General features: G+C 70.8%; 193 protein-coding genes, 3 tRNA genes, 20 pseudogenes, 2 riboswitches and 1 other annotated feature (1 of these 219 running past the window's edge). Of the genes and pseudogenes, 97 read left to right on the top strand and 119 right to left on the bottom strand.

The features are described 5' to 3' along the window. Positions 1 to 288 precede the first annotated feature (288 nt). Positions 289 to 420 carry a hypothetical protein gene (locus JSY14_RS08660; protein ID WP_259558356.1) on the bottom strand — a complete coding sequence of 44 codons (132 nt, stop codon included), beginning with the start codon at positions 418 to 420 and terminating at the stop codon, positions 289 to 291. Positions 421 to 438: 18 nt separating this feature from the next. Between JSY14_RS08660 and JSY14_RS08655 the strand changes: the two genes are divergently transcribed. Next, positions 439 to 984 (top strand): endonuclease domain-containing protein, encoded by a 546-nt coding sequence (locus tag JSY14_RS08655; protein ID WP_259558355.1) that lies wholly within the window; start codon positions 439 to 441, stop codon positions 982 to 984. 319 nt (positions 985 to 1,303) lie between these two features. Here JSY14_RS08655 and ppc read toward each other — a convergent pair. Further along, positions 1,304 to 4,095: pseudogene (gene ppc / locus JSY14_RS08650) on the bottom strand (phosphoenolpyruvate carboxylase). Positions 4,096 to 4,423: 328 nt separating this feature from the next. Here ppc and JSY14_RS08645 point away from each other — a divergent pair. Then, positions 4,424 to 5,362 carry a formate/nitrite family transporter gene (locus JSY14_RS08645; RefSeq protein WP_259558354.1) on the top strand — a complete coding sequence of 313 codons (939 nt, stop codon included), beginning with the start codon at positions 4,424 to 4,426 and terminating at the stop codon, positions 5,360 to 5,362. Positions 5,363 to 5,520: 158 nt separating this feature from the next. Here the strand turns inward: JSY14_RS08645 and JSY14_RS08640 are convergent, their stop codons facing one another. The 4 genes and pseudogenes from JSY14_RS08640 to JSY14_RS08625 form a co-directional block, all read right to left on the bottom strand. Then, positions 5,521 to 6,039, bottom strand: a complete 519-nt coding sequence (locus tag JSY14_RS08640; RefSeq protein WP_259558347.1) for a threonine/serine exporter family protein — start codon at positions 6,037 to 6,039, stop codon at positions 5,521 to 5,523. Next, positions 6,003 to 6,707: pseudogene (locus tag JSY14_RS08635) on the bottom strand (threonine/serine exporter family protein). The gene JSY14_RS08640 and the pseudogene JSY14_RS08635 overlap by 37 nt, the downstream one beginning before the upstream one ends. Positions 6,708 to 6,840: 133 nt before the next feature. Beyond that, positions 6,841 to 6,930 (bottom strand) — tRNA-Ser (locus JSY14_RS08630). A gap of 167 nt (positions 6,931 to 7,097) precedes the next feature. Then, a complete protein-coding gene (locus JSY14_RS08625; RefSeq protein WP_259558345.1) occupies positions 7,098 to 7,607 on the bottom strand; it encodes a peroxiredoxin in 510 nt (169 codons plus the stop codon). 119 nt (positions 7,608 to 7,726) lie between these two features. Between JSY14_RS08625 and JSY14_RS08620 the strand changes: the two genes are divergently transcribed. Then, positions 7,727 to 10,246 carry a glycoside hydrolase family 31 protein gene (locus JSY14_RS08620; RefSeq protein WP_259558343.1) on the top strand — a complete coding sequence of 840 codons (2,520 nt, stop codon included), beginning with the start codon at positions 7,727 to 7,729 and terminating at the stop codon, positions 10,244 to 10,246. A gap of 21 nt (positions 10,247 to 10,267) precedes the next feature. Here the strand turns inward: JSY14_RS08620 and JSY14_RS08615 are convergent, their stop codons facing one another. From JSY14_RS08615 to JSY14_RS08595, 5 genes are all read right to left on the bottom strand, one after another. Next, positions 10,268 to 10,885: a biotin transporter BioY gene (locus JSY14_RS08615; protein ID WP_259558341.1), complete on the bottom strand. Its 618-nt coding sequence runs from the start codon at positions 10,883 to 10,885 to the stop codon at positions 10,268 to 10,270. Positions 10,886 to 11,008: 123 nt separating this feature from the next. After that, complete coding sequence (locus JSY14_RS08610; RefSeq protein WP_259558338.1) at positions 11,009 to 11,917, bottom strand: GIY-YIG nuclease family protein; 909 nt, start codon at positions 11,915 to 11,917, stop codon at positions 11,009 to 11,011. Positions 11,918 to 11,982: 65 nt separating this feature from the next. Next, positions 11,983 to 13,524, bottom strand: a complete 1,542-nt coding sequence (locus JSY14_RS08605) for an IS1634 family transposase (protein ID WP_259558335.1) — start codon at positions 13,522 to 13,524, stop codon at positions 11,983 to 11,985. Between the two features lie 428 nt (positions 13,525 to 13,952). Continuing rightward, the gene (locus tag JSY14_RS08600; protein WP_259558333.1) at positions 13,953 to 18,803 is read right to left on the bottom strand and encodes a DEAD/DEAH box helicase; all 4,851 of its coding nucleotides are present in this window, start codon (positions 18,801 to 18,803) and stop codon (positions 13,953 to 13,955) included. Positions 18,804 to 18,968: 165 nt separating this feature from the next. Then, positions 18,969 to 19,056 (bottom strand) — tRNA-Ser (locus JSY14_RS08595). 180 nt (positions 19,057 to 19,236) lie between these two features. On the opposite strand from JSY14_RS08595, the gene JSY14_RS08590 reads away from it, so the two are divergent. Beyond that, positions 19,237 to 20,175, top strand: a complete 939-nt coding sequence (locus JSY14_RS08590; RefSeq protein ID WP_259558332.1) for an NAD(P)H-quinone oxidoreductase — start codon at positions 19,237 to 19,239, stop codon at positions 20,173 to 20,175. A 27-nt stretch (positions 20,176 to 20,202) separates the two neighbouring features. Here the strand turns inward: JSY14_RS08590 and JSY14_RS08585 are convergent, their stop codons facing one another. Continuing rightward, positions 20,203 to 21,084, bottom strand: a complete 882-nt coding sequence (locus tag JSY14_RS08585) for an HAD family hydrolase (RefSeq protein WP_259558331.1) — start codon at positions 21,082 to 21,084, stop codon at positions 20,203 to 20,205. Positions 21,085 to 21,306: 222 nt separating this feature from the next. Continuing rightward, complete coding sequence (serS, locus tag JSY14_RS08580) at positions 21,307 to 22,569, bottom strand: serine--tRNA ligase (protein WP_259558330.1); 1,263 nt, start codon at positions 22,567 to 22,569, stop codon at positions 21,307 to 21,309. A gap of 143 nt (positions 22,570 to 22,712) precedes the next feature. On the opposite strand from serS, the gene JSY14_RS08575 reads away from it, so the two are divergent. Then, complete coding sequence (locus tag JSY14_RS08575) at positions 22,713 to 23,861, top strand: diacylglycerol/lipid kinase family protein (protein WP_259558328.1); 1,149 nt, start codon at positions 22,713 to 22,715, stop codon at positions 23,859 to 23,861. 34 nt (positions 23,862 to 23,895) lie between these two features. On the opposite strand, the gene pheA is transcribed toward JSY14_RS08575, so the two are convergent. From pheA to JSY14_RS08560, 3 genes are read right to left on the bottom strand one after another with little or no spacing between them, the layout of a single operon-like run. Then, positions 23,896 to 24,918, bottom strand: coding sequence for a prephenate dehydratase (gene pheA, locus JSY14_RS08570; protein ID WP_259558327.1), 1,023 nt, complete (start codon positions 24,916 to 24,918; stop codon positions 23,896 to 23,898). Positions 24,919 to 24,946: 28 nt separating this feature from the next. Further along, complete coding sequence (locus JSY14_RS08565) at positions 24,947 to 25,468, bottom strand: GntR family transcriptional regulator (RefSeq protein ID WP_259558326.1); 522 nt, start codon at positions 25,466 to 25,468, stop codon at positions 24,947 to 24,949. Then, positions 25,465 to 26,151, bottom strand: a complete 687-nt coding sequence (locus tag JSY14_RS08560) for a hypothetical protein (protein WP_259558325.1) — start codon at positions 26,149 to 26,151, stop codon at positions 25,465 to 25,467. Before JSY14_RS08560 ends, JSY14_RS08565 begins: the two co-directional genes overlap by 4 nt. 120 nt (positions 26,152 to 26,271) lie before the next feature. Between JSY14_RS08560 and JSY14_RS08555 the strand changes: the two genes are divergently transcribed. Beyond that, entirely contained in the window at positions 26,272 to 28,344 is a 2,073-nt protein-coding gene (locus tag JSY14_RS08555; RefSeq protein ID WP_259558324.1) for a hypothetical protein, read from the top strand. Positions 28,345 to 28,540: 196 nt separating this feature from the next. Here the strand turns inward: JSY14_RS08555 and JSY14_RS08550 are convergent, their stop codons facing one another. Genes JSY14_RS08550 through JSY14_RS08535 form a run of 4 tightly spaced genes read right to left on the bottom strand, consistent with a single transcriptional unit; the run spans position 28,541 to position 33,313 of the window. Next, complete coding sequence (locus JSY14_RS08550) at positions 28,541 to 29,452, bottom strand: glycosyltransferase (RefSeq protein WP_259558323.1); 912 nt, start codon at positions 29,450 to 29,452, stop codon at positions 28,541 to 28,543. Beyond that, positions 29,449 to 30,276 (bottom strand): DUF5926 family protein, encoded by an 828-nt coding sequence (locus JSY14_RS08545; RefSeq protein ID WP_259558322.1) that lies wholly within the window; start codon positions 30,274 to 30,276, stop codon positions 29,449 to 29,451. The genes JSY14_RS08550 and JSY14_RS08545 overlap by 4 nt, the downstream gene beginning before the upstream one ends. Before the next feature lie 10 nt (positions 30,277 to 30,286). Beyond that, entirely contained in the window at positions 30,287 to 32,509 is a 2,223-nt protein-coding gene (locus tag JSY14_RS08540; protein WP_259558320.1) for a chorismate-binding protein, read from the bottom strand. A gap of 3 nt (positions 32,510 to 32,512) precedes the next feature. Next, a complete protein-coding gene (locus tag JSY14_RS08535) occupies positions 32,513 to 33,313 on the bottom strand; it encodes an aminotransferase class IV (RefSeq protein WP_259558319.1) in 801 nt (266 codons plus the stop codon). A 131-nt stretch (positions 33,314 to 33,444) separates the two neighbouring features. Here JSY14_RS08535 and JSY14_RS08530 point away from each other — a divergent pair, with 131 nt between their 5' ends. Continuing rightward, positions 33,445 to 36,435 (top strand): FAD-binding and (Fe-S)-binding domain-containing protein, encoded by a 2,991-nt coding sequence (locus JSY14_RS08530; protein ID WP_259558318.1) that lies wholly within the window; start codon positions 33,445 to 33,447, stop codon positions 36,433 to 36,435. Between the two features lie 110 nt (positions 36,436 to 36,545). On the opposite strand, the gene JSY14_RS08525 is transcribed toward JSY14_RS08530, so the two are convergent. After that, on the bottom strand, positions 36,546 to 37,814 hold the full coding sequence (locus JSY14_RS08525) for a uracil-xanthine permease family protein (protein ID WP_259558317.1): 1,269 nt from the start codon (positions 37,812 to 37,814) through the stop codon (positions 36,546 to 36,548). A 65-nt stretch (positions 37,815 to 37,879) separates the two neighbouring features. Beyond that, entirely contained in the window at positions 37,880 to 39,709 is a 1,830-nt protein-coding gene (locus JSY14_RS08520) for a DUF7937 domain-containing protein (protein ID WP_259558316.1), read from the bottom strand. Positions 39,710 to 39,871: 162 nt separating this feature from the next. Here JSY14_RS08520 and argS point away from each other — a divergent pair, with 162 nt between their 5' ends. Next, positions 39,872 to 41,650 (top strand): arginine--tRNA ligase, encoded by a 1,779-nt coding sequence (gene argS / locus JSY14_RS08515; RefSeq protein ID WP_259558315.1) that lies wholly within the window; start codon positions 39,872 to 39,874, stop codon positions 41,648 to 41,650. A gap of 126 nt (positions 41,651 to 41,776) precedes the next feature. After that, complete coding sequence (locus JSY14_RS08510) at positions 41,777 to 42,496, top strand: lysoplasmalogenase family protein (protein WP_259558314.1); 720 nt, start codon at positions 41,777 to 41,779, stop codon at positions 42,494 to 42,496. A 9-nt stretch (positions 42,497 to 42,505) separates the two neighbouring features. Here JSY14_RS08510 and JSY14_RS08505 read toward each other — a convergent pair whose 3' ends face one another. Then, complete coding sequence (locus tag JSY14_RS08505; protein WP_259558313.1) at positions 42,506 to 43,417, bottom strand: alpha/beta hydrolase; 912 nt, start codon at positions 43,415 to 43,417, stop codon at positions 42,506 to 42,508. Between the two features lie 82 nt (positions 43,418 to 43,499). Between JSY14_RS08505 and mtnN the strand changes: the two genes are divergently transcribed. Further along, on the top strand, positions 43,500 to 44,378 hold the full coding sequence (gene mtnN / locus JSY14_RS08500) for a 5'-methylthioadenosine/S-adenosylhomocysteine nucleosidase (protein WP_285892258.1): 879 nt from the start codon (positions 43,500 to 43,502) through the stop codon (positions 44,376 to 44,378). 134 nt (positions 44,379 to 44,512) lie between these two features. After that, positions 44,513 to 45,562, top strand: coding sequence for a BCCT family transporter (locus tag JSY14_RS08495; protein WP_349773604.1), 1,050 nt, complete (start codon positions 44,513 to 44,515; stop codon positions 45,560 to 45,562). A gap of 21 nt (positions 45,563 to 45,583) precedes the next feature. After that, positions 45,584 to 45,686 (bottom strand) — a sequence feature (AL1L pseudoknot). Here JSY14_RS08495 and JSY14_RS12575 read toward each other — a convergent pair. From JSY14_RS12575 to JSY14_RS08470, 5 genes and pseudogenes are all read right to left on the bottom strand, one after another. Next, a pseudogene (locus JSY14_RS12575) lies at positions 45,585 to 45,742 on the bottom strand (IS3-like element IS3501 family transposase); the annotation flags it as partial. Its footprint overlaps the feature before it by 102 nt. Positions 45,743 to 46,003: 261 nt before the next feature. Further along, positions 46,004 to 47,416, bottom strand: coding sequence for an IS1380 family transposase (locus tag JSY14_RS08485; protein ID WP_432803606.1), 1,413 nt, complete (start codon positions 47,414 to 47,416; stop codon positions 46,004 to 46,006). A gap of 121 nt (positions 47,417 to 47,537) precedes the next feature. Next, positions 47,538 to 49,072, bottom strand: a pseudogene (locus JSY14_RS08480) (IS1634 family transposase). An 89-nt stretch (positions 49,073 to 49,161) separates the two neighbouring features. Then, positions 49,162 to 49,332, bottom strand: a complete 171-nt coding sequence (locus JSY14_RS08475) for a hypothetical protein (protein ID WP_259558312.1) — start codon at positions 49,330 to 49,332, stop codon at positions 49,162 to 49,164. Positions 49,333 to 49,657: 325 nt separating this feature from the next. Beyond that, positions 49,658 to 50,248 carry a TetR/AcrR family transcriptional regulator gene (locus JSY14_RS08470; RefSeq protein ID WP_240968869.1) on the bottom strand — a complete coding sequence of 197 codons (591 nt, stop codon included), beginning with the start codon at positions 50,246 to 50,248 and terminating at the stop codon, positions 49,658 to 49,660. Positions 50,249 to 50,345: 97 nt separating this feature from the next. Here JSY14_RS08470 and JSY14_RS08465 point away from each other — a divergent pair, with 97 nt between their 5' ends. Next, positions 50,346 to 50,999 (top strand): HXXEE domain-containing protein, encoded by a 654-nt coding sequence (locus JSY14_RS08465; protein ID WP_087114236.1) that lies wholly within the window; start codon positions 50,346 to 50,348, stop codon positions 50,997 to 50,999. A gap of 397 nt (positions 51,000 to 51,396) precedes the next feature. On the opposite strand, the gene rpsN is transcribed toward JSY14_RS08465, so the two are convergent. From rpsN to rpmB, 3 genes are all read right to left on the bottom strand, one after another. Further along, entirely contained in the window at positions 51,397 to 51,702 is a 306-nt protein-coding gene (gene rpsN / locus JSY14_RS08460; protein ID WP_259558310.1) for a 30S ribosomal protein S14, read from the bottom strand. 1 nt (position 51,703) lies between these two features. Beyond that, the gene (gene rpmG / locus JSY14_RS08455; RefSeq protein ID WP_259558309.1) at positions 51,704 to 51,874 is read right to left on the bottom strand and encodes a 50S ribosomal protein L33; all 171 of its coding nucleotides are present in this window, start codon (positions 51,872 to 51,874) and stop codon (positions 51,704 to 51,706) included. A 123-nt stretch (positions 51,875 to 51,997) separates the two neighbouring features. Then, the gene (gene rpmB / locus JSY14_RS08450) at positions 51,998 to 52,234 is read right to left on the bottom strand and encodes a 50S ribosomal protein L28 (RefSeq protein ID WP_259558308.1); all 237 of its coding nucleotides are present in this window, start codon (positions 52,232 to 52,234) and stop codon (positions 51,998 to 52,000) included. Positions 52,235 to 52,284: 50 nt separating this feature from the next. Between rpmB and JSY14_RS08445 the strand changes: the two genes are divergently transcribed. Then, on the top strand, positions 52,285 to 53,451 hold the full coding sequence (locus tag JSY14_RS08445) for a CobW family GTP-binding protein (protein WP_259558307.1): 1,167 nt from the start codon (positions 52,285 to 52,287) through the stop codon (positions 53,449 to 53,451). 19 nt (positions 53,452 to 53,470) lie between these two features. Here JSY14_RS08445 and JSY14_RS08440 read toward each other — a convergent pair whose 3' ends face one another. Together JSY14_RS08440 and JSY14_RS08435 are read right to left on the bottom strand one after the other, a co-directional pair. Further along, on the bottom strand, positions 53,471 to 54,415 hold the full coding sequence (locus tag JSY14_RS08440) for a phosphoglycerate dehydrogenase (RefSeq protein WP_259558306.1): 945 nt from the start codon (positions 54,413 to 54,415) through the stop codon (positions 53,471 to 53,473). A gap of 53 nt (positions 54,416 to 54,468) precedes the next feature. Then, complete coding sequence (locus tag JSY14_RS08435; RefSeq protein WP_259558305.1) at positions 54,469 to 55,719, bottom strand: endonuclease/exonuclease/phosphatase family protein; 1,251 nt, start codon at positions 55,717 to 55,719, stop codon at positions 54,469 to 54,471. Positions 55,720 to 55,898: 179 nt separating this feature from the next. Between JSY14_RS08435 and JSY14_RS08430 the strand changes: the two genes are divergently transcribed. Next, positions 55,899 to 56,747 (top strand): NAD(P)-dependent oxidoreductase, encoded by an 849-nt coding sequence (locus tag JSY14_RS08430; RefSeq protein WP_259558304.1) that lies wholly within the window; start codon positions 55,899 to 55,901, stop codon positions 56,745 to 56,747. A gap of 69 nt (positions 56,748 to 56,816) precedes the next feature. Continuing rightward, positions 56,817 to 57,746, top strand: a complete 930-nt coding sequence (locus JSY14_RS08425; RefSeq protein WP_259558303.1) for an NADP-dependent oxidoreductase — start codon at positions 56,817 to 56,819, stop codon at positions 57,744 to 57,746. A 25-nt stretch (positions 57,747 to 57,771) separates the two neighbouring features. On the opposite strand, the gene JSY14_RS08420 is transcribed toward JSY14_RS08425, so the two are convergent. Both JSY14_RS08420 and JSY14_RS08415 read right to left on the bottom strand, forming a co-directional pair. Next, complete coding sequence (locus tag JSY14_RS08420; RefSeq protein WP_259558302.1) at positions 57,772 to 59,508, bottom strand: FAD-binding dehydrogenase; 1,737 nt, start codon at positions 59,506 to 59,508, stop codon at positions 57,772 to 57,774. A 36-nt stretch (positions 59,509 to 59,544) separates the two neighbouring features. Further along, a complete protein-coding gene (locus JSY14_RS08415; protein ID WP_259558301.1) occupies positions 59,545 to 61,449 on the bottom strand; it encodes an ABC transporter ATP-binding protein in 1,905 nt (634 codons plus the stop codon). 185 nt (positions 61,450 to 61,634) lie between these two features. Between JSY14_RS08415 and JSY14_RS08410 the strand changes: the two genes are divergently transcribed. Next, positions 61,635 to 62,696 (top strand): peptidoglycan-binding domain-containing protein, encoded by a 1,062-nt coding sequence (locus JSY14_RS08410; protein ID WP_259558300.1) that lies wholly within the window; start codon positions 61,635 to 61,637, stop codon positions 62,694 to 62,696. A 90-nt stretch (positions 62,697 to 62,786) separates the two neighbouring features. Here the strand turns inward: JSY14_RS08410 and JSY14_RS08405 are convergent, their stop codons facing one another. After that, positions 62,787 to 62,996, bottom strand: a complete 210-nt coding sequence (locus tag JSY14_RS08405) for a heavy-metal-associated domain-containing protein (protein WP_259558299.1) — start codon at positions 62,994 to 62,996, stop codon at positions 62,787 to 62,789. A gap of 112 nt (positions 62,997 to 63,108) precedes the next feature. Here JSY14_RS08405 and JSY14_RS08400 point away from each other — a divergent pair, with 112 nt between their 5' ends. After that, a complete protein-coding gene (locus JSY14_RS08400) occupies positions 63,109 to 64,596 on the top strand; it encodes an amidohydrolase (RefSeq protein WP_259558298.1) in 1,488 nt (495 codons plus the stop codon). Positions 64,597 to 64,651: 55 nt separating this feature from the next. On the opposite strand, the gene JSY14_RS08395 is transcribed toward JSY14_RS08400, so the two are convergent. Next, entirely contained in the window at positions 64,652 to 64,822 is a 171-nt protein-coding gene (locus JSY14_RS08395) for a DUF8730 family Cys-rich protein (protein WP_259558297.1), read from the bottom strand. A gap of 176 nt (positions 64,823 to 64,998) precedes the next feature. On the opposite strand from JSY14_RS08395, the gene JSY14_RS08390 reads away from it, so the two are divergent. Next, positions 64,999 to 66,702: an FAD-dependent oxidoreductase gene (locus JSY14_RS08390; protein WP_259559635.1), complete on the top strand. Its 1,704-nt coding sequence runs from the start codon at positions 64,999 to 65,001 to the stop codon at positions 66,700 to 66,702. An 82-nt stretch (positions 66,703 to 66,784) separates the two neighbouring features. Here JSY14_RS08390 and JSY14_RS08385 read toward each other — a convergent pair. The 7 genes and pseudogenes from JSY14_RS08385 to JSY14_RS08360 all read right to left on the bottom strand — a co-directional run. Continuing rightward, positions 66,785 to 67,312, bottom strand: a pseudogene (locus JSY14_RS08385) (transposase); the annotation flags it as partial. Next, positions 67,313 to 68,198, bottom strand: a protein-coding gene (locus tag JSY14_RS08380) for an IS5 family transposase (RefSeq protein ID WP_259558296.1) whose coding sequence is annotated in 2 segments (ribosomal slippage) — positions 67,313 to 67,849 and positions 67,851 to 68,198 — 885 coding nt in all. Because the reading frame shifts where the segments join, the coding sequence is not laid out codon by codon here. Between the two features lie 61 nt (positions 68,199 to 68,259). After that, positions 68,260 to 68,592, bottom strand: a pseudogene (locus tag JSY14_RS12630) (AAA family ATPase); the annotation flags it as partial. Between the two features lie 376 nt (positions 68,593 to 68,968). Then, positions 68,969 to 70,258, bottom strand: a complete 1,290-nt coding sequence (locus JSY14_RS08375; protein ID WP_259558294.1) for an MFS transporter — start codon at positions 70,256 to 70,258, stop codon at positions 68,969 to 68,971. A 69-nt stretch (positions 70,259 to 70,327) separates the two neighbouring features. Further along, positions 70,328 to 71,299 carry a hypothetical protein gene (locus tag JSY14_RS08370; protein WP_259558293.1) on the bottom strand — a complete coding sequence of 324 codons (972 nt, stop codon included), beginning with the start codon at positions 71,297 to 71,299 and terminating at the stop codon, positions 70,328 to 70,330. A 492-nt stretch (positions 71,300 to 71,791) separates the two neighbouring features. Continuing rightward, complete coding sequence (locus tag JSY14_RS08365; protein ID WP_259558292.1) at positions 71,792 to 72,292, bottom strand: hypothetical protein; 501 nt, start codon at positions 72,290 to 72,292, stop codon at positions 71,792 to 71,794. 219 nt (positions 72,293 to 72,511) lie between these two features. Then, a complete protein-coding gene (locus tag JSY14_RS08360; protein ID WP_259558291.1) occupies positions 72,512 to 72,655 on the bottom strand; it encodes a hypothetical protein in 144 nt (47 codons plus the stop codon). 43 nt (positions 72,656 to 72,698) lie between these two features. Between JSY14_RS08360 and JSY14_RS08355 the strand changes: the two are divergent. From JSY14_RS08355 to JSY14_RS08345, 3 pseudogenes are all read left to right on the top strand, one after another. Beyond that, positions 72,699 to 73,109: pseudogene (locus JSY14_RS08355) on the top strand (AAA family ATPase); the annotation flags it as partial. 205 nt (positions 73,110 to 73,314) lie between these two features. Continuing rightward, positions 73,315 to 73,683, top strand: a pseudogene (locus JSY14_RS08350) (helix-turn-helix domain-containing protein); the annotation flags it as partial. A 135-nt stretch (positions 73,684 to 73,818) separates the two neighbouring features. After that, positions 73,819 to 74,469: pseudogene (locus JSY14_RS08345) on the top strand (IS256 family transposase); the annotation flags it as partial. Positions 74,470 to 74,530: 61 nt separating this feature from the next. Here JSY14_RS08345 and JSY14_RS08340 read toward each other — a convergent pair. After that, positions 74,531 to 75,082 carry a DUF421 domain-containing protein gene (locus tag JSY14_RS08340; protein WP_259558290.1) on the bottom strand — a complete coding sequence of 184 codons (552 nt, stop codon included), beginning with the start codon at positions 75,080 to 75,082 and terminating at the stop codon, positions 74,531 to 74,533. A gap of 84 nt (positions 75,083 to 75,166) precedes the next feature. Between JSY14_RS08340 and JSY14_RS08335 the strand changes: the two genes are divergently transcribed. The 3 genes from JSY14_RS08335 to JSY14_RS08325 are packed head-to-tail and all read left to right on the top strand — an operon-like array spanning position 75,167 to position 77,411. After that, positions 75,167 to 75,484 (top strand): DUF2254 domain-containing protein, encoded by a 318-nt coding sequence (locus JSY14_RS08335; RefSeq protein WP_259558289.1) that lies wholly within the window; start codon positions 75,167 to 75,169, stop codon positions 75,482 to 75,484. Further along, on the top strand, positions 75,484 to 76,485 hold the full coding sequence (locus JSY14_RS08330) for a DUF2254 domain-containing protein (RefSeq protein ID WP_259558288.1): 1,002 nt from the start codon (positions 75,484 to 75,486) through the stop codon (positions 76,483 to 76,485). Before JSY14_RS08335 ends, JSY14_RS08330 begins: the two co-directional genes overlap by 1 nt. Beyond that, positions 76,485 to 77,411 carry a mechanosensitive ion channel family protein gene (locus JSY14_RS08325; RefSeq protein ID WP_259558287.1) on the top strand — a complete coding sequence of 309 codons (927 nt, stop codon included), beginning with the start codon at positions 76,485 to 76,487 and terminating at the stop codon, positions 77,409 to 77,411. The genes JSY14_RS08330 and JSY14_RS08325 overlap by 1 nt, the downstream gene beginning before the upstream one ends. Here JSY14_RS08325 and JSY14_RS08320 read toward each other — a convergent pair. Then, positions 77,358 to 81,047, bottom strand: a complete 3,690-nt coding sequence (locus JSY14_RS08320; RefSeq protein WP_259558286.1) for a TM0106 family RecB-like putative nuclease — start codon at positions 81,045 to 81,047, stop codon at positions 77,358 to 77,360. The two genes, JSY14_RS08325 and JSY14_RS08320, sit on opposite strands and share 54 nt — an antisense overlap. A 91-nt stretch (positions 81,048 to 81,138) precedes the next feature. Here JSY14_RS08320 and JSY14_RS08315 point away from each other — a divergent pair, with 91 nt between their 5' ends. Beyond that, complete coding sequence (locus JSY14_RS08315; RefSeq protein ID WP_259558285.1) at positions 81,139 to 81,336, top strand: CopG family transcriptional regulator; 198 nt, start codon at positions 81,139 to 81,141, stop codon at positions 81,334 to 81,336. 105 nt (positions 81,337 to 81,441) lie between these two features. Here the strand turns inward: JSY14_RS08315 and JSY14_RS08310 are convergent, their stop codons facing one another. Continuing rightward, on the bottom strand, positions 81,442 to 82,245 hold the full coding sequence (locus tag JSY14_RS08310; protein ID WP_259558284.1) for an HAD family hydrolase: 804 nt from the start codon (positions 82,243 to 82,245) through the stop codon (positions 81,442 to 81,444). 123 nt (positions 82,246 to 82,368) lie between these two features. Between JSY14_RS08310 and JSY14_RS08305 the strand changes: the two are divergent. The 8 genes and pseudogenes from JSY14_RS08305 to JSY14_RS08270 form a co-directional block, all read left to right on the top strand. Further along, positions 82,369 to 82,866 (top strand): annotated as a pseudogene (locus JSY14_RS08305) (helix-turn-helix domain-containing protein); the annotation flags it as partial. Further along, positions 82,844 to 84,069, top strand: a protein-coding gene (locus JSY14_RS08300; RefSeq protein ID WP_259558283.1) for an IS3 family transposase whose coding sequence is annotated in 2 segments (ribosomal slippage) — positions 82,844 to 83,156 and positions 83,156 to 84,069 — 1,227 coding nt in all. Because the reading frame shifts where the segments join, the coding sequence is not laid out codon by codon here. The pseudogene JSY14_RS08305 and the gene JSY14_RS08300, both read left to right, overlap by 23 nt. Before the next feature lie 163 nt (positions 84,070 to 84,232). Then, on the top strand, positions 84,233 to 85,177 hold the full coding sequence (locus JSY14_RS08295; RefSeq protein ID WP_259558282.1) for a MerR family transcriptional regulator: 945 nt from the start codon (positions 84,233 to 84,235) through the stop codon (positions 85,175 to 85,177). 138 nt (positions 85,178 to 85,315) lie between these two features. Beyond that, a complete protein-coding gene (locus tag JSY14_RS08290; protein ID WP_259558281.1) occupies positions 85,316 to 86,860 on the top strand; it encodes an alanine/glycine:cation symporter family protein in 1,545 nt (514 codons plus the stop codon). Between the two features lie 244 nt (positions 86,861 to 87,104). After that, the gene (locus JSY14_RS08285; RefSeq protein WP_259558280.1) at positions 87,105 to 87,632 is read left to right on the top strand and encodes a hypothetical protein; all 528 of its coding nucleotides are present in this window, start codon (positions 87,105 to 87,107) and stop codon (positions 87,630 to 87,632) included. 32 nt (positions 87,633 to 87,664) lie between these two features. Beyond that, complete coding sequence (locus JSY14_RS08280; protein WP_259558279.1) at positions 87,665 to 88,834, top strand: cystathionine gamma-lyase; 1,170 nt, start codon at positions 87,665 to 87,667, stop codon at positions 88,832 to 88,834. Between the two features lie 81 nt (positions 88,835 to 88,915). Continuing rightward, positions 88,916 to 90,547, top strand: a complete 1,632-nt coding sequence (locus JSY14_RS08275) for an amidohydrolase (RefSeq protein ID WP_259558278.1) — start codon at positions 88,916 to 88,918, stop codon at positions 90,545 to 90,547. A 124-nt stretch (positions 90,548 to 90,671) separates the two neighbouring features. Then, complete coding sequence (locus JSY14_RS08270; RefSeq protein WP_259558277.1) at positions 90,672 to 91,592, top strand: SDR family oxidoreductase; 921 nt, start codon at positions 90,672 to 90,674, stop codon at positions 91,590 to 91,592. A gap of 30 nt (positions 91,593 to 91,622) precedes the next feature. Here JSY14_RS08270 and JSY14_RS08265 read toward each other — a convergent pair whose 3' ends face one another. From JSY14_RS08265 to JSY14_RS08240, 6 genes are all read right to left on the bottom strand, one after another. Then, positions 91,623 to 92,324 (bottom strand): ZIP family metal transporter, encoded by a 702-nt coding sequence (locus tag JSY14_RS08265; RefSeq protein WP_259559634.1) that lies wholly within the window; start codon positions 92,322 to 92,324, stop codon positions 91,623 to 91,625. Positions 92,325 to 92,416: 92 nt separating this feature from the next. After that, positions 92,417 to 93,284 (bottom strand): IS5 family transposase gene (locus JSY14_RS08260; protein WP_259558276.1). Its coding sequence is split into 2 segments (ribosomal slippage): positions 92,417 to 92,926 and positions 92,928 to 93,284, totalling 867 coding nucleotides; the frame shifts between segments, so codons are not numbered across the junction. A 130-nt stretch (positions 93,285 to 93,414) separates the two neighbouring features. Beyond that, complete coding sequence (locus tag JSY14_RS08255) at positions 93,415 to 94,938, bottom strand: hypothetical protein (protein WP_259558275.1); 1,524 nt, start codon at positions 94,936 to 94,938, stop codon at positions 93,415 to 93,417. Positions 94,939 to 95,159: 221 nt separating this feature from the next. Further along, a complete protein-coding gene (locus tag JSY14_RS08250) occupies positions 95,160 to 95,705 on the bottom strand; it encodes a DUF4411 family protein (protein WP_259558274.1) in 546 nt (181 codons plus the stop codon). Next, the gene (locus JSY14_RS08245) at positions 95,705 to 96,865 is read right to left on the bottom strand and encodes an ImmA/IrrE family metallo-endopeptidase (protein ID WP_259558273.1); all 1,161 of its coding nucleotides are present in this window, start codon (positions 96,863 to 96,865) and stop codon (positions 95,705 to 95,707) included. The genes JSY14_RS08250 and JSY14_RS08245 overlap by 1 nt, the downstream gene beginning before the upstream one ends. 184 nt (positions 96,866 to 97,049) lie before the next feature. Then, a complete protein-coding gene (locus JSY14_RS08240) occupies positions 97,050 to 97,442 on the bottom strand; it encodes a hypothetical protein (protein ID WP_259558272.1) in 393 nt (130 codons plus the stop codon). A gap of 180 nt (positions 97,443 to 97,622) precedes the next feature. Between JSY14_RS08240 and JSY14_RS08235 the strand changes: the two genes are divergently transcribed. Next, a complete protein-coding gene (locus tag JSY14_RS08235; RefSeq protein ID WP_259558153.1) occupies positions 97,623 to 99,164 on the top strand; it encodes an IS1634 family transposase in 1,542 nt (513 codons plus the stop codon). A 185-nt stretch (positions 99,165 to 99,349) separates the two neighbouring features. On the opposite strand, the gene JSY14_RS08230 is transcribed toward JSY14_RS08235, so the two are convergent. From JSY14_RS08230 to JSY14_RS08220, 3 genes are all read right to left on the bottom strand, one after another. Continuing rightward, positions 99,350 to 100,762, bottom strand: a complete 1,413-nt coding sequence (locus tag JSY14_RS08230; protein ID WP_432803606.1) for an IS1380 family transposase — start codon at positions 100,760 to 100,762, stop codon at positions 99,350 to 99,352. A gap of 136 nt (positions 100,763 to 100,898) precedes the next feature. Beyond that, positions 100,899 to 101,900 carry a PD-(D/E)XK nuclease family protein gene (locus JSY14_RS08225; protein ID WP_259558271.1) on the bottom strand — a complete coding sequence of 334 codons (1,002 nt, stop codon included), beginning with the start codon at positions 101,898 to 101,900 and terminating at the stop codon, positions 100,899 to 100,901. Positions 101,901 to 102,312: 412 nt separating this feature from the next. Next, a complete protein-coding gene (locus tag JSY14_RS08220; protein ID WP_259558270.1) occupies positions 102,313 to 102,663 on the bottom strand; it encodes a DUF488 domain-containing protein in 351 nt (116 codons plus the stop codon). A gap of 276 nt (positions 102,664 to 102,939) precedes the next feature. Between JSY14_RS08220 and JSY14_RS08215 the strand changes: the two genes are divergently transcribed. The 3 genes from JSY14_RS08215 to JSY14_RS08205 all read left to right on the top strand — a co-directional run bounded on the left by JSY14_RS08215 (position 102,940) and on the right by JSY14_RS08205 (position 105,273). After that, complete coding sequence (locus JSY14_RS08215; protein WP_259558268.1) at positions 102,940 to 103,380, top strand: helix-turn-helix domain-containing protein; 441 nt, start codon at positions 102,940 to 102,942, stop codon at positions 103,378 to 103,380. 79 nt (positions 103,381 to 103,459) lie between these two features. Further along, entirely contained in the window at positions 103,460 to 104,047 is a 588-nt protein-coding gene (locus tag JSY14_RS08210) for a PIN domain-containing protein (RefSeq protein WP_259558267.1), read from the top strand. A gap of 75 nt (positions 104,048 to 104,122) precedes the next feature. Then, positions 104,123 to 105,273 (top strand): IS3 family transposase gene (locus JSY14_RS08205; RefSeq protein WP_259558266.1). Its coding sequence is split into 2 segments (ribosomal slippage): positions 104,123 to 104,393 and positions 104,393 to 105,273, totalling 1,152 coding nucleotides; the frame shifts between segments, so codons are not numbered across the junction. A 10-nt stretch (positions 105,274 to 105,283) separates the two neighbouring features. Here JSY14_RS08205 and JSY14_RS08200 read toward each other — a convergent pair. Beyond that, the gene (locus JSY14_RS08200; protein WP_259558265.1) at positions 105,284 to 106,111 is read right to left on the bottom strand and encodes an IS3 family transposase; all 828 of its coding nucleotides are present in this window, start codon (positions 106,109 to 106,111) and stop codon (positions 105,284 to 105,286) included. A 17-nt stretch (positions 106,112 to 106,128) separates the two neighbouring features. Beyond that, positions 106,129 to 106,446 carry a transposase gene (locus tag JSY14_RS08195; protein ID WP_259558264.1) on the bottom strand — a complete coding sequence of 106 codons (318 nt, stop codon included), beginning with the start codon at positions 106,444 to 106,446 and terminating at the stop codon, positions 106,129 to 106,131. A 312-nt stretch (positions 106,447 to 106,758) separates the two neighbouring features. Between JSY14_RS08195 and JSY14_RS08190 the strand changes: the two genes are divergently transcribed. Both JSY14_RS08190 and JSY14_RS08185 read left to right on the top strand, forming a co-directional pair. Then, positions 106,759 to 107,673 (top strand): LysR family transcriptional regulator, encoded by a 915-nt coding sequence (locus JSY14_RS08190; RefSeq protein WP_259558263.1) that lies wholly within the window; start codon positions 106,759 to 106,761, stop codon positions 107,671 to 107,673. A 48-nt stretch (positions 107,674 to 107,721) separates the two neighbouring features. Beyond that, positions 107,722 to 108,189, top strand: coding sequence for a glutaredoxin (locus JSY14_RS08185; protein ID WP_259558262.1), 468 nt, complete (start codon positions 107,722 to 107,724; stop codon positions 108,187 to 108,189). 112 nt (positions 108,190 to 108,301) lie between these two features. Here the strand turns inward: JSY14_RS08185 and JSY14_RS08180 are convergent, their stop codons facing one another. After that, positions 108,302 to 108,580: a YciI family protein gene (locus tag JSY14_RS08180; protein ID WP_259558261.1), complete on the bottom strand. Its 279-nt coding sequence runs from the start codon at positions 108,578 to 108,580 to the stop codon at positions 108,302 to 108,304. A gap of 170 nt (positions 108,581 to 108,750) precedes the next feature. On the opposite strand from JSY14_RS08180, the gene JSY14_RS08175 reads away from it, so the two are divergent. The 5 genes from JSY14_RS08175 to JSY14_RS08155 all read left to right on the top strand — a co-directional run bounded on the left by JSY14_RS08175 (position 108,751) and on the right by JSY14_RS08155 (position 116,416). Next, on the top strand, positions 108,751 to 110,115 hold the full coding sequence (locus JSY14_RS08175) for an ABC transporter substrate-binding protein (RefSeq protein WP_259558260.1): 1,365 nt from the start codon (positions 108,751 to 108,753) through the stop codon (positions 110,113 to 110,115). A gap of 23 nt (positions 110,116 to 110,138) precedes the next feature. Continuing rightward, on the top strand, positions 110,139 to 111,212 hold the full coding sequence (locus JSY14_RS08170) for a carbohydrate ABC transporter permease (protein WP_349773602.1): 1,074 nt from the start codon (positions 110,139 to 110,141) through the stop codon (positions 111,210 to 111,212). Next, a complete protein-coding gene (locus tag JSY14_RS08165) occupies positions 111,209 to 112,015 on the top strand; it encodes a carbohydrate ABC transporter permease (protein WP_259558259.1) in 807 nt (268 codons plus the stop codon). The genes JSY14_RS08170 and JSY14_RS08165 overlap by 4 nt, the downstream gene beginning before the upstream one ends. A gap of 35 nt (positions 112,016 to 112,050) precedes the next feature. Beyond that, positions 112,051 to 113,289: a carbohydrate kinase family protein gene (locus JSY14_RS08160; RefSeq protein ID WP_259558258.1), complete on the top strand. Its 1,239-nt coding sequence runs from the start codon at positions 112,051 to 112,053 to the stop codon at positions 113,287 to 113,289. 406 nt (positions 113,290 to 113,695) lie between these two features. Beyond that, positions 113,696 to 116,416: a sugar-binding protein gene (locus tag JSY14_RS08155; protein WP_259558257.1), complete on the top strand. Its 2,721-nt coding sequence runs from the start codon at positions 113,696 to 113,698 to the stop codon at positions 116,414 to 116,416. Between the two features lie 63 nt (positions 116,417 to 116,479). Here the strand turns inward: JSY14_RS08155 and JSY14_RS08150 are convergent, their stop codons facing one another. After that, positions 116,480 to 116,716: a hypothetical protein gene (locus tag JSY14_RS08150; RefSeq protein WP_259558256.1), complete on the bottom strand. Its 237-nt coding sequence runs from the start codon at positions 116,714 to 116,716 to the stop codon at positions 116,480 to 116,482. A 201-nt stretch (positions 116,717 to 116,917) separates the two neighbouring features. Between JSY14_RS08150 and JSY14_RS08145 the strand changes: the two genes are divergently transcribed. Then, positions 116,918 to 117,748 (top strand): hypothetical protein, encoded by an 831-nt coding sequence (locus JSY14_RS08145; RefSeq protein WP_259558255.1) that lies wholly within the window; start codon positions 116,918 to 116,920, stop codon positions 117,746 to 117,748. A 25-nt stretch (positions 117,749 to 117,773) separates the two neighbouring features. On the opposite strand, the pseudogene JSY14_RS08140 reads toward JSY14_RS08145, so the two are convergent. Then, positions 117,774 to 118,577, bottom strand: a pseudogene (locus tag JSY14_RS08140) (SCO6880 family protein); the annotation flags it as partial. Positions 118,578 to 118,754: 177 nt separating this feature from the next. On the opposite strand from JSY14_RS08140, the gene JSY14_RS08135 reads away from it, so the two are divergent. The 14 genes and pseudogenes from JSY14_RS08135 (at position 118,755) to JSY14_RS08070 (ending at position 134,295) form a co-directional block, all read left to right on the top strand. Then, positions 118,755 to 119,057 (top strand): hypothetical protein, encoded by a 303-nt coding sequence (locus JSY14_RS08135; RefSeq protein WP_259558254.1) that lies wholly within the window; start codon positions 118,755 to 118,757, stop codon positions 119,055 to 119,057. Between the two features lie 198 nt (positions 119,058 to 119,255). After that, complete coding sequence (locus tag JSY14_RS08130; protein WP_259558253.1) at positions 119,256 to 119,543, top strand: hypothetical protein; 288 nt, start codon at positions 119,256 to 119,258, stop codon at positions 119,541 to 119,543. Positions 119,544 to 119,640: 97 nt separating this feature from the next. Further along, positions 119,641 to 121,020: an IS1380 family transposase gene (locus JSY14_RS08125; protein ID WP_259557962.1), complete on the top strand. Its 1,380-nt coding sequence runs from the start codon at positions 119,641 to 119,643 to the stop codon at positions 121,018 to 121,020. A gap of 166 nt (positions 121,021 to 121,186) precedes the next feature. After that, the gene (locus tag JSY14_RS08120; protein WP_259558252.1) at positions 121,187 to 122,167 is read left to right on the top strand and encodes an ABC transporter substrate-binding protein; all 981 of its coding nucleotides are present in this window, start codon (positions 121,187 to 121,189) and stop codon (positions 122,165 to 122,167) included. Between the two features lie 130 nt (positions 122,168 to 122,297). Continuing rightward, positions 122,298 to 123,173 carry a carbohydrate ABC transporter permease gene (locus tag JSY14_RS08115; protein WP_259559633.1) on the top strand — a complete coding sequence of 292 codons (876 nt, stop codon included), beginning with the start codon at positions 122,298 to 122,300 and terminating at the stop codon, positions 123,171 to 123,173. Beyond that, on the top strand, positions 123,170 to 124,087 hold the full coding sequence (locus JSY14_RS08110; protein WP_259558251.1) for a carbohydrate ABC transporter permease: 918 nt from the start codon (positions 123,170 to 123,172) through the stop codon (positions 124,085 to 124,087). Before JSY14_RS08115 ends, JSY14_RS08110 begins: the two co-directional genes overlap by 4 nt. Positions 124,088 to 124,511: 424 nt before the next feature. Continuing rightward, positions 124,512 to 126,250: pseudogene (locus JSY14_RS08105) on the top strand (glycoside hydrolase family 13 protein). 4 nt (positions 126,251 to 126,254) lie between these two features. Continuing rightward, on the top strand, positions 126,255 to 127,625 hold the full coding sequence (gene brnQ, locus JSY14_RS08100; protein ID WP_259558250.1) for a branched-chain amino acid transport system II carrier protein: 1,371 nt from the start codon (positions 126,255 to 126,257) through the stop codon (positions 127,623 to 127,625). Positions 127,626 to 127,685: 60 nt separating this feature from the next. Next, entirely contained in the window at positions 127,686 to 128,693 is a 1,008-nt protein-coding gene (gene dhaK, locus JSY14_RS08095) for a dihydroxyacetone kinase subunit DhaK (RefSeq protein ID WP_259558249.1), read from the top strand. A gap of 2 nt (positions 128,694 to 128,695) precedes the next feature. Next, positions 128,696 to 129,379 carry a dihydroxyacetone kinase subunit DhaL gene (gene dhaL, locus JSY14_RS08090; protein ID WP_259558247.1) on the top strand — a complete coding sequence of 228 codons (684 nt, stop codon included), beginning with the start codon at positions 128,696 to 128,698 and terminating at the stop codon, positions 129,377 to 129,379. Next, on the top strand, positions 129,376 to 129,792 hold the full coding sequence (dhaM, locus tag JSY14_RS08085; protein ID WP_259558246.1) for a dihydroxyacetone kinase phosphoryl donor subunit DhaM: 417 nt from the start codon (positions 129,376 to 129,378) through the stop codon (positions 129,790 to 129,792). Before dhaL ends, dhaM begins: the two co-directional genes overlap by 4 nt. Before the next feature lie 156 nt (positions 129,793 to 129,948). After that, positions 129,949 to 130,290 (top strand): hypothetical protein, encoded by a 342-nt coding sequence (locus JSY14_RS08080; RefSeq protein ID WP_259558245.1) that lies wholly within the window; start codon positions 129,949 to 129,951, stop codon positions 130,288 to 130,290. Between the two features lie 289 nt (positions 130,291 to 130,579). Continuing rightward, the gene (locus JSY14_RS08075) at positions 130,580 to 132,400 is read left to right on the top strand and encodes an ABC transporter ATP-binding protein (RefSeq protein WP_432803656.1); all 1,821 of its coding nucleotides are present in this window, start codon (positions 130,580 to 130,582) and stop codon (positions 132,398 to 132,400) included. After that, positions 132,397 to 134,295 carry an ABC transporter ATP-binding protein gene (locus JSY14_RS08070; protein WP_259558243.1) on the top strand — a complete coding sequence of 633 codons (1,899 nt, stop codon included), beginning with the start codon at positions 132,397 to 132,399 and terminating at the stop codon, positions 134,293 to 134,295. The genes JSY14_RS08075 and JSY14_RS08070 overlap by 4 nt, the downstream gene beginning before the upstream one ends. 287 nt (positions 134,296 to 134,582) lie before the next feature. Here JSY14_RS08070 and JSY14_RS08065 read toward each other — a convergent pair whose 3' ends face one another. Further along, positions 134,583 to 136,355 carry a S9 family peptidase gene (locus tag JSY14_RS08065; RefSeq protein ID WP_259558242.1) on the bottom strand — a complete coding sequence of 591 codons (1,773 nt, stop codon included), beginning with the start codon at positions 136,353 to 136,355 and terminating at the stop codon, positions 134,583 to 134,585. Positions 136,356 to 136,400: 45 nt separating this feature from the next. Here JSY14_RS08065 and JSY14_RS08060 point away from each other — a divergent pair, with 45 nt between their 5' ends. Then, positions 136,401 to 137,192: a hypothetical protein gene (locus tag JSY14_RS08060; protein ID WP_432803627.1), complete on the top strand. Its 792-nt coding sequence runs from the start codon at positions 136,401 to 136,403 to the stop codon at positions 137,190 to 137,192. Positions 137,193 to 137,200: 8 nt separating this feature from the next. On the opposite strand, the gene JSY14_RS08055 is transcribed toward JSY14_RS08060, so the two are convergent. After that, positions 137,201 to 138,448 (bottom strand): AlbA family DNA-binding domain-containing protein, encoded by a 1,248-nt coding sequence (locus JSY14_RS08055; RefSeq protein ID WP_259558241.1) that lies wholly within the window; start codon positions 138,446 to 138,448, stop codon positions 137,201 to 137,203. A gap of 65 nt (positions 138,449 to 138,513) precedes the next feature. Between JSY14_RS08055 and JSY14_RS08050 the strand changes: the two genes are divergently transcribed. Further along, complete coding sequence (locus JSY14_RS08050) at positions 138,514 to 139,140, top strand: IS5 family transposase (RefSeq protein WP_349773601.1); 627 nt, start codon at positions 138,514 to 138,516, stop codon at positions 139,138 to 139,140. A 9-nt stretch (positions 139,141 to 139,149) separates the two neighbouring features. Here JSY14_RS08050 and JSY14_RS08045 read toward each other — a convergent pair whose 3' ends face one another. The 12 genes and pseudogenes from JSY14_RS08045 to JSY14_RS07990 form a co-directional block, all read right to left on the bottom strand. Then, on the bottom strand, positions 139,150 to 139,563 hold the full coding sequence (locus JSY14_RS08045) for a cation:proton antiporter (RefSeq protein ID WP_259558239.1): 414 nt from the start codon (positions 139,561 to 139,563) through the stop codon (positions 139,150 to 139,152). A gap of 8 nt (positions 139,564 to 139,571) precedes the next feature. Further along, complete coding sequence (locus JSY14_RS08040; RefSeq protein ID WP_259558238.1) at positions 139,572 to 139,832, bottom strand: monovalent cation/H+ antiporter complex subunit F; 261 nt, start codon at positions 139,830 to 139,832, stop codon at positions 139,572 to 139,574. Beyond that, complete coding sequence (locus tag JSY14_RS08035; RefSeq protein ID WP_259558237.1) at positions 139,829 to 140,347, bottom strand: Na+/H+ antiporter subunit E; 519 nt, start codon at positions 140,345 to 140,347, stop codon at positions 139,829 to 139,831. The genes JSY14_RS08040 and JSY14_RS08035 overlap by 4 nt, the downstream gene beginning before the upstream one ends. Then, entirely contained in the window at positions 140,344 to 141,912 is a 1,569-nt protein-coding gene (locus tag JSY14_RS08030; RefSeq protein ID WP_259558235.1) for a proton-conducting transporter transmembrane domain-containing protein, read from the bottom strand. Before JSY14_RS08030 ends, JSY14_RS08035 begins: the two co-directional genes overlap by 4 nt. Before the next feature lie 176 nt (positions 141,913 to 142,088). Beyond that, positions 142,089 to 142,430 (bottom strand): annotated as a pseudogene (locus JSY14_RS08025) (sodium:proton antiporter); the annotation flags it as partial. Then, positions 142,430 to 145,537, bottom strand: coding sequence for a DUF4040 family protein (locus JSY14_RS08020; protein ID WP_259558233.1), 3,108 nt, complete (start codon positions 145,535 to 145,537; stop codon positions 142,430 to 142,432). The pseudogene JSY14_RS08025 and the gene JSY14_RS08020, both read right to left, overlap by 1 nt. 305 nt (positions 145,538 to 145,842) lie before the next feature. Continuing rightward, positions 145,843 to 146,391: an S-layer homology domain-containing protein gene (locus JSY14_RS08015; protein WP_259559632.1), complete on the bottom strand. Its 549-nt coding sequence runs from the start codon at positions 146,389 to 146,391 to the stop codon at positions 145,843 to 145,845. 12 nt (positions 146,392 to 146,403) lie between these two features. Continuing rightward, a pseudogene (locus tag JSY14_RS08010) lies at positions 146,404 to 148,431 on the bottom strand (PhoX family protein); the annotation flags it as partial. 200 nt (positions 148,432 to 148,631) lie between these two features. Beyond that, on the bottom strand, positions 148,632 to 149,045 hold the full coding sequence (locus tag JSY14_RS08005; protein WP_259558232.1) for a universal stress protein: 414 nt from the start codon (positions 149,043 to 149,045) through the stop codon (positions 148,632 to 148,634). A gap of 5 nt (positions 149,046 to 149,050) precedes the next feature. Then, entirely contained in the window at positions 149,051 to 150,502 is a 1,452-nt protein-coding gene (locus JSY14_RS08000; RefSeq protein ID WP_259558231.1) for an APC family permease, read from the bottom strand. 131 nt (positions 150,503 to 150,633) lie between these two features. Then, complete coding sequence (locus JSY14_RS07995; protein WP_259558230.1) at positions 150,634 to 152,250, bottom strand: LssY C-terminal domain-containing protein; 1,617 nt, start codon at positions 152,248 to 152,250, stop codon at positions 150,634 to 150,636. A 47-nt stretch (positions 152,251 to 152,297) separates the two neighbouring features. Then, on the bottom strand, positions 152,298 to 153,140 hold the full coding sequence (locus tag JSY14_RS07990; protein WP_259558229.1) for a hypothetical protein: 843 nt from the start codon (positions 153,138 to 153,140) through the stop codon (positions 152,298 to 152,300). A gap of 211 nt (positions 153,141 to 153,351) precedes the next feature. Here JSY14_RS07990 and JSY14_RS07985 point away from each other — a divergent pair, with 211 nt between their 5' ends. After that, the gene (locus tag JSY14_RS07985; protein ID WP_259558228.1) at positions 153,352 to 154,185 is read left to right on the top strand and encodes an aldo/keto reductase; all 834 of its coding nucleotides are present in this window, start codon (positions 153,352 to 153,354) and stop codon (positions 154,183 to 154,185) included. Positions 154,186 to 154,291: 106 nt separating this feature from the next. Then, positions 154,292 to 155,119: an aldo/keto reductase gene (locus tag JSY14_RS07980; RefSeq protein ID WP_259558227.1), complete on the top strand. Its 828-nt coding sequence runs from the start codon at positions 154,292 to 154,294 to the stop codon at positions 155,117 to 155,119. 28 nt (positions 155,120 to 155,147) lie between these two features. Here the strand turns inward: JSY14_RS07980 and JSY14_RS07975 are convergent, their stop codons facing one another. The 5 genes from JSY14_RS07975 to JSY14_RS07955 all read right to left on the bottom strand — a co-directional run bounded on the left by JSY14_RS07975 (position 155,148) and on the right by JSY14_RS07955 (position 160,089). Continuing rightward, positions 155,148 to 155,903, bottom strand: a complete 756-nt coding sequence (locus JSY14_RS07975; RefSeq protein WP_259558226.1) for an iron ABC transporter ATP-binding protein — start codon at positions 155,901 to 155,903, stop codon at positions 155,148 to 155,150. Further along, positions 155,900 to 157,018 (bottom strand): iron chelate uptake ABC transporter family permease subunit, encoded by a 1,119-nt coding sequence (locus tag JSY14_RS07970; RefSeq protein ID WP_259558225.1) that lies wholly within the window; start codon positions 157,016 to 157,018, stop codon positions 155,900 to 155,902. Before JSY14_RS07970 ends, JSY14_RS07975 begins: the two co-directional genes overlap by 4 nt. Then, positions 157,011 to 157,994 carry an ABC transporter permease gene (locus JSY14_RS07965; RefSeq protein WP_259558224.1) on the bottom strand — a complete coding sequence of 328 codons (984 nt, stop codon included), beginning with the start codon at positions 157,992 to 157,994 and terminating at the stop codon, positions 157,011 to 157,013. Before JSY14_RS07965 ends, JSY14_RS07970 begins: the two co-directional genes overlap by 8 nt. Beyond that, entirely contained in the window at positions 157,994 to 159,019 is a 1,026-nt protein-coding gene (locus JSY14_RS07960; protein WP_259558223.1) for a siderophore ABC transporter substrate-binding protein, read from the bottom strand. The genes JSY14_RS07965 and JSY14_RS07960 overlap by 1 nt, the downstream gene beginning before the upstream one ends. 251 nt (positions 159,020 to 159,270) lie before the next feature. Then, positions 159,271 to 160,089 (bottom strand): IclR family transcriptional regulator, encoded by an 819-nt coding sequence (locus JSY14_RS07955; protein ID WP_259558222.1) that lies wholly within the window; start codon positions 160,087 to 160,089, stop codon positions 159,271 to 159,273. Positions 160,090 to 160,159: 70 nt separating this feature from the next. Between JSY14_RS07955 and hutG the strand changes: the two genes are divergently transcribed. The 4 genes and pseudogenes from hutG to JSY14_RS12565 all read left to right on the top strand — a co-directional run bounded on the left by hutG (position 160,160) and on the right by JSY14_RS12565 (position 163,888). Then, on the top strand, positions 160,160 to 161,260 hold the full coding sequence (hutG, locus tag JSY14_RS07950) for a formimidoylglutamase (protein ID WP_259558221.1): 1,101 nt from the start codon (positions 160,160 to 160,162) through the stop codon (positions 161,258 to 161,260). Beyond that, the gene (locus JSY14_RS07945) at positions 161,260 to 161,619 is read left to right on the top strand and encodes a DUF2200 domain-containing protein (RefSeq protein WP_259558220.1); all 360 of its coding nucleotides are present in this window, start codon (positions 161,260 to 161,262) and stop codon (positions 161,617 to 161,619) included. The genes hutG and JSY14_RS07945 overlap by 1 nt, the downstream gene beginning before the upstream one ends. A gap of 11 nt (positions 161,620 to 161,630) precedes the next feature. Further along, positions 161,631 to 163,600: pseudogene (locus JSY14_RS12570) on the top strand (glycoside hydrolase family 95 protein); the annotation flags it as partial. After that, the gene (locus JSY14_RS12565; RefSeq protein WP_432803655.1) at positions 163,577 to 163,888 is read left to right on the top strand and encodes a glycoside hydrolase family 95-like protein; all 312 of its coding nucleotides are present in this window, start codon (positions 163,577 to 163,579) and stop codon (positions 163,886 to 163,888) included. The pseudogene JSY14_RS12570 and the gene JSY14_RS12565, both read left to right, overlap by 24 nt. Positions 163,889 to 163,894: 6 nt before the next feature. Here the strand turns inward: JSY14_RS12565 and JSY14_RS07930 are convergent, their stop codons facing one another. The 4 genes from JSY14_RS07930 to JSY14_RS07915 form a co-directional block, all read right to left on the bottom strand. Further along, the gene (locus tag JSY14_RS07930) at positions 163,895 to 164,557 is read right to left on the bottom strand and encodes a TetR/AcrR family transcriptional regulator (RefSeq protein ID WP_259558217.1); all 663 of its coding nucleotides are present in this window, start codon (positions 164,555 to 164,557) and stop codon (positions 163,895 to 163,897) included. Between the two features lie 139 nt (positions 164,558 to 164,696). After that, a complete protein-coding gene (locus tag JSY14_RS07925; RefSeq protein WP_259558216.1) occupies positions 164,697 to 165,317 on the bottom strand; it encodes a DsrE/DsrF/DrsH-like family protein in 621 nt (206 codons plus the stop codon). 61 nt (positions 165,318 to 165,378) lie between these two features. Continuing rightward, a complete protein-coding gene (locus JSY14_RS07920; protein WP_259558215.1) occupies positions 165,379 to 165,696 on the bottom strand; it encodes a TusE/DsrC/DsvC family sulfur relay protein in 318 nt (105 codons plus the stop codon). 67 nt (positions 165,697 to 165,763) lie between these two features. After that, positions 165,764 to 166,714 carry an NAD(P)/FAD-dependent oxidoreductase gene (locus JSY14_RS07915; RefSeq protein WP_259558214.1) on the bottom strand — a complete coding sequence of 317 codons (951 nt, stop codon included), beginning with the start codon at positions 166,712 to 166,714 and terminating at the stop codon, positions 165,764 to 165,766. Positions 166,715 to 166,886: 172 nt separating this feature from the next. Between JSY14_RS07915 and JSY14_RS07910 the strand changes: the two genes are divergently transcribed. The 3 genes from JSY14_RS07910 to JSY14_RS07900 all read left to right on the top strand — a co-directional run bounded on the left by JSY14_RS07910 (position 166,887) and on the right by JSY14_RS07900 (position 170,358). Continuing rightward, the gene (locus JSY14_RS07910; RefSeq protein WP_259558213.1) at positions 166,887 to 167,966 is read left to right on the top strand and encodes an NYN domain-containing protein; all 1,080 of its coding nucleotides are present in this window, start codon (positions 166,887 to 166,889) and stop codon (positions 167,964 to 167,966) included. Positions 167,967 to 168,316: 350 nt separating this feature from the next. Continuing rightward, positions 168,317 to 169,792, top strand: coding sequence for a purine-cytosine permease family protein (locus JSY14_RS07905; RefSeq protein ID WP_259559630.1), 1,476 nt, complete (start codon positions 168,317 to 168,319; stop codon positions 169,790 to 169,792). Then, complete coding sequence (locus tag JSY14_RS07900) at positions 169,789 to 170,358, top strand: cysteine hydrolase family protein (protein WP_259558212.1); 570 nt, start codon at positions 169,789 to 169,791, stop codon at positions 170,356 to 170,358. The genes JSY14_RS07905 and JSY14_RS07900 overlap by 4 nt, the downstream gene beginning before the upstream one ends. Here the strand turns inward: JSY14_RS07900 and JSY14_RS07895 are convergent. The 3 genes from JSY14_RS07895 to JSY14_RS07885 all read right to left on the bottom strand — a co-directional run bounded on the left by JSY14_RS07895 (position 170,345) and on the right by JSY14_RS07885 (position 173,347). Next, a complete protein-coding gene (locus tag JSY14_RS07895) occupies positions 170,345 to 170,902 on the bottom strand; it encodes an O-acetyl-ADP-ribose deacetylase (RefSeq protein ID WP_259558211.1) in 558 nt (185 codons plus the stop codon). The genes JSY14_RS07900 and JSY14_RS07895 overlap by 14 nt on opposite strands. A gap of 7 nt (positions 170,903 to 170,909) precedes the next feature. Next, complete coding sequence (gene gdhA / locus JSY14_RS07890; protein WP_259558210.1) at positions 170,910 to 172,277, bottom strand: NADP-specific glutamate dehydrogenase; 1,368 nt, start codon at positions 172,275 to 172,277, stop codon at positions 170,910 to 170,912. 194 nt (positions 172,278 to 172,471) lie between these two features. Further along, a complete protein-coding gene (locus JSY14_RS07885) occupies positions 172,472 to 173,347 on the bottom strand; it encodes a sulfite exporter TauE/SafE family protein (protein WP_259558209.1) in 876 nt (291 codons plus the stop codon). Between the two features lie 136 nt (positions 173,348 to 173,483). On the opposite strand from JSY14_RS07885, the gene JSY14_RS07880 reads away from it, so the two are divergent. The 3 genes from JSY14_RS07880 to JSY14_RS07870 all read left to right on the top strand — a co-directional run bounded on the left by JSY14_RS07880 (position 173,484) and on the right by JSY14_RS07870 (position 175,732). Further along, complete coding sequence (locus JSY14_RS07880; protein WP_259558208.1) at positions 173,484 to 173,765, top strand: NAD(P)-binding domain-containing protein; 282 nt, start codon at positions 173,484 to 173,486, stop codon at positions 173,763 to 173,765. A 231-nt stretch (positions 173,766 to 173,996) separates the two neighbouring features. Then, positions 173,997 to 175,154 (top strand): phosphotransferase family protein, encoded by a 1,158-nt coding sequence (locus JSY14_RS07875; protein WP_259558206.1) that lies wholly within the window; start codon positions 173,997 to 173,999, stop codon positions 175,152 to 175,154. Positions 175,155 to 175,249: 95 nt separating this feature from the next. Beyond that, complete coding sequence (locus tag JSY14_RS07870; protein ID WP_259558205.1) at positions 175,250 to 175,732, top strand: hypothetical protein; 483 nt, start codon at positions 175,250 to 175,252, stop codon at positions 175,730 to 175,732. 33 nt (positions 175,733 to 175,765) lie between these two features. Here JSY14_RS07870 and JSY14_RS07865 read toward each other — a convergent pair whose 3' ends face one another. Next, complete coding sequence (locus JSY14_RS07865; RefSeq protein ID WP_259558204.1) at positions 175,766 to 176,527, bottom strand: glycerophosphodiester phosphodiesterase; 762 nt, start codon at positions 176,525 to 176,527, stop codon at positions 175,766 to 175,768. A 136-nt stretch (positions 176,528 to 176,663) separates the two neighbouring features. Between JSY14_RS07865 and JSY14_RS07860 the strand changes: the two genes are divergently transcribed. From JSY14_RS07860 to JSY14_RS07840, 5 genes are all read left to right on the top strand, one after another. After that, positions 176,664 to 177,092, top strand: coding sequence for a VOC family protein (locus JSY14_RS07860; RefSeq protein ID WP_259558203.1), 429 nt, complete (start codon positions 176,664 to 176,666; stop codon positions 177,090 to 177,092). Between the two features lie 105 nt (positions 177,093 to 177,197). Beyond that, positions 177,198 to 178,274, top strand: a complete 1,077-nt coding sequence (locus JSY14_RS07855; protein ID WP_259558202.1) for an LLM class flavin-dependent oxidoreductase — start codon at positions 177,198 to 177,200, stop codon at positions 178,272 to 178,274. 110 nt (positions 178,275 to 178,384) lie between these two features. Then, on the top strand, positions 178,385 to 179,323 hold the full coding sequence (locus JSY14_RS07850) for a hypothetical protein (protein WP_259558201.1): 939 nt from the start codon (positions 178,385 to 178,387) through the stop codon (positions 179,321 to 179,323). Next, positions 179,314 to 180,114 (top strand): hypothetical protein, encoded by an 801-nt coding sequence (locus JSY14_RS07845; RefSeq protein ID WP_259558199.1) that lies wholly within the window; start codon positions 179,314 to 179,316, stop codon positions 180,112 to 180,114. Before JSY14_RS07850 ends, JSY14_RS07845 begins: the two co-directional genes overlap by 10 nt. A gap of 207 nt (positions 180,115 to 180,321) precedes the next feature. After that, a complete protein-coding gene (locus JSY14_RS07840) occupies positions 180,322 to 181,215 on the top strand; it encodes an SDR family oxidoreductase (protein WP_259558197.1) in 894 nt (297 codons plus the stop codon). Between the two features lie 97 nt (positions 181,216 to 181,312). Here the strand turns inward: JSY14_RS07840 and ribH are convergent, their stop codons facing one another. The 8 genes from ribH to JSY14_RS07800 all read right to left on the bottom strand — a co-directional run bounded on the left by ribH (position 181,313) and on the right by JSY14_RS07800 (position 187,064). After that, entirely contained in the window at positions 181,313 to 181,792 is a 480-nt protein-coding gene (gene ribH, locus JSY14_RS07835; protein ID WP_259558195.1) for a 6,7-dimethyl-8-ribityllumazine synthase, read from the bottom strand. A 73-nt stretch (positions 181,793 to 181,865) separates the two neighbouring features. Then, positions 181,866 to 182,450 carry a GTP cyclohydrolase II gene (gene ribA / locus JSY14_RS07830; RefSeq protein ID WP_259558194.1) on the bottom strand — a complete coding sequence of 195 codons (585 nt, stop codon included), beginning with the start codon at positions 182,448 to 182,450 and terminating at the stop codon, positions 181,866 to 181,868. After that, a complete protein-coding gene (gene ribB / locus JSY14_RS07825; protein WP_259558193.1) occupies positions 182,443 to 183,105 on the bottom strand; it encodes a 3,4-dihydroxy-2-butanone-4-phosphate synthase in 663 nt (220 codons plus the stop codon). Before ribB ends, ribA begins: the two co-directional genes overlap by 8 nt. Continuing rightward, entirely contained in the window at positions 183,102 to 183,767 is a 666-nt protein-coding gene (locus JSY14_RS07820; RefSeq protein ID WP_259558192.1) for a riboflavin synthase, read from the bottom strand. Before JSY14_RS07820 ends, ribB begins: the two co-directional genes overlap by 4 nt. Positions 183,768 to 183,776: 9 nt before the next feature. Then, complete coding sequence (gene ribD / locus JSY14_RS07815; protein WP_259558191.1) at positions 183,777 to 184,847, bottom strand: bifunctional diaminohydroxyphosphoribosylaminopyrimidine deaminase/5-amino-6-(5-phosphoribosylamino)uracil reductase RibD; 1,071 nt, start codon at positions 184,845 to 184,847, stop codon at positions 183,777 to 183,779. A gap of 119 nt (positions 184,848 to 184,966) precedes the next feature. After that, a riboswitch (FMN riboswitch) is annotated at positions 184,967 to 185,100 on the bottom strand. Between the two features lie 94 nt (positions 185,101 to 185,194). Further along, the gene (locus JSY14_RS07810; RefSeq protein WP_259558190.1) at positions 185,195 to 185,737 is read right to left on the bottom strand and encodes a methylated-DNA--[protein]-cysteine S-methyltransferase; all 543 of its coding nucleotides are present in this window, start codon (positions 185,735 to 185,737) and stop codon (positions 185,195 to 185,197) included. Next, positions 185,734 to 186,843 carry an FAD-dependent oxidoreductase gene (locus tag JSY14_RS07805; RefSeq protein WP_259558189.1) on the bottom strand — a complete coding sequence of 370 codons (1,110 nt, stop codon included), beginning with the start codon at positions 186,841 to 186,843 and terminating at the stop codon, positions 185,734 to 185,736. Before JSY14_RS07805 ends, JSY14_RS07810 begins: the two co-directional genes overlap by 4 nt. Then, positions 186,777 to 187,064, bottom strand: coding sequence for an FAD-dependent oxidoreductase (locus JSY14_RS07800; RefSeq protein ID WP_259558188.1), 288 nt, complete (start codon positions 187,062 to 187,064; stop codon positions 186,777 to 186,779). Before JSY14_RS07800 ends, JSY14_RS07805 begins: the two co-directional genes overlap by 67 nt. A gap of 228 nt (positions 187,065 to 187,292) precedes the next feature. Between JSY14_RS07800 and JSY14_RS07795 the strand changes: the two genes are divergently transcribed. Then, a complete protein-coding gene (locus tag JSY14_RS07795; RefSeq protein WP_259558187.1) occupies positions 187,293 to 188,777 on the top strand; it encodes a gluconokinase in 1,485 nt (494 codons plus the stop codon). A gap of 26 nt (positions 188,778 to 188,803) precedes the next feature. Here JSY14_RS07795 and JSY14_RS07790 read toward each other — a convergent pair whose 3' ends face one another. The 3 genes and pseudogenes from JSY14_RS07790 to JSY14_RS07780 all read right to left on the bottom strand — a co-directional run. After that, positions 188,804 to 189,859 (bottom strand): mannitol dehydrogenase family protein, encoded by a 1,056-nt coding sequence (locus tag JSY14_RS07790; RefSeq protein ID WP_259558186.1) that lies wholly within the window; start codon positions 189,857 to 189,859, stop codon positions 188,804 to 188,806. Positions 189,860 to 189,908: 49 nt separating this feature from the next. Next, positions 189,909 to 190,388 (bottom strand): annotated as a pseudogene (locus JSY14_RS07785) (glucuronate isomerase); the annotation flags it as partial. 47 nt (positions 190,389 to 190,435) lie between these two features. Then, a pseudogene (locus tag JSY14_RS07780) lies at positions 190,436 to 190,741 on the bottom strand (lactate racemase domain-containing protein); the annotation flags it as partial. A gap of 144 nt (positions 190,742 to 190,885) precedes the next feature. Between JSY14_RS07780 and JSY14_RS07775 the strand changes: the two are divergent. The 3 genes and pseudogenes from JSY14_RS07775 to larC all read left to right on the top strand — a co-directional run bounded on the left by JSY14_RS07775 (position 190,886) and on the right by larC (position 192,795). Then, entirely contained in the window at positions 190,886 to 191,110 is a 225-nt protein-coding gene (locus tag JSY14_RS07775; RefSeq protein WP_259558185.1) for a FitA-like ribbon-helix-helix domain-containing protein, read from the top strand. Beyond that, on the top strand, positions 191,107 to 191,490 hold the full coding sequence (locus tag JSY14_RS07770; RefSeq protein ID WP_259558184.1) for a type II toxin-antitoxin system VapC family toxin: 384 nt from the start codon (positions 191,107 to 191,109) through the stop codon (positions 191,488 to 191,490). The genes JSY14_RS07775 and JSY14_RS07770 overlap by 4 nt, the downstream gene beginning before the upstream one ends. Positions 191,491 to 191,530: 40 nt before the next feature. Beyond that, a pseudogene (gene larC, locus JSY14_RS07760) lies at positions 191,531 to 192,795 on the top strand (nickel pincer cofactor biosynthesis protein LarC). 34 nt (positions 192,796 to 192,829) lie between these two features. On the opposite strand, the gene JSY14_RS07755 reads toward larC, so the two are convergent. The 4 genes from JSY14_RS07755 to JSY14_RS07740 form a co-directional block, all read right to left on the bottom strand. Then, positions 192,830 to 194,146 (bottom strand): Dyp-type peroxidase, encoded by a 1,317-nt coding sequence (locus tag JSY14_RS07755; RefSeq protein WP_259558182.1) that lies wholly within the window; start codon positions 194,144 to 194,146, stop codon positions 192,830 to 192,832. Continuing rightward, positions 194,146 to 194,802: a copper chaperone PCu(A)C gene (locus tag JSY14_RS07750; protein WP_259558181.1), complete on the bottom strand. Its 657-nt coding sequence runs from the start codon at positions 194,800 to 194,802 to the stop codon at positions 194,146 to 194,148. Before JSY14_RS07750 ends, JSY14_RS07755 begins: the two co-directional genes overlap by 1 nt. Before the next feature lie 134 nt (positions 194,803 to 194,936). Then, positions 194,937 to 195,569, bottom strand: a complete 633-nt coding sequence (locus JSY14_RS07745) for a hypothetical protein (protein WP_259558180.1) — start codon at positions 195,567 to 195,569, stop codon at positions 194,937 to 194,939. A gap of 311 nt (positions 195,570 to 195,880) precedes the next feature. Continuing rightward, positions 195,881 to 196,573, bottom strand: a complete 693-nt coding sequence (locus JSY14_RS07740) for a hypothetical protein (protein ID WP_259558178.1) — start codon at positions 196,571 to 196,573, stop codon at positions 195,881 to 195,883. Positions 196,574 to 196,815: 242 nt separating this feature from the next. Next, positions 196,816 to 196,879, top strand: a riboswitch (guanidine-III (ykkC-III) riboswitch). A 10-nt stretch (positions 196,880 to 196,889) separates the two neighbouring features. Between JSY14_RS07740 and JSY14_RS07735 the strand changes: the two genes are divergently transcribed. From JSY14_RS07735 to JSY14_RS07720, 4 genes are all read left to right on the top strand, one after another. Continuing rightward, positions 196,890 to 197,204, top strand: coding sequence for a DMT family transporter (locus JSY14_RS07735; protein WP_259558177.1), 315 nt, complete (start codon positions 196,890 to 196,892; stop codon positions 197,202 to 197,204). 429 nt (positions 197,205 to 197,633) lie between these two features. Then, positions 197,634 to 198,467: a peptidoglycan-binding domain-containing protein gene (locus tag JSY14_RS07730; RefSeq protein WP_259558175.1), complete on the top strand. Its 834-nt coding sequence runs from the start codon at positions 197,634 to 197,636 to the stop codon at positions 198,465 to 198,467. 51 nt (positions 198,468 to 198,518) lie between these two features. After that, positions 198,519 to 198,626: a hypothetical protein gene (locus JSY14_RS12560; RefSeq protein WP_432803626.1), complete on the top strand. Its 108-nt coding sequence runs from the start codon at positions 198,519 to 198,521 to the stop codon at positions 198,624 to 198,626. A 252-nt stretch (positions 198,627 to 198,878) separates the two neighbouring features. Further along, complete coding sequence (locus JSY14_RS07720) at positions 198,879 to 199,238, top strand: cupin domain-containing protein (RefSeq protein ID WP_259558173.1); 360 nt, start codon at positions 198,879 to 198,881, stop codon at positions 199,236 to 199,238. Between the two features lie 22 nt (positions 199,239 to 199,260). On the opposite strand, the gene JSY14_RS07715 is transcribed toward JSY14_RS07720, so the two are convergent. The 5 genes and pseudogenes from JSY14_RS07715 to JSY14_RS07695 all read right to left on the bottom strand — a co-directional run. Further along, positions 199,261 to 199,467: a hypothetical protein gene (locus JSY14_RS07715; RefSeq protein ID WP_259558172.1), complete on the bottom strand. Its 207-nt coding sequence runs from the start codon at positions 199,465 to 199,467 to the stop codon at positions 199,261 to 199,263. 524 nt (positions 199,468 to 199,991) lie between these two features. Then, positions 199,992 to 202,379: a phosphoenolpyruvate synthase gene (gene ppsA / locus JSY14_RS07710; RefSeq protein ID WP_259558171.1), complete on the bottom strand. Its 2,388-nt coding sequence runs from the start codon at positions 202,377 to 202,379 to the stop codon at positions 199,992 to 199,994. A gap of 76 nt (positions 202,380 to 202,455) precedes the next feature. Beyond that, positions 202,456 to 203,370 (bottom strand): pyruvate, water dikinase regulatory protein, encoded by a 915-nt coding sequence (locus JSY14_RS07705; RefSeq protein ID WP_259558170.1) that lies wholly within the window; start codon positions 203,368 to 203,370, stop codon positions 202,456 to 202,458. Between the two features lie 316 nt (positions 203,371 to 203,686). Beyond that, positions 203,687 to 204,448: an alpha/beta hydrolase gene (locus JSY14_RS07700; protein WP_259558169.1), complete on the bottom strand. Its 762-nt coding sequence runs from the start codon at positions 204,446 to 204,448 to the stop codon at positions 203,687 to 203,689. Between the two features lie 152 nt (positions 204,449 to 204,600). Then, a pseudogene (locus tag JSY14_RS07695) lies at positions 204,601 to 206,175 on the bottom strand (protein adenylyltransferase SelO family protein); the annotation flags it as partial. Between the two features lie 140 nt (positions 206,176 to 206,315). Here JSY14_RS07695 and JSY14_RS07690 point away from each other — a divergent pair. Beyond that, positions 206,316 to 206,444 (top strand): hypothetical protein, encoded by a 129-nt coding sequence (locus tag JSY14_RS07690; RefSeq protein ID WP_259558168.1) that lies wholly within the window; start codon positions 206,316 to 206,318, stop codon positions 206,442 to 206,444. 27 nt (positions 206,445 to 206,471) lie between these two features. On the opposite strand, the gene JSY14_RS07685 is transcribed toward JSY14_RS07690, so the two are convergent. From JSY14_RS07685 to JSY14_RS07670, 4 genes are all read right to left on the bottom strand, one after another. Then, positions 206,472 to 207,778 (bottom strand): IS3 family transposase gene (locus JSY14_RS07685; RefSeq protein ID WP_259558154.1). Its coding sequence is split into 2 segments (ribosomal slippage): positions 206,472 to 207,487 and positions 207,487 to 207,778, totalling 1,308 coding nucleotides; the frame shifts between segments, so codons are not numbered across the junction. A gap of 208 nt (positions 207,779 to 207,986) precedes the next feature. After that, positions 207,987 to 208,421 carry an integrase core domain-containing protein gene (locus JSY14_RS07680; RefSeq protein WP_259558167.1) on the bottom strand — a complete coding sequence of 145 codons (435 nt, stop codon included), beginning with the start codon at positions 208,419 to 208,421 and terminating at the stop codon, positions 207,987 to 207,989. Beyond that, entirely contained in the window at positions 208,345 to 208,884 is a 540-nt protein-coding gene (locus tag JSY14_RS07675; RefSeq protein ID WP_259559629.1) for an IS3 family transposase, read from the bottom strand. Before JSY14_RS07675 ends, JSY14_RS07680 begins: the two co-directional genes overlap by 77 nt. Before the next feature lie 50 nt (positions 208,885 to 208,934). Then, positions 208,935 to 209,252 carry a transposase gene (locus tag JSY14_RS07670; protein WP_259558166.1) on the bottom strand — a complete coding sequence of 106 codons (318 nt, stop codon included), beginning with the start codon at positions 209,250 to 209,252 and terminating at the stop codon, positions 208,935 to 208,937. A gap of 120 nt (positions 209,253 to 209,372) precedes the next feature. On the opposite strand from JSY14_RS07670, the gene JSY14_RS07665 reads away from it, so the two are divergent. Then, on the top strand, positions 209,373 to 210,122 hold the full coding sequence (locus tag JSY14_RS07665) for a hypothetical protein (protein WP_259558165.1): 750 nt from the start codon (positions 209,373 to 209,375) through the stop codon (positions 210,120 to 210,122). After that, the gene (locus JSY14_RS07660) at positions 210,032 to 210,226 is read left to right on the top strand and encodes a helix-turn-helix domain-containing protein (RefSeq protein WP_259558164.1); all 195 of its coding nucleotides are present in this window, start codon (positions 210,032 to 210,034) and stop codon (positions 210,224 to 210,226) included. Before JSY14_RS07665 ends, JSY14_RS07660 begins: the two co-directional genes overlap by 91 nt. A 77-nt stretch (positions 210,227 to 210,303) precedes the next feature. Here JSY14_RS07660 and JSY14_RS07655 read toward each other — a convergent pair whose 3' ends face one another. Then, on the bottom strand, positions 210,304 to 210,867 hold the full coding sequence (locus tag JSY14_RS07655; RefSeq protein WP_259558163.1) for a hypothetical protein: 564 nt from the start codon (positions 210,865 to 210,867) through the stop codon (positions 210,304 to 210,306). A gap of 136 nt (positions 210,868 to 211,003) precedes the next feature. Here JSY14_RS07655 and JSY14_RS07650 point away from each other — a divergent pair, with 136 nt between their 5' ends. Further along, a complete protein-coding gene (locus JSY14_RS07650) occupies positions 211,004 to 211,675 on the top strand; it encodes a transposase family protein (RefSeq protein ID WP_349773599.1) in 672 nt (223 codons plus the stop codon). A 9-nt stretch (positions 211,676 to 211,684) separates the two neighbouring features. Here JSY14_RS07650 and JSY14_RS07645 read toward each other — a convergent pair. After that, a protein-coding gene (locus JSY14_RS07645) for an IS5 family transposase (RefSeq protein ID WP_259558161.1) occupies positions 211,685 to 212,570 on the bottom strand; the annotation gives its coding sequence in 2 pieces (ribosomal slippage) (positions 211,685 to 212,221 and positions 212,223 to 212,570; 885 coding nt in all). A 392-nt stretch (positions 212,571 to 212,962) separates the two neighbouring features. Further along, a complete protein-coding gene (locus JSY14_RS07640) occupies positions 212,963 to 214,504 on the bottom strand; it encodes an IS1634 family transposase (protein ID WP_259558153.1) in 1,542 nt (513 codons plus the stop codon). Between the two features lie 432 nt (positions 214,505 to 214,936). Here JSY14_RS07640 and JSY14_RS07635 point away from each other — a divergent pair, with 432 nt between their 5' ends. Both JSY14_RS07635 and JSY14_RS07630 read left to right on the top strand, forming a co-directional pair. Then, a complete protein-coding gene (locus JSY14_RS07635; protein ID WP_432803625.1) occupies positions 214,937 to 216,349 on the top strand; it encodes an IS1380 family transposase in 1,413 nt (470 codons plus the stop codon). A 296-nt stretch (positions 216,350 to 216,645) separates the two neighbouring features. Then, positions 216,646 to 217,821 (top strand): annotated as a pseudogene (locus JSY14_RS07630) (IS1380 family transposase); the annotation flags it as partial. A gap of 172 nt (positions 217,822 to 217,993) precedes the next feature. Here the strand turns inward: JSY14_RS07630 and JSY14_RS07625 are convergent. Further along, positions 217,994 to 219,406, bottom strand: coding sequence for an IS1380 family transposase (locus JSY14_RS07625; RefSeq protein WP_432803624.1), 1,413 nt, complete (start codon positions 219,404 to 219,406; stop codon positions 217,994 to 217,996). A gap of 173 nt (positions 219,407 to 219,579) precedes the next feature. On the opposite strand from JSY14_RS07625, the gene JSY14_RS07620 reads away from it, so the two are divergent. Beyond that, positions 219,580 to 220,812, top strand: a complete 1,233-nt coding sequence (locus JSY14_RS07620) for a glycosyltransferase (RefSeq protein WP_259558160.1) — start codon at positions 219,580 to 219,582, stop codon at positions 220,810 to 220,812. 185 nt (positions 220,813 to 220,997) lie between these two features. On the opposite strand, the gene JSY14_RS07615 is transcribed toward JSY14_RS07620, so the two are convergent. Both JSY14_RS07615 and JSY14_RS07610 read right to left on the bottom strand, forming a co-directional pair. After that, positions 220,998 to 221,081: transfer RNA gene (locus JSY14_RS07615), tRNA-Leu, on the bottom strand. 208 nt (positions 221,082 to 221,289) lie between these two features. Continuing rightward, positions 221,290 to 222,648, bottom strand: coding sequence for an amino acid permease (locus tag JSY14_RS07610; protein WP_432803654.1), 1,359 nt, complete (start codon positions 222,646 to 222,648; stop codon positions 221,290 to 221,292). 339 nt (positions 222,649 to 222,987) lie between these two features. On the opposite strand from JSY14_RS07610, the gene JSY14_RS07605 reads away from it, so the two are divergent. The 4 genes from JSY14_RS07605 (at position 222,988) to JSY14_RS07590 (ending at position 226,532) form a co-directional block, all read left to right on the top strand. After that, positions 222,988 to 223,476, top strand: a complete 489-nt coding sequence (locus JSY14_RS07605; protein WP_259558158.1) for a MarR family winged helix-turn-helix transcriptional regulator — start codon at positions 222,988 to 222,990, stop codon at positions 223,474 to 223,476. A 70-nt stretch (positions 223,477 to 223,546) separates the two neighbouring features. Beyond that, complete coding sequence (locus JSY14_RS07600; protein WP_259558157.1) at positions 223,547 to 224,878, top strand: MFS transporter; 1,332 nt, start codon at positions 223,547 to 223,549, stop codon at positions 224,876 to 224,878. Between the two features lie 128 nt (positions 224,879 to 225,006). Continuing rightward, positions 225,007 to 225,171 (top strand): hypothetical protein, encoded by a 165-nt coding sequence (locus JSY14_RS07595; protein ID WP_259558156.1) that lies wholly within the window; start codon positions 225,007 to 225,009, stop codon positions 225,169 to 225,171. A 293-nt stretch (positions 225,172 to 225,464) separates the two neighbouring features. Beyond that, positions 225,465 to 226,532, top strand: coding sequence for an IS110 family RNA-guided transposase (locus JSY14_RS07590; RefSeq protein ID WP_259558155.1), 1,068 nt, complete (start codon positions 225,465 to 225,467; stop codon positions 226,530 to 226,532). 28 nt (positions 226,533 to 226,560) lie between these two features. Here the strand turns inward: JSY14_RS07590 and JSY14_RS07585 are convergent. Then, the gene (locus tag JSY14_RS07585) for an IS3 family transposase (RefSeq protein ID WP_259558154.1) occupies positions 226,561 to 227,103 on the bottom strand (it continues 764 nt past the right edge of the window). Within the gene, positions 226,561 to 227,103 belong to an annotated coding region that runs on past the window's edge; the region does not span the whole gene.

Raw genomic sequence — 227,103 nt, 5'->3', positions numbered from 1 at the left:
CGGACCTGGCTTCCTCCACATGCCGGGGTGATCCCCACCGGCCGCCCATGCGCGACGCGGTACACCGCAACGACTTACGGTCGCAACATGCCTCGCCTCTGGACCCCGTCGCCCCGCATCCTGTATTCGCGCCGAGGGTTGCTGGAGGCAGGGGTGCACCCGCGCCGTCTGAGCGGCCCCCACATCGCCATCCCCTTTCCGGGCTACCTCACGAGTGCGGCAGACCCCGCGCCGTTGCCGGTTCTGGCCCGGCGGCTCACCTCCCACGTCATTCCCGGCGCCGTCCTCTCACACGTCACCGCGGCCGAACTTGCTGCCCTTCCGCTTCCACGCCGCCTGACGCACGACCACACCGGCCTGTTGCACGTGACGATCGCGCCAGGAACACACCGCACTGCTGGTCAGAAGGTTGTCGTCCATCGACGCCACCTGGGAAAGGTGGAAAGTCTCGAGGGTGTTCCTCTCCCCACGCCCCTGGCCCTGTTGGGGCAACTCGCACCGACCCTCACCGACGACGAACTGGTAGCGGTCACCGATGCCCTGGTGGGCCCGGAGCGGCTGCTGTGGCACGTCACCCTGGAGGGCCTCCGCGCGGAGGCCGCCGCGGCGTCTCTGCTACCGGGCGGCCGCAGGCTGCGGCGAGCACTGGCTCGCGCCCGGGAGCTGGTCGAATCCCCGCAGGAGACGAAGCTGAGGTTGCTGCTGGTCGCGGCCGGATTCCCCGAGCCTGACATCAACCCGACGATCCGCTGCCCCTGGAGCGGTGAGACCTTCCGCCTGAACCTGGTGTACCGCGAGCAGAAGGTGGTGCTCGAGTACGACGGGGACTGGCACCGCACGGACCGCCAGCAGTGGCAGCGCGACCGGCGCAAGGACATGGTGCTGCAGCAGATGGGATGGACGGTGATCCGGGTGACCTCACGGGACCTCACTGACCCGCGGGCACTGTTCGCCCACCTGAGCAGGGTCCTGGCGGGAGCTTGAGGCAATCGCGCGCGTCCCGACCCAACAATCGCGCGCGTATTGACGTGTCTGTTTCCAGAAAGAGGAAGTAGACACGTCAAGACGCGCATCGGCCGGGGCGGGGCGTATCGGCCGGGGCAGAACGCATCGGCCGGGGCAGGGCGCATGGGCCGGGGCAGGGCGCATCGGCCGGGGCAGGGCGCATCGGCCGGGGCAGGGCGCATCGGCCGGGGCAGGGCGCATCGGCCGGGGCTCACCGCACGACCAGGGACCGGGGCGCGCCGAGCCCGGGGCCGCATGGGACGGGCCCGCCACGGTGTGGCACCCCCGCCGGCCCAGGTCACCCCGTGTTCTTCAGGCCCGCGGCGACTCCGTTGATGGTGGTGAGCAGGGCGCGCTGGAGCTGCTCGGGGATCTCCTCCCCTGCCTCCTGGGCCGCCCGCACCCGCTGCAGCATCGCCACCTGCATGTACGAGATGGGGTCGAGGTAGCGGTCGCGCACGGCGAGGGTGCGGCGCAGCACGGGCTGCCCGTCGAGCAGGTTCAGCACACCCGTGAGGCGCTCGACCTCCGCCACGGTCAGCTCGTACTCGGCGCGGATGCTCTCGAACAGCGGCCACAACCGCTCCGGCACCAGCGAGTGCACGTAGTGCGCGGCCACGTCCATGTCGGTCTTCGCCAGGGTCATCTCGATGTTGCTGATGACGGTGCGGAAGAAGTGCCAGTTGCGCAGCATCTCCTGCAGGTCGGCCTCCCGTCCGGCTTCCCGGGCCGCCTTCAAGCCGCTGCCGGCGCCGAACCACCCGGGCACGATCTGCCGCGACTGGGTCCAGCCGAACACCCACGGGATCGCCCGCAGCCCGTCGAGTCCCTTCTCAGAGGTGGTGCGCTTCGACGGGCGGGACCCGATGTTGAGGTCACCCAGCTGCTCCACCGGGGTGGAGGTCACGAAATACTCGGGCAGGTCCGGGTCCTCGACCAGCTGCCGGTATCGGCGGTAGGACGCCTCCGACACCCCCGCCATCACCTCGCGGTAGCGGGCGAGCTGCTCGGGGTGGTGCGGGGCTCACGGTGCAGCGCCGACCCCTGCATCACCGCCGCCAGCGACAGGTCGAGGTTCTCCCTCGCCAGCACCGGCAGCATGTACTTGTCGGAGATGACCTCACCCTGCTCGGTGAACTTGATGGCGCCCTCGAGCACGCCGTACGGCTGGGCCAGGATCGCGTCGTACGTCGGGCCGCCGCCGCGGCCGACCGACCCGCCGCGACCGTGGAACAGCCGCAGGCGCACCCCGTGGCGGGCGGCGGCGTCACGCAGCCGGTGCTGGGCCTGGTGGATCTCCCACTGGCTGGTCAGCACCCCGGCCTCCTTGTTGGAGTCGGAATAGCCCAGCATGACCTCCTGCACGTCGCCGCGCAGCCGCACGATCTCCCGATACGTCGGGTCCGACAGCAGCGCGTCGAGGATGTCGTCGGCGGCGCGCAGCTCCTCCGGGGTCTCCAGCAGCGGCGCGAAGCCGATGTCGGCGCGGCGGCCGTCGGCGCCGGCCAGGTCCACCAGCCCGGCCTCCTTCGCCAGCAGCGCCACGGCGAGGACGTCGTCGGCGCCGCGGGTCATGGAGATGATGTAGGTCTCTATGACCTCCTGCCCGTAGGTGCGCTGCGCCTCGCGGATCTCCCGGAACACGTTCCAGGTGGTCAGGGCACCGTCGTCGAGGCCGGCCTCCTCCGCCGCACCGGCACCGACCAGGGGGCGGCGGCTGGCGAGCTCCGCCGACAGCACCCGAGTGCGACCCGCCGCGTCGAGTTCCGCATAGGGGCGCTCGAGCTCTCCGACCCGGTCGAACAGCTGCGCCAGCAGCTCGTGGTGTTTCTCGGCATGCTCGCGGATGTCGAGGGTCGCCAGGTGCAGGCCGATGCCGGCCAGCTGAGCCTGGGCGATCGCCAGCTCACCGTCGGCCATGCGGCGGCCACCGTGGCGCGCGAGCGCCCGACGCACGAGCTCCAGGTCGGCCTGGAGTTCGGCGCCGTGCAGGTAGTCGTGCCCGGGCACATGCGCCGTGCCCTCGTGGATGCGCCGCCGCGTGGCCTCGAGCTTCGCGCGGATCGCACCGAGCTTCAGCCGGTACGGCTCCTGGTCGTACAGGCGGCGCTGCTCCTCGTCGACCTGGTCACGGAAGGAGAAGTCCGCCTCGAGGCTCTCCCGCAGCTCGGGGTCGTCGCCGGTGAGGGCGCTGGAGATCGACAGCTGGCCGATGAGCCGATTCACCGTCTCCACGGCGATGTCGAGGGCGGCGTCGGCCTGCAGTCGCAGCACCTCACGGGTGACCTCGGCAGTGACGAAGGGGTTGCCGTCGCGGTCGCCGCCGATCCACGAGCCGAACCGCAGCGGCACCGCGCCGTCACGCAGGTCGGCGCCATGGGCGCGCAGCTCCTCGCGCAGGTCGTCGAGGAAACCCGGCATGGTGTGGGTCTGGATCTCCCGCAGGTAGTACAGGGCGTTGCGGGCCTCGTCCTGCGGGGTGGGGCGGCGACGGCGGAGCTCGTCGGTCTGCCACAGGGTCTCCACCACTTCGGCGAGGTCACGGTCCTGGCGGCGCCGCTCCGGGGTGCCCTCCTCCGTCTCGACCTCCAGGAGGTCCGATAACCGCCGCAGCTTCTGCAGCACGGCACGGCGGGAGGCCTCGGTGGGGTGGGCGGTGAACACCAGGCGCACGTCCAGGGAGTCGACGGTGGCCTGCAGTTCCTCCGGGCCGAGCTGCTCGGCGATGTCGCGCACGGTGCGGGGGATCCACGACTGGGTGGTCTCCTGCTCGCGCAGCGCCCGGACGCGGTACACCTGCTCGGCGGCGTTGGCCAACAGGAAGTATTCGGTGAAGGCGCGGGTCAGGGCTGTGGCCTGGTCGATGGGGAGCTCCGCGAGGCGCTCGCGGATACGGCGGGCCTCCTCCGGGTCGCCCCCGGTCTTCGCAGCCTTGGCCGCACGGCGCACATCCTCCACGAGGCTGAGGAGCTCGGGGCCGTGCTGGTCGGCGAGGGTGCGGCCGAGGAGGGTGGAGAGTCGACGTACGGTCGCGCGCAGGGGCGCGTCGATGTGCGGGTCGTCGCCGACGGCGGGGAACTCACTGGTCAGCGTCGGGACGCTGAGGGGGGTGGTGTCGGGCACGCTGCCTCCCGAAGCGGGCGGGACGCGGCCCGTCACATGTCGGCGCGGCACGACGCACCTCGTCGCACCACACAGGAGCTGGGCCGCGTCGGCGATGAACGGTCCCCGACAGGGTAGCGAACCGACCGACAGGCGGGACGGACCGTTCCGTCACGCGGGACCGGAGGGGGCTCCGCTCCCCCCTTACGTCCCTGGTCGCACCGGGTGTGCCAGAGTACACTCGAGCACGCGCCGGGCGCGTCCCGGTGCCGATGGCCGCACCCCGCGGCCCCCATCCCGTTCCCCAGGAGACTCCATGGCTGACAAGCCCGGCGCCGCCGCAGCGCCTGCTCCCGCGCCGGCACCGGCGCCCGCGATGCCCACCCCGCCGATGATGGCCAACGCCATCGCCGACGGCATGTACGCGAAGGCCACCATGCCGTGGTGGAAGATCTTCGTGCTCGCGCTGACCGGCGGTGCGTTCATCGCCCTCGGCTTCATCTTCTCCGTCACCTCGCAGCAGGACGCCGCGAACATGCCGCTGGGCCTCGCGAAGGTGATCGGTGGCCTGGTCTTCTCCTCGGGCCTGATGCTCGTGGTGATGAGCGGCTCCGACCTGTTCACCGGAACCACCCTGACCGTGATGCCCGCGCTGCAGGGTCGTCTGCGTGGCGGTCGTCTGCTGGGCCACTGGGGCGTGAGCTACCTGGGCAACCTCATCGGCTCCGTGCTGATGGCGGCACTGATGTTCTTCGCGAGCATGCACACCGCCAATGGCGGGGCCTGGGGCCTGGTGGTCCTCAACTCCGTGAACACCAAGGTGGGGTACGCCTTCCATGAGGCCCTGCTGCTGGGCCTGCTGGCGAACTTCGCGGTGTGCCTCGCGGTGTGGATGGCCTTCAGCGGCAAGTCCACCACCGACAAGGTCCTCGCCATCGCGCCGCCAATCGCGCTGTTCGTCGCCACCGGCTTCGAGCACTCCGTGGCGAACATGTTCCTGCTGCCGATGGGCTGGATGATCGAGCACGGCGCCGGCCAGGAGTTCTGGTCCTCCACGGCCGTGACCGCTGCGGAGAGGGCCGCCAGCGACTACAGCGCCATCACCCTGCCGGCGATCATCTTCAAGAACCTGCTGCCGGTGACCATCGGCAACATCATCGGCGGTGCCCTGTTCGTCGGCGTGTACTTCTGGCTCGCCTACCTCAAGAAGACCGACGCTCCGGCGGCCGGTCCGGCGGGCGCCCGTCGCCCCTGAGGACGAGCGGACCCACCGGAGGTCACCCCGGGTTCCGACCGACCGGGTCGGCCCGTCCTGATCCTCCGTCACCCTGCCCCGACCCTGCGACGCCCCGCCGTCCCGCGGACCACACCGGTCCCGGGGCGGCGGGGCGTCGCCGTCGGGGAGGGTGCGGGTCAGGCGGAATCCTGCTTCGTCGCGTCGAACTCCTCCATGATGAAGGGCCGGCGGAACACGGGGGCGCTGAGCAGCTCCGCCGTAAACGCGCGCGGGTCGAGGTCCTCGACCTCGGAATCGGTGTGCTGGCGCCGCACCCGCTCCACCTGCACTCCGCGCCACACGACCTGACTGGCCAGGTACTCACCGAGCACGGACCCCGCGCCCAGCGCCATGGCGATCAGCACGGCCTTCACGAAGTGTTGGGGCGCGGTGTCATCCGTCACCAGCGCGACGAAGCCCTGATAGATCGCCATGCCCGGCACCAGCGGGATGAGAGCGACACCGAGCACCCCGGCCGGGGAGAGCTTGATGTACCGGGCGAAGAGCACCGCGACAGCGCCCAGGACGGTCGCGGCGATCAGCACCGCACCGATGGCCGACAGCCCCGCACCCGCCAGCAGCAGATTCCCCCCGGCGGCGCCGGTGCCCAGCGCCGCGATCAGGGGGACCCGGGACCACGGGGCCTGCGAGGCCACGGAGAACCCGGCGGCGACCAGGAGGACGCCACCAGGGTCAGCACAAGACTCTCGGTGGGCTGCGGGGTGTCCTCGACGCTGAGTCCGACCCCGAAGCGTCCTGCCAGCGCGAGGCCCCCGACCACTCCCGCGACCAGGCCGCCGGTGACCAGCCCCGCCTCGATGATGCGAGCGGAGGCCGTGAGGTACCAGCCGGTGAGCAGATCCTGGGCGGCACCCAGCGCGGCGAGCACGGCGGTCAGCAGCGATCCGCCGAGCAGCAGCGCGAAGCCACCGCCCATCACGCCCCACCCCAGCAGGCGCACGATCCCGGGGGTGCCGACGTCGGCGCGTTCGATGGCCGTGAGGCGGGTCAGCCCCTCCTTGGGGGTCAGCTCCCCGGGGATCACCTGCTTGGTGACGACCTCCACCTCCTGGATGGCCTACAGGTTGAAGCCGGAGGCGCCGACGCTCTGGCTCATCGTCACGGAGCGGTCCTCGTCGGTCGAGATCTCGGCGAGGGTGAGCTGGTCCATCGTGACGCTGGCGGTGGCGTTGCCGTGACCGTGGGTGCGGGCGACAGCCAGCATCGCGTGGGTGACGTTCGCGGCGGGTGAGCCGTTTCGGGCCATGATGCTGCCGGCCCGCAGCGCGAAGGTGAACACCTCATGGATCGGGTAGGTGGGCATGGGCCCACGGTGGACCAGAAGTGCCGGTCGTGTCGAACTTTGGTGCTACCGCGCGGCCCCCGCGGGCCGGCCCGACGGGTCTGCGACATGCGCACGGGCCCCGACCGGTGCGGTCGGGGCCCGTGCGGCGGGGCGGAGACGAGAGGATTTGAACCTCCGAGGCGCCTTATCAGCACCTACTCCCTTAGCAGGGGAGCGCATTCGGCCGCTCTGCCACGTCTCCTCGTCACTCTCGGGGTACGACGACACGCCGAGGCAACCCCGCCAGAGTACCGGAGCCGCGCCGGTCGGGCCAGCCGCGCCGGGGCCTGCGGCCAGAGTGAGGCGCACGACTCAATCGCGCCGCCGCGACGCCCCAACCGCCACGCCTCAGCCGCGGCGTCGCGCCGGTCACTGCAGGCCGAGCTTCTCCTGCAGCAGCGCGATGTGCGTCGGGGTGCCGACCCGGTACTTCACGAAGGTCACGATCCCCTCGGCGTCGATCGCGACGGTGCTGCGGATGACACCCTCGGTGATCTTCCCGTACATGTTCTTCGCACCCCAGGCGCCGTAGGCGGCGAGGGTCTGGTGGGTGGGGTCGGCGGCGAGCGTGTACGGCAGGTTCTGCTCGGCGACGAACCGGTCCAGGGCGGGGACCTCGTCAGGGCTGATGCCCACGACGCGGTACCCGGCGCGGTCGAACAGGCCGATGTTGTCCCGCAGGTCGCAGGCCTGCTTCGTGCACAGCGAGGTGTTCGCCGCCGGGTAGAACCACAGCACCGCGGGGGTGCCGCGCAGGTCGGCGAGGCTCAGGCGCCCACCACCGGAGGTGGCGAGATCGAAGTCGGGGGCCGGGTCGCCGACGGCCAGTTTCACGGCAGGGGCGGGGGTGTCGGACGGGGACTGCGTCGGATCGGACATGGCCACATTGTCTCCGGTGGGCAGAGGTCGGTGGGCAGAGGTCGGCGGGCGAGGGCACGGTGCGGGACGGGCGGTGAGATCCCGCGCGGCAGGGATCGCGCGCCTGAGAGGATCGGCCCATGACGGCTGATCCCCGCATCTCCCCCGATGGCATCCTGCGCGGCGACCACTACCGCATCACCCCGATCACCCCGGCGCTGGTGCGCCTGGAGTGGTCACCGAGCGGCCGCTTCGAGGACCGTCCCTCGACCCTCGCGCTGCACCGGCCGGTGCTGCGGGACGGGGTGGAGGTCGGCCGCGAGGGGGACCGGCTGATCGTGCGCACCGCGGCGTACACCCTGGAGTACGACGAGGGGCCGTTCCGGCCCGACGGTCTGTCTCTGCAGGTGCGCGGCGGCGTCACGAACTATCACTCGGTGTGGCGGTACGGGCAGGACCTGTCCCTGCCCGCGCATGCGCAGGGTCGGCGGCGGGGTGAGCCCACCCGGGTGCTGAACGGGAACCTCGGTGGGGCCGCCCGCACGCTGGATGAGGCCGACGGGGAGATCCCCCTGGAGCCGGGCGTCGTCTCCACCACCGGGTATGCGGTGCTGGATGACTCCGCGTCGATGGTGTTCGACGCCAACGGGTCCCTGCTGCCGCGCGACGCGGAGGACGGCCAGGTGGATCTGTACGTCTTCGCGCACGGCCACGACCACGTGCAGGCGCTGACGGACTTCCATCTGCTGTCGGGGCCGCAGCCGCTGCTGCCGCGGTTCGCCCTGGGGAACTGGTGGTCGCGCTACCACCGCTATGACGAGGCCGGTTACCTGGCGCTGATGGATCGGTTCCGCGCCGAGGGCGTGCCGTTCTCGGTGGCGGTGATCGACATGGACTGGCACCTGACGGAGGTCGATCCGCGGTACGGCTCGGGCTGGACCGGGTACACCTGGAACCGGGACCTGTTCCCCGACCCGGAGCGGTTCCAGCGTGCCCTGCATGAGCGGGGCCTGGCGGTGACGCTGAACGTGCATCCCGCCGACGGGGTGCGGGCCTTCGAGGACGCCTATCCGGCGATGTGTGAGGCCCTGGGTCGGCCCGTCGACGGGGAGCCCATCGCCTTCGATGCCGCCGATCCGGAGTTCCTGCGCGCGTACTTCGAGGTGCTGCACCGCGGCCTGGAGGAGCAGGGCACGGACTTCTGGTGGGTGGACTGGCAGTCGGGCCCGTACTCGCGGCGCCGCGGCCTGGACCCGCTGTGGGTGCTGAACCACGGCCACTTCACCGACAACGCCCGCGACGGGCGGCGCGGCCTGACGTTCTCCCGCTACGCCGGCCCCGGCAGCCACCGCTACCCCGTGGGTTTCTCCGGCGACGCGATCATCAGCTGGGAGTCGCTGGCGTTCCAGCCGCGCTTCACCGCCGCCGGAGCGAACATCGGCTACGGCTGGTGGAGCCACGACATCGGCGGCCACATGGAGGGCTACCGTGACGACGAGCTCGCCGCCCGCTGGGTGCAGTTCGGTTGCTTCTCCCCCATCCTGCGGCTGCACTCCAGCAACTCGCCGTTCGCCGGGAAGGAGCCGTGGAACTTCGAACCGGCGGCCGAGCGCACCATGGTCGAGCACCTGCGGCTGCGGCACCGGATGCTGCCGTATCTGCACGCCATGAACCGGCGGGCCCACCTCGAGGGCCGTTCCCTGGTGGAGCCGACGTACATCACGACCCCCGTGGATCAGGCCTACCGCTACCGCGACCAGTACTCCTTCGGCTCGCAGCTGCTGGTGGCGCCGATCGTGCGGCCCGCTGCGGCCGACACCCGGCTCGGCGCGGCCGACGCCTACCTGCCCGAGGGCGACTGGGTGGATGTGATGACCGGTCTCGCGTACCGCGGCGGCCGGGTGCTGCGCCTGCACCGCGACCTGTCCTCGATCCCGGTGCTGCTGCGGGCCGGCGGGTTCCTCCCGCTGGCGGCGGAGGGCACGGACCTGTGGTCGGCGGAGCGGATGCCGGACCTGGAGATCCTGGTGGCCGTGGGCGCCGACGGCGAGTTCTCCCTGTGGGAGGAGCCCGTCGACGGCGCGTGGGTGGAGACCCGGTTGCGTCTGGAGGCCGAGGCGGGGCGCCTGGTGATCGACCGCGACGGCGCCGTGGACACAGGTGCCGCGGGAAGCACGGCGGGCGCTGGGGAGGGGACCGGCCAGGGGGCCGGGGCCGCGGATCGGCGCGGCCGGAGGGCGTTCACCGTGACCCTGTTGGGGGCGGATCCGTCGGCCCTTCAGGATCTGCAGTGCGGGGGTGCGCGGGTGGCGCTGCGCGAGGCCGATACGGCGGGGCCGCCCGGTGGGCTGGGCCGGGTGCACCTGGACCTGCAGCCCGACGACGAGCAGACCCCGGTGGTGCTGACCTCAGCGGCCCTGCGCCGCCTGGCGCCCACGGATCCGGCGCCGCGGGTGCGGCGCCTGCTGGAGCGGGCGCAGATCGGTTACACGCTGAAGGAGCGCCTCATGGCGGCGGTGGAGCAGCGCGGGGTCGCGGCCCTCGGGGAGATCGCGGCGATCGGCTCCGCGCCGATGGGCCATGCCCCGGTGACGCACGCCTACGAGCAGCCGTCGGCGGAGCTCATTGCGGCGGTGGCGGAGATTCTCACGGCGCGCTGACGCGGGCCGGTCGCGGGGTTCTCAGCGGCGGGCGTCCAGTGCGCGCACGCCCTTCCACGCCAGCGGGATGAGGGCGGCGGCCAGCAGCGCCTTGACGATGCCCCCGGGGATGAACGGCCACAGCCCGGCGGCCAGGGCGGCCTGCAGACCCATCGGCTCCCCCATCACCAGGTTCACGATCGCTGCCATGTACGGCACACCGGTGAGGAAGGGGATGGCGCTCGCGGCGAGGAACCCGGCGGCTGCGCGCAGCGGCTGACGGTCCCATGCACGCTCCGCCATCCATCCGGCCACCGCGGCGGCCGGCACGAAACCGAGGATGAAGCCGAAGCTCGGGGACAGCACGGTGGCGGGGCCCCCGGCGAAGCCCGCGAACACGGGGGCACCGAGCAGGCCGACCACCGCGTAGGCGGCGAGCGACAGGGCGCCGCGGCGGGCACCGAGGGCGGCGCCGACGAGCAGCACCCCGAGGGTCTGCCCGGTGATCGGCACCAGCGGCAGCGGGATCTCCACCTGCGCCAGCAGCGCCATGACCAGCACCCCGGCCCCCACCAACAGCGCATCGGTGACGCGGGTGCGCGGCAGGACGGCGTCGGCCAGGACGGGTCGGCGGGCAGGAACGACGGCGGTGGCGGTCATCCGGGGGCTCCTTCGACGGAGAGGCGCGGGGTGGATCCCGCGGGGCGGGACGGGACGGGACGACCCATGGTACGGGCGCGCGGCGGTGGCGGGGTGCGAGGGCGTGGCGTACACCGTCCGTGCTTAGCGGCGGGACTCCTCCCACCCTCCATATGTGGTGGCACTGTCGGTTCGCCACGCGATGCGGCCGTTGATCGATGGCCGTCCGACGACGATGCTTCCGGCGGCCGACGGGGAGGGGAAGACGATGTCGCGCAGTGCCACCCAGCGGCCCTCTGCGTCACGGCCCAGGGCGCCGCTCTCGACCAGCTGGGCGCGCTGCTCCACGCGGGATCGGTACTGGCTCGCCGTCGAGGCGGCCAGGGAGTCACCGGCGACGATCTCGGGCGCGACCACGGACCCCGCCAGCAGCGTGAACTCTCCGTCGATGACCTGGGCGGTGGCGTCGGCGCCGCGTTTCTGCAATCGGAGGTGGAACACCGGGGAGCGTTCCACGCCATCGTCGTCCGCGGCGTCCTGGGGATCCACCGCAGACGGTTCAGACGTGACGGCACTCGGAGCCTGCACCGCGGCGGGCTCGGCGGGCACGGGGGCGATCCGGACCGGGCGGGATCGACCGCGGAACATGTCCACCCCGAGCACGGGGAAGAGGATGCGCACGTACTCGATGAAGTCCTCCATGTCCAAGGCGTCGGCCTCGGGCAGCGCGGCGCCACCGGTCGGGTTCTGGAGGTTCTCCAGCCGCACGCGACCGATCTGCATCGCGAGGGCGGTCAGTCGTGCCTCCAGGTAGCGCACATGCGCGGTGGTGAGGTTCTGATCCTTCGAGGTGACGATCAGAACCTCATCCCAGAAGGGTTTGCGCGCGTGGTGCTGGGCGAGCCGACCGGCGACGTCATCGCTCTGCCCGATGTACGCGAGTTTCCGGGAGGGGTTGTCCGGGTCCTCTCCCAGCAGGATGTAGATGCCGGTGCGCTGCGCCTCGGGGCGCTGCCGGATCTGCCCGAGCTTCTCCCGCTTGCCGCGCAGCACGTGACCGGTCCAGTTGCCGATCTCCGCCGTGATTCCTGAGTTGGACCTCTTTAGTGACCCATGCGTCAAGTCATCTTGAGGGCCTTGAGGATGGTGCGGGCATCGTCGGTGAGCTCGGCCTTGGCCGTGATGTCCTGGCCGGCCAGGGTGATGGTCACGTCCTGCAACGGCCGTAGGGTCCGGATGATCTTGCGGATGCTGAACCCCGTCTGGGCCTGCAGGAGACGGGCCATTGCCAGGGCGGTGAACACGATCGTGAGGTGAGCTTCGATCGCGTCCCGCTGCCGATGAAACATGGGCCTGGCCTGTAGGTCCGTCTTGCTCATCCGGAAGGACTGCTCGACCTGCCACAGGTCGTGATAGCTGGAGAGCACCTCCGCCGCGGACATCACCGTCGCGGGGATGTTGGTGACGTAGCCCTTCAGCCCCACGAGGCTCCGTGCCCGCTTGAGGGAGGCTTCGTCGAGGCTGCGACCGGCCGCTGTGGTCTTCACGAACCGCGTCGACTTCACGGTCACGTCCCCGTCGATCACAGCGCGGGCTCGGTTCTCCTGCGCGGTCAGCGTGTGCCCATCCCGGGTCGCGCGTTTCTTCGAGAACGCCCAGACCGCCCGCCAATGCCCGGGATGCTCCGTCGGGTCCCAGACCGGCTCCCAGCGGTGCTGCTTCGTGTCGGTTTTCGTGTTCCCGTGACGTGGGGTGATGGTGTCGATCAGCTGCCCGTCGGTGAACGCGTCACCGTTCCAGTGGAAGTGATGTGCAAGGTCACCAGGGGCTTTGACCTGCCGCGACCCGACGATGAACCGCAGTCCCGCTTCGTTAAGGGCGGTCAGGTTCGTGGTGGAGAGCATCCCGGCGTCAGCGACGACGACCATGTCCGCCAGGCCGTGGCGGGCCTGGAACTGCTGGATGATCGGCACGATCGTCGTGGTCTCGGCCTTGTTGCCCTCGAAGCAGCCGATCTCGAGCGGGAACCCGCCCCGATCCACCAGCAGCCCGACCACGATCTGCGGATCCACTCGGCGCTCCTTCGAGTAGCCGACCTTCCGCAGTTCGTCCTCGTGCTCGGCCTCGAAGTAGAGCGTGGTGACGTCATAGAGCACCAGAGAGATATCGCCGCTGGTCGAGGCATGTTCAAAGCAGTTCTTCGCTATCTGGTCGCGGTACTTGCACTGCTGGATCCGGGTCAGGCAGCGCTTCATCGTTGAACGATGCACCGGATCGATCCCCACCTCGCTCAGCACGCGAGCGGAGTCGAGCATCGAGGTCGGGAAGATCAAACGCGCGGCGACGAGCTGGAAGAACGCCTCGTCCTCGAGCGCATCGAAACCAAGCCCTCTCCAGGTCGCCTGGAGCACGTCCAGCAGCAAGCGCGACCGCATGGACCGCACCACAGCTGCCTGGGGATCCTGCTCCAAGCCGAGGTCGAGAGTCTCCTGACCAGCATTGAGCTTGTCCCGGCCGGCCCTCATCAAAACAGCGAGCTCAGCCTCGGTATGCGCGGACCCGAGGTGCTCAAGGATCTTGTTCCGCCGACCCTCCTTAACGACCACCTGCACGGCAGTCGCGCCAGACGCCGTGGTCACCTTCCTCAAAAACGGGCTCACAACCCCCGACCCTACCCCCAATTAGTGACCCATCCAGCCACCCTGGAAACCCCACGACCAGCAGAAACGCTACTGAAATCTCTCAAACCAGGCCCGAGAGGTCCAACTCAGGTCGGTATGCGCGGACCCGAGGTGCTCAAGGATCTTGTTCCGCCGACCCTCCTTAACGACCACCTGCACGGCAGTCGCGCCAGACGCCGTGGTCACCTTCCTCAAAAACGGGCTCACAACCCCCGACCCTACCCCCAATTAGTGACCCATCCAGCCACCCTGGAAACCCCACGACCAGCAGAAACGCTACTGAAATCTCTCAAACCAGGCCCGAGAGGTCCAACTCAGGAGCACGTGACCGGTCCAGTTGCCGATCTCCGCCGTGATTAGCCCGCCGGCGGTGCCGTCGACGAGGAACAGGCGGACGTTCTTCCCACTCACGCGGCGCTGCCCTCCCCCGGCATCGTGATGCTCGGCAGCCCGTCGCAGATGTCGACGGTCCGCACGGAGACGGTCACGACCTTCTGCAGCAGGGCGAGGATGTACCGGGGGTTGCCGTGCTCGATGCCCCACTGGTTCGGGTCGTTGACGATGCCGGAGGCTTTGTCGGTGCTCACCTGGTACTGCCGCATGACCCATTCGATGGCGCTGCGGGACCCCAACTGGTAGCGGTAGGCCTTCTCGGGGATCCCGGTGAGCGTGATGCGGGGATTGACGATGATCGCCTCGGGGGCGTCGGCGGCCTTCGTCCCACTGGGGAAGCGCATCTTCTCCACGCGGTAGTAGACCTCCTCACCACCCATCGGCGGCTGCTCCCCCTCCGCCACGACCAGCGGGTACGGGTCGACGTCCTCGTAGTCGGCGTGCAGATGGAACAGTTCGCGGCCCGCCTCGGTGAAGGCCCGGAACGTTCCCGCGGGAACGTTCGGCACCCGCGGCAGCGTCTGCTTCAACTCCCCGGCGTACCGCTGCCGGTACTCCGGCGAGTGCAGCAGGCCGTAGAGGAAGAAGAACACATCGTCCTTGCTGACCTGGCTGCCGTACCGGTCCTGCATCAGGGCGTGGAACTCGTCGGTGATGTTGTCGACGCGCCGATAGCCGTCCACGACGACGCTGTCCTCACCGGCGGGGGCGTCGAGGTCGAGCGTCCCGTCGCTCGGGTCGGCCGGCTCCCAGCGGTAGCGGGGGAAGAACTGGCCGGTGTCTAGCAGATGCAGATCAGGGATATGCCGCGTGGCCAGCACAGAGAACTCGTGATGAGACGAGACCCCGGTCATGTAGAACCCGAAGTTGTCGTGCTTCGCAGTCGGGAATAGTTGTTGGAGCCGGTAGACCATGTCGTTGTAGGCCCGGTCGAAGTAGACGTTGGCGCGGGAGAACGGTCGGTAGAGGCCTTCCCGATACGCTGTCTTGCGGTGTTCGATCTTTCGTCCCCGCACCACGTTTGTCTTGTCCGTCCGGTTCCAAGAGAGTTTTGCGGGGTCGAGGTTGGGGGAGAAGCCGGGGAGTGCGGCGCGGTCGACTTCGCGGTTGTAGAAGTCGATTGACCGAGTGACGTTCTCGCGAAGGGCGGGCAGGGAATAGTTGTACACCCATGCATCGCGATTGGTCTTCAGGCCGCTGGAGTAGAGGCGGAATGCCGCAGGCTGCGAGTCCGTTCCCTTGTTGTCGCCGAGCACCGGGTACGTCAGGTAGTCCTCGTCGCGCTGGTTGATCCAGTCCCCGTGACGGTTCGGTTCGATCGGCCGCCAGGGGATCGAGTCCAGCGTCGCCTCGGAGACGATCTGCAGTTTCTCCGGGGCGGACAGGTAGTCGCCGATGTCCCGGTAGTGGATCGTCGCCGGGCCGTCGTGGCCGGTGGTCTTCACGAGGAGGAAGATGGCGACGGTGTTGCGGGAGCCGGCACCGAAGACCTTGCCACCCTCCCTACGCGACTGCTCGCCAGCGGTGCGCTGGTTCCCCCGCAGGTTGAACACGTAGATGCTGGAGAACTCCTCGGCGAGCGTCTTGCGCACGCCTGCAGCGGTGTTCCCTTCGATCCAGCCGCCGTTGGTGACGAAACCGATCACTCCCTGGTCGCCGATCCGGTCCGTGGCCCAGCGGATCGCGCGCAGGTAGGAGTCGTACAGGCTGTTCTTGTTGACCGCATCGGTCCGGGCCGCGAACGTGTCGCGGATGCGCCCATCCAGCGTCGGATACTTGATGTTCGCGTTGTCGTCGTTGCCGGAAGTCTGCCCCACCGAGTATGGCGGGTTGCCGACGATCACCCGGATATCGAGTCTCTTCTGCGCCTCCGCACGGGTGTTGTTCGCCGGGAACACGGTCTCGTCGGTGAGGTCACCGTCCTCGGTCTGCTGGAACGTGTCCGTCAGGACGATCCCCTCGAAGGGTTCGTAGCCCACCTGCCACAGCGGCAGATCCTCAGTGGTGGCGGTGAGGTCGTGGAAGGTCGTCTCGATGTTCACCGCGGCGATGTAGTACGCCAGCAGCAGGATCTCGTTCGCATGCAGCTCGCTGGCGTACTTCCGAGCGAGGTCCTGCGGGGAGATCAACCCCGACTGCAGCAGCCGCACGATGAACGTGCCCGTCCCGGTGAACGGGTCCAGCACGTGCACGCCCTCGTCGGAGATCGAGTGGCCGAACTCCCTCCGCAGCACGTCATCGACGCTGCGCAGGATGAAGTCGACGATCTCGATCGGCGTGTAGACCACGCCCATGGCGTCGGCCGTGCGGGAGAACGCTGCCTTGAAGAACCCCTCGTACAGCTCGGTGATGATCTTCTGCTTGCCGGCGGCGTTGTCGATGCCCGCTGCCCGCAGCCGCACCGAGTCGTAGAACTTCTCCAGCGACTGCGCCTCCGCATCCACGTGCATAGACGTCAGCGATTCGACCATCCGCTCCATCACTCGGGAGACGGGGTTGTGGTCGGTGAAGGCGTAGTCGGTGAACAGGGCATCGAACACGGGTCGGGTGATCATGTGCTGGGCGAGCATCTCGATCGCCCCATCCCGGGTGATCGAGGCGTTCAGGTTCCGCCGCAGGGCATCGAGGAACACGTCGAACTGGGCCGCTGCGGGTGTGCCGTCCTCATCGACCAGCGCGGTGATGCGGGCGATGTGCGCGCTCGCGATGTCGGCGATGTCCTTCGCCCACTGCTCCCAGTACTGGCGGGTGCCGACCTTCTTCACCATCCGGGCGTAGATCGCGTCGCGCAGCTGATCCATCCGCGACAGCTCCAGGCTCAGCCGGCCCTGCACCGCCCGCGCGGGATCCGCGGAGCCGCTGCCCTCGCCCTGGTCCCCGCCCTCGCCGGCCGGGAAGCCGATGCCCACGACGTCCACCCGATCCGAGCGGCCCGTGTTCAGCTCGATCTGGTTGACCATCGCATCGAAGCGCTCATCATGGGCGCGCAGAGCCTGCAGAACCTCCCACACCACCTGGAAGTTCTTGTTGTCATCCAGGGCCTTCTCCGGCTCCACACCGGCGGGCACCACCACCGGCAGGATGATGTAGCCGTACCGCTTGCCCTTGGCCAGGCGCATCACGCGGCCCACCGACTGGACGACGTCCACCACCGAACGCCGCGGATTCAGGAACATCACCGCGTCCAGGCTCGGCACGTCCACGCCCTCCGAGAGGCAGCGGGCGTTGGACAGGACCCGGCAGGTGTTGTCCGGGGCGTCCTCCTTCAGCCAGTCCAGCAGCTCCCCGCGTTCCATAGCGTTCATCGAGCCGTCCACGTGCCGTGCCTCGACGGCGAGCAGGTCCTCGGTCGCCTCCTCGTCGGCGTCGACGAACGCAGAGACGACCTCGGTGAACTGCTGCGCGACCCGTTTGGAGGACTTGATGTCACGGGCGAACGCGACAGCACGGCGCATCGGCTGCGGATCCGCCCCGAAGGAATGCTCCGTATCGCCGCGTTTGGCGAGCCCGTTCCAACAGCCCACCAGGCGGGTGGCGTCATCCAGGGTCAGTTCACCGTTCTGGGCGAACGCCTCCTGCATGGCCTCGTTCACCGTCTCCTGGTTCACCGTGAGGATCAGGACCTTGTAGTCGGTGAGCATGCCCATCGCCACCGCGTCACCGAACCCGAGCCGGTACAGCTCGGGGCCGAACGTGGCCTCGTCGTCCATCGACGCGATGACCACGTCCCGGCTCTCGGCCTTCTTCTTCGAGGCGTCGTCGTAGATCCGCGGAGTCGCCGTCATGTACAGGCGCTTCGTGGCCCGCAGATACTCCGCATCGTGGACGCGGACGAACGCCGATTCCTCCTCCCCGGCGAGGGTCGCCCCCGTGGTGCGGTGCGCCTCGTCGCACACCACCAGATCGAAGGGCTCCAGCCCAGCCTGCTGCTGGGCCTGCGCCACGACGTCGATCGACTGGTACGTCGCGAACACCACCCGCAGCCCCTCCCCGGAGGATCGGGCCGCGCGCATCCGCTCCGCCAGCCGCGCCGGATCCGTGGTCGCGGGCAGCGCCAGATCCACCACGGAGATCTCCGAGGAATCCTCCCCCGTGCGCCGAGCCTTCGACGCCTTCGCATCGGAGCACACCGCCATCGCCGTGATCGGGGCGGCGGCATTGTTCGACCACTCCCGCAGCGCCTGCGACAGCAGCGCGATGGACGGCACCAGGAACAGGACACTGCCGACCGGCCCCGCCACCTCTTCGGCCAGCCGCAGGGAGGTGAAGGTCTTGCCGGTGCCGCAGGCCATGATCAGCTTCCCGCGGTCGGCCGTCTCGAAGCCCTGCTTCACGGCGTCGATGGCGGTGCGCTGGTACGGACGCAGGTCGGACGCCCCGTGCAGCTCCATGACGGTGGGGGTGTCCGGGTCCCAGAAACCCCAGTCCACACGGGACTGCTCGAAGTCCTCCAGGCCCAGACGGCGCACCGGCACCCGCTGGTCCCGCAGTGCCTCCTCGGCGTTCGCCCCCCAGTGGTTCGTGGTCGAGACGAAGATCCGCTCCGTGAACTCCTCGCGGCCGGAGGACGACAGGAACGAGTCGACATCAGCCTTCGACACGTAGTGCTTGGGGTCGTAGAACTTGCACTGGATCGCGGCGAGGCCGCCGTCGCGGCGCTTACCCACCAGATCGACACCCAGATCGCGGCTGGGACGGTCCGGCCAGTCGTTCCACATCCACACGTGCTCGAACTGGCTGCCCCACGTGGGATCCACCTGCAGGAACGCCTGCACGAAGCGTTCGAACCGCTCCCCCTTGTCCACCGAGGAGGTGGCCGAGTTGTACATGCGATCGAGCAACTTCATCACCGAAACGGAGGCCATGGGCGGCATTATCGCCGACGGCGCCGCAGCGGTCGGAGCCCGCGCGGGACGGGTGTGGCGGGATCCGTGCCCGGTCACTCCGCCGACGTCCCCCCGTGCCGGAGGCCGTTTCGACCTCGCCGGCGCGAGCCGTCGGCACCCGCGGGGCGCCCTGCATGGTCTGGGCGGAGGGAGCGGGATTCGAACCCGCGGTACAGGGTCACTGCACAGTGGTTTTCAAGACCACCACATTCGGCCGCTCTGTCATCCCTCCAGTGCCCGCACTCCGTCGCCGGGGCGAGGGCGTCCCTCAGCGTACCGGGCGCGGGCGGGTGCGGAGGTGTGGCGGCACCCGCAGAGCACCGTCGGCCCCGACGGCGAGGGTCCGACGCACCTCGCCGGGATCGTCGTGGTGGACGTCGCCTCCCCCGCCGGTGCTGACTAGCGTGGTCTCATGCGAGCCCTCACCATCACCGCCGACCATCGCCTGGATCTCGCCGAGGTGCCCGAGCCGACCCCCGCGCCCGGCGAGGTGCTGGTGGACGTGGTCGCGGCCGGGGTGAACCGGGCCGACCTGCTGCAGGTGCGCGGGAAGTACCCGCCGCCGCCGGGCGCGTCCGAGCTGCCTGGGTTGGAGGTCTCGGGGCATCGCCGCGACACCGGGGAGCCCGTCGTCGCGCTGCTGGCCGGCGGAGGGTACGCCGAGGTCGTCGCGGTGCCCGAAGGGCAGCTGCTCCCCGTCCCGCGCGGTCTGGACCTGGTGGAGGCCGCCGCCGTGGTGGAGGTCGCCGCGACGGTGGTGTCGAACCTGGTGCTGGAGGCGGGTCTGCGCGAGGGCGAGACGCTGCTGGTGCAGGGCGCCAACGGCGGCATCGGCAGCTGCGCGGTGCAGGTGGGCCGGCTGCTCGGGGCGCGGGTCGTGGCCGTCGTCGGCTCCGCGGACGCCGCCGCGCAGGTCCGGGAGCTCGGCGCAGCGGAGACGATCGACCGTCACCGTGAGGACCTGCGGGAGCGGATGGAGCAGCTCGGCGGGGCCGACGTGATCCTCGACGTCGTCGGCGGGCCCCTGCTGGCCGATCACGTGCGGATGCTGCGTGATGGCGGCCGCCTGGTGGTGATCGGCACCCTGGCCGGCGCCCACGGCGATCTGCCGCTCGGGGAGCTCATGAGGCGTCGGGCGCGGGTGATCGGCACGACGCTGCGATCACGCCCCACCGAGGACAAGCAGCGGATCCTCACCGCCACCCGGGAGGTGCTGTGGGAGGCGCTGGCCGACGGCCGGGTGCGGATCCCCGTGCAGCAGGTGCTGCCGCTGGAACGCGCCGCCGAGGCCCACGAGGTGCTCCGCACCGGAGGCCACCTGGGGAAGGTCGTGCTGGACCTGCGTCGCTGAGACGCGGAGGCGACGCCGCGCGGGGCGTCAGGCGAGCAGAGCCTCGATCACGCGGACCGCCCCATCGGCCTCCACCGGCGCGGTGACCGCATCGGCCACCTCCTTCACCCCATCGGGCGCTTGCCCCATCGCCACGCCGAGAGCCGCCCACTGCAGCATCTCCGTGTCATTGAAGCCGTCGCCGATGGCGACCGTGCGCGTCGCGTCCACCCCGAGGCGCTGCCGCACGACCTCCAGGGCGCTCGCCTTCGACACCCCCGGGGCGGCCATGTCCAGCCAGGCCGTCCACCCGATCGCGTACTCCACGCCGTGCACCCCGGCGCTGGCCACCACCCGGCTGAACTCCCCCGGGGACAGGTCCGGCACATGCACCACCACGCGCACCGCCGTCAGCGCCAGCAGATCCTCGAACGGGGCCTCCTGGGCGGTGGTGCCGAAGCTCGCGTCCTGGAACCCGTCGGTCGAGTAGAAGCCGCCGTCGGCGGTCTCCACCGCAAACCGGGCGCCAGGCTCCACCCGCTGCAGCGCCCGCAGCGCCTCGTGCGGATCGAAGGGTCGGGTGTCGACGATCCGGTGCCCGCCCGGGGCCGACGGGTCCAGTTCCACCGTGACCGCGCCGTTGGAGCACACCGCGAAGCCGCGGCGGATCCCGGCGAGCTCCACCACCGGCAGGGTCGCGCCGATGGAGCGCCCGGTGGCGATCACCACGCGATGCTCCGCCGCGGCGCGCTGCAGGGCATCGTGCATGGCGGGGCTCATCACGCCGTCGTGGTCCACCAGGGTGCCGTCCACATCGAGCCCGAACAGCCACTCTCCCGCTCCGGCACGCCCGGTGAGTGCACGCACGGCGGCGTCGAGCTCCTGCGGCAGGCGGGCGGGGTCGGGGATCGAGACGGTGTGGGCACTCATGCCGTCCATCGTCCCTGATGCGCCCGACAGGCAGGTGAACGCCCGGTGGCCGGGGGTGGGGCCGCAGTGCCGGACGGAGGTGCGGCACCCTGCGGCACCCTGCGGCACCCTGCGGCACCGAGAGGGCCGACAGAGTGCGCGTTCTGACGTGTCTGCTTCCACTTTCTGGAAGCAGACACGTCAGAACGCGCACGGGGCAGGGAATGCGGCGGAGCCCCGGGATCAGCGGATCGGTTCGAGGACCTCGCGGCCGCCCATGTACGGGCGCAGACCCTCCGGCACCACCACGGAGCCGTCGGCCTGCTGGTGGTTCTCCAGGATCGCCACGATCCAGCGGGTGGTGGCGAGGGTGCCGTTCAGCGTCGCCACCGGCCGCAGGCCGTCCTCGGTGCGCTCGCGGATGTTCAGGCGCCGCGCCTGGAACTGGGTGGTGTTCGAGGTGGAGGTGAGCTCGCGGTAGGCGTTCTGGCTGGGCACCCACGCCTCGCAGTCGAACTTCCGCGCCGCGGAGGTGCCGAGGTCCCCGGCGGCGGTGTCGATGATCCGGTAGGGGACGTCGATCTTCGCGAGCATCTCCCGCTCCCACGCCAGCAGCCGCTGATGCTCCTCGTAGGCGTCCTCGATCCGGCAGTAGCTGAACATCTCCACCTTGTGGAACTGGTGCACGCGGATGATGCCGCGGGTGTCCTTGCCGTAGCTGCCGGCCTCCCGCCGGTAGCAGGCCGACCAGCCGGCGTAACGCTTGGGGCCGTCGGACAGATCCAGCACCTCCCCCGCGTGGTAGCCGGCGAGCGCGACCTCGCTGGTGCCCACCAGGTACAGGTCGTCGTCCTTGTCGAGGTGGTACACCTCGTCGGCGTGCTCGCCGAGGAATCCGGTGCCCTCCATCGCCTCGGGCAGCACCAGGGTCGGGGTGATCATCGGGGTGAAGCCGTACCCGGCGGCCTGGTCCATCGCCGCGTTCAGCAGCGCGAGCTCCAGCTGCGCGCCGACGCCGGTGAGGAAGTAGAAGCGAGCGCCGGAGACCTTCGCGCCGCGGGCCATGTCGATCGCGCCGAGTCCCTCCCCGAGATCCAGGTGGTCCTTCACGGGGAAGTCGAACTGGCGGGGCGTACCGACGTGCTCCAGCACCACGTAGTCGTCCTCGAGGCCCTCCGGGGCGCCCTCGGCGATGTTGGGGATGGCGCGCAGCGCGGCGTCGCGCTCCTGCTCGGCCTCGGCGGCCTCCGCCTCGAGTCGCTTGACCTCCGCGGACAGCTCCTTCGCCTGCGCCAGCAGCGCCTGCTTCTCCTCACCCTTGGCCTGGGCCACCTGCTTGCCGAAGGTCTTCTGCTCGGCGCGGCGGGATTCGAACTGCGCCGTCGCCTCACGCCAGCGGGAGTCGGCGGAGAGCACCGCGTCGACGGTCGCGGGGTCGCGGCGGCGGGCCTTCTGGGCGTCGCGGACGGCGTCGGGGTTCTCACGCAGGAATCGCAGGTCGATCATGCGGTAAGACTAGGCGAGATCCCGGCCCGCGCGGGATGGGCAGCACGTCCCGGTGGGGTTGGCACCCCCGCGCGGTTCCTCCACAACCGACCGGTTTCCCCCGGGCATGTCACCGGGGCGGGCACACCCCGTACTCTGAGCGCGTGTCGACCTCCTTCTGGCTGGCCCTCGTGCTGGTGCTGGCTCTCCTCCTCATCCTGCTGGTGCTCACCGGTGTCGTGCTCGCGCGCGTGAACGCGACCCGTCGGCAGGTCGCCGAGCTGCGAACCCTCGCCGATCAGCACACCGAACAGCTCGACCATGCCGTGCACCTGGTGGAGGACGACACCGATCCGGACGACGAATCCGGCCACGGCCTGAGCAAGGTCGCGATCATCTTCAACCCCTCCAAGCACGATGAGCCCAACGCGGTGGCGGAGCGGATGCGCGCGACCGTCGAGTCCATCGAGGGCGCGCAGGTCACGATCATCGAGACCACGGAGGACGACCCGGGCCTCGGCCAGGCCACGAAGGCCATGGACGACGGTGCCGAGCTGGTGATCGCCGCCGGTGGTGACGGCACCGTCCGCTGCGTCGCCGCGGCGCTGGCCGGCAGCGACGTGCGCATGGGCATCGTGCCGACGGGCACCGGCAACCTCCTGGCCCGCAACCTCGACATCCCCCTGGAGGACCCGGAGGCGGCGGTGCTCGCCGCACTGTCCGGCCAGGACCGCCGGGTCGACGTCGGCTGGTTGAAGTTCGGCATCGGCCGCGAGGCCGCCGAGGCCGCCGACGAGGAGATCTTCCTGGTCATGTCGGGCTACGGGGCCGACGCCCAGATGATCGGCAATACCGACCCGACGCTGAAGAAGCGCATGGGCTGGCTGGCGTACGTCGTGGGCGGGGCGAAGTCGATCGTGGGTCGTTCCCACAACGTGGTGGTGACCCTGCCCGGTGGCTCCCGCTACGTGGTGAAGGCCCGCACCGTGCTGATCGGGAACGTCGGCAAGCTGCCCGGCGGCCTGGTGCTGATGCCCGGCGCGACCATCGACAACGGCAAGCTCGAGGTGCTCGTCGCCGGATGGCGTGGCGCCGCCGGGTTCGGCCAGATCGTCACCCAGATCGTCAACCCGCGCCTGGTGTCGAAGCCGAAGCTCTCGACCATGGAGCGCTACCTCACCACCAGCGTGCGGGTCGCCACCGCGAAGCCGCAGCCGGTGCAGCTCGACGGCGACACCGAGGACGAGGCGACGCACCTCATCGCCCGCGTCGACGCCGGGGCGCTGCGCCTGCGGGTGCCGACCCGCGGCTGACCCGGGGCGCCCGGGAGGCGGCCGGGTCGCGGGCTCAGCCCTGCACGATCTGTCGGCGCAGGCCCTCGACCCACTGCCGGGCCCGCTCATAGGCCGGATCCTCGGTGTGGGCGTCGATCACGGAGCGCCGACCGTCGGCCCGCGGGTAGGAGCCGAGGAAGTGCACCGCCGGGCACACCCGGTGCAGAGACTCCAGGGCCGCCGCCACCCGTCGATCCTCCAGGTGCCCCTCGAGGTCGAGGGAGAAGGAGTAGCGGCCGAGCGCATCACCGATGGGCCGCGACTCGATCCGCGACAGGTTCACGCCCTGGGCGCTGAACTGCTCCAGCATCTCCAGCAGCGCTCCCGAGCGGTTGTGCGCCAGATGCACCACCACGGTGGTCTTGTCGGCCCCGGTGCGCCGCGGGATGCGGCCGTCGCGCGCGACCAGCACGAAGCGGGTCTGCGCGCCGATGGTGTCCTCGATGCGCTCCGCCAGCACGGTGAGGCCGAAATGCTGCGCCGCCAGGGGTGAGCAGACCGCGGCCCGGCCCCGCGCCTGTGCCGGGTCGGCTTCGGCGAGATCCCGGGCCGCCGCGGCCGTGGACGACGCCGGTTCCAGGTGGGCGTGCGGCAGATGCGCCCGCACCCACGACTGCACCTGCGCCTGTGCGTGGGTGTGGGAGGCGACGACGGTGACATCGTCGAGGTCGACGGCCTCCCGGGCGGCGAGCACGAAGGTGATCGGCACGATCTGCTCGGCGACGATGTGGATGCGCTGCGTGGCGGCGAGGACGTCGAGAGTGCCGGAGACACCACCCTCCACCGAGTTCTCGATCGGCGCCATCAGGGCGTCGAGATCACCGGCCACCAGATCGGCGGTGGCGGCGGCGACGGACCCGTAGGGCCGCAGCTCCCGCTCCGCAGCGCTCTTCCGGCCCGCCGCCGACGCCCTCGTCGTCGCCACCCCACGGCCGGTGTCGGCGGCACCGGTGAGGGCGGCGTCCTCCGCCGCGAGGGCCTGGAGAAGAGCCTGGTGGGTGAAGGTCGTCTCAGGGCCCAGGAATCCGTAACGCATGAGGGGAAGGGTAGTGCGACCGGCCGGATCAGCGGCCGTCGGTCTGCCGCAGCGCGTCCTCCAGCGCGGCCCGGATCGCGTCGACCTCGTACCCGACCGACCGCCATCGCGCGACCGCCGCGTGGACCTCAGCGGCGAGCGCAGGGGGCGAGGCGGGGGCGTCGGCGGCGGGCATCGGGACGTCGCGCGCTGCAGGGGTGGTGCGGGAGTCCCCGCCGACCGAACCGGGGGCAAGGGCCGCCGTCCGCGCGGCCCCGGTAGCCTCCGTGAGGCCGTGGCCCTCAGCTGCCTGACGCGGAGCCCCCTCGGCCACCCGGGTGCCCGCCCCGCGGGCCGTGACCAGCACCCCCGTGGCCTCGAGCTCCTTGTAGGCGCGGGCGATGGTGCCGGAGGCGAGGCCCAGGTCGCGCGCGAGCGCCCGGATCGTCGGCAGCCGCGACCCGACGGGCAGGGCGCCGATGCGGACCGCCTCCAGGATCTGCCGCCGCACCTGCTCGTAGGGCGGAGTGGGGTCGTGCAGATCGACCACCAGCTGGCCGGCGCCCGTCACGCGCGCACCTCCGCCGGGGCGGTGCCGGACGGGGCGGCCGACGTGTCCGCGCGGCGGGCGAGGATCGCGGGGGCGAGCACCATCGCGAGGCCCGCCCCCAGCAGCACCAGCTCCAGCAGGACGAGGGCCGCGGCGAGCACTCCGAGCACCGCCAGTGCCGCGGGAGTGTCGGGCTGGAGAGAGAACGCCACGCTGCGGGCTGCGATGGCGGCCGTCTGGAACAGTGCCATGCCGCTCAGCGACAGCCCGCACACGCCGACCCCGAGAAGGGAGACGGCGCTGCGGCGTCGCGCGAGGAGGTCGGCGTCGTCGCCGCTGGGGCGGCGGTGCACGACCGTGCGGATCGCGAGCCCGATGACGAGCGCGAGCACCACCAGCGCGGCGAGCGCAGGAAGGGTGTAGTACGCCCCGGGGAACGCGCTGGCACCGGCTCCGCGGGTGGGGAGATCGACGGTGAGGCTGCGCCCGTCCACGGGGTCAGCGGTGAGGGTGGTGACCAGGCCGCCGACCACCGGCAGGGCGAGCGCCAGGACGGCCACGACGGCGGCGCGCAGCGGGACCGTCGCGGCGATGGCCAGCAGCAGGATGACAGCGAGAACAGGGGCGATGAGGACCAGCAGTCCCATCGGTGCCATGACGACCTCCGAGGTCTCGAGGGTGCCGGTCCCGATGGTCCGGTCCACCCTGCCACCGACTTGTATCGGTGGGTTGACACAAGAGCGGGGGCCACAGAGGTTTGTGTCAAGTGGCTGGCACAAGCGAGGTCACAGTTCGCGGCGGGCCTGCCCCTCTACGATCGATGGATGACCCCCAGCCCTGTGCGCCCCGCGTTCCCGCGTGCGCTCGTTGGACTGCTCGCCGCCGCGGTGCTCGCTGTGCTCGCGGGTCTGTTACCGGGCGTGCTCCCCGGGTCGGCCCTCTCCCCCGCCGCGCATGCCGCCGGCCCGAACGATCCGGTGCGCCTGGTGCTCGTCACCTCCGGGTTGAGCTGGGAGGACGTCTCCCCCGACGGCACTCCCGCCCTGGCGGAGCTCACGCAGAACGCCGGTGCCGGGGCCATGAACACCACCTCCACCACGCTGCGCGCCACCCAGCGGCAGGGCACGGAGACCCTCCACACCGGGTATCGGGGGCTCGCCGCCGAGGCGCCCCGCACGGCGGGCGTGCCGACCCCCGCCACCGATCTGCTGGCGGACATACCCGGCGGGGTCGCCGAGATCGACGCCAGCACCCGCGTGGACCCGGCCGCCCTGCGCCGCGCCGTCGACGCATCGGGGCTCGTCATCGTGGACCTGGGCTCGGCGGACGCGGCAGGCGGTCGACCTGACACAGCCGACCACGCCGCGGCCCTGCGCTCCCTCGATGCCCGCCTCACCCAGGTGGTCGAGGCGACCGGCGCCGGGACCGCGTCGGGCCCACGCACCCTGCTCGCCTCCGTCGCTCCCTTTGACGCCCCCGACGCCGAGGCCGCCCGCCGGATCGAACGCGGCGGCGCGCCGATGCCGGAACGCACCGGACTGCAGCTGCTCCTCGACACCGGGTATCCAGGGCGGTCCCTGACCAGCGGCGCCACCCATCAGAGCGGCCTGGTCGTGCTCACCGACCTGGCCCCGACGATCCTTGCCAGCCACGACCTGCCCGTCCCCGCCGCGCTGCCGGGGCAGCCGATCACCGGTGAGGACACCCGCATCGCCCCGACCCGCCTGGCCCTGGATCGCACGCAGGCGGCCGACCGCGTCACCGGCACGGAAGTCATCGCCCTCGCCGTCTGGATGGTGCCGACGGGCCTGCCCGCCCTCGCTCTGCTCGTGCCGGCCGTCGCCCGGCGACACCGGGTCGCCGCGGTGCTGCGGCGCCTGGCGGTGATCGCCCCCCTCGCCCTGCCCGCAGGGCTGTGCGCCGGGATCGTGCCGTGGTGGCGGTCGGCGCATCCCACCGGGGCGCTGATCGGCACCGTCGTCGCCGGGTCGGCCCTGCTCGCGGCCGTGGTGCTGCTGGGGCCGTGGCGGCGCCATCGCAGCGACCTCGTGGGCGCCGCGGCGGTGCTCACCGCCGGCGGGATCCTCGCCGAATCCGCCACGGGGTCGCGTCTGCAGGTCGGCTCGCCGCTCGGGGCGCAGCCGATCACCGGTGGCCGGTTCTACGGGCTGTCGAACCACCTGTTCGGGATGGTGCTGGCCGCTGCCCTCATCGCTCTGCTGTGTCTGGTGGTGCAGGGGGCCTCCCGCCGGGTGCGGGTCCTCGCCACGCTGCTCACCGGCGCGGTGGTGGCGGGGGTGGCGGTCGCGCCATCGATGGGCGCTGACTTCGGCTCCATGCTGGTGACCGTCCCGACCTTCGGGCTCCTCGCGCTGATGCTGTCAGGGCTGCGGGTGCGGGCGTGGCATGTGCTGGGGCTCGGGTTCGGCGGGGCCGCGCTGGTGCTCGCCGTGTCCTTCCTGGATTGGCTGCGACCGCCGGAAGCTCGCACCCACCTGGGCCGATTCATCGACGACCTGCTCGGCGGGCGACTGCTCACCGTGGTGGTCCGCAAGCTCGCCCAGAACCTCGGGATGACCGTGGGTTATCCGGGGCTGCTGGTGGTGTTGGTGCTCGCGCTGGTGGCGTCGGTCGCGATCCTCGCACCGGCGCGGTTCCGTCTGCAGCGACTGGCTGCCCTGGACGCGGCCCACCCCGGGGCGTGGGCGGTGCGCTTATGCCTGGTGCTCGGCACCTGGGCGGGGTACCTGGTCAATGACACCGGGCCGGTGCTGGTGGCGGCGGTGCTGGGCGTGGCGCTGTGCCTGCTGCCGCCGCTGCTGCCCGACCCGGCGGCCGACCCAACGGCGGGGCCGGGCGCTCCTGCGGTGCTGGGCGCGAAGGCGGGGCACGCCTGAGGTCCCGGAACCCGACGCGGCGGTAGGACCCGGCTGAGGCCCCGGCACACTGTGACGCGTTCGCTTCCACTAAGTGGAAGCAGGCACGTCACAACGCGCACGCCGAGGCCCCGAGGCGCCGGGGCGCCGGAGCGGGCCCGCGCGACGGCGCTCAGGCGTCCCGGCTGCGGGCCGGTCCCGCACGTCGGGCCGCAGGTCAGATCTCGGGCTCGCCCTCGGGCTCCGGCGGGCGCAGGTGACGACGCCGAGCGAGAGCACGCACCACGTCACGCAGCTGGCCGGCCCGGTGCAGGCGCCCGGAAAGGTCGTTCCCGGTCGCCCGATGCTGGAGCGCGCAGGGGATCTCCTTGACCCAGAAGCCCGCGGTCAGCGCGTCGATCGTCAGCGAGGTCTCAACCCCCCAGCCCGCGGCGAGCGGCTGGCAGGCGTCCCAACATTCACGGGTGAGGCAACGGATCCCCGACAGCGGCTGCTGCGCCCGCCAGCCGGTGGCGCGCTCGATGCCCCGGCGGGCGGTGCCGACCACCAGGCCCATGCCACCGGCGCCCGGCTGCGGCGGCAGCAGGGCGATCGCCATGTCCACACCCTCCCCCAGCACGGCCGGGATCAGCGGCGCGGCCTCGGCGGCGCTCCCCCCGAGGTCGGCGTCGAGGAAGAGGAGAGCACGGGGGATGCGCTCGGCGGACGCCGGACCGACGGCGGGGGTCGGCCCGCCCTCCGGCTGAGCGGCCGGCTCTGCGGCGGTCGGCTCCGCGGCGGCGGGCTGCGCGGACGTGGGCTCCGCGGCGGCGGGCTGCGCGGAGGTCGGCTCCGCGGGCGGCGGGGCCTCGTGCCGCTCCAGGTGGGCGACGGCCCGGGCCCCGGTCTCCATCGCCGCGGCCTTCCCGCGGTTGCGCGGATGCCGCACCACCCGGGCCCCGGCGCCCTTGGCCAGGGCCGAGGTGGCGTCGGACGAACCGTCGTCGACCACCACCACCAGGTCCACCTGCGGCAGCTCCCGGGCGGCGCGGACGGTGGCCTCGATCCGCTCGGCCTCGTCCTTGGCGGGGATGACCACCGCAACCGCCCGGGGGCGATGCGCGGTGAGCACCTCCGCCGGCGGGGTCATCGCAGCGTGACCTGACGTGCCACGATGCCGCCGCGGGCGCGGCGCTCGGCCGGGGTGAGCGGCTCGGTGGACGCCAGGGCCTCCTCGAAGCGGGCGCGGAACTCCTCGGCCACCGCCGCGACACCACCGGCGCCGAAGCCCTTGGGCAGGTCCCACACCGGCACGGTCAGACCCTCCGCGCGGAAGGAGCCGACGTACTTGGTGCCCTCCCCGAGGCCGGACTCGCGGCGGGCGTGGAGGCGGGCGACGGCGTCGATCACGCGGTCCTCTTCGGCGTCCAGCACCCAGCGCAGGTGCTCCTTCGGTCCCGCATCCACCCAGTACGCGTGGGGCAGGCCCGGCACCGGGCGGGTCGGCATGATCGAGTCGTTGGCCTGCGCCAGGGAGCGCTCCACCTCGGGGGTGCGCTCGGCGGCCTCGTCGATCCAGAAGTCGAAGGTGTCGTGCACCTCGATCTGCGGATCGTCGGTGACGTCCAGCAGGTCCTGCAGCCGCGGGGACGCATCCGTCAGGCGCACCGAGGTGACGGGAGTGCCGTCCTCGGAGTCGAGGGCCTGATGCAGCGCCTGGCCGAAGGCGCGGGAGAGGTCACCACCGGGCACGGAGGCCTGCAGGCCCAGGATCACGGAGCCGTCGGTGCGGCGGATCGCCGGCCACGCCATCGGCAGGATCGTCGCGATCGTGACCGGCACCGACCCGTGCTCCGCGCTGGTGCGGGTCGGGAGGGTGGCGGCGGGGATCAGCTGGCGCATGGCCACGAGGTCCCGCTCAGCGGGCAGGCCCTCGAAGGGGCGGCGGACGAGGGCGCTGCGAGAGGTCGACATGCCCGGGATTCTACCGATCGACCAGCGACTCCAGCACGGCGCCGAGCTTCAGCAGCAGCTCCTGCCTCTCCTCCTCCGCGTCGGAGTCCAGCACGATCGCGCCACCGGCGCCGATGTGCATCCGATCCTCGTGCACGACGGCGGTGCGGATGACAATCGACAGGTCCGCCGCGCCCGACAGCGCCACATACCCGAGGGTGCCGGAGTAGAGGCCGCGCGCATGACCCTCCATCTCGTCGATCAACGCCAGGGTGCGTTCCTTCGGCGCTCCGGTCATGGACCCGCCGGGGAAGCAGGCGCGCAGCGCGTCGGTCACGTCGCGGTCCGGGCGCAGACGCCCGACCACCGTGGTGACCAGCTGGTGCACCGTCGCGTAGCTCTCGACAGCCATGAGGCTCGGCACGTGCACGCTGCCGGTCTCGCACACCCGCGCCAGGTCGTTGCGCAGCAGGTCCACGATCATCAGGTTCTCGGCGCGGGTCTTCGCCCCGGCGCGGAGGGTCTCGGCGATCTCGGCGTCACGGGCGGGGTCCGCATGGCGCGGGGCGGTGCCCTTGATCGGTTTGGTGAGGAGCGTGCCGTCGCGGTGCAGGCGCAGGAACTGCTCCGGGGAGGAACTGAGCACACTGGTGGGGCCGGCGGTGAGCAGCGCGGCATGCGGGGCAGGGTTGCCGCGGCGCAGACGCCGATAGGCGGCGGTGAGGTCCGCCGGGGCGGGGCCGGTCCAGGCGTCGGTGAGGCACAGCTCGTAGGTCTCGCCGTCGTGCAGCAGCTGCTGGATGCGGTCGAACGCCCGGTGGTAGGCCGCGCGGCCCAGGCGCAGGCCCGCCGCGGGGTCCCACGGAACAACGGCACCCGCCCCGTCCCCCTCCCGCGGCGGGACGGGCCCGGCCGGCGCCTCCGGCACCTCACAGGCCACCGCAGCGGCCTCGTCGATCCACGCCTGCCCGTCCGCGACATCCTCCGCGTCGGCGGGGTCGACCAGCGCCAGTACCCAGCAGCACCGCTCGCGGTGATCCAGGACGACCATCCGCGTCGCGGCGATCATCAGGGCGTCGGGGGCGGCGGAGCGGTGGGTGATCGGCAGGCCCAGCTCGGCCCCCGCCTCATAGCCGAGGGCCACCACGTACCCGCCGTCGAGGTCGAAGGGCAGCTCGGGGTCGGCGGGTCGGGCGCGCTGCCGGAGACGCTGCTGCAACACCGCCGCCAGGCCGGCGTTCTCGTGGCCGCGCACGGTGCCGTCGGCCGCATGGACCTCCACCCCGGCGCCGACCCGCCCGAGCAGCACCTCCCCGAGCGCACCGGCCGGATGGCCGAGGAAGGAGAACCGCCCCTGGCCGTCACCGGTGCGGGCGCTGTCCAGCCAGAACGACGCCCAACGGCCGGCGAGCAGACGGTCGTGCAGGGCCTCCGGATCGGGAAGCATCGGCAGGGCGCGGTGGAGGAGGTGCGGGGCTGCGGGGGTACGGTCGGCGGCGCGGCCGTTGGCGGCGCGGCCGTTGGCGGCGCGGCCGTCCGCGGCGGGGCCGTCGTCGGCGGCGGGGCGGTCGGCGGGTCCCACGGGCGGCAGGTCCCAGGGCCGCAGCGCCACCGGGCGCACCGTGTCGTCGTCACCGGGTCGCGGCTCGCGCCAGTCCCCTGCGGGGGCGGAGTCCAGGCCCGTCAGGCGGGCGAAACTGCGCACCATCTGCGCACCGTGCTCCGTGGCCACCGATTCAGGGTGGAACTGCACCGCCCACCACGGCCGGTCGATGCGGTGGAAGGCCTGCAGCACGCCGTCCTCCGACCACGCGTCGGCCACCAGGCACGACGGCATCGGTTCGGCCACTGACAGCGAGTGGTACCGCACCACCTCCAGGCCCTGCGGCAGGCCGGCGAACAACCCGTCACCGCTGTGCCGCAGCGGTGAGAGATGCCCGTGTCGCGGCTGCGGGGCGTGCACCACCTGGGCGCCGCTCAGCAGCGCCAGACCCTGGTGGCCCAGGCACACGCCGAGCACCGGAGTCGCCGCATCGTCGGCCAGCAGACCCGGCCAGGCGCCGACATCCGCGGGCCGCGCAGGGTGCCCCGGTCCCGGGGAGATCACCACCGCGTCACTGAGCGCCACCAGCTCGGCGGTGAGGGCGGGATCGTCGGCGCTGACCACCAGCGGCAGCGTGCCGAGACTGGTCGCCAGCAGCTGCGCCAGGTTGTCGGTGTACGAGTCGTGGTTGTCGATCAGCAGGATCCGCATCGGTCAGCTCCCCTCCGGGCTCACGGCGGGCACCTGTCCGTCGAGCACCGCGCGCCAGTGGGTCACCCGATCATGGGCCGATGCGTGGGTGACCAGCAGGTTCTCCTCCCCCATCACCTGGGTGACGAGGTCCGCCCCGCGCAGGGCGCCGACGCACCACAGCTCGCAGCCGGCCAGATCCTGCCAGCGGGCACGCTCGGTGCGCACCGCGATCCCCGCGGAACGCGCCGCCTGCACCAGCCTCCGGGCGGTCACCGACGGCAGCACCGGAAGCGTCGGATCCGGCAGGCACAGGGCGCCGTCGCGCCACCACACCAGGGCGCTGTGGTCGGTCTCCAGCAGGTGTCCATCGGCGTCCCGCAGCAGGGCGTCGGTCATGCCGGCGGTCTCCGCGTGGGCGCGCAGGTCGGTGAGGGCGGGCAGGTCGGGCCCCTTGTGGCGGGGGCGACGGCGCGGGTCGGGGTCGGAGGTGATCCACAGGCCGGCGCGGTCGGGGCGCGGCGGGGCAGGCCGCACCTGGACGTCGAGGGCCGCCGGGGCCACCCGGTCGGCGGTCGGGGCAGCCTGGTCGGCGGTCGGCGCAGCCTGGTCGGCCCGACCCGCGGGCCGGGCCTCCCAGCGCGGGAACCAGCGACCCTGGGGCGGAGTGACGGCCTCGGCGCGTCGACGCAGGGCACGCACCTCATCCGCCCCGATCCCGAGCAGCTCCCCCACCGAGGCCGCGAAACGCTGTTCATGCAGGTCCAGACCCTGCGCGCGGCCGTCGACCACCAGGTACGAGTCGATCACCAGCGGCTCGACCACGGTCCTCCCTCCGCCCACCGCGCAGGGACGTCGGACGGCGAGCCCGCACAGCGTATCGCCCGGCCCCCACGGACCACCCGTGACCCCGACGAGGAGGTTCGAGCGTCGGACCGCGTCGGTAGTGTGACCGCATGAGCGCCCCCGCACCGTCCCTGCTCGACCGCGACATCGTCGCGCGCCAGGCCCTCGCGCCCGATGCTTCCCCCTACCTGCTCATCCCGGAGGCGGTGGCGCGGCCCCGCGACGAGGCCGCTGTGGTGCGATTGATGCGGGAGGCGACCGCGCAGCGTCGGCCCCTCACCTTCCGCTCCGGCGGCACCAGCCTCGCCGGGCAGGCGCAGTCGGCCTCCACCCTCGCCGACGTGCGCCGGGGCTTCCGGCAGGTCGAGGTGCTCGATGGTGGTCGGCGGGTGCGCACCGGCCCCGGAGCGACGCTGCGGGAGGTCAACGCCCACCTGGCACAGCACGGTCGCCGCCTCGGGCCCGACCCGGCCTCGGAGGCCGCCTGCACCATCGGCGGGGTCATCGCGAACAACTCCTCCGGCATGGCCGCCGGCACCACCCAGACCGCGTACCGGACCCTGGCCTCCCTGCGGTTCGTGCTGCCCAGCGGCACCATCGTCGACACGGGGGATCCTCGGGCCGACGCCGCCCTGCGGGAGGCCGAACCGGCGCTGCATGAGGGCCTGGCGCGCCTGGTGCGCGAGGTGCGCGCCGATGCCGACAGCGTGCAGGTGATCCGGAAGCGCTTCGCGTTGAAGAACACCATGGGGTACGCGCTGAACGCGCTGCTGGACTTCGACACCCCGGCCGAGGTGCTGGCGCATCTGGTGGTCGGATCGGAGGGGACCCTCGCCTTCGTCAGCTCCGCGGTGTTCGACACGGTGGTGGTGGAACCGGAGGCCGCGGCATCGCTGCTGGTGTTCGACTCGCTCAGCACCGCGACCGGTGCCCTCGGGGAGGTGCTGGCGACCGATCCGGCCACGATCGAGCTTCTCGACGCCCGCTCCCTGCAGGTGGCTCAGGCCCTGCCGACCGCCCCGCAGGAGCTGCACGGTCTGCGGACCGACGGCCGGGCGGCGCTGCTGGTGGAGCATCGCGCCGGGGACCGGGAGTCCCTGGAGGCGCTGATCGCCCGCGCCCGAACCCTCGAGGCGCAGCTCGGCGGGGTGCGGGTGGATCCGACGACCGACCCGCGGCGCCGGGCGGCGCTGTGGAGCGCCCGCAAGGGCCTGTACGCGGCGGTGGCAGGCGCTCGACGGCCCGGGACGACGGCGCTGCTGGAAGACGTGGTCGTGCCGGTGGAGCGGTTGGAGGCGGCCTGTCGGGGTCTGCAGCAGCTGTTCGACACCCACGGCTACGACGACTCGGTGATCTTCGGGCACGCGAAGGACGGCAACATCCACTTCCTGCTCACCGAGCAGCTGCACGCCGGCGGGGACCGGTTGGAGGCATTCACCGAGCAGATGGTGGAGCTGGTGCTGGGCCACGGCGGAAACCTCAAGGCCGAGCACGGCACCGGGCGGGCGATGGCGCCGTTCGTGGAGCGTCAGTACGGGCCGCGTCTGACCGCCGTGATGCGACGGCTCAAGGAGCTGGTGGACCCGGCGGGGATCCTCAACCCGGGGGTGGTGCTCACGCAGGATCCGGCCCTGCACACTCGCGACCTGAAGCCGACGGTGAGCGTCGAGGAGGAGGTCGACCGCTGCGTGGAGTGCGGGTACTGCGAGCCCGTCTGCCCCAGCCGCGACCTCACCCTCACGCCGCGGCAGCGGATCGGGCTGCGGCGTGCGCTGCAGCGCGCAGAGGCCGATGGGGACGCGGCCACCGCGGAGGCGATCCGCGCCGCCTACCCGTATCAGGGGGTCCAGACCTGCGCGGTCGACAGCCTGTGCGCGGTGGCGTGCCCTCTCGGCATCGACACCGGTGACCTGGTGCGGCGCCTGCGGGCCGAGGCGGCGGGGCCGGTGGTGCAGCGGGGGTGGGCCCTCGCGGCAGAACACTGGGGCGCCGTGACCGGCGGGGCGTCGGTGGCGCTCACCGCGGCGGGGGCGGTGCGGCAGGTGCCGGTGCTGGGTGCGGTTCCGGGGCTGGTCACGCGGGCGGCGCGGGCGGTCGCCGGGGAGGAGGCGGTGCCCGACTACCGGCCGGAGCTGCCGCGACACGGGGGTGCCCGGCGCGGGGAGGCTGGGCGCGGGGACGCCCGGCGCGGGGCTGGGCGACGCGCGGCGGCTCCGCACGGGGCTGGGCGACGCGCGGCGGCTCCGCACGGGGCTGGGCGGGACGCCGAGACAGCGGTCGTGGCGGTGCACCTGCGCGCCTGCGTGCACACCATGTTCGGACCGGCCGATGCCTGCAGCCCGGGCCAGGGTGCGCACGACGGCTGTGCCTGCACCGGATCCGGACACGATGGCCGTTCCGACGCCTCCTCACTGGGGCTCGGGGGGTCGAGGGCGCGGGGAGCCGCGGCGGCCCTCGAGGTCCTCGCGGCGCGGGCCGGTGTCGGCCTGACCGAGCCGCCCGGTGCCGCCGACCTCTGCTGCGGCACCCCGTTCTCGTCGAAGGGCATGACGGTCGCGAAGAACCGGATGCGCTCCCGGTTGCGCGAGGCCCTGGTTGAGGCCAGTCGCGGTGGCGAGCTGCCCGTGGTGGTGGATGCCGCCAGCTGCACCGAGGGGGTGCGCGACACCCTGGACGGCACAGGACTGCGGGTGATCGACGCGGCGACCTTCGCGCGGGAGGTGCTGCTGGAGCGCCTGCCGGTGACCACTCCCGTCGGTTCGGTGACCGTGCACCCGACCTGCTCCACCACCCACCTCGGGTCCACCGAGGACGTCCTGGCTCTCGCCCGTGCATGCGTCGCCGACCCCGAGCGCGATGTGGTGGTGCCGGTGGCGTGGGGGTGCTGCGGCTACGCGGGGGATCGCGGGATGCTGCACCCGGAGCTGACCGCATCCGCCACCGCCTCCGAGGCCGCCGAGGTCGCCCGGCGCGAGACCGAGTGGTACGTGAGCGCGAACCGCACCTGCGAGCTGGGCATGACCGCCGCGACCGGCCGGCCCTACCGCCACATCCTCGAGCTGCTGGAGGTCGCGACCCGGCCCCACTCCTACGCAGAGTGACGGGTGTGCTCCCGGCAAGCGGACGCAGGCACGTCAGACCGCGCACCGGCCCGGGCACCAGCCACCGCGCCGCCCCAGACACCGCCCCCGGGCCCGGCCCCGGGCCCGCCTCAGTGCCCCTTGACGTCGGTCCCGGTGTGGCGGCCCAGCCAAGCCATCAGGTGGTACACGATCAGCGCCGCGAGGGTGCCGAAGGCGATGCCGTTGAGCTCCACGCCGCCGCTCTTCCAGGTGACGTTCGCGATCGCCACGGCGAAGGCCACGCCCGCCGTGAGCTGGTTCTTCGGCCGGGAGAAGTCGACACTGCCGTCGATCCACATACGCATGCCCACCACGGCGATCAGTCCGTACAGCACGAAGGTGACGCCACCCAGCACCCCCGGCGGGATGGTGAAGATCAGCGCGCCCACCTTCGGTGAGAGCGACAGCAGGATCGCGATCACGCCCGCCACCCAGTACGCGGCGGTGGAGTACACACGGGTGGCGCTCATGACGCCGATGTTCTCGCCGTACGTTGTGGTGGCGGAGCCGCCGAAGGTGGCCGACAGTGCGGTGGCCAGGCCGTCCGCAGCGAGGGTGCGGCCCACCATCCCGTCGAGGTTCCGGCCGGTCATCACGCCGACGCTGGTCACGTGGCCGACGTTCTCCGCCAGCAGCACCAGGATCACCGGCAGGAACATGAGGATCAGACCGGGGTGGAACGACGGGGCGTGGAATTCGGGCAGCCCCAGCCAGGCGGCCTCCCGCACGGGCGTGAAGTCGACCTCGCCGCGCAGCACCGCCACGAGGTAGCCGATCAGCACGCCCAACAGCACCGACACCCGCCCCAGCAGTCCGCGGAACAGCGCCGTCGCCAGCACGATCGCGGCGAGGGTGATCACCGCGGTGAGGGGGGACTTCGAGAAGTTGTTCTGGTAGGTGACGGGGATGAGGTTCAACCCGATCAGCGCGACGATCGTGCCCATCACCGCGGGCGGCATCAGCAGGCCGATCCAGCGGGTGCCGACCTTCGCCACCACCAGGCCCAGCAGTGCCAGCAGCAGGCCGGTCACGAGGACGCCGCCGAGCGCGGCGCCCATCGACTGCGACTGGGTGGCCGCGACCACCGGGGCGATGAATGCGAACGAGGACCCCAGGTAGCTGGGCACCCGGTTCCCGGTGATCACCAGGAACAGCAGGGTGCCGATGCCGGAGAACAGCAGGGTGGTGGAGGGCGGGAATCCTGTCAGCAGTGGCACCAGGAAGGTGGCGCCGAACATGGCGATGACGTGTTGGGCGCCGATGCCGATGGTCACGGGCCAGCTGAGGCGTTCATCGGGGGCGACGATCGCGTCGGGCGCGACGGTGCGGCCGTCGCCGTGCAGCGTCCAGCGGAACACGGGCACTCCTGGGTGGGGTCGGGATGGAAAGGTGCGGGGGTCGGGGTGGAGAGGTGCGGGTGGGGTCAGCGGCCCGACCCGGCGGGGAACACCTTGCGGCGGGCACGCTCGGCGGAGACGTCGGGCACGCGCGACGCGAGGGTGCGGTCACCGCCGTTGCGAGCGCGGAACTCCTCGAACATGCGGCCGAGGTCCGGGGCGCCGTATTCGTCGCGCACAGGCGCCGGCACGGTGAGCATCAGACCCGCAGCCAGGCCGACGGCGAGCGCGACCCCGCCGGTCATGAGCCCCGCTCCGGCGCCAGTGGCCAGGGAGTTCACGATGATGTCGAGGAACCCGACGACGATCATCACCACCGCGGCGACCACCGCGGCGGCGCGGGCGGTGGCCGCGGGACGCTCCAGCAGGGAACGCCGCGCGAACAGGGAGACGACCACGAACACCAGCGCCACGGCGGCATCGACGATCAGCAGTGCCACCGGAGCCACCGCCGCGCCCCCGAGGGCGGCGATCGCGGCGAGCACGGCCCACACCACCGCCGCGGCATGCAGCACGGCGCTGATCTCGAAGGCGCGCAGGGTGTGCACGACCCAGTCGACCCGTCGGAACGTCAGGCGCACGGCCCGCACGGCGGTGCGGGAGACCATGACGGCGAGGGCCGCGAACAACCACGGCAGGTACACGAAACCGGTGGCGACCGACTGCGCGGAGGCGAAGTTCAGGCGCAGGGAGTTGTCAGCCAGGGCGCCGAGCAGCAGGCCCGCCACCATCGCCGCGGAGAACACGTAGCGGGAGCGGTCGCGCCCCACACCGGCGCGGATCACCAGCATCACCACCAGCATCGACACCGCCGCGGAGGCCGCTGCCAGCAGCGAGTACGCCCACCCGGTGGTGGCCACCCGACCGATGACCATCACCCAGCTGAGCAGGTAGAACACCCCGGCGACGGCGAGCAGGGAACGGAGGGTGCGACGCACCAGCAGCGGCGCCGCGGGCGGGGCGATGGCACCCTCGTGGCGTCGAGGCTCCATGCCGACCAGGCTGCCCGCCACCAGCAGGGCGGTCCCGACGCCGACGCCCACCGGCGGCCCGTCGGGCAGGGACGCGAAGAGCACCGGCAGGCCGGTGACGAGGTCCGCGACGATCACAGCGAGGGCCGCGAGGAGGCTCAGCGACATCGAGGCCATGCGCACGACCCGCAGGGTCCGCAGCGGCGGGTTCGCCGGGATCCACCGGCCCAGGTGGACGGCGACGAGGCCCGTGAGCGACAGGCCGACAGCGATCCGGGTGACGGTCTCCAGCACGGCGACCAGCGGCGTGGCGTCCTCGGAGTAGGCGCGTCCGGTCAGCTGCGTGGTCATACCGCCGATGAGACATACCAGCGCCAGGCCGTCCCGGAGAGCATCCCAGCCGTTCAGTGCGGCGAACCGGGAGGGCAGGGGGACGACGGGGGCGCGGTCCCGCTCCTCGGCGTTGGGGGTGGTGCCGGATCGGGCGAAGCTGCGCTCGGGCAGGACCGGTGATTCGTCACCGTGGGGTCCGAAATCCGGGGCGGGCCCGACGGGAGGGACGGGCCGGGCGGCCAGGCGGCCACCGGATGCTCCGGCGGCGGCGTGGGTGGCGTGGGAGGTGTCGGAGTCATGGCGTTCCCGGGCGACGGTCTCCGCGGTGCGCCTGATGATCCCGTCCGCCACGGGCGAGCCGCTCGGACGCGCGGACTGCGGGTCGTCACCGGCGGAGGCGCCCTCAGCTGCACCGTCGGCGCCGCGACCCTCGGCGTACGCGTCGACCTCGTCGAGTCCGGGCAGCCGATCCGTGGGGAGGGTGCGCGGATCCGCCGCAGCGAAGATCCATTCGATCCCCCCGCCCGACGACGTGCGCTCGTCCTTCGCCATCGACCCCGTCCATCCTGCTGACTCTCCGGTGTGCCGGCGTGGCCATCCGTCGGCGGACCCACCGGTCCGGGGCGAGTCTAGGGCGCGAAGCGGCGCACGCGAGCGGGGCGCGCCGGTCAGAGCGATCCGCGCTCCGTCCGCCCACCCCACTAGGCTCACACCATGACCGCTCCCGAGACGGCGCTCGCCGCGCGCTTCCAGTCCGCCTTCGCTTCGGCCTTCGGTGAGGAGTACCGCACCGCCGATCCGATCATCCGCCCGTCGCAGTTCGCGGACTTCCAGTGCAACGCGGCGATGGGTCTGGCCAAGCGCCTGGGGCAGAAGCCGCGGGATGTCGCTCAGCGCATCGTCGAGGCGGTGGAGCTGGACGACATCGCCGAGGCGCCCGAGATCGCCGGCCCCGGCTTCCTCAACATCCGGCTGCGCACCGACTGGATCGCCGCCCGCACCGCGGAGGTCGCCGCCGATCACCGCCTCGGGATCCCCGCCCTCGAGCCGCAGCGGGTGGTCATCGACTACTCGGCGCCGAACGTCGCCAAGGAGATGCACGTCGGTCATCTGCGCACCACCGTCGTCGGTGACGCCCTCGCCCGCACGCTGGAGAAGCTGGGTCACACGGTGATCCGGCAGAACCACATCGGTGACTGGGGCACCCCTTTCGGCATGCTCATCGAGCACCTGCTGGAGGTCGGCGAGGGCAGCGATGAGGCGAAGCTGCTGGAGACCGATCCCAACGCCTTCTACCAGGCGGCTCGCGCGAAGTTCGACGCCGCGGAGACGCAGGGGGCGTCCGCCGACGGCAGCGACTTCGCCACCCGCGCCCGCAAGCGCGTCGCGACGCTGCAGTCGGGCGATCCGGAGACGCTCGCCATCTGGGAGCGCCTGGTGGGGATGTCGAAGGAGTACTTCCACCGCATCTACGAGCTGCTGGACGTCACCCTGACCGACGCCGACCTGGCCGGGGAGTCCACCTACAACGACGCCCTGCCGCGCACCGTCGCCGACCTGGAGAGCGCGGGGATCGCCCGCGAGTCCGATGGCGCGCTGTGCGTGTTCCCCGTCGGCTTCACGGGCCGCGACGGCGAGCCGCTGCCGCTGATCATCCGCAAGTCCGACGGCGGCTACGGGTACGCCACCACCGATCTCGCGGCGATCCGCCACCGGGTCGATGACCTGCACGCCGACCGCATCGCCTATGTGGTCGGGACCGCGCAGGAGCTGCACTTCCAGATGATCTTCACGACCGCCCGCGAGGCCGGCTGGCTGCCGGAGGACGTCGAGGCCACGCACGTGAAGATCGGGTCGGTGCTCGGGGAGGACGGCAAGATCCTGCGCACCCGCTCCGGGTCCTCCCTGCGCCTGATGGCGCTGCTGGAAGAGGCCGTCGCCAAGGCGCAGGGCGTGATCGACGAGCTGCGGCCCGACCTGCCGGAGGCCGAGCGCGCCGAGATCGCCCGCATGATCGGCATCGGTGGCGTGAAGTACGCCGACCTGTCCACCGCGCACGACTCCGATTACGTCTTCGACCTCGATCGGATGCTCGCCCTGCAGGGCAACACCGCCCCGTACCTGCAGTACGCGGTGGCGCGGATTCGGTCGATCCGCCGCCGGGCCGCTGAGCTGGGGGTCTCCCTGACCGGTGCCGACGGGGCGGTCGTCGCGCCGCGGGTGGTGGACGACGCCGAGCGCGCCCTGGCGCTGCAGCTGCTGAAGCACGCGCCGACGCTGCAGGCCGTCGCCGAGCAGTGGGAGCCGCACCGCTTGGCGGCGTACCTGTTCGCCACGGCGCAGGCGTTCACCGCCTTCTATGAGGCCTGCCCGATCCTCAAGGAGGCGGACGAGGAGATCCGCGCGGGGCGGCTGGCGCTGGCGGAGCTCACCGAGCGGGTGCTGGTCGACGGTCTCGACGCCCTCGGGGTGCAGGCTCCCGAGCGCATGTGACCGGAATCGTCCAGCCGGCCTCGGCGTCCGTCGCCACGGACGCCGAGACCGGATCGTGACCGTACGTCGGGGGAAATCCGACTCACGGTGGACGTGCGATCCTCCGAAGGGCCATAGGTTCGCGGTATGCGGGCGAACGGGCTGGTGATCGGGGCGTGGGCGGGGTATGCCGCCGTCGCTCTGGTGCATCTCGTCGCACTCGGCGCCGGGCACACCTCCCTGGCCGTCTCCACGCAGCCGCTGCTGATGCCCCTGCTGCTGCTGGTGCTGGTGGCCCACCGCCCCCGATGGAACCGCACCCTGGTGCTGGCGGCGATGGCCATCGGTGCGGCGGGCCTGGGGGATGTGGTCCCGCAGGCGCTCGCGGAAGACGCCCGGCGCACCGCGGCCGCGGCCCTCTTCCTCGGGACGCTGATGCTGTACGCCGGGGCGCTGCTGCCCCTGTGGTGGCGGCAGCGGAGCCTGTCGCGGACCCTGCTGGCGATCCCTGTCACCGCGGTGGTGCTGGGACTGGCGGTCTCCTGCCTTCCCGGGGCGGCCGGGCGATGGCTGCCGATGCTGCTGCTCTACGGGCTGATGCTCGGGGTGGTGGCCTTCCTGGGCGCCGGGGTGAACGGGTGGACCTGGGTGGGAAGTTCCCTGTTCCTGTTGTCCAGCACGTTGATCGCCATGAAGTGGTTCCTGCCCGGGGCGTGGTTCCCCCATGCCGACGTGGTGATCATGGCCTGCTACATCACCGCGCAAGCGCTGCTCCTGCGGGGGTTGCTGACAGCCGCCGATGACCAGCCCCCGCGCCCGCGGAGGCTCCCGCAGGGCGGATCGACGCTGGTCGTCGTCGAGGGATGATCCGACGCCTCAGCGCCGGCCGATCACGGAACCGATGAACTGGGCCTGTTCCCGCAGCAATCGGGCGGTGTCCTCCCCGCGCCGCATCCAGGGCAGGCCGCCGAGGCGGCCATTGACCTCCCGGTACCGCACCTGGACGCCGTTCTCCTCGAGGTGCAGCCGCAGCACACGGTCCTCGGTGAGGAACAGGTCGCGGGTCCCGACTGACAGGTGCACCGGCGGCAGACCGCTCAGGTCGGCGTTCGCCGGGGACAGTTCCGGGTCATCCAGCGGGGTCCGGCCCGCGTAGGCGGCAGCCGCTGCCCGCAGCAGACGGCGCTCGTGCACGGGATCGCGGCGCCCGGTCTCCGTGATGCCGGGGTTCGCGAGCTCCAGATCCATCCACGCGGCCATGATCAGCAGTCCGGCGGGGCGGGGAAGGGCGGGCGCGTGCGAGCCCCCGCTCCAGTGGCGGTGCGCGAGGACCATCGCGAGCCCACCGCCGGCATCCGTGCCGCTGAGCACCCAGCAGCCCTCCCCCAGCACCCCGCGGGCCACGAGCTCGCGCAACGCCGCCTCGGTGTCCTCCAACGCCACGGGATGCTGATGGTCGGGGCCGACGCGGTAGTCGATCATCAGGCCGGCGCAGCGGCGGGCCTCGGCCTGCGCCGAGAGCCACTCCCAGTCCCCACCGAAGGGGCCCGACACATAGGCGCCGCCGTGCAGGTGCACGATCACGCCCTCCGCGGCCAGGTGGCGATCCAGCCACACGCACCGGGTGCGATCGATCATCTCGACGTCCACCGCGTGCTTCTTCTGCACCCGGCCCGGCGGCAGCGCCCGGCGGGCCTCCGCCAGGCCCTGCGTGTAGACGGGTCCGGGCACGGGGGCGTTGCGCACGGCCCGGGCCCCGGTGGTCACGATGTCGGCGATCCGGCCCATCGAGCGGACTCCTTCCCGGCGGGGTTCGGCGATCCCCGCCAGCGTACCCGCGGGGGGTGCGTGCGCCCCGTACGCTGGCGCGGTGACCGACTCGATCCCCGCCCCCGGCACCCCGACTCCAGCTTCCCCCGACACCCCGCCGACCGACACCTCCGCTGCCCCGACGCCCGACACGTCCGGCTCTGCGGCCCCGACACCCGGCGGCCCCGTCCTGGTGCTCGTCGCGATGGCACAGGAGGCGGCGCCGCTGCACCGGCGACTGGAGGGGGCGCGGGCGATTCCCGTCCCGCTCGCGGGGGCCTCCGCCCGTGCCGGGCGCCTCGCCGGGCAGGAGGTCGTCGTGCTGACCAGCGGTATCGGCGTCGCCGCCGCGACCGCCGCCACCACCTGGGGGATCCTCACCCAGCATCCTCGTCTGGTGATCGACACCGGCTCCTGCGGGGGCCTCGCCGCCGACATCGAGGTGGGTACCGTCGTGGTCGGTAGCGCCTTCACCTGGTCCCTGGCCGATGCGACCGCCTTCGGGTACGCGCCCGGACAGGTTCCCGGTGGGCCGGTCCGCCACGAGGCCGAGCCGACCCTCGTCGACCGCGCGACAGCAGCAGCCGACCACCTCCTGCGCCACGGGGCCGGCACGGGCAGCGGTGGCGCGGAGGGCTCGGACACCGTCGGCGGGCTCGACGCTGGGGCGGTGCGCGCCGGTCTCATGCTCAGCGGCGACGCCTTCGTCACGGCACCGCTCGCCGGACCCCTGCGGGAGCGCTTCCCCGAGGCCCTCACCGCCGATATGGAGACCACCGCGATCGCCCGCACCTGCGAGGCGATGGGGGTGCCGTTCCTCGCCGTGCGCACCGTCTCGGACCTGTGCGGACCGGCGGCCGGCCAGCAGTTCCACCTGGAGCTCGAGGTGGTCGCGGAACGTTCCGCGGCGGTCGTGGAGGAGCTGCTGCGGGGGTTGTGAGCCTCTGGCTCCGGGCCGTGGGGTAACTGCGGCGTCCCTCGTTGCCCTGGTCACGTCATTCACGGTGCACCCAGCGCGACATGTTAGAAGCCTCGTAGGGGGGTGGACAAATCGTCCCCGACCCGGAAGTCATCGTGAGCTCCGTTCCACCGTCTCCCGCACCGTCCGCGTCCTCTGCATCCCCCGCGCCCGCCACACCGCGTCCGTCAGGCGATCATTCCGCCGCCCGGTCCGGCGCCCCCGCCCTCACCCCGAGCCCCTACGGGCTCGCGCGCGGCGTCTTCGGTGTCTCCGCCGCCGTGATCCTGCTGGCCGTCGCCTTCGCGCTGCTGCTGCCCGCGCAGTTCGGCGCGGTGGTCGGTGCGATCAACACCACCATCGTCGACTCCATCGGCTGGTACTACGTGCTGGCCGTCGCCTCCTTCGTGCTGTTCGCCCTCACCGTCGCCTTCACGCGGCTGGGGGACATCCGCCCGGGAGCGGACGACGACACCCCCGAGTACGGGCTGTTCAGCTGGTTCGCCATGCTGTTCGCCGCCGGCATGGGCATCGGCCTGGTGTTCTGGGGCGCCGCGGAGCCGCTGAGCTTCTTCACCGGTGAGGGCAGCATCCCGCCGAACATCGCCGGCATGGCCGATGAGGAGCGGGCCCGCCGAGCCATGGGCCAGACCTTCCTGCACTGGGGGCTGCACGCCTGGGCGATCTACGTCGTCGTCGGCCTCGCCATGGCCTACGCGATCCACCGCCGCGGCCGCCCGGTGTCGATCCGCTGGGCCCTGGAACCGCTGCTGGGTCGCCGCACCGACGGCTGGCTCGGCGATCTCGTCGACATCCTCGCGATCGTCGGCACCGTCGCCGGTGTCGCCACCTCCCTCGGCTTCGGCGTCAACCAGATCTTCGCCGGCCTCGCCCACCTGGGGCTCTTCCCGGAGACCGCCGAGTGGCTCAAGGTCGTCATGGTGCTCGTCATCACGGCGCTCGCGACGCTGTCGGCCGTCAGCGGGCTCGACAAGGGCATCAAGATGCTGTCGAACCTGAACATGGGGCTCGCGGCGCTGCTGCTGATCGCCGTGCTGATCCTGGGGCCCACGCTGTTCTTGCTGCGCGACTTCGTCTCCGGCATCGGCTACTACCTGCAGAACTTCATCTCGCTGTCGTTCCAGACCGGTATCCGCGGGAGGTGATGAACCCACATTCTGTCGCACCGAGGATGCGGCAGATGGCCTCGACCCCGAACTGTTCGCGATGCATGTCGATGGACGCGATCATTTCGTCGTGGGGCGGTCGAGTTCCGCTGCGAAAAACGCCGAGGCGGCTTTCAGGATCTCGTTCGCGCGTCTCGCCTCGGCGAGTTCTCGCCGGAGCCGGCGGTTCTCCTCCTCGAGCGGCTCTCCCGGGCCGGTCGGCTCGGTGGGGCCGTAGCGGTTGCACCAGACCTGACTTGGACCTCTTTAGCCTCGATGTTTCATGGGGCTGGTGAGCGGGGACGGTCGGCGTCGTTGCCGGTGTTGAGCTGCTGATTGTGGCATTCGGGTATGACAGATCGTCGCAGTGTCCGTTGCGGGCGGTCGGGTTCCACTCCCGAGAGGTTGATGCTGGTCGGTGGGGCGGGTGGTCTCGCCGGGTTAGGTCTGTGCGACGGTGGTGCGGAGCCGGTTGACGCCGGTCAGGACCCTCACGGCTTCGGGTGCATGTTCGGCGAGGTGGAGGACCTTGTGCCGGGCGCGGCGCACGAGGGTCGCGGGGATCTCGAACAGCCGTGCGCGGAGCCGTTTGGGCTCCCACTTCCGTGCATCATGGCCGGTCAGCGCGATGGTCTGCATCCAGGCGACGAGCTCGCTGGCGAGCTGGACGATCTGGCACCAGACCTGGTTCTGCGCGAAGCCCTGCAACGGGAACTTCTCAAGGCCCATGTCCTTGGCGTTACGGATCCGGTCCTCGCAGCGTGCACGGCGACGGTGCCGCAGCTCCAAGACCGGGAGCTGGCCGCGCGGGGAGTTGGTCGCGAACGCGGTGATGCGCATCCCCTCGTGATCGGTGATCCGCAGCTGCGCCCCAGGATGAGGACGTTCCTTCCGCACGATCACCCGCATCCCGGCAGGCCACCCGGACAGGTCCAGCAGTCCGGTCAGCTCCGCCACCCACGCCCCCTCGCGGATCCCGTCGGTATCGGTGTCATAGGCGGGAGTCCACGCCTGCGCCTCATCGATACGTTCCAGCAGGTCAGGGGTGTTCGCGGGGAGGGTGAACCCGACTGAGTAGGCCAGACGCTGCCGCTGGAGCCAGGCCAGGAAGTCCTTGGTGCCGCCGGCTCCGTCGGTGCGGATCAGGATCTTCTTCGACCCCCGCCCGCCCCGGGCCAGCAGGCCCGCAGGCAGCTGCGCGAGGGCCTGCCGGGTGACGGTGATGTGATCAGCGGCGGTGTTCGAGCCGGCGTTGCCGGGGCGCAGGTGGATCGCCAGTGGTTCCCCGGTCCCTTCGCTGCCGTGGTCCAGGAACGCGCACAGAGGGTGGTATCCGAAGCCGCGTTTGAACGTCGGTGCGGCCTGCTCCTTCTCACTGTGGACGTTGATCAGGGTGGCATCGAGGTCGACGACCAGCGGGTTCTTCGCACTGACCCCCGCAGCCGGGGAATGCGCTCCGGCGAGGGTCCAGGCTCTTTCCCGCGCGGCCCGGCGGGCCTGGGAGATCGCCTCGATCACGGTGGGCGCGTCCTGGGCGAGGGTGGTGAGCGTGCGGGAGATCGTGGGGGTCGAGGCGACGTCTCCGAACAGGTCCGGTTCGCATCGCAGCAGATCAGTATCCGAAGCGTGCTCGCCGCCGATTGCGAGAGTGAGTGCGAGGTCCAGCAGGACCTTCGCCGCGTGGTGCTCGGCCAGCGGTTTCGTCCAAGGAGCCAGTGCTTCCCGCAGCGAAGAGGCGAGGCCGGTGGCGTGGATCGTGTCGGTCAGCAGCACCGCGCCGGCGTGTGAGACCGCGGGGACCTCAGCGATGTCCACGCGCGGGCGGGGGTAGAAGAACAAGGTAGGGTGGGACACCTGAAAGGTGCTCCTTCCAGCGGATGGGTACGGGTCTCAACACCTCGTATCATCCCAGGCCAGGAGCACCTTTCGCCATTCATTCCGCCGGTCGAGACCACACCCCCGTGAAATCTCGAGGTTAGTGTGTCACTCGCTGAAGGACGTGTCGGGCGTCGTCGGTGAGTTCGGGGCTCGCGGTGATCTTTTGCCCGGCGATGGTGATAGTGACGTCCTGGAGGGGACGGAGTGTCCGGATGATCCGGCGGATGCTGAACCCGGTCGCTGCTTGGAGGTGTCTGGCGATCGCCAGGGCCGTGAACACGATGGTGAGGTGGGCTTCGATCGCGTCACGGGTGCGGTGGAACATGGGCCTGGCCTGCAGGTCTGTCTTGCTCATCCGGAATGACTGCTCGACATGCCAGAGGGCGTGATAGCTGGAGACCACCTCCGCCGCCGGCATCGTGGCGGCAGGAATGTTCGTGACGTAGCCCTTCAGCCCGACCAGACTTCGTGCCCGCTCGAGCGAGGCCGTATCGAGGGATCGGCCGCTCGCGGTGGTCTTCACGAATCTGGTCGACTTCACCGACGCGTCCCCGTCGATCACGGCTCGGGCCCGGTTCTCCTGCGCGGTGAGGGTGTGATTGTCCCGGGTGGCACGCTTGGTGCGGTAGCTCCAGATGGCACGCCAGTGCCCGGGATGCTCCTCTGCGTCCCAGACCGGCTCCTTGCGGCGCTTCGTCGTGGAGGGTTTCGTGTTCCCGTGGCGGGGCGTGATGGTGTCGATCAGCTGCCCGTCCGTGAACGCGTCCCCGTTCCAATGGAAGTGATTGGCCAGGTCACCCGGGGCTTTCGTCTGTCGTGAGCCGACGATGAACTTCAGGTCCGCTTCGTCGAGCTCGCGCAGGTTGGCCGCCGAGAGCATCCCGGCGTCCGCGACCACGACCATGTCAGCGAGGTCGTTCCGGGCCTGGAACTGGCGGATGATCGGGACGATCGTGCGGGTCTCAGCATGGTTCCCCTCGAAGCAGCCGATCTCCAGCGGGAACCCGCCCCGGTCCACGAGCAGGCCGACCACGATCAGCGGATCCACGCGGCGTTCCTTCGAGTAGCCGACCTTCCTCAGCGCATCCTCGTTCTCCGCCTCGAAATAGAGCGTCGTAACGTCGTAGAGCACCAGCGAGATGTCGCCGCTGGTCGCGGCATGCTCGAAGCACCTCGTCGCGATCTGGCCGCGGTAGTCGTTCGTGGCGATCCGGGCCAGGCAGCGCTTCATCGTCGAGCGATGCACCGGGTCGATCCCGACCTCCGCCAGCACTCTGGCGGAGTCGCTCATCGAGGTCGGCTCGATCAGGCGTGCGGCGACGAGCTGGAAGAATGCCTCATCACCGATCGCCGTGAACCCCAGCGCCGCCCACGCGGACTGCAGCGTCTCCAGCAGCAGCCGGGACTGCTTCGACGTGATCGTCGCGGGGCTCGTCGACGTTGCTGTCCCCAGGTCGAGGACGCCCTGACCAGCGTTGATCTTCTCCCGACCCGCCTCCATCAGGCCGGCGAGCTCGGCTTCGGTATGAGCCGACCCGAGATGCTCCAGGACCACATCCCGACGGTTCCGCCGCTCAGCAATCTGCACAGCCGTCGCCCCCGACGCCGTCCTACCTTCCGCAGGAACACCACCCGCTTAGTGTGTCACTCCAGGCAGGCGCGAAGCGCTCACCAGCACCGATACACCCAAAACCCGCGTCGATACCCCAGAGAGGTCCAAGTCAGGTGGGGCCGTAGCGGTTGCACCAGATCCGCAGCGTCTCCTCGCCGACACCGAGCTGCGGGGCGACCGCACGGATCGATGCTGCACGGGGACCACCCTCGCGTACCTGACGGTCGTAGACCATACGCACGGCACGGTCACGCAGCTCTGGACTGAACTTCTTGGGCATGCTCCGATTCTCCTTGCTGAGACTCGGAACGGAACCCAGGCGCTTCATAGTGGGAACCGTGGGATCAACTGGCCGGGGTGTAGCGCTGGGGTATACCTAGTGCGACAGGAGTGTCGCAAAATCGGGAAGTAAGACCATATTGGGAACTGCAAGCGACGGCTTGGTCGGTGTCCTGCTGGGGTGCCCCAGTTTGGTACCTCCCTCGCGACGGCGCTCGTGACACCTTCCTGCACATCAGTTCCACCGTGACTTCGTTGGCGCCGGCTCTGTTTCGCCTCCAGCAGCCACAGGGCGGGTGGCCTGGCCATGACGTTGGTAGCGGCGGTCAGGAACTGCGTCCATCGAGGATGGAGCCGATAAGTGGTACGAGGGACCGCAACGGCTCGTCCACGGGCACCTGCGGGGCCAGGCCGAGGGAGTGGCGGGTCACGAACACTCCCACCACCAGGGAGACCACGGCCAGAGCGCGGGTGGTGGCGTCGCGGCCTCCGATAGTCTCCGCGAGCCTCCGGACGACCTCCACCTCAAGATAGCTGCGGCAGGCTGCCCCGACCCGGGGGTCGGTCAGGGCCGTGGAGAGCAGCAACTCCACGGGCCGACGCCGGGACTCATCCGCCCAGGCCACGGTAACCACGCGGACTAGTGCGGCGGGTACTTGGTCGCGGGGCACGGACAGGGCCCGGTCTAGCAGCTCCGCCGGGGCCACGTCCAGGGCTAGGGCCCGGGCGATCAGCTCGTGCTTGGCTCCTCCGTGATAGGCCACGGTCGAGACGTCAACGCCTACCGTGCGGGCGATGCCCCGGAGAGTTGTCTTCTCGTAGCCGTGCTCATGAAACGAGGCGGCGGCGGCCCGCAGCACTCGCTCGCGCGTGGTGCTCGGGCCCGGCGGGCGGCCTGGGCTGCGCGGTGAATCCAACACATTCAAACCTTACAAGGAACCGCTTCCCCGCCGGCCGGTCCACGGGAATCCCACAGGATCGACTCGGGCGTCGCCAGCGCCCCATCATGGCGGCATGAATCTCCTCCCGCCCGCCGAGCGCACCCTCAGCCGACGCGATCTGGTGGCGGCCGCCCTCCTGTCTGCAGTAATGTGCAGCGTCTTCTGGGTGTTCAGCAGTGGCGCCTCTCTGTGGGTGACCTTCGTGCCGGGCGCCCTGATCACCCTGGGCCTCGTCGTGGTCCTGTACTGGACGAGAGCGCCACTGCCTGCGCCGGGCAGGGCACTGCCCGTGTACGCCGTTGCCCTGGGGTGGCAGTTCCTCCACTTCGCCGAGGAGTTCCAGACCGGTTTTTGGCGGGACTTTCCCGCGCTCTATGGCGGGGCGCCCTACGCACCCGAGGTGTTCGTGTGGTTCAACATGGCCTCCTACGCGCTCTTCGGTGTCGCGACGTATGGCGTCGTGGTCCACGGCCGCCGCGCGCTCCTATTGCCCTCCCTGTTCTTCGTTATCTACGGCACCCTGGGTAACGCGATCACCCACCTGGTGTGGACCGTGATGACCGGCGGCTACTTCCCGGGGCTGGTCACGGCCTGCGGATACCTGGTGATCGGCCCGATTCTACTGAGGCGCATGTGGTCGGGTTCCACCTGGCGGCAGGTTGCCGCCGTCGTTCTCGTTCTCGTGGTTGTGCTGGTCCCGTTGCTGGTGATGCTGGCGGGCCCCTGAGCAGGGCGGCCGCACCCATCGGGCGGCGGGCGGTCCTTCCCAGCACTCAACACGGCGACTGAAGGGCCGCGGTGCGGCGGTCACTAGATGGCGGCGGTTTGGTGCCGCGCCTGGGTCCACACGCACCTGTGGTTCTCGCCCCGCTCTTGTCAACGAGAGCGGGGTGGTTGCGCCGTCGGGCCGAAGCCGCCGGGATGGCGGTCGGTTCTCCCCAGAGCTCGGTGAAGCGCGCCGCCTTCGGGCCTGTCAATCCGCGGAGCGGTCACGGAAGATCGCCGGTTCGTAGGTGGGATGGATTCCCTGGCGCATGGAGTGCCTCCTGGGGTTGGGGATGAGTGGTCGAGGGGGTCCGCGGCTGCGCGGCGAGGCGGGCGGGTGGTCTGTGCAGACGCGTCGTTCACCAGCTGGAGGTGCGCACCCCCGGCAGTTCGCCGTGATGCGCCATCTCGCGGAACCGCACCCGCGAGATCCCGAAGCGGGACAGATGCCCGCGGGGGCGACCGTCGATCGCGTCGCGGCGGCGCAACCGCGTGGGGCTCGCATCACGGGGCATCCGTTGCAGGGCCCGCAGGGCGATCAGACGTTCCGCCTCGGGGGTGGCGGGGTCCTTGACGGTGCGCTGGAGAGCGGCCCGCTGCTGTGCATACCGCGCGACCACCGCGCGACGCTGCTCATTGCGGGCGATCTTCGAGGCCTTCGCCATCTCAGCGCTCCTCCCGGAAGTCGACGTGGCGGCGCAGCACCGGGTCGTACTTGCGCACCACCAGTCGGTCCGGGGTGCTGCGGCGGTTCTTCGTGGTCACGTAGGTGTAGCCCGTGCCCGCGGTGGAGCGCAGCCGGATCACGGGGCGCAGGGCGGAGTTCTTCGAGGCCATGAGGGTCCTTTCTGCTGGGGTGGGGGAACGTGGACGGTGGGGCGTGTCATGTCCGCCTGTCTCGCCGGTCACAGCGGGGCGGGCGAGCGGGGTGGGCGAGAGACGCGGCAGAACGCCACGCCCTCAGAACCGCTCCCCGCGGGCGAGCATCTCGGCGACCACCGCATCGATGCCCTCGCGGTCGATGCGCCGCATGGCCCGCACGCTGAGGGTGAGCCGCACATACCGCCTGGGTGAGGGCACCCAGAAACGCCTGGTCTGCAGGTTCGGGGACCAGGTGCGCGGGGTGCGGCGATGCGCATGGGACACGCGCCGACCGACTCGCGGTGACGCTCCGGTGACTTGACAACGACGGGACATGACGAGGACGTTAGTTACCGAGAATCATTCTCGTCAAGCGAAGGAGCCCCATGCCGCTCGATCCCCACGCCGGCCGTGACCGCACCCCTGGCCCCGACCGCGACCACGCCCCCGCGACCCCTCTCCCCCTCGCGGTGGTCTGTGCCATCGACCAGGTGCTGCGGGACAGCGTCGCGGCCGACCTGTTGCTCGACACCCGGCGCCTGGCCGCTCTGCGCTACGACGTCGACCGCGCCACGGGGTCCCTGCGCCGCCTGGTCCTCGACTCCGGGGAGAGCATCCTCGACGCCGGCCGCGTGCGGGAGGACCGCCTGGTGGAGCTCGACCACGAGTGTGTCGCCTGCGCGATGCGGGAGGATGCCGTGCCGGTGCTGGAGGCGCTCGCCGCCACCGGCCGGTACGACGCCCTCGCCCTGGTGCTGCCGATCAGCGCTGACCCGCTCACCGTCTCACGCACCCTCGGGGCCGCTACCGACGCCGTGCGGATCAGCACGATCGCGGCGGTCGTCGACTCCGGAACCGTCGTCGAGGACGTTCTGGGGGACGCCACCCTCGCCGAACGGGACCTGCGCTGGGCCCTGGAGGACGAGCGCAGCGTCGGTGAGGCGCTGTGCGCGCAGGTCGAGGTGGCCGACCTGGTGATCGACGCCCGCCCCCAGCCCGACCCGGCCGGGGCCGAGCTCCTCGCGCATCTGCTGCACGCCGACCAGGAGCTCGTCACCGAGCTGCACTCCCTGGCACCGGCGGAGCTGCTGCGGCCGCGGCACGACGCGTCCGCAACGATGCGCCGCGCCGATGCCTGCGCCGCCGGGGACCACACCCCCCGGCCCGGCCTCTCCCCCCACGGCACCTGGACCGTGGTGCTGCGCTCGGAGCGACCGTTCCATCCGGGTCGGTTCTTGCAGCACCTGGAGGCGCTCGGGGCAGGCCGGCTGCGCAGCCGCGGCCGCTTCTGGGTGCCGACGCGCCCGGGGTCGGTGTGCGAGTGGAACGGGGCCGGTGGTCAGGTGTCGGTGGGGGCGGTGGCCGAATCCGCGGAGCTGCCGACCACCTGCCTGGTCATGACCGGCATCGGGGAGGCGGACCGGGAGCGGGTGCGGCGGGCGTTCGCACGCTGCCTGCTCACCGACGTCGAGTGGCGGGCGGGGTTGGCGCCCTGGCTGGGCCGGGCCGATGAGCTCGATCCGTGGCTGGGGCGGCGCGATGTGGCCGCCTGACCTGCCACGGGTCGGATCCTCAGTCCCGCGCGACCTCGTGCACCAGGTCACCGTCCCCGTCGAGGGCCCGCAGGTTGTGGGCGATCCGCTCGTCGGCCCCGACGGGGCGGCCCCCGGCGGCATGCGGGGTGAGGATCAACCGCGGCGCCTCCCACAGGGGGTCCTCGGCCGGCAACGGCTCCGGGTCGGTGACATCCAGTGCGGCGCCGCCGATCCGCCCCTCCCGCAGTGCGGCCAGCAGGGCCTCCTGGTCGACGGTGGTTCCGCGCCCGACGTTCACCACCAGGGCGTGATCGGGCAGGGCGTCGAGCACGGCCGCGTCGATCGCACCGGCGGTGTGGTCGTCGGCGGGGAGGATGTCGATCAGCACGTCGGTCTCGCCCAGCGCCGCGGCCACGTCGTCCTGCGCGAGGACCTCGAAGCCGTCGCGCTCCCCGGCGCTGCGGGCGACCCCGCGCACCTGTGCGCCGAGCTGCTGCAGCAGGGGGGCGAGAGTGCGACCGATCTCCCCGAACCCCCAGATCAGCACGCGGGCGTCGAGCAGGGTGGTCAGCTCCCCCTCGGGGTGCAGGGGCTGCAGGCCCCCCAGCTCACGCGACCACTCGTGCCGCTGCTGCGCGGCAAGGCTCTGCGGCAGGCGACGCACCAGCGCCAGGGTCAGGGCGAGGGCATGCTCCGCGACGGTCGAGGAATGCAGTCCCGAACCGGAGGTGATCCGCACGTCCGGTCGGAACCCCGCGGCGAGGATCCCCTCGACCCCGGCGGCGAGGGACTGGATGAACCGCAGCCGGGGCAGGTCCTCCGCGGCGGAGGCCAGGTGCGCCCGGGAGGCGCCCCACACGACGAGGGCCTCGGCGTCGTGGTGCTCTGCGGGGATGGGGGCGCGGGCGTCGAGGACCACCGCTTCCCAGCCGTCGGGCAGGCACGGGTCGAGCGGCATGGTGTCGGGCAGCAGGATCTTCATGGCCGCAGGCTAGCGGGGCGGCCCGACAGCTGCCTCGGCGCGCAGATCCCTGCTCAGGAGCCCGCGATCTCCAGATCCACCCGCACCAGGCGGTGGTCGGAGGTCGGGAACGGGAAGGTGCCGGTCAGCTCACTGCCGGGCTGCCCCGTGGCCGGCCAGAACACGCCACTGCCGGTGACCTGCAGGTTCCGCGACGGCAGCACGTAGTCGACGCGCAGGTTGCCCGGGCCGGGGACATCCTGGAAGTCGGCGGTGTCGTAGCGGGGGTCGCCCTCGTGTTCGGCATTCTCCCCGCCCTGCAGGCGGGCGGCCTCCACGGCGCCCGCGGAGGTCGGCATCGGATCCTGGATCCGCGGATGCTGCAGCAGCTGCTGGATCGCACCGGGCCAGGAGTCCCCGTCGACGGGATCGGAGTTGTAATCCCCGAGGATCACGAACCGCTCCGAGGGGTGGAGCCCGCCGCGGCGGCCCGCGTCGTCGACGATCCACTGGCCATCCCGGCCGGGCGAGACATAGTCGGCCCACAGGCGGATCTCGTCGTGGTTGCGGCGCCCGTTGCGGTCCTCCGGGCCGTCGAACGCCGGCGGGGTCGGATGCGCGGCCAGCACATGCAGCACCACGCTGCCCACGCGCACGGGCACATCCCAGTGCGACTTCGAGGACAGGCGCAGCACCGATGCGGCCTCCTCGGGGTAGTAGTCGGTGGGCATGAGGTTCCCGGGCATGCTCGACCACAGCAGCTTCTGGAAGGTGCGGACCTGGTCGGTGAGGATCGGGTAGCGGGAGAAGATCGCCATGCCGTACTGGCCGGGGAACAGGCCGAAGCCGTGGGCGTCGTCGGGCCCGGTGGTGGTGCCGTCACCGGTGAGGTCCAGACCGGTGGGCACGCCCGTGTTCACCGGGGCGGTGAAGGCGTACGGGTAGTGCACCGGGGTGCGGCCGTTCTGCGAGACCTCGAGGTAGTTGTGCCGGAACAGGTCGATCTCGCGACCCGTCGGGGTGGCGTCGAACTCGTTGACCAGCAGGACGTCCGGGTTGTTGATCTGGATAACCTCGGCGACGGCCCGGATCTGCGCATCCTCGCCGGTGGCGAGGTCCCGGGCGAGCTGCCCCAGCGTCCCGCGGTTGAGCGACGCGTTGTAGGTGGCGACCCGCAGCGGCTGTCGGCCGGGCCGACGGCCGGGCGCGGCGGGCTTCGCAGCGGGCCGGGCGGCGGAGGCGCTCTGCGCGGCGCCCGTCCCGACGGCGGAACCGGCGACGAGGGCGGTGGTCAGGGCACGACGTCGGCTGATGCGCGAGCTCATACCTCCATCCTGCCCTGCCTCATGCCTCCATCCTGCCCTGCCCCGGCGACACGGCAAAGAGATGCGGACGAACACGGAGTGGACTCGTGGGGCGCACCCAGGGGACGTTCAGCGCGGGCGGGCCGCCCGACCTCGGGCCCGCCCAGCCACCGCCAAGCCACCCCGCGCACACTGCCCTCATGAAGATCGCATTCCTGGGAACCGGGCGCATGGGCACCGAGCTCGCGCGCCACCTGCTCACCGACCACGACCTCACCGTCTGGAACCGCACCGCCGAGCGCACCCGGCCCCTCGTCGACGAGGGCGCCACCCGGGCCGAGACGCCGCGGGAGGCCGTGGCCGACGCCGACGTCATCATCACCTCCCTGTTCGGCCCCGACACCGTGCGTGAGGTCGTCCTCGAACCCTCGCTGGTGCCCGACGGGGTGCCGTGGGTGGACGCCACCACCGTCTCCCCCGCCGACGCCGACGAGTTCGCCCGCGCCGTCCCCACCTACGTCGCGGCCCCGGTGGTCGGCACCCTCGGCCCCGCCCGCAACGGCACGCTCGGCGTGTACGTCGGCACCCCCGACGACGAGCTGCGCCAGACGGTCATGCAGCTGGTCGCTCCGTGGGCCGATCCCGATCGCCTGCGCGGTGTGACCAGCGGCTCCGAGGCCGCCACCGGCAAGCTCCTGGCGAACCTGGCGCTCGCGGTAAGCGCGCAGGGTCTGCGGGAGGCCCTCGCCCTCGGCACCGCCCTCGGGGTGGAGCCCGACGAGATCCTCACGATGCTGAAGAGCACCGGGCTGGACTTCATCGCCGGTATGAAGGGCCCGTTCGTGCGGGGTGAACGCGACACCGCCGAGGGTGATTTCACCGTCGATGCGCTGGCCAAGGACGCCCGGCTGATGCTCGCCGCGGTGCCCGACGAGGACCGACTGCCGGCGGTGCGTGCGGCGCTCATCAGCTTCGAGGAGCAGCAGGAGCAGGACCGCGGCGATCACGACTTCTCCGTGGCGATCGTGCGGGGTCCGCGCGGCGCCTGAGGACGCACGGCCCGCCCCCCGGGGCGGGACCCGCGAATATCCCGGGCCCGTCGCGCGTTGACGTCCGGCATGAAGGCTGTGACGTATGCGGAGTACGGAATCCCTGAGGATGTCCTGACGATCACCGAGGTTCCCGTGCCGAAGGTCGGCGCCGGGGAGGTGCGGATCGCTGTGAAGGCCGCCGCCGTGAACCCGGTGGACTGGAAGATCATGGCGGGCTACCTCGACGGCATGACGAACGTGCAGTGGCCGGTGATCCCGGGCTGGGATGTGGCCGGGGTGATCGAGGCCGTCGGCACCGACGTCCCCGACTACCAGGTGGGCGACGAGGTCATGGCATATGGCCGGAAGGACTGGCTGTCACAGGGCTCCTTCGCCGAGAAGATGACCCTGCCGGTGCGCACCCTGGCGCGCAAGCCGGCCTCGCTCTCGTGGGAGCAGGCCGCGGCGCTGCCGCTGGCGGGCCTCACCGCGTTCCAGACGCTGCGCCGACTGGGCGTCGGCGAGGGCGACACGGTGCTGATCCACGGTGCCTCCGGTGGGGTCGGCTCCTACGGTGTGCAGATCGCCCGGGCCCTGGGCGCCCGCGTGATCGGTGCCGCGTCGGAGGCGAGGCAGGACCGTGTCCGGGAGTTCGGCGGGGAGCCCGTCGTCTACGGCGACGGTCTGGTCGAGCAGGTGAGGGCGCTGGCGCCGGAGGGTGTGACGGTCGTGGCCGACTACGCCGGCGGGGCCGTGGAGCAGACGGTGCAGGTGCTCGCCGAGGGCGGCCGCCATGGGTCCATCGCCGATCCGTCGGTGGTGGGGCACGGCGGGGAGTCGATGTGGGTGCATCCCGACCACGACGACCTCGCCGAGCTCGGCGCGATGGTGGAGCGCGGGCAGATCCGCGTGGACCTCGCCCACACGCTGCCGCTGGAGCGCGCCGCCGAGGCCTACCGGATGTCGTTCGAGGGCAGGGCCGGCGGCAAGATCGCCATCACCGTCGCGGGGGCCTGAGGCGCGGGTTCACGGAAACGCGGGCTCACGGAGACGCGGGCTCGTCGACCTGCCGGTCCTGGTCGCGCAGGTCGGCGAGCACTCCGCGGCCGGCCTGGCGGCCGGAGAAGAGGCAGCCGCCGAGGAAGGTCCCCTCGAGCGCGCTGTAACCGTGCATGCCGCCGCCGCCGAAGCCGGAGGTCTCCCCCGCCGCGTACAGCCCCGGCACCGCCCCGGTGCCCGCCATGCCCTGCACCCGGCCGGACAGGTCGGTCTCCAGGCCGCCGAGGGTCTTGCGCAGCAGCACATGCAGCCGCACCGCGATCAGCGGTCCGGCTGCAGGGTCCAGGAGACGGTGCGGTGCGGCGGTGCGGATGAGCCGGTCCCCGAGGAAGTTCCGGGCGCCGCGGATCGCGGTGATCTGCTGGTCCTTGCCGAAGGGGTTGTCGACCTCGGCGTCGCGGGCGCGGATCAGCCTCTCGACCGCGTCGGCGTCGAGCAGGTCCTCCCCCGCGAGGACGTTCATCCGCGCCACCAGCTGCGGCACGTCATCGGCCTGCACGAAGTCCTCGCCATGATCCAGGAACGCCTGGACGGGGGCGGGTGCACCGGGACGCACCCGCTGCGCGACGAGCCGCCAGTCCCGACCGGTGAGGTCGGGGTTCTGCTCGCTGCCGGAGAGGGTGAACTCCTTCTCGATGATGCGGCGGTTCAGCACGAACCACGACCAGTCACGGTCGGTGCGGGTGCGCAGGTGCCGCAGCGTGGCGAGGGTGTCGAAACCGGGCAGGGCGGGTGCCGGGAGGCGCCGGCCGTGGGCGTCGAGCCACAGGGAGCTGGGACCGGGCAGGATGCGGATCCCGTGGCCGGCCCAGATCGGATCCCAGTTGCGCAGCCCCTCGGTGTAGTGCCACATGCGGTCGCGGTTGATCCAGCGCCCGCCGGCGCGTTCGGCCGCGAGCAGCCCTGAGCCGTCGACGGAGGCCGGCACCCCGATGACCGGGTCGGTGGGCATGGTGCCCAGGCGCTCCGGCCACACCGACCGCACCAGCTCCGGATTGCCGCCGATGCCGCCGGTGGCGACGACCACGGCGGGGGCGCGCAGGGTGAAGTCGCCGAGGCGTTCCCGGGTGGAACCGGTGCCGCGCGGGGCCGACGAGGGCGCGAGCACCCCACCGCGGACACCGACGACGCGGCCGTCCTCGACGATCAGGTCGTCGACCGCGTGGCGGGTGAGCAGGTGCACCCGCCCGGCGTCGATCTGCTGCCGCACGATCCGCTCGAAGGGCTCGACGATCCCCGGGCCGGTGCCCCAGGTGACGTGGAAGCGCGGCACCGAGTTGCCGTGGCCGGTGGCGGTGCCGTCGCCACGTTCGGCCCAGCCGATGACCGGGAAGATGCGGTGCCCGCGCTCACGCAGCCAGGCTCGTTTCTCCCCTGCGGCGAACTCGAGGTACGCCTCGGCCCACACCCGCGGCCAGTGGTCCTCCGGGCGGTCGAACTGCGCGGACCCGAACCAGTCCTGCCGGGCGAGCTCCAGGCTGTCGTGCACACCGAGGCGCCGCTGCTCCGGGGAGTCGATGAGGAACAGACCGCCGAAGCTCCAGTGGGCCTGGCCGCCGAGGTCCTGCTCGCCCTCCCGTTCCACCAGCAGCACCGTGCGCCCGGCGGCGGCGATCTCCGCGGTGGCGACGAGCCCGGCGAGCCCGGCGCCGACGACGATCGCATCGGCCTCGATGGGCGCGGCGGCAGGGGATGCGGTGGGTCGGGGTGCGGTGCTCATACGGCCTCCTTGCCGTCGGGACGTGCCGCGGGGGCGTCAGCCATGGATGTCGAACTTCGCCAGCTGCTTGGCGCTGCCGGCGCTCTGCAGGGCCAGGAGTTCAGCGTAGATGCCGCCGGAGCGAGACAGCTCCGCGGGGGTGCCGATCTCGTCGACCCGTCCGTCGCGCAGGGTGACGATCCGGTCCACCCCGGCGATGGTCGACAGGCGGTGGGCGATGATCAGCGAGGTGCGGCCCGCCATCAGTTCCTCGAGACCGGCCTGGACCTGCCGTTCCGCCTTGGTGTCCAGGGCGCTGGTGGCCTCGTCGAGCACCAGGATGGGGGCGTCCTTGAGGATGGCACGGGCCACGGCGATGCGCTGCCGCTGACCACCCGAGAGCTTCAGGCCGCGCTCACCGATGATGGTGTCGTAGCCGTCGGTGAAGCGTTCGATGAACCGGTCGGCGTTGGCGCGGCGGGCGGCCGCGCGGACCTCCTCGTCGGTGGCGCCGGGACGGCCGTAGGCGATGTTCTCGCGGATGGTCCCGGAGAACAGGGACGCATCCTGGAACACCACACCGATGCTGCGGCGCAGGGTCTCCACCGGGATGTCGGCGAGATCGCGGCCGCCGACGCGCACGCAGCCCTCACGCGGCACATACAGGCCGAGCAGCAGGTTCACGATCGTGGACTTGCCGCCGCCGGATTCGCCGACCAGGGCCACGCGCTCCCCCGGCTTCACATCGAGGGTGACGTCGTGCAGCACGTCCTCTCCGGTCTCGTAGGCGAAGTGGACGCGGTCGAAGGTGATGGCGGGCGTGTTCTGCGGGATGTCCAGCACCGCAGGGGCGGGGGCCGACGACGCCGGGGTCGATGCACCGGGCCGCGCGGACGGCGCGGGGTCCGCCACGGTGGAGTCCGTCACGGTGGAGTCCGCCGCGACGGAACCGCCGGAGGCCAGCGACAGCTGCGGCGCGCGGTCGTCGGCGGGGGTGCCCATGACGGAGAAGTAGTCGCGCGATCCGGCGATGGCACGCTGCGCGGTGTCGATGATGTAGCTCATGGACTGCACCGGCTGGCGGACCATGGCGATCAGCTGCAGCAGCAGCACCATCTCCCCCAGCGTGAAGGCCCCCTGCGCGGTGCGGGCGAAGATGATCGCGTACAGGCCGAAGAACACCAGGTTCAGGACGGTGCGGCGCAGCACGTCCATCTTGTGCCAGTGGGTGGACTGGGTGCGGGTGAGCCGGTCGGTGAGGCCGAAGCGGTGGGCGAAGGAACGCAGCTCCCCGCGTTCATGGGCGAAGGACTTCACCACCCGGATCTGCCCGATGACCTCCGCGAAACGGCCGGAGGCGATATCGACGTGCTCGTTCTTCTCCCCCTCCAGACGCTGCCAGACGGTGGAGGTGAGGGAGGTCAGCCACACGTACAGCGGGAACACGATGATCAGCAGCACCGCCAGCGGCCACCAGTACCAGGCGCTGATCGCGATCACCGCCACCGTGGTGATGAGGGTGGTGGCGAACATGTTCGAGAACATCTTCGCGAAGTTCGTGACCTCGGTGATCGAGCGGTTCAACCGGGCGACGATGGTGCCCGTCAGTTCGGTGTCGAACCAGCGCTGCGGAAGCACCAGCAGCTTCTCGAAGTAGCGCACCGAGAGCATGGCCCGCATGCGGTTGCTCATGACGTCGCCGAACCAGCCGCCGACGTTCGAGAACAGGGAGCTGGCGACCTCCACCACCAGCAGTCCGACGGCCAGCAGGATCACGGTGCGCACGGCGTCATCGGCGGGAACCCGTCCCGCGAGGCTCCCGGCGATGGTGTCCGTGGCCCGGCCCAGCAGGAACGGCGCCGCCAGCTCCGCCACGGCGGTGAGGATCGAGCAGGCGACGATCGCCAGGTAGAACGGGGTCAGGGCGCGGGTGAAGCGCACGATGCGCACAAGGGGGGCCACGGTCGGCCAGCTTACGGCTCACCTGCGAGAACTCGGTCCGGCCCGGTCTGCTCCCGACCAGCTGGTGAGGCCTGCACCACACACGTCCCCTAGCATGGACCAGGCTGTTCTGACGAGATGTTCGGCCGCGTGTCGTCACCTGTCCTTCCCCCGGGTGGCTGTTTCCCCGACCCGGAGGTACCCCCATGTTCGATCGCCGCACCCTGCTGCGCCACGGTGCCAGTGGTGGCCTGCTCGGCGCCGCCGCGCTCGCCGCCCCCGCCCTGATCGCCCCCGCCGCCCTGGCGGCCCCCGCCCCGCTGTCCGTGCGGGTGCGCACCACCTCTCCGCGGGTGGTGATCCAGGCGATGCAGCATCTGCTCACCGCCCACGGGTTCACCACCACCGCCGACGGTGCCTACGGCCCGCGCACCACCGACAGCGTCCGCGCCTTCCAGCGGTCCCGCGGCCTGGTCGTCGACGGCATCGCCGGCCCCAACACCATGAGCGCGCTGCTGCGCAGCAGCACCTCCGTGGTGCGGGCGAGCGGGTCGAACGCCCATGCGGTGCGGGCTGCGCAGCGTCTGCTCGGTCGGGCCGGGTACGCGACCGTCGTCGACGGCACCCTGTCGTCCTCCGAGAACAGCGCCATCGCGAGCTTCCAGACCGCCTACCAGCTCACCCTCACCCGGATCGTCGACCACCTGACCTGGACGTACCTGTTCGTGCTGCCCGCGAAGCCGCCGAGCAGCACCAGCCCGTGGACCAGCACCTTCCTCACGGCTGACGAGAAGCTGGCCTACCTGCCGCGCGACTCCTCCGGGAACCTGGCACTGGATCGGATGTCCACCACGACCCGCGAGAACGGCCGTTTCCTCATCGCCGTCGGCAAGGGCCGCGGGATCCCCGCCAAGGGCATCCAGGTGGCGTTGGCGACCGCGATGGTCGAGAGCGGCCTGTTGAACCTCTACCCCACCTACGATCGCGACTCCGGTGGCCTGTTCCAGCAGCGCCCCTCGACCGGCTGGGGCACGTACACGCAGGTGCGGCACAAGCACCTGGCCACCCTCGCGTTCTTCGGTGTCGCCATGCACACCCCGAACCCGGGGCTGATGGACTACTGGCCCACCTACTCCGGCAGCTCCATCGGCACGCTCGCCCAGAAGGTGCAGCGCTCGGCCTACCCGAGTCGGTACGACGCCATGGCCGACGACGCCCTCGCGTTCTACAACCGCTACGCCGCGGGTGTCGCCCCCTACCGGGGCTGACCGACACCATCCAGACCTCACAGCGACGACCCCGGCATCACAGGGTGCCGGGGTCGTCGGGGTCTCGGGGCCCGTGGCGGGGCCGGACGGTCAGGCGCGGGCGGCCTCGTACCCGGCCTCCTCGACGGCCGCGAGCACAGCGGCGTCGTCGAGCGCGGACTCGGAGGTCACACGCAGGGTGCCGTCGGCGGCGCTGACCTGAATATCGGTGACGCCGGGGATCTGCTGGACCTCGGTGCGCACGGCGTTCTCGCAGTGGCCGCAGGTCATGCCGGTGACGGTGTAGTCGGTGGTGGTCATCACGATTCCTCTCTACGGGTCGGCCCCGGTGGGGCTCATCGGGCGCGACCGATGATACCTGCGATACCCGATGGGGGTATGGGAGGGTCGGCTGGACGTTACGGTGCCGGTCATGCTGCTGCGCCAGGTTCGCCGCCTCGGGGATCCACGCCCGGTCGATCTTCTGCTGCGTGACGGTCGCATCGCGCAGATCGGCCCTGACCTCAGCATCCTGCGGGACCGGTCGGCGGGGAGAGACACGGACGAGGTGATCGACGGCGGTGGGGCGGTCGTGATCCCCGGGCTGTGGGACCAGCACGTCCATGTGGGCCAGGCGGCGGAGGCTCACGGTCGGTTCGACACCACCGGGGTGCACAGCGTCGCGCAGCTGCTGACGATGGTGCGCGATGCCGTGGCTGACGCCCCGGTCGGTCCGGTGGTCGGTTTCGGGCATCGGCTCCTGGAGCTGGACGCCCCGTTGCGGGTCGCGGACCTGGACCGCGTGAGCGCCGAGAGCGTCCCCGCGGGAACGCCTGCACCGGCGGTCGTCCTGATCAGTGGAGACGCCCACCACGCCTGGGTGAACACGGCGGGCCTCGCCGCCCTGGGGCTGCCCCCGCGCTCGGGGGTGGTCGCCGAGGAGGAGTGGTTCCTGGCCGCACCGCGATTGGCGGAGCTACCGGGGCAGGCGGCCCGACGGGAGGCCGGTGTGGCGGCGTTGCAGGAACGGGCGCTCGCCCGAGGCGTCGTGGGTCTCGTGGACCTGGAGTGGAGCCGCACCTGGGAGGACTGGACGCGGCGCACGCCGCGACTGCGGGTGCGCTGTGGCGTCTACCCGGGGGATCTGGCGCAGGCTCCGGGGCCGAGCGGCCGGGTGCTGGACGCCGACGGCCTGGTGACGATGGGGCCGCTGAAGGTGATCACCGACGGCGCCCTGGGGTCACGCACCGCGTTCTGTCACGACCCCTATCCCGGGGCTGCAGGGCCGGAGGGGCGCGGGGTGCTCAGCGTCGGCACCGAGGAACTGTCCGATCTGCTGCACGCGGCCCGTTCCCGGGGCCTGCACGCGGCGATCCACGCCATCGGAGATGCGGCCGTGACCTCCGCCCTGGAGGCCCTGTCGCGCGTGCCGATGACAGCCCGGATCGAGCATGCGCAGTGGGTGCGGGATTCGGATCTGCACCGCTTCGCGATCTCCGGAGCGGTCGCGTCGGTGCAGCCGGCCCATCTGTTGGATGATCGCGATCCCAGCGAGGAGATGTTGGCGGGTCACGGCGGGGAGCTGTTCCGGCTGCGCGACCTCCTACGGGTGGGAGTGCCGCTCCTCTTCGGTTCGGATGCCCCGGTGGCACCCCTGGACCCGTGGGAGGCGATGGCGGCGGCGGTGCATCGCAGCGCGGATCATCGGCCGGCGTGGCACGACGACCAGGCCCTCCAGCCGGCCGAGGCCCTCGCAGCGTCGACCGACGGCGTCGCATCCGTGGAGGTCGGCGGACCGGCCGACCTGGTGCTGCTGGAGGACGACCTCTTCGGGGAGGTGACGCGACGGGCCGCGGCCCGTCTGCGTCACGTGCGGCCGCTGGCGACGATCGTCGCCGGTCGCCTGGCCTTCTCCCGCTGAGGCGAGTGCCCGGACGGGCAGGTCTCGCTCAGGCGGCCGACCGCCGTGGGGTGTGTCAGCGACCGAAGAGGTTCGCGAAAAAGCCCTTGGAGGCGGGCTGGGCGTCATCGGCGTGGCCATTGCACCACTGACCGGCGGGCACCTGGGCCTTCACCTGGTCGATGTGCTGGCCGCATCCGGCCCAGGTGGTCTTACCGCAGGTCTTGCAGGTGACGGGACGGCACATGGGGGTTCTCCTTCGGTGCTCAGGGCACGGGTCGTCCGCTCCGGCGGAGCAGGGATCGAAAACGTCGGTCGGTCTCCCCGGCGGGGCGATCCGTCGGGCCGACGCACCCACCATATACCCCCGGGGGCATCTGGGCAAGTACCCCCGGGGGTATTTACGATCGAGGCATGAGCACGATGACTCCCTCCCCCACCACCTCCACCGAGACTGCCTCCGATCCCCGCCACATCGTGATCGTCGGCGGCGTCGCCGGGGGCATGTCCACCGCAGCCCGGTTGCGCCGCCTGGACGAGGCCGCCCGCATCACCGTCATCGAACGCAGCGGCCACGTCTCCTTCGCGAACTGCGGTCTCCCGTACTACGTCGGCGGGGTGATCCAGCAGCGCGAGGCCCTGCTGCTGCACATCCCCGAATCCCTGGCCGCCCGGTTCGGCCTCGAGGTGCGCGTGCACACCGAGGTCACCGCCATCGACCGCGACCACCGCACGCTGACCCTGCGACGCGTGGCACCGGAGGGCACCGCAACCGGCGCCGCCACCGAGACCGGGGCCACCGAGGAGCTCCACTACGACGAGCTGGTCCTCTCCCCCGGTGCCCGGCCGCGGATCCTCCCCATCCCGGGGATCAAGCGGGCCCTGCCGCTGCGGGACATCGAGGACACCGACCGGCTGGCGGCCGCGGTCGCGCAGGCCCGCACGGCGGTGGTGATGGGCGCCGGGTTCATCGGCGTGGAGGTGGCGGAGAACCTCGCCCACCGCGGGCTCGACGTCACCGTGGTGGAGTTCGCCCCGCAGGTGCTCGCCCCGCTGGACGCCGAGATGGCCCAGATCGTCGCCGACCGGATGCGCGACCACGGAGTCGCGCTGCACCTGGGTCACGCCGTCACGGAGCTGACCGCCACCGAGGCGGCGCTCGACGACGGCACCCGTCTGCCCGCCGATCTGGTGGTCGCCGCGGTCGGGGTGCAGCCTGACACGGCCCTGGCACGGGAGGCGGGGTTGGAGATCGGGCCGAGGGGCGGCATCGTGGTCGACGACCGCCTGCGCACCAGCGACCCGCACATCTGGGCGGTGGGTGACGCGGTCGAGAAGATCGACGCACTGACCGGGGAGCCCGCCCTGGTGCCGCTGGCGAACACCGCGAACCGTCAGGGTCGGCTCTTGGCCGATGTGCTCACGGGCCGCGAGCGCACCGATCGACCGGTGCTCGGCACCTCCATCCTCGGCGTGTTCGGCCTGCAGGTGGCGGCGACCGGGTGGAACGAGCGCCGACTGCGGGCCGCCGGCCGCCCCTACCGGGCGATCCACACCCACCCGGCCTCCCACGCCGGGTACCACCCGGGGGCTGCGACGATGGCACTGAAGCTGCTGGTGGACCCGCAGACCGATGCGATCCTCGGCGCCCAGGGCGTCGGGGAGGACGGTGTGGACAAGCGCATCGACGTGATCGCCACGGCGATGGCCGGTGGCCTCACCGCCAGTGACCTCGCCGATCTGGAACTGGCGTATGCGCCGGCCTTCGGCTCCGCGAAGGACCCGGTGAACATGCTCGGGTATGTCGCCGACAACCTGCGCACCGGGCAGGAGCGCACCCTGCAGTGGCATGAGCTGCCGCAGGCCCTGTCCGACGGGGAGGTCCTGCTGGATGTGCGCAGCGCCGGGGAGCATGCGGCCTGGGCGATCCCCGGGGCGGTGAACATCCCGGTGGATGAGCTGCGTGAGCGTCTGGACGAGGTGCCCGAGGGCCCGGTGGTGGTGCACTGCGCGGTGGGCGTGCGCGGGCATATCGCCGCGCAGGTGCTCCAGGCCGCGGGCCGCGAGGTGCGCAACCTCGACGGCGGCTACCGCACCTGGTCGGTGGCGCGGGAGCTCACGGTCTGACGCGTCGACCGGCGGATGCGGGCGGGGGCCTCACCCCGGCAGCGTCCCGCTTGGTGGTGGGCTTTGTGGTGATCCTCGGTGTCTACTCGCCGGTGTCGATCGCGGCGATGTCGCCATTATCGCCGGTCTGATGGAGCTTGGCCATGGATCCTTCGGAGAGGTAGCGGCGTTCGGCGGCGACCCACTCGTCGTGCATGTCGAGCAGGATGGCGCCGACGAGCCGGATCACCGAGGCGCTGTTGGGGAAGATGCCGACCACGCGGGCGCGGCGCTTGATCTCCTTGTTGACGCGTTCGAGTGGGTTAGTCGACCAGATCTTGCGCCAGTGTTCGCGGGGGAAGGCGGTGAAGGCGAGCACCTCGACCTTGGCGTCGTCCATGAGCGGGCCGAGCTTGGGGAACCGGGCGGCGAACTCGTCTCGGGTCTTGTCCCAGGCGGCGTGCACGTCGGCGGGGGTGGGTTGGGCGAAGATCATCCGGAACGCGGCGGCCACGTAGTCGGCCTGGCCCTTGGGGACGTGGGCGAGCAGGTTGCGGGCGAAGTGGACCCGGCACCGCTGGTGTGCCACGCCCTGGAAGCACCGGTTCAGCGCTTTGACTAGGGCGTGTTGTCAAACTTTGCTGGTCAGCCAGTGGAGGGTCGCGGCGAGCGAGATGGCCGCGGCGTAGCTGCGGGCGGTCTTGCAGGTGCGCATCGCGATGCCGCGCCATTGCTTGAGCTTGGCGAAGCACCGCTCGATCACGTTGCGTCCACGGTAGACCTCGGGGTCGAAAGCGGGCGGGCGTCCGCCGGCTGAGCCGCGTCGGCGCCGGTGCGCGGCCTGGTCTTGCCGGTCGGGGATGGTGGCCTTGATGCCGCGCTCGGCGAGCCAGACCCGGTTCGCGCGGGAGGGATACCCCTTGTCCGCGAGGACCCTATCCGGGCGGGTGCGGGGCCGGCCAGGGCCTGGCCTGGGGACCCGGATCTGGTCCAGGACCTCGGGGAGCAGGCTCGTGTCGGCGGCCTGGCCGCCGGTGAGGACGAAGGCGAGCAGGCGGCCCTTCCCGTCCGAGACGGCGTGGATCTTGCAGGTCAGGCCGCCTCGGGAGCGGCCGATCGCGTGGTCGCCCGGCTCAGGCCCGAGATTCTTGTAGTTCGATGGGCCCCCCTGTGTGGCGGGGAAGGGTCGCGGCGTGCTGGTGGGCGCGCACGATCGTCGAGTCGATCGAGCACACCCAGTCCAGCTCGCCCTGCGCGTCGGCGGCCTGCTGGGCGCGCTCGAGCGCGCACGCACACACGCCGGTCTTGGCCCACCGGTCGAAGTGGCGGTAGATCGTGTTCCAGTTCCCGAACCGTTCCGGCACGTCCCGCCACGGCGACCCGGTCCGGAACTTCCACGCGACCGCTTCCGCGACCAGCCGCCGATCCATCGGCGGCCGACCCGTCGCCTTCGGCGCGGGGAAGCACGGCCCGATCAGCGCCCACACCTCGTCCGTGATCACATCTCGATCGCTCATACCGAAAGGGTGCCCCGCCGATGGCGGGACACCCTTTCACAACACACCCTAGTAGCGGTGTGCCGTCGGCCCCGTGCACGGCGAGGCGCCCGACGTAGATCGGCGGGGAACCGTCGGATGGGCTCATCCGTCCGACCACGGCGTCAAGTCGGAAGCGCTGCAGGACGCGAAGGCGTCGTCGGAAGTGGTCGACGTGCGCTTCCCGCTCCACGCGGCCCTGCGCGTCACCCGTCTGCTGCGTGAGAGCGGCCGCGAGGTTCCGCTCGGCCTCAGCGATATCGGCGGCAATGGCGTCAGCAAGGGTGTGAAAGTGGGCGTCATCGGCGCTGGTGCGTTCGGGAGCGGCCTTGGCGGCCGCTCGTGCGGGCAGGTCGAAGGTACTGGTCGGTGTCATATCTCCCCCGGGGGTGGCACGTCCTCGCGGGCCAGCCGGGCCGCGCGAGGAATCGATCCTCGCGCAACGTGGGGGCCTAGCCGCAAGCCCCCCACCAGGCGATATACTGGCATCAGCGCAGGAAGGGGAGCCCCGAGCGTGCCGCCCCACCCACTGTTCCCCCGGACGCGACACCCAACGGCATAGACGTGCCACGTTGAACACCACCCTGGGGAAACTGACGCGGCCGGCCGCGACCTTTACATCGCACCGGAAACGGTCAATCCCACATAGATGCGCAAGAAGGGTGGAGCGGCTGCGCCGCGGACGACGGGCGAATTCCCGACCCGCAGAGGGCACCGAGAATATCTCCCCACGTCTGCATTTGCAAAGAGGGTCACTCCCTACCAACCTGCGCCTGTGTTGCGTCGCCACTCTCGGGCATGGCACTGCTTGACAAGCGACGTAAAGCACCTGAACGCCAAAGCAGAATGCCGATTACAAGCTCGAGCATGCCCGCGAACACGATCACCAAGGTTGTCGCCTCCAGAGCACTGAGTGACGCTTCGGAAAAACTGTCCGCCATGAAGCCGCCGATCAGTACCGCGATCGGGTAAAGCCCTTGGCCGAGAATTCGTCGCGAACCAAACACGGCGCCCTGTATCGGAACAGGCGTGCGCTCTTGCCAGATCGCTGTCAGTGGGGCATTAGACAGCTGAACGCACAAATTCCTCATAATAAATGCCGGAACAAGCCAGAGCAAAGTGGTCATGACCGGCAATAGGACCCTTCCTGCAAGCGCGCCCACGACGATCCCGGCAATAATCAGAGAATGACGCTTAAGCCGCGACGCGAGAGCGACTACCAGGGTGGCTCCTAACAGGAGCCCCAACGCTCCTCCGATATTGACCGCAGTCAATCTCGATGACTCCACCAGATTGGATGCGCCACCGCCTGCGCCAACAAGTACGAAACCCGTCACCACCGGGGTCGAGATCCCGTTCGCGAAATTTATGCCAGCGAACGCGCCTTGCGTGCGCATCAGGTCCCCATCCGTGAGAATGAAGCGCACTCCCTCCCGAAGGCCCTTCACCGGGTTCGGAGAGCGTCGATCACTGCTTGGTCCGGCCAACGGCCACGGGATAGCCGCAACAATAGTAGCTGCACATAACGCTAACAAGCTTTCTAGAGCAAAGACAGCGGCAGGCTGCGCGAAAGAGTATACGATTGCGCCTACAATAGGTCCGGCGAATACCGGGGCGTTTTCCACCACGGAGACTATGCCGTTGATTCGAGTTAGATCCGCTTCCCTGCGGAGTACCCTCACGGACGCTTGCAGAGAGAGGCCTTGGGCAGTTGTTGCGACCGCTCCAACGAAAACTAGAAGCAACATTATCGGGAGGGGTGCCCCCTGGAACACCGATATTGCCATAAGCCCACTGGAGACAGCAATCATTACGTTCGAGATGAGAATACCTGCCTTGCGGCTGAATCCATCGAGCACTGACCCGATTGCCGGGGCGAGATAGATGGAGCATCCCATACTTAGCGCAGTTACCGCTCCCAGTGCGGCCACAGAGGAAGACGTATCAAAAACGGTAAGAGTTAACGCAAGTGCGCTGCCACTCGATGCCAGCAAAAGCACCATTTGAACCGACCATAACGTGGCGAAAACTCGGTTTCTCATGCGATCAATGAGGGGGACGACGATGCTCGCTGTGCGAAAGAAAAGGTAGAGCCTGAACGTCTCTGCATCTTACGCAGAAGCCTTGTGCGTAAGCGAGTTAACGGTTGGGTTTACGCTTGATTCCACAAGCTGGCCGTACATTGCGCACCGGTCGGTCAGTTCTCCCACGCGAAATGCTCCAAGCGGCGAGAAGCAGTCGATGTTGTCCTCCAGCGCCACAGAAAGCTCGCGGGCTGATCGAAGGCCTGCAAGGGCTGCCTCGCTAAATGCGCGCCGTTCGACGTCGGAGAGATCAGGCCGGCGTAAGACCCTGTACCTCCAGGCAAGCAGATTTGTGTAGACGGTCGCTGCGTGCAGGACGCGATCTATCTGCCACCTTTGAGGGGTTCCGTCAAAATTCCGCCGCCAAGAAATATCCACTTCGGGGCTGTCGTCGGACCGATACCGCTCTGCGAGTAGTTGTTGGGTCAGTAGCTGATGGTTGACATATTGATGCACAGATTCGTGGAAAATGTTCTCGGCAAGCAGGAGTGCCGACGATTCTGCAATTACGGTTAGCGGAGGTATGTGGCGCCCGGCTATACCTGAGAGGAAGGACATCTGCGGGAAATCCGGGACAGTGCACGACGTGATCGGACGGTCGCAATTCGGTGCTGGCCGCACGTAAGCGAGAGCCGGCGAATAGGCATGCACAATGGGGAACACGGAGTCATCTTCCGCAAGGAGTGTAAGAGCCTGTTCGAGTAGAGCACGAAAGGCGGGGGTCGGTTTCTGCACAGTGTGGCCCTCTAGCGCGACCGCGCGATCGAGGGTGCCACCTTCGCTGCGTGACCATACTAGGAAAAATTCGCTGCCTGCAATCGTAAGCAGGTCGAATTGAGCATCTTCAAGTATCGGTTCTACTGGCGAGTCCGTCAAGAAAGCGTGGAGCTTCAAAGGAGAGAACGGCATGAAGGCTTCGTTGAAGCCTATTGATGGTGCGACCTCAGCCCGGGTTACCACGCCCGGCAGGCTAGTCCTGTGAAGCAAAGCGTTATTCATGCCACCCTACATTCTATGTGGTTTAATGTACTATTGCCAGAAGCGGGGCGACACACCTATGTCGGTTGCTCTATAATCACCCATTGCCTCTAGCTTCTGGAAAGTAGTTCCGGCGTCTGGCACTAGCTCTTCAAGCCTATCCACCATGAATTGAATTTGTGCTAAGGGGTCCCCCGAGAACTGGGGTACTAGTTCGTCAAGCCTTCGCCGAATAGCTACGAGTTTGTTCCTAGCGCTCCGCCTTCCCGCAGACTGCAGCTGGCTCGTCGGTATAACGCGTGACAATCTCTCGATGCGCTCATCTGGGCTGAGAGAGGGGTCGGGAAGAAGCTCGATCAGACGAATGCTCACTGCGGTGAGCTGTCGGACCACATCGTCGTGCGGCTCATGGGCAGTGTTTTGATAATCCGAATCATCGAAGACTCGACGCTTGGGCAATGGGGGGCCGGGCGCCCCGAACCGCAAAGTATATTCATGATCATGCATAGCGGCCTAAAGTGGTGGCTCGGGTAGGGAGGTCTCGTCAATATTGCGCGGGAACGTTGTATTGAAAGCCAGTGCAAGGAGGATGACGCGCTCGCCGGCTACAAGTGGCGTCCGGCCGTGTGGCGTAAAAGCGCCGTCGAAGATTAGGAAGTCTCCAGGCATAAGTACGTACTTCTCATAGCCGTGGTGGCCAATGAATACTGTGCCACTACCGTCCGAACCGTCGGGCACGCCCTCGTGCTTGACGCATAGCAACATGTTCACTTCGCCGAAACTGAAATCGTCGAGGTGGAAATCGAGCTTCTCGCCTGCGTTCAAATATGCAATGTACGTACCGCCGTGAGGTTCAGTCACCTTCAGACCGGTGTGCGCCTCAATGACGCTGGGGATTGCGAAAGAATCCAAGAAGTCGTAGCCGGCTTGGCCGACGACGGCGTTCCACTTGCCGTTGTGGAGGTATCCTTTGCTCTCGAGAGTTTCTTCCGCCTCGGTGCTGAGCTCGCGCAAGGACTCGGGTGTGAATACATCCGCAGACTGCACGAACGTAGACGGCACACGTTCGAGCGCACGGAGCTCACGCACGGGCGTTTTTATGTCAGGGAATACTGCATCCCATTGAGTTGCCCCCGACCAAACGTGGGTGCGCTGGCGGAACCAATAGCTCCAACGCTGGCTCCATGTAAGGTCGGGGGCATTCGTAGCGCTCATATCGTGTATCTCTAGCGCTCAGTCCTCAGAGATGACCTTCGGCTCAGGCACCATGTGGTCGAGGCGCCGGGTGAGCCGTGAGACGTCCGGCTTTTCGGTGGCTGTCACTTCGTTGGTCTGGTCCTGCGACTCGTTCTGCGGGGTATCAGTGTTGTTCGGCATCGGCATCTCCTTGTGGTGGTTGGGATTGGTACTGTAGCGGATGGCCAAGCCGTTTTTCGCCGCCACTCGGGCACAGCCCCTGGGGCTCTCCTCGCGTCGCCGCTACCGGTGGGCCGGAGGCCGGATCCGCGACTACTGGGACGAGACCTTGGGGGATCCGCTGAGTGGCCGGGCCGATGGGTGGACCAGTCCCGACGAAGAGTCTGCCTTGCTCGCCACTCTGGGCCGGGCGCGCACGCCTCGCATGACCAACGTGCTGAGCACGATCGCCGCGGACCAGGATGCGATCATCCGGGCGAGCTCACGTCGGCCACTCGTGGTCGATGGCGGGCCCGGCACTGGCAAGACCGTCGTCGCCCTCCACCGGGTCGCCTACCTGCTGTACAGCGTTCCCCGCCTGCGGGACCAGCGCGGCGGGGTGCTGTTCGTCGGGCCCCACCAGCCCTATCTGGCCCTTCCCAGTTGAGCGTGGTTGAGGCGTCGGTCACCGACGGCGTGGCGAGGGCTGGATAGAGCACGAGGCCTTCAAGGATCAGGAGCGACCAAACAACCTGATCTGATGAAGGCCTCGCGTGACTCACTGTACGTGTGCGCCTGCGTTCGCTGCCGCCTCTGACGGCTGGTGTCCGCGGGCAGATGAACTGTTCGGTGTCGAGGGCATGCACCTCCTCGGTGTGACGACCCTGGATGAGGGCACCGTGCGGGTCGATGTCGAAACCGATGTGGACCTGACCGGCTGCCCTGACTGCGGAGTGGTCGCGGTGGGCCATGGCCGCCGGGTCCAGGTCCTCCACGACGCGCCGTGCTTCGGCCGGCCGGTGCGGGTGTGGTGGCGCAAGCGGATCTGGCGCTGCCCGGAGCCGTCGTGCCCGCGGTCGACGTGGACCGAGGAGCATCCCTACGCACCGGCTCGGGCCAAGCTCACCACGCGGGCCACCGCTTGGGCGGTCGACGCGCTGCGCCACGACGACACCACCGTGTCCGCGATCGCCCGACACCTTGGGGTCGCGTGGGACACCTGCTGGTCGGCGATCAAGACCGCCGCGCAGACCCGGATCGCGGACCCGGCCCGGCTGGGGAGCATCAAGACCATCGGCGTCGACGAGCACATCTGGCGTCCCTCGAGGATCTCGAGCATCGACAAGGCGGTCACGGTGATGGTCGACCTGACCCGCGACGACTTCTGGACCGAGTTCCTCCGCAGCCTGCGCGAACGCGGTCTGACGATCTCCACGCCCGCTTCCCCCGAGGGCGTGCTTATGGTGACCAGCGACGCGCACTCCGGGTTGAAGCACGCGATCAAAGCCGTGCTGCCCGGCGCGTCATGGCAGCGCTGCCGGGTCCATTTCGCCCGCAACATCACCCAGGCCCTGGGCTCTGCGCGTTCCAAGCCCGTCAACGCCCTGGTCTCCACGATCTTCGCCCAGACCAGCCCGGAGACCGTCAGGGAGACGTATCAGCAGGTCACTGCCTCGCTCGAGAACTCCTTCCCCCAGGTCGCGGCGATGCTGAAGGACGCCGAAGCAGACCTGACCGCGTTCGCTGCGTTCCCGATCGAGCACTGGCGCAAGATCTGGTCGAACAACCCCATCGAGCGGGTGAACCGCGAGATCAAGCGCCGCGCAGACGTGGTCCAGATCTTCCCTAGCCGAGACTCCGCCACCCGCCTCGTCGGCGCTGTTCTCCAAGACCAGCACGAGGAATGGCAGTACGGCGAGCGTCGTTACATCAGTGACATCTCCCTACGCCGCCTCGCCGACATACTCACCACCGACACCCCCGAGAACAACAGCCGGCTCCTCATGACCGCCTGACCCAAAAGCCACCACTCAAAGGGACTTGACCCCTCACCCCGCCATCGGGGACCGCCCGGCCTCACCCGGTCGGGCGGTCCTCTCGTGCGACGCCCGACTCGGCGTCGAGACGCTGCACGTCGGCGAGAGCGGCCCCGTCACCGCGCTGGGACGTCGGCACCACCGAGAGGGTGCCGTCGGTCTCGAGGCACACCGCGGCCACCTGGTCGAAGCCGCCGATGCCCTGCGACCGCACCGCCTGCCGCACTTCGTCCTCAGTCAGTCGGGCGCGCCGAAGTGCCTCCGGGAGCAGACGGCCCTCGTGGAGGATCATGAGCGGTTCGGCGCGGATCAGCGACGACCGCGTCCCGCGGCGGGAGGTCACCCAGGACACGGCGACCTGCAGCACCAGCAGCAGAGCGAACGCCAGCAGCCCCGCCGCGAGCGTGGTGCTGGACGAGGTGATGGTCGAGGCAAGGATCGAGCCGAGCGCCACGGTGACGATGAGGTCGAACGCGTTGAGTTTGGCCAGGGACCGTTTACCACTCAGCCTCAACGCCAGCACGACTCCCGCGTAGGCGAGCGGGGTGAGCAGGAGGATGCGTCCGAGGGTCGCGAGGTCGGGGACGAACATGGGGTTCAGTGTGGCCCACCTTGGCGAGGCGCTGAACACAGGATCGGTGACACCTCGGCCCGCCGGTTCTGGTTGACTGCGGATATGAGTTCCGAGGTCCTGACCCCCCTGCCCGGTCCTCCCGAGCAGCCGGGACGGTTCCCGGTGGTGGCGGAACCCCACCGCATCCACCGGGCCTCTCTGCTGCGGCGGATGCTGCGACCGTTCTGGGTGGTGCCGGCTCTCATCACCCTGGCAGCCCTCCTCCTGGGCCTCACCCTGCCGCTCGCGGACGGCCTCTTCGACCACCGGATCGGTATTGCCTTCCGAGGCGGGCCGGAGGGTGCACGCAGCGTCCTCGGCACCGTGGCCAGCGCGATGCCTCCGTCACGGGACTGGTCTTCTCGATCACCATGGTGGTGATGCAGCTGGCCAGCACTCAGTTCAGCCCCCGGATCCTGCAGGACTTCCTCTCCACCCGGATCACGCAGTGGACCCTCGGCCTGTTCGTGGCGTCCTTCGTCTACGCCCTCACCGTGCTGCGGGAGGTGCGTGACGACGCCGACGGAGCCGAGGCCTTCGTGCCGCAGCTCTCGGTGACCTTCGCGTACGTCCTCGTCCTCGCCGCCTTCGCGCTGTTCCTCGCGTTCATCCGCACGATCATGACGTTGATCCAGGTCTCGGCCGTCATCAGCCGCGTGGGCCATGGCACCCTGCGCTCTGTGGAGCGGGAGTTCCTCGACCCCGACGAGGACCTCGCCACGGGCGAGTGGGCTCCGGTGGGCCGGTGGCGCGAGGTTAGCCTCGACGACCGCCACGGTCACATCTCCGAGATCGACGAGGGACGGATCTGCGCCGTGGCGAGCGACCATGACCTCCGGGTCGCGATGCAGGTGTGCCCGGGGGACTTCGTGGCGCCGGGGACCGTGATCGCCCAGGTGTGGTCGGACGAGGACGCTTCCGAGGAGACGTGGGAGGACCAGAACCGGTCCCTCTGCGCGGGGGTGGCGCTGAGCCCGGAGCGCAGCCTGATGCAGGACCCGGCCTTCGGGGTGCGGCAGCTCGTCGACATCGCCGAGCGGGCTCTCTCCCCCGGGATCAACGACCCCACCACTGCGGTGCAGGTGCTCACCGAGTTGCGCATCATCCTGGGTGAGGCCGTCCGACGCCAGAACCCGCCGCGGGTGGTCCTGGACGACGCCGGGCGATCTCGCGTCCTGCGGAAGGTGGTGACGGTCGAGGATCTCCTGCGCCTCGCGACGGAGGAGATCGCCCACTACGGCGCCGATTCGGTGCAGATCCCGCAGGCCCTCGCTCTGATGCTCACCGAGCTGGAGGAGGTGGCCCTCCCCCAGCACCGTGACGCGCTGGCCCGTGTCCGAGCGGCCTGCCGCCGGACCACGACGACCACCCAGGAGGCGTGATGGACCTTCCCCCGATCACCACGCGGGCCGTCCTGATCGGCCTCGCCATTCTCGCCGTGGGATGGCTGATCGGGCGGGTGCTGGCCCGCGCGACCCGGTGGGTGTTGGTGCGCCGTGGACGCAGCGCCAGCGCCGGTCAGGTCTTCGGCGGTCTCGTGGGGGCCGGTCTCACCGTCGTCGCGCTGGCGGCGGCGGTGACGGTGGTGTTCCCGAGCGTCCGCCCCGTGGACGTGTTCGGGGGCATCGGCGTCGTCTCCATCGCCGCCGGTATCGCGTTCCAGACGGTGCTGGGCAACATGTTCGCCGGGATGATCATTCTGGCGCGGGACCGGTTCCGTGTCGGTGATCAGATCAGCGTCGGGGACCACGCCGGAACCGTGGTGGAGATGGGGCTCTCCTCGACGGCGCTCCGCACCTTCGACGGTCGCCTGGTGCTGCTGCCGAACCAGACGCTGCATTCGGAGGCCGTCATGGTCCAGACGGGGTTCAGCGCCGTACGCTCCACCGTGCGCGTGGACGTGGAAGCCGCGAACGATCTGGCCCGCACGCGGGAGATCGCGGTGGGGGCCATGGCCGCGCTGCCGCAGGTCCTGCAGGATCCTCCGCCCCAGGCCCTGCTCACCGAGGTCGGGGTGACGACGGTCGGGATGGACCTGCGCTTCTGGTCCGGTGCCCGTCAGATGGAGACGAAGGAGGCCATCGACGCGGTGATCGCGGCGGTGCTGACCGCGTTCGAGCGCGAGGGGGTCGCGACGGGTGATGACGTCCGGGTCGTCGACGCAGGACCACGGCTGAGGCAGGAGCTGGCGGACCTGCGGGAGGTCGCCTCGTCCTTCACCACGCCGACTCCACCTTCAGATGGACGCGCCCGGTCAGGGGCGGATCAGCCGCAGGAACGCACCGACCATCGGCAGATCCGCCGCTGAGGTGGGCAGTACGTCCGCCAGGGCCGGGGAGTGCACCAGGTAGGCGGCCCACTGGCCCCGGGAGATCGACACGTTCAACCGGTTGCGGCTGAGCAGGAAGTCGAGGCCCCTCGGCACCTCGGTGGCGCTGGAGGCCGCCATGGTGAGGATCGCGACGGCGGCCTCCCGTCCCTGGAACCTGTCGACGGTGCCGACGGTGGTGCCGGTGAGTCCGGCCTCATCGAGGGCACGCCGGACGGTGGCGACCTGGGCGTTGTACGGCGCGACGACGATGATGTCGTCCGCCCGCAGCGGCCGCGGCGACTCCCCGGGGCCGGGAGTCCAGCCCCGGCCGAGGAGGTCGCGGGCGATCCGCACCACCTCCTCTGCCTCTTCCGGGGAGGCGACGGCGTTGCCGTCGTGGGTCACTGGCACCGGGTGCAGGCCCGGGGCGATGCCCTCGAGGTGACGCGCGTCGGTGACATCGGCGCGGGCGCCGAGCTGCCCGCCGTAGGACAGGCGCGAGACCTCGGTGGTCAGCGCGGAGTGCATCCGCCAGGTGGTGTCGAGGAAGAACCCGCGGTCGGGCCGCAGCACCGGGTCGTCTTCCAGAAGCCACGCCAGGGCGGCATCCCCGACGGGCTGCGGATGCGTGCCCTGGGTGACCTGCGGCAGCTGCTGGGGGTCCCCGAGCAGCAGCAGACGGTGGGCACGCACGGAGCCGGCAAGGGTGTTGGCCAGCGAGAACTGCCCGGCCTCGTCGATGACGAGCAGGTCCAGTTCGGGGGAGTTCTCCTTCGCGAACGTCCAGGCGGTGCCGCCGAGCACCCAGCCCCCGGCTTGGTCGAAGAAGCGGCGGGATGCCGCCGTGGGGGTCAGATCGGTCCAGGGGATGCCGGTCGCGTCCGACCCGCTTTTGGACGTCTTCCCCACTCGCTCTGCGGGCACACCGATGCCCACGAGCTTCGTCAGGAAGTTCTCGATGACCGCATGGGACTGGGCGGTGACCCCGATCCGCCACCCCTGCTCGACCAGGGCTTTCACGGCGTGACTGCCGACGTGGGTCTTCCCGGTGCCGGGCGGGCCCTGCACGGCGACATAGGAGTCGGGGATCGCCCGGAGCGCCTCGACCACCGCCTCCCAGGGCTCCCTGTGGGATGCAGGGGCGGCGCCCGGGATGGCCTGTCCGGTGGCACCGCCCGGGACCTGTCGGGTCGCACGGACCTCCCCCGCGATCTGCGCCAGCGGGCGGCCGAGGCTGTGAGGGGTGCGGCGCGCGAGCACCTCACTGCCCGCGATGGTCAGCAGGCCGGTGACGTCATGCTCGGTGACGTCCATCGGCAGATGCCCGAACTCGAGGGTGCCTTCGGCGATCTGCCGCAGCCGCTGCTGGAGGGATCCGGAGGGCACGATCTGGTGGGCGAACGCCGCCATCGGCAGCTCGGAATGCTCGCCGGCGTCCTTGCCCAGCCGCTCTCGGATCACCACCAGGGAGGTGCCGTCGGGAAGGTCCTCGACGTCCTCGACCCTGCCGCGGCTGTCGATCCAGCGGAGGGCGTTCGGCTGCAGCTTGTCGCGATGCTCGGCGGGGATGTCCTCATAGACGGTGCGGACCTCGGCCCCGGGGGTGATGCTGCTGCCGGGTTCGAGGGTGCCGCGCATCCGCAGCACCCTCTGGCGGGTACGGGCCCGGGGTGGGGTGTGCCAGTCCTCGAGGATCTCGACCCGGTCCGCCACCAGGTTCGCCCGTGGATCCTGCCATTCGTCGACCGGGGAGATGGCGCGGTCGAAGAACGCCCACCACTGGGGTTTGGCCTCCCGCTGGTGGAATCCGAGCGCGGCGGCGAGCAGGGCGAGCCCCCGCTGTTCGTCGTCGAGCTCGTCGTCAGGCAGCGGGATCTCCTCCCCCGTCACCGGGTCGGGCCGGGCCGGGAGCATCTGCAGCAGGAGGCGCTCCAGATCCCCGTCCTCATCGGCGAACGGCGGTTCCTCGTCCACCGACCACACAGGGGCGTCGGTGTCCTCCACGTCGGCTTCGTCGTCCTCGTCGACGGGGTCCTTCGCCTTGGCGGCCTCCCGCAGCAGCCAGTCCCGCAGTCGCGCGGTCGAGACGCAGTCGTACCGGTTGTAGTCCTCGATACCGGCGCGCAGTCGCGCCGCCCCGACCTCATCCCCGGCCTCACGGGCGAGGGTGTAGGCGTGGTACTCGGTGACGGAGTCCGCCGCCGTGGTGACGCCGTCCTCGCTGCGATGGTCCGACCCCATATACAGCGGTTCCAGCTTCTTGATCGAGTAGCTGACCACGCCCGCCCGCAGTGACCCCCGCACCACCGAGTACAGGTCGATGAACAGTCCGGCACGCAGCCAGGAGTCGAGTTCCCGCTCCCCCACCCCGTGCCGCACCGTGAGGCGTTTCAGGGCGGTGACCTCGTAGGGCGCGTAGTGGTAGATCCGCATGTCCGGGTGGGTCAGGCGCCGCATCTCCACCGTCTCCACGAACCGCTCCAGCGCGGCGCGCTCCTCGGCCCGGCTGTCGGCCCACAGCCCGGTGAAGAGGAAGTCGTCGAAGCGGGTGGCGGCGGTGTCCCCGTCGGGTGTCTCCACCCAGCCCCACAGGTACTCCAGGCCCTCCATCGCCCCGGACTCGGCCGTCCACAGCGGGTCGCCCTCGAAGTCGAAGAACATGTCCCCCGGACTGGGGGCGGGCAGGTCCCGGATCATCGTGGTGTCGGTGAGGACGAACGGCGGGGTGCCGTCGGGCCGGGTGGGTTGCAGCTGCAGGGATGCCTGCTCGCGCAGTCCACGCCAGGTGCGCTCGGGCATGTCGGCCGGGGCGGCGGTGGAGGCGGCGAGGTCCTCGATGGTGGTGATGCCGGCGGCCCGCAGACGGGTGCGCTGCAGGCGAGTGGCGCCGGCGGTGAGCAGCACGTCGCGATGTGCGGCGATGGCCTCGGTGCAGGCCTCGCACTGACCGCACACGCCCAGGCGGTCATCACCCCAGCGGGCCGGTTCCCCGGAGGCGACGTGCTCACGCAGCCGCCGCGTCAGACGCTCGCGCTGGTGGCGGTAGACGGGGATGATCTCGTCGAGATCGGCGACCACCTCGGTGTCATCCCCCAGCCACAGCACCCCGTCGCGGGTGTGGGGGATGCCGAGCCGGTCGAGTTGGTCGGCGTAGGCGGCGATCTGCAGCAGGGCGGTGACCCGGGCGTGCCGGGCAAGTTTCGTATCCACCACCCGGTACGCACCGTGCGGATGGTCGGCGTCGACGATCCGCACCAGGAAATCCGCCAGGCCCCCGAACTCCCCGTCATGGAGCATCGCCTGGAACACCACCGCGATGCCGGACCTCAGCGCGGCAGCGGCCTGCTCGGCACGGTGCGCGATCCCGTCCGGGGTGTAGTGCTCGGGTCGCGGCAGCTGCACCACCTGATCCGCCCCGTACTGGGCGATCAGGCGCTGCAGGGCGCGCTGCTCATGCGTGTCACCGAGCGCGGAGACCCGCTCCAGGAAGGCATCCTCCTGCTCCAGACGCGGAGCGCGCCCCAGCTTCGGATCCACACTCAGACGCAGCCACCCGTACTCGCAGGTGGCGGCTGCCGTGAGATCCGACGGGCTCAGCATGAACCGGGTGCGGTCGGGCGCGAAGGTCACCATGGCGCCACTGTAGGGCGGGGGCCCGACAGCCGAGGCGGTCGTCCCCGGTCGGGAAGGCGTGGTATCACTCCGGTATCATCTGGGGATGGCGATGACACTTCGACTGACCGAGAAGGACGAGCAGGCCCTGTCGGACCTCGCGACCAGCCGGGGCACAAGTCGACAGGCGGCCGTCATCCAGGCGATCCATGAGGCCCGCGACCGCGACCTCCACCGGCAGCGCGTTCGGAGCGCAGCCCGAGACGCGACGACCCGCTACGCCGACCTTCTGGACCGCCTGGGCTCGTGACGGAGCACCTCACTCTCGACGATCTCGTCGACCTCGCCGAAACCCTGCACACCTGGTGTCGACCCGCACCTGACACGGCGCCGTAACCGGTCGTCCCGGCCCCGCTCATCCCAGCAGCGGCTCGATCGCCTGCGCCACCCCGTGCTCGTCATTCGTCCCGGTGACCCGGTCGGCGACGGCGAGGACGCTCGGATCCGCGTTCGCGACCGCCCATCCGACACCGGCCCAGCGCAGCATGGGGATGTCGTTGGGCATATCCCCGAAGGCCCAGACCTTGCGCGCGTCGATGCCCCGGTCCGACGCCCACTGCGCGAGAGCCCACGCCTTCGTCACCTGCGGTGGCCCGATCTCCGCCAGGGCGTCGCCGCAGGAGACCGACAGCCGGGCGCGCTGCCCGATGACCTCTTCCACTGCGGCGCGGAAACGCTCGGCCTCCATGCCGGGCGCCTGGGCGAGGAGCTTCCCCACCGGGCTCGACACATGGTTGAGGGGTCCGATGCTCTCCGGGTCCTGGTCGACGACGCCGGGGACGCCCCCATCGGGGAAGGCATCCTCCCGGTGGAATCCGTCAGCGCACTCCGCCCCGAAGGTGATGCCGGGGATGCGGGCGCGCAGGTCGGCGATCAGCGTGGACACGGCCCGCGGGTCCAGTCCGTGCGTCTGGAGCATCCGCCGCTGCGCCACGTCGTAGACGAACGCGCCGTTGGCGCACAGCACGATGCCATGGTCACCGACGATCGGCGCCAGCGCCTCCACCCAGCGCGGCGGCCGGGCGGTGACGATCACGGTCTGGATACCCGCGTCCTCCAGGGCCGACCAGCTGCGGGCGGTGCGCTCGCTGACGGCGCCGCGCGCATCCAACAGCGTGCCATCGAGGTCGGAGGCGACGAGGCGGGGACGCGGGGCCATGCGCCGATGGTAGGCCGCGCGCTAGGTGTTCTTCCCCGACACGTTGTGAACGGCTGAGGTAGGCGAAGACCTCCGGGAACGATGTGGGTAACCACACTCACAGTTCGTTCCACGGAGGTCTTCGTGATTCACGCTAACGCGCCTTTGACCCCGGAGGGGCGTCGCCGACTCGCTTCCCTGATCGTCGATGACGGCTGGACCGTCAGGCGGGCCGCGGAACGGTTCCAGGTCTCGCCGGCGACCGCGTCGCGGTGGGCCCGGCGATACCGGGCAGGACAGCCGCTGACCGACCGGCCGTCACGCCCACATCGCTCGCCGTCACGCTTGTCGGCGCGGCGGGAACATCGGATCGTGTCGTTGCGGTTCACCCGGCGGTGGGGACCGCACCGCATCGGCTACCACCTCGGGATCCCGCGCTCCACGGTCGGGCGGGTCCTCGCCCGGTACCGGATGCCGCTGCTGCACCACGTTGACCAGGCCACCGGGCTTCCGGTCCGCAAGACCGCGCCGGTCCGCTACGAGAAGCAGAGGGCCCTGACCCCGGAGGGTGGACGCGCCGAACCCAGCACTGGCTGGAGGAAGCGAGAAGATCTACACCATGCCCAGGAAGAACTACACCGATGAGTTCCGGCGTGAGGCGGTCGAGCTGTACGAGCACACCCCGGGCGCCACGTTGAGGGGGGTCGCTGCCGATCTCGGCGTCTCCCGCGGCACGCTGGCGACCTGGCGGCGCGAGCAGGGGTACACCGGCCCCAGGACCGAAGCCTCCGACCCGCACAGCGACGCGCCCGAGGGTGAGTCCCCACAGGCCCGGATCGCCCGCCTGGAGGCCCAGGTACGTCGCCTGGAGGACGACAAGCGGATGCTGGCGACCGAGCGCGACATCCTGCGCAAGGCAGCCAAGTATTTCGCCGGGGAGACGAACTGGTGAGCCGCTTCCAGTTCGTCGCCGACCACCGAGACACCTACGAGGTGAAGCGGCTGTGCCGGGTGCTGGAGATCAACCGGTCCTCGTTCTACGCCTGGGTCGAGGCTGCCCCTGCCCGGGAGCAGCGGGCCGTCGACGACCAGGTGCTCGCCGACCGGATCCGGGCGGTGCAGAAGGACGACCCGGCCTACGGGGCACCACGGGTGACTGCCGAGCTCAACGACGGCGTCGACCCCGATGAGCGGGTGAACCACAAACGGGTGGCCCGGGTCATGCGCGAGCATCACCTGCCCGGGCTGCGGCTGCGTCGCCGGGTGCGGACCACGATCCCGGCCCCTGCCGACCAGGACGTCCCGGACCTGATCAAGCGGGACTTCACCGCCGAGGCAACGAACCGCAAGTACGTCGGCGACATCACCTACCTGCCGATCGCCACCGGCGGGTTCCTCTACCTGGCCACCGTCATCGACTGCTGCTCCCGGGCACTGGTCGGGTGGGCCATCGCCGACCACATGCGCACCAGCCTGGTCACCGACGCCCTCGACATGGCCGCCGCAGCCCGCGGGTCCCTGGCCGGGGCGATCTTTCACAGCGACCACGGAGCCCAGTACGTCTCCAAGGACTTCGCCGCTGCTGCCGCCAGACACGGACTCAGGCTCTCCCGGGGCGCGGTCGGCTCGAGCGCTGACAACGCCCTGGCCGAGAGCCTGAACGCGAGCTGCAAACGCGAGCTCCTCGCCGGCGCGCACGCCTTCCCCGGCGCCGTCACCTGCCGGCGCCGCATCTTCTGGTGGGCCAACCGGTACAACACCCGCCGACGCCACTCAGCCTGCGGTTACCAAGCCCCATTCACCTACGAAGCCTCCCTGGCCGCTACCCTGGCCATCCCTGCGTAACCACCACCCCCGTGTCCACCACCAGGGGTCAAGGCCCGTATCGGGCCGCATCTGCGTTGGGGATCGTGTGGAGGTGATCAGCCATCCCGCCGCGCTGAACGTACTGCCCTGCCTGATAGCGAAACGTACTTCGGCGAGACGCCGTGCCCAGCGACCGGCCCGAGTGGGCGATTTCAGCGACGGGTACGGACTATCTGCTCGATCGCGTCCGCTGCAGAGTCGGTATCGAAGGGGCGAGTTCGCCCTCGCCACCGGACTGAGCGCGAAGGCGCTGCGCTTCTACGACGAGCGCGGCCTCCTCGCCCCCGCCGACGTCGACGCCCACTCCGGCTACCGCCGCTACGCACCCGGCCAGATCCGGACGGCCGCGCAGATCCGCGTCCTGCGGGCGGCCGGCCTCACGGTCGACGACGTCCGGTCCGTCCTCGCGGACCCCGCCTCCCTGCCGGCGCGGCTCGAGGCGCACGCGGCCGAGCTGCGGCGCCGCCGCGACCTCGAGGACCGCGCGCTCGCGCTCGCGGCCGCCGGTGTCTACGCGGCCCCGGATCCCGACGACGACGGCCGCCCCGCCCGTCCCGGCCCCGTGGCGGAGCGCACGGTCGGGCCGACACCGTGGGCCGGCGTCGTGCAGCGGGTGGCCCTGGACGAGGCCGGTGAGGAGTCGACCACCGAGCGCGCGAACGCCGCCTTCGCGACGCTGTTCCAGGCACTCGCGGAGGCGGGGTCGGCACCCGCCGGGCCGCCGTGGACGGCGCTGCGCCCGGTGCCGGGCGCCGCCGACGTCGTGGAGACCGTCCTGGCCGTCCCGCTGAGCGGCCCGGCTCCCACGGGCCTCAGGGTCGACGGACACGAGGTGGTGACCGGGACGCTGCCGCGCCGCGTGGAGCGGTACGTGGACGTGCGGGCCGACGCGGGCGACGTCGACCTCCTCGACGACGCCCCCGGCGGCGCGCTGCCCCATCCGGATCTGCTTGGGCTCATGGACGCGTTCGACGCGGAGGACGCCGGCGCCGCGCCGGAGATCCGCCAGATCCTCGCGGACCCGGAGGCCGGGCACGTCGAGCTGGCGGTGACGGTGCAGGAGGAGGCGGAAGCGGGGCAGGGGTGAGCCGGTGCGGGGGCGGCACGGCGTGTCTGGCCGGCCGACCCTGCCGGTCCCGCGCCGACCCCCGGGGGCTCAGAGGTGCCCGGGGTGGCCCGAATGTGATGGAGTGCACGGATCCTGTCCGCGACCTGGGAAGAATCCATGGAGCAGTTCGTCACCGCCGCCAACTCGATCATGTGGAGCCTGCCCATGGTCGTCGGGCTCCTCGCCCTGGGCCTGTACTTCACGATCCGCATGGCGGCTCCCCAGGTGCGGCTGCTCACGGACATGGTGGGCCAGCTGGCCAGGGGAGGATCGTCGTCGGCGGGGATCAGCTCGTTCCAGTCGTTCGCCATGGCCCTGGGCGGGCGCATCGGCGTCGGCAACATCGCGGGCGTCGCGGCCGCGATCTACCTGGGCGGCCCGGGCGCACTGTTCTGGATGTGGGTGACGGCGATCCTCGGCGCCCCCGTGGCCCTCGTGGAGAGCTCGCTCGCACAGCTCTACAAGCACAAGGTCCGCGGCGAGTACCGCGGCGGGCCCGCGTACTACATCCTCGAGGGGCTCGGCCGGAACTGGCGGTGGCTGGCGGTCGCCTACGCCGCGGCCACCGTGTTCGCCACGGTCTTCACCGGCCCGCAGATCCAGGCCAACGCCGTCACCGCCGCCACGACCGAGGCATGGGGTTGGGATCCGCTGTGGGTGGGTCTCGGGATGGCCGTGCTGTTCTGCGTGATCGTGTTCGGCGGCATGCACCGCCTCGGCCGCACGGTGGGCCTCGTGGTCCCGTTCATGGCCGGCGCGTACATCCTGGTGGGGCTGCTCGTCGTCGGGCTGATGTGGCAGCAGGTCCCCGCGATGTTCGGCCTGATCTTCTCCAGCGCGCTGGCCCTGGACTCGGTCTACGGCGGCATCCTCGGCGCCGCCGTCGCGTGGGGCGTGCGCCGTGCCGTGTACTCCACCGAGATCGGCACCGGTTCGGGCGCCCAAGCCTCGGCGGCCGCCCACGTCTCCCACCCCGTGAAGCAGGGCCTGGCCCAGGCGTTCTCCGCCTACGTGGACACCCTGTTCGTCTGCACCATGACCGGCCTGATGATCCTCGCCACGAACAGCTTCAACGTGCTGGGCCCGGACGGGGAGAGTCTGCTCGCGGAGCACGTGCCCGGCGTCGAGGAGGGCCCGGCGTGGGTCCAGATCGCCATCGACGAGGCACTGCCCGCCTTCGGCCCGTCCTTCGTGGCGATCGCCGTCTTCCTCTTCTCCTTCACCACCCTGCTCTCCTTCGCGTTCTACGCGGAGACGAACGTCGCCTACCTCATCCCGAACAAGACGGCGCAGCGCGCGGTCATCGCGATCGCCCGGCTGCTGCTGGCCGGCTCCATGGTGTTCGGGTCCGTGCAGAGCTCGGCCCTCGTGTGGGCGTTCGCCGACTTCGGCGTCGGCCTCTACACGTGGGTGAACATCGTGGCGCTCATCCTGCTGAGCCCCGTGGCCATCCGGCTGCTCAAGGACTACGACCGCCAGCGCCGTGCCGGCCAGGACCCCGTGCTGGACCCGGCGGCGATCGGCGTCCGGAACGCCCGCCTGTGGGAGCAGATCCACGCGGCGTACCAGCAGACCGGCGACCTCGACCGCGCCATGGAGCACGTCGCCGACACCGCCCCGGACACCCGCGCGATCACCGTGGTCCCGCGCCGGGAGGGCTGAGGCCCGACGACGCAGCCCGGGGCGCCGGACGCCGCGACGACGTCGGGCCACGGGCCAGGGCTGTCCGCGCGGCCCGCCATGCCGTCCACGCCGACATCCCGCGCGAGGGGATCGACGGGCAGGCCGGCCTGCGCGGCCCCGGGGACAACCTGCCCGGCTGGGACGCCGAGCGGTGGGCCGCGCACGTGCGGCGGCTCGAGGGGATCGCCCGGGGCGCGGGCCCGGTGTGCTAGCGTCCGCGGTGATGACTCCCCGCTCGCTCGCCGGCCTGGCCCTCACGGTCGCCGCCCTGACGTCCGCCTTCATGCTGATGGCGCCGACGGCGCCGGGGCTGTTCGTCGGTGTGCTCACGGTGGGGACCTTCGGGTTCGGCCCGTTCTACGGGGAGCCCTCGCGGCAACTCGTGGACCGGCCGTGGCGGCGCGACCGGCGCACCCGCGCGCTCGCTCGCCGGGTCCGCGTGGACTGGCTCTCCCGGCAGCTCGGCGCCGCCGGCTGGAACGCGGCCATCCGCCGCCGCATCACCGGCCGCGACGACCTGCGGCGCATCCGCACGGTCGCCGTGGGAGCGCTCGTCAGCCATGCCGCCTCGGCGGGCCTGCACGTGGCCGCCGGGGCCGCGCTCGCCGTCGTCGGCCACCCGGTCTGGGGCGTGATCGCCCTCGCGTTGGGCGCCCTCGTCCACGCGTGGCCGGCGCTGCTGCAGGTCTCCGTCCTCGGTCGCATCGACGAATTGCAGGCCCAGATCCGGGGCCGCCAGCTCCTCTGGTGAATCCACGCCCGGCGCCCCGGCAGAATGGCCTGATGGCATCCCAGCAGCCCCCCGCTTTCGGCCCCGTCCTCCACCACCGCGCCCACGGCATGGCCCCCGGCGACGCCATCTCCCCGCCGCTGGTGCACGCCTCCGCGTTCCACCTGCCCGGGTCCGGTCCCGACGGCGCCCCCGTCGCCCCCGGTGCGGACGTCGCCTTCCAGTACGCCCGCTGGGGCACGCCCACCTGGGCCGCGCTCGAGGCCGCCCTCGGCGTGCTCGAGGACGCGGACGTCGCCGTCGTCCCCTCCGGCATGGCGGCCATCGCCGCCGCCCTGCTGCCCGTGCTCCGCCCCGGTGACCGCGCCCTGCTGCCCTCGGACGGCTACGGCGCCACCCGCGCCCTCGCCGCCGAGCACCTCGTGCCCACCGGCGTCCACGTGGACTTCGTGTCCACGCCGGGCCTCGCGGACGCCGACCTCTCCGCCTACGACCTCGTGTTCGTCGAGACCCCCTCCAACCCCGGGCTGCGCGTCGCGGACCTGGCCGACGTCGCCGCCCGCGCCCACGCGAACGGGCGGCGGGACGGGAAGGGGGCGCTCGTCGTCGTGGACAACACCTCCCTGACCCCGCTGGGACAGCGGCCGCTGGACCTGGGGGCGGACGTCGTCGTCGCCTCGGACACGAAGGCCGTCAACGGGCACACCGACGCCCTCGGCGGGCACGTCGCGTCCCGCGACCCCGAGCTGATGGCGCGGGTGCGCGGCTGGCGCACCCTGGCCGGCGGGATCCTCGGCACCCACGAGGCCTGGCTGATCCATCGCGGTCTGGAGACCCTCGAGGTCCGCTTCGCCCGCATGTGCGCGTCGGCGCTCGCGGTCGCCGAGCTCGCGGCCGGGCACCCGGCCGTGCGCGCGGTGGCCTACCCGGGGCTGCCGGACCACCCGGACGCGGAGATCGTCGCGCGCCAGATGACGGCGGCGGGCGGCGTCGTCGGGCTGGAGTTCGCGGACGCGGCCGCGGCGGAGCGGTTCATCGGGGCGGCCGCGTACGTGGTGGCGCAGACGAGCTTCGGCGGCACCCACACCGCGGCGGAGCGCCGCGCCCGCTGGGGCGACGACGTCCCGGCCGGCTTCGTGCGCCTGTCCGTGGGCGTCGAGCCGACGGCGGAGCTGCTCGCCGACCTGGCCCGGGCCATGGACGCCGCGGCCGAACCCGCCTGAGCCCGGCCCTGCCCGGTTGAGCCGGGCCCGGCTACGCTCGCGAACCAGTCCCCGCCGCCCCACCCCAGGAGACCCGCCCCCATGCAGCTCGACCTGATCGTGGAGAACGCCCGCCTCATCACCGGCGACCCCGCCCGCCCGTCGGCCTCGCGGCTGGGGGTGTGGCGGGGCGTCGTCGTCGGGGTGGACGAGGAGCTGGACGGCCTCGCAGCACGCGAACGCCTCGACGTGCGGGGGCGCACCGTCCTCGCCGGGTTCAACGACGCCCACGCGCACAGCGTCTGGTTCGGCCAGTCCCGGCTGGACGTGGACCTCGAGGGTGCGCGTACCGCGGAGGAGGTCCGCCGCCGGGTCCGCGCCCGCGCCGCCGAGCTCGACCCCGGCGCCTGGGTGACGTGCACCGGCTTCGACCCCGGCCACCTCACCGGCCCCCAGCCCGACCGGGACAGCCTCGACGCCGCCGCCTCCGGGCGCCCCGTGCTCATCCGCCACAACACGGGCCACGCCGTCACGGTGTCCGGGGCGGTGCTGGTCCTGGCCGGCGTGGGGGAGCAGGTGCTGCAGCAGCCCGAGGGCGGGCGGATCCTCACAGACGCCGCCGGCCGGCCCACCGGTCTGTTGGAGGAGACCGCCATGAGCCTGGTGACCCGGCTGCTGCAGCCGGAGTCCCACGAGCACATCGGCGCGTGCCTGGCACGGGCCTCGCAGGAGTACGCGGCCGAGGGCATCACCTCGGTGACCGATGCGGGGGTGGCCGGCGGGTGGATCGGGCACAGCCCGCTCGAGTTCGGCGCGTATCAGCGCGCCCGGGACGCGGGGCTGCTGCGCACCCGCTTCCAGACGATGGTCACCCTGGACGCGCTGCACTCGGTGGACGGCCATCCCGACGACGGCACGCACCTCACCCTCGACGCCGGCGTGCGCACGGGGGTGGGCGATGAGTGGCTGCAGATCGGGCCGGCGAAGGTGTTCACAGACGGGTCGATGCTCGGACAGACCGCCGCGATGACCGAGGACTACTGCGGCCACGGCCACGGCCGCGGCTACCTGCAGCAGGACGCGGGGGAGATGCGCCGGGCGTGCCTCGGTGCGGCGGCCGCCGGCTGGGCGCTGGCCCTGCACGCGATCGGCGACGCCGCCCTCGACTTCGCCCTCGACGTGATCGCCGAGGCGCGGGGCCGGTTCGGGCGCCCCGTGATGCCGCACCGCGTGGAGCACGGTGGGGTGGTCCGCGACGACCAGGTGGCCCGCATGGCCGAGCTGGAAGTCGTGATGGCCACCCAGCCGAACTTCATCAGCGCGTTCGGCGGGTCGGTGCGGGAGCGGATCGGGCCGGAGCGGGCCGCGCTCTCGTACCCGGCCGGCCGGCTGCTGCGCGCGGGCCTGGTGCTGCCCGGCAGCTCGGACCGTCCCGTGGCCGGCGGCCGCCCGCTGGAGGTCATCCAGGACTTCGTGCTGCGCCGCACCGAGACCGGCGAGCAGTACGGCCCGGACGCGGAGCGGCTCACGGTGGCCGAGGCCTTGCACGCCTATACGGTCGGCTCCGCGGAGGCGACCGGCTGGGGCGGCCGCAAGGGACGGCTCGTCGCAGGCCAGCTCGCGGACTTCACGGTGCTCAGCGAGGACCCGCGCGCGGTGCCGAGCGACCAGATCGCGGCGATCGACGTCGTCGCCACCGCCGTGGGCGGGGAGTTCGTGCACGGCGGGCTGTGACGCCCGGCCCCGGCACCCCCCGGGGACCCCGGCGGTCAGCCGTGGCTCTGCCGGGGGGCTGCTCCCTACGCTCGGAGGACGGCGCGCAGACCGCGCGTCGCCCCGAGACCATGAGGAGCACCCCGTGGCGCACGACGACGCGAACACCACCACCACCGACCAGCTCACCCTGCAGGACCCCACGAAGCGCTACCCCGTGATCAGCCCGCCGGAGGAGACGCTGCCCGGCACCGGCCTGGACGCGGAGATGACGCCGAAGGCCGACCTGGGTGAGAAGTCCTACCGCGGCACCGGCCGTCTCGAGGGCCGCAAGGCACTCATCACCGGCGGCGACTCCGGCATCGGCGCGGCCACCGCGATCGCGTTCGCGCGCGAGGGCGCCGACGTCGTGATCACCTACCTGCCCGAGGAGGAGAAGGACGCCCAGCACGTCCTCGAGGTCCTGCAGGCGGAGGGGCGCACCGCCGTCGGGATCCCCGGCGACCTCCGCGACAAGGCGTTCTGCGCCGATCTCGTCGCCCAGGCGGTCGAGAAGCTCGGCGGGCTGGACGTGCTGGTGAACAACGGCGGCAAGCAGGTGGCGCAGGACTCGATCGAGGACATCGACAACGAGCAGCTCGAGGCCACCTTCGACATCAACATCCTGGCCCAGTTCCGCCTGGTCAAGGCCGCCCTGCCGCACCTGAAGCCGGGCTCCACGATCATCAACACCACCTCCGTTGTCGCCTACATGGCCCCGGAGCAGCTGGTGGACTACTCCGCCACGAAGGCCGCCATCAACACCTTCACGAAGGCCCTGGGCCAGCAGCTGGCCCCGAAGGGCATCCGCGTGAACGCCGTGGCGCCCGGCCCGATCTGGACCCCGCTGCAGCCCTCCGGCGGCCAGAAGCCGGAGGCCCTGCCGGAGTTCGGCCAGTCCACCCCGCTGGGCCGCGCCGGGCAGCCCACCGAGCTCGCCCCGGCGTACGTGTTCCTGGCCTCGCCGGAGTCCTCCTATGTGGTGGGTGCGACCATCCCGGTCACCGGCGGCATGCCGACGCCGTGACCGGAGCCGGGCGTTCCTGTCCCTGGGCGGTCACACCACCAGGGACAGGAACGCGCCGAGCGCGAAGCCGACCACGGTGAGCAGCCCGGCCTTCTCCCCGCCCTTCTCTCGGGCCTCGGGGATCATCGTGTCGATCAGCATGACCAGCAGGGCGCCGGCCGCGAAGCCCTGGATGCCGCCAGTCAGGGCGGGGGAGGCGACGTCGGCGATCAGCCCGCCGCCCCACGTCGCCAGGGCGCAGAGCACCGCCACGAGCGACCACTGGATCAGCAGGTGGCGACGCGTCTTGCCGCCGTCGAGGGAGTCGGCCGTGGCGGCGATGGACTCGGGCAGGTTGGACATGAAGATCGCCACGAGCAGCGCGAGAGACACGCCCTCGCCCGCGGCCAGCCCGATGCCCAGCACGATCTGCTCCGGGATGCCGTCCAGCAGCGCGCCCACGGTCAGCGCGGCGCCCGAGGACGAGCCGCCGGACCTCGCGGCGGAGCGCTCCACCGCACGGTCGCCGAGGAAGTAGGCGGCCGCGCCGAGCGTCAGCCCGATGCCGACGGCGGTGGGCCCGGCCGCCTGCACGCCCGCCTCCGCGAGCTCGAAGGACACGGACGCGATCAGGGCGCCGGCGCCGAAGGCGAGCACGAGACCGATCGTGCCCATGTGCCAGCGGCGCAGGGTCGCCAGGACGGCGCCCACGAGCAGGGAGGACGCGGCGACTGCGCCCCACATCAGGGTCATCACGGCAGCCAGGCTACGCGCTGACCGGGGACGACGCCGGACCGGACTCGCGGCAACGTGCCTGCCTAGGGCATGTCTGACAATCGTTTTGACTATGCGAGCACAGCATTCAGGACCACAGCGGCCCTGTAGATGATCGCGTACTTGTCATACCGGGTCGCCAGACCCCGCCACTGCTTCAGGTGAGCGTACTGACGCTCGATGACGTTGCGGCCCTTGTAGGCGTCCGCGTCGAGGCTGACGGGGCGCCCGCCTCGGGCACCGCGCCGTCTGCGGTGGCCCTGCTGGTCGGCCGGTTCGGGGATGACCGCTTTGATCCCGCGGGCGCGTAGGTGGGTGCGGATCGCCCGGGAGGAGTACGCCTTATCGCCCAGCACGGCCTCGGGGCGGGTCCGGGGCCGCCCTACTGGCCGGGTCACGCGCAGCTGCTCCAGAAGAGGAAGCAGCATCGGGGAGTCCCCTGCCTGGCCGGGGGTGATCAGGCTGACCAGCGGCAGCCCGGTCCCATCGACGAGCTGATGGATCTTCGTGCTCAGCCCGCCACGGGAGCGCCCGATGCCGTGATCGGCCGGCTCCTCACGCGGATTCTTGTAGTTCGATCCATCCCCCTGTGTGGCGGGTGATGTTCGTCGCGTGCTGGTGGGCGCGGGCGATCGTGGAGTCCACCGAGACCGACCAATCGATCAGGCCTTCGGCGTCAGCGGCGGCGGTCAGCGTGGCCAGCACCGTGTCCCAGGTGCCTTTCTCGGCCAAGCGCCGATGCCAGGTCCACACGGTCTGCCAGGGCCCGTAGACCTCGGGCAGATCCCTCCAAGCGATTCCGCACCGGTACCGGTAGATGATCGCCTCCACCATGGTGCGGGCGTCGGCGAACGGCCTGCCGGCGCGGCCGGTCCGGGTCGGGAGCATCGGGGCGATCAACTCCCATTGGGCGTCGGAGAGCATCTGGAACCGGGACATGTCCCCAGGGTCTCAGCTGACTCGTGCATCTATTCTCAGACACGCCCTAGGCGACAACGGAAGCATGTCGATTGTCCACATCCTCGCATCGCACCCCCATCAGTGGAGCCACGCGACGGGCTATCTCCCGTCAGACCCCGCCCAGACGCGTGGCGTCGACGGCGGTAATCACCGCCGCGAACACCGCGAGGTTGCCGCGGAACGTCGACCCCTCCGGATCCGGGACCTCCTCCTGCTCAGCACCCGCCGCCGGGTCCTGTCGCAGCAGCCCGCATCGCGACAGGTGCATCAGGTCGGCCTGGACCCTCCACATCTGCCACATCTGACCGCTGCCTGCCGGAAAGCCCGCCGTGCGTGCGGAATGCTCTCCACGGTCGTGGCTGGCCAGGTCGGCCAGGATGCTGTTCGCGTCGGGGAGGGTCAGCCCGTCGGGGCTGGCGGCGAACAGAAGGGCCGCGAAGGTGTCCGGTCCGCCGCGGAAACCACCCTCGTCCGGATCGTTCTGCACAAGGGTGATCAACAGCACCAGCATCACCGCGCGCGCGAAGGTCGTGAACGCCTCCGGGTCCTCCGACGCCGGGACGTACGGCGCATGGTCGTGCTGCTCGGGGTAGGCCCGGGTGCTGGTCAGCGTGACCCACCCACCCGCGATCAGGGCGCTCCACGGGCCTGCGATCTCGTCGACCTGCCACATGGAGGTGACCGCGAAGGGGCCGGTGTCGATCTCCCACTCCTCGACGAGGGTGCGTACGTCGGCCAGGCGCAGCGCTCCCGTCGAAGTCACCTGACGCCCCTTGCCCAGGAACTCCAGCAGGCGCGCCGCCCGCTGCACCAGCCTCACGTCACCGTGCGCTGCCGTGAGCTCCTCCATGTCGTCCTCGGCCCTCTCCAGCGCGAGCAGGGGCTCCTCCAGAGTGGAGTTGTCGGGCAGGAACCAGGGCAACCCGGGCTCCTTGTCGGGGACGTCGGCAGGATCGGGGCCGCCGCCGAAAACACTGCCCGAGCCCGTCCAGTGCGAAGCCTCGAAGGGCATCGACGGGTTCGCCAGGCGCCCGGTGTCGGAGATCTCGTGGCGCTCGGTGTTGGTCAGCGCGGTGTTGTACCACTGCATGTAGGCGTCGAACAGCTCGGGCGTGCTCAGGTCGACCCCCAGCGTGCTCGCGTGGACGAGGATGTTGCCGGTGAAGGAGCGGGCAGTGGGGTCATCGGCGGCTTCCAGGGCCGAGAACTCGAGCCCCTCCAGCACGCTGCGGGCCCGATCCACGTCGATGCCGTCGGGATGCCAGCGCTGGTGCTCGTCGAGGAACGCGAAGAACTGGCCCAGGGCAGGCACCTGCGCCATGACCATCTCGCGCGGCTGGATCACCTTGCGTGGAACCACCTCGGTCAGCAGGACCTCTATCAGTTCTTCGGTCCAGTAGGTCGGGTCCGCACTGTCGAGCTGCTCGGCCTTCAGCCTCAGCAGCAGCTCCACATGTGCGGCCTCCTCGTCGGCCTGATCCGTGGAGACCGCCTCACGGCGCCAGAGAACGAACTGGGCCAGCAGCGCATGCAGATCTCGCTCCATCCGCCTGTCGGATCGCTCGAACGCGTGGGACGGGCCGCGCTGCGGGCAAGAGCGCTGGGTGCCGCGGCGGTGCTTCTTCTTCGGCATCTGACCATCGTGCCGCATGCGGACATCAGCGAAAAGGCTATGCGCCCCATGGGCTGGTCAGGGACCGCTCCGGCTGGCTGCGGCGTGATCGCGTTCGGTCTGGCCGGCGTTCAGTGCCCCGCGTGGCCCACGCCGTGCCGGTGGCGTCGTGGTCTCGCCGGCGTCTTGGGGCTGACCCGGTCTTGAGGCGGCAGGCTCATTGCTCGCCACCGGAGCACAGGTCAGTCGAGCCCTGGAATGGTCGGCGCCAGGGGCGCAGGCGCGGGCGTGCTTCCATCCGCCCCATGCAAGTGGAGCTTCGCTCCTGTAGTCCGCATCACCGTGAAGACATCGACATACTCGACTCCCATCGCGGCACAGGCGTCCGGGATCTTCACCCGCTTGCGTGCGTTCGGACTGGGCAGTTCGTTGGTGACGACGGTGTCGCCATGCCCGGCGGCATGGGCGATGAGGAGGAAATCAGCTTGGTCACTCGAGAACGCGTTCAACGCATCCTGCCGATAGTCCTGCCTCGCTGCCCACGTGCTGAGCGGAGCGAAGTTCTGGACGGTTCGCTGATCGACCGGTAGGAAGAAGCCCGGGTGATCCCGCGCCCAGTCCGCGAGCTCGTCATCACCGCTAAGGAGCTCATCGCGAACGGCATCAATACTGATCAGCTCTCCTGCCTGGTGGCCCTGTTCGAGCCAGGTCCAGAACCCTGGCGCGATGTCGAACGCGTAGTACCTGTTCTTCGCTTCGATCAGGATGCTCGCGTCAACGAGGTACATCAGCTGACCCCGACCCGCTCAGCGAGTTGCTCGAAGGTGCTGTGCTTCTTCACGCCGAGCAGCTTGAACGCGTCCCGGTAACTCGTCCTGCCCTCGCGTGCGCTGGCGATCACGGCTCGAGCGAACTGTCTGCTGAGCCGTCGCGGCTGGACGTTGTAGAAGCTTCCGCCGTCTGTCTTCTGCTCCTTCGCTTCGGCAAGAAGTGCGAGAACACGCGCCTTCTCCTCCTCATATCGCTCGTAGTACAGCTCCTTCGTGATGAGGCTGAGGTCGGCAAGTCGACGCAGCACGACGAGAGTGCTCACGGTGAATCGCTGAGCGAGGGCATCCAGTCCTTCTGCGGATTGGTCACCGATGTACTCGGCACGGACGGTCTCGCCCGGCATCAGCACCTCTGCGGCGACGGCGTTGCACCATTGCTCGTCCGGAGGCGCACTCGTCGCACCGGGCACGGCATCGGAGAGTGCGCTTCCTCCTAGCCACACATGGGCGAACTCGTGAACGAGCGTGAAGATCTGCGCGGCCTTGCTATCCGCGCCGTTGACGAAGACCAGGGGAGCCAGGTCGTCAGCCAAGGTGAAGCCGCGGAACTCTTCAGGCTGCAGCACGCGGCGGGTGTTCGATCCGACCACGCCGCTGACCATCACGAGGGTTCCACTGTCCTCGATGCGGTCGGACAGGAGGCTGAAGGCGCTGCCCCAGTTCGGAGCGAGTGGTCCTGCATCAGGACTGATGCCGAGGACGTCCCACATCCTCTGCGCGATGATCGCGGGCTCATCCATCGTCGTCGCGGATCCGACATACGGCACCGGGTCCAGGCTGTTCTCGAGTAGGTAGTCCCGGAACCAGTCCTGGCGCAACTGGCACAGGTAGATCGTGTCGAGGAGGTCAGCGGATGGCCTACTGATCGCCGCGTCGCGCAGCGTGCGCATGTCGGGCACCGGGAGTGGTTCCTCCGGTGGGGCTGGAAGGAAAAGCTGCCCGAACGGCGCATGCGTGGCTTGTGCGAACTTCTCGAGCTGCTTCACGGTGGGCCTGCGGGTTCCGGCCCTCCACTCGGCGAGGTGCGGGAACCTTCGCTCCGCCGTCTCCTCGTCCCAGCCTGCACGCCCCACGGCCCAGTCCAGCAAGGTGGGAGCGACATCCACGTGGACACTCACGGCACGCCCTCCTCATCCGGTTCCGTCGCAGTTGTCGCGACCCACATGCTAGACGCGGGGCACGAAAGGTGACCCTGAGCCGAGGCAGAGCCCACGGCGCCCGCAGAATGGTCCGTCAAGCCGTCGTTGGCCGCGTCCGGGGCTCAGAGCGTTGCAGGCATTTCTGCCTCGAGCGCGGCCCCAGTCAGCGCCCCTGCAGCGCTTCGCGTGTCGCACTCCAGACGCGAAGCACATAGTCGCGACCCGGCTCGCCCGGTCTTACCTCGATCTCTCGTTCGACGCCGTCTTCGCGGATCCACACCGTGCATCGTTCCCACGGCGCACCGTCCGGCGGGCCTATGAACAGATGGATGGAGCGTGCGTCCTTGTCGTTCCCCGCGGCGAGGACGGCTCCGATCCGTTCGTTGCCGGCGCCCTCGTTGAAGCCAGTGGTACCGCGTCCAGGTGCCCCACCGCGGTACGGATTCTTGAGTGCCTGCGCCTGGAAGATCGATCCCAGGAGGAAGAGCGCCTCCTGCGCACCCGGGCTCAGAAGCTCTCCGGCCCGTCTCCCGCTCAGGCGATCAGGGAACTCCATCGTCCCGCTCCTGACCCCCCGGTCGAGTTCCTTCAGAGCTGCGGCTCTCTCCTGCGCGGGAGCACTGACCTGAGTTGGACCTCTCGGGCCTGGTTTGAGAGATTTCAGTAGCGTTTCTGCTGGTCGTGGGGTTTCCAGGGTGGCTGGATGGGTCACTAATTGGGGGTAGGGTCGGGGGTTGTGAGCCCGTTTTTGAGGAAGGTGACCACGGCGTCTGGCGCGACTGCCGTGCAGGTGGTCGTTAAGGAGGGTCGGCGGAACAAGATCCTTGAGCACCTCGGGTCCGCGCATACCGAGGCTGAGCTCGCTGTTTTGATGAGGGCCGGCCGGGACAAGCTCAATGCTGGTCAGGAGACTCTCGACCTCGGCTTGGAGCAGGATCCCCAGGCAGCTGTGGTGCGGTCCATGCGGTCGCGCTTGCTGCTGGACGTGCTCCAGGCGACCTGGAGAGGGCTTGGTTTCGATGCGCTCGAGGACGAGGCGTTCTTCCAGCTCGTCGCCGCGCGTTTGATCTTCCCGACCTCGATGCTCGACTCCGCTCGCGTGCTGAGCGAGGTGGGGATCGATCCGGTGCATCGTTCAACGATGAAGCGCTGCCTGACCCGGATCCAGCAGTGCAAGTACCGCGACCAGATAGCGAAGAACTGCTTTGAACATGCCTCGACCAGCGGCGATATCTCTCTGGTGCTCTATGACGTCACCACGCTCTACTTCGAGGCCGAGCACGAGGACGAACTGCGGAAGGTCGGCTACTCGAAGGAGCGCCGAGTGGATCCGCAGATCGTGGTCGGGCTGCTGGTGGATCGGGGCGGGTTCCCGCTCGAGATCGGCTGCTTCGAGGGCAACAAGGCCGAGACCACGACGATCGTGCCGATCATCCAGCAGTTCCAGGCCCGCCACGGCCTAGCGGACATGGTCGTCGTCGCTGACGCCGGGATGCTCTCCACCGCGAACCTGACCGCCCTTAACGAAGCGGGACTGCGGTTCATCGTCGGGTCGCGGCAGGTCAAAGCCCCTGGTGACCTTGCACATCACTTCCACTGGAACGGTGACGCGTTCACCGACGGGCAGCTGATCGACACCATCACCCCACGTCACGGCAACACGAAAACCGACACGAAGCAGCACCGCTGGGAGCCGGTCTGGGACCCGACGGAGCATCCCGGGCACTGGCGGGCGGTCTGGGCGTTCTCGAAGAAACGCGCCATCCGGGATGGGCACACGCTGACCGCGCAGGAGAACCGAGCCCGCGCTGTGATCGACGGGGACGTGACCGTGAAGTCGACGCGGTTCGTGAAGACCACAGCGGCCGGTCGCAGCCTCGACGAAGCCTCCCTCAAGCGGGCACGGAGCCTCGTGGGGCTGAAGGGCTACGTCACCAACATCCCCGCGACGGTGATGTCCGCGGCGGAGGTGCTCTCCAGCTATCACGACCTGTGGCAGGTCGAGCAGTCCTTCCGGATGAGCAAGACGGACCTACAGGCCAGGCCCATGTTTCATCGGCAGCGGGACGCGATCGAAGCTCACCTCACGATCGTGTTCACCGCCCTGGCAATGGCCCGTCTCCTGCAGGCCCAGACGGGGTTCAGCATCCGCAAGATCATCCGGACCCTACGGCCGTTGCAGGACGTGACCATCACCCTGGCCGGCCAGGACATCACGGCCAAGGCCGAGCTCACCGACGATGCCCGCACCATCCTCAAGGCCCTCAAGATGACTTGACGCATGGGTCACTAACCTCGATGTTTCATGGGGCTGGTGAGCGGGGACGGTCGGCGTCGTTGCCGGTGTTGAGCTGCTGATTGTGGCATTCGGGTATGACAGATCGTCGCAGTGTCCGTTGCGGGCGGTCGGGTTCCACTCCCGAGAGGTTGATGCTGGTCGGTGGGGCGGGTGGTCTCGCCGGGTTAGGTCTGTGCGACGGTGGTGCGGAGCCGGTTGACGCCGGTCAGGACCCTCACGGCTTCGGGTGCATGTTCGGCGAGGTGGAGGACCTTGTGCCGGGCGCGGCGCACGAGGGTCGCGGGGATCTCGAACAGCCGTGCGCGGAGCCGTTTGGGCTCCCACTTCCGTGCATCATGGCCGGTCAGCGCGATGGTCTGCATCCAGGCGACGAGCTCGCTGGCGAGCTGGACGATCTGGCACCAGACCTGGTTCTGCGCGAAGCCCTGCAACGGGAACTTCTCAAGGCCCATGTCCTTGGCGTTACGGATCCGGTCCTCGCAGCGTGCACGGCGACGGTGCCGCAGCTCCAAGACCGGGAGCTGGCCGCGCGGGGAGTTGGTCGCGAACGCGGTGATGCGCATCCCCTCGTGATCGGTGATCCGCAGCTGCGCCCCAGGATGAGGACGTTCCTTCCGCACGATCACCCGCATCCCGGCAGGCCACCCGGACAGGTCCAGCAGTCCGGTCAGCTCCGCCACCCACGCCCCCTCGCGGATCCCGTCGGTATCGGTGTCATAGGCGGGAGTCCACGCCTGCGCCTCATCGATACGTTCCAGCAGGTCAGGGGTGTTCGCGGGGAGGGTGAACCCGACTGAGTAGGCCAGACGCTGCCGCTGGAGCCAGGCCAGGAAGTCCTTGGTGCCGCCGGCTCCGTCGGTGCGGATCAGGATCTTCTTCGACCCCCGCCCGCCCCGGGCCAGCAGGCCCGCAGGCAGCTGCGCGAGGGCCTGCCGGGTGACGGTGATGTGATCAGCGGCGGTGTTCGAGCCGGCGTTGCCGGGGCGCAGGTGGATCGCCAGTGGTTCCCCGGTCCCTTCGCTGCCGTGGTCCAGGAACGCGCACAGAGGGTGGTATCCGAAGCCGCGTTTGAACGTCGGTGCGGCCTGCTCCTTCTCACTGTGGACGTTGATCAGGGTGGCATCGAGGTCGACGACCAGCGGGTTCTTCGCACTGACCCCCGCAGCCGGGGAATGCGCTCCGGCGAGGGTCCAGGCTCTTTCCCGCGCGGCCCGGCGGGCCTGGGAGATCGCCTCGATCACGGTGGGCGCGTCCTGGGCGAGGGTGGTGAGCGTGCGGGAGATCGTGGGGGTCGAGGCGACGTCTCCGAACAGGTCCGGTTCGCATCGCAGCAGATCAGTATCCGAAGCGTGCTCGCCGCCGATTGCGAGAGTGAGTGCGAGGTCCAGCAGGACCTTCGCCGCGTGGTGCTCGGCCAGCGGTTTCGTCCAAGGAGCCAGTGCTTCCCGCAGCGAAGAGGCGAGGCCGGTGGCGTGGATCGTGTCGGTCAGCAGCACCGCGCCGGCGTGTGAGACCGCGGGGACCTCAGCGATGTCCACGCGCGGGCGGGGGTAGAAGAACAAGGTAGGGTGGGACACCTGAAAGGTGCTCCTTCCAGCGGATGGGTACGGGTCTCAACACCTCGTATCATCCCAGGCCAGGAGCACCTTTCGCCATTCATTCCGCCGGTCGAGACCACACCCCCGTGAAATCTCGAGGCTAAAGAGGTCCAACTCAGGTCCCGCTCCTGACCCCCCGGTCGAGTTCCTTCAGAGCTGCGGCTCTCTCCTGCGCGGGAGCACTGAGCCTCCCGTCCCGGAACACGCCGATCTTGGCCGAGGTCAGGTAGCTCCCAGGTTCGCTCGGCCCTCTCACACCTACCAGGAGCGGCTCAGCACTCCCTACGAGGTCGAACTCGAGTCCCACGCTGTCGCTCTTCGTGTCGCTCATCCCCATCTGCAGCCAGGGCACTGCATTGCCGCCGTGCAGCGAAAAGCGAAGCTGACCGGACTTACCGCCCTTGAGCATTGCCGCAACACCCTGAGCACTGAGGAAGGCATCCCGGATCTCACCGGATACCGCAGGGTCCAGGAGAACGCTCGCGTCTGGAAGCAGCTCGAGATCACCCGTTCCGACCGACTCGGTGTACTCCTTCAGCGCTCGCCACAGGACTGCTTCGGGCCGATCTGGGGCGACCTCGATCATCTCCTGCACCAGCTCTGACCAGGTGCGGAACTCAATCGCGACAGACGGGAACTCCTTTCGGAGCGTCTCGGCTTCTGCCTTACCTGCGGACAGTGGGTTTCGCATCGGATGCAGAACGAGGAGCGTCGTCTCCCGCCCCATGTTCGACAGATACTTGCAGTAGTTGTGGAGCTGGCCCACCCCGAGGGGAGCATCGATCTTGTCCTCGATGAGCAGGACCGACGTCCATTCGGTCTCGTCATATCTGTCATCCACGACGTGGTCGAACCTGCGACCGGAGGCTGGGTCCTTCCACTCCGAGTACAGCTCGGGGTAGTGCTCTATACGGATCTCCAGCATGCGGAGGAGGCGATCGAGCTCGCCTTCGATTCGAAGGATGTGGTCAAGTAAGTACTGAGCCACAGCCTCGTGACGCGCGTGATTCCTGTGGAGCGAATCATCACCGCTCCCCAGCTTGCTGGTCACCATCGATTTCTCGACTGCGGCGGTGAACAACCTTGCGATGCGTACGGCTTCGTCATGCTGAGTCATGGGGGCTCCCTTGCTACCGCTGGATGGCTCACGGACGTTCGTGCCTCTTCGCCGGAGGTGACCGTGATAGCGCCACAGTATACCGGGGGGTACGACAAACCAGGCGGCTCCATCCGATTCCTGGTCAAGTTGACGTCGGTCATCGGCACCGCGACGAGCCACGGTGAGCAGCTGGCTTCGATTCCGCCCCCGCTCCCTCCCTTGACGGGCGAAAATGTCGCCCTCGCGCTCAACAACCGTAGACCCGACCTCGTTACAACAGGCTCCAGAGAGCTCCTCGCCACCAGTGCATGCAAGGACGAATTCCCGTGTCCTGTTCAGCCAGAAGAATCTGCGCGAACTGCAACCGGTGTGGCTTCTTCCCGATCCTGCCGGGCGGCGTAGTTGGACCCGGGTACTATGCGTGCGCCGGTCAGTCGGAGAGCAGGCCCTTCAGGACTGCCGCATGGCTGTGGTCCACGTCCTTGGTGGCGGTCAGAAGGGTGAGCCGCTTGCCCGTGACGCTCCCGCGGAGCGCATCCAGCGCGGCCCCGCCCTCTTCGCTGTCCAGCTCTTCGCGATACCGCTCGGCGAACTCCTCGAACTTCTCAGGATCGTGCCCGTACCACTTCCGAAGCTCGTCCGACGGGGCGACGTCCTTGTTCCAGTCATCCAGTTGGGCATCCTCCTTGCTGATGCCGCGCGGCCAGATACGATCGACCAGCACCCGCGTCCCATCGTTCTGAGCCGCGTCGTCCTGGATGCGCTTCACGATGATGTTCATCGCCCCTTTATACCGCTGCACCGTCGCTCTCAGCCCGGGGGCACCGGCCGGCCGTGCCGACGATCGGAGCCGACGACCCAGCCGCCAATAGGAGCCGACGGCCCAGCCGGCGGGATCACCCCAGCGGCATCGTCGGGCAACTCTCGCAAGGCCCCGTGTGCCCGACGTCGCCAGCACGACGACCCATAAGGTCTTGCACTTACAAGTGCAAGCGGCGTACTGTGGTGGTCCAAGCACGACCTGGCGCCGGGACTCGGCGCCACGAAGGGACCGATCATGGCAGCGACCGCACTGGCCATTGACCGAATCACGATCAACGACCACATCATCCACGAAGCTCGAGAGGCACCTCTCTCCAGGACGTCCACTCTCGTGCTGCGCTCTGCAGACGGCCAGGACACCCCCCTCCCCGAGGAGCTGCAGCAGGTTCTGCTTCGCGCTCTCGCATCGATCGCAGAGAGCGGAGAGGTGACCATCGGAAGGATGCCCCCGGAACTCACCAGCACCGTGGCCGCAGATCTGCTCGGGGTCTCCCGCCCCACCCTCATGAAATGGGCCCACGACGGAACGATCGACTCGTTCAAGGTTGGAAGCCACACCCGCTTCCGACGAGATGACGTGCTCCACCTGCGCACGGTGCGTGCGCAGCAGCGTGCCGCTGCACACAACGCTCTGCGGGCCTTCGACGAGGAGCACGAGAGCCTCTTCGACGACTGATCGCAGACCTCGGATGGGTGGTGTCCAAAGGACACAAGGACACCACCCTTCCGGTGGTCCCCATGCATATACTTCTGGCATGGTGCAGAGAGTGTTCGTGGATGCCAACATCTTCGTCAGCCGGACGATCATGGACTGGCTGTTCCACCTCCGCCGCGCCAACGAAGGCATGTTCCAGCTTCACTCAACGAACGATGTTTTCGCCGAAGCACTCGCCGCCACGAGGGACCGAAACCCGCGAGCACCCGGGAGCCTCCTAGAAGATCGGATGAACAAGATCCGCGAATGCGTGGACGAGGTGGTGCCAACCTTCCCCGGCAACCTTTCCTTCACGGGGTCTGATGAAGGTGACTATCACGTTCACGCGGCAGCCATTGCTTCTCGGGCAGACATTATTCTCACGCAGAACAAGCCCCGAGACATCACACAGAATCCGGATGACGAGCCCTACGAGGTCTATTCCGCCGACGACTTCTTCATACTCGTCGTCCAGTCCAACCCTCGTTGCCTGGTTTCCTGCACGAAGAATCAACTTGCGTACTGGGCCCCCGAGGCGAAGGGCAGCTCGACGATCAGCTCATCAAGGCTGACTGCCCAGCATTCGCTGAAGAGGTCCGCCGAGCGCTCCAGAAGCTGGCAATGGCACCGTGACGGCCCCGTGGGCTGACCCCGTTTCGTAGGTCCAGTCGTTATGGGAGTCGTCCTGTTGCCCGCGGTCGCGGGCAGGGAGACTGGTCAGATCATGACGAACAGCAGGAAGCGTCACACCCCGGAGCAGGTCGTCCGTAAGCTCGGGCAGGCCGACAGGATGCTCACCGATGGTCAGGACGTCGCGGCGGTGTGCCGGGAGCTGGGGGTGTCCGAGCAGACGTACTACCGGTGGCGGAACCAGTACGGCGGCCTCAAGGCCGACGACGCAAAGCGCCTGAAGGAGTTGGAGAAGCAGAACGCGACCCTGAAGCGTCTGCTCGCTGAAGCGGAGCTGGAGAAGGCCGCGCTCAAGGAGCTGGCTGAGGGAAACTTCTCAGCCCGGACAGGCGCCGCGCCGCCGTCGATCACCTCAAGCGCAAGGTGCGGGTGAGCGAACGGATGGCGTGCCGTCTGGTCGGGCTGAGCCGCTGCGCGTACCGGCGACCGCTCAAGGGCGACACGGTCACGGACCCGGATCGGGCGCTCGGGGAGTGGCTGCGTGCCTGGGCGAAGGACCATCCCCGCTACGGGTATCGGCGGGCGTATCACGACGCCCGCGCCGAGGGGTGGGTGGTGAACCACAAGAAGATCCAACGCCTGTGGCGTGACGAAGGGCTCCGGGTCCCGCAGCGGCGTCGACGCAAGCGCGTCGGGTCCTCGACCGTCGACGCGCCGACGGCGGACGCGCCGAACGTGGTGTGGGCGGTGGACTTCCAGTTCGACGCCGACGAGCACGGACGATTGATCAAGATCTGCTCGATCGTCGACGAACACACCCGGGAGTGCATCGGTGGCCTCGTGGAGCGGTCGATTACCGCCGAGCGACTCACCGGCCACCTCGAGGACCTCGTCGCCGCCCGGGGCGCCCCGGCGGTGCTCAGGTCGGACAACGGGCCGGAGTTCATCAGCGAGGCGATGGCCGACTGGGCTGGCACCCGCACCGGCCTGTCCTACATCCCTCCGGGCTCGCCGTGGCGCAACGGGTACGTCGAGTCGTTCAACAGCCGGATCCGCGACGAGTGCCTCAACATCAACAGCTTCTACTCGCTGCTGCACGCACAGGTCATCATCGGCGACTGGAAGGACGAGTACAACCACCGCCGCCGGCACTCCTCGCTCGGCTACCTAACCCCAGCCGAGTACGCTCGGCAGTGCACCCATCAAATGGAAACCGACGACTCACAAAACGTCCGGACCGAATGAAGGGGGCGGCTCAGGGCCGGAGCTCGTTGTACTCGATCCGGTAGTCCTCGGCCCGCTCGGCGAGCACGATCGCGTCGTCGATCTCGTCCAGGTAGAGCCGTTCGTACTTCAGCGTCCCGAAGCCGCGTTCACGGGACCCGTTCTGCCCCGGGGTCTTCACTCGGGTGCGCACGTGGTGTAGCTCGGGGTGGGCGGCGATGAAGGACTCGAAGCGGAAGGACCGGAACGGCCCGCCGTTGTCCGTCACGATGGTCACCACGGGCAACAGCTCACCGGTCTCGGGATCGACCGGGCAGGCCTCGACCAGCGGGTGACCGACCATGGCCTCGTAGTCGGCCAGTGCCAACTCGATCGCGTCGATCGCGTCGTGCTGGTACCCGGTGGGCGAAACGTGGAAGGGGTACTCGTACTTGGACCAGTAGTCCCGGCACCCGGCCAGCCGCCAGGTCCCTCCGGTGGTGGTCTCGAACTCGCTGAAGTCCAGCTGCCAGACTTGGTTCGGGCCTGAGGGCTCGGTGGCGAACGCGGCCTTGCGCCGCTCGGCCAGCTTCCGTCGCTCCCGTTGGTACTGCGCGGGCAGAATCAGCCCCTCGTCGCGCAGGATCCGCAGCACGGCCTCGGAAACCACATGCCCGTCGTGGCGGACCATCGCCCAGATCTTCCGATGCCCCCACGCCGGATGGGCCAGCGCGTGCTTGACCACCAGTTCCCTGGCGGCCTGCCGTGCCGGTTGCGGCCACGGTCCCTTCACCGCCGTCCCGGTGCGGGCCTTGGCCTGCCAGCGGCGCCAGGTCCGCTCGGGCATGTCGAAGAGCTGGCAGAACCTCGCGGTCGACATGCCCGCTTCCACGCGGATCACCTCGAGGTCCTCGAAGGGCCCAGCCGACCCTCCAAGGACTTCTTCCACACCCTGGCCTCCAGGTGTGCCTCGCCCAAGGCCTGGGTCAGCTCGGCGACCTCGGCCTCCAGCTGTTCCTCTCGGGAGGATGGTCCGGACCTGCCGGCCACCAGGGCGGTCTTGCCGGCTTCCAGGAACTCGGCCTTCCACCGTCCGATGGACTGCTCACTGACTTTCTCCTTGCGTGCCGCTTCGGCGATGGACATCTCGCCGGCCAGCACGCTCAGCACTATCCGGGTCTTCTTCTCCGCCGGAATCGAGGGTGGTCTACCCATGTCTGACTCTCCTTCAGGACCTACATAACGGCCCTGCCACTAAGTCTGACGCGCGACACCCGGTGCCAACCGACACCATCGACGCCGCCTCGGTCGATCCCGGACACCCGCTGTCCGCCATTCCTGAGTCTCGCGGAGGGCCACCCGAACGCCGCCCAGGACGCGGCGGTGTCGGCGAGAGCGCTGGCCGGCTCGTGAGTGCGGGGGCATCCCCCGAGGGGGTCGCGACAATGCATCTCAGGTGCTGGAGGCACGTCAGGTACGGGAGCACAGCAGCATAAGCAGGACTTTGTACCGCGTTACGATGGGCGCATGGATCCGCGTCGTCTGCTCATCTTCCGCACGGTGGTACGCAACGGGTCGATCGGTGCTGGGGCCCGTGAACTCGGCTGGACGCAGCCCGCCGTGAGTCAGCACCTCTCCGCGCTCGAGAAGGAGGTCGGCACCTCCCTGCTGTTGCGCAGCTCCTCGGGTGTGACGCCCACCGAGGCCGGTGCCCGCCTCTTCCAGCACGCCGAGGCCATCGCCGCGCAGCTCGCCGCCGCCGAGGAGGAGCTCGCCGACATCACCGCACTGCGCCGCGGCCGCGTGCGGTTCGCGACCTTCCCGTCGGCCGCTGCCGTGCTGCTGCCGCCGGCACTGGCCCGCATGGCCCGCACCGCACCGCAGGTCGAGGTGACCTTCGACGAACTCGAACCGCCGGACGTCATCCCCGCCCTGCTCGACAACGAGCTCGATCTCGCGCTCGTGTTCCGCTACGCCGGCACCGACGTGGACGCCGAGGGCGCCCTCGAATGGACACCCCTGACGGAAGACCGGGTGCTCGCCGTGCTGCCACTGGACCACCCCCGCGCCGAAGATCCCGACCTGACGCTCGCCGACCTCGCCGACGAGTCCTGGGTCGCGGGCTGTGAACGGTGCCGCGCGAACCTCCTCAGCAGCGCCCAGGCGGCAGGATTCACTCCCCGGATCAAGCACTCCACCGACGACGCCACCGTGGTGCAGCGGCTGGTCGAACACGGAAGTGGCGCCGCCCTGCTGCCGGAGATCGCCCTCGAGGCCTCCCCGTCCGAGAACGTGACGGTCCGCGCCCTCCCCGGATTGCACGACCGCACCATCGGGCTGGTCAACCGCCGCGGTGCCCTGTCGATCCCCGCCGTCGCGGCCCTGCGCGACGCTCTCGCCGCCGAGGCCGACCAGCGCTCCGTCACCGCCGCCCTGATCTGAGGCGCGACTGATCTGAGGCGCGCGGAGCCGTCGCGCTACGCTCGGAGGATGTCGCCGACCGTGCCCCCGAGCGCCTGGGTCCGCCCACTGTTCCTGCTGCTGGGTGGGCTCGCCGTCGCCGTCGTGCTGTGGCTGATCGGTCAGCGGATCGCCGCCATCGGCCTGGTGTTGCTCGCGCTCCTCCTGGCGTACTGGACCGCCCCGCTGCGCCGCGGCCCCCACACCCCGCTCGCGGAGGCACTGCCCCGCGTCGCCGACGATCACGCCGTGATCCTGTGGGCCCCCGGGGACACCTTCAGTGCGCGCCTGCAGACCGCCGTGCGCGGGAACCGCCCCGACGTGACCTGGGTGAACGTGCTGCAGGATCCGGAGGCCGCCGAGTTCCTCGCCGCGCACGGTGGCCGCTCCGCGCTGCCGCTGGTGATCGTCGGGGAGGAGGTGCTGCGCCACGCGACCACCGGCGCGTACCTCGACGCCCGCGCTGCCGGCATGCACCGCGCCCGCCCCCACGACTGACGCAGCCACAACCCACGCCGCAACGACTCACGCCGCCACAACTCACGCGGCCTCAACTGATACCGCCACGACTCCCGCCGCGGCACCGGATGGTGCGTGTCGCTGTCCGCCGTCAGCCGACCGATCCGAGCACCACCGTCCAGGGCCGCGCCGTCCGTTCGACGATCAGCCCCTCGCGCCGGAACGGGTCGTCGTCCAGCAGCTGCAGCGCCTCCTCGGCCCCGTCGGCCCGCACCAGGATCAGCGCCCCGGCGGGATCCCCCAGCGGCCCGGAGGCGACCAGCACCCCGCGCTCCAGCAGGCCGCCGAGGAACGCGCGATGCTCCGGGCGATGCTGGGCCAGTCGGTCGGCGGCATCGGCATACAGGTACTGGACAGCGACAAGATCCATGACGGCATTGTCCCGCACGACGCCCGGTCGGCTCGTCTGTCGGCCCCCGGTGGCAAGATTGACCCCACCATCCGCCGCACCGGCCGGATCCTGCAGCGCCGTGGCGCGCTGCGACCGGTCGGGCGCTCCCGGCCCGCACCCTGCGCGGCCCGTCGACCCAGGAGGCATAGATGCAGCGACGCACGATCCTCACCGGCTCCGCCGCCCTCGGCGGGCTCGCCCTGCTGGCGGCCTGCGCCCCGGGAAGTGGCCCCGGTGACGCCGCCACCGCCCCCGCCCCGAAGGCCGAGGACATCTCCACCGACGTCGCGGGCCTGGGTGACGTCACCCTCACCGTGTGGGACCAGGAGGTCCGCGGCGCCCAGAACGACGCCATCACCGAACTCATCAAGGGCTTTCAGGAGAAGTACCCGAACGTCACCGTCAAGCGCACCTCGCAGTCCTTCGACGACCTGAAGAAGCAGACCGCGCTGGCACTGTCCGGCAACGACGTGCCGGATGTCCTGCAGGTCAACAACGCGCGCGCCGACATGGGCGAGTTCGTCAAGGCCGGGCAGCTCACCGACCTCACCGGGTACGCCGACGCCTACGGCTGGGCCGAGCGGTTCAGCGACTCCGTGCTCTCCAAGGCCCGCTACTCCACCGACGGCACCACCTTCGGTGAGGGCTCGCTGTGGGGCCTGCCACAGACCGGTGAGATCTGCGGCATCTTCTACTCCGCGACGAAGCTGCAGGAGATCGGCGCGACGGCCCCCACGAGCTGGGACGAGCTGCAGACCCTCCTCAAGACCGCCGCCGACAAGGGCCAGCAGCCGATCGTCCTGGGCAACCAGGAGAAGTGGCCGGCGCTGCACGTGTTCGGTCCGCTGCAGGCCAGTGTGGTCCCGTCGGAGCAGATCGTGGCGCTCGGCATGGGCAACGAGGGCGGCGACTGGACCAGCGACCAGAACGTGCAGGCGCTGACCACCCTCGGCGACTGGGCGAAGAACGGCTACCTGGGTCCCTCCCCCAACGGTCTGTCCTACGACGCCGCCTGGCCGGAGTTCACGAAGGGCACCGGAGTGCTGCTGATCGGCGGGTCCTGGCTGGCCGCCGACATGGAGAAGGCCATGGGCGAGGACCTGCACTTCATGGCCCCGCCGAAGGGTGCCGACGGCACCGTCGCCACCACCGGCGGCACCGGCGTGCCGTTCGCCATCCCCGCCAAGGCGAAGAACCCGGTGGCCGCAGCCGCGTACCTCGACTACATCACCAGCACCGAGGCGATGGCGCTGATCGCCGAGAAGGGCGGCATGCCGGTGCTCGACACCGCGAAGCTCGCCCCCGCCTCCGGGGTCAACAAGGAGATCTACGAGGCCTTCGACGCGGTCTCCACGCAGGGCACCCTGCTGCCGTACCTCGACTACGCCACCCCGACGTTCTCCGACACCGCGGGCAACACCCTGCAGGAGCTGATCGGCGGGCAGAAGACGGCGGAGGAGGCCGCCCAGGCGCTGCAGGACGACTACGGCAAGTTCACGGGCGCCGCCTCGTGACGTCCGCCAGCAGCAGGCGATCCGTGGCCGGCGGGTCCCGGGACGGTGCGGCCGCTCCGCGCCGGGGGCGCACCGCCCCGTCGGCCCTGGTGCGCTCCCCGTGGGTGCCGTACCTGTTGCTGCTGCCCGCCTTCCTGCTGTACGCCGGCTTCGCCCTGTTCCCGCTGGCCCGGGCCGTCCAATACTCCCTGTACGACTGGACGGGCCTGGGCCCGGCGACCTTCGTCGGCCTCGACAACTACGTGGACCTCGCCGGGGACGACACCTTCCGCGCCGCCATCGGCCACGCCCTGGTGCTGATCATCTTCTATGCCCTGCTGCCGCTGGTGATCGGCCTGATCCTCGCGGCGATCCTGCGCCGCGGGCAGGTGCGCGGCATGGCGTTCTTCCGCACGATCATCTTCCTGCCACAGGTCATCGCCCTGGTGGTGATCGCGGTGGCGTGGAAGCAGATCTACTCCCCGAACGGTCCGCTGAACCAGCTGCTCGGGGCCGTCGGCCTGGACTCCCTGGCCCGCGGCTGGCTCGGTGAACCCGGCAGCGCCCTCCCCGCGGTCGGCCTGATCGGCACCTGGCTGGAGATGGGCCTGGTGATGCTCCTGCTGCTGGCGGGCATGAGCCGCATCCCCGACGACCTCTACGAGGCGGCCCGCCTGGACGGTGCCGGGCCGGTGCGCGAGTTCTTCGCGATCACCCTCCCGGCGGTGCGGGGGGAGATCGCGGCCGCCCTGGTGTTGACGATCATCGCCGCGCTGAAGACCTTCGACCTGGTGTACCTCACGACCTCCGGCGGCCCCGGCACCGCCACCGTGGTGCCGAGCTACGAGGTGTACCGGCGAGCCTTCGAACTCAAGGACGTCGGGTCCGCCAGCGCCGTCGCCATCGTGCTCACCGCGATCGTGTTCGCCATCAACCTCGGCGTGCTGCGCATCGGTGAGAGCCGCGAGGACCGCCGCGGACGCGATCGGGTGGAGGAAGCGGACGCGGAGGCGCGAGCGACCCCGCGCCGGGATGTCGCCGCCCCGCCGGCCCAGGGGCAGGCGGTGCCGGCCGCCGGGCAGGCCGCGCCGGCTGCCGGGCAGGAGGTGACCCGATGAGGATCTCCGCCGCCGAGCGCACCATGAACTATGTGCTGCTGGCCCTGTTCGCCCTGTTCGCGGCCGGGCCGCTGCTGACCATCCTGGTCACCTCCCTGTCGGCCCGTGTCGGCCAGACCGGCGCCTTCCACCCCGAGAACTTCCTCGAGGCCTGGCGTATCGGTGGCTTCGGTCAGAGCTTCTGGCACTCCGCCGTCGTCGCGGTGATCGTGGTCAGTGTGGCGCTGGTGGCGTCGGTGCTGGCCGGGTTCGCCTTCGGCACCATGCGGTTCCGCGGCGCCGGGATCCTGTTCCCGCTGTTCCTGCTGGGGCTGATGATCCCCGCCGAGGCGATCGTCATCCCGCTGTTCTTCGACCTGCGCACCGTCGGCCTCACCGACACGTACGCGGCGATCGCCCTGCCGCAGATCGCCCAGTCGATCGCCTTCGGCACCTTCTGGATGCGCGCCCAGTTCCGCGCCATGCCGATGAGCCTGCTCGAGGCCGCGGCCCTCGACGGCGCCGGGGCCCTCGGCGGCCTGGCCCGGGTGGCGGTGCCGTCGGCGATGCCGTCGATCATCACCCTGGCGGTCCTGCTGCTGCTGTGGACGTGGAACGAGTTCCTGATCGCCCTGGTGATGGCGCCGTCCGGACAGCTGCGCACCGCCCCGCTGGGCCTGGCGAACTTCCAGGGCCAGTACACCTCCGAGAACGCGCTGCTGGCCGCCGGCGCGATCATCGTGGCGCTGCCGATGCTGCTGGTGTTCCTGGTGCTGCAGCGGCACGTGATCCGCGGGATGCTGGACGGCGCGATCAAGGACTGACCCCGACCCCCGTCACGGACCCCGGGAGGACCGCGATGACCCCGAGCCCCGAGCACACCCCGCCGGCTGGCGCCGCGGGTGGCACGCCCACCCCCGTCCACCCGCCCGCGCCCGGCGGTATCGACCCGAGCCCGCGCACCGCGCCCGTCGCCCCGCCCGCGTCCGTCGCCCCGCCCGCGCCCGTCGAGACCTGGGACCCCCTGGCCGACACCCGCGCCCCCGACGACCCGCCGCTGGACGTGCTGCTGTCCGGCACCGTCTTCTTCGACCTCATCTTCACCGGCATGGACCACCTCCCCCAGCCCGGTGAGGAACTATGGAGCCGCGGCATGGGCTCCTCCCCCGGCGGGATCGCCAATCTCGCCACCGCCGCCGCACGCCTGGGCCTGCGCACCGGCCTGGTCGCGGGCTTCGGCGACGACGCCTACGGCGACTGGATGTGGCAGATGCTCCGCGACGACGAGCACATCGACCTCAGCGCCTCCCGCCGTTTCACCAACTTCCACTCCGCGATCACGGTGTCCGTCGCCACCCAGGACGACCGCGCCATGGTGACCCATGGCCATGACCTTCCCGAATCCCTCACCGAGCTGGTGCGCACCGCCCCCGCCGCGCGCACCGCCATCGTCGACCTCGCCGGCGAGACCACCTGGTGGGCCGACCTCGCCCGCCGCGGCACCCTGATCTTCGCCGACATCGGCTACGACGAGACCGGCCACTGGGACCCCGCCGACCTCGCCCCGCTCGTGCACTGCCATGCGTTCACCCCCAACGCCCTCGAGGCCGTGCGGTACACGCGCACCGACACCCCCGACCAGGCCGTGCGGGCCCTCGCCGAGCGGGTGCCGCTCGCGGTGGTGACCGACGGTGCCGAGGGCGCCTATGCCGTGGACTCCTCCACCGGGGAGGAGGCCTACTGCCCCGCCGTGCCGGTGACCGCCCTGGACCCGACCGGCGCCGGCGACGTGTTCGCGGCCTCGATCGTCATGGGCACGCTGGCGCAGTGGCCGCTGGTGGAGCGGCTGAAATTCGCCTCCCTGTGCGCGGGGCTCGCGGTGCAGCAGTTTGGCGGTGCACTGGCGGCGCCCGGCTGGGGCGACATCTCCGACTGGTGGCGCGCGATCAGCGGCCGCGTGGACGGCGGGGACCTGCGCGCGGCCTATACCCGCGACCGGTACCGATTCCTCGCGGACGTGCTGCCCGGCCGGCCCGTGCAGGGACGACGCCGCGCCCAGGGCACCTTCGCCATGCGCTCCGACGCCGGGGAGCACTGAGGGGCGGGGGCGCTGACGCCCGCTGTGCCGTGCGCGTTTTGCCGTCCCTGCTTCCACTTGGCGGAATCAAACGCGTCAAAACGCGAACGGTCGGGCACGAAGGGCCCGCGTCCCCCACCCCCGTGCAGGGCCCGCGCCCTCCCGCGCCCTGCCCTCCACACTCCACCCCGCCATCCCCCGCGCCCGCCGCCCCCGGGGTACCCTGGAGTTCTGTGACAGCGGCCGCACGCCGCGGATCGGCCGGGCGGTGTGGCCCGGTGAGCCCGCACCGCATCGCCCGCTCCACACCCCGACCACGACCCCGCACCCGGGCACCCCGCCCGCACTCCGACCACGACCCGACACCGGGGCACCCCGCCCCTGACCTGCGACAACACCACGCACCCCCGACCCCGAGGAGCCCCGCATGACCGCCACTGATCTCCGTCCGAGCCGCCGCCACCTGCTGCAGGGCGGCGCCGCCCTCGGCCTGGGCGCCGGGATCAGTGCGCTCCCCGCCGTCGGCCTCACCCCGGCGGAGCGGGCTCTGGCGGTCGACCCCGTGGACCTCGACATCCTGTTCATCGGCGCCCACCCCGACGATGAGGCCTGGACCCTCGCCGCCTTCGGCCAGTGGAACGAGTACCAGGGTCAGCGCGCCGGGGTGATCACGGTGACCCGCGGTGAGGGCGGCGGCAACGCCGTCGGCCTGGAGGAGGGCCCGGCGCTGGGGCTGATCCGCGAGGAGGAGGAGCGCGAGGCCGTCGGCTGGGCCGGTGTGGAGCACGTGTTCAACCTCGACGCGGTGGACTTCTTCTACACGCTGTCGGCGCCGCTGACCCGCCAGGTGTGGGGTGAGCGGGAGGTGCTGGGCCGGATCGTGCGGATCATCCGCGCCACCCGACCCGACGTGATCGTCACGATGAACCCGTCGGCCGTGGAGGGCAACCACGGCAACCACCAGCAGGCCGCGATGTACGCGGTGGAGGCGTACCTGACGGCCGGTCGCCGCGACGTGTTCCCCGAGCATGTCGACGAGGGCCTCGAGCCGTGGACTGTGAAGCGTCTCCTGCGCTCCGGGTCCAACGGCAAGGCCCCGACCGGCCCCGACGCCGTCGCCACCGGATATACCCCGCAGGTCGCCAGCGACGTGGTGTTCGGTGCGTGGAACGGCACCTACAGCGAACGCCACGGGAAGCGCTGGAGCGCGGTGCGGGACCTGTCGGTCCACGCCTATGAGACGCAGGGCTGGGCGACGTTCCCGCCGACCACCGGGGATCCCGCGAAGATCCCCGCGGCCTGGTTCACCCTCATCGATTCGCGCACCCCACTGGTCGATCCCCGTGGCGGTGACGAGGCGGCGCTGCGCGGCGCCACCCTGCCGATCGACGGCGGCCTGCCCCTGGGCACCACCCTGGCCATCACCTCCGACCGGTTCACGGCGGTGCCCGGTGGCACCGTCCAGGTGGAGGTGCAGGTCGGCGGTGCCGGTCGGGCTCTGCCGCGCACTCGTGTGGCCCTCGAGGCCCCGGAAGGGTGGACGGTCAGCCGCGCGGTCGACCTCGGCACCGTTCCGGCGCGGCAGATCCGGACCGCCCGCTTCGAGGTGCAGGTGCCCCGCGGTATCGCGCCGGGTGTGCATCTGCGTCTGCGCACCCAGGTGACCAGCAGCGCCGGCAGCGGCTGGAACGTGCTGCCGCTGCGCACCGCGGGTCTGGTGGAGGCGGGACTGGAGGACCGGCCCGAGATCGCGGCGTTCCTGGAGTGGACCGAGCGTCTGGGCATGCAGCGTCTGGACGCGCTGGTGCCGACGCGGCGCGTCCTCGGGCTCGGCCGCAGCGAGAGCGTCGACGTCCTCGTCCGGAACCTCACCGACCAACCCCAGAACGCCGTGGTGACGCTGCAGCTGCCCGAGGGGATCACCGCCGAGCCCGCCCAGTTCCCGGTGCAGGGGCTGCGCGCCGGAGAGGAGCGCCGGGTGCCGGTGCGTCTGACCAGTGTCGACGAGTCGATGCCGACGGCGAACCGGGCACCGAACGGTGGGGTCTACCCGGTGACGGTCACCGCCACCGCCAGCGGTGTCGCCGCGCCCACACCGCAGGGGCTGCACCTCGTGCCACGCCTGGTAGCGTCCCCGACGCAGGGGGCGACGATCGACGCCGAGCGCGCGGCCGACGAGTACCCCGGCCAGGCGCTGGACATCTCCACCCTGTGGGAGGGGGAGCCGGTCACGGCCGCTGATGCCTCCGGGCAGGTGCACGTCACCTATGACGACGAGACGCTGTACGTGTTCGTGCATGTGGTCGATGACGTGCTCGGCACTGTGCTGCCGGTGGAGGACAACAAGCAGCGGTTCCGCACCGACAGCGTCGAGATCATGATCGACCCGCGCGGGACCAGCCAGAACACCGCCTCGACGTTCATCCTCGGGGTGCTGCCCGCGACGGCCGCTGACGGCGGGGGCCTCGGCCCGGCCGTCGGCGGGCGCGACCACGACCAGCATCAGGGGCCGCTCGAGGAGACCGCTCCCGGGGTGCGGATGCACGCGCACGTGAACGACGGCGGCGGCTACGACCTGGAGGTCGCGATCCCCTTCGCGGACCTGCCCGACACCGTCGACCCGACACACATCGGGTTCAACGTCGTCGTCTATGACTCCGACACCCAGAACAAGGTGAGCCAGTCACGCATCGGCTGGTCGACCTTCCCCGGTGTGCAGGCCGACCCGTACCGCTGGGGTGTGCTGGAGCTGCCGGAGCGGGAGCAGGCGCCGTCGGAGCCGGAGGAGCCGATCATCCCGGACACGGCGGCCCGGTCGGTCGAGTCGCCGCAGTCGATCCTGCAGTCCGCACGCGACGGTGTGGGCCTGGGCGGCTTCCCGGCCCTGCCCGACGGTTCTCTGCAGCTGGACCAGGTGCGACGCCGCGGTGATGCCGTCACGGCGCGGGTGCGCACACGCGTCGGCGGGGTGCTGCGGGTGTACCTGTGGGACGGCGAGCAGATCGTCGGCCGTCTTGAGGACCAGCGGGTCCGCGCAGGTCGACGCACCGTGCGTGTCCCGCTGACGACCGCGCCGACCGGGCGCCTGCAGCTGGCGGTGTCGCTGGAGGCGGAGGGCGGGAACGCCGCAGCGTCGGCGGCGCTCTGACCGGCGGGAGGGTGAGTCCGGCCGGTCCCGCGGCACGCTGGCGTCGGGACAGACCGCGTCGGCTCACCCGGCGGCGATACCCACCTGCACGGTGCGGGTCGGGCCGGGGCGGATCGCCACGGCATAGCGCACGGGACCCCGCTCCCCCGTCGCGACCAGGTCGCCCCGCTTCTGCACCCCGGCCCCGATCAGCTCCACCACACCGGGGAGGTCATCGGAGGCCGCGGGTTGCTGAATGCCCACCGGGAACGACGCCAGCGCCCACCTCTGCACCGTGTCCTCATCCCCGGTGTAGGTCACGCGGCAGTGCCACTGGTCATCGGCCGCGGACGGCAGCGGGGTCAGGGTTAGCGGTGGTACGCCTACGAGGTGTGCGTCATCGACCGTGGGCCCATGGCAGTCGGGAGGGTGCGCGATACTTGGGTTGAGCATTCGTGGCTGCCACGGGTGCCCGAGACTTCGACACAAGTTCGAGGTCAGTGCGCTAGAGGGGACGCTGGGATGTACAACCTGCTGATCGGCCTGACGCGAGGCGAGGTCGGAGCTGGTCGCTTGCTTGAGCACACGGCCGATGATGTCCGGGAGTACCTCGCTCCGGAGGTAGGCCAGGTCAGGATCGAGCGTCTCTTGAACCTACCGACGCTGCTCATGCCGGAGACTGGTTTCGATGATGAGCCGCAAATCGCTCGCGTCGGCCATGTCACAAATGTGAACAAGTCCAGGTATGGCTACACGTTTTCCTTTGTCCCTAACCCCGCGATTGCACCGATTCCCTCGCCCAGAATCGAGGCGGCAGCGGGCGTTTTGGACATCACTGATTGGGAGTTCCATCGGACGCACTGGGCTGTCAAGGATGTTGACTTGTACCGCGTCCTCGACCAAGAGCTCTCTGCCAGGGTTAAGCCCAAGGTGTTCCAGTTCCCAACCTCACAACCTTTCGAACCTGACCTCGTGGCGGTGATGATGCCATTCAGCCCGGCCTTTTCGGCGGTGTATGAGTCCCTGAAGGAAGGCATCGAAGCGGCAGGGATGCGTTGTCTGCGTGCCGACAACATCTGGGAACGAGACCGCATCCTCGACGACGTGCTCAGCCTCATCTGGCGCGCCCGCGTCGTCATCGCCGATCTCAGCGAAAAGAATCCCAACGTCTTCTACGAAACCGGTATCGCGCACACGCTTGGACGCGACACCATCCTGGTTGCCCAGTCCATGAGTGACATTCCCTTCGACCTTCAAGGGATTCGGGCACTCAAGTACCTGAACAACGATGAAGGACGCGCCGCGCTGTCCAGAGGGATCACCAGCCGTCTGAACACGATCACCACTTCCTGACCCGACTCGACAGGCGACAGCTCTCTCAGACCTGCCGACACAGGGGTAGGGCTGCAGCGGTGAAGGCTTTGGCTTGTTGCCCGGCGAAGAGTCGGGTTTCGCAGTTGGCTTGGATGGCGGCCTGTTCGAGGGCGGCGACGTGGGCGTCGAGGTCTTCGATCGTGGTGGCGGTGATGGTGATGAGGCCGGTGTAGCGCAGGATGCCGTGGCCGGCGGTGAGGTCGGCTTCTTGCTGGAGGACATCGTGGTACTCAGCCGTCTGGGAAGCGTCTTCGATTTGCCCGATTTTGGCGCGTTGGGCTTGGTCGGAGATGTGCTCGACTTTCTTCTTGCGGATGTCGCGGGCGGCTTGGTCGGAGCGCATAGGGGTGCAGATCAGGGAGAACGACCGTTGGATTCCGCTGGAGAGCAGGATGGGTGAGAGGAAGCCTGGGTAGACCATGGAGCGGGGCCATTCGCTGATCCACAGCACGGCGTGGTGGGCGGAGTCGGTGCGGATCCGACTCCAGGTTTCGTTGACCGCGACCGGGCCGGCGGTGGCGAGGTCGTGGCCGATCTGGCCGTGGCGTTCCAGGGTGGCGGCGATGGCGGGGTCGTAGGCCGAGCGCAGGATCACTGCGATCTGTCCGGGGGCGAGCCAGTCGGATGGAGTGAGGTCGGCTGAGCGGAGCGCGGCGGTGAGGGTGTTCATCTCTTGGCGCAGGACGGCGGCGGCGCCGCGGATCCCGCCGCCGACGGTGCGGATCTGCCGCGTCGCGTTTCTCATGTCGAGGGAAAGGGAGAGGGTGGTGGCGTGGCGTTCGCCGGCGGGGCCGGCGCGGTCGATGAGTGGGCCCGACTGGGCCCGGTCTCCAGTGCGCCCTTGAATCCACAGCGACGCCACCCGGTCCGCAGCGATGCCGCCGAGAGGTGACGCGGCTTCAGATGTCAGTCGCTCCCGCGACACTTCTCCGCGAGGGTTCACCGCCCGCACGCCCACGATCCGCCACCTGATAGGAGGCACCCCATGTTCCCCACCTCAGAGATGCTCGACGGCATCGGCCGCGAGCTCGAGAAGATGAAGATCCGGGACGCCCTCGTGGCCGCGCACCCCGAATGGGAGGACTGGATCGACGATTCCCGCCCCGGCCCGCTCCTGGTGGTCAGTGACCCCCGCGGGATCAACGTGGCCATCGGCAAGGCGCAGGCGCCCGGCAGCCACATCGTCCGCTGGATGGTGGTCGCCTACGACGGGGAGTTCCACCGTGAGCCCGTGGGGATGGACGCGTTCGTCGCCGCCGTGGAGGAGGCCCTGGCGCTGCAGCCGTGAGGTGGGGCGGGGGTGGGGCGGGGCGGCGGACCTGGTGCCGCCGTGACACCACAGCTACACGGTCCGCCAGGGACTCTCGTCCTTGACGACCCCCGGGGGCACCCATAGGTTCACTCACACCGGGGCGCCCGGCGACGGCCGACCACCGTGGGCCATCCGCCGTGCCGCGCCCTTCGCATTTCGACCCCGGGAGGCCGCATGACCACGCATCCGACGCTGAGCCGACGGGCCCTGATGGGGGGTGGCCTGGCCTCCCTCGCCCTCGCGTCCTGCGGCACCTCTGCCCGCGGTGGCGCCGAGCACGTGCTGTTCTACGAGTCGAAACCCGAGGCGATCCCCTATTTCTCCCGTCTCGCCGCAGCCTTCACACGCTCCCAGTCGGACTACTGGGTGCAGCACGACATCGCGACGAATCTGTCGGCCAGCTTCGTGCGCAGCTCGCCGCCGGACCTCGGCTGTCTGAACCTGGATCCGCCGGCCGGGTGAGTGCGGGAGGTGAGTCGTAACAGCCGGATGCTCCTGTGACCAGCGAGAATGGGACTGGCGAAGGTTCCAAACCCGTTGAGCAACAGGAGCACCGGTAGTGCGAGTCTCCCACAATTTCTCTGCCGAGTTCGATGACGACAACCTGATCGCGGCCGCGGGGTTGGTGCCGGTGATGTTGCTGGCCGAGTCCGCCGGCCTGTCGGATCTCGTCGAGGAGTTCGTCACGGTGGCTGGTAGTGCCGGGGCGAACGCGGCGGTGAAGGTGCCGGCGCTGGTCGCGGGGATGGTCGCCGGGGCGGACAGCATCAGCGACATGGACCTGCTGCGCCACGGCGGGATGGGCCGGGCGTTCACCGCCCGCCGGGCGCCGACGACGTTGGGCACCCACCTTCGCGGTTACACGTTCGGGCACGTGCGCCAGCTGGATGCGATCAACTCCCGGCTGCTGATCGCGCTGACCGCGCGGGTGCCGGGACTGGTGCGCGGCGCTGAGGGGATGGCCTACCTGGATATCGACGACACCATCCGGCAGACCCACGGGTACGCCAAGCAGGGCGCGGGGTATGGCTACAACAAGGTCAAAGGGCTCAACGCGCTGGTGGCCACGGTGTCCACGCCACTGGCGGCGCCAGTGATCGCCGCCATCCGGCTGCGCAAGGGGTCGGTGAAGTCACCGCGCGGGGCTCACCGGATGATCGCCGAGGCCATGGCCACCGCCCGCAAGGCCGGGGCCGGCGGGCAGATCACCGGGCGGGCCGACTCCGCGTTCTACCAGCACGACGTCATCGCCGCATTGCGCCGGACCGGGGCCTACTTCTCCATCACCGCCAGGATGGACGCGGGCGTGGTCGCCGCCATCTCCCAGATCCCGGAGGAGGCCTGGGTGGGGATCAAGTACCCGGAGTCGATCTGGGACGAAGCCGAGCAGCGGTGGATCTCCGATGCGGAAGTCGCCGAGATCCCCTACACCGCCTTCACCTCCCGGAAGAAGGCCGACCACGTCACCGCCCGGCTGATCGTGCGCCGGGTCAAGCGGCTCAACCCCGCCACCGCCACCGGCGAGCAGGACGGGCTGTTCACCGCCTACCGCTACCACGCGGTCTTCACCGACTCACCGCTGTCGATGCTCGAGGCAGAGGCCGCCCACCGCGACCACGCCATCATCGAACAGGTCATCGCGGACCTGAAGAACGGGCCGCTGGCGCACTGCCCCTCCGGGGTCTTCACCGCCAACAGCGCCTGGGCCGTGCTCGCGGCGATCGCGTTCAACCTCACCCGGGCCGCCGGCGTGCTCGCCTCGAAGTTCCACGCCCGAGCCAGGACCGCCACGATCCGCGCTCACCTCATCGCCGTGCCGGCCAGGATCGCCAACCGCGCCCGTTCCTGGCTGCTCCACCTTCCACGCAACTGGCCCTGGCAACCCGACTGGGAAACGCTATTCGACGCCGCCAGCAGTCCACGACCAAGAGCGGCTTGACCGCCAGCCCCTGTCCCGACGAGAAGGAACCCGAAGTGGAAAAGCCGGGCAGACCGGCAGACCTTTCACACCCTTCTCCGAAACGCCTACTCAGCCCGCGCCCGAAACGCCTTCACGACGCCACGAAAACCGGCTCGGCGGATCCAGGCTGAACTACAACCTGGAGATGGGGCGCTTCATGGAGCGCGGCGCCCTGTCGGACCTCGCCGACCTGCCGGAGGCAGGCCGCATCCGTCCCGATGTCGCGGAGCTCGCCGACTGGTACCCCACCTATGAGGGCCGCACCTCGGTGCTCCCGTACTCCGTCACCGCCGCGTCAGTGATCTACAACCAGCAGATTTTCGAGGACAACGGCCTGGAGGTACCCACCACCTGGTCGCAGTTCCTGGAGATCTGCGAACGGCTGCAATCCGCGGACATCACGCCGATCTACTCCACGTTCCTCGATCCATGGACGATCACCCAGGGCCTGTTCGACTACACCATCGGCGGCTTGGTCGATGTGCGGGAGTTCTACACGCGGATGCGGGAGCTCGGCGAGGAGGTGGGGCCCGACTCGGAGGTGTCGTTCCAACGCACTTTCGCCGAGCCGATGCAGCGCATGGTCCAACTGCTGCCGTTCACGAACCGTGACGCCCCGAACCGTGGCTACGGCGACGGCAACACGGCGATGGCGCAGGGGGCTGGGGCGATGTACTTCCAGGGTCCGTGGGCGTTCGGGGAGATCGAGAAGGCCGGAACCGACGTGCGGCTGGGCACCTTCCCCCTGCCCATGACGGAGAACCCGGACGACACCAAGGTGCGGGTGAACATCGACCTGTCGCTCTGGGTGCCGGAAGCTGCGAAGAACCGTGACGGCGGCCGCGCGTTCCTGAAGTACCTCATGCGGCCCGAGGTGCAGAACCCGTACAACGAGGAATTCCTGGCCTTCGGCACTACGCAGGATGCCCCGCCCGTGACCGACGAGCGGATCGTCGGCATGCGCGAGTACTACGACGCGGGCCGCTTCTACATGGGGGCCTCGCAGTTCATCCCCCGGTCCATTCCCACCGAGAACTACGTCCAGGCGATCGCGAACGGGTCTGACCCGCAGCGGATCCTCGCCCAGATGGACGCCGACTGGGCGCGCCTCGCGTACCGGTCCTGACGGGAGGTCCCCAGTGAGCATCGCCATCCCCCACGAAGCCGGCCGCGATGCCGGTGATTCCGGCCGCGGGCCCGGACAGGCCGGCCGCGCCGATGACCCCGGCCGTCCCGACGCCACCGGCCGATCGCAGCTGCGCACGCCTCGTCGTCGCGTCGACCCGCTGCACTATCTGTTCCTCGCCCCCGCGGTGCTGCTGCTGACCGTGGCGATCACGATCCCGGCCCTGCTGGGCTTCGGGTACAGCCTCACCAACTCCATCGGCTTCGGAGACTGGGAGTTCATCGGGCTGCGCAACTACGTCGCCCTGTTCGGCGACGAGAACGTGCGCCGCTCCTACGGCTTCACCCTATTGGTGGCTCTGGTGACGACGCTGGTGGTGAACCTCGTCGCATTCGCGCTGGCCCTCGGGCTGACCTCGCGGATCCGCTTCGTGGCGGCACTGCGGACCATCTACGTGATCCCGATGGTGATCTCCGGAATCGTCATCGCCTTCGTGTTCCAGTACCTATTCGCCCAGACCCTCCCTGCTCTCGGCACCTCCCTCGGTTCGTCGTGGCTGTCGACGTCGATCCTGGCCAGTGAGCGATGGGCATGGGTGGCAGTGGTGCTTGTGACGGCGTGGCAGTCGATCCCCTCCACCATGCTGATCTACATCGCCGGACTGGTCACCATCCCCGACGAGGTGTACGAGGCGAGTTCCCTGGACGGCGCCACCGGGTGGCAGACTCTGCGGCGCATCACGTTGCCGCTGGTCTCGGGATTCGTCGTGATCAACATGATCCTGTGCTTCAAGAACTATCTCAACGCCTACGACATCATCGTCGGCCTGACCGACGGCGGGCCGGGTATCGCCACCCGCTCCGTCGCCATGGCGATCTTCGAAGGCTTCGAGGGCGGTGATTACGCGTACCAGATGGCCAACGCGATGATCTTCTTCCTGCTGTCGATCGCCATCGCCGCCCTGCAGTTGCTGGCCACGCGCGGAAGGACCCAGTACGGATCATGAGCACCGTCGCCACCACCGATCCCGGCCTGCGTCACGTCGACCGCGACCCGCGTGCCACCCGCGCCGACAGCCCCTCGCGACGCGGACGCGTAGGACGAGAACGCGCGAACTGGCCGCTGACGATCCTGCTGGCCCTCGGGTCACTCACCGTGCTGGTCCCGCTGTTCGTCACGGTGAACATGTCCCTGAAGACCACGTCGCAGGCCGTCGACGGCAACGCCTTCAGCCTTCCCGCCCCACCGACCCTGCAGAGTTTCGCGGAGGCCTGGACCCTCACCGACTTTCCCCGGGCGTTCCTGGTGTCCCTGGGCATCACCGCAGTGGCCGTGGCCGGTGAGATCCTCATTTCCTCTGCTGCGGCGTATGCGATCGTGCGCAACTGGGACCGTCCGCTGTTCCGGGGTGCGTTCTTCTATCTGCTGGCGGCCCTGTTCATCCCGTTCCCCGTGGTGGCGCTGCCGCAGATCCGGATCACCGGGGTGCTGGGGCTCGACAACCCGGTGGGTGTGACGCTGCTGCACATCGCCTTCGCCATGGCCTTCAACACGATGCTCTTCACGGCGTTCCTGCGCTCGCTGCCGCTGGAGCTGGAAGAGTCCATGCGCGTGGATGGTGCCAACACTTGGACCGTCTTCTGGCGGCTCATCCTGCCGCTGCTGGGGCCGATGTGCGCAACGGTCGGTATCTTCGCGTTCATCCAGACCTGGAACGACTTCATGATGCCGTCGTTGATCATCTCCGACCCGTCACTGCAGACCATCCCGGTGCTGCAGTCGATGTTCCAGACCCAGTTCTCCAACAACTACAACGTGGCCTTCGCCAGCTACCTGATGGCGATGGCCCCGGCGATCCTGGCGTACCTGGTGGCGCAGCGGTGGGTGCTGTCCGGGCTCACGCAAGGTGCGATCAAGTGAGCGCGTGAGGCGGTGGGGCGGGGCCGAGCGCGCTCCCACACGCCGCCTCGGACCGGCCCGCCGCACCCCGCCCCTCGCCGCCGCCCACCCCACGCCGGACCCCGCCCCTTGCCGCACCCCGCGTCCCACGCGCGCAAACCGCGCATCACCGGCTCGGCGACCGCGCAACGATGCCCCCACCCCGCCCCCACTTGCCCCGCCCCACCGGCCACGGAAGGATCGGACACCTATGACGACTCCCGCCGACCGCCCCACCGCTGACCACCCCGGCGCCCCCGCGCACGGCGCCCCCGCGCACGGAGACGCCGCGCACGGAGACTCCACGAACACCGCCGCCCCTGCCGGCGCCGGCACGGACGCGACCGCGCCCACCCCCGACGCCACCCCCGGCCTCACCCCGGACCCCACGTGGTGGCGCCAGGCCGTGGTGTACCAGGTGTATCCGCGCTCCTTCGCCGACGGGAACGGGGACGGCATCGGCGACGTCGCCGGTGTCCTCGACCGCGTCCCGTATCTGCAGCGGCTCGGGGTCGACGCCGTGTGGCTCTCGCCGTTCTACCCCTCGGCCCTCGCCGACGGCGGGTATGACGTGGCGGACTACCGCGATGTGGACCCGCGCATCGGCACCCTGGAGGAATTCGATGCGATGCTCGCGGCGCTGCACGCGGCCGGCATCCGCGTGATCGTCGACATCGTCCCGAACCACACCTCCGACCAGCATGAATGGTTCCAGGAGGCACTCGCGTCGGAGAAGGGGTCGGCGGCGCGCCGGCGGTACATCTTCCGCGACGGGCGGGGGCAGAACGGCGAGGAGCCGCCGTCGGACTGGACCAGTTATTTCGGCGGGTCGGCGTGGGAGCCGGTCGGCGACGGCCAGTGGTACCTGCACCTGTTCGCGAAGGAGCAACCGGACCTGGACTGGTCGAACCGCGAGGTGCGCGATGACTTCCTGACCACCCTGCGGTTCTGGGCCGACCGCGGCGTCGACGGTTTCCGCGTGGACGTGCCGCACCTGGTCGCCAAGGACATCCCGCAGGACACCGCACAGCTGCGCGCCACGGCGGAGCTGGAGGCGATCCCGCGGGTCTCCGGTGAGCACCCGTATGAGCAGCGTCCCGAGGTGCATGAGATCTACGCCGAGTGGCGCCAACTCATGGATTCCTACGACCCGCCGCGGATCGCCGTCGCCGAGGCGTGGGTGGACACCGCGGCACAGCGGGCGCGGTTCGCGAGCCCGACGTCGCTGGGGCAGGCCTTCAACTTCGACCTGCTGGTGGCGGATTTCGACGCCGCGCAGTTCCACCGGATCATCCGCGAGAACCTGGCCGAGGCGCAGGCCGCCGGCTCCAGCTCCACCTGGGTGTTCTCCAACCACGACGTGGTGCGGCACGCGACACGGTTCGGTCTGCCGCCGCTCGACGGCAGCGGGGAGAAGCAGGGCGTGCGCTGGATCCTCGAGGGCGGGCCCGACAGCGGAGTGGATCGCGAGCTGGGTCTGCGCCGGGCACGGGCGGCGACACTGCTGATGCTGGCGCTGCCCGGGTCGGCGTACCTGTACCAGGGGAGGAACTGGGCCTGCAGGAGGTCGCGGACATCCCCGACGAGGCGCGTCAGGATCCGACGTTCTTCCGCTCCCCGGGGGTCGACAAGGGCCGCGACGGCTGCCGGGTGCCGATCCCGTGGACACGCGCGGCCGACGCCAACTTCGGGTTCTCGCGGCCGGTCGAGAAGCCCGCCGACCTGGCCACCCCCGCGGAGGCCGAGCACCCGGCCCCGGCGCATCTGCCGCAGCCGGAATGGTTCGGCCCGCTGTCCGTCGAGGCCGAGGACGGGGTCGAGGGCTCCACCCTGGAGCTGTACCGGGCGGCGCTGCATCTGCGTCGCGACCTGCAGGCCGACGAGGAGCTCACCTGGGACGAGACCCTGACGACGGGGGACGTGCTGCCGTTCCGCCGACCGGGCGGCTGGCTGAGCATCACGAACTTCGGCGACGCGGCCGTCGACCTGCCCGACGGCAAGGTGCTGCTGGCCAGCGGCCCACTCGAGGGTGCGTCCAGCGGTCCCCTCGAGGGTGCGTCCAGCGGGCCGGGCGGGGATGTGTCGCATCCGGGGGCCGACCCAGGCCGTCTGCCCGGCGCCACGACCGTGTGGATGCGAGTCTGAGCGGGTGAGTCCTCACCTGTCTGCGCGCCTGGTCGCCGCCACCGGCCTGGCACTGTTCGCCATGTTCTTCGGCGCCGGGAACCTGATCATCCCGACGATGATCGGGGTGGAGGCCGGGCCCGCGGCCTCCCGCGCGATGCTCGGCTTCGCCCTCACCGGGGTGCTGCTGCCCGCGCTGTCCACAATTGCCGCGACGACGGTGCGCCCCGAGGAGCGGCGCCTCGCCGACCGCATCGGCCCACGGTTGGGGCTGCTGGTGACAGCGGCGATCTTCCTGGGCTGCGGCATGATCTACGGGATCCCGCGCGTGGGGGCGGTCAGTTACGAGATGTCGCTGGCGCCGGCGCTCGGCGGTGGGGGCGACGGTGTGCTGGCCGCCGATGCGGGCGGCGCCGGGGGTATCGCGGCGCGGGTGGCGTATTCGGCGGTGTTCTTCGGTCTGGCGTATGTGCTGACGCGTCGGCCGTCGCGGATCCTCACCGTGCTGGGCGGCTGGCTGACGCCGCTGCTGCTGGCGTTGCTCGCGGCACTGGTGGTGTCGGTGCTGCAGGTGGCACCGGTGCATCCCCAGCCATCCGCCACGTACGCGCGGTCGCCTGAGCTGGCGGGCTTCGTGCAGGGCTATTTCACGATGGATGCCCTGGCGGCGTTGCTGTTCGCGGGCGTGGTGATCGGGTCGTTCACCGCGGCGGGGCTGGATCGTCAGGCGGTGCGACGCGGCACGGTCATCTCGGCGGTGATCGCGGCGGCGCTGCTGGTCGCGGTGTACGCGGGGCTGGTGCGCGTGGGCATGGTGGGGGCCGGATCGAACGGTGCGGAGGTGCTGGCCGGTGTGGCGCAGGAGCGCTTCGGCACGGCCGGTCAGCTGCTGTTCGGCGCGATCGTGGTGCTGGCGTGTCTGACGACGACGATCGGCCTCTCGTCGGCGAGCGCGCAGTTCTTCCATGAGCTGTGGCCGCGCCTGAGCGAGCACGCGTGGCTGACGCTGACACTGGGGGTGTCGTTCCTGCTGTCGAACCTGGGCCTCGAGGCGATCCTCGCGGTGGTGGCCCCGATCAATCAGCTGCTGTACCCGATCGTGATCTGCCTGATCCTGGTGGCGTTGCTGGAGGTGCTGCTGCGCGGGGTGCGCGCAGGGCACGGGGCCGGGCGGCTGCACTGGGCCTACCGTCTGCCCGCGTGGGTGGCGGGCCTGCTGTCGGTGCCGGAGGCACTGTGGTCCACCCAGGCGGCGGTGTTCGCACCGCTGCGGCAGCTGCTCGATGCGTTCCCGCTCGGCGAGCTGCAACTGGCGTGGGTGGTTCCGGCGCTGGTCGCGCTCGCGGTCGGCCTGCTGGTGGACCTGACGGGACGGCGGCCGACGGCCGCTGCGTGAGATCGGGGGTCGGGACCCCCGCCCCTGGGATCTCCCGGGCCTCCCGGGTAGCGTGCCCGCATGAAGAAGATCATCAACTCGCCCGACACCGTCGTCGCGGACGCCCTGCGGGGCATCGAACGCGCTCACCGCGACCTTCTGACCGTCGACCACGACAACCGCGTGATCCTGCGCGCCACCCCGAAGGACCAGGGCAAGGTCGCCATCGTCTCCGGCGGCGGCTCCGGCCATGAGCCCCTCCACGGCGGGTTCGTCGGCCACGGCATGCTCGACGCCGCCGTGGCCGGTGAGGTCTTCACCTCCCCTGTGCCCGATCAGATCCAGGCCGCGACGCAGGCCGTCGATCGCGGCGCCGGGGTGCTGCACATCGTCAAGAACTACACCGGTGATGTCATGAACTTCGAGATGGCGGCCGAGCTCGCCGCCGCCGAGTCCGGCATCGAGGTGCAGGCCGTCGTCACCGACGACGACGTCGCCGTCGAGGACTCCCTGTACACCGCGGGGCGCCGCGGCGTGGGCGGCACCGTGCTGGTGGAGAAGATCGCCGGCGCCGCCGCGGAGGAGGGCCTGGGCCTGGCCGAGGTCGCGGAGATCGCCACCCGGGTCAACGCCAACGTCCGCTCCATGGGCGTGGCCCTCACCTCCGTCGTCGTCCCGGCCAACGGCAAACCGTCCTTCGAGCTCGGGGACGACGAGATCGAGATCGGTATCGGCATCCACGGCGAGCCCGGCCGGCGCCGCGAGAGGATCGCCCCCGCCTCCGAGATCGCCCGGGCGATGGTCGAACCGATCCTGGCCGAGCTGCCCTCCGGCGACGGTGACGCCCCGGTGCTGCTGTTCGTCAACGGCATGGGCGGCACCCCGCTGCTGGAGCAGTACATCCTGCTCGACGAGGCGGAGAAGCTGCTCGACGCCGCCGGGATCCGGGTCGCCCGCCACCTGGTCGGCGACTACATCACCAGCCTCGAGATGGCCGGGGCCTCGCTGTCCATCCTCCGGCTCGACGACGACATGCTGCGCCTGTGGGATGCCCCCGTGCACACCACGGCGCTGCGGTGGGGGCGATGAGCATGAACGCGAACCCCCTCTCGACCCTCGACGCCGCCGCCCTGGAGCGATGGCTGCGCCGGAGCGCCCAGCTCATCACCGAGCACGCCGCCGAGCTGACGGCGCTGGACGGTGAGATCGGCGACGCCGACCACGGCCAGAACATGAAACGCGGCCTGCAGGCCGTCGTGGAGCTGCTCGATGCCGACGGGCCCGCCGCGGGCGGATCCCTCAGCACCCCCGAGGCCCTGCTGAAGAAGGTCGGCATGACGCTGGTCTCGACCGTCGGTGGTGCCTCCGGCCCCCTGTACGGCACGTTCTTCCTGCGGGCCGCCGGAGCGCTGAAGGACGCCGACACGGCGGACGCCGCCCCCCTCGCCGCCGCGTTGCGCGCCGGGATGGAGGGCATCGCCCAGCGTGGCAAGTCCTCCCCGGGGGAGAAGACGATGCTCGACGCCTGGGCCCCGGCTCTGGAGGCCATGGAGCAGGCCGAGAACTCCCTCGCGGCAGCCGTGCGCGCCGGGGCCGACGCCGCCGCGGCGGGCCGTGACGCCACCGCCGACATGGTCGCCACCAAGGGCCGCGCCTCCTACCTGGGAGAACGCTCCCGCGGACACATCGACCCCGGCGCCGCCTCCACCGCCCTGCTGTGGCAGGCCCTCGCCGAGACCGTCGAGGCGGGCGCGACGGGCGGTGATGCCGCATGACCGGCATCGTCGTGGTGTCCCACTCCCATGCCCTCGCCACCGCCGCGGTTGACCTCGCCCGCGAGATGGTCCGCGACCACGCCCCGCGCATCGAGATCGCCGCGGGTCTGTCCGAGACGACGCTCGGCACCGACGCCACCGCCATCCAGGAGGCGATCGAGCAGGCGATGGACGACCAGGGCGTGGTGGTCCTCATGGATCTGGGCTCCGCGATCATGAGCACCGAGATGGCGATCGAGATGCTCGACCCGGACCTTGCCGAGCGGGTGCATCCGACGTGGGCCCCGCTGGTGGAGGGCCTGGTCGGCGCGGTGGTCCTCGCGTCCACCGGAGCCGATCCGGCCGCCGTGATCGCCGAGGCCGAGACCGGCGTGGACGCCAAGCGCACGCACCTGGCGACCGTCCGGGGCTGACCCGCGGGGCGCGCCACTGCGGCATCGCTGGCCCGCAATGCGGACACCCGTTGTCCGCCACTCGCCAGGTCGGCCACCCCGACCCCGTCCAGGGTGAAGGGGACGGGCCGTCGCGGCTCCCCCGCGGCTCCCAGACCGCGGGCCTACCCTGCGCCCATGAGCACCGACCGCAGCCCATTCACCTGGAAGATCGCCGCTGACGTCGCCACGGCCCCGGTGGTCGCGACGGGCCTGGTCGGCGGGTACGTCACAGCGCGCGAGACCGGCGTCCGACCGCTCGGCGGCGTGGTGCTGGCCGCCGCCGGCGCCTGGGCGGCGCGCAGCTGGCTGGCACGCCGCGGACCCGCCACGACCGCAGCCCTCACGGCCGGGTACCTGGCCGCGTTCGGGCTGTCGCACCCGCTGGCGAAGAAGATCGGCGCCTGGCCCTCGGTCTCCGTCGTCACCGCCGCGGCGGCCGGTGCCGCGCACCTGGTCGCCGACCGACCACGCGTCTGACAGGACCGACCATCTCCGCGGTGGACCGGGTCAACGCTCCCCACGGTCGACCGGGCCGACGCCCTCGCGTCTGACCCGCCGCGGGTCCCTTCGCCGTCCTCCCCCGGCGGACCCCCTCCCACGCCCGCGGCCGCCTGGATAGGCTGGATGACCGTCGTCCCGCCCACCCGTTCCGCATCGCCCAGCACGCGCCCTCCCCCGACACCGCCACCCGGTGCCACCCCGCCCGGTCGCGCCCGTGCCGCCGCCCGATGCCCTGCACGAAGGCACAGCTCCCGTGTTCGCGACCATGTCCCGTCTGTGGCAGACCGTCCGACCGATCCGCGTCCGCCTGTTCCTCGGCCTGCTCACCGCCCTGACCGCGTCGATCGTGGCGCTGCTGATCCCGCAGGTCCTCGAGGTCGTCGTCAACCGCCTCGACGTCGGTGCCGCCGCCACCGTGGTGTGGACGGGGGCCGCGATCGTCCTCGGTCTCGGCCTGGTCGAGGCCAGCCTGATCTGGCTGCGCCGCGTGTTCGCCGTCGCGCCCTCCACCCTCGTCGAGAAGGGCATCCGCGTCGCCTTCTACCACAAGGTGCAGCGCATGCCCGTCGCCTTCCACGACGCCTGGGGCTCCGGCCAGCTGCTCTCGCGCATGATGGGCGACATCAACCTCATCCGCCGCTGGATCGCCTTCGGCATGATCATGGCGGTCACCAGCGGCGTCACCATCGTCGTCGGCATGCTGCTGCTGATCCGCTCCAGCGCCCTGCTGGCCGGGGTGTTCTTCCTGGCCGCGATCCCGGTGGCGATCATCGCCTTCCGGTTCAACCGCACCTATTCGATCCTCTCGCGCCGCTCGCAGGACCAGAACGGTGACCTCGCCACCTCCGTGGAACAGTCCGTGCAGGGCATCCGGGTGCTGAAGGCCTTCGGTCGCGGCCCGCAGGCCCTCGACGCATTCACCCGCCAGGCCGAGACGCTGCGCCGCACCGAGGTGTCGAAGGCCTCCGCCATGGCCCGCTTCGACATGGCCATGTTCATGCTGCCGGAGCTCGCCCTCGGCATCGCCCTGTTCCTCGGCCTGCATCTCGTCGCCGACGGCCGCCTGACCGTCGGCCAGCTCGCCGGGTACTTCGCCACCGCGACCATGGTGATCGGGCCGGTGCGGATGCTCGGCATGCTGTTCGGCCAGGCGGTGAACACCACCACCGCGCTCGACCGGCACTACGAGGTGATGGACACCGCCGACACCATCGTCGATCCCGCCGACCCGGCGCCGGTCGACGCACACGGTGCCCGCGGGCTGGTGCGGTTCGAGCACGTCCGCTTCCGCTACCCCGACGCCCCCGAGCGCATCGACGATCTCCTGGCGGGCGTCGACCTCGAGATCCGGCCCGGCGAGACGATGGCCCTGGTCGGCGTCACAGGGTCGGGGAAGTCGACGATGCTGCAGCTGGTGCCGCGGCTGTACGACGTCACCGGGGGCCGCCTCACCATCGACGGCGTCGACGTGCGGGACATGACCCTCACCGACCTGCGCACCCTCACCGCCGTCGCCTTCGAGGACGCCACCCTGTTCTCCGACTCGGTGCGGGAGAACGTGCTGCTGGGCGCCGACCCGTCGCTCACCCCGGAGCAGGCGGAGACCCTGCTGCGGCAGGCCCTGGAGACCGCCGACGCCACTTTCGTCGACACCCTGCCCGATGGTGTCGACACCCGCATCGGTGAGGAGGGTCTGTCGCTGTCCGGCGGGCAGCGGCAGCGCCTCGCCCTGGCCCGGGCGATCGCCGCCCGGCCCGCGGTGCTGCTGCTCGATGACCCGCTGTCGGCGCTCGACACGAAGACGGAGGAGCGCGTGACCGAACGGCTGCGGGCGGTGCTGGAGGGAACCACCACCCTGATCGTCGCGCACCGCACCAGCACCGTCGCCCTGGCCGACCGGGTGGCGCTGCTGGACGACGGCCGGATCGTCGCCGTCGGTACCCACCAGGAGCTGCTGGCGAGTTCCGCGCGCTACCGCTTCGTGATCGCCGCGCAGGAGCAGGAGGCCCGGGAGGCCCGCACCATCGAGACCCTCACCGGGGAGATGGATCTGCGCGGGGTCGCCGGTGAGGAGGCCCGCCGATGAGCACGCCCCGTACCAACGCCCCGACCAGCTCCCCGACAGCACCCGGCACGACAACACCCGGCACGGCGGCGCCCGGTACTCAGCCCGCGCCCCGGAACGGGCGCCCGGCCGACGACGAGGGCCGCACCCTCAGCGTCGAGGAGAACCGCGCCTCCCGTCGCCGCTCCCTGCGGCTGCTCGGCGAGCTGATCGCCCCGGTGAAGGGCCAGTTCGTGCTCATGGGCCTGATGGTGGTCGTGGCGCAGCTGGCAGTGGTGGCGGGCCCGGCGATCATCGCCTGGGGCATCGACGAGGCCCTTCCCGCCCTGATCGCCGGTGACGGCCGACCCGCGCTGCTCGCCGCCGCCCTGCACATCACCGCGGCGGTCGTCGGCGGGTTGCTGACCTTCGGCTACGTGCGCCAGTCAGTGGTGGTCGGTCAGCGGATGCTGCTGACGCTTCGCCGCCGCGTGTTCCAGGCGATGCAGCAGCAGGACCTGGAGTTCCATGAGCGGTACACCTCGGGCCGGATCGTCTCGCGTCAGACCAGTGACATGGAGACGCTGCGGGAGCTGCTCGACTCGGGTGTGAACGTGATGGTCGGCGCCTCCCTGTCGATGGTGTTCACGATCGTGCTGATCGTCGGCATGGACGTCCCGACCGGCCTGGTGATGCTGGGGATGCTGGTGCCGTGCGTGCTGCTGACGATCTGGTTCCAGCGCCGGTCACGGGAGGCGTACCGCGCGAACCGCACGCATTCGGCGCGACTGATCGTGCATTTCGTGGAGGCGCTCGGCGGGATCCGGGCGGTCAAGGCGTTCCGGCGGGAGCGTGACAACGACGCGGAGTTCGACCGTCTGGCGGGGCAGTACCGCGACTCGTCGATGGCGGCGATCCGTGTGTTCGGCGTGTACCAGCCGGCGCTGCGCGTGCTGGCGAACGCGACGATCGCCCTGGTGCTGCTGGTCGGCGGGTTCCGCGTGGTGGCCGGGGACCTGCAGGTCGGGGTGCTGGTGGCGCTGGTGCTGTATGCGCGACGGTTCTTCCAGCCGGTCGATGAGATCGCGAACTTCTACAACACGTTCCAGTCGGCCGTGGCGGCGCTGGAGAAGATCGCGACGCTGCTGGCGGAGCAGCCGCGGGTGGTGGAGCCGGAGCGGCCGACGCCGCTGCCGCGGGCGCGCGGGGAGATCGCGTTCCATGACGCGTCGTTCCGCTACCGGCCCGACACCCCGATCGTGCTTCAGCCCCTGGATCTGCACATCCCCGCCGGTCAGACGGTCGCACTGGTGGGCCGCACGGGAGCGGGGAAGTCGACGATCGCGAAGCTCGTGGCGCGGTTCTACGACGTCAGCGACGGCCGTGTCACCCTCGACGGGGTGGATCTGCGGGAGCTGTCGACGCAGGACCTCACGCGCGCGGTGGTGATGGTGACGCAGGAGGCGTACCTGTTCAGCGGCACGGTGGCCGACAACATCGCGCTGGGTCGCCCCGGGGCCAGCCGCGAGGAGATCGAGGCCGCCGCGGATGCGATCGGCGCCGGCGAGTTCATCCGGGCCCTGCCCGACGGCTTCGACACCGATGTGCACCGCCGTGGCGTCCGCGTCAGCGCAGGTCAGCGGCAGTTGATCTCCTTCGCGCGGGCATTCCTGGCCGATCCGCGGGTGCTGATCCTCGATGAGGCCACCAGCTCCCTCGACATCCCCTCGGAGCGGGCCGTGCAGGAGGGCCTGACGAGTCTGCTGGGGCAGCGGACGGCGCTGATCATCGCGCACCGCCTGTCGACCGTGATGATCGCCGACCGGGTGCTGGTGGTCGACGATGGCCGGGTGGTCGAGGACGGTTCCCCGCAGGAGCTGGTCGCCGCCGGAGGCCGTTTCGCCGCGCTGTATCAGGCGTGGCAGGACTCCCTGTGACGCCAGGGACGGCGCACGGGGCGCCCTGACGCAGCGAACGAGGGGCGGGGTGCTCCCGGGTGTGGGCGACCCCGACTCCGCCCCAGAAACCCGGACACCCGGTGTCCGCCACTCGTGAGGCCCCTGACCGGGCTCCTGATCGCCCAGTCGACCCGGCGCGCCTGGCGGCAGAAGCGGCTGGCGGCAGACGCGGCTGGCGTCGACAGCGATCGGCACCCCGCCGTCGACGCCCGATCGCCAGAACGCCGACGTCAGCACCGCGGTCAGCACCCCGATCAGCACCCCGGTCAGCGCCCCGTCGTCAGCTCCAGCCGCGGCACCCCGGGCACCTCGAAGCCGAGCACCTGCCCGTAGAACGACAGGCTCGCCTCGGTGGCGGCGTGGATCGTCTCAGCGCGACGGAACCCGTGCTGTTCGCCGGCATACAGCACGTACGCATGCGGGATGCCCTTCGCGGCGAGCGCGTCACGGAACACCTCGGACTGCGCGGGCGGAACCACCCGATCCTCATCGCCCTGCAGCAGCAGCACCGGGGCCGACAGCCCCTCCACCTGATGCAGCGGCGCCCGCTCCTCGTACAGCGCGGCCGCTTCGGGCCACGGCCCCACCAGGCCCTCCAGGTACCGGGACTCGAAGTCGTGGGTGTCGCGCCGCAGCCCCTCGAGATCCGCCACCCCGTAACGGGAGATGCCGGCGGCGAAGGTGTCGGTGCGGGTGAGACACGCGAGCGTCGTCCACCCACCGGCCGAGCCACCCTCGATCGCGAGCCGCCGACCGTCGGCGATGCCCTCGGCCACCAGGTGCTCCATCACCGCGACGGTGTCGGCCACATCCACCACACCCCACTGCCCCGTGAGCCGCTCCCGGTAGGCGCGGCCGTACCCGGTGGAGCCGCCGTAGTTCACGTCCACCACCCCGATCCCGCGCGACGTGTACAGCGCGGCGGCGAGATTCAGCGCCAGAGGCGCCTGCGACGTCGGCCCGCCGTGCACGAACGCGACGAAGGGCGGCAGCTCCCCGGCGGGCCCTTCCACGCCCTGCAGCCGCGGGCGGTGCAGCACGGCGTGGATGACCCGCCCGTCGGCGGTGGTGACCTGCAGCTCCTCGACGACCGGCAGGGCCGCGGGATCGGGCGTGTCCGTGCGGGACGATCGCACCACACGCTCATCGCGCCAGTGGGCCCCCTGCGCGTCCGTCACGAGGCGGCCGCGCAACAGCGCCGGGAACCGGGTCGGGGAGGCCCCGAGGATGGCGAGCGCGCGCCCTCCACTCCCCGCCGCGCCGCCGGGCCCGACCGGGCCGACGGACCCGACCGGGCCGCCGTGACTCCCGCTCCCGCGGGGCCCCACGGCGACCGCCGACAGGCTGGTGAGCGGCTGGTCCAGGTCGGCGATCCGGGCGGTGCGCAGGTCCAGCACACCGAGCCGCTGCTGCGCCCGACCGTGCTGCACCAGCACCCGGTCCGTGTCCAGCACGTGCATCCAGGTGGTGCCGATGGACCACAGCGGCCCGGCGAACTCCTCGTCCTGCTGCAGCACGGGCCGCAGACCCATGCCGTCCATCCACAGCCAGGGGTTCCACCAGCCGCTCTCGTCCGACACCAGGATCAGCCGGTCCTCATCCACCCATTCCGGCTGCAGCACCGACACCGACTCGCCCCCGGCGATCACCTGGCCCGCGACCGCGACAGGCCCGTCCCCGTCGGGGTCCTCCATCGGGGCGACGTGCAGCTCGGTCCCATCCCACGGCATCCGCGGATGCTCCCAGGTGATCCACGCGAGCAGGCGGCCGTCCGGGCTCAGGCGCGCGGCGGCCGTGAACCGGGCCGACGGGGTGATCTGTCGCAACCGAGCGGGATCCTGCGCTGCGGACCCGTCGAGGGGGATCGCCACCAGGTATCGCTCGATGTGCGGGTCGACGACCGGGGCAGGCCCGACCCCGGCCCCGGCAGCGGGGGTGGGGTCGGCGGGCGCGGGGCGCGTGTGGTCCTCGCACACCGCCCACAGCTCCCGCCGACCGTCCGGCAACTCCACCACCTGCGGTTCCACGATGGCCCTCACCCTGGCGACAACACGGACGCCACCGCCAGGAGTGTGTTGTTCGGGGTGCTGCAGCACGTCGGCGCCGAGCTCTCTGCGCATGAGACGATCACCGCCGAGCAGGACGCCTGGGCCTCGATCGCGCAGCTCGCCGCCGAGTACGAGACCCTGGCCGCCGCCGCACAGCACGATCGCTGGGCCGCACTCATCCGCTCCTGTGGGCTCAGCGACGAGGACGCAGACGACGCGATCGCCTCACCCGCATTCGGAGCGCTGACCGCAGAGCTACGGCGGGCCGAGGCGAACCAGCACGACGTCGCGAGCCTGCTGCCGCGCCTCGTGCGAGCGCGCGGGTTCGGGGACGCCGACGACATTGCCGCGGTCCTGCACTACCGTGTCGCCAAGGTGACCGCGCGGCCATCAGGGTCGGGCCGCGCGCGGAAGGGACCACGCTTGATCGCCGGCCTCATCCCCGAAGCCGCCGGCACCGTGCCGTCCGAGATGCGGCAGGCGCTGACCGAGCGACGCGACCTCATCGAGACCCGGGCCGATGCCCTCCTCGACACCGCGCTCACGGAGAAGCACGAGTGGATCGCGAAGCTCGGCGTCCAGCCGAAGCAGGCGCGAGCGGCCCAGGCATGGCGGTACGCTGCTCGCACCATCGCCGCCTACCGCGACCGCTACGGCATCACTGGGCCTGCACCCCTCGGAGCGCCTGCCGAGGCCGAGTCGCAGAAGCTCGACGCCGCCCGCGCCCGAGCCGCGCTCGACCGGGCGCAGAACCTCGCCCGGGCCGAGCAGTCAGAGCAGGAACACGCCCGGCGCACCGGGCCGCAGCGCGTCAGGCCGTCGCTGTAGCGGTTCGGCTACTCGGTCCGATCCGGTGGTTGGATCATCCGTACGTTCGAAACGCCGCCCTGGTTCACGCAGTCCTGAGCGAGGTCGTGAACACGCCAGTGGAAGTCAAGGTCGGCAGCCGTAGCGTTCACGGTGCTCTCGACAGGTATGTAGCGGTGCAACGGTGTGGAGACATCACCGTAAGAGTGACCGAAGTTGTCCACGGTCCGGATCGTTAGGGGCTCTGAACCGGTCCACTCGATCCCGACGCGCACGTCGTACTCGTCGTTGCCCGTCGCGTCGGCGGTCACCCGGATGAGAGCCATCAGGTCTGCGACGCCGCACTCCACCGCGTCCGACTGGACCTGCGATCCCTCGAAGTACCCGTCGCTACTCATGCGGTGGCCGCCGATTGCGGCTGCGAGCGTGACCGATCCGTCGTGGTGGAGACTCGCCCATGCTTCCTTCCACAGTGATCGGTCGCCTGTTGCGGTGTTGACGGCGACCCAGCGGCGCAACCCCGGTCGTGGGTTATGCCGGTCGACGTTCTCCAGCGGGTGCACACCGCCACGCCCGGCATAGCGCCGGCCCAGACCTTCGGCCTTGGTCAGTACTTCGCGCGCGCCGTCGCGCGTCAAGCGGTTGTGGAGCCGTGGGACGCGCGGGTGGGCGACAGTGATCAGCCAGGCGCGGTCGCTCGTGCTACGCCCGCCCGCGGTCTCGGCATACAGGTTGTCGAGCGCTTCGCTGGCGTGGCGGCGTTCATCGAAGCGTGCTCGGTACATCGCCTCGATCTGGCGTTCCTTCATCCATACGGTGTCGGAGTCGTTGCGCACCGGAGCGCCGAAGTAGTCGTTGCGGTAGATCAGGTGTGGCCCGTCCACACTGGCCGGGACTTCCACGACGACAGCTCGGGCACCCTCGGTTCCGAGACGGTGCACGTTGAGGTCGAAGACGGGCGGGGAGATAGCGGTGATCGCTGCGGAGCGCAGGGATCGCTCGTACGCTTCATCGAACTCTCCGACGTCGACTCGCTCTGTCGCGGCCTTCTGCGACTCGCGTACTCCGAATACGATGACGCCGCCGCCGCTGTTCGCCATCGCTGCGACGTCCTTGGGGAAGTCTGTTTGCGGTAGTCCCTTCGCCGGCGGCAGCTCTGACTTCCAGTCCAGGTCGGTCGTCTCCATGACTCCGCTGCTCACCGCGGCGTCCAGCAGTTCGTCCGTCAGCGGTCCAGGAGCGACCCCGAGGGCGCGATGCAGAGCGGTGAAAGTCATGACCCCCAGCGTAGGGATCACCTGCGACAACTGGCAGTGACGCCGACCGAAGGACCTGCTCACCCATGTGCAGAAGCGGGCGTCGCTTCAGGGTGAGATCGACTGGGTCGTGTCGGTGGATTCCTCGATCGCGCGTGTCCATCAGCATGGCGCGACCCTGTCCCGGGTCACAGGGGGATCCATCGAACGACAAGAAGTCCGGGCCAGAGCCTCCTGACCACGCGATCGGCCGGTCACGGGGTGGTTTGACGACGAAGATCCATCTCGTCTGCGACGGGAAGGCCCGGGCGCTGGCGTTCGTCCTCACTGGCGGGCAGGTCGCAGACACGAGCATGTTCACCGACGTACTCGACGAGATCCACGTCCCCGGCCGAGGGCCCGCGCGCACGAGGCCGGACCGGGTGCTCGCGGACAAGGGCTACCCGTCGAAGAAGAACCGGGCCTGGCTGCGCGAGCGCGGCGTCAAGGCCACGATCCCCGAACGGGGCGACCAGATCGCTCACCGTCGCAAGCGTCCGGGCCGTCCGATCGACTTCGGCGATGAGCAGCGGGAGCGTTACAAGGGCCGCAACGTCGTCGAGCGGTGCTTCAACGTCGTGAAGCAGTGGCGAGGACTCGCTTCCCGCTACGACAAGACCGCCCGGTCATACGCGGCAGGGCTCTTCCTCTCCGCCGCCTTGCAATGGATTTAGCAACACGGCCTAGGCCTGCTCCTGCCCCGATGGCGCGTCGGCCCAGTCCCCCGCCGGTGCCTCCGCGGGCGGTTCCTCGGCGAGGTCCTGCGGGCTGGTGCGCGGGTCCACCGGGGTGCCCGACATGTACGCCGACCGGGCCAGCACGTTGGAGGCCACCGACGCCACCGCGATCAGCGCGACGATGCTCAGCAGCGTGTTCAACAGCCGCACCGGGTCGAAACCGTCGACCCGCACGAACTCCACGAACACCCCGGCCACCAGCATCGGCAGGCCGAGGCCTGTGGCCGGGGAGAACACGTTGATGCGGGAGAGCGCATCGCCCACCCGGAACATCGCCACGGCGGAGACCAGCACCCACACGGCTCCGCCGATCATGAGCACGGCGGCGAGGACCGCAAGGATCGGATCAAGCACGTTCATCGCTCCCCTTACCTCTGGCCCCGGGTCAGCATGCGCGCCAGCGCGACGGTGGCGAGGACACCCAGCATCGACGCGAGCAGCACGGCGTCAGCACTGGAGACGGAGTTCCGCTGCAGGCCGACGATCGCCAGGATCCCGATGGCGGAGAAGAACGTCAGGTCGCCGACGACGGCGCGGCTGGCGTCATCCCGCAGGGTGGCGACCCGCACCAGGCCCAGCAGGATCGACAGCCCCAGGATGCCGATCACGATCCAGTGCACCACGATCATCGCTGGCCCTCCCGGGGGGTGTCGGTGCGGGTCTCGGACGGGGTCTGCGTGCGGGGGTCAGCGAGTGTCTCGCGGCGGGTGCTGCCGGCCGTGGTGCGGCCCCGCCCGGGGCGACGTCGGGGGCGTCGGGGCTCGGCGGCCGCCTGGCGGATCCGCGGGGCGACGTCCGCGCCACCGCGGCCGCGGGTGGCGCGCAGCAGACGGTCCTCCATGACGCGCAGGTCCGCGATCGCCTCCTCCCGCGACCCGGCCTGCAGCACGTGCACGAACAAGGTGGGCGGGCTGGTGGCGGTGCCGTGGGCGGTGCCGACCACGAGCGTGCCGGGGGTGATGGTGATCGACGAGGCGAAGGCGATGATCTCGAAATCCGTGCGGCAGCGCAGCGGAAGTTCCAGGATCGCCGGATGCGTGTCACCCCGCCCGCCGATCGCGACCTTGGCGATGCCGACGGAACCGCTGACGATCTCACCGAACAGCCAGGTCAGGAAGCTGAGGGTGTATCCGGGGTGGATCATCGGCCCAGCACCGCCTTCCGGTAGCTCTCGACATCGGCGAGGTCGGCGGTGGCGGCGTCGATCCACGGCAGGATCTGTCCGATCAGCAGGAACATCGCCAGGGAGGTCAGCAGCAGGAGCAGGCCGGGCAGCAGCATCGGGGCGGGGATCGCCCACGCCCGCTGCTCATCGGTCGCCCGATCCGCCTCCGTCTGCCCGGTGGTCGCCCCGAGGGCGATGCTGCCGTCCTCCGCGGGCGTCTCGTCGAGCATGCCCGGTGGTTCCTCACCCCAGGCCACCTGCGACCACAGCCGCTGCAGACCCAGCAGGGACACGACGGAGGCCAGGACGATCGCCGCCAGCACCAGGCCCGCCAGCACGGGTTGTTCCCCCGTGGCGTCGGCCGCAGCGATCATCAACCCCACCTTGCCCCACAGGCCGGAGGTCGGCGGCAGACCCGCCAGGGAGAACAGGCCCAGGGCCAGCATGCCCATCGTCCACGGCTCGCGGCGTGCGAGCCCACCCAGGCGCGCCAGCGAGCCGGTGCCCCAGCCGTACTCGATGGCCCCGGCCACGAGGATCAGAGCGCCCATGGTGACGATGTGGTGGACCATGTACAGCAGACCGGCGGCCACCGCGGCCTCGGTGGCGAGCACCGCGCCCAGCAGGATGTGCCCGACCCCGGCGACCATCTGGTGGGCGAGGATCGTGCGCAGATCCCGCGCCACGGCGGTGGCGAACGCCCCCACCAGCATGGTGGCGATCACCAGCACCACGAACAGTTCCTTCAGCGGCATGCCGGTGCCCTCCCCGGTCACCGCCATCACCCGGTACACCGCGTACAGCGCCACCTTCGTGTGCAGCGCGGAGAACAGGGCCATCACCCCGGCGGACGTCGCCGGGTAGGCCCGTGGCAGCCAGGAGTGCACCGGGAACAGGCCGCCCTTGACCAGCAGCGCCAGCAGCACCAGGGTCAGCGCGCCCGCGGTGCGGGGGTCCTCGGCGGCGGCGCCCGCCAGCACCGCCAGGTTCACCGACCCGGCGGTGGCGTAGACCATGCCGACGCCGAACACCAGCACGGCGGAGGTCATGAGGTTCACCAGCACGAACACACGGCCCAGACCCAGGCGCCGCCAGGTGCCCGTGAGGGCCAGCAGCGCGTAGGAGGGCATGAGCATGACCTCCACCCACACGAACAGGTTGAACAGGTCGCCGGTGAGCAGGGCACCGTTCACACCGGTGGTGAGCATCAGCACCAGCGGGGCGGTGAAGCGCCGTCGATCCTCCCCGGTGAGGGCCAGGAACGCGCAGGCGGCGAAGGTCGCCAGCGCCGTGACCAGCAGCATCACCCCGGTGAGGGTGTCCGCGACGAAGGGGATGCCGACGAAGCCCTCGTATCCGCCGACCACGTTCGACAGCGCCCCGGTGGTGACGGTGGTGCGCAGCAGCAGCACGGAACCGAGGATCTGCACCAGCGGCAGCGCGAGCATCAGGGTGCGGTGGAGGGGACGGGCACGGACCGCGACCAGCAGGCCGGCGCTCAGCAGCGGCACCGCGACCCACAGCGTCAGGAGCTGAGCGGGCATCAGGCGTCCTCTCCTCGCGGGCGGGTGGCGGTGGTGTCCGGGTCGGGATCCGGCCCCAGGGCACCGGGGTCGACGACGGGGATGGCGCCGGTGCGCGGGTCCTCGGTGCGGCCGTCCCGGCGCGGCACCGCGCGACGCGCCCGGTCCGGGTCGTCGTCATGCAGGGCGGCGGCGTCATCCCGCGGATCACCGGTGGCGGGGTGGACGAACATGTCGTCGCTGCGGCCGATCACCGCCAGGGCCAGCATGAAGATCGTCGCGGCCAGGGAGATCACGATCGCGGTGAGCACGAACGCCTGCGGCAGCGGGTCGGCCATGTGGGCAGCCGCGCGCCCCGTCTCGTCGTACGGTTCGACGATCGCCTCACCGCGCCACGCCGGCACGCCGATGATCAGCAGGCCGAGGTTCACGCCGTGGCTGATGAGGGTGAGGCCGAAGACCGCGCGCACCATGGAGCGCTGCAGCAGCAGGTACATGCCGCCGCCCACCAGCACGGCGACCGTCAGGGACAGGATCATCATCGGCGGTCCTCCCCTCGCTCCTTCGGCGGGGTGCCGGAGGCCAGATGGGCGGTACCCAGGCCCACCCGCCGCGGGCGCAGCAGACGGAACGGCTCCACGTGCAGCGGCTCCCCGGGACGCTCCCCGTGGGTGCCGGGCAGGGGCCCCGGCAGCTCGCCCTCGATGGTCTCGTCGGCGCGCTCGCGGGCGCCCTCCCCGCCGGTCTCATCACCGGTGGTGGCGGAGGTGCCCAGCAGGTTCACGGCGATCATGAACAGGCCCAGCACCGCCATGTAGACACCGACGTCGAAGATCATCGAGGTGGTGAGGTGCTGCCCGGCCAGGTAGCCGTGGATCGGCTCCAGGAAGCTGCCCTCGACGAAGCCGAGCAGGCCGGTGCCGACGCCGACGAGCACACCCACGCCGATCAGCACCACCGGCAGCCGCGGCGGGCCGACCTGGCGGTCGTCGGCGCTGGAGAGGAACGCCAGCGCCACCAGGGCGGAGCCGACGAGGGCCGCGACGAAGCCACCGCCGGAGTCGTTGTGGCCGCGCAGGAACAGGCCCAGGGAGATCAGCAGCAGGATCGGGGTGAGCACCTGCAGCAGCAGTTTCGCAGCGGCGGTGTTCGACCAGGCGCTGGTGATCGCGGTGTGCGCCGTCGACCCGCGCGGCCGCAGCGCCGGGGCGGGGATGTCCTCGCGGGTGTCCGGCGGGTCCATGTCGCGGTGCCGGATGGTGGTGATCACCGCGACGATCGCGACGCCCGCGAACCCGAGCACCGACAGCTCGCCGAGGGTGTCGAAGGCACGGAACTCCACCAGGATCACGTTGACGACGTTGGTGGAGCCGGAGATGTCGTAGGTGTTGTCGATGAAGTACTCGGCGATGCCGGAGCGGCCGCGCCGCGCGGCGAACAGGAACGTCGCCGCGCCGAAAGCGAGGCCGGTGGCCGCGGCGATCAGACCGGTGGCGACCTGGCGACGCACGGGGATCGGCGGGAACGCATCCGGCAGCTTCTGCAGCACCAGCATCACCACGATGATCGACAGCGACTCCACCAACAGCTGGGTGAGCACCACATCCGCGCCACCGAGGGCGATGATCTGCACCGTCACGAGGATGCCGACGGCGCTCATGGCGACCACTGCCGCCAGGCGGCTCGCGCTGCGCACCATGATCACCACGGCGGGCAGGGTGGCGAGCAGCACCAGCAGGTCGATGCCCTGGTTCACCCCGTCGACGACGGGCGGCAGGTCGCCGCGCAGCAGCACCGCGGCGGCGCCGACCACCGTCACCATCGCCAGGGCGATGGTGGCGAGGTGCCGGGAGGGGCTGTCGTAATCGAAGGGGTCATCCACCAGGTGGCCGAGGCGGGCGACCATCCGTTCGATCCCGCCGATCACGTCGGCCCCGGAGACGGGGAACGGCCGGGCCTCCCAGGCGGGGAACAGGCGCCGCCGCCCCAGGGCGATGGCGGTGCCCAGCGCGATCACCGCGGCGGTGAGACCGAGCTCCGGGGTGAGGCCGTGCCACAGCGCCAGATGCACGTGGCTCTCCCCCGCCGGCAGGGCCATGGCGGCCTCGACGGCGCGAGCCACCGGCGCATCCAGCAGGCCGACGACCAGGGCCAGCGGCACGCTCACCAGGATCGGCAGCGCGGCCGCCCCCAGGAACAGCGCACCGGGCCGGTGCGCATGGTGGGCGTCGAGCAGGGCGCCGGTGCTGTCGTGGTGGGGGGTCTCGGGATCCGCCGTGGCCGGCGCCGCGACCGGCTCGTCCAGGGCCGGGTCGCGACCGTCGACGAACACGCCCAGCACGATCTTCGCGCAGTAGGCGAAGGTCAGCACGGAGGCGGCGGCGATGCCCAGGGCCACCACCCAACCCCACACGCCCTCACCGCCCAGCGACAGGGCACCGGTGAGCAGCGACTCCTTGGAGACGAAGCCGAGCATCGGGGGGATCCCGGCCATCGACGCGGCACCCAGCACCGTCACGGCGAAGCTCACCGGCATCACGCGGCCGAGGGCCGGCATGCGCCGCAGCTCGCGGGTGCCGACGGCGTGGTCGATCACCCCCACCATCATGAACAGGCCGGACTTGAACAGCGCGTGGGCGATGGTGTGCAGCACCGCGGCGGTGAGCGCGAGCTCCGTGCCCACGCCGATGAGGGTGACGATCAGGCCCAGCTGCGAGACCGTCGAATACGCCATGAGCTTCTTCAAGTCGGGCTGCTGCAGCGCGAGCACACCGCCGACCATCGCCGTGACCAGACCCGCCGCGATCAGCACCACCGACCAGGCGGGCACCAGCGCGCCGAGCGGGCTAAACCGCAGCAGCAGGAAGATGCCGGCCTTCACCACCGCGGCGGCATGCAAGTAGGCCGAGACCGGGGTGATGGCGGCCATCGCGTCGGGCAGCCACACGTGGAACGGGAACTGCGCGGACTTCGTCATCGCCGCGAGCGCCACCAGCAGCGCCACCGTCGTGGCCAGACGCGGGTCGCTGCTCCACACCGGGTGGGCGAGGGCCTCGCTGAGGGAGGTGGTGCCGGTGCGCACGATGATCAGCGCGAGCGCCGACAGCAGCGACACCCCGCCGACGAAGGTGATGAACAGGGTGCGCATCGAAGCGCCGTGCCCGGCCCCACCGGAGCGGGCCACCAGCAGGAACGAGGCGATGGACGTCAGCTCCCAGGCGATGAACAGGACCACCAGGTCGTCGGCGAGCACCAGCGCCACCATCGACAGGGTGAAACCCGCCATGAGCAGCGGGAAGCTGAGGTCGCGCCCCGGCGGCAGGTACCGGGCGGCATAGGCCAGCACCACGGCGCCGATCAGCAGGGCGATCAGGGTGAACACGACGCCGAGCCCGTCGGCTCGCAGCGCCAGGTTCACGTCCCAGGCGGGTGCCCACGGCATCGACCAGGTGGGGGCACGGGCCCCGCCCCCGCCGGCGTGCTCGGCGGGCAGCACCGCCTGCACAGCGGGCAGGAACGCGACGGCCGCCGCCAGGTCGAGGGCGGCGAGGACCAGGTTGGCATTGCGGCCCAGCAGACGCACCAGCAGCGGGGTGAGCAGGACTGCGAGGGCCAGGATGCCGAGGGTGAGGGGCAGGGCGATCATGCGCGGGGCTCGACTCTGCGAGTGGAGGGGGCCGACGTGGGGGCCATCGGCGGTCCGGGCATTCGGGCTCCTTCGCTCGGGGCGTCACGCGCGTGGTCTCGGCAGCCGAGGCTGCGTTGCCGACCAGACTTCCCGGCGCACCGCGGGCGACGATACCAGGGCCCACCCCCAGCGCCCAGAGAGTCCGCGGGGCGAGAAGGGGGTGGGGGTGACGACGGGGCGGGCCCCGCCGAGCACGTGGCTCGGAGGGACCCGCCCCGTCGGGCGTCAGCGGCGCCTCGGTCCCGTGGCGCCGTGAGGGACGATCAGCCCGCCGCCTTGAAGGCGATCTGCTGCTCCTCCTTGATGCGGAACAGGAAGGCCGCCATGGCGTCGCGCTTCACCGTGGTCCACGGACGGTAGGTGCCGTCCGGCCAGCCCTTGGTGATGCCCTCGGCCTTCAGCCAGGCGATCTCCTTCGCGAAGGGGATCGTCACCGGCACGTCACGGAACGGCGGGGTGGTGGGCTTGGGGAACGACGGGGACCCGGCGTAGCGGTAGATGAACGCGGCGATGGCGTCGCGGTTGATCGGCTGGGTGGGGCGGAAGGTTCCGTCTGGCCAGCCGCGGGCGATGCCCATCTGGTACGCCCAGATGATCGCCTCGTAGTGCTCCACACCCGGACGCACGTCGCGGAACGGCTCCGAGCGCGGGCGATCCACCTCGGGGGACCCGGCGAGACGGTGCAGGAAGGCGCACATGGCGTCACGGTTCACCGGGGCCAGCGGACGGTAGGTCCCATCCGGGAAGCCCTTGACGATGCCCCGGTGCCAGGCCCACAGCACCGCGTCGTAGTGCTCGTACCCGGGCCGCATGTCCGTGAACGGCGGGCGGGAGGGCAGCACGTGCACCACGGTCGGCTTCGGGCCGGTGCCGGCGTAATCCGGGAAGTAGGAGTTCGGCGCCTCGAAGGTGCCCTCCTCGCCCGGATGCTGCACGGAGACGAAGACCGACAGGTCACGGTCGCGGACGATCGGACCGCAGGTCTCGGCGTCACGCGGCACGGAGAGGAACTGCTCGACGCGGCCGCGGGCCTCGCCCTCCAGGGTGACGCGGAACAGGCCGTCGTTGTAGCCGATGCCGCCGGGCTGGCCGTCGGTGGAGATCCACAGGTTGCCCACGGAGTCGAAGGCCAGGTTGTCCGGGCAGGAGATCGGCGAGACCTTGTCGACGGGGAAGCCGCCGAAGTAGGTCTGGTCACCCTGCTTGGGGTCACCGCACACCAGCAGCAGGTTCCACGCGAAGGTGGTGGAGGTCTGGTCACCACGCTCGTCGATCTCGACCACGTGACCGTCACGGTTCTCGATCCGCGGGTTCACCTCGTCGACGCCGGCCCTGCCGGCGGTGCCGCGCTGGGAGTTGTTGGTGCAGGCCACGTAGACCTTGCGGGAGTGCAGCGAGGGCTCGACGTCCTCGCAGCGGTCCATCTTGGTGGGGCCGACGGCGTCGGCCGCCAGGCGGGTGTGGACGAGCACCTGCTCCACGGTGAAGCCGGGCACGCGGGACTGCCCGTCGACCACCAGCGGCAGCCACTCACCGGAGCCGTCGAAGGCACCGTCGGAGGGCAGCGTGCCGGTGCCGTCGATCTCGGCGGCCGGGGAGTCACCGGTGAACTTCGCGACGTACAGGTCGCCGTTCTCCAGCAGGGTCATGTTGTGCGCGCGGTCGCCCTCGCGGTACGTGTCGCGGGAGACGAACTTGTACAGGTAGTCGAAACGCTCGTCGTCGCCGGAGTACGCGACGGCCTTGCCGTTCTCGGCGATGATGACGTTCGCGCCCTCATGCTTGAAACGGCCCAGCGAGGTGTGCTTGCGCGGGGTCGAGGTGGGATCCCACGGATCGACCTCCACGATGTATCCGAAGCGGTTCGGCTCGTTCTCGTAGCCGGCGGTGCGGGCATCGAAGCGAGCGTCGATCCGCTCCCAGCCGTAGACCGAGGGGGCGTCCTTCAGCCCGTAGCGCTTGTCGGCGGCGGAGGTGCCGGCGGTGCGGAAGTACCCGTTGAAGTTCTCCTCACCCGACAGCAGGGTGCCCCACGGGGTGAGACCACCGGCGCAGTTGCCGACGGTCCCCAGCACGGTGCGGCCGGAGGGATCGTCCTTCGTCTTCAGCAGGTCCGAACCCGCGGCCGGGCCGGTCAGGCGGAACTCGTCCTCCACCAGGATGCGGCGGTTCAGCGTCGCACCCTTCACGTAGCGGTACGGGCGGGTGACGTCCTCGCGCTCCAGCTCCACCACCGAGAACCCGTGCGCGGCCTGGGTGATCTCGGCGACGGTCGTGGCGTCGGTCCCGGTCGGGAGCATGATGTTCGCGTTCGTGTACTCATGGTTCACGAACATCACGGCGCGCTTGCCGCGCGAGCCCGGGATCTCCTGGATCTCGGTGTAGTCGTTGTTGTACCCGAACTGGCGCTTCTGCGCCTCGGCGCTCTGCTGGTTCCAGTTGAACTCCGGCGAGTCGGCGAACAGCGGGTCGCCCCACCGGATGACCGGGTGCCAGTCGAAGTTCTGCGGGACGGTGAACTCGTCGACCGCGGCGTCCACCGGCGCGATCGGGGTGAAGTCGAGGCGGGTGCCGTTCGGGGTGACCGTCGGGGCGACGGGCGCACCGGCGGCGGAGGCGGCGGGAGTGCCCGCCCCCTGGGTGCCGGCCAGACCGATGGCGATGGCGCCGAGGCCGCCGCCGATCAGGGCGCGGCGGGACAGGGCGGCCGTGGCGATGTCACGGAAGTAGCCGTTGCCGGAGGTGTTGCACACCTCGCCGGCGCAGGCGTTGGCGCACTTGAGAGCACAGGTCACCGGAGAGCGCTTGCCCTTGGTGTGACCGGCCATGAGGAGAGGGAGCTGGAGGGCCATGGGGTTCCCTTCGTCATCCGGAGGACGGAGTCGTGCGGGGGTCTGTGGAGGACACAGGCCACGGGTGCCGCAGGATCGGTCGCGCGACGCGGCCGTGCGGTGCATCCTCCCCACCGCACCGAACGTGCGCCCCACACCCAGGTGAACATGCGATGACGCCCCGGGGACGGATCCCCGGGGCGTCATCGCATGTGGTCGCCTCAGATGCGCGCCCGCGGCACGAAGTCCTTCGGCTTGACCAGCACGACCGGGCAGGGCACCTCCATCACCACCCGCTGGGAGGTGGAGCCCAGCAAGATCTTCCCGATCGGGGTGCGCTTGCGGATACCCAGCACCAGCAGGTCCATGTGCTCGTCCTGGGCGACGGCGATGATGTCATCGGCCGGATCGTCGCGCCGGGGGACGATCCGCAGATCGTGCGGCACACCCGTCTCCGCGAGACGCTCCGAGAGCGGACGGGTGTCGGTGACCCCATGGGCCTTCGACACCCCGGAGGTGGTGCTCTCGGAGGCGAGCACCACGAGTTCGGCGCCCTTGGAGCGGGCCTCGGCCACGGCGTACTCGAAGGCCGCCTCGCTGGTGGCGCTGGGGACATAGGCGAGCAGGATCTTCACAGCGGTCACTCCTTGCCGATCTCGTCGACGTGGTGGAAACGGGTGCGGCGGGCGTAGACGGCGCCGTTGTAGATCCAGGTGATCACGTACAGCACCAGGCCGACCAGCAGCAGGGAGCCGCCGATCGCGTAGTTGATGGGTTTCTGGGCGATCGGCGTGACCAGCAGGAAGGAGGTCAGCGCCCCGATCCACGGCAGCAGCGACGGAGTCCGGAAGTGCTCCCGCTCCACCGGGTCCTTCCTGCGCAGGACCAGCACCGCGATGTTCACCAGGCAGAACACACCCAGCAGCAGCATCGCGGTGGTGCCGCCGAGGGCGCCGATGGTCTCCTGCCCCAGCACGAAGCGGACCGTGAGGATCAGCGCCACCCCGAGCAGGGTCGAGAACACGATGGCCGACCACGGCGTGCGACGGCCCGGCAGCACGTACCGCATGAAGCCCGGCAGCACACCCTGGCGGGACATGCCGAACAGCAGACGCGAGGCCATCATCATGTTGATCAGCACGGTATTGGCGACCGCAAAGATCGAGATGATCGGGAAGATCGTGTCGATGGGGAGGTTCGGGGCGCCCTTCTCCACGACGGTCAGGAGCGGCGTGGTGGCCTCGGTGAGCTCACCGATCGGCACGATCGCCACGGCGGTGATCGACACGATCACGTAGACCAAGCCGGTGATCGACAGGCCGGCCACCAGCATCCGCGGGAAGTTCCGTACCGGGTCGACGGTCTCCTCCGCCATGTTCACGGAGTCCTCGAACCCGACCATGGAGAAGAACGCCAGCGCGGTGGCGCCGACGACGGCCATGAGCAGGGACTTGTCCCCCTGGGTCTCGAAGAGCACCACGCGGGAGAAGTCGGCCTTGCCCTCGGCGATCGCGAGGAAGCCGACCAGGATCACCAGGGCCAGACCGCTCAGCTCGATCAGCGTGAGCACCACGTTGAGCTTCACGGACTCGCTGACGCCGATCATGTTGATGCACGCCACGAGGCAGACGAAGAGCACCGCGATGACGGTGGCGGTGAGCTTCGCCTGGTCCTCCCCCATCGACTCGTCGAGGCCGAAGGCCTTGAGCACGTTCTCCGCGAGGAACACGGAGCTGGTGGCGGCAGAGGTGATGCCGGAGGACAGCACGGCGAAGGTGACCATGAAGGTCACGAAGTGCACACCGAAGGCCTTGTGGATGTACAGGGCGGCACCCGCGGCCTGCGGGTACTTGGTCACCATCTCCAGATAGGAGAAGGCGGTGATCAGGGCGACGGTGAAGGCGATGAGGATCGGCAGCCATCCGGCGCCGCCCACCTCGCCGGCGACCTTGCCGGTGAGGGAGTAGACGCCGGTGCCGAGGATGTCACCGACGATGAACAGCAGCAGGAGCTTCGGCGTGATCGCCTTCTTGAGCTCCGGTTGCTCCGGCGCCGACGCCTCAGCGGGCGCGCTCGGGACCGCATGGGACATGTGTGCTCCTGGGGGAGGGGGACGGGAAGGGCGGGCGGCGACGAGCGGGCTCGGGACGCCACGTCCGGGGCCACCGCACCGGGCGGCACGGTCGAGGCAGGCTACACCAGACGATGACCCCCGTCACCGGGTCAATGCGCGGCCGTCGGCTGGTCCCGCAGCAGGTCCACCCGGATCGAGCCGCCGCGGGATCCCTCGGTGCCGGCGGCGGGCACGGCGCTGCGTCGCACGTCCTCACGGTCGGTCTGCACCCAGCGGCGCGCGGCCTCGCTGCTGAGCGCCATCACCCCGAGCACGGACGCTCCCACCGCCGCCAGGGAGGCGGTGTCGAGCTGCTCGAGCGGACGCAGCGTCGCCAACAGCAGTCGCACGGCGGCGTCGGCGGAGAACAGGGCCATGAGCAGCAGACGCGCCCAGCGCTGGCGGCGGAGCACCCCGAACAGCAGCAGCACACCGGCGGCCCAGATCGCCGTGGCGATCCACGGGGTGCCCCGCTCATCGACGAAGATGCTCAGCTCCTCGAGCACCCCGGAGGCGTCCACATGCAGACCCAGGGCGAGCCACACCCACGCCAGGAACAGTGTCTGGATCGCGAGAACCGCACCGGTGAGGATCACCGTGGGCGGAGGCAGGTGGTGATCACCGGCCCCGGCGAGGGCATCGTGGAAGTCATCCAGGGCGTCGTGCCACTGGGCCGCGAGCTCCGCCCGACCGACGCGCCCCTCGGCTGCCGCCGCGCCGCCACGGGCCACCGCCAGCGCCGCCCGGGTCGCCTCCTGCGCGCGGGCCCGCAGCACGGAGCTGCCGGTGCCGCGGTGTCGGGGGAGCATGGCGGCGGTGGCACCGTCGGACCGCTCGGCCACCCCGGTGACGTCGATGACGGGCAGGTCGCCGTCGGTGCGCAGGCGGTCGCCCTGGCCGTTGCGGTGGTGGTACGAGGTCGAGTAGTCCCGGACCACGTGGACGGGTACCTCCGGGCTGCCGTAGCGGACGGTGTCGACGATGTAATCGCGTTCGACGTCGATGTTCTCGTCGATGCGGTGGGTGACCTGGAAGGTGAAGAAGGAGAAGCCGACGGCGCGGTCGAAGGTGCCGGCCGCGAGCCAGTCGGTGCGGTAGCCGCCGGGCAGCACGAAGTCGGCGGGCATCCGCCAGAACCGCACGTGATGGCGTTTGCTGGTGGTGCCGCCGACCTCCTGCTGGTACGTGAAGTCGTGGCGCCGCCCCAGCAGGTACAGGTCGGACACGGGCGCGGCCGGATAGGAGCGGCGCAGCAGCGTCGCCGCGACCATGCCCCAGGCGGAGCGCAGGGTCTTCTCCTCGGCGAGCACCCATCCGGCGCGGCGCATGGCCACGTGCACGTCGGCCTCCGAGCCGTCGAGCCCCACATTGACGGGGTCGGAGAACACGCCGTCGGAGGTGCGGGTGCGGCCGATGAAGTAGTCGGGCAGGTAGATCCAGGTGAGCACCTGGTGCAGACGCGGCAGGGTCACGTACGTGAGCAGCAGCCAGAAGCCGACCAGATAGAGGATCCGCACGGGGCTGGGGACGAACCCGGCCCGCAGGTACAGCCCCGCGAGCCACATCGACATGAGCACACCGGCGACCACGAAGAGGGCATCGAACAGGGTGTACAGCTCGGGCCGTTCGATATGGGCCTCGCCACCGCGCTCATGGTCGTACACCGGGGGTGACGACGGCACGGGCCGGTCGATCGGGACCGGGGGCCGGGCCGAGGGGGCGGACATGCGCCCAGCGTAGCGGGGCGTGATCCTCGACCGAGCCCCGGGGTGCGTCAGAAAGTGCGCACCTCACTGCGGGAGAGCGTGAAGCCCGTGGCGGAGCGGGTGTCCCAGCAGGTCATGCCGTCCTCGGCGCTGGTGCAGGCGATGGCGCCGGTCACGGCGGTCTCCCCGTACTCGAGGGTGGTGGCATCGGTGGCGTCGACCGGCTCGTCGCAGGCGGGTGCGGCCTCGTCGTCCCGCAGTCGCAGCGTCAGCTCCGGGCCGTCCTCGCAGTTCTCCGGCTCCCCTCCCCCGCGGCGGTCCTCGATGCTGCACCGCACCGACTCCTGCTCCAGGGCGCAGATGATGTTCCCGGAGGGGGAGACGATCAGGTCGAGTTCCTGCGCCCCCTCGGGGGCCGGGGAGGCCAGCCCCTCGGCACCGGCTCCCGCCGGCTGGCCGGTGGAGGAGGCGACCTCCGAGGGGTCCGTCGTGCGGCGGTACCCGGCGTCGGGCTCCGCCAGCAGGGCCCGCAGCCCGAGGACGGCGCCGAGCACCAGCAGCAGGGTCAGCAGCAGGCAGCCGACGGCCCACAGCGCGCGACGGCCACCGGCCGATCCGGGGGGATCGTCCGCCGGACGACCGGGGTCACCCGCGGGAGGGGTGGGGTCCCCCGCGGGGACGGCGACGGGCGTCGCCTGCGCGGGCGCCGGGTGGGGGGACGTCCCGGGGGTCGCGTCCCGGCCGGGCCGCGACGGCGGGTCCGCGACCGTGGGCACCTGCTGCGTCACCGGCTCCGCGCCGGGGGTCTGGGCCGGCGGGGTCGGCAGAGGGCGTGCCGACCCGTTCGGGTTGGCGCGTGAGGACACCCACCGCGACTGACGCGGGGCGCCCGGGTCGGACGGAAAGGTCACGGCGGTTCCTCCCGGTCGGCTCCTGGACCCTCCGACTCTGGCACACGTGGGACGGGGGCGGGGCGATCCGGCCGCCGCTGTGCGGGGCGCCACAGCCGTGCGGCCACCCCGCGGACCGCCCCACGGTGCATCTCCCGGGCCCCTCCCCGCCGCGTGTCAGGCCGTCCCTCTACGCTGACGGGACCGACGAACCGTGTGTAAGGAGATTCCCATGAGCACTGTCCCGACCCTCCGTTTCCATGACGGCCGTGAGATCCCGCAGCTCGGCTTCGGCGTCTGGCAGGTCGAGGACGAGGTGGCCGAGAAGGTCGTCGGCGAGGCCCTGAAGGTCGGCTACCGCCACATCGACACCGCCGCCATCTACGGCAATGAGGCCGGCGTGGGTCGCGCCCTCGCCGCGTCCGACGTCGCCCGGGAGGACGTGTTCGTCACCACCAAGCTGTGGAACGACTCGCATCGCCATGACGATGCGGTCGCCGCCCTCGACACCTCCCTGGAGAAGCTGGGCCTGGACTACGTCGACCTCTACCTCATCCACTGGGCCAAGCCGAAGCAGGGCCAGTACCTCGACGCCTGGCGCACCCTCATCGAGCTGCAGAAGACCGGCAAGGTGAAGTCCATCGGCGTCTCCAACTTCCCGCAGGAGCAGCTGGAGGAGATCATCGAGGCGACCGGCGTGAAGCCGGTGATCCACCAGATCGAGCTGCACCCCCACTTCCAGCAGGCCGATCTGCGCGCCTACGGCCGTGACCACGGCATCCTCACCGAGGCCTGGTCCCCGCTGGGCCAGGGCAAGGACGTCCTCACCGACCCGGTGATCACGGAGATCGCCGAGGCGAAGGGCGCCACCCCGGCACAGGTCGTCATCGCCTGGCACCTGGCCATCGGCAACGTGGTGATCCCGAAGTCCGTGACCCCCGAGCGCATCGTCTCGAACTTCGAGGCCACCTCCGTGTCCCTCACCGAGGACGAGGTCCGCGCCATCGGCCGTCTCGACTCGGCCGAGGGCCGCATCGGCCCCGACCCGGCCGAATGCGACTTCTGATCCGCTGACCGGGCCCGGATCGGGTCGGCCGGGTGGTGCCCACCGCCCGGCCGACCCGATCCACCCGACGATCCGTCCTCACCACTCGCACGCCCCGGAGGTCCCCATGCCCGTCGCCTCGATCCCGCTGGCCGATGGCCGCACGATCCCCCAGCTCGGCTTCGGCGTGTTCAAGGTGCCGCCGGGGCAGACCGAGGAGGTCACCGCGCAGGCGCTGCTGGCTGGCTACCGCCACGTGGACACGGCCGCTCGGTACGAGAACGAGGCCGGGGTCGGTGCGGCGGTGCGGGCCTCCGGCCTGGAGCGGGAGGATCTGTTCATCACCACCAAACTGCAGCCCGATGACATGGCCCGCACCCAGGTGCCGCGGGCCTTCGCCCGCTCCCTCGAGGAGCTGGGGCTCGAGTACGTCGATCTGTTCCTCGTCCACTGGGCCACGCCCTCGCAGGGCCGGTACGTGGAGGCGTGGGAGGCGCTGATCGAGCTGCAGGAGCAGGGGCGGGTGCGCTCCATCGGGGTGTGCAACCATCCGCGGCCGCAGCTGGAGGAGATCGTGGAGGCGACCGGCGTCGTGCCGGTGATCCACCAGATCGAACTGCACCCGTACTTCCAGCAGCATGACCTGCGGGCGTTGCATGCGGAGCTGGGGATCGTCACCGAGTCGTGGGGCCCGCTGGGGCAGGGGAAGCAGGGTCTGCTGGAGGACGACACCCTGGTGCGGATCGCCCGCGAGCATGACGCCACCTCCGCCCAGGTGGTGCTGGCCTGGCATCTGGCCGAGGGCCTGGTGGCGCTGCCGAAGTCGGTGACACCGTCGCGGATCGTGGAGAACCTCGCCGCGACGGAGCTGGAGCTGACGGAGCAGGATCTCGCAGCGATCCGGGCCCTGGACCGGCCCGACGGTCGCGGCGGCGCCGACCCCGCCGAGCGCTGATCCGCGCGGCCGCCCCCGCCGGAGTGTCTCAGTAGTAGACCGCGAGAGGTCCGCGCGGTCCCGCGACGACCTCGACGGGCGTGTTGAACACCCGTGTCAGCACCTCGGAGCGCATGATCTCCTCCACGGTGCCGTACTCGGCGATGGCACCGTCCTTCATGGCGAGGATGCGGTCGGCGTAGGCGGCGGCGAAGTTGATGTCGTGCAGCACCACCACCACGGTGCGGCCCATCACCTGCGCCGCTTCCTTCAGCTGCCGCATCATCTGCACGCTGTGCTGCATGTCGAGGTTGTTCAGCGGCTCGTCCAGCAGCACGTACTCGGTGTCCTGTGCCAGCACCATCGCCACGTAGGCCCGCTGCCGCTGGCCACCGGAGAGCTGGTCCAGGAACCTGTCCTCGAGCTCTCGCAGATCCAGGAAGTCGATGGCGCGGGAGATGTGGTGCTCGTCCTCGCGGGTGAGCCGCCCCTTGGAGTATGGGAAGCGGCCGAAACCGACCAGCTGCCGCACCGTCAACCGGGTGACGAAGTGGTTCTCCTGGCGGAGGATCGCGAGCATCTGCGCGACGGTGCGGGGTTTGGCGCGACGCACGTCCACCCCGCCGACGGTGATCTCCCCGCCGTCGGCCTCCAGCAGCCTCCCGATCATCGTGAGGGTGGTGGACTTTCCGGCACCGTTGGGGCCCACCATGGCGGTGACCCCGCCGCGGGGGAGCTCCACGCTCACGGGACCGATGCTCACCTCGGAGCTGTACTCCTTGCGGAGATTCTCGACGCGGATCACAGACGCCCCTTTCGCAGCAGCACCACCAGGAACACGGAGGCGCCGACCAGCTCGATGATGACGGTGACGGCCCCGGCGGCGTAGAACACGTGGCGCATGATCAGGGTGGCACCGGCCAGCACCACGTACCCGACGAGCGCCGCCGCGGGCAGCAGGTAGCGGTGGTCGCGGCTGGGCACCAGCTGGTACGTCAGCATCGCCACCAGGAAACCGAGGAAAGTCATGGGACCGACGAGGGCGGTGGAGACGGCCATCAACACCGCCACCATCACCAGGGTCAGACGCATCTCCGCCCGGTGTGGCACCCCCAGGTTCACGGCGGTGTCGCGGCCCAACGCCAGCACGTTCAACACCGGGGAGCGCAGCCACAGCAGCACCGCGGTGACCGCCACCACCGGGGCGACGGCCACCAGGTGCCGCGGGTCGGCATTGCCGAGGTTGCCGAACAGCCGCGCGGTGAGGATGTCGAACTCGCTGGGGGTGAGGAGCCGCTGCAGGAACGTCGACAGCGCACCGAGCCCGCCGCCGATCACCATGCCGATCAGCAGCATGGTGTGCATGTCGGCGCGTCGCCCCGACAGCAGCCAGCCGTACAGCGCGCTGGCCAGCGCCACCATCAGCCCGATCCGCAGGAACAGAGCCCCCAGACCCTGGGAGGCGGCGAGCCCGGCGGCGCCGGCGACGAACATCGTCGCGGTCTGGATCGCGATGTACAGCGATTCGAAGCCGAGGATCGACGGGGTGAGGATACGGTTGTCGGCGACGGTCTGGAACGCGACGGTGGCCAGGGCCTGGCACACCGCGACCACCGCCATCACCGCGATGGTGCTCAGGCGCAGCCGGGCGATCAGCCAGTACCCCTCACTGCCCCACGGCATGGGGTTGTCGTAGCTGAGCAGGGCGAACGTCGCGACGACCGCCACCGCCGCGAGCACCCCCAGGTGCACCCAGTAGCGGTGCTGCTGCCGCGGGGCGTCGAAGGCCCGGGTGCAGCGCACACCGCAGTCATCGGTGCACTGCCCCAGCAGCCGCGCGGTGCACACCTGCCCCGGCAGGCCGTTCCCCTGCCGTGGCGTGATCGGGAGCAGGCGGGCGGGATCGGGACGCTCAACCATGGGGCCTCTGACGCAGCAGGAGCACGATGAACACGACCGCGCCGACGAGCCCCAGGATCAGGCTGACGGGAATCTCGAAGGGGTAGCGGATGATGCGCCCCAGGATGTCGCATGCGGCGACCAGGGCGGTGCCGGTCAGGGCGATCCACGGCAGGTTCGAGCGGAGGTCGTCCCCGCGGGCCATCGCCACGACGTTCGGCACGATCAGCCCCAAGAACGGCAGGTAGCCGACGATCACCGTGGTGACGCCGGTGCCGAGGGCGACGAGCACCGTGCCCAACAGCATCACCCGTTCGTACGACAGGCCGACACTGGTGGCGACCTCGCGGCCCAGACCCGCCACGGTGAACTGGTCGGCCGCGAGGAACAGCACGGCGGCGACGATCACCGTGAGCCACAGCAGCTCGTACTGGCCCTTGTAGATCGCGGTGAAGGATCCGGCGAACCAGATGCCGAGGTTCTGCAGGGTGTCGGTGAGCAGGGCGAGGTAGGTGGTGAGGGCGCTGACGACGGTGCCGAGCATGATCCCGATGATCGGCACCACCAGGGAACTGGTGAGCGCCACCCGCCGCAGCAGCAGGAAGAACACCATGGTGCCGACGAAGGCCGCGAGCACCGCCCCGCCCATGCGCACACCGAGCCCGGCCTGCGGGAGGGTGATCGTCACCAGCAGCAGACCCAGCCCCGCCCATTCGGTGGTGCCGGTGGTGGTCGGCGCGACGAAGCGGTTCTGGGTGAGCAGCTGCATGATCACGCCGCTGAGCGCCATGGTGGCGCCGGCCAGGACCAGGGCGAGAGTGCGCGGCACACGCGTGATGAGGAACATCTCCCAGCCGTCGGGCTGACCGAACACGTCGTACGCCCCGACGACCAGGCTCAGCGCGAGCAGTGCCAGCACCCCCGCACCGGCAAGCAGCAGGGCGGGGGTGACCACGCGCCGGGGGCGCGCGGGGGCCGTCAGGACGGACCCGGGCATCAAGCGGACATGGCGTCGGCGAGGGAGCCGAGGATCTCGGTGTACGCCTGGATGTCCTCGGTGGTGTAGAAGGTGGCCGGCATGTACACGACCTGTCCCTTCGCCACCGCCGGGACGGACGCCAGGGCGGGGTTCGACTCGATGAGCTGCTGGGCGGGCCGGTACCCGGGCTCCTCGCTGGCGGTGATCGCGGCGTCGCGGTCCATCACCAGCAGCCATTCGGGGGCGGCCTGGACGATGGCCTCAACGGAGATGTCGTCACCGTGGGCGGCGTCCTCGGCGGGCTTGTCGATGGCCGGGGTCAGACCCACCATGTCGAAGATCGGGCCGACGTTGCGGGGGGTGCCGGGGGCGACGTACGCGATGTCACCACCGCTGGTGATCAGGCCCATCACCGGGGAGGTGCCGTCGTAGGCCTGCGTCGCCCGTTCGATCGCGGCGTCGAAGTCGGCGATGAGCTTCTCCGCCTCGGCCTGCTTGCCGAAGATCTGGCCGAAGACGGTGGTGCTGCGGCGCAGCTCGTCGGCGACGGGCTGGTCGTCGCGGGGGGTGACGTCGACGACGGCGGCCTCCCCCACCAGCGGCAGGATCTTCTCCCGCAGACCGGCGAAGCGGCCGCCGGTGACGACGAGGTCGGGTGCGGCCTCCACGAAGGCCTCGAGGTTCGGTTCGCGGTGGGAGCCGAGGTCGATGATCTCGTCATCGGTCTTGTAGGCGACGCCCTTGGGGACGATCGGCTTCGGCACCGCGACGGGTGCGATGCCCCAGGCCTCGGCGGTACGGAAGACCCGGCTGTCGGTGAGGACGACGCGCTGCGGCGAGGCCGGCACCTGCACCTGACCGAAGTTGTCCTCCACGGTGGCTCCGGGGGCGGCCCCGTCGGCGCCGGCGTCGGAGGCGCCTGCGCCGCTGCCGGAGCCTCCGGCGGCACCCGTCTGCGCTCCACCGGAGCAGGCGGCGAGGGTCCCGGCCCCGAGAGTGCCGAGGACGAGGGTGGACAGCTGGCGGCGGGTCAGTGCGCTCACGGGGGCTCCTTGGGGGTGACGACGGGGAAGACGGTCGGGTCGGCGCGACGGTCGACGAGAGGTGGGCGTCGGCGGATGCACGGCGTCGCGTCGGAAAGGTTAGCCTCACCTGATCCGATTACGCAACGCCCGCGTTTCATATTCATGTCTGGGTCCGTCGCCGCTGGTCGAGACGGCGCCCGATCCGGGCCGACGACGCACAGCGCCCCGACGAGTGACTCGCCGGGGCGCTGTGCGGTGCGCGGGCGGGGTCAGCTGCGGCGCTGGCCGGTGGCGACGCGGGTGATCTCCTCGGCGGTGCGCTGCACGGCCTGGGCGAGCATCTGCACCTGGCGCTCGTCGACCTGGCTGTCCTTCCAGGTCAGGGCGACGGCGGCGAGGGGCCAGCCGGCGCGGTCCAGAATCGGTGCGGCCACGGAGCTGAAACCCTCGGTGACGAAACCGCGCTCGTAGGCGACGCCGTCGCGCCGCACGGCCGTCAGCGCGGTGCGCAGGCTCGAGGGCGAGTGGGGGGCGTCCGGCGCGGAGGTGCGCTGCAGGAAGTCGTCGGTGCCGCCGTACAGGGTGCGCACATGCGCCGGGGGCATCTGCGCCAGCATCGCGAGGCCGCTGGCGGTGAGGTGGGCGGGCAGGCGCACACCGATGTCGGTGACCAGGGAGGCGCGGGAGCGGGAGCGGGCCCGCTCCTCGACGATGTAGAGGACGTCGGCGCCATGCAGCACGGCCAGGTGCCCGGACTCCCCCACCGAGTCGACGAGACGCTCCACCGCTCGGCGGCCGACCCGCGCCAGCGGCGCGTGCCGTGAATACCCGGCGGCGAGCTCGTAGGCGGCGGGACCCAGCGCATACTGACGGTCGGCGGCCAGGTGCAGGGCATAGCCGTGCTGCACCAGGGTGGCCAGGAGGTCGTAGGTGGTGGAGCGCGGAAGGGACAGCTCAGCCGCGACCCGAGCCGCCGGCACCGGCCCTCTCTGGGCGGCGAGGAAGGTCAGGACGCGGAGCGTCGCATCCGCCGCGGGAGCCTTCGGTGCCGCGGCGGCAGCGGGGGTGTGCGCGGGCTGCTCTGCCATGATGGATCAGCATGCCACCCCGGCGGACGCGCACCCCTCGCAGACTCCGCCGCCCCGCGAGGAGGTCACTGTGACGCTCATCCCCACTCCCGCCGATCTGTGGGACGGACGCCGCGACGGCGACGGCCCCGAGCACGCCCGCTGGCACCAGGTGGTGCAGCGGGAGGAGGCTCCGGACAGTGGGAGCGTTCCCGCAGGTCAGCATGTGGCGGTGCTCGGCTTCCGCAGCGACGAGGGCGTGCGGCGCAATCGGGGCCGCACCGGTGCGGCGGAGGGGCCGACGGCGCTGCGCCGCGCCCTGGGACCCCTCGCCGTGCACGGACCGGTCGGTCACCGGGAGGTCGCGATCGTGGATCGCGGCGATGTGACCTACGAGGGGCGCGATCTGGAGGGCGGCCAGGCCGAGGCCGCCGCGCAGATCACCCGCGCCCTGGACGCCCCCGGTAACCACCTCACCGTGGTGTTGGGCGGGGGCCACGAGACCGCCTGGGCCTCCTACCAGGGGCTCGTCGCCTCCGCACCCGTCGCCGGGGGTGGCGGCGGGACTGAGGGGGCGGGTGCCCGGGGTGGACGCTGGGGTGTACTGAACCTCGACGCCCACTTCGACCTGCGGCGCGCCGACGAGCCGTCCTCGGGCACCCCGTTCGCACAGATGGCCGACGCCGAGCGCGCCGCCGGCCGCGACCTGCATTACATGGTGCTCGGCATCGCCGAACCGTCGAACACCCAGGTGCTCTTCGACGAGGCGCGCCGACTGGGCGTGCGGTGGATGACCGACGAGGAGTGCCTGGAGGCCGGGGAGGCGGGGATCCGCGCGGTGATCGAGGAGTTCGCCGCGGACCTCGACGTGCTGTACCTGACGATCGATCTGGACGTGCTGCCGGCGTCGGTCGCCCCGGGGGTGTCGGCTCCGGCGGCCCTGGGGGTACCGCTGCCGCTGATCGGTGCGGCCGTGCGGGCCGCCGCGGCCACCGGCCGGATGCGCCTGCTGGACGTGGTGGAGCTGAACCCGTCGGTCGATGAGGCCGACCGGACCGCCCGCGCCGCCGCCCGCCTGATCGATATGGCCGTGCGCACCGTCCTGGATGCCCACCCCGCGGTGGCTCTCACCTCCTCGGCGGGGGACCCCGCCGAGGCCCCGTCCCTCCCGACCCCACCCAGGAACGCCTGATGCCCCGACCCACTGCCGAGGAGCGCGTGGCCCGCATGACCGTGGCCGATGTCTACCCGCTCTACGTGACCAAGCTCGAGCGCAAGGGCCGCACCGAGGCCGAACTGCGGGAGGTCATCACCTGGCTGACCGGGTACGACGGTGCGGTGCTCGACCACCACCTGGCTTCCGGCACGACCTTCGCGCAGTTCTTCGAGGAGGCGACCCTGCCGCCGCAGGCCGCGGGCGTCACCGGCGTGATCTGCGGGGTGCGGGTGGAGGAGATCGAGGACCCGCTGCTGCAGAACGTCCGCCGCCTCGACAAGCTGGTGGATGAGCTGGCCCGCGGCAAGGCGATGGAGAAGGTGCTGCGCAGCTGAGGGACCACGCCGTGCTGTGGTACGACCAGCCCGCCGCCTCGTGGGAGAAGCAGGCCCTGCCGATCGCCACCGGCCGCCTCGGGGGCATGCTGTTCGGCGCCCCGGCGGTGGAGGAGATCCAGCTCAACGAGCATTCGTTGTGGGGCGGCATCAACGACTACGACAACGCGCTCGCCGGGCAGCCCGACTGGGCCTTCGACACCTCGGTGACCGGGTTCGGCTGCTATCTCGACACGGGCAGGGTGCGGGTCGAGATCGGCGGGGCCTCGGGGGCCGCGGACCTCTCTGCCGTCTCCGACTACCGCCGCAGCCTCGACCTCCGCACCGGCGTGCATCGCGTCGTGTACACCCTTCCCGGCGCGACCGACGCGAAGGGCCGACCGGCCGTCGTGACCCGTGAGGCCATCGCGCATCGCGACACCGATGTGATCCTCCTGCACCTGCACAGCACCGCGGTCGGCGGTCTCGATGCCGCGATCACGCTCGAGTCCGCGCAGGACGCTCCGACCGACGCCGATGCCGACGGTCGCACCCTGCGGGCCTCCGGCACGCTCACGAACGGGTTGCGGCACCTGGTCGCCGTGCGGGTGGGGCGCACCGATGGCGCCGTGACCGCGGTCCCGGGGGACGCGACGACGACCGCCGCCCTCCGAGTCGCCGGCGCCACCGAGGTGACCCTGGTGATCGATGCCGGCACGGACTACGCCCTCTCGGCCGCGGACGACTGGCGCGGCCCCGACCCCGCTCCTGCCGTGGAGGCCCGACTGGCGTCGGCCGCGCGGCGTGAGTGGGAGGCGCTGCGGGCCGATCACGAGCGGGCCATGCAGGCTCTCACCGGCAGTGTGCTGCTCGACCTGGGCAGCGCCGGTGCCGAGGTCGAGGACCTGCCCACCGATGCCCGTCTGCGTCGTTACGCCACGGGCGTCTCCGATCCGGGCCTGGAGCGGCTGGTGGTGGAGTACGGCTGGTACCTGCTGCTGAGCTCCTCACGCCCCGGGGTCTGCCGGCGAACCTGCAGGGGTTGTGGAACGCATCGAATCAGCCGCCGTGGGCCTCGGACTATCACACGAACATCAATCTGCAGATGAACTACTGGGCGGCGGAGACGCTGGACATGCCGCAGGCGCATGAGGCGCTGATCGGGTTCCTGCGCGAGATCGCCGTGCCCAGCCGCGTGGCCACACGGCACGCCTTCGGGGAGGACACCCCCGGGTGGACGACCCGCACCTCGGTCAGTGTCTTCGGAGGGAACGCGTGGGAGTGGAACCTCCCGGCCAGTGCCTGGTTGATGCAGCACGTGGCCGACCACGCGGCCTTCACGCCGGATCCCCGGTTCCTCGCCGAGGTCGCCTACCCGATGATCCGGGAGATCTGCGACCTGTGGGAGGCCCGCCTGGTGCGGCGGGAGGACGGGTTGTTGGTGGTGCCCGACGGCTGGTCGCCCGAGCATGGGCCCCGTGAGGACGGCGCCATGCACGACCAGCAGATCGTGTGGGACCTGTTCCAGAACCTGCAGGAGGTGGCCACCACCCTCGAGGAGGCCGGTGCCCGCACGGGGGCCGATGCGGTGCCCGTGCCTGCGGACCTGGTGGAGCATCGCACGCGGATCGCAGTCCTGCAGGCGGATCTCGCGCCGAACCGCATCGGCTCCTGGGGGCAGCTTCAGGAGTGGCAGACCGACCGCGACGACCCGACCGATCTGCACCGTCACACCTCGCACCTGTTCGCCGTGTATCCCGGGCGGCAGATCACGCAGGCCCCGCCCGAGCTGCAGCGGGCCGCCCTGGTCTCGCTCCAGGCACGCTGCGGCCAGCGGGGTGCCGAGGTGGTCACCGCCGCCGGTGTGAGCGGGGATTCCCGGCGTTCGTGGACCTGGCCGTGGCGGGCCGCGCTGTTCGCCCGGCTCGATGAGGCCGACAGCGCCCACGAGATGCTGCGCGGCCTGCTGACGTATTCGATGCATCCGAACCTGTTCGCCACGCATCCCCCGTTCCAGATCGACGGCAACCTGGGCATCCCCGCCGTGGTGGCGAAGATGCTGCTGCAGAGCCACGACGGGGTGATCCGGGTCCTGCCGGCGCTGCCGCAGGCGTGGGCGGAGCGCGGATCCTTCACGGGGTTGCGCGCCCGCGGCGGGTACCGGGTGGACTGTGCGTGGCGGAAGGGACGCGTCACCGCGCTGCACGTGATCGCCGACCGCACCACCCCGGGGCCGGTCGAGGTGATCGTCGACGGTCGGCGCCGCACGGTGCAGGTGCGGCCGCGCTGAGGGGCCTCACCGGAACGCGAGCGCGCTGATCTGCTGCTCCACCACCGCGGCGTAGAACCCGTCGGGGCGGTCGAGCAGCCCCTGGTCATATCCCCTGAGCTCCAGCAGCAGGAGCCCGATCACCTGGGCGAGACCGCCGAGGGCGAGGGCCAGGGCGGCGGGCGGCGTGAAGGGATGCTCCCGCTGGAGTTCCGCCATGTCCTGCGCGACGGGGGCCGGCACGGGGGCGGGTCGGGCGGTGCGGACCGCGTCGAGGAAGGGCTCGGCGAGGGTGAGCAGCGTCGGGGTGGTGTCGATGGCCTGCAGGGCACCGGGCACCGGGGTGCCGACCAGCAGGTGGAACTCATGGGGGTGTGCGAGGGCCCAGTCCCGCAGGGCCACGGCTGCTCGCCGCCAGGCGTCGGGGCCGTCGTCACCGCAGGTCGCCGCACCGACGTGCGCGTTCAGGGCGCTGATGGCCTCATGCGTCAGGGCGGTGAGCAGTGCTTCCCGGGTGGGGAAATGCCGGAACACCGCGGAGGAGACCACCCCGGCGGTGCGCGCCGCAGCCCGCGTGGACACCGCCGACGCACCCCCGGCCGCGAGCTGATCACGAGCTGCCGCGAGGAGACGCGCACGGGTGCTACTGCGGGCGTCATCGCGGGTGTGAGCAGTGATCTCCGGGGTCATGGACGCCATTGTGCCGCATCCGGCACGCCCCCGCGGTCAGAGTGAGCGGTGCTCACCTCAGTGGGCACCGCTCATCGTTGCAGGTCGCACCATCCATGACGCTCTGCGGGCGGCGTGGACCGGGCGCCTGACGTGGCGATCAGACGAACACGATCTGAGCGCCCGCGGACTTCTCGATGAAGTCGGTGGCGGAGATGATGGCGTCGATCTCGGACACGAGGTTCGCCTCCTTGATCTTCATCATCTCCACCGTGAGCTTGCAGGCCCAGAGCTTCCCGCCCATCGCAGAGATCTGCTCCAGCATCTCCCGCACGGTGGGGATCTCGAGGTCGGCCATCTGCTTCTTCATCATGCGGGTGGCGAAGCCGGTGACCCCGGGCAGCACCGCGAGGGCCTGCGGCATGGAGGCGGTGCCGAGCCCGCCGCGCAGGCGCTCCAGCTCCGGCATGTGCATCGCGGTGTTGCCGCTGAAGGTGAACTTCAGGGAGTCGGCGGTGCGCACGTCCACCAGGTCCAGACCCCAGAAGGTGAAGAAGATGTCGACGTCGATGCCCTCGGACAGCGCCGCGTTCGCCATGATCAGCGCCGGGTAGGCCATGTCGAGGTTGCCCTTGGAGCAGATGAAGGCCATCTTCCGCGGGCCGGCCGCGGCGGCAGCACCGGCGGCGGAGGTGGAGGGGGTATCCGGAGTTGCCCCGGAGGACCGAGCGGCGTTCGTGCCGAAGTCCGGGATGATGTTGCCGTGGGCGTCGAGGGGCATGGGGGGTCCTTTCGGAGGCACCGCCGGGCGGTGCGGGGTGTCGGTGGAGGGGAGGCCCGGGTCAGACGCAGGCCACGGGCTTCGTGGCGCCGGCGATGTAGGCGAGGATCTTGGCGGGCTTGCCGGGGAACATCTCGAAGATGGCCTTGATGTCGAACCCGCCGACCTTGTTCATGCGGCGCATGGTGGGTGCGGCGCCCTCGGCGAGGTAGTCCTGACGGACGAAGCGGATCAGCTCCCACTGGGCGTCGCTGAGCTCGGGGAAGCCGGCGATGCGGGCGAGTTCCGCGGCGAGCTCCTCGTCCCACTCCTCGGGGACGGTGAGGAAGCCCTCCTCGTTGACGGTGATGGGGCGACCCAGGAACGTGTTGGTGGGCATGGTGTGTGCCTTTCTGCGGGAATCGTCGGGGTGGTCGGGGACGGCAGGGGCCGGTTCCGCGGCCGTGTCAGTCGCGCGGGATGTTCTTGCCCGCGCGCGACATGTGCGCCGGGAACGGCAGCGTTCGGCCCGGGATCAGCATCGTCGAGTAGATCTGCTCGAAAGCGAGCTTCGAGAGGTGGTTCAGACCCGACGGTGCGAGCAGCTTCAGGGGGCCGACGGCCGGCAGCGGGAACACCCCGGTGACGGGCTCCTGCTCGTAGTTGAAGTCGAGCAGCATGGCCTGGCCGCGCCCCGACTCGATGAAGCAGTTGGCGTGCCCGTCGAAGGTCTCCGGCAGCGGCTTCCCGGTGATGTCCGCGAGCAGGTTCGGCACCAGGGCGTCGGCCTCGAAGTGCACGACCGATCCCGCCTTGGAGGTGGGAGCGTCGGTGGCGTCACCGATCACCCAGATGTCCGGGTCGGCCAGGGAGCGCAGGGTGTGGCGGTCGACGGGGACGAAGCCCGCGTCGTTGCCCAGACCGGAGTCGACGACCACCTGCGCCCCGCGGTTCGGCGGCACCGTCACCAGCACGTCATAGTCGACGACGCGGTCGTCATAGGAGCGGATCTGCTTCGCCTCGCCGTCCACGGCGGCGATCTGGAAGTCGGTCACCACCCGGATCCCGCGCTCCGCGAGCAGGTTCGCGAGGGTTGCGGAGGCGATGGGCTTGGTGAAGGCACCGTCCAGCGGGGTCACGAAGGTGATGTCGACGTCGAACATCCGGCCGCGGCGACGCATGTAGTCCTGAGCCAACAGGGCGAACTCCATCGGCGCCACCGGGCACTTGATCGGCATCTCGCTGATGTGCACCACGAGGTTGCCCCGGCGGAGGTTCTTCAGCACCGGTGCCAGCGCGGCGGAGCCCTCGAGGGAGTAGAAGTCGTGGGCCTGACCGGCGGCGAGCGCCTCGGCCATGCCGGTCACCTCGGTCGGGTCGGTGTGGGTGCCGGTGGCGATGATGACGAGGGTGTTCACAGCGGGCCTCTAGCCGTCGTCGCTGTGGCCAGACTAGGGCGCGGACCATATGCCCCCCAGGGTATTTCGTCCCGCTGTGGCGGGCCCCACCACGACGGTCCGCGGGCGCTCCCGCGCTGACTCCCCTCACGCCCCCGCAGCGCTCGTCCCGCCCATCCGTCACACTGGGAGGATGCCCGACACCACCGATCCCCGCGTCGCCGTTTACCTGGACTTCGACAACATCGTCATGTCCTGGTACGACCGGATCCACGGACGCCACGCCTACAGCCGCGACCGACAGCGCATCGCCGAGGACATCACCGACCCGGAGGTCGCCGAGCGGCTGGCCGCCGCCACCGTGGACGTCGGCGCGATCATCGACTATGCGGCGTCGTTCGGGGCGCTGACTCTCACCCGCGCCTACGCCGACTGGTCCGCGCCGGTGAACGCCACCTATCGCCAGCAGCTGGTGGGCCGCGCTGTCGACCTGGTGCAGCTCTTCCCCGCGGCCGCGTACGGGAAGAACGGCGCGGACATCCGCCTGGCCGTGGACGCCGTGGAGGACATGTTCCGCATCCCGGCGCTGACGCACGTGGTGATCGTCGCCGGGGACTCCGACTATGTGGCGCTCGCCCAGCGCTGCCGCCGCCTCGGCCGCTACGTGGTGGGTATGGGCGTGACCGGGTCGACCGCGAAGTCCCTGGCCGCGGCCTGCGACGAGTTCGAACCGTACGACCAGCTGCCGGGTGTCGAGGTGCCGCAGGACGAGGAGCCCCGCCGCGGCGGCCGGGGCCGGCGCGGCGGGAAGGGCGCCGATACGCGCGCCCCAGAGGTCGAGGAGACCACCCCCACTGCCCCAGAGCAGGACACGGCAGTCGAGCCCGCTTCCGAACCCGCCACGGCATCGGCCGACACTGCGGAGAAGCAGGGTGGATCCGGGCGCGGCCGCGGGCGTCGTCGGGCCACCCGCCCCGCCGGAGCGCCGACGGACCTGCCCGACCCCTCCGAGGACGCCGACGAGGAGGACCCTCGGGAGGACCCGCAGGAGGTCGCCGCCCGGCTGCTCCGGCGGGCGCTGCAGATCGGCGACCGCGGCGACAGCGAGTGGCTGCACAGCTCCGCGGTGAAGAGCCACATGCGCCGCATGGATCCGTCGTTCAGCGAGAAGGCCCTGGGTTTCCGCAGCTTCTCCGATTTCGTGAAGGCCCACGCGGACATCGCCGAGCTGGAGGAGACAGGCCACGAGCGTCTGATCCGCGCGAGGGACTAAGGGGCGTCGGTGGCACGCGCCCCGGTACACGCCCGGGGCGCCCACCGCCCGCGACCCACATCCGGCCGCCGCGACGCGCCCCGCCCCGGATGTCCCGCGAGACGACACTCCGGTCGCTCTCGCGCCACAATGGGCCTCGCACCCCGTGGCGGTCGTCCCGCTCTCGGTCACGTGCGGTGCGCCCCGCATCAAGCCCGTCGCCGCGCCGAGCGCGCGACCCCGACCTCCTCGGAGTCCCCGTGAGCACCTCCTCCACCCCCGGTTCGCACGCTGTAGGTTCGCCCGCCCCCGGTGGGGACGGCGCCCCCGTCGCTGCCGGTGCCCCGCTCTCAACGCCCCGCGCGGGCCTGGTGGAGACCACTGGCATCGAGATCATCGACGAGTCGCAGCGCACCGCGAAACCCTCTGACCTGTTCTGGCCGTGGTTCGCCGCGAACGTGTCGGTGTTCGGTATGACCTACGGCAGCTACCTGCTGGGCTTCGGCATCTCGTTCTGGCAGGCCACGATCGTGTCGATCATCGGCGTGATCATCAGCTTCGCGCTGTGCGGCCTGGTGGCGATCGCCGGCAAGCGCGGCAGTGCCCCGACGATGGTGCTCTCCCGCGCCGCCTTCGGGGTGCACGGGCAGAAGGTGCCGGGCATCATCTCCTGGCTCACCTCCATCGGCTGGGAGACCAGCCTCGCGATCACCGCGGTGCTGGCCACCGCCACGATGCTGCGCACCCTCGGGGTGGCGGGTGAATCCTCCAACGGCGGCGTGGTGACCGTCATCGCCGCGATCCTGGTGGCGGCCCTGATCGTCGCGGCCAGTGTGCTCGGCTACCACACGATCATCCGTCTGCAGTCGATCCTCACCTGGGCCACCGGCGCCATGACCACCGTGTTCATGCTGCTGACGATCCCGCACATCGACCTGTCCGCGGTGCTGTCCCGACCCGCCGGGTCCCCCCAGCAGATGATCGGCGCCCTGGTGATGGTGATGACTGGGTTCGGCCTGGGCTGGATCAACATCGCCGCCGACTGGTCGCGCTACCAGAAGCGCTCCACCTCCGACGGCGCCATCGTCGCCTGGAACACCCTCGGTGGGTCCCTCGCCCCGGTGGTGCTGGTGATCTTCGGTCTGCTGCTGGCCAGCTCCGACGAGGAGCTGTCGGGCGCGATCGGCTCCGACCCCATCGGCGCGCTCATGACCCTGTTGCCGCTGTGGGCGGTGATCCCCTTCTGGATCGTGGCGGTGCTGACGCTGGTCTCCGGCGCGGTGCTCGGCATCTACTCCTCGGGGCTGACGCTGCTGTCGCTGGGCATCCGCATCCCGCGCCCGGCCGCCGCCGCGATCGACGGCGTGATCCTCACCATCGGCACCATCTGGGTGGCGTTCTTCGCGACCAGCTTCATCGGCCCGTTCCAGAGCTTCCTCATCACCCTGGGTGTGCCGATCGCCAGCTGGGCGGGCATCCTCATCGCCGACATCCTCACCCGCCGTCGTGACTACGACGAGGCCGCACTGTTCGATGCCCGTGGTCGCTACGGCGCGTTCGACGGCATCTCCCTGGCGACCTTCGTGGTGGCCTCGATCCTGGGCTGGGGCCTGGTGGTGAACTCCTTCGCCGACGACGCCCCGTGGAACAACTGGCAGGGCTACCTGCTGGAGCCGCTGGGCCTGGGCACCTTCGTGGAGGACCCGGCCGGCTCGTACTGGGACGGCAACTGGGCGTACGCGAACCTGGGGGTGCTGCTGGCGCTGGTGCTGAGTTTCCTCGTGACGCTGGTGGCGCGGCGTGGTCGCATCCGCCGACAGGAGGAGCTGCCCGCGGAGGGGCGATGACCAGCACCCCCGCACCCTGGCTGCTGGTGATCGACCCGCAGCGGATCTTCGCCGACCCGGCATCCGACTGGGCCTCCCCGTTCTGGGCCGAGGCGGAGCCACACATCCGCGACCTCGCGGAGGCCGTCGGCCCGGAGCGGACGATCCTCACCCGTTGGCTGCCGACGGCCGACCGCAGCACCTCGTGGGGCGACTACTTCGCGGCCTGGCCGTTCGCGGACGTGCCCGCGGCCGATCCGCTGTACGCCCTGCTGCCGGGCATGGCGGAGCTGAGCTCCCGCGCCCCGGTCGATGAGCCGACCTTCGGGAAGTGGCATGCGAGTCTGCGGGAGATCGTCGGCCCGGCCCCGCATCTGATCGTCACGGGGGTCTCGACCGACTGCTGCGTGATCACGACGGTGCTGGCGGCCGCCGACGCGGGAGCGCGGGTGCTGGTCCCGGTCGACGCCTGCGCAGCCTCCACCGCCGCCAACGGCGCCGCCGCGGTGCACACGATGGGTCTGTTCCCGCCGCAGGTGGAGATCACTGACACCGCCGCGGTGCTGGACCGCCTCAGTCGGCGCTGAGCCCCGCCCCGTCGTCCGTGCCGGGCAGTGCCTCGGCGAGCGCCTGCTCGTAGGCGTGCAGGGTCGCATCGTCGAACAGCACCCACCGCACCTCGTCGATATCGCCGAGGCGGGCGCTGACCTCCAGCACCTCCGCGATCGCCACCCGGGCGGCCCGCTCCACCGGGAAGCGGTACACGCCGGTGGAGATGGACGGGAACGCCAGTGAGCGCAGCCCGTTCTCGTGCGCGACCTCGAGGCTGCGCCGGTAGGCGGAGGCCAGCAGGCGGTCGCACGTCTCGGCGCGGGAGGCGCTGAACACGGGCCCGACGGTGTGGATCACGTGCGCGACCGGCAGGTCGTAGCCACCGGAGATCTTCGCGTCACCGGTCGCGCAGCCGCCGAGGGTGCGGGTCTCGGCCAGCAGCCGCGGGCCGGCGGCGCGGTGGATCGCCCCGTCGACACCGCCGCCGCCCAGCAGGCTGGTGTTGGCGGCGTTGACGATGGCGTCCACGCCGGTCTCCCGGGTGATGTCGCCCCGGTGCAGGGTGATGGCGGCTGTCATGACCCGCTCAGATCACTCCGTGGGCGAGCATCGCCTCGGCGACCTTGCGGTACCCGGCGACGTTCGCGCCGACCACGTAGTCACCCGGTCGGCCGACCTCGTCCGCGGTCTCCAGGCAGGTGGTGTGGATGTCACGCATGATCTGCGTGAGCCGCTCCTCGGTCTGCTCGAAGGTCCAGGCGTCGCGCGCGGCGTTCTGCTGCATCTCCAGGGCGCTGGTGGCGACACCGCCGGCGTTCGCGGCCTTGCCGGGGCCGAAGGACACCCCGGCCTCGCGGAACAGGTCGACGGCCTCCGGGGTGCACGGCATGTTCGCGCCCTCGGAGACGGCCAGCAGGCCGTTGCCCAGCAGGGTGCGGGCGGCGTCGGCGTCGAGTTCGTTCTGGGTGGCGCTGGGCAGGGCGATCTCCCCGGGCACGTCCCACACGGAGCCGCCCTCGACGAAGCGGGCACCGCTGCGACGCTCCGCGTACTCGCTGATCCGCTCGCGCTCGACCTCCTTGATCTGCTTGAGCAGCTCCACGTCGATCCCGGCCTCGTCGACCACGTAGCCGCTGGAGTCGGAGGCCGTCAGGGCGGTGCCGCCCAGCTGCTGCACCTTCTCGATGGCGTAGATCGCCACGTTGCCGGAGCCGGAGACGATCGCGCGGCGGCCCTCGACGCCGCGGCCGTCGTCAGCCTGACCGGCGGACTCGCCACGGGCGCGCAGCATCTCGTCGGCGAACACGGCGGCGCCGTAGCCGGTGGCCTCGGTGCGCACCAGGGAACCGCCCCAGGTGAGGCCCTTCCCGGTGAGAACGCCCGCCTCCCAGCGGTTGGCCAGGCGCTTGTACTGGCCGAACAGGTAACCGATCTCCCGGGCGCCGACGCCGATGTCCCCGGCGGGGACGTCGGTGTGCTCACCGATATGGCGGTGCAACTCGGTCATGAACGACTGGCAGAAGCGCATCACCTCGGCGTCGGACTTCCCGTGGGGGTCGAAGTCGGAGCCGCCCTTGCCGCCGCCGATCGGCAGCCCGGTGAGCGCGTTCTTGAAGATCTGCTCAAACCCGAGGAACTTAATGACCCCGAGATTCACGCTGGGGTGGAACCGCAGGCCGCCCTTGTACGGGCCGAGCGCGGAGTTGAACTCGACGCGGAAGCCGCGGTTCACCTGCACGGTGCCGGAGTCGTCGACCCACGGCACCCGGAAGATGATCTGCCGCTCGGGCTCGACGATACGGTCGAGGACGCGGGCCTCCTCGAGGGCCGGGAAGCGACCCTCGATCACCTCCAGCGACTCGAACACCTCCCGCAGGGCCTGGTGGAACTCGGGCTCGCCGGGGTTGCGGGCCAGGGCCGTCTCGAGGACGCGCTGGGTGACTCCGGTGGACATGGGGGTGCTCCTTCCGTCAGGGGTGGAGGGGCTCGCGCGCACGGGCGCGACGCCCGTGCCGCCGTCCCATACTACGGACGGGCCGTCTCACGTCGCAGGGTGTCTCACGGCGACCGACGCTTCCGCGTGGCGAGGGTCTCTCCGTGGACCACCCCGCCCTCGACCACCGCCCCGTCAGGGCACTGCCCGGGGGTTCAGCGCAGCAGGGTGCTGAGGAGGGTCACCGCGGCCACCACCGCCAACAACCCGGAGAACACCAGGGTGAGGGTGGAGGGGCGCATCCGCGCCGACACCGGCCCGCCGATCAGCCCGCCGACACTCGAGGACGCGGCGAACAGCAGCGTCGTCGGCCAATCCAGATGCACATCGGTGCCGATCCGGGCGAGCAGACTGGTGGCGCTGACGATCACCATCACCAGCAGCGAGGTGCCGGAGGCGCGGCGCATGGCCAGGCCCAGGGCCAGCACCAGCATGGGCACCACCACGAAGCCGCCGCCGACGCCGAAGAACCCGGTGATCAGGCCCGTGAAGGTTGCGGCCCCGGCGACGCCGAGAACGCTGGGACCGTGGTGCGGCGCGGCGGCCACGGATCCTGTGACGGTAGGAGCGTCGGCGCTCGCCTCATCACCCGCGGCGTCATCGGCCCCCTCCCCGGGGTCGGTCCGGGCGGTCTCGGCCTCGGCCAGGCGCCGCTCCGTGCGGCGTGTGGCGAGGCCCTTGCGCAGCATCGTGACGGCGACGACGAGCAGCAGGGCGCCGAACAGGCCCATGAGCACACGCGGCGGTACCAGCACCGAGACCCGGCTTCCCGCCACGGCGCCCAGCACCGACACCAGCCCGAACACGACGCCGTCACGCCAGGCGACGTTCCCGGCCCGCCCGTGGTGGCGCAAGCTGACGAGCGCGGTGATGCCCATGATGACCAGGCTGCTGGCGGCGGCGTCGGCGGGCCGCATGCCCAGCAGGTACACCAGCACCGGGACGGCGAGGATGCCGCCGCCGGCGCCCAGCGCTCCGACCACCACGCCGATGCCGAGGCCCACCCCGATCGCGAGCAGTGCGAGGTCCATGGGGGTTCCTTCCACGCGGACACCGGGGGTCGCGTCCGGGTGCGGTCATGATACGAAGCCGCGGGGGCGCCCCACAGGTCGGAGCGGACGTCTCGCCCGTCACACGTTCCCGACCCCCTTGCACCGAAGTAGTTGAATGTTCTGCTATCGACGCGTCGGGCCGGTTCCGGCCCCTCCGTTCCGACCTCGAGCCCTCGCGACTCGGTCGCCGACCAGAAGGAGAACCTCAATGACTGTCGCCATCATCGGTACCGGGAACATCGGCCGCAGCGTCGCCCACCACCTCGTCGAGGGTGGGGAGTCCGTGGTGCTGGCCAACCGCACCCGCGCCAAGGCCGAGGACCTCGCCGCGCAGCTCGGCTCCGCCGCCACCGAAGACGACCCCGCCGCCCAGGAGGCCGAGCGTCTGATCGTCTGATCACCGCGGCCGGGTTCACCCCGGCCCGCGTGGGCGGGGTCGATTCCGCGCTGCGCATCGAGGTGCTGGGAGACCTGCACCCCTTCGGCGTCCTGAACGATGAGGTGCCGACGCCGGCCCGCGCTCGCGAGCTGCTGCAGGCCTGACCCGCCGGACACACCCCATCCCCCAGGGCCTCCCCGCCTGCCGGTCCGTAGACTGGACGGACCCAGGCGAGGAGGCCCCGTTGTGATGACAGCGCCGTCGAGCGAGACACCGTGCAGCGCCGCGCCGTCCCGCCACCCCTCCCCCGACGCACCCCCGCCCACCTCCCCCGCGATGGGCGAGCGCATCCTCGCGACCTGGGCCGAGGGCAGCCTGCTGTGCGCTCCCCCCGATGACCCTCGTGCCGAGGTGCGCCTGCTGGGGGTCGGGGAGAGTTCCGCCGCGTGGGAGCTGCGCCCCCGGGAGCAGCAGACCCTCATCGTCCGCGTGCCCCGCGACCCGGCCGCTCCGGCCGCCCCCCGCAGCGCGGAGGCCGCCGCCCTCACCCAGTTGCGCCATGTGGGCGACATCGTGCCCGTCGCCGTCGCCGTCCACGACGATCCGGCCACCTCCCCGCTCGGAGTCCCGGTCCTCGTCACCACCGCCCAGCCGGGTCGCATCCTCCCTCCCGCCCGGTGGACCCCCGAGCATCTGCGCGCCCACGCTCGCACGCTGGCGCGACTGCACACCGTGGCCATGCCCGGCCGCGGGACCCTGCGCCTGGGCCCCGACCCGCTGGCCGACGTCACCCCCGGCCCGTTGCCGCTGCTGCCGGAGGCCCGCGCGGCCCTCGAGGGCCAGTGCCGTCGTGCCCCGGAGGTCATCACCCGGGAGGGCCTCGCGCCTCTGGTCGATGCCGCCCTGGCGGTCGTCGAGCGGGTGGACGAGCTGGCGGGACCCTGTGCGGAGTTCGTCGTCGCCCACGGGGACCTGTGCGCCACGAACGTGGTGTGGGAGTCCGACGCGGAGGCGGGGGCGCTCGGCGCCCGGCCGAGGTTCATCGACCTGGAGTGGGCCCGCGCGGATGATCCCGCCCGTGACCTGGAGATCCTTGCGGGCCCGATCCATGTGGACCCCTGGTACCTGCCCGGGGATAAGCAGACCTGGCGCTTGCTGGTGGAGGAGTACGTGCGGGCGGGGGCGCAGGCCCGGGGCGCGCAGACACCACACCCGAGCGACCTCGCGGAGCGCTGCGAGGAGCTGCTGCTGCGGATGCGTGGATGGGAGGCGTATGAACGCACGAGCATGCTGCTGCACGTGGCCACCCGCGCGTCGTCGGACCCGATGCACGCCCGCCTGCTGCCGACCCTGCGCGAGGCGGTGACCGCCCGTCTGGCGCTGCACCCGGCCGACCGGTCACACTGACCCCGAGGGGGACCCCACCGGTCGGTGGGGCACTCTCCTCATGCCTGCCGTTCTGCACCCTCTCCCGTCCTGATCCCCTCAGCCCAGGAGTCGTCATGCCCCTTCGACCCTTCGCCCGTCCCCTCCTCGAGTCCGCGGTCGTCGCCCTGTCCGCCCTCGCCCTGGCCGGTTGCTCGGAGCCCGATCCCGACGCGAACTGGACTCCCCCGCCCAGCACCGCGGCCCCGTCGAGCTCCGCGCCCGCAGCCCCCGCCCCCGCACCCAGCGACGGCGGTGGGGACTCCGAGACCGCCATGCTGAGTGAGGTGGGCGCCCAGTTCGGTCCCCTCCAGGTCGATGACCCCCTGGACTCCGGCGACCTGGAGGATCTGCTCCAGGACGAGGCGCCGTTGCCGGAGGATGTCCGCGGGTCACTGGAGGTGCTGTGCAGCGACCGCCTCTCGGCCGTGGAGGGTGACGAGTCGTCGGCGTGCGCCGTCACCCCGGAGGACGGCCCCACCGTGACGTGGACCGTGGAGGCCTCGGAGACCGACGGTGGTCAGGAGCTGCTGGTGATGAACCAGGGCGAGGAGGGCTGAGCCGCCGCGCGGTCACCGTCACCCCGCCCGCTGTCACCGCGCCCGGCGGGCCTCGACCATCGCCCGGATCCGCCGCGGATCATCGGTCGTGAGGGACGCGGCCCCCGCGGCGAGGGCACGGTCCACCTGCTCGGCGGTGTTCGTGGTCCACACGTGCAGCTCCGCGCCGGCCTCCCGGGCCAGCTGTGCGCCGGCCGCGGTCACGTGGTCCACGTCGACGCTCAACCGTTCGGCGTGCAGGCCCCGCAGCACCGAGGCGGTCGAGGCGTCGGTGCTGTCCTGGAGATAGCCGAGGGGGATGCGCGGTTCGGCCTCCCGGACGGCGCGCAGCGCCTCCGCGTAGAAACTGATCACCACCGCGTTCTCCCCCACCCGGTCACCGTGGCGGCGCTGCAGCTCCCGCACCGCCGCGCGGGCTGCCGCGACGGCCTTCACCTCGACCAGCATCGGCACCGGGGAGCCGTCCTCGCGGACGCAGACCTCCAGGGCCTGCGCGAGCGTCGGGATCCGCTGCCCCTCGGGAAGCTCCACCTCGGCCAGTTCTGCGGCGGTGAGGTCCGCGACGGCGCCGGTGCGGCACGGGGAGGTGTCTGTGGCGGTGCGATCGACCGTCTCGTCGTGCAGCACCATCACCACGCCGTCGCGGCTGAGGTGCACGTCGACCTCGACGGCGTCGGCACCGTCGGCGATCGCCCGCCGCAGCGACAGCAGCGTGTTCTCCGGGGCGCACAGGGCGGCGCCGCGGTGGCCGACGATGTCCGGGAGGGTGGGATGGTCCGTGGCCTGGGAGCTCATGACTGCCAGTGTGCCCGCTGCGGCATCCCGTGTCCCCTCACTGCACGGTCACTCGTCTGTCGGGCGCCTGCGCCACACTGGCCCCGTCCACGGGAGACGCAGGCCGCGCCCCCGCTCCGAGACCCTGGAGGTCCGCATGACCCGTATCAGTTCGTACATCAGCTTCCCCGGCAACGCTGCCGAAGTGCTCACCTACTACCGCGACGTCTTCGGTGGGACCCTCGACATGCTCACCTACGGCCAGGCGAACATGGGTGACATGGGCGAGTTCCAGCCGCCCGCCGAGGCGGTGGCGCATGCCCTGCTGGACGGCGGCATGCTGCGCCTGACCGGCGGTGACGACGTGCTGGGCGGGGGCGCCTCCCTGGAGTCCGGCACCTACTCCTTCCTCATCGAACCGGAGACCACGGCGGTGGCGCAGGACCTCATCGACCGCCTGACCACTGACGGCGGTGAGGTCACCATGCCGTTCGAGAAGGCACCGTGGGGTGACCACTACGGGCAGGTGAAGGACAGGTACGGGGTGCTGTGGCAGGTGAACGTCACGGAGGGATCCGCCGGCTGAGGTGAGGCGCCCCGCGCTGACGGGCGCGCGGTGCGCCGGTGCACACGACGGCGCGCGGCGCGCCGGTGCGGGGAATGATCCGCGTCGTCGAGCCGTTCCCCCGGCATGCGTGCCTTCGGTTTCCTCAGCTTCGGTCACTACGGCGCCGGCAGCGGCGTCCGCGGCGTCGATGCCCGCCAGATGCTGCACGACGCGGTGGACATCGCCGTCGGTGCCGACGAGCTCGGTGTGAACGGGGCGTACGTCCGGGTGCACCACTTCGCCACCCAGTCGGCCTCCCCCATGCCACTGCTGTCGGCGATGGCCGCCCGCACCCGCCGCATCGAGGTCGGCACCGGCGTGATCGACATGCGCTACGAGAACCCGCTGTACCTCGCGGAGGAGGCGGCGGCGCTGGATCTGCTCTCTGACGGCAGGGTCGCGCTCGGAGTCTCCCGGGGCAGCCCCGAAGCGGCCGACCGCGGGTGGGAGACCTTCGGCTACCTGGGCTCCCAGGATCCGCGGGGTGCGGACCTCGCCCGTGAGAAGTTCGACCTGTTCCTGCGGGCCGTGCGCGGCGAGAAGCTCGCCCCCGCCGACCCCCAGCGCTCCCTGCCCGGCACCCGTCTGCGGGTCGAGCCCCATGCCCCGCAGCTGATCGACCGCATCTGGTGGGGCGCCGGCACCCGGGAGACCGCCGAATGGGCCGGCCGCCTCGGCGTGAACCTCATGAGCTCCACCCTGCTCACCGAGGCCACCGGGGAAGCCTTCGCGGACCTTCAGCGCGAGCAGATCGACCGCTACCGCGCCGCCTATCGGGAGGCCGGGCACACCGGGGCGCCGCGTGTGAGCGTCTCCCGCAGCGTGTTCCCGATCGTCACCGGGGAGGACCGGATGATGTTCGGCCTGCGCCCCGGGGACGGGGCCGACCAGATCGGCGTGATCGACGGATACCGTTCCACCTTCGGCCGCACCTACGTGGGAGAACCGGACGACCTGGTGGAGGCCCTGCGCGCCGACGCCGCGGTCGAGGCCGCGGACACGCTCATGCTGACGATCCCCTCGCAGCTCGGCGTCGACCTCAACCTGCGGATCCTGCAGAACATGGCCGAGCATGTGGCTCCGGCTCTGGGCTGGCGGCCCAACACCGACGGCCCCGTGCAGGGCGATCCTGTGCAGGGGGATCCCGTGACGGGTTCCTGAGGATCGACCCGCGTTCCTGAGACTCCCCGCGCGGTCCCCTCCTCCGTACACTCGTGCCCGAGCGGCGATCCGCCGCAGCCGACGCACGGGGCACGGGGGTGGTGACGGCGATGCCGAGTTCGACCGCGCCCTTCGCGCCCCCGCAGACCCCCGGGATCCCCGAGGCCCGCGCGGCCCTCGGCATCCCCGAGACCACCCGCGGGATCGTGCTGTGGGGTTCGTCCTCGATGGCCTCCGAGGGCGGCGGTGAGGGGGCGCCCGTCCCGGTCCGGCTGCATGAGCTCCTGGCCGCCGCCGCTGCGCCGCTGCCGGTGATCCTCCACGGTGAGCGCGGCGGCATCCTCTCCACCCACACCCTCCTGCAGCGGGGGCTGGCCGCCCCGACGGTCCACCCGCTGCTGCCCGCCGCCCAGGCGATCGGCCGCGCGCCCGTCGGCCTCGACCCGGTGCTGCCGCCGCGGGGAGCCCTCGACATGCCCGGCATGCTCGGTCGCATCCCCGGGCATCTGCGGTGCACCGCGCCCACCGGGTGGGAGTTCGTGGCCGACGATCCCCGCGCGGCACTGGCACCGGCGGTGTTCCGTTCCTCCCTGGGGGCGGCGGCCGAGGGCATGCGCCAGGTGCTGTGGATGGGCAAGAACAACATCGAGCAGGTCGACCAGGTCCTCGCCGACGTGCAGGCCATGTGGGACGCCGCCCGCGACCCCGCGGAGGACTCCCTGGTGCTGGGTCAGTGGCCCACCCCGCTGGACCCCCGCGGTTCCGCCACTGAGGCGGCCCTCAGCGCGGTCAACGCTGAGCAGGCCCGCCGCTACGGACGCCGGTTCCTCGACCTGCGGTCGCTGCTCGCCACCGCCGAGGGGCTGGCGTCGGTGCCGGTCCTTGCGCCACTGCGCCTGCAGGATGACCCGGCCGTCGCCGCCGATCTGCAGCGCGGGCATGTGCCGCACCGTCTGGTGGCCCGCGATGAGCGACACCTGAACGCCTGGGGGAACCTCGCCGTGGGCTGGGCGCTGGTGCGTCGGATGAAGGAGCTGCGATGGCTCTGATCAAACGGCCCACACCCCCGCATCTGCGCCCGGGGTCACCGACGGTCACCCCTGCTCCGGCACCCGACGGATCCGCCGCCCCGGCGCCTCGCCCACGCGCCGACGCCCCGACCCCGGGGGGCATCGCCGGCGCCTCGGCGTCCTCCACCTCGTCCCGTCGCACGCTGCTGCTCGGAGGCGGGGCGATCGCGGCCGCAGTGCTGGTCACTGCTGGGGTGGGGGTCACCGCTCGCCGTGACACCGCGGGGGATGATGGATCCCGCGCGACCCCCGGTCAGACCGGCCCGGCCGGCATCGCCGACGTCGATGCCGCCGAGGCGCTGTCCTGGGCCGTCGACCATCAGCTCCTCTCCCCCGACGCCGGAGAGGATCCGTCGGTCAACCTCACCCGCGCCGACCTCGCCCTCGCCCTGCACACCCTCGTCGGGCGACCGGTGCCCCCCACCACCGTGCCCACGCCGGTCACGGATCTGCCCCAGACCACCGCCCCCGCCGCGGCCCTGCGCTGGCTCCATGCCCACGGCGGCCTCCTGGTCGATGCCGAGTTCCGGCTGCGGCCGCAGGAGCCGATCCGAGCCGGGGAGGCCGTCGCAGCGATCGCCGCTCTGGCCCGGGAGGCCCTGCCCGCACCGAGGACCGAGCGCGACGTCGACGCGAACCCGGACACCGCCTGGGCGATCGCCCTCGGCCTGCTGCGTCCCGAGGACCCGTCGGACGAGGACCCGCTCGATCGCGCCCACGCGGCGGCGTGGTTGCACCGCCTCGTGCAGCGCTGCGCCGAATCCTCCTGAGCTGCTCGGCCGGCATCGGGTGACTGGTCCTGCCGCCGCCGGGTCCCCGATCCTGGCGCGGAGTGCTCCATCCCGCGGAACGCGCGGGCACGACGCTGACGCCCCCGTCCAAGTGGTCGGATGATCCTTGGGGGTGCAGGGCGCGACGCGGAACAGTGGGGGTATCCCGGTGCGCGTGAGCACCGGCCGACCTGCGAAGGAGTTGTCATGACCGATCAGCTGCAGATGGTTGACCCCGTCACCCGCTACCCCTCCATCGAGCCGCCGAAGCAGCACCAGGAGGAGCCCGGCCTCGACGCCACGCTGGAGCCGCAGACCGACCGCGGCCAAGACACCTATCGCGGCACGGGCCGTCTCGAGGGCCGCAAGGCTCTGATCTCCGGTGCGGACTCCGGCCTCGGCGCCGCCGTGGCGATCGCCTTCGCCCGGGAGGGGGCCGACGTCGCCCTCACCTACCTGCCCGCCGAGGAGCGCGACGCCGAGTGGGTCAAGGGCGTCATCGAGGAGTCCGGCCGCACGGCGGTGCTGATCCCCGGCGACCTCGCCGACAAGGACTTCTGCGCCTCGCTGCCGAAGACCGCGGCCGATGCGCTCGGCGGCCTCGACATCCTGGTGAACAACGCCGGCAAGCAGATCGCCCAGGAGGAGATCGCCGACATCACCGACGAGCAGCTGGAGCAGACCTTCGACGTCAACATCCTGTCGATGTTCCGCGTCGTGCGGGCTGCGCTGCCGCTGCTGCCCAAGGGCGCCTCGATCATCAACTCGACCTCGGTGCAGGCGTACAAGCCGTCGGAGACGCTGCTCGACTACGCCTCCACCAAGGCCGCGATCAACGCGTTCACCAAGGGCCTCGCCCAGCAGCTCGGCCCGCAGGGGATCCGCGTGAACGCGGTGGCCCCGGGCCCCTTCTGGACGCCGCTGCAGGTCAGCGACGGCCAGCCGAAGGAGAAGCTGCCGAAGTTCGGCAAGGACACCTACCTGGGCCGCGCCGGTCAGCCGACCGAGGTGGCACCGGCCTACGTGTTCCTCGCCTCTGCGGAGTCCAGCTACGTGCTCGGCGAGACCCTCAACGTGAACGGCGGCATGCCCACGCCGTGAGCCGTCCGGCGAGCGCGCTGACCCGACGGTGACGCCGGGGCAGCCCTGCGGGGCTGCCCCCGGCGTCGTCGCGTCAGGGCTCAACCACCGACCGCCCTCACTGCGGGAGAGAGGCCAGTGCCCGGAACGTACGGATCGCGGCCTCGGTGGCGGCGTAGCCGGCGTCCTCGTCGGCACCGGGGCCACCGGCGCGGGCCTCGGCCTGCGCCATCGTGTTCACGGTGAGCACGCCGTTGCCGACGGGCGTGGACTCATCCAGCGCCACCCGGGCCAGACCCTCCGTGGCTGCGGCGGAGATGTACTCGAAATGCGAAGTCTCCCCCCGCACCACCACACCGAGCCCGACGACGACGTCATGGGTGCGGGCGAGGGCCTGCGCCGCGACGGGCACCTCGAAGGAGCCGGGCACCCGCACCACGGTGACCTGGTCGACCCCCGCGTTGGCGGCGGCCCGACGCGCGCCGTCGAGCAGCCGGTCCATCAGGGCGGCGTGCCAGCTGGCGGCGGCGATCCCGAGAGATCGGGGGCCGTCGGCCGCGGGAGTGAGAGGGGTGGTGGGGGTGCCGTGTCCGGCCATGGGCTGCTCCTGTCAGGGGATGGTCGTCGGGTGGGGGTGGAGTGGACGGGACGGGTGGCTGCGACGCGCCTGCTCAGGGCAGGGCGTGGTGCATCCGCTCCCGCTTGGTGGTGAGGTAGCGGAGGTTCTCCGGCCGTGGCGGCACGATGAGCGGTTCCACGGACGTGACCGTCAGGCCGAGGCCGGTGAGGGCCTCCACCTTGTCGGGGTTGTTGGTCAGCAGACGCAGGGAGGTCAGGCCCAGCGCCCGCAGGATGTCGGCGGCGTCGTCGTAGCGGCGGGCGTCGTCGGCGTGCCCCAGCAGGGTGTTCGCCTCGACGGTGTCGGCGCCCTGATCCTGCAGGTGGTAGGCGCGGATCTTCTCGAACAGGCCGATGCCGCGGCCCTCCTGCCCGCGCAGGTACACCACGGCGCCGCCCTCCGCGGCGACCCGGGCGAGGGCCTGGTCCAGCTGTTCACCGCAGTCGCAGCGGTAGGAACCGAGGATGTCCCCGGTGGCGCATTCGGAGTGAACGCGGACCAGCGGGGCGGTGCCGGTGGCGGTCGCCGGGGCCTGCAGGCTCAGGTGCTCCCCGTCGCGGCCGCGCCACGCGCGCACGGTGAAGGTGCCGTGCGGTGTCGGCAGCGCGATCGGGTCGGTGCGGGGCAGGTCAGGCATCAGGCATCGGCTCCTGGGTCCCCCCGCTCTCGCTGAGGGACTGCACCATCTGCTCGATGGTGAGGATCGCCAGATCGTGCTCGCGGGCGAAGGCGGCGAGGTCATCGGCCCGCATGAGGGAGCCGTCGTCGTGCACCACCTCACCGATCACGCCGACGGGGGCCACCCCGGCCCAGCGCATCAGCTCCACGGCCGCTTCGGTGTGGCCGCGTCGTTCCCGCAGGCCACCGTCCTTCGCGATCAGCGGCAGCACATGCCCGGGGCGGATCAGGTCGGCGGCGGTGCCGGTGGCGAGGGTCCGCACGGTGCGGGCCCGGTCGGCGGAGGAGATCCCGGTGGTGACGCCCTCCCGGGCGTCGCAGCTGATGGTGTAGGCGGTGCGCAGGGGGTCTTCGGTACTCGGCACCATCAGCGGCAGCTCGAGGCGTGCAGCGAGGTCCCGCGGCATCGGCGCACACAGGTATCCGGAGGTGTGGCGCACCAGGAAGCCCATGGTGCGGGGGGTCGCGAGCTGGGCGGCGAGGATCAGGTCGCCCTCGTTCTCGCGGTCGACGTCGTCGAGCACCACCACGGGTTCGCCACGGCGCAGCCGCTCCAGAGCCTCCGGCAGCGGGGTGAGGGCCAGCGCGGGAGCCGTCTGCGGGGTCGCGCTCATCGCCGTGCCTCCGCCGCCCGCACAGCCAGCAGCCTCTCGGTGTACTTCGCGAGGGCGTCGGTCTCGATGTTCACCGCGGTGCCCTCCCGGGCCGCACCGAGGGTGGTCGCGGCGAGGGTCTCGGGGATCAGTGCCACCTCCAACCACGGCTCGGCGGCCCCCGGGTCACTCACAGCGGTGACGGTGAGGGACACACCGTCCAGCGCCACCGCGCCCTTCTCCGCCACCTGACCGGCCAGGCCTGCGGGGATGCCGACGCGCAGCCGCCGCCAGGTGCCGTCGTCCTCCACCTGCCGGACGGTGCCGACCCCGTCGACGTGCCCCTGCACCACGTGACCGTCGAGGCGGTCGTCGACGCGGGTGCAGCGCTCCAGGTTCACGCGGTCCCCGGGGGTGAGGTGGCCGAGGGTGGTGCGGTCCAGGGTCTCGCCCATCGCGACAGCGGTGAAGGCGGCGGACGCTCCGGTGTCGGACGCCGCCGCCGCGGGGTCCGACACCGGCTCGACCGCCGTGAGGCACACCCCGGAGACCGCGAGGGACCCGCCGCGGGGCAGGTCGGCCAGCAGCTCGGCGGGTCCGTCCAGGGTGAGGGTGGCGGTGTGGTCGGGGCCGTGGGTGATCGCACGGATCGTGCCGAGCCCGGTGATGATGCCGGTGAACATGGGTCTCCTTCAGGCCGTGCGGCGCGGGGCCGGTTGGGCGTGGAACAACAGGTCGCGGCCCAGCTGCTGCACGCTGCCGGGCACAAGGTCGAGATCGAGGCGGTGCGCGAGGGTCGCGATGCCGAGGGGGCCGACGCCGCTGCGGCCCTCCCCCAGCAGGGTCGGCGCCAGGTGCACCCACAGGTCATCGACCAGGTCTGCCCGCAGCGCGGCGGCGAGCAGACCCGCCCCGCCCTCCAGCAGCAGATGCTCCACACCGTGGTCGCGGCGCAGCAGGCGCAGGTCCGCGGCCAGGTCGCGACCGTCGAACTGCAGCACGGGCCCACCGTCGGTGCGGTGCAGCCGGGCCTCCGGCGGCAGGGGGCGTCGGCCGAGGACGACGCGCAGCGGCTGGTGCGGGTGCAGGGCACCGTCGGGGGTGCGGGCGGTCAGGGCGGGGTCGTCGGCCAGGGCGGTGCCGGTGCCGACGGCGATCGCGTCGACCACGGCGCGCAGGGCGTGACCAGCCGCGCGCCCCTCGGGGCCGGTGATCCACTGGCTGGTGCCGTCGGCCGCGGCGATCCGACCGTCGAGGGTCTGCGCCACCTTCGCAGTGACCAGTGGACGCTCCTGCGTGATGGCCTGCAGCCAGCGGCGGTTCAGGGCCTCCGCCTCGGCGGTGAGGGCCGGGTCGTCCCAGCGACCGGTGTCGATACCGGCGTCGGTGAGCAGACGCGCACCCCCGGCGGCGGGGGCGTGCGGGTCGGGCACCGCGTAGCGGACGGCGCCGATGCCCGCGGTGATCAGGGCGCGGGCGCAGCTGGGGGTGCGGCCCTGATGGGCACACGGTTCCAGTGTGACGACGCAGGTGGCGCCGCGGACGTCGTGCCCGGCGGCGCGGGCGGCGGCCAGGGCGTCGGCTTCCGCGTGCGGGGTGCCCGCGCCGCGGTGATGCCCGAGGGCGAGGATCGTCCCGTCGGGCGCGACCAGGGCGGCACCCACCCGCGGGTTGGCACCGATCGGGCCGAGTGCCGCGGCCTCGAGGATTCGGCGCAGCAGCGCCTCCGGGAGAGGCGCGACGGTGCTGGGGGTGGGTTCCATGTCGCCTCCGTCCACATCGTTCCGGTCCGGGAACGTCGTGGGAGGACGACAGCACAACGGGCAGGACCGATCCGGCCCTGCCCGCATGGAGTCATGACGTCACGCAGGCGCGCGACGACCGCACGATCCTCCCATCCAGACTGTGACTGTCGGCGCCGGAATTCCACCGGCCAGGCCCCCGCGCCATGCGGTCGTGGGGGTTAGCGGGCTCTCACCGCCAGTTCGGAGTTCCACCGAGTTCCCGGATCATGCGCGCTCATCGTACGCCCGGCGGGGCGGGACCCCGCGGGCCGGGGTGGCGGACGCCTCGACCGGGCCGACTCGCCGCGGGGGGCGTGAGCCGGGTGTCAGGCCGGGTGGGCGGCGGTCGCCTCCAGCTCCAGCAGGAACCGCTTCGTCTCCAGACCCCCCAGGTAGCCGCCGAGGCCGCCGTCGGAGCGGACCACCCGGTGGCAGGGCATGACGATCGGCAGTGGGTTCGTGGCGCAGGCGGTGCCGACGGCGCGCACCGCGGCCGGGCGGCCGACGGCCTCGGCGAGCTGCCGGTACGTGACGGTCGTGCCGTACGGGATGGTCTGCAGCTGCGCCTGCACCTGGCCGCGGAACCCGCGCGACAGGGACCGATCCAACGGCACCTCGATGTCGCACCGCTCCCCGGCCACGTACTCGGCGAGTTGCCGGGCGGCGGTCTCGAGGTGTTGGCCCGCGGCGCCCGCACCCTCCCTGCCGCCCACGTCCTCAACCCCGAGCGTGCGGGCGACGGTGTCGAGCACCGCCGCGAAACCCTCTCCGTTGAATGCCACCCGCACCAGGCCTGTCGCGGTCGCCACCAACAGCAGCTCCCCCAGCGGGCTCGCGACATTGCGGTGTGCGAGGGCCGGGGCGTTCACCGGCGGCCTCCCCGGCCGGCCCCGCGGAATGCCACTCGCAGGCCCGCCTCGAGGGGCGGCAGCAGCCGGCGGCGCTGCCGCAGCCACGGCCCGAGGGCCTCCCGGTACGGGGTGCGTCCGGCCTCGGGCCCGAACAGCCGCCGCTCCACCTGCGCCGACGGCAGGTGCAGCGCGGCCGCGGTGGAGTCGAGGATCCGCAGCACGGTGGTGGCGGTGGCCCGGGCCGGGTCGCCGCCGCGGAGGTTCTCGCACAGCGCCCACGCATACTGGCCGAGCGCGTGCAGGTCGGGCACCCGGGCCGCCTGGTAGTCGGCCAGTGGACGGGCCGCCCCGGAGGCCAGATGCTCGGTGAGCACCGCGGCATCCTCCAGGCCCGCGTTGCCGCCCTCCCCCGTCGGCGGGATCACCCCGTGCGCGGCGTCTCCGACCAGCACCAGCCAGTCGTCGACCACCAGCTGAGGGCAGATCACCACCGCCCCGCCGAAAGACCGCTGCCGGGTGAAGGCCGCGAGGTCCTCACGGGTGAGCAGCGGCGCTGCCGCCGGGGCGTGCTCCCGCAGGTGCGCCGCAAGGGCATCGAGGGTCGCCGCGTCGGAGCGCTCGGTGAGGACCAGCTGCTCGCTGGGGTCGCCCTCGATCGCCGTCATCACCACGCACCACACGCCGTCACGCAGGGTCGCGGTGTAGATGCCCTTGCTGGTGAAGATGTGGTGATCCTCGGGGTGCATGCCGGGGGCGCTCGCCCCCGGGGCGGAGGTGGCGACACGGAACCGCACCCCCCAGTCGAGGGTCCGCGGCGGCGTCAGTACCCCGCGCTGCACGAGGGCGCTGCGGGCTGTCGAATGCACCCCATCGGCGGCGACCACCCGGGCGTCGGAGGCATCGAGGGTGGAGCGGCCCCCGTCCGTCCCCTCGAGGGTGAGGGTGCGGGTGGTGGGGTCGAGGTCGACCACGCGGGTGCCGAGGCGCACCGTGATCGCGGGGGTGGCCAGGGCCCGCTCCCACAGCATCGCCGTGAGCCCGGCGCGGGTGGTGGCGATCAGGGTGCCGCTGCGCAGGCGGGCCACCCGGCGGCGCCCGACGTGGATGCGGAAGTTCTCGACCACCTCCCCTCGGTGCGCAGCCGCGCCAGCAGGACGGGGTCGATGCGGCGGAGGGTCTCCTGGCCGCGGGGGTTCACTCCGATCGGGTAGCTGGAGGTGGGGTCGAGGTCCAGCTGCTCGGCGGCCTCGAGGATCGTGACGTCGTGGCCGCGGGCCGCCAGCAGCAGAGCACAGGCCAGGCCGCTCGGACCCGCCCCGAGGACGATCGTGCGGGCGGAGGTCATGGGCAGGGCCCCTCTCGTCGGCGGCGGGGTGTCGGCCCCGGGCGGTCCCGGGCCGCCCCGGCAGTCCCGCGAGCCTACGCGGCAGGGCTGGGGGTCGGCGGCGCATCCGCCCTGGCAATCCCCGGCCAGCCCCGGGTCCTCCCCGCCCCGATGCCTAGAGTGGCCGCACCAGCCCACCCACCTCGCGTGCGCCGCCGCACCGGCCCGCGCGCCCCGGAAGGACCCCGCATGAGCCGCTTCGCCGTCGACCCGGCCCACGCCATCGCTCCGTTCGTGCTCGGCCTCGACGTCGGTTCCGGCGGCACCCGCGCCGCCCTCTACGACGCCACCGGGCGGGAGGTCGCCGGGCACAGACACAAGGTGCCCCACGCCTTCACCACCGCCGCCGACGGCACCTCCACCCTCGACGCCGACCAGGTGTGCGAGGAGCTGCGCACCGCCATCGGCGCTGTGCTGGACGGCACCGAGGCTCCGGTCGCGGCGATCGGCATCGACACCTTCGCCTCCTCCCTGGTGGTGGTCGACGACACCGGACGCGCCCTCAGCCCCTGCATCACCTACGCCGACACCCGCTGCCGCGCCCACGTTGCGACGTTGCGCGCGCAGCTCGACGCCGCCGCGCTGCATCAGCGCACGGGTGCCCGGATCGCCGCCTCCTACCTGGCACCGCGCCTGCGGTGGCTGCGGGAGGACCAGCCGGACATCGCCCGGCGTGCCGCTCGGTTCATGGCCCTCGGGGAGTACGCGGCGCTGCGGCTGCTGGGTGAGCCAGCGCTCGGCACCGCCTCCGCGGCGTGGTCCGGGATGATCGACCGCCGCACCGGGGAGTACGTGCCGGAGCTGCTGCAGGCCACCGACACCGAGACCGCAGAGCTCGGCCGACCGCGCGACCCCTCCGACACCCTGCCGCTGGCCGACTCCCCCCTCGCCCGGGAGTTCCCGCAGCTCGTAGGCGCGATGTGGGTGCCGGTCGTCGGTGACGGCCTCACCGCGAACCTCGGCATCGGCGCCACCGGCCCCGACACGTGGGGGATCTCCACCGCCACCTCCGGGGCGATCCGCCGTCTGGTCGAGGGGAACGTGGACCGGCTGCCCGAGGGGCTGTGGGCATACCGGGTCGATCAGCGGCGCACTCTCGTCGGCTCCGCCATGAGCGATGCCGGACGGATGCTCGACTGGGCCGGTACGCGGCTGGCGATCCCGGAGGACATCGCCCACACCGACACCACTGCCCTGCTGTCGGCCCCGGTCAGCGACGCGACCCCGCTGGTGGTGCCGTTCCTCTCCGGGGAACGTGGCACCCGGTGGCGGGACGGTGCCCGCGCCGTCTTCGCCGGCATCAGCGCCTCCACCACCGCCGAGGACCTGCTGCGCGGCTCCCTCGAGGGCCTCGCCCTGTCGTACCTGCGGATCGCCGACCAGCTGGAGCTGGTGGGCGGGGCGCCGCAAAGGATCGTGCTGTCCGGGGGGATGACGGAGAATGTGCCGGCGTGGCTGCACCTCCTGGCCGACGCCCTGCAGAAACCCATCGACCACGTGGCGATCTCCCGCTCCACCATGCGGGGGGCAGCGCTGCTGGCGCTGGAGCAGGTGGCACCAGACGTCCCCATCGCCGAGGTGCCGGTGCGGGAGACCGTGGAACCGGTGGCCGCGCACGGCGAGTACTACCGGGAGCGGCTGGCCCGCTTCGAGGCACTGGCCGACGTCGCCTGACGGCAGGGACGGCTCGGCCTTCCCACTCACTCCGCCGCGTGGACCGCCCTCGCGAGCTCGTCGAGGTCGAGTCCGAGCTCCTCGCCACCGGTGAGGCCCACCAGGGCCCGCACCCGAGCGGCATCGTCCTGCCCCGCGTCCTTCACCGCGGCGGCGATCGCGTCGGCCTGCGGGTCGGAGACCTCCCCACCGGCGCGCACCCGCTGCGTGACCCAGGCGGTCCAGGCGGCCACCACCGCCACCTCCCCGGGGGCCGCCTCCGGCCCACCGGCCTCGGCGATCACCGGCAGGGTCCGCACCCGCAGCTTCGCCGAGCCGTCGGCCGCGATGCGCAGCAGCTGGTCGGCGAGGCGGGGGTTGGCGAAGCGCTCCACCAACGCGGAGGTGTACTCGGTGAGCTCCTGCTCCGGCAGCGGCAGGGTGGCGCGGGCCTCCGCCCACAGCGCCTCCACCCCGTCGCGCAGGGTGGGATCGGCGATCGCCTGATCGACCCGCTCGTGCCCGGCCAGCTGCCCGGCGTACGCCAGGTACGTGTGGGCGCCGTTGAGAAGGGGCAGCTTGCGTCGCTCGTGGATCTCGACGTCGTCGACCAGCTGCGCACCGGCCTTCTCCCACGCGGGCCGGGCACCACGGAAGCGGTCCTCGACCACCCACTCATGGAAGGGCTCGGTGACCACCGGGGTGGCATCGACAAGAGCCGTCTGGTCCCGTACCACCTGCGCGTCCGCCGGGGAGGCGGTCGGGGTGATGCGGTCGACCATGGTGGAGATGATGTCGACGTGCTGCTCGAACCAGCCACCGACCCCGTTCACGTCCCCGGCATCCCCGGCGAACTCCTCGAGGGCCTCCAGCACGGCGATCACCGACACGTCATCGCCGTCGGCGCCTCGCACGATCAGCCCGTACCGGCCGTCCTGCGCGGTGAGGGTCTGGGCCATGCGGGCGGAGCGGCCGGTGAACGCGACGACGCGCCAGGCGGGATCGGCGGCGGTGTACACCAGAGTGTGGGCGCGGGCGAAGTTGCCGATGCCCAGGTGCACCAGGCGGTGCTCCGCCGGGGTGCTCGGGGTCTGGTCGGTCACGCGGTCGCCTCCTGGTCACGGTCGAGGCGGAACACCTCGCGGGGGTGCTGCGGGGGTGCTGGACGGGCAGGGTGTCGGCGAGCGCGAGAGCGTCCTCCCTGCGCATCCGGTGCTCCGCCACCAGCCCGGCCAGGTGGTGGGCGTCGAGGCGGCGCGCCATGTCATGCCGCGCCGGGATGGAGCAGAACGCGCGGGTGTCGTCGATGAATCCGCTGGTCCGGGAGTAACCGATGGTCTCCGACACCGCCCGGCGGAACCGCAGGATCGCGTCGGGTGCATCGATGAACCACCACGGCGCCCCCGCGTACACCGACGGGTAGAACCCGGCCAGCGGTGCGATCTCCCGGGAGAAGACGGTCTCGTCGATGGTGAACAGCACCAGGCGGAACCCGTCGGACAGCCCGACGTCGTTGAGCACCGGGGCGAGGGCCTCCACGTACTCCACCCCCAGCGGGATGTCGGCGCCGACGTCTGCCCCGAAGCGCTCGAAGGTGCCGGTGTGGTGGTTGCGATGGGGGCGGCCGGGGTGGCAGCGGTTGCGCTGGCCGCGGCGTCGACGGGCGGGGCCCCGATCAGCCGGGCGATCGCCTCATCGCTCATCTCCGCGTGGGTGCCCAGCGCGATCAGCCCCGTCACCTGGGAGACTCGCCCCGCGAGGGCCCGGTGCACCGCGGGCAACACGCGGGGAAGCGGGACGGAGCGGGTGCCGTCGGGGATGATCACGCAGACGCTGCGGCCGTCGACGTCGGTGCCTGCCAGCTGCTCCGCGATGAACGCGTCGATCTGCTCGTCGCTCAGGGTCTGCTCGGGGCCACCGATGACCGCGGCGGATTCGGCCAGACCATCGGGGATCGGCAGGATCTGCGGGGCTGCGCTGCTCATGCGCCCACCCTAGGGGCGGCACTGCGCGGGGCGGGCGGGCTTGCCATGGGATGCCGATGGGGCGGTCCCGATCAGCGGCTGCACACCCCACCCGTGCGCGGCACCACCCGGGCATGCACTACACATGCCCCCTATGCTGATCGCATGACCACGCTGCAGATCCGCAACGTCCCGGAGTCCACCAGCCGCGCTCTCAAGGCCAAGGCGGCGCTGGCGGGGCGCTCGCTCAGCGATTACCTCCTCGCGGAGGTGACGCGCCTGGCCGAGCAGCCGAGCCAGGAAGAGGTGCTGGCTCGGATCGCTGCCCGCGCACAGGCCGATGTGCCTCCGGCCGCCGAGGTCCTGGCTGAGGCCCGCGCCGAGCGATGACCCTTGTCGTCGATGCCTCCGTGGTCGCGGAGGTCCTTCTCAACACCTCACGGAGTGGCCCCGCCCGCCGTCATCTCGCCGGGGAGCACCTGGTCGCCCCCTCACACCTGACTGCAGAGGTGACCTCAGTGGTCCGCGGGTGGATGCTCGGCGGGCATCTCCGCGAGGCGGACGGTGTCCGGGCGCTGCGCGAGTTCCCCCTCCTGGGTATCGATCTGGTCGACATGACACCCCGGCTCCCGGCTGTCCTCGCGCTGCGTCACAACCGTTCCGCGTATGACGCCCTTTATGTGGTCCTGGCTCGCGATCTGGAGTGCGCGCTGTTGACGCTGGACGCACGGGTGGTCCGCGCGGCACCGGACTGCGCCGTCACGCCGTGATCGGGCCCTGGCGACCACGGGGCCCCATAGCATCGTTGGCATGTCCTCCCCCGCTGCCGACGCCGGCGCCGATGCGGGGCGTGTGCAGCGGGTGCTCGATGCGCTCATCCCCGGATCGGTCGCGCTGCGCACCACGCGTGTCGACCGGGGAGGCCAGACGGCGCTGAAGGTCGACGTCGAGGTTCTGGTGACGGACCCTCCGCACCGCACCTGGGCGTCGATCCGCGACCTGCTCACCTCGGCCAGGGCGTCGGGGGTCATCCCCGACCGCACCGCCGAGCTCGCCCTCGACGTCTTCGGGCGCCTGGCGCAGGCCGAGGCCGCGGCCCATGGCGTCCCCGCCGAGCAGATCCATTTCCACGAGGTTGGGGCGCTGGATTCGATCGCCGATGTGGTGGGCGCCTGCGAGGCCTGGCGGCAGCTCAGGATCGACGGGCCGTCGGCAGCGTGGTGGCGGTGGGGTCCGGTCGGATCCGGGCGGCGCACGGGGACATCCCGGTGCCGGTCCCGGCGGTGGCGCGGCTCGCCGTGGGGTGGCCGACGGTCACCGGGGAACTGCTCCCGCCGCGCGGCCATGCGATCGGTGCGGAGGGGCACGGGCACGGGCACGATGGACGGCGGGTCCCGCCCGGTGTCGCCCCCGGCATCGGCGAACTCACCACCCCGACCGGGATGGCGCTCCTGCGCGCCCTCGCCGACCGCCCCGGCCCCCAGCCGGCGCTGCAGGTCGAGGCGATCGGCCTGGGAGCGGGTACCAAGGACACCCCCGGCCTGCCGAACGTGGTGCGGGTGTTCATCGGGCGGGCCTGGCAGGGACAGGGGGTCGGCGCCGCCCAGACCCCGGTCGACGCCGACGACACCCCGACCCGTGCAGTGCAGCTCGAGGCCAACGTCGATGACCTCGATCCCCGGTTGTGGCCCGGGGTGGTCGACAGCCTGCTGTCCGACGGCGCTCTGGATGCGTGGCTGACCCCGATCGTCATGAAGGGCGGGCGCCCCGCCGTCACCGTCCACGCGCTCGTCCGCACCGGGGACGCACCCTCCGCATCGGAGCGGATCATGGCACTGACCGGCAGCCTCGGCGTACGACGCCACGTGGTCGAGCGCAGCATCCGCACCCGCAGCTTCGAGGAGGTCGCACTGGAGGGACACCGGATCCGGGGGAAGGTCGCGCGCGACACCGACGGGGTGGTGCGGCGGAGGGAACCGGAGTTCCGGGACGTCGCCGCCGCGGCCCGCGCCCTGGGCATGACCGAACGGCAGGCCCTGGCGCAGGCGCGGGCCCTCTGCGAGGAGGACAGGTAGGGGCCGGCCCGAACGCCACCCGGGCCCGGTCCGCTCAGCCCTCCAGCACCGACTGCCCCAGGTATTCGCCCTCCTGACACCCCGGTGGGATCGCGACCACCGTGGATCCGACCGGGGTGGTCCACTGGTTCAGCAGATCCAGCTCCGCCAGACGCTGCTGGATCGGCAGGAACTGGGCGCGCAGGTCCGCCTGGAACGACAGGAACAGCAGCCCCGACTCCAGCTCTCCCTCGGGCCCCACGGTCTCCTCGTAGTTGTAGGGCCGCCGGAAGATCTCGTCGTGGCGGCTCTCATCCACGCCCCGTGCCCGCCGCATGTGCGAGAACTCGGGGATCCGCGCGAAGCCGTGCGGTGTGAGGGCCTCGAAGTCCGGGAGGTCCTGCTCGGCCCGGCCACCGAGCGGGGCACCGGTGTCGAGGTGTCGGCCGACGGCGTTCTCCCGGGCCACCCGGTCGACGGCGTCCCAGGTGTCGAGGTCCATGCGGATCCGCCGCAGCACCAGGCTGGTGCCGCCCGCGAATGGGCCGTCCGGAATCCAGACCACCCGGCGGAAGTGCTCACTGCCCAGCTGCGGGTTCGCCGACCCGTCGAGCTGACCGAACAGGTTCCGCTGCGTGGTGCCGCCCGGCTGCGTTCCCCGGGCCCGACGGAAACCGCGCTGCGTGAACCGGGCGGTGGTGAACGCGCGGGCGTCCTTGGCGAGCAGCCGCGCGGCATGGGCCACGACCAGCGGATCGTCGGCCGCCACCTGGATCAACAGGTCGGAACCGGTGTACCGGGGCTGGAGCTGATCGATCTGGAAGGCGGGCAGAGGGGCTAGCCAGTCGGGCGGCGTGCGGCCGGCGGCGGTCATCAGCCCGGGGCCGAAGCCGACGGTGACGGTGAGCCGGGCCGGTTCGCGGGTCATCTCCGGTTCGACATCGGCGAGTGCCGGCTCCCCCTGGGTGAGGCGGGCGGCGTCGTCGGTGAGCAGCCGCAGCAGCCGACGCAGCGCGGCCAGGTCCGTGCCGGGTCTCAGGTCGAGGCCCAGCAGGGTCGCGGCCGCCTGCGGCGCGGTCTCGATCCCGGCCTGGTGCTCACCGTGGAACGGCACGGTCTGGTCGCCGAACAGCGGGGTGTCGGCCGGGGCGGCTGCGGCCTCGGGGGCTGCGGGGTCGGCCGATGCGGTGGCGGTCGGGGTGCCCGGCGCAGCAGCCGTCGGGCCACCCCCGCGTTGCGTACTCAGGGCCCACGCCCCGCCGACTCCGGCGGCACCCAGGGTGGCGGCGCCGGCCCCGAGGGCGCCGGCGCGCAGCACGCGTCGGCGTCCGGGGTCGGCGGGGGCGGCGTCCCGTCCGTCCGGGGAGGACATCAGTGCCCGCCCCCGTCGCTCGCGTAGGACTCGTTGGCCCCGGCGAACTCCTTGGCGACAGCCTCCAGCGCCACCGTGGAGCCGTCGGCGAACCGTAGCGTGATGGTGATGCTCTCCCCCGGCGGGACGGGGCGGGTGAGCCCCATGAGCATGATGTGGTCGCCGCCGGGGGCGAGCTCGAGGGCGGCACCGGGCTCGATCGGGAAGCCGCCCTCCTTCTGGTTCATGCTCATGCCGCCGCTGCCGTCGGGGGCGGTCTCGTGCAGTTCGACGCGGGAGGCGGCGTCGGACTCCGCGGCCACCAGGGTGATCGTCGCGTCGCCGGTGTTGACGATCCGGGCGAACACGCCGGTCATGCCGGTTTCGGCGGCCTTCGCCCAGGCGTCGTGGATCTCGACGGGGGCATCACCGGCGGCGCCGCCGTCGGACGGGGCTGAGGTGGCGGTGGCGGCCTCCGCGGCGGAGGTGCCGGTGGAGGACGCGGGGGTGTCGTCAGCGGCGCAGGCCGCGAGGGCCAACACGGCAGCTCCGGTGAACCCGGCCAGGAGTCGACGACGACCCGGCTGGGGGCCGCCGAGACGCGGGCGGACCTCCCGGGCATCCGCACTGGTGGTGGGGGTCGCGGAGCTGGGGGTAGGGGCAGGGGTGATGTTCATGGGTGACCTCGGGTGATGTGAGGGTGAGCGGGACCGTGGGGTGGGGTCGCCATCCCGTCATGCTGGGTGTGCGGACGTCGTCACGCGGGGTGCGTGGACGCCCTCACCCGCGGTGTCTCGACCGCCCGACCTGGTCAGGGGGCTGACGGCAGTGGGAGGCGTCCCTGCCCGCTCGGTGGTCCGCGCCACCGCATCACACACAACACAGGGCGCCGCAGGATCCGGCGCGCCCGCATCGGGGGCCGGTCCCGCAGGTGCGGCCCGACGGGCACCGCGGGGTCAGTGGGCCGGGCGGGCAGGAGACGGTCGGCCACGCACCGGGCGAGCTCCAGGCACCGGTGCAGCAGGGATTCACCGTGGTGCAGCAGCAGTCCCGTGACCAGAGCGAGAGCAAGGTGGGTGAGGACCATCGGCCCGGGCACGTCACCGGTCACTGCACCGTGAGCGACGTGGGCGTGTGCTGCACTCCCGCCGGCATGCTCGGCGGTGCCCACGTGCTCGGCGGCAGAGGTGCCCGCGTGCGCAGCGAAGAGGTGATGAAAGGCCAGATGCCCCGCCAGCACTGCTGCCACCAGGCGCGCGGGCCCGAGCCTCACCCCCACCAGGAGAAGGCACACGACCGCGGTCACCAGACCGGTGCGGACGATCACCGTGGCGTCGGGCATCGGCGCACCACCCAGCATGTGCGCGGACACCGCTCCCGCGGTGATCACCGACGCCGCCGGGATGGCGCGCAGCAGACGCCAGCGCGCCTCCCTCAGGAACACGCCCCCAATCTCCCCCTGCCGCACCGCAGTCCCCTCCGGTGAACGTCCCCCGGGAGTCGCAGGTCACAGCGTGCCTGGCCGACCCCCACCGGGGATCACCGCCCGGCGGCCGGCCGAGCCCGCGGACGCGACGGTTCCGCCGGTCACGAGGCGTGTGGCGAGCGAGGCCGAGACGACGGCGACCGGCCGGGTCGCAGGACCCGGCCGGTCGACATCGTGGGCCGCGACACCCCCGGCGGGGTGCGGTGTCACGCCGCGGGGCGCACCCCGCAGACTCCAGGGTGCTCCGGGCCGATCAGCAGAGTGGAGCGTCAGCAGGAGGCAGGGGTGAAGGTCAGCGTCGCCTGACCGAAGTACGGATCCCCGGCGTGCACCGCCTCGGAGCCGCCCAGCGGGAGGGCTGAGATGACGATGCCACCGGCCGCTCCCGGAGCGATGGCCTCGTTCCACACGAAGGTGATCTCGGTGTCGGTGATGGTGACCGCCGGCTGCGCCAGGTCGGAGGTCATCAGAGACGCGTTCGGACCGTCGAAGCGGGCGTACAGGGCGTTGCCGAGGTAGTTGTCGACCCGGGGTTCGGACCACGTCGGGTCGATCGGGATGGTCAGCTTCGCCCCCGGCTCCGCGCCGTCCAGGAAGCCGAGCACCGGCCGCCAGTACACGCGGGAACCGTCGATGACGTAGTGCTGCAGCTTCCCGTTGACGGGATCGTCCGGGGATTTCAGCGAGCCCGTGTAGTTGGCGTTGGAGTAGTCGGGGGTGTCGAGGTCGATCGTCGCGCCGAAGGTGTGGGTGACCGCACCGCACGCGGGCGAGGTGGGATCCGTCGGGTCGGTCGGGTTCGTGGGGGTGCCGCCGCCTCCGCTGCCGGGCGGAGTCGTGGAATCGCCACCCGTCGACGCGGCCAGAGCCGGTGCGGTCACGGCGACCGCAGCGGAGGGCACCGTCCACGAGGCGGTCTTCAACAGGTTGCGGCGCGAGGCGACCGAACGCGACACAGTCATGACTATCTCCCTGAGAGCTCACGGCGCTGGTCGCGCCGACATCGCGTACCCCGGGGCGCCCACCTGCGTCCCGTTCGCACGAGTGTCTGAAATATATCTGACTGTCGCGCGAATCACCTACCCGTCGGGAACATCGGGACTGCGTGGCTCCCCCGTGATCCCCGTCAGGACCGCCCACCCGGGAGACAAGCCGACGGTGGGGGCGGCGACCCGCCGCACGCCCCGGAATGCGCGACCCTGGGTGGGAGCCACGACACGTGGCCCCGGAGGAGGGAGCCGTACCCGGCGAGCGACAAGACGGCCACAGGAGGCTGTCATGTCCTGGATCGTTCTCGTGCTCTCGGGTGCCCTGGAAGCCGTGTGGGCCACTGCCCTCGGCCGCTCCGAAGGGTTCACCCGACTCATCCCGTCACTGGTCTTCGCGGTCGCGTCGGTGCTCAGCATGTGGGGGCTGGCCTGGGCCATGCGTGACCTGCCCACCGGCACCGCCTATGCCGTGTGGGTCGGGATCGGTGCGACACTCACGGTGCTGGTCGGCATCGTCACCGGCACGGAGCCCGTGAGCCTCGCGAAGGTTGTGTTCCTGGCGATGATCGTGGGCGGGGTGATCGGGCTGAAGCTCGTGGGGTGAGGGTCGCGGATACCTCCACCCACACCCCCATGATGTGCCACCTCCGCGAGGTGCCACCTCCGTTCCACACACGGGAACAGACACGGCACATCGCGGGAACGGGTCCACATGCGGTTCGACGTGTCCATCCGACCGGTCCGACACCCCGCCTGAGCGGGCACCCCGGCCGCTCGGAACGCCCCTCTGGTCGCCCAGGGTCGCGCCACACACCCGGCGTGACCCGCATTTCCCCTGACCCGGCGGTCCGTCAAGCCCGGGGTGTGGGGACCTGTCCCCATCGACCCCGGCGCCAGGGCATCCCTAGCGTGGCAGCGCCGCCGGACACCGGGAGACCGGGCACCGGGACGACCGATCGCGCCGGGCGCTCCGGGTCCGCGGCCGACCCACCCATCGACACAGCAGCGAGACCCTCTCGAGGGAAGGATGATCATGTCCCCCGATGCTCGGCGCGACCATCACACCTCACGCCGCGGCCTGCTGCGGGTCGCTGCCGTCACCGGCGCCGTCGGCAGCGGACTGCTCCTGCCCGGGGCCGCCCACGCCGATCTCACGCTCGTCCAGGTGCAGCGCGCCGCGGGCGTCACCGCCGATGGCCTCTACGGTGATGCGACCCGCAGCGCGGTGCTCGCCTATCAGCGTCGCCACGGTCTGCCCGCCGACGGTCGCGCCGGCGCCACCACTCGCCGCCACATGGGTGTCACCCGCATCGGGGAGAACCCGGGCAGCGGTACTCCGAGCCCGATCCTCGTGGACGCCTGGGATCGACCGATCTCCCGCGCCAAGGCTGTCGCTCGCGCCAAGTACTGGCTGACCGCCCACAACGGCGGCCCTGTGCCCTACTCGATGGAGAAGTACTTCCGCGGCCCCCACGCGCACGGTGGCCAGAAGGTCGCACGAGGCGTCGCCCCGGCGCCGATGAGCTCGACATCCCCCACCGGTGCGGCCCTGGTGCGCGGCCTCGCCAACACGGCGGGCCCGCAGCCCGCGATGACCCAGCTGGCCCACGGGATCGACACCGGCACTGAGGAAACCCCGGGCCGACCAGACGTAGTGCGCGTGGTGATCGGGGACCCAGTCGGCCATCCCACCGGTTCACCACGCGACGGCATCCATGACACCCCCGCCTCCGCCGTGCCGATCGAGGTAAAGAGGACGACCTGGATCTGCACCTGCGGCCGGGGGTGGCCGATGGTCTCCTGGGCCACGGCGCAATGTACGAGTGGCTCACGCGGATCGTGTTGGAGCACGGCCGGCCTGCTGTGACGGTGCACGCCCTCATCAGTCGACGCCGCCGACGAGCTCGTCGATCTGCTCATGCGCACCACGGGAACGCCCGGTGTGCGGCTGCATGCCGTGGAGCGCCGCCTCCGCACCCGCTCCTTCGAACACGTCAAGGTGCACGGTCAGCGGATCGCGGTGTAGGTTGCCCGCGACGACAACGGCATGATTGCGCGTGGGAGCCCGAGTTCTGAGACGTGTCCGCTGCGGCCCGCGTCGTGGGTATCACGGAACGGGAGATGCTTCAGGTTGCGCGCACCGCGACCTCGGCCCACCACTGACCACCCGGAACTGACGCGCTGCCAGCGCGTTCGGCACGATCACCTGATGGATCCGCTGCCCCGCCGGATACTGGGCAGGGACCTCCGCCACTCCCCGAGAGGAATCATTTCCGCCATGTCCGACACCATCAGCCTCGCGATCGACAAGGCCCTCGCGGCCCCCAACGGCCGCCACGCCGAGATCCTCGTGAACGACGGCCCGCTGCGGCAGACGGTCATCGCCCTGAAGAAGGGCGTGCGCCTGGCCGAGCACAACTCCCCGCCTGCGGCGTCGATCCAGGTGATCCGCGGGGTGCTCCAGGTCTCCGGCGAGGACGAGGTGGTGATCCAGGAGGGTCACGTGGAGGCCCTCACCCATCAGCGCCACGCGGTGGAGGCGCTGGAGGACACCGTGTTCCTTCTGACCACCGTCACCAGCATCCCTGGCCGGACCAGCCACACCGGCCAAATACCGGTGGTGGACCCCGAGCTGTGAGGCACCCGGCGGTACCGCCGGATCACGCCCGGGGGGCCGGTCCCACGGGCCAGCGCTGCACTATCCGATCCCGGAGCCGACGGTCGCGCACCTCGAGCATGGCCCCTACCACTGCCACCAGCACCAGCAGGCCGATCCCGGCCAGCATGATCCAGGGTCCCGACTGCCCGAGCGCCAGCAGGGAGTGCGACGCCGTAGAGTAGGAGGACCAGTCCGGGGAATCGGCCACCAGGGCGATGAACCACAGCGACCATCCGAACCCAACATCGCACCGGCGATGACCGCAAGCATGCCCAGAAACTGCAGCGGGCCGTCCTCCATCAGCGCCCGCAGCTGTAACAGAGGCGAGCGGGCCACGCCCACGCACGCCACCGTCAGCTCCAGGCTGAGCATGGCGACCCCCGCGGCGAGAGCGAACCCCAGGGGGCAGATCGACCGATCTCCCGCACCTGGCGCACGGATTGCTCCGACCTGGTGTCGCTGGCGTGGGGCCTGAGCATGTCCCACAGCACCTCGACGCTGCACCCCTCTCAGGGTTACGGCGTCGTCACCCCCATCACGAAGTCGCAGCTGAAGCCAGGCGACATCCTGCTGATCCCCAAGTGGGACAACGGGAAGGACTTCGGCCACGTGGCGATCTTCGAGAAGTGGGCCGACGCCGCGCATCCGGATGCCGGTCGGAACACCGGATGGCCCGCCCGATGCAGTGCATCGGGCGGGCCGCTCCGGTCGTGGTTCAGGCGTTCACACCCGTCAGGCGCTCGCGCCGTCCTTCTTGGCGATCCGCAGCCAGGTGTCCACCACGGTGTCGGGGTTCAGCGACATGCTTTCGATGCCCTGCTCCACCAGCCACTCGGCGAGGTCCGGGTGGTCCGAGGGACCCTGGCCGCAGATGCCGACGTACTTGCCGGCGCTGCGGCAGGCCTCGATGGCGCGGGTGAGCATGAACTGCACCGCGGGGTCGCGCTCGTCGAAGCGGTCCGCCACCAGGGAGGAGTCGCGGTCCAGGCCCAGGGTCAGCTGGGTCATGTCGTTGGAGCCGATGGAGAAGCCGTCGAAGTGCTCCAGGAACAGCTCCGGGGTGGCGGCGTTCGAGGGCAGCTCGCACATCATCACGACCTGCAGGTCGTTCTCACCGCGGCGCAGGCCGTGCTGGGCCAGCAGCTCGATCACGCCCTTCGCCTCGGCGGCGGTGCGCACGAACGGGATCATGATCTTGATGTTCGTCAGGCCCATCTCGTCGCGCACGTACTTCAGGGCCTCGCACTCCATGGCGAAGCACTCGGCGAAGTCAGCCGAGAGGTACCGCGAGGCGCCGCGGTAGCCGAGCATCGGGTTCTCCTCCTCCGGCTCGTACATCGGGCCGGCGATGAGGTTCGCGTACTCGTTGGACTTGAAGTCGCTCATGCGCACGATCACCGGGTTCGGCGCGAAGGCCGCGGCGATGGTGGCCACGCCCTCGGCGACGCGCCGCACGAAGTACTCGCGCGGGGAGGCGTAGGCGGAGATCATGCCGCGGATCTGCTCGGCCAGCTGCGGGTCCGTCTGCTCTACCTGGTCGAGCTCCAGCAGCGCCTTGGGGTGGATGCCGATCTGCCGGTTGATGATGAACTCGAGACGGGCCAGGCCGACACCGCTGTTGGGGGTGCGGGAGAAGGCGAAGGCCTGCTCCGGGTTGCCCACGTTCATCATGATCTTCACGGGGATCTCGGGCATGGAGTCCACCTCGGTGGAGCTCACGGTGAAGTCGAGCTTCCCGGAGTACACGTAGCCGGTGTCGCCCTCGGCGCAGGAGACGGTGACCTCCTGGCCCTCGGTGAGCTCCTTGGTGGCCACGCCGGTGCCGACCACCGCGGGGATGCCGAGCTCGCGGGAGATGATCGCGGCGTGGCTGGTGCGGCCACCACGGTTGGTGACGATCGCCGCGGCGCGCTTCATGATCGGCTCCCAGTCGGGGTCGGTGGTGTCGGCCACCAGCACGTCCCCGGCCTGGAACTCGTGCATCTGGTCGAGCGAGGTCAGCACGCGCACGGTGCCGGCGCCGATCTTCTGGCCGATGGCGCGGCCCTCGATGAGCACCTCGCCCTTCTCCTCCAGGCGGAACTTCTCCACGGCGCCGCCGCGGCGGGACTGCACGGTCTCCGGGCGGGCCTGGAGGATGTACACCTGGCCGTCGGCGCCGTCGAGGCCCCACTCGATGTCCATCGGGCGGCCGTAGTGCTTCTCGATGGTGAGGGCCTGGCGGGCGAGGGCCTCGACCTGCTCGTCGGTGATCGACAGCTTCACCTGCTCGGCGGGGTCGACGTCGACGAACTCGGTGGTGCGGCCGACGGTGCGGTCCTCGGTGTAGACCATCTTGGTGGCCTTGGCGCCGACGGAGCGGCGCAGGATCGAGGGGCGGCCCTCTTCCAGGGCGGGCTTGTAGACGTAGAACTCGTCGGGGTTCACGGCGCCCTGCACCACGCCCTCACCGAGGCCGTAGGCGCTGGTGATGAACACGGCCTTGTCGAACCCGGATTCGGTGTCGACGGTGAACATGACGCCGGAGGCGCCGATGTCGGAGCGCACCATCTTCTGCACCCCGGCTGACAGCGCCACGGCGCCGTGGTCGAAGGAGTGGTGGACGCGGTAGGCGATCGCGCGGTCGTTGTAGAGGGAGGCGAAGACCTCACGCACGGCGTGCAGCACGGCGTCGATGCCGCGCACGTTGAGGAAGGTCTCCTGCTGGCCGGCGAAGGAGGCGTCGGGCAGGTCCTCGGCGGTGGCGGAGGAGCGCACCGCGAAGGAGGCCTCCTCGCCGGACCCGGCGGCGAGCTGCTCGTAGGCGGCGCGGATGTCCTGTTCGAGGTCGGCCGGGAACGGCTGGCCGACGACGAGGTCGCGGATCTCCTTGCCGGCGGCGGCGAGCGCGACGGTGTCGTCGGTGTCGAGGTCGCGCAGGCGCTCGTCGATGCGCTCCGCGAGGCCCGTATCCCCGAGGAAGCGGCGGTAGGCGTCGGCGGTGGTGGCGAAGCCGTCGGGCACGCTCACGCCGAGCTGCGCGAGGTTGCCGATGAGCTCACCGAGGGAGGCGTTCTTGCCGCCCACCTGCTCGAGGTCGGACATGCCGAGCTCGGAGTACCAGCGGATGTTGTCGGTCATGACGGGTCCTTCCGGAAGCGGTTCGGCGCGGGGCCGAGATGAGGGAGTGACGGGCGAGAGGTCTGGGGTGCCGCGTTCAGCGCGGCGGCAGGGGCATGGCCTGCAGGATGATCGTGGCCATCTCCTCCACCGACTTGCTGGAGGAGTCGACGAAGGGGACGTTGTGCGCCTGGTACAGCGCCCGTGCCCGGTTCAGCTCCCACGTGGTCTGCTGCAGCGACGCGTAGCGCGACCCGGGACGGCGCTCGTTGCGCACCTCGCTGAGGCGCTGCGGGGAGGTGAGCAGACCGAAGCAGCGCTTCTCCATGCCGCGCAGCGGGCGGGGCAGGTCGGGGCTGTCGAAGTCCTCATCGACCAGGGGATAGTTCGCGACGAACACGCCGTGCTGCAGCGCCAGGTACATGCTGGTCGGCGTCTTACCGCAGCGGGACGGGGCGATGAGGATGATGTCGGCCTTCTCCAGGGCGCGCAGGGACTGGCCGTCGTCGTGTTCGATGGCGAACTCGACCGCGGCCATGCGCTGGTTGTAGCGGCGGGAGTTGCCGACGCCGTGCAGACGGGCGGGGGCGTGGTCGCCGGCGCGGCCCAGCTGCTGTTCCATCTGCTGCAGGTGGGAGCCGACGAAGTCGATGATCGGGGCCCGGGAGGTCTGCAGCAGCGTGCGCACGGACTCGTCGACGGCGGTCATGAACACCACCGGCTGCACCGGCCCGTCCATGGCGCGGTCCAGCAGGGTGACGACCCGGCGGGCCTCCTCGAGGGTGGTGATGAACGGGATCAGGTGCCGTTCGAAGGCGATGTCGGGGAACTGCAGCAGCAGGGCGTTGCCCATGGTCTCGGCACTGATGCCGGTGGAGTCCGACAGGAAGTAGACGGGCACCGCGTCCTGGGCGCGATCAGCCCGGTCGTCCGACGCACCCCGAGCCTGGGGGGCGGTCGCCGCGGCATCGGTCGCCGGAGCATCACCGGTCCCCCGTGCAGGATCCGTCATCGGGTCCTCCTCCCTGCGCGAGCGGCCGCGCAGCACTCCATCGTGTCGGGGACAACGCTACTCGGCGGGTCCGACATCCGCCTGGACGGGAGGTCCCCGGGCGTCCATCATTCCGGGCGATCGACGTTGCGGTGCTCAGGCCTGCCCGGAACGGGGTGCGGGCGGGCAGATCTGCGCACAGCGGTGCGCGTGGATGTGACCGGTCCGGCGGCGCTCCTGGCGCGAGTGGAGGGATCACCGAGCGGCCGAGGGCCGAGGATACCCCCGGCCGGGGACGACGGCTCGACTGCGCCGCCGACGGACGCCTCCCCGCGGCTCAGTCGTCGAGGTTCTCGCGCAGGAATCCGGCGACGGCATCGAGCACGACCTCGTCGATGCCGTGTCCCATCAGCGGCCGACGGACTTCGCGGGTGCGCAGGTGAGCCTGCATCCATTCCCGCACCAGCTGCTCACGCTCGGGCGGGAACCAGGGGTCGCGACCACCGTGGCCCCACAGGGCGGGCACCTGGGCGCGGGCGAGCTCGGCATCGCGGGGGTCGGTGGAGAGCGCGTCGGCGGCGGATCCGTCCGTCGCCGACCCGTCCGACGCCGACCCGTCGGCCCGCTCCAGCAGCGGCCCGACGGCGAGGCCCGGCAGCAGCGGGCCGCCGCTGAGCTGCACCACCCATTCCAGGGCATGGGGGTTGCGGCGCAGCAGCTCGAGCGCCAGCATCGCCCCCTGGGAGAAGCCGATGGCCCCGACCACGCGCTGCGACTGGGCGGCGATCCACCGCTCCACGGCGGCCGCGGAATCGGCGAGCAGACCGGCGTCGGCGAGGTTCTCATCCAGCCAGGCGAAGCCGGGGCCGTAGGCGAGGACCCCGCGCAGGGAGGCATAGCCGTAGTGGGCGGGGAGGTATGGGGTGAGGCCGGCGAGGTCGCCCTCGTGGCTGCCGAGCCCGTGCAGCAGAAGCACCAGCGGGCGGGGGTCCTCCGCGGGGGCGGAGCGCACGACGGCGGCGTCGTCGATCTCGCTGCCGAGGCGCGTGACCGACGACGCCCGCGGGGACGCGGGGGTGGGATGCTCGGAGGTGCTCATGCCTCGACCCTAGGGCGTGACGGTCGGGGAACCGGGGTGCGCCGTGGGTGTGCGTCGAGGTGCGGCACGTCCGGCCCTGATCGTAGGCACGCGGGAGGGGCCGACCGGGTGCATCGGCGCGGCGTGTCGCGGCCGGGTGCGGGCCCCGCGGGTCAGGTGCCGCAGAAGGTCATGAACCCCGCATCGTCGGGGCCGGGGGCCGCGAGCTGCGCCCGCAGGCCGGGGCCCTGCTCCTCCGCGGGGGCACCGCCGGCCGCCGGGTCGGCACTCCCCTCGCGATCGGGGCCGGAGCGGGTCACCGGGGTGGTCGGCTCCCGCACGGCCTGCACGATCTCCTCCACGGGGCCGAGGTCTCCCAGCTGGGCGGCCCGCAGCGCGGACTCCAGCACCAGGTTCCGGGGGATCACCACGGGCGCGGTGCGGCGCGCGGTTTCGTGGGCCTCCTGCACACGCTGGGGGTCGGCGGCGGATTCCAGGGCGCTGCGGCGCTGTTGCCAGGCGGCCCACGCGGTGGCATCGGCCGCTGCAGCTGCGGCCGGGACCCCGAGGACGTCGGGAGCCTCCGAATCGGCCGCGCCTGCGGCTCCCGGCATGCGTCCTTCGGCGAGCGCCCGCAGCGTCGCGGTGTGGTCGAGGCGCTGTGCGGCCATGAGGTCGAGCGCATCGGCGGCGAGGTCCCGGGCCTGCTCCTCCGGCACTCCCCCGGGGCCGAGCGGCAGGCCCAGGTGGCGGGCTGCGGTGGAGGTCCAGGCGTCGCGGTAGTGGTCCGGGAAGGCGTCGAGCTCCGCGCGTGCGAGCTCCAGGGCCCGGTCGGCCGACGGATGGAGCACCGGCAGCAGGGCCTCCGCCAGCCGTGCCAGGTTCCACTGCGCGACACCGGGCTGGCGGCCATAGGCGTAGCGGCCACCGGTGTCGATCGAACTGAACACCGCGAGCGGATCGTGGCGGTCGAGGAAGGCGCAGGGCCCGAAGTCGATGGCCTCCCCGGAGAGGGTCATGTTGTCGGTGTTCATCACGCCGTGCACGAAACCGAGAAGCATCCACTGCGCGACGAGGTGCGCGTGCGCGCGGGAGGCGTGACGCAACAGCAGGAGCGCATCGGACGCGGAGTCACCCCCGTCAGCGTTCGCAGTGCCGCCCAGGTCACCGCTCGGGCCGCCCGCTGCGACCTCCCCCAGCCCGTGCCGCTGCACCGCGTAGGCGGCGAGGCGAGCGGTCAGGTCCGGGCCGTGGTGCCACGCCGCGTACTGCACGGTGCCGAAGCGCAGGTGGCTCGCGGCCACCCGCACCTGGATACCCCCGGGCTCCGGCACCGGCCCGCGCCGACGGATGCCCTCGCCGGTGGCGAGGACGGCGAGGGTGCGGGTTGCGGGCACGCCGAGCGCCTGCAGGGTCTCGCCAATCACGAGCTCCCGGAGCATCGCCGTCAGCGGCGCCCGGCCGTCGGAGCCGGGGCGGGACAGCGGGGTGAGGCCGGTGCCCTTCGTCTGCAGATCGACGAGGCGGCCGTCGGGGGTGCGCAGCTCCCCCAGCAGCAGCGCGCGACCGTCGCCCATGTGCGGGTTGGGGGTGCCGAACTGGTGGCCGGCATAGCGCAGAGCGAGGGTGCCGCCGGCGCGTCCGGTGAGCAGGCGCAGACCCTCGGGGCTGCGCAGGAGGTCCGGGTCGAGGCCGAGCTCGGTGGCGAGAGGTTCGTTGAGGGCCACCAGGCGGGGTGCGGGGAACTGCTGGCCCTGCGCGGGGACGACGAGCTCCGGGAGGGCGCCGGCGAGGGTGCGCTCGAGCGGGGGAGATCGGGGGCGGTCGCGGTCGGCTGGGGCTCGGGGACCATCCCGCGAGGGTAGCGGGGTGCGTCGGGCGGGGGCTGATGGAGCAGGCTCTGCCCGAGGCCGACCACAAGGTCGGCCTGGCCTCCGTGCACTGCTTCGGCGCAGTACAGCTGCGCCTGGCCTGGCTGTTCATGCCCTCCGTGAAGCGCCCTGGCCCGGGGGACTGAAGCATCCCGGGTTTGGTGGAGGCTCGGTTAGTTGGTTCCGGCCTCGATGAGGGCGCGGTTGTCAGGGTAGTGGGTGGCCCAGTAGGTGGCCTCGTACTCGGCGGGCGGGACGTGGCCGAGCTCGCCGTGCAGGCGCCGGTGGTTGTACCAGTCGACGTACTCAGCGACGGCGATCTCGACGTCGCTGATGGACTTCCAGCCGCCCTGACGCATGACCGGGTTGCGCACGCACTCGGCCTTGAACAGCGAGTTCAGCGCCTCCGCCATCGCGTTGTCATACGAATCGCCGCGGGACCCCACCGAGGCGACAGCCTCGGCCTCGGCGAGCCGCTCGGTGTAGCGAACCGCGCGGTATTGCACGCCCCTGTCGGAGTGGTGGACCAGACCGGTGACGTCCTGCCCGGCGCGGCGCCTGGCCCACAGACCCATGTCCAGGGCGTCCAGGGCCAGGTCGGTGCGCAGCGAGGTCGAGACTTGCCAGCCGACGATCATCCGGGAGAAGACGTCCAGGACGAACGCGGCGTAGACCCACCCGGAGTAGGTGCGGATGTAGGTCAGATCCGCCACCCACAGCTGGTTCGGTGCCTCGGCGACGAACCGCCGCTCGACCAAGTCGGCCGGCCGTGGCGTCTCGGCGCCCTCGCTCAGGGTGGTGCGGCGGGTCTTCTCCCGCGCGATCCCGCGCAACCCGTGAGCGCGCATGAGCCGCTCAACGGTGCACCGGGCCACGGCGATGCCCTTGCGGACCAGCTCGGCGTGGACCTTCCGAGCCCCGTAGACGCCCAGGTTGTCGGTGTGCACGGTCTTGATCTCCTCGATCAGCTCAGCGTCCCGCACGGCGCGCGCCGACGGGAGACGGTTCTTCGCGGCGTAGTAGGTGCTCGGGGCGATCTGCACGCCGGCGTCCTTGAGCACGGCGCAGATCGGCTCGACCCCGAGCCGGCGACCCTCAACGACCCGATCGCGGTGGGTGTCGATGTACTCGACCACCACCTCGGTCGGCACTTCGCGGGCTACTTGATCTTGCGGTCGAGCTCCGCGGCCGCGAAAAAAGCCGCGGACGTCTTCAGGATCTCGTTCGCCCGCCGCAGCTCGCGGACCTCGCGCTCGAGCTGGGCGATCCGCGTCGCGTCATCCGTCGTCGTGCCGGGCCGGACCCCACCATCGATCTCGGCCTGGCGGACCCAGGTCCGCAACGCCTCGGGATGAATCCCAAGCTGATCGGCGATCCGCTTGATCGCTCCCGTGGCCGTCGCAGGGTCCTTCCGCGCGTCCATCGCCATCCGCGTCGCGCGGTCCCTCAACTCCTCGCTGTACTTCCGCGGTGCTGCCATGACTCTCATCCTTCCGTGGAATGAGAGCCTCCATCAGACCCGGGCGATTCAGACATCTCCCGCCACCGGCGCCGTGGACGGCGTCGTCGCGACACCGGCACAGCTACAGGTGTTCGGTTTCCGACACCGAAAGGGCATGCCATGCACGGCGACACCCCGACCCACGACCATGACTACCCCGCCGCGGGCGTGAAGATCCTGTCCCGCGTCAAGTAGTTGGCAGGATTTCCTTGGTTTTGAATGTCGGGGTGGTGGGGTCGGTCAGGCCCAGGTGCACCTCCTTGGGCCGGTTCCATGAGATGGCCTCGTGGGGCCGGAGCTCGTTGTACTCGATCCGGTAGTCCTCGGCCCGCTCGGCGAGCACGATCGCGTCGTCAATCTCGTCCAGGTAGAGCCGTTCGTACTTCAGCGTGCCGAAGCCGCGTTCACGGGACCCGTTCTGCCCCGGGGTCTTCACTCGGGTGCGCACGTGGTGTAGCTCGGGGTGGGCGGCGATGAAGGACTCGAAGCGGAAGGACCGGAACGGCCCGCCGTTGTCCGTCACGATGGTCACCACGGGCAACAGCTCACCGGTCTCGGGATCGACCGGGCAGGCCTCGACCAGCGGGTGACCGAACATGGCCTCGTAGTCGGCCAGGGCCAACTCGATCGCGTCGATCGCGTCGTGCTGGTTCCCGGTGGGCGAAACGTGGAAGGGGTGCTCGTACTTGGACCAGTAGTCCCGGCACCCGGCCAGCCGCCAGGTCCCTCCGGTGGTGGTCTCGAACTCGCTGAAGTCCAGCTGCCAGACTTGGTTCGGGCCTGAGGGCTCGGTGGCGAACCCCGGCCTTGCGCCGCTCGGCCAGCTTCCGTCGCTCCCGTTGGTACTGCGCGGGCAGAATCAGCCCCTCGTCGCGCAGGATCCGCAGCACGGTCGCCTCGGAAACCACATGCCCGTCGTGGCGGACCATTGCCCAGATCTTCCGATGCCCCCACGCCGGATGGGCCAGCGCGTGCTTGACCACCAGTTCCCTGGCGGCCTGCCGTGCCGGTTGCGGCCACGGTCCCTTCACCGCCGTCCCGGTGCGGGCCTTGGCCTGCCAGCGGCGCCAGGTCCGCTCGGGCATGTCGAAGAGCTGGCAGAACCTCGCGGTCGACATGCCCGCTTCCACGCGGATCACCTCGAGGTCCTCGAAGGGCCCAGCCGGCCCTCCGCGGACTTCTTCCACACCCTGGCTTCCAGGTGTGCCTCGCCCAAGGCCTGGGTCAGCTCGGCGACCTCGGCCTCCAGCTGTTCCTCTCGGGAGGATGGTCCGGACCTGCCGGCCACCAGGGCGGTCTTGCCGGCTTCCAGGAACTCGGCCTTCCACCGTCCGATGGACTGCTCACTGACTTTCTCCTTGCGTGCCGCTTCGGCGATGGACATCTCGCCGGCCAGCACGCTCAGCACTATCCGGGACTTCTTCTCCGCCGGAATCGAGGGTGGTCTACCCATGTCTGACTCTCCTTCAGGACCTACATAACGGCCCTGCCACTAAGTCTGACGCGCGACATGACAGATCCTGCAGTCCGAGACGGTGCGGCTCTGCGGAGACAACCCGGAAAGGGGGCGGGCATGGCGCCGCATGGTTCGACCAATGAGATCGCGCGGCACCTGCTCGAGGCCAACGAGGATCGGCTGGCGGCGCTCGCCCCGGTGCTCATGGACCGGGTGGCCGAGGAGATTGGCCTGCCGGCGCCACCGATCGACCACAAGTGGCCGGCCGACGTCATCGAGGCCACCCGCGAGTTCCTCGTCTGTGTCGCGACCGATGACATGGAGCGGCTGGGGGCGAGCGGTGGGATCTTCGAGCGGATCGGGCTGGAGTCGGCCCGCGGTGGGGTCGAGGCCGAGGCACTCTACGACTTCATCCGCATGGCTGCGCGCCTGGCCCAGGCGGAGGTCCACCGAGCGGTCCTGCTCGCTCCCCAGCACCTCGACCCCGAGGCCGTCCTCGGGCTGCCGGTCGCTGCGGACGAACTGGCCACCACCCTTCGCCCGGTCATGGCCGACGTCGACTGCATCGTCGGGCCTGCCGTGCCGATCACCGAGTTTCCCGGCTCCCTCGCGATGGGGCAGCGGCTCAGCGCCCTTCGGGCCGTCGCCCACTCGGGGCCGACCTTCGTCGACGACTCCCTGCTCGAGCTCGTCTGCGTGGCCGACCCGGTCGCCGTGCGGGCCCTGCGGCGCAAGTACTTCGGAGAGCTCGACCGGCTGCCGAGGACCAGCGTGCGGTGCTCGTCGAGACGCTCCGCCAGTGGTTGCTCCAGTGGGGCAACCGGCCGGGGATCGCCCAGGCCCTCACGGTTCACCCGCAGACCGTGAGCGGTCGTCTGCACCGGTTACGTGACCTGCTCGCCGACGATCTTGAGGGCGCCGTCGTCAGGGCCGAGCTGCTCGTGCTGCTCACGGCCGAAGGGGTCGCCTGATCGGCGACCCCTTCTGTGCTCTCCATGTCAGGAGAGTGACTACCCCGGGGACCTCCCCGGTCCGAGGTGTGAGTTGGTCAGTAGTCGTAAGAGCTGGGCGTGCGGTTGGTCATCCACTTGTTGTGCGGCTCGATGATCTTCCACTTCGCCTCGGGGTAGCTGATCGCCTTGATGTGAGCCTTGAACTTCGCCTTCTCCTTGGTGACACCGGTCTTGGTCTTGGTCTTGGCGTAGAGGTTCCACTGGTTGCTGAAGCCCGGCCGCTGCCCCGCGAAGGGGAGGGTGATGGTCACGACGTTGCCGGACCCCGTCGCGGTGCCCGGGCCGCTGTACGTGAACGCCCCCGTGTACACCGACGGGTCAAGGGTGACCGTGATCTTGATGTCGTAGGGGTAGGGCTGGTTCATGTCCGCGATGCAGTCCTGGTGGTTGTTCGGCGAGTACCGAACCGTGCCGCTGATCTGGTCGCGGTGGTTGTTGATCGGCTGGCGGCCGTTGGACGACCACATGTCGAAGACGTAGCAGTCCTTCTTGTGGGATGAGGCGAGCGCGGGGGCCGAGACGGCCAGGGCGACGGTCGGGGCCGACCAAGCGATGCCCTTGGCGACGGTTCGGCGGGAGACGGCAGAGGGACTGGTCACGAGGTGCTCCTGTAGGCAATCGGTTGGGTTGCACCCTACCAAACGGATGCCGTTGATCATCACATACGGCTCTTCAGAGTTGAGTGTGGGTGCGCCGGTGGTGCGGGGTAGCTGGTGGTAGGCGTCGAGGTCCCGGATGATGAGCAGACTTCTACCTCTGCTCGCACCAAGGACCTCGACGATGCACGACCATAGTTGCGTATGCCCTGACGCGCTCGATCGCTGTGACCGATGCGACCTCCTCCTCGGCCTCCCTGGACTGCACCTGATCTCTGTGGACCGCGCCCGAACCGGGTTCCTTCTTGAGGTGGAGTCCTGCGATCCGGTCGCGGGCTGCCCGGGATGCGGTGTGATCGCCGCTGGTCACGGCCGGATCGTGACCTCGATGATCGACGCTCCGTGGGCGGACCGGCCCGTGCGGATTCGGTGGCGCAAGCGCCGCTGGATCTGCCGCGAGGAGGCCTGCCCGGTGGTGACATTCGTCGAACAGGATCCCGTGGTCTGCCCTCCGCGGGGCCTGCTGACCATGCGCGCGCTCCGGTGGGCGATCGGCCAGCTCCGCCGCGAGGGCGCCACGATCCAGGGGCTCGCCCGCCAGCTCGGCACGACCTGGAACACGCTCTGGTCCCAGGTCCAACCCGTCCTGGCCCGGGCCGCAGAGGATCCCACCCGATTCGAGGGCGTGCAGGTCCTGGGCGTGGACGAGCAAGTGTGGCATCACCGTGATCCGCGCCTTCGGGGTCCGAAGGAGCTCGCCGGGATGGTGGACCTGACCCGCAGGTCCCACCCCGTTGCCCGGCTGCTCTAGGGCGTGTTGTCAAACTTTGCTGGTCAGCCAGTGGAGGGTCGCGGCGAGCGAGATGGCCGCGGCGTAGCTGCGGGCGGTCTTGCAGGTGCGCATCGCGATGCCGCGCCATTGCTTGAGCTTGGCGAAGCACCGCTCGATCACGTTGCGTCCACGGTAGACCTCGGGGTCGAAAGCGGGCGGGCGTCCGCCGGCTGAGCCGCGTCGGCGCCGGTGCGCGGCCTGGTCTTGCCGGTCGGGGATGGTGGCCTTGATGCCGCGCTCGGCGAGCCAGGCCCGGTTCGCGCGGGAGGGATACCCCTTGTCCGCGAGGACCCTATCCGGGCGGGTGCGGGGCCGGCCAGGGCCTGGCCTGGGGACCCGGATCTGGTCCAGGACCTCGGGGAGCAGGCTCGTGTCGGCGGCCTGGCAGCCGGTGAGGACGAAGGCGAGCAGGCGGCCCTTCCCGTCCGAGACGGCGTGGATCTTGCAGGTCAGGCCGCCTCGGGAGCGGCCGATCGCGTGGTCGCCCGGCTCAGGCCCGAGATTCTTGTAGTTCGATGGGCCCCCCTGTATGGCGGGGAAGGGTCGCGGCGTGCTGGTGGGCGCGCACGATCGTCGAGTCGATCGAGCACACCCAGTCCAGCTCGCCCTGCGCGTCGGCGGCCTGCTGGGCGCGCTCGAGCGCGCACGCCCACACGCCGGTCTTGGCCCACCGGTCGAAGTGGCGGTAGATCGTGTTCCAGTTCCCGAACCGTTCCGGCACGTCCCGCCACGGCGACCCGGTCCGGAACTTCCACGCGACCGCTTCCGCGACCAGCCGCCGATCCATCGGCGGCCGACCCGTCGCCTTCGGCGCGGGGAAGCACGGCCCGATCAGCGCCCACACCTCGTCCGTGATCACATCTCGATCGCTCATACCGAAAGGGTGCCCCGCCGATGGCGGGACACCCTTTCACAACACACCCTAGTACCCGCCTCATCGGGAAGTGGGTTCGGCGCGTGCAGGCACGAGTCGCATGACCGCGGACAGGCGGGACGACGCCTTCTGCGGCGCACTCCCCGTCCCTCCCATCACGCGCCATACGTCCGCGAACAACTTCTCCTCGTCGTCGAAGCCGAGTTCGCGGGCGCGATCGAGCACCACCTGCGCAAGCTCTCGAGGAGGGACATGTTCTAGCCGGCGAGGTCCGAGCCTCCTCGGGAACGCCGGTGACTGCGCTGACAGTCGGTAGGTGCGTGGCTTAACGCCCGGTTCTGCGAGGGGGTTGTCCTCCAGGCCTGAGTTGGACCTCTTTAGTGACCCATGCGTCAAGTCATCTTGAGGGCCTTGAGGATGGTGCGGGCATCGTCGGTGAGCTCGGCCTTGGCCGTGATGTCCTGGCCGGCCAGGGTGATGGTCACGTCCTGCAACGGCCGTAGGGTCCGGATGATCTTGCGGATGCTGAACCCCGTCTGGGCCTGCAGGAGACGGGCCATTGCCAGGGCGGTGAACACGATCGTGAGGTGAGCTTCGATCGCGTCCCGCTGCCGATGAAACATGGGCCTGGCCTGTAGGTCCGTCTTGCTCATCCGGAAGGACTGCTCGACCTGCCACAGGTCGTGATAGCTGGAGAGCACCTCCGCCGCGGACATCACCGTCGCGGGGATGTTGGTGACGTAGCCCTTCAGCCCCACGAGGCTCCGTGCCCGCTTGAGGGAGGCTTCGTCGAGGCTGCGACCGGCCGCTGTGGTCTTCACGAACCGCGTCGACTTCACGGTCACGTCCCCGTCGATCACAGCGCGGGCTCGGTTCTCCTGCGCGGTCAGCGTGTGCCCATCCCGGATGGCGCGTTTCTTCGAGAACGCCCAGACCGCCCGCCAGTGCCCGGGATGCTCCGTCGGGTCCCAGACCGGCTCCCAGCGGTGCTGCTTCGTGTCGGTTTTCGTGTTGCCGTGACGTGGGGTGATGGTGTCGATCAGCTGCCCGTCGGTGAACGCGTCACCGTTCCAGTGGAAGTGATGTGCAAGGTCACCAGGGGCTTTGACCTGCCGCGACCCGACGATGAACCGCAGTCCCGCTTCGTTAAGGGCGGTCAGGTTCGCGGTGGAGAGCATCCCGGCGTCAGCGACGACGACCATGTCCGCCAGACCGTGGCGGGCCTGGAACTGCTGGATGATCGGCACGATCGTCGTGGTCTCGGCCTTGTTGCCCTCGAAGCAACCGATCTCGAGCGGGAACCCGCCCCGATCCACCAGCAGCCCGACCACGATCTGCGGATCCACTCGGCGCTCCTTCGAGTAGCCGACCTTCCGCAGTTCGTCCTCGTGCTCGGCCTCGAAGTAGAGCGTGGTGACGTCATAGAGCACCAGAGAGATATCGCCGCTGGTCGAGGCATGTTCAAAGCAGTTCTTCGCTATCTGGTCGCGGTACTTGCACTGCTGGATCCGGGTCAGGCAGCGCTTCATCGTTGAACGATGCACCGGATCGATCCCCACCTCGCTCAGCACGCGAGCGGAGTCGAGCATCGAGGTCGGGAAGATCAAACGCGCGGCGACGAGCTGGAAGAACGCCTCGTCCTCGAGCGCATCGAAACCAAGCCCTCTCCAGGTCGCCTGGAGCACGTCCAGCAGCAAGCGCGACCGCATGGACCGCACCACAGCTGCCTGGGGATCCTGCTCCAAGCCGAGGTCGAGAGTCTCCTGACCAGCATTGAGCTTGTCCCGGCCGGCCCTCATCAAAACAGCGAGCTCAGCCTCGGTATGCGCGGACCCGAGGTGCTCAAGGATCTTGTTCCGCCGACCCTCCTTAACGACCACCTGCACGGCAGTCGCGCCAGACGCCGTGGTCACCTTCCTCAAAAACGGGCTCACAACCCCCGACCCTACCCCCAATTAGTGACCCATCCAGCCACCCTGGAAACCCCACGACCAGCAGAAACGCTACTGAAATCTCTCAAACCAGGCCCGAGAGGTCCAACTCAGGCCAGGACGTCCCGCCTCGAGGCGGCGTAGGAGATGGCGGCGTTGAGCAGGCGCGGCACTTCCTTTGCCGTTCGGCGGTCGGAGAACTCGCTCAACACGACCTCATGCAGACGGAATCCAGTCGCGGGGCCTTCCACCTCGAGAATCCGCGTTACGGCGGCGATGAGTGCCTGGCGGCTGGGCTTTGCCGTCAACGCTAGCCTCGAGATTTCACGGGGGTGTGGTCTCGACCGGCGGAATGAATGGCGAAAGGTGCTCCTGGCCTGGGATGATACGGGTTGTTCAGACTCGTATTGATCCGCTGGAAGGAGCACCTTTCAGGTGTCCCACCCTACCTTGTTCTTCTACCCCCGTCCGCGCGTGGACATCGCTGAGGTCCCGGCCCTCTCGCATGCGGGCGCGGTGCTGCTGACCGACACGATCCACGCCACCGGCCTCGCCTCTTCGCTGCGGGAAGCACTGGCTCCGTGGACGAAACCGCTGGCCGAGCACCACGCGGCGAAGGTCCTGCTGGACCTCGCACTCACTCTCGCAATCGGCGGGGAGCATGCTTCGGATACTGATCTGCTGCGTTGCGAGCCGGGCCTGTTCGGTGATGTCGCCTCGACCCCGACGATCTCCCGCACGCTCACCACCCTCGCCCAGGACGCGCCCACCGTGATCGAGGCGATCTCCCAAGCCCGCCGGGCCGCGCGTGAAAGAGCCTGGACCCTCGCCGGAGACCATTCCCCGACTGTGGGGGTCAGTGCGAAGAACCCGCTGGTCGTCGACCTCGACGCCACCCTGATCAACGTCCACAGCGAGAAGGAGCAGGCCGCACCGACGTTCAAACGCGGCTTCGGATACCACCCGTTGTGCGCGTTCCTGGACCACGGCAGCGAAGGGACCGGGGAACCACTGGCGATCCACCTGCGCCCCGGCAACGCCGGCTCGAACACCGCCGCTGATCACATCACCGTCACCCGGCAGGCTCTCGCGCAGCTGCCTGCGGGCCTGCTGGCCCGGGGCGGGCGGGGGTCGAAGAAGATCCTGATCCGCACCGACGGAGCCGGCGGCACCAAGGACTTCCTGGCCTGGCTCCAGCGGCAGCGTCTGGCCTACTCAGTGGGGTTCACTCTCCCTGCGAACACTCCTGACCTGCTGGAACGTATCGATGAGGCGGAGGCGTGGACTCCGGCCTATGACACCGATACCGACGGGATCCGCGAGGGGGCATGGGTGGCGGAGCTGACCGGGCTGCTGGATCTTCAGGGTTGGCCGCCCGGGATGCGGGTGATCGTGCGGAAGGAACGTCCTCATCCTGGGGCGCAGCTGCGGATCACCGATCACGAGGGGATGCGCATCACCGCGTTCGCGACCAACTCCCCGCGCGGCCAGCTCCCGGTCTTGGAGCTGCGGCACCGTCGCCGGGCGCGCTGCGAGGACCGGATCCGTAACGCCAAGGACCTGGGCTTGATGAAGTTCCCGCTGCAGGGCTTCGCGCAGAATCAGCTCTGGTGCCAGATCGTCCAGCTCGCCAGCGAGCTCGTCGCCTGGATGCAGACCGTCGCGCTGACCGGCCATGATGCACGGAAGTGGGAGCCCAAACGGCTCCGCGCGCGGTTGTTCGAGATCCCCGCGACCCTCGTGCGCCGCAGCCGGCACAACCTCCTCCACCTCGCCCAGCACGCTCCCGAAGCCCGCACCGTCCTGACTGGCGTCAACCGGCTCCGCACTGCCGTCGCGCAGACCTGATCCGGCAAGGCCGCCCGTCCCACCGACCAGCAGCATCTCTTCTCGGGAGTGGAACCCGACCGCCCGCAACGGACACTGCGACGATCTGTCATACCCGAATGCCACAATCAGCAGCTGAACCCCGGCAACGACGCCGAACGCGACCGCTCACCAGCCCGATGAAACATCGAGGCTAGCCTCGAGATTTCATCGAGGTGTGGTTTCGACTGGTGACGACATAGAGAAAGATGCTCCTGACCTGGGATGATACGGGTTGTTCAGACTCGTATTGATCCGCTGGAAGGAGCACCTTTCAGGTGTCCCACCCTACCTTGTTCTTCTACCCCCGTCCGCGCGTGGACATCGCTGAGGTCCCGGCCCTCTCGCATGCGGGCGCTGTGCTGCTGACCGACACGATCCACGCCACCGGCCTCGCCTCTTCGCTGCGGGAAGCACTGGCTCCGTGGACGAAACCGCTGGCCGAGCACCACGCGGCGAAGGTCCTGCTGGACCTCGCACTCACTCTCGCAATCGGCGGGGAGCATGCTTCGGATACTGATCTGCTGCGTTGCGAGCCGGGCCTGTTCGGTGATGTCGCCTCGACCCCGACGATCTCCCGCACGCTCACCACCCTCGCCCAGGACGCGCCCACCGTGATCGAGGCGATCTCCCAAGCCCGCCGGGCCGCGCGTGAAAGAGCCTGGACCCTCGCCGGAGACCATTCCCCGACTGTGGGGGCCAGTGCGAAGAACCCGCTGGTCGTCGACCTCGACGCCACCCTGATCAACGTCCACAGCGAGAAGGAGCAGGCCGCACCGACGTTCAAACGCGGCTTCGGATACCACCCGCTGTGCGCGTTCCTGGACCACGGCAGCGAAGGGACCGGGGAACCACTGGCGATCCACCTGCGCCCCGGCAACGCCGGCTCGAACACCGCCGCTGATCACATCACCGTCACCCGGCAGGCTCTCGCGCAGCTGCCTGCGGGCCTGCTGGCCCGGGGCGGGCGGGGGTCGAAGAAGATCCTGATCCGCACCGACGGAGCCGGCGGCACCAAGGACTTCCTGGCCTGGCTCCAGCGGCAGCGTCTGGCCTACTCAGTCGGGTTCACCCTCCCCGCAAGCACCCCTGACCTGCTGAAACGCCTCGACGAGGCGAAGACGTGGACTCCTGCCTATGACACCGACACCGACGGGATCCGCGACGGAGCATGGGTGGCGGAGCTCACCGGGCTGCTGGACCTGTCCGGGTGGCCTGCCGGGATGCGGGTGATCGTGCGGAAGGAACGTCCTCATCCTGGGGCGCAGCTGCGGATCACCGATCACGAGGGGATGCGCATCACCGCGTTCGCGACCAACTCCCCGCGCGGCCAGCTCCCGGTCTTGGAGCTGCGGCACCGTCGCCGGGCGCGCTGCGAGGACCGGATCCGTAACGCCAAGGACATGGGCTTGATGAAGTTCCCGCTGCAGGGCTTCGCGCAGAATCAGCTCTGGCCTCGATGTTTCATGGGGCTGGTGAGCGGGGTGGGTCGGCGTCGTTGCCAGTGTTGAGCTGCTGATTGTGGCATTCGGGTATGACAGATCGTCGCAGTGTCCGTTGCGGGCGGTCGGGTTCCACTCCCGAGAAGAGATGCTGCTGGTCGTAGGGGCGGGTGGTCTCGCCGGGTTAGGTCTGTGCGACGGTGGTGCGGAGCCGGTTGACGCCGGTCAGGACCCTCACGGCTTCGGGTGCATGTTCGGCGAGGTGGAGGACCTTGTGCCGGGCGCGGCGCACGAGGGTCGCGGGGATCTCGAACAGCCGTGCGCGGAGCCGTTTGGGCTCCCACTTCCGTGCATCATGGCCGGTCAGCGCGATGGTCTGCATCCAGGCGACGAGCTCGCTGGCGATCTGGACGATCTGGCACCAGAGCTGATTCTGCGCGAAGGACTGCAACGGGAACTTCTCAAGGCCCATGTCCTTGGCGTTACGGATCCGGTCCTCGCAGCACGCCCGGCGACGGTGCCGCAGCTCCAAGACCGGGAGCTGGCCGCGCGGGGAGTTGGTGGCGAACGCGGTGATGCGCATCCCCTCGTGATCGGTGATCCGCAGCTGCGCCCCAGGATGAGGACGTTCCTTCCGCACGATCACCCGCATCCCGGCAGGCCACCCGGACAGGTCCAGCAGTCCGGTCAGCTCCGCCACCCATGCCCCGTCGCGGATCCCGTCGGTATCGGTGTCGTAGGCGGGGGTCCACGCCTCCGCCTCGTCGAGGCGTTTCAGCAGGTCGGGAGTGTTTGCGGGGAGGGTGAACCCCACTGAGTAGGCCAGACGCTGCCGCTGGAGCCAGGCCAGGAAGTCCTTGGTGCCGCCGGCCCCGTCGGTGCGGATCAGGATCTTCTTCGACCCCCGCCCGCCCCGGGCCAGCAGGCCCGCAGGCAGCTGCGCGAGAGCCTGCCGGGTGACGGTCATGTGATCAGCGGCGGTGTTCGAGCCGGCGTTGCCGGGGCGCAGCTGGATCGCCAGCGGTTCCCCGGTCCCTTCGCTGCCGTGGTCCAGGAACGCACACAACGGGTGATAGCCGAACCCGCGTTTGAACGTCGGTGCGGCCTGCTCCTTCTCACTGTGGACGTTGATCAGGGTGGCATCGAGGTCGACGACCAGCGGGTTCTTCGCACTGACCCCCGCAGCCGGGGAATGCGCTCCGGCGAGGGTCCAGGCTCTTTCACGCGCGGCCCGGCGGGCTTTCGAGATCGCCTCGATCACGGCGGGCGCGTCCTGGGCGAGGGTGGTGAGCATGCGGGAGATCGTCGGGGTCGAGGCGACATCACCGAACAGGCCCGGCTCGCAACGCAGCAGATCAGCATCCGAAGCATGCTCCCCGCCGATTGCGAGAGTGAGTGCGAGATCCAGCAGGACCTTCGCCGCGTGGTGCTCGGCCAGCGGTTTCGTCCAAGGAGCCAGTGCTTCCCGCAGCGAAGAGGCGAGGCCGGTGGCGTGGATCGTGTCGGTCAGCAGCACCGCGCCCGCATGCGAGAGGGCCGGGACCTCAGCGATGTCCACGCGCGGACGGGGGTAGAAGAACAAGGTAGGGTGGGACACCTGAAAGGTGCTCCTTCCAGCGGATCAATACGAGTCTGAACAACCCGTATCATCCCAGGCCAGGAGCACCTTTCGCCATTCATTCCGCCGGTCGAGACCACACCCCCGTGAAATCTCGAGTTTAGCGTCGTCCTTGACCGACCGTCCGCCCCGCCAACAGGAGAGGAGGACTGATGCGCATCGTCTTCTCACCCGAGAGCTACAACCTGGGCGAGACCACTCGCTGCATCGAGGTCGCGGGGGCCGCCCGCGCCGCCGGTCACGAGACGAGCTTCCATGTCTACTCCGATCGATATCTGGGGCTGATCGAAGAGGCCGGCCATGCGGTCCGACTCGGCTCTCCGGTGATGACGCCGGAACAGGCGCGCCAGGTGATGGACTTCGACCAGGGCCGCGGGCTCTCCCACCCCTTCGACCTGGACACGGTCCGTCGGCGGATCTCGGGGGAGCTGGCGGCGATCCACGACGCCGACGCCGCGGTGATCGGGTCGAATCCCACCATGTTCATCTCGGCCCGAGCCGGTGGCGTGCCCCTCTTCTACGTGCGGCCGTACTACATGTCGAGGTCGTACTTCCTGGACGTCGACGACGGCTACCGCGCGCCGGGGCCGCTCCGGTGGGCCGCCCGGCTGATCACCTGGAAGCCGAAGAGCCTGTCGCGGGCGGCGGCCGAGTACGGGGTGCGCCTCCCGGGTCCGCTCGTCGAGGCCATGACGTCCGACGTCGACCTGATCGCATCGCTGCCCCCGGCCTTGGACCGGCGACCCCTCGACTGCCGTGACGTGGCGGTCGGCCCCGTCCACTACCGTTCGCCCGCCCCGTTGCCCGCCTTCCTCGAGGAGCGCGGCGCGCCGCACCCGCTCGTCTACGTCAGCTTCGGATCCTCGGGCTCGCCGAAGGTGCTCGGACAGGTCCTGGCCCAGCTGGACGCCACGGGGATCGACCTCCTCGTCGGCGGGGGCGTGGCGATCCCGGCGGACGTCGCAGCCGGTCTGAGCGACCGCGTGCACCGCGTCGACGTCGTTCCGGAGCATCGGCTGCGCGGGCGGATCGACGCCGCGGTCATCCATGGAGGGGAGGGCACGGTGCAGGCGGCCTGCCTCGCCGGCGTCCCCTTCGCGGGGTACCCCATGCAGGCCGAGCAGCGCTGGAACGTCGACGAGTGCGTTCGCCTGGGCAATGCACTCCGTCTGCGTCGCTCGGACGTCACCCGGGGACGCGTGCCGGACGTCGTCCGCCGGCTCCTGACCGACGGGGCCCTGCGCCGGAGCGCCTCCGGCCTGAGCGAGCGCATGGCCGGCCTCGACGGCCCGGCCCGAGCCGTGTCCGTCATCGAACGCGTCGTGGCGGACGGCCTCGCCACCACGGGACACGATCGTCCCGATCGTCAAAGGGCCACGTCATAGTGCCAATGTGTAGGTTTGTCAGTGTCGGTTTGTCAGTGTCAGAGTCAGTGTGGAAGTTTGCCGCAGTATCGGCGCCGACGGCGAGCCACCAACAACAAGCGGCCCCCGGGATCATCCCGGGGGCCGCCATGTCGTCCAAGCGGATTCCGCAACCAGGATTCCCCTGGATCGCCAAACCCTTGCGGTGCGCGAGGGGGGAGTTGAACCCCCACGCCCTTTCGGGCACACGGACCTGAACCGTGCGCGTCTGCCTATTCCGCCACTCGCGCATGTCTTCGACACCGGGATCTTGCCGCCGAGGCCGAAGGTTCCCCCAGCATAGCGGCCGCCTGCGCCCCCACCCAATCCGGCCCCGCCCGACGTCGTGCATGTCACGTCGGGCGGGGCCGGGAAGGGGCGAGGGGAGCCGCTCGTCAGCGGGACCCGTGGGGTCGGTTCACAGCGTCGAGACCCAGCGCTGACGCCCGGCCCCGGCGCTCAGCGCAGACGCTCGGCCTCCTCAAAGGCATGCTCGATTTCGGCCGGATCCAGGCGATGTCGCGCCACCAGCACATACAGCACGCTCGCGACGATCACCGCCGGCACACCCACCATCGCGGCCACGCGCATGTCGGGCACCACGGCCACGGTCGCGACCACCGCCGCCACCCCGATCAGACCGACGATGGCCACCACCGGCCCGGCGGGCACGTGGAACGTCGCCCCGGTGACGCCGCGCCGGCGATACACCAGGAACGTCACCAGGATCAGGGCCCACACCAGCAGGATCGAGAACACCACCAGGCTGATCATGTAGCCGAACACGTTGCCGACACCGGTGAACGCCAGCAGCGCCGCGACCACGATGCCGACGGTGCTGACGATGAGGCCGCGCACCGGCACACGCCGGCGCGAGAGCCCCGCCAGCCAGCGCGGTGCGAGCCCGTCGACCGCCAGCGACTGCAGCATCCGGCTGCCCGCATACAGGTTGGCGTTCGCGGCCGAGAGCGCCGCGATCAGCACCAGGGCGTTCGTCAGCGACGCCGCGGCGGGCACGCCGATCCGGTCGAAGACCAGCACGAACGGGGAGGCAGCCACATCGTCACCGGTACCGGCGGCCTCCCGCCACGGCACCAGCGCCACGACGATCGTCACCGCCAGCACGTAGAACACGGCCAGGCGGATGATCGTCGACTGGGCGGCGGTGCGGATGGAACGCGCGGGATCCTTCGCCTCGGCCGCGGTGATCGACAGCAGCTCGATGCCGCCGAAGCTGAACATCACGATCGACAGCGCCACCCAGATCGCGGCCAGGCCGTTCGGCGCGAAACCGCCATCGTTGGTGAGGTTCGCGAGCCCCGGTGCGGGAGCCGAGGGCAGGCCGACGAACACCAGGATCAGGCCGACGATGAGGAACACCACCACCGCGATCACCTTGATGCTGGAGAGCACGAACTCGATGGCACCGAAGGATCCGACGCTCACCAGGTTCACCGCGATGATCAGTGCCGCACACAGGGCGATGCCGATCTCCAGGCGCAGACTCGGCAACCAGTACGTGAGGTATGTGGAGGCGGCCACCAGTTCCGCGCCCGTCACGCCGACGGTCACGATCCAGTACAGCCAGCGGGTCAGATATCCCCAGAACGGCGAGAGGTAGTGCGCCGCGAGGGTGCCGAAGCCGCCGCGCACGGGGTGGCGGGAGGCCATCTCCCCCATCGTCAGCGCGATGCAGGCCGCGATCAGAGCGCCGATGGCGAAGGTGATGATCACGGCCGGACCGGCCACTCCGATCGCAGCACCGGTGCCGAGGAAGAGACCGGTGCCGAGGGCCGACCCCATGGCGATCATCGCCATCTGGCCGTGGTCCAGGGAGCGCTCGAGGTGGCGGTCGTCGGCGGGGGCGGCCGCAGGAGCACCGGCCACGGCGTCGTCGGCCCCGGACGTGGTGGGCCAACAGGACGTCACCTGGGCATCTGCGGAGGTCGGTCGGTCGGACGGATCGGGGCGACCCGCGGGGCCGGGCCGAGCACCGGGAGGAGGAGAGGAGGGGGTGTGGCTCATTGGGGCATCGTAAAAGGCCCGGTGCGCGGGCGTTCGCCCCGTCCCACGTGGTCCTGCTCTCGCCCGCCGCGGCGCCCACCCCACCGCCCAACTAGTTAGCCTCTCGAACTACATTCGGCTATCCTCCTGCGCGTGCCGTCCGACATCCCCGCCCCGGCCCCCTCTCCCGGGTCGCTCGATCCGCGTCTCGCCCAGGACCTGACCGTGGCCGCCAGCCGATTCGCTCGCACCATCGCCAGACGGGCCGACGTCGGGGTCTCGTCCGTGGCGTGGCGCCTGTGCTCGACCATCCACCGCCGCGGCCCGCTGCGCCTGTCGGAGATCGCCGACGCCGAGAACGTCACCCGCCCCACCGCGACCGCCACCGTGCACCGGCTCGAGGTGGCGGGTCTGGTGTGCCGGGAGCCCGACGCCCACGACCACCGCTCCTCCCTCATCGACCTCACCCCCGCCGGTCTCGAGGCGCTCCGTCGCTGGACCTCCGCCCTCGGCCATGCCGCCGGTCCCCTGCTCGGGGAGCTCAGCGACGAGGACCTCGCCACCCTGTACCGCGCCACCGCCCTGCTCCACCGCCTGGCCGATGCCGCCGAGCACGACCACACGCCACCGCCGGCCTCCTGACCCCCGCCCTCCGCCGCCCCGTTCCTCCACCCTCACCCCCGCCCCCTCGCTCACCCCCGGAAAGACCCCCATGAGCGCTGCTATCGACCAGCACCGTCCCGACACCATCGCCGGCACCACCGCGCCCGACGCCCCCGACACCACCGCCGCCGCGCACCCCCACGGCACCGGTTTCCTCCACCAGCCCCGCGCGGTCTGGGAGATCGCCTTCGCCACCACCGTGTCGTTCATGGGCATCGGATTGGTCGACCCGATCCTCCCGGCCATCAGCCGCGAACTGAACGCCACCCCCGGCCAGGCCATGCTGCTGTTCACCAGCTACCTGTTCATCACGGGCCTGGCCATGTTCGGCACCAGCTGGTTCTCCGGGCGCTTCGGCGTGCGCACCACCCTCATCACCGGCCTGCTGCTGATCGTGCTGTTCGCGGGCCTGGCCAGTGTCTCCAGGGACGTCGCGCAGATCATCAACCTGCGGGCCGGGTGGGGCCTGGGCAACGCGCTGTTCATCTCCACCGCTCTCGCAGCGATCGTCGCCGCCGCCCACGGCAGCACCACCGGGGAGATCATCCTGTTCGAGTCGGCGCTCGGGCTCGGGCTCGCGATCGGGCCGCTCCTCGGCGGGCTGTTCGGGTCCGTCTCCTGGCGGGCGCCGTTCGCCGGCACCGCCGTGCTCATGGGCATCGGCGCCCTCGGGATCATCACCCTCATGCGCGAGCGGGTCGAGGCCCCCCGCGTGGAGCCCACCGCCGCCCTGCGGGCCCTGCGCAACCCGGCGCTGCTGACCCTCGCCGCCTCCGCCGTCTGCTACAACTTCGCGTTCTTCATCCTGCTGGCATACTCGCCGTTCCCGCTGGAGGCCGCCGCGGAGGCCCACGGCACCCACATCACGCCCATGGGCATCGGCGGGGTGTTCTTCGGGTGGGGACTGTCGGTGGCCGTGACCTCGGTGCTCGTCGCCCCGCGCCTGACCCGCACCATCGGTCTCATCCCCACCCTGCTGTGCATCTACGGCGGCATGGCCGTGGTGCTGGGGCTGCTCGCCGCCCTGCACAGTTCGATGGTCGCGATCATCGTGCTGATCATCGTCGGCGGCCTGCTGCTGGGGGTCACCAACACGGCGCTGACCGAGGCCGTCATGGAGGCCACCGACTTGCCCGGCAACGTGGCCAGCTCCGCCTACTCCGGGGTGCGGTTCATCGGCGGGTCCTTCGCACCGGCCGTCGCCGGACCGCTGGCGCTGTCGGCAGGGGCTTTCGCCCCGTACGCGCTGGGCGCCGCCTCGATGGTGGCCGCCGGTGTGGCCCTGTTGCTGGGGCACCGCCACCTGGACCGTCTGAAGGCGCGGCCGCACCTGGACGCCCAGAGTGAGGCCACCGCGGTCGCGTACGGCGACCGGGTCTGACGGGGGGCGGGGTCGCCCCAACCGGGGCGGCCCCGGCCCGAAAGTCCTTCTCAGCGTCACAGACCCGCCGTAGAGTCCCGTCAGACCGACCGGTCCGGCCGGCCTCCTCTCGCTGCGAAGGAGCACCGATGTCCACCCCGTCTGCCACCACCTCCACCCCGGACCCCGCCAGCACCCCGGCCTCCCCCGACCGTCTCCTGTCCACCGAGTTCCGCCTCGGCTCCGTCACCCTCCCGAACCGCCTGGTGATGACCCCCATGGAATCGGGTCTCGCCGCGGAGGACGGCTCCTGAATCTGTAAGTCTCTGAAGTGGCTGGCCTGGGGTCGGCTGGCAGGGTGGGTGCTGGTGCTCCGTCTGGTCGTGACTCTTGAATCGCCTGGCCTCCCGCTTCGGCGGGGTGCCTTTCCCAGGATCTGTCCGGCCGGGTGGGTGCCGGCGCCGACCCTGCCCACTCCGATGGCTTGATCAGAAGCTTGCCCGACCGTTCACGGCGGTCGTGGCCCATTACAGGCCTGCCTCGAAGTGACCATTCCCGGGTCGACGCCAGCAGTGACGTCAACCCAGTGGAGAGGATCACGGTCACCATGACCATCGTCGCAAACACGTTCGCGTATGTCATCGGCGCGGACACCCATTCCAGAACACACACTCTCGCCGTGCTCGACGCGCGCACTGGCGCCAGAGTGGACACTCGGACCTTCCCGACGACGCCGGCGGGATTATCACGCGCGGTCGCGTGGATCGCTCGGCGCACCAGCGGGCTGGCCGATGTGCTCGTAACGATCGAGGGCGTCGGCTCGTATGGCGCCCGGCTCGCGAGAGCATGCCAGGACGCCGGCTACCGGGTCGTGGAGTCGTTCCCGACAGCGGCACGTGAACGTCGCGGACGAGGCAAGAGCGACGAGATCGACGCGGAACTGATCGCCCGCTCCGTGCTCGGCGTCGATGCCGACAACCTCCGTGATCCGCGTCAGGACGCGGGAGTCCGCGCGGCGCTGCGGGTGCTGATCGGCGCCCGCGACCTCATCAACCTCGAACGCACCAGGTCGATCAACGCCTTGACCGCGCTGCTTCGAACGGTCGACCTCGGCATCGACGCCCGCGCCTCGCTCACCAAGAAGCAGCTCGCGGCGATCGAGTCCTGGCGCACGCGACAGGAGGACCTCGCGACCGCGACAGCCCGCCGGGAAGCGATCCGGCTGGCCCGACGGGTTGCCGTCTGCGATCAGGACCTCGCTGCTAACCGTGACGAGATCACCGCGCTGGTCGCCGCCAGCGACGCCGCAATCCTGCTCGACGAGCCCGGGATCGGCGCGATCAACGCGGCCGTGATCATCGCCGCCTGGTCACACCCCGGCCGGGTCCGCTCCGAAGCAGCGTTCGCCGTGCTCGCCGGCGTCAGTCCCGTGCCCGCCTCGAGCGGAAACACCACCCGTCATCGCCTCAACCGAGGAGGCGACAGGCGTCTGAACAGAGCCTTATCGTCGATCGCGCTGACCCGAATGTCGCACCACCCGCCGACCCGCGCCTACGTCGAACGCCGACGAGCCGAAGGACGCACCACCAAGGAAATCCGCCGCTCACTCAAGCGATACATAGCCCGCCAGCTCTACCGCCGCCTCAGCGAGCAGAGCGGACTTGACAACACATAGAAGCATCCCGGGTTTGGTGGAGGCTCGGTTAGTTGGTTCCGGCCTCGATGAGGGCGCGGTTGTCAGGGTAGTGGGTGGCCCAGTAGGTGGCCTCGTACTCGGCGGGCGGGACGTGGCCGAGCTCGCCGTGCAGGCGCCGGTGGTTGTACCAGTCGACGTACTCAGCGACGGCGATCTCGACGTCGCTGATGGACTTCCAGCCGCCCTGACGCATGACCGGGTTGCGCACGCACTCGGCCTTGAACAGCGAGTTCAGCGCCTCCGCCATCGCGTTGTCATACGAATCGCCGCGGGACCCCACCGAGGCGACAGCCTCGGCCTCGGCGAGCCGCTCGGTGTAGCGAACCGCGCGGTATTGCACGCCCCTGTCGGAGTGGTGGACCAGACCGGTGACGTCCTGCCCGGCGCGACGCCTGGCCCACAGACCCATGTCCAGGGCGTCCAGGGCCAGGTCGGTGCGCAGCGAGGTCGAGACTTGCCAGCCGACGATCATCCGGGAGAAGACGTCCAGGACGAACGCGGCGTAGACCCACCCGGAGTAGGTGCGGATGTAGGTCAGATCCGCCACCCA

It is taken from the genome of Brachybacterium sillae (assembly GCF_025028335.1).
Lineage (GTDB): Bacteria > Actinomycetota > Actinomycetes > Actinomycetales > Dermabacteraceae > Brachybacterium > Brachybacterium sillae.
This window is presented reverse-complemented; position numbering and strand designations above follow the sequence as displayed.

What these genes read in the sequence shown, in the direction of transcription:
- JSY14_RS08660 (WP_259558356.1), bottom strand. Translation starts at nt 420, where the DNA reads ATGGACGACAACCTTCTGACCAGCAGTGCGGTGTGTTCCTGGCGCGAT.
- JSY14_RS08645 (WP_259558354.1), top strand. Translation starts at nt 4,424, where the DNA reads ATGGCTGACAAGCCCGGCGCCGCCGCAGCGCCTGCTCCCGCGCCGGCA.
- JSY14_RS08625 (WP_259558345.1), bottom strand. Translation starts at nt 7,607, where the DNA reads ATGTCCGATCCGACGCAGTCCCCGTCCGACACCCCCGCCCCTGCCGTG.
- JSY14_RS08620 (WP_259558343.1), top strand. Translation starts at nt 7,727, where the DNA reads ATGACGGCTGATCCCCGCATCTCCCCCGATGGCATCCTGCGCGGCGAC.
- JSY14_RS08615 (WP_259558341.1), bottom strand. Translation starts at nt 10,885, where the DNA reads ATGACCGCCACCGCCGTCGTTCCTGCCCGCCGACCCGTCCTGGCCGAC.
- JSY14_RS08600 (WP_259558333.1), bottom strand. Translation starts at nt 18,803, where the DNA reads ATGGCCTCCGTTTCGGTGATGAAGTTGCTCGATCGCATGTACAACTCG.
- JSY14_RS08590 (WP_259558332.1), top strand. Translation starts at nt 19,237, where the DNA reads ATGCGAGCCCTCACCATCACCGCCGACCATCGCCTGGATCTCGCCGAG.
- JSY14_RS08585 (WP_259558331.1), bottom strand. Translation starts at nt 21,084, where the DNA reads ATGAGTGCCCACACCGTCTCGATCCCCGACCCCGCCCGCCTGCCGCAG.
- serS (WP_259558330.1), bottom strand. Translation starts at nt 22,569, where the DNA reads ATGATCGACCTGCGATTCCTGCGTGAGAACCCCGACGCCGTCCGCGAC.
- pheA (WP_259558327.1), bottom strand. Translation starts at nt 24,918, where the DNA reads ATGCGTTACGGATTCCTGGGCCCTGAGACGACCTTCACCCACCAGGCT.
- JSY14_RS08555 (WP_259558324.1), top strand. Translation starts at nt 26,272, where the DNA reads ATGACCCCCAGCCCTGTGCGCCCCGCGTTCCCGCGTGCGCTCGTTGGA.
- JSY14_RS08550 (WP_259558323.1), bottom strand. Translation starts at nt 29,452, where the DNA reads ATGACCCCGCCGGCGGAGGTGCTCACCGCGCATCGCCCCCGGGCGGTT.
- JSY14_RS08545 (WP_259558322.1), bottom strand. Translation starts at nt 30,276, where the DNA reads ATGTCGACCTCTCGCAGCGCCCTCGTCCGCCGCCCCTTCGAGGGCCTG.
- JSY14_RS08540 (WP_259558320.1), bottom strand. Translation starts at nt 32,509, where the DNA reads ATGCGGATCCTGCTGATCGACAACCACGACTCGTACACCGACAACCTG.
- JSY14_RS08530 (WP_259558318.1), top strand. Translation starts at nt 33,445, where the DNA reads ATGAGCGCCCCCGCACCGTCCCTGCTCGACCGCGACATCGTCGCGCGC.
- JSY14_RS08520 (WP_259558316.1), bottom strand. Translation starts at nt 39,709, where the DNA reads ATGGCGAAGGACGAGCGCACGTCGTCGGGCGGGGGGATCGAATGGATC.
- argS (WP_259558315.1), top strand. Translation starts at nt 39,872, where the DNA reads ATGACCGCTCCCGAGACGGCGCTCGCCGCGCGCTTCCAGTCCGCCTTC.
- JSY14_RS08510 (WP_259558314.1), top strand. Translation starts at nt 41,777, where the DNA reads ATGCGGGCGAACGGGCTGGTGATCGGGGCGTGGGCGGGGTATGCCGCC.
- JSY14_RS08505 (WP_259558313.1), bottom strand. Translation starts at nt 43,417, where the DNA reads ATGGGCCGGATCGCCGACATCGTGACCACCGGGGCCCGGGCCGTGCGC.
- JSY14_RS08475 (WP_259558312.1), bottom strand. Translation starts at nt 49,332, where the DNA reads ATGCCCAAGAAGTTCAGTCCAGAGCTGCGTGACCGTGCCGTGCGTATG.
- JSY14_RS08465 (WP_087114236.1), top strand. Translation starts at nt 50,346, where the DNA reads ATGAATCTCCTCCCGCCCGCCGAGCGCACCCTCAGCCGACGCGATCTG.
- rpsN (WP_259558310.1), bottom strand. Translation starts at nt 51,702, where the DNA reads ATGGCGAAGGCCTCGAAGATCGCCCGCAATGAGCAGCGTCGCGCGGTG.
- rpmG (WP_259558309.1), bottom strand. Translation starts at nt 51,874, where the DNA reads ATGGCCTCGAAGAACTCCGCCCTGCGCCCCGTGATCCGGCTGCGCTCC.
- rpmB (WP_259558308.1), bottom strand. Translation starts at nt 52,234, where the DNA reads ATGTCCCGTCGTTGTCAAGTCACCGGAGCGTCACCGCGAGTCGGTCGG.
- JSY14_RS08445 (WP_259558307.1), top strand. Translation starts at nt 52,285, where the DNA reads ATGCCGCTCGATCCCCACGCCGGCCGTGACCGCACCCCTGGCCCCGAC.
- JSY14_RS08440 (WP_259558306.1), bottom strand. Translation starts at nt 54,415, where the DNA reads ATGAAGATCCTGCTGCCCGACACCATGCCGCTCGACCCGTGCCTGCCC.
- JSY14_RS08435 (WP_259558305.1), bottom strand. Translation starts at nt 55,719, where the DNA reads ATGAGCTCGCGCATCAGCCGACGTCGTGCCCTGACCACCGCCCTCGTC.
- JSY14_RS08430 (WP_259558304.1), top strand. Translation starts at nt 55,899, where the DNA reads ATGAAGATCGCATTCCTGGGAACCGGGCGCATGGGCACCGAGCTCGCG.
- JSY14_RS08425 (WP_259558303.1), top strand. Translation starts at nt 56,817, where the DNA reads ATGAAGGCTGTGACGTATGCGGAGTACGGAATCCCTGAGGATGTCCTG.
- JSY14_RS08420 (WP_259558302.1), bottom strand. Translation starts at nt 59,508, where the DNA reads ATGAGCACCGCACCCCGACCCACCGCATCCCCTGCCGCCGCGCCCATC.
- JSY14_RS08410 (WP_259558300.1), top strand. Translation starts at nt 61,635, where the DNA reads ATGTTCGATCGCCGCACCCTGCTGCGCCACGGTGCCAGTGGTGGCCTG.
- JSY14_RS08405 (WP_259558299.1), bottom strand. Translation starts at nt 62,996, where the DNA reads ATGACCACCACCGACTACACCGTCACCGGCATGACCTGCGGCCACTGC.
- JSY14_RS08400 (WP_259558298.1), top strand. Translation starts at nt 63,109, where the DNA reads ATGCTGCTGCGCCAGGTTCGCCGCCTCGGGGATCCACGCCCGGTCGAT.
- JSY14_RS08395 (WP_259558297.1), bottom strand. Translation starts at nt 64,822, where the DNA reads ATGTGCCGTCCCGTCACCTGCAAGACCTGCGGTAAGACCACCTGGGCC.
- JSY14_RS08390 (WP_259559635.1), top strand. Translation starts at nt 64,999, where the DNA reads ATGACTCCCTCCCCCACCACCTCCACCGAGACTGCCTCCGATCCCCGC.
- JSY14_RS08375 (WP_259558294.1), bottom strand. Translation starts at nt 70,258, where the DNA reads ATGAGAAACCGAGTTTTCGCCACGTTATGGTCGGTTCAAATGGTGCTT.
- JSY14_RS08370 (WP_259558293.1), bottom strand. Translation starts at nt 71,299, where the DNA reads ATGAATAACGCTTTGCTTCACAGGACTAGCCTGCCGGGCGTGGTAACC.
- JSY14_RS08360 (WP_259558291.1), bottom strand. Translation starts at nt 72,655, where the DNA reads ATGCCGAACAACACTGATACCCCGCAGAACGAGTCGCAGGACCAGACC.
- JSY14_RS08340 (WP_259558290.1), bottom strand. Translation starts at nt 75,082, where the DNA reads ATGTTCGTCCCCGACCTCGCGACCCTCGGACGCATCCTCCTGCTCACC.
- JSY14_RS08335 (WP_259558289.1), top strand. Translation starts at nt 75,167, where the DNA reads ATGAGTTCCGAGGTCCTGACCCCCCTGCCCGGTCCTCCCGAGCAGCCG.
- JSY14_RS08330 (WP_259558288.1), top strand. Translation starts at nt 75,484, where the DNA reads ATGCAGCTGGCCAGCACTCAGTTCAGCCCCCGGATCCTGCAGGACTTC.
- JSY14_RS08325 (WP_259558287.1), top strand. Translation starts at nt 76,485, where the DNA reads ATGGACCTTCCCCCGATCACCACGCGGGCCGTCCTGATCGGCCTCGCC.
- JSY14_RS08320 (WP_259558286.1), bottom strand. Translation starts at nt 81,047, where the DNA reads ATGGTGACCTTCGCGCCCGACCGCACCCGGTTCATGCTGAGCCCGTCG.
- JSY14_RS08315 (WP_259558285.1), top strand. Translation starts at nt 81,139, where the DNA reads ATGACACTTCGACTGACCGAGAAGGACGAGCAGGCCCTGTCGGACCTC.
- JSY14_RS08310 (WP_259558284.1), bottom strand. Translation starts at nt 82,245, where the DNA reads ATGGCCCCGCGTCCCCGCCTCGTCGCCTCCGACCTCGATGGCACGCTG.
- JSY14_RS08290 (WP_259558281.1), top strand. Translation starts at nt 85,316, where the DNA reads ATGGAGCAGTTCGTCACCGCCGCCAACTCGATCATGTGGAGCCTGCCC.
- JSY14_RS08285 (WP_259558280.1), top strand. Translation starts at nt 87,105, where the DNA reads ATGACTCCCCGCTCGCTCGCCGGCCTGGCCCTCACGGTCGCCGCCCTG.
- JSY14_RS08280 (WP_259558279.1), top strand. Translation starts at nt 87,665, where the DNA reads ATGGCATCCCAGCAGCCCCCCGCTTTCGGCCCCGTCCTCCACCACCGC.
- JSY14_RS08275 (WP_259558278.1), top strand. Translation starts at nt 88,916, where the DNA reads ATGCAGCTCGACCTGATCGTGGAGAACGCCCGCCTCATCACCGGCGAC.
- JSY14_RS08265 (WP_259559634.1), bottom strand. Translation starts at nt 92,324, where the DNA reads ATGACCCTGATGTGGGGCGCAGTCGCCGCGTCCTCCCTGCTCGTGGGC.
- JSY14_RS08255 (WP_259558275.1), bottom strand. Translation starts at nt 94,938, where the DNA reads ATGCCGAAGAAGAAGCACCGCCGCGGCACCCAGCGCTCTTGCCCGCAG.
- JSY14_RS08250 (WP_259558274.1), bottom strand. Translation starts at nt 95,705, where the DNA reads ATGTACCTCGTTGACGCGAGCATCCTGATCGAAGCGAAGAACAGGTAC.
- JSY14_RS08240 (WP_259558272.1), bottom strand. Translation starts at nt 97,442, where the DNA reads ATGGAGTTCCCTGATCGCCTGAGCGGGAGACGGGCCGGAGAGCTTCTG.
- JSY14_RS08225 (WP_259558271.1), bottom strand. Translation starts at nt 101,900, where the DNA reads ATGACTCAGCATGACGAAGCCGTACGCATCGCAAGGTTGTTCACCGCC.
- JSY14_RS08220 (WP_259558270.1), bottom strand. Translation starts at nt 102,663, where the DNA reads ATGAACATCATCGTGAAGCGCATCCAGGACGACGCGGCTCAGAACGAT.
- JSY14_RS08215 (WP_259558268.1), top strand. Translation starts at nt 102,940, where the DNA reads ATGGCAGCGACCGCACTGGCCATTGACCGAATCACGATCAACGACCAC.
- JSY14_RS08210 (WP_259558267.1), top strand. Translation starts at nt 103,460, where the DNA reads ATGGTGCAGAGAGTGTTCGTGGATGCCAACATCTTCGTCAGCCGGACG.
- JSY14_RS08200 (WP_259558265.1), bottom strand. Translation starts at nt 106,111, where the DNA reads ATGTCGACCGCGAGGTTCTGCCAGCTCTTCGACATGCCCGAGCGGACC.
- JSY14_RS08195 (WP_259558264.1), bottom strand. Translation starts at nt 106,446, where the DNA reads ATGGGTAGACCACCCTCGATTCCGGCGGAGAAGAAGACCCGGATAGTG.
- JSY14_RS08190 (WP_259558263.1), top strand. Translation starts at nt 106,759, where the DNA reads ATGGATCCGCGTCGTCTGCTCATCTTCCGCACGGTGGTACGCAACGGG.
- JSY14_RS08185 (WP_259558262.1), top strand. Translation starts at nt 107,722, where the DNA reads ATGTCGCCGACCGTGCCCCCGAGCGCCTGGGTCCGCCCACTGTTCCTG.
- JSY14_RS08180 (WP_259558261.1), bottom strand. Translation starts at nt 108,580, where the DNA reads ATGGATCTTGTCGCTGTCCAGTACCTGTATGCCGATGCCGCCGACCGA.
- JSY14_RS08175 (WP_259558260.1), top strand. Translation starts at nt 108,751, where the DNA reads ATGCAGCGACGCACGATCCTCACCGGCTCCGCCGCCCTCGGCGGGCTC.
- JSY14_RS08165 (WP_259558259.1), top strand. Translation starts at nt 111,209, where the DNA reads ATGAGGATCTCCGCCGCCGAGCGCACCATGAACTATGTGCTGCTGGCC.
- JSY14_RS08160 (WP_259558258.1), top strand. Translation starts at nt 112,051, where the DNA reads ATGACCCCGAGCCCCGAGCACACCCCGCCGGCTGGCGCCGCGGGTGGC.
- JSY14_RS08155 (WP_259558257.1), top strand. Translation starts at nt 113,696, where the DNA reads ATGACCGCCACTGATCTCCGTCCGAGCCGCCGCCACCTGCTGCAGGGC.
- JSY14_RS08145 (WP_259558255.1), top strand. Translation starts at nt 116,918, where the DNA reads ATGTACAACCTGCTGATCGGCCTGACGCGAGGCGAGGTCGGAGCTGGT.
- JSY14_RS08135 (WP_259558254.1), top strand. Translation starts at nt 118,755, where the DNA reads ATGTTCCCCACCTCAGAGATGCTCGACGGCATCGGCCGCGAGCTCGAG.
- JSY14_RS08130 (WP_259558253.1), top strand. Translation starts at nt 119,256, where the DNA reads ATGACCACGCATCCGACGCTGAGCCGACGGGCCCTGATGGGGGGTGGC.
- JSY14_RS08120 (WP_259558252.1), top strand. Translation starts at nt 121,187, where the DNA reads ATGGGGCGCTTCATGGAGCGCGGCGCCCTGTCGGACCTCGCCGACCTG.
- JSY14_RS08110 (WP_259558251.1), top strand. Translation starts at nt 123,170, where the DNA reads ATGAGCACCGTCGCCACCACCGATCCCGGCCTGCGTCACGTCGACCGC.
- dhaK (WP_259558249.1), top strand. Translation starts at nt 127,686, where the DNA reads ATGAAGAAGATCATCAACTCGCCCGACACCGTCGTCGCGGACGCCCTG.
- dhaL (WP_259558247.1), top strand. Translation starts at nt 128,696, where the DNA reads ATGAACGCGAACCCCCTCTCGACCCTCGACGCCGCCGCCCTGGAGCGA.
- dhaM (WP_259558246.1), top strand. Translation starts at nt 129,376, where the DNA reads ATGACCGGCATCGTCGTGGTGTCCCACTCCCATGCCCTCGCCACCGCC.
- JSY14_RS08080 (WP_259558245.1), top strand. Translation starts at nt 129,949, where the DNA reads ATGAGCACCGACCGCAGCCCATTCACCTGGAAGATCGCCGCTGACGTC.
- JSY14_RS08075 (WP_432803656.1), top strand. Translation starts at nt 130,580, where the DNA reads ATGTCCCGTCTGTGGCAGACCGTCCGACCGATCCGCGTCCGCCTGTTC.
- JSY14_RS08070 (WP_259558243.1), top strand. Translation starts at nt 132,397, where the DNA reads ATGAGCACGCCCCGTACCAACGCCCCGACCAGCTCCCCGACAGCACCC.
- JSY14_RS08055 (WP_259558241.1), bottom strand. Translation starts at nt 138,448, where the DNA reads ATGACTTTCACCGCTCTGCATCGCGCCCTCGGGGTCGCTCCTGGACCG.
- JSY14_RS08050 (WP_349773601.1), top strand. Translation starts at nt 138,514, where the DNA reads ATGTGCAGAAGCGGGCGTCGCTTCAGGGTGAGATCGACTGGGTCGTGT.
- JSY14_RS08045 (WP_259558239.1), bottom strand. Translation starts at nt 139,563, where the DNA reads ATGAACGTGCTTGATCCGATCCTTGCGGTCCTCGCCGCCGTGCTCATG.
- JSY14_RS08040 (WP_259558238.1), bottom strand. Translation starts at nt 139,832, where the DNA reads ATGATCGTGGTGCACTGGATCGTGATCGGCATCCTGGGGCTGTCGATC.
- JSY14_RS08035 (WP_259558237.1), bottom strand. Translation starts at nt 140,347, where the DNA reads ATGATCCACCCCGGATACACCCTCAGCTTCCTGACCTGGCTGTTCGGT.
- JSY14_RS08030 (WP_259558235.1), bottom strand. Translation starts at nt 141,912, where the DNA reads ATGCCCGCTCAGCTCCTGACGCTGTGGGTCGCGGTGCCGCTGCTGAGC.
- JSY14_RS08020 (WP_259558233.1), bottom strand. Translation starts at nt 145,537, where the DNA reads ATGATCGCCCTGCCCCTCACCCTCGGCATCCTGGCCCTCGCAGTCCTG.
- JSY14_RS08015 (WP_259559632.1), bottom strand. Translation starts at nt 146,391, where the DNA reads ATGCGGCCCGGGTACGAGCACTACGACGCGGTGCTGTGGGCCTGGCAC.
- JSY14_RS08000 (WP_259558231.1), bottom strand. Translation starts at nt 150,502, where the DNA reads ATGTCCCATGCGGTCCCGAGCGCGCCCGCTGAGGCGTCGGCGCCGGAG.
- JSY14_RS07995 (WP_259558230.1), bottom strand. Translation starts at nt 152,250, where the DNA reads ATGTCCGCCCCCTCGGCCCGGCCCCCGGTCCCGATCGACCGGCCCGTG.
- JSY14_RS07985 (WP_259558228.1), top strand. Translation starts at nt 153,352, where the DNA reads ATGAGCACTGTCCCGACCCTCCGTTTCCATGACGGCCGTGAGATCCCG.
- JSY14_RS07980 (WP_259558227.1), top strand. Translation starts at nt 154,292, where the DNA reads ATGCCCGTCGCCTCGATCCCGCTGGCCGATGGCCGCACGATCCCCCAG.
- JSY14_RS07970 (WP_259558225.1), bottom strand. Translation starts at nt 157,018, where the DNA reads ATGGTTGAGCGTCCCGATCCCGCCCGCCTGCTCCCGATCACGCCACGG.
- JSY14_RS07965 (WP_259558224.1), bottom strand. Translation starts at nt 157,994, where the DNA reads ATGCCCGGGTCCGTCCTGACGGCCCCCGCGCGCCCCCGGCGCGTGGTC.
- JSY14_RS07955 (WP_259558222.1), bottom strand. Translation starts at nt 160,089, where the DNA reads ATGGCAGAGCAGCCCGCGCACACCCCCGCTGCCGCCGCGGCACCGAAG.
- JSY14_RS07945 (WP_259558220.1), top strand. Translation starts at nt 161,260, where the DNA reads ATGCCCCGACCCACTGCCGAGGAGCGCGTGGCCCGCATGACCGTGGCC.
- JSY14_RS12565 (WP_432803655.1), top strand. Translation starts at nt 163,577, where the DNA reads ATGCATCCGAACCTGTTCGCCACGCATCCCCCGTTCCAGATCGACGGC.
- JSY14_RS07930 (WP_259558217.1), bottom strand. Translation starts at nt 164,557, where the DNA reads ATGACCCCGGAGATCACTGCTCACACCCGCGATGACGCCCGCAGTAGC.
- JSY14_RS07925 (WP_259558216.1), bottom strand. Translation starts at nt 165,317, where the DNA reads ATGCCCCTCGACGCCCACGGCAACATCATCCCGGACTTCGGCACGAAC.
- JSY14_RS07920 (WP_259558215.1), bottom strand. Translation starts at nt 165,696, where the DNA reads ATGCCCACCAACACGTTCCTGGGTCGCCCCATCACCGTCAACGAGGAG.
- JSY14_RS07910 (WP_259558213.1), top strand. Translation starts at nt 166,887, where the DNA reads ATGCCCGACACCACCGATCCCCGCGTCGCCGTTTACCTGGACTTCGAC.
- JSY14_RS07900 (WP_259558212.1), top strand. Translation starts at nt 169,789, where the DNA reads ATGACCAGCACCCCCGCACCCTGGCTGCTGGTGATCGACCCGCAGCGG.
- JSY14_RS07895 (WP_259558211.1), bottom strand. Translation starts at nt 170,902, where the DNA reads ATGACAGCCGCCATCACCCTGCACCGGGGCGACATCACCCGGGAGACC.
- gdhA (WP_259558210.1), bottom strand. Translation starts at nt 172,277, where the DNA reads ATGTCCACCGGAGTCACCCAGCGCGTCCTCGAGACGGCCCTGGCCCGC.
- JSY14_RS07885 (WP_259558209.1), bottom strand. Translation starts at nt 173,347, where the DNA reads ATGGACCTCGCACTGCTCGCGATCGGGGTGGGCCTCGGCATCGGCGTG.
- JSY14_RS07880 (WP_259558208.1), top strand. Translation starts at nt 173,484, where the DNA reads ATGTTCTGCTATCGACGCGTCGGGCCGGTTCCGGCCCCTCCGTTCCGA.
- JSY14_RS07875 (WP_259558206.1), top strand. Translation starts at nt 173,997, where the DNA reads ATGACAGCGCCGTCGAGCGAGACACCGTGCAGCGCCGCGCCGTCCCGC.
- JSY14_RS07870 (WP_259558205.1), top strand. Translation starts at nt 175,250, where the DNA reads ATGCCCCTTCGACCCTTCGCCCGTCCCCTCCTCGAGTCCGCGGTCGTC.
- JSY14_RS07865 (WP_259558204.1), bottom strand. Translation starts at nt 176,527, where the DNA reads ATGAGCTCCCAGGCCACGGACCATCCCACCCTCCCGGACATCGTCGGC.
- JSY14_RS07860 (WP_259558203.1), top strand. Translation starts at nt 176,664, where the DNA reads ATGACCCGTATCAGTTCGTACATCAGCTTCCCCGGCAACGCTGCCGAA.
- JSY14_RS07855 (WP_259558202.1), top strand. Translation starts at nt 177,198, where the DNA reads ATGCGTGCCTTCGGTTTCCTCAGCTTCGGTCACTACGGCGCCGGCAGC.
- JSY14_RS07850 (WP_259558201.1), top strand. Translation starts at nt 178,385, where the DNA reads ATGCCGAGTTCGACCGCGCCCTTCGCGCCCCCGCAGACCCCCGGGATC.
- JSY14_RS07845 (WP_259558199.1), top strand. Translation starts at nt 179,314, where the DNA reads ATGGCTCTGATCAAACGGCCCACACCCCCGCATCTGCGCCCGGGGTCA.
- JSY14_RS07840 (WP_259558197.1), top strand. Translation starts at nt 180,322, where the DNA reads ATGACCGATCAGCTGCAGATGGTTGACCCCGTCACCCGCTACCCCTCC.
- ribH (WP_259558195.1), bottom strand. Translation starts at nt 181,792, where the DNA reads ATGGCCGGACACGGCACCCCCACCACCCCTCTCACTCCCGCGGCCGAC.
- ribA (WP_259558194.1), bottom strand. Translation starts at nt 182,450, where the DNA reads ATGCCTGACCTGCCCCGCACCGACCCGATCGCGCTGCCGACACCGCAC.
- ribB (WP_259558193.1), bottom strand. Translation starts at nt 183,105, where the DNA reads ATGAGCGCGACCCCGCAGACGGCTCCCGCGCTGGCCCTCACCCCGCTG.
- JSY14_RS07820 (WP_259558192.1), bottom strand. Translation starts at nt 183,767, where the DNA reads ATGTTCACCGGCATCATCACCGGGCTCGGCACGATCCGTGCGATCACC.
- ribD (WP_259558191.1), bottom strand. Translation starts at nt 184,847, where the DNA reads ATGGAACCCACCCCCAGCACCGTCGCGCCTCTCCCGGAGGCGCTGCTG.
- JSY14_RS07800 (WP_259558188.1), bottom strand. Translation starts at nt 187,064, where the DNA reads ATGACCTCCGCCCGCACGATCGTCCTCGGGGCGGGTCCGAGCGGCCTG.
- JSY14_RS07795 (WP_259558187.1), top strand. Translation starts at nt 187,293, where the DNA reads ATGAGCCGCTTCGCCGTCGACCCGGCCCACGCCATCGCTCCGTTCGTG.
- JSY14_RS07775 (WP_259558185.1), top strand. Translation starts at nt 190,886, where the DNA reads ATGACCACGCTGCAGATCCGCAACGTCCCGGAGTCCACCAGCCGCGCT.
- JSY14_RS07770 (WP_259558184.1), top strand. Translation starts at nt 191,107, where the DNA reads ATGACCCTTGTCGTCGATGCCTCCGTGGTCGCGGAGGTCCTTCTCAAC.
- JSY14_RS07755 (WP_259558182.1), bottom strand. Translation starts at nt 194,146, where the DNA reads ATGTCCTCCCCGGACGGACGGGACGCCGCCCCCGCCGACCCCGGACGC.
- JSY14_RS07750 (WP_259558181.1), bottom strand. Translation starts at nt 194,802, where the DNA reads ATGAACATCACCCCTGCCCCTACCCCCAGCTCCGCGACCCCCACCACC.
- JSY14_RS07740 (WP_259558178.1), bottom strand. Translation starts at nt 196,573, where the DNA reads ATGACTGTGTCGCGTTCGGTCGCCTCGCGCCGCAACCTGTTGAAGACC.
- JSY14_RS07735 (WP_259558177.1), top strand. Translation starts at nt 196,890, where the DNA reads ATGTCCTGGATCGTTCTCGTGCTCTCGGGTGCCCTGGAAGCCGTGTGG.
- JSY14_RS07730 (WP_259558175.1), top strand. Translation starts at nt 197,634, where the DNA reads ATGTCCCCCGATGCTCGGCGCGACCATCACACCTCACGCCGCGGCCTG.
- JSY14_RS12560 (WP_432803626.1), top strand. Translation starts at nt 198,519, where the DNA reads ATGCGCACCACGGGAACGCCCGGTGTGCGGCTGCATGCCGTGGAGCGC.
- JSY14_RS07720 (WP_259558173.1), top strand. Translation starts at nt 198,879, where the DNA reads ATGTCCGACACCATCAGCCTCGCGATCGACAAGGCCCTCGCGGCCCCC.
- ppsA (WP_259558171.1), bottom strand. Translation starts at nt 202,379, where the DNA reads ATGACCGACAACATCCGCTGGTACTCCGAGCTCGGCATGTCCGACCTC.
- JSY14_RS07705 (WP_259558170.1), bottom strand. Translation starts at nt 203,370, where the DNA reads ATGACGGATCCTGCACGGGGGACCGGTGATGCTCCGGCGACCGATGCC.
- JSY14_RS07700 (WP_259558169.1), bottom strand. Translation starts at nt 204,448, where the DNA reads ATGAGCACCTCCGAGCATCCCACCCCCGCGTCCCCGCGGGCGTCGTCG.
- JSY14_RS07690 (WP_259558168.1), top strand. Translation starts at nt 206,316, where the DNA reads ATGGAGCAGGCTCTGCCCGAGGCCGACCACAAGGTCGGCCTGGCCTCC.
- JSY14_RS07675 (WP_259559629.1), bottom strand. Translation starts at nt 208,884, where the DNA reads ATGCCCGAGCGGACCTGGCGCCGCTGGCAGGCCAAGGCCCGCACCGGG.
- JSY14_RS07670 (WP_259558166.1), bottom strand. Translation starts at nt 209,252, where the DNA reads ATGGGTAGACCACCCTCGATTCCGGCGGAGAAGAAGTCCCGGATAGTG.
- JSY14_RS07665 (WP_259558165.1), top strand. Translation starts at nt 209,373, where the DNA reads ATGGCGCCGCATGGTTCGACCAATGAGATCGCGCGGCACCTGCTCGAG.
- JSY14_RS07650 (WP_349773599.1), top strand. Translation starts at nt 211,004, where the DNA reads ATGATGAGCAGACTTCTACCTCTGCTCGCACCAAGGACCTCGACGATG.
- JSY14_RS07620 (WP_259558160.1), top strand. Translation starts at nt 219,580, where the DNA reads ATGCGCATCGTCTTCTCACCCGAGAGCTACAACCTGGGCGAGACCACT.
- JSY14_RS07610 (WP_432803654.1), bottom strand. Translation starts at nt 222,648, where the DNA reads ATGGCGATGATCGCCATGGGGTCGGCCCTCGGCACCGGTCTCTTCCTC.
- JSY14_RS07600 (WP_259558157.1), top strand. Translation starts at nt 223,547, where the DNA reads ATGAGCGCTGCTATCGACCAGCACCGTCCCGACACCATCGCCGGCACC.
- JSY14_RS07595 (WP_259558156.1), top strand. Translation starts at nt 225,007, where the DNA reads ATGTCCACCCCGTCTGCCACCACCTCCACCCCGGACCCCGCCAGCACC.
- JSY14_RS07590 (WP_259558155.1), top strand. Translation starts at nt 225,465, where the DNA reads ATGACCATCGTCGCAAACACGTTCGCGTATGTCATCGGCGCGGACACC.